The following is a 229,711-nucleotide window of genomic DNA, read 5'->3' on the forward strand; positions in this document are numbered from 1 at the left end:
CAGCGGCTTGGCGAGGGCACGCGAAGGCGCGGTGAGCGCGCGCACCAGGTCCTCGCCGAGGGCCGCCGCGACGGCGGTGGGCACCAGCACGGCGAGGACGGCGTCCACCTCGGGCGACCGGTCGAGCGCCGCCACGCAGCGCCGCAGCCCCTCCTCGCCGACGGCCGCCGTCGCGTCCACCGGGTTGGCGACGACGGCGCCGCCGGGCAGCGCCTCCGACAGCTGGGCGGCCGACTCGCCGGTCAGGGCCGGTACGGTCAGCCCCGCTTCGGCGCAGGCGTCCGCGGCGAGGACCCCGGCGCCCCCGGCGTTGCTCACCACCGCCACGCGGGAGCCGCGGGGGAGGGGCTGGCCGTGCAGCAGGGCGGCCGTGTCGAGCAGTTCGCCGAGACCGCGGGCGGCGGTGATCCCGGCCTGGGCGAAGAGGGCCTGGCGGGCCACCGTCGGGGTGGCCGCGGCCGCCGTGTGGGAGGCGGCGGCCCGGCGGCCGGCCTCGGAGCGCCCCGCGTCCACGGTGAGGATCGGCACGGCGCGCGCCACCCGCCGCGCCGTGCGGGAGAAGGCACGGGGATTGCCGAACGACTCCAGGTGCAGGACCGCCAGTTCGGTCCGGCCGTCGGCCTCCCACCACCGCAGCAGGTCGTTGCCGCTGACGTCGTACTTGTCGCCCAGCGAGACGAAGGTCGACACACCGATCCCCAGCCGGGTCAGGCCGTCCAGCAGGGCCACGCCGACCCCGCCCGACTGCACGGCGACGCCCGCCGTGCCGGGCAGCGCGGGACGCGCGGCGAAGGTCGCGTTCAGGCGCACCCCGGGCGCGGTGTTCGCCAGGCCCAGGCAGTTCGGGCCGACCAGGCGCATGCCGTGGCGGCGGCAGTGGCCGAGCAGCGCCGCCCCCTGCTCGCGGGTGAGGCCGGACGTGAGCACCAGCAGCGCCCGGACGCCCGCCCTGCCGCACTCCTCCGCCACGTCCGGCACCGCGGCGGCGGGCACCGCCAGCACCGCCAGCTCCGGTACGAAGGGGAGGGCGGAGACCGACGGGTGGCTGCCCACCTGCTCGATGGTGTCGGCGTGCGGGTTGACGGCGCGCAGCGGTCCGGTGAAACCGCCCCGGTGCGCGTTGCGCAGGACGGCGCGCCCGACCGAGCCGGGGGTGCGCCCCGCGCCGACGACGGCGGCGGAGCGCGGCGCCAGCAGCGGCCGGAGGCTGGCGACGTCGGCGAGGCGGCCCCGGGCGTCGACGGCGTCGGCGTAGGCGTCCGTACCGGCCAGGTCGATGACGCAGTGCACCTCCGGCCCCTCGAAGCTCCGCGTCACGCGCAGCCCCAGGTCGGAGAAGACCCGCAGCATCTCGCGGTTGGCGGCGAGCGCGTCGGCCGTGAAGCGGGTGATCCCCGCCTCGCGCGCGGCGTCGGCCAGGTGCTCCAGGAGGAGGGTGCCCAGCCCCCGGTGGTGCTGGTCGTCCGCCACGGCCACGGCGATGTCGGCCTCGGTCGTGCCGGGTGCGCGCGTGAAGTCGGCGATGCCGAGGATCCGGCCCGCCGCCTCGGCCACCAGGACCCGGTGTCCGCCGGGCGCCTCTGCCACGCGGGCGGCGGCCAGCTCGGCGGAGCGGTGGCCGGTCGCGAGGAACCGCAGGCGCGCGGTCCGCTCGGACAGGTCCTCGTAGAACCGCAGGACGCGCGGCGCGTCCTCCGGGACGGCGGGGCGGACGCACACCGTCGATCCGTCCGCCAGCAGCGCGTGCGTGGACCGCTGTGGTCCGGGCATCCCATCCTCCCGGTTCCTCTCCGGCTGCCCCGGCTTCCGGGCTGCCCCGGCTTCCGGGCTCCCCGGCCTTTGCGGTTCCCCGCCTTCGGGGTGTCCCGCCTCCGGCTCGCCTCGCCTTCCAGCGTGCCCCCTCCGAAGCGGGCGGCGGCGGGTCGCTCGGGCACCCGCGGGGCCCGTTCGGCCCTTCGCCGCCCGCCTCCCGCGTGGGACGGTGGAAGCGGATGCGTACGGCCCGTGCGGAAGGGCGGTGAGGGCGATGGTGTCGCCTCTCGTGGTGGGCGTGGACGGCTCGGACCACAGCCTTCGGGCGCTCGACTGGGCGTGCGACGAGGCGCTCCGCCACGGGGTGCCGCTCCGTGTGGTGTACGCCTCGCTGTGGCAGCGGTACGAGGGCGCCGTCCCCGCCGCCGGACCGGACCGCGCCGCGGAGCGCGTCATGGCCGAGAACATCGCGGGGACCGCGGCGGAGCGGGTCCGGCGCCGTGCGCCCCGCCTCCGTGTGGTCGCCGAGGTCCTGCCCGAGGACGCGGCGGGGGCCCTGCTGCGGGAGAGCCGCAGCGCCTTCGCGGTGGTCGTCGGCCACCGGGGGCGCGGCGGGCTCGCCGGGCTCCTCCTGGGGTCGGTGGGCCTGTCCGTCGCGGCCGGCGCCTCCTGCCCCGCCGTCGTGGTCCGGGGCGACGAGGCCGGTGTGGCGGGGACGCACGGGCGCGTGCTGCTGGGCGTCGGGGACGAGGCACCGGGCTCGGAGGCGGTGCGGTTCGCCTTCCGGGAGGCGCGGGCGCGGGGCGCCACTCTCGACGTGGTGCGCGCCTGGCGGTGCCCGGCGCACGAGCCGAGGGGCCATCCCCTGCTGGGCGGCAGTCCAGCCCGCTACCACGAGGACCTCGCCTCCGTCGTGCTCGACCGGACCCTGGAGGGCGTCGCGCCGCACCACCCGGACGTGGCCGTGCGCCGGGCGACGGCCGAGGGGCCGGCGCGCAAGGTGCTCGTCGCCCGCTCCGCCGCCGCCGACCTGCTCGTCGTCGGGGCGCGACACCGGCACGGCGGCCCCGGCATGCAGCTCGGCAGGGTCGCGCACACCGTGCTGCACCACGCGCTCTGCCCCGTCGCCGTGGTCCCGGAGCCGGAGCCCTACCCCGAGCCGTGACCCGGTCCCGCACCAGACGACCCGGTCTCCCTCCCGTACCCGATCCGGTTCGTTCGCATCCGGTCCGGTCCCGTACGCGATCCGTCGCCGTACTCGAGCCGTAGCCGTGGCCGTAGTTGGTCGTAGTCGTGCCCGAGGACGTGGCCGTGGCCGTGGCCGTGGGCAGGCCGGCCTGCCCACGGCCACGGCCACGGCCGTCGGGACGGCCACGGCACCGCCGGGCTGGGCGGCAGGGCCCGGCCCGGCGACACGCGGGTCGGGGGACCGGCCCGGCTCAGGATGCGCCCGGGCCCCGCACACCGCCCGGAACGCCCACCTCCCGCGCGATCCGGTCGGCCCAGGCGTCGATCTCCGCCCAGTTCCGGAAGTCCCCGTAGCGGCAGAACAGCAGCCGGAAGATCACCCGGCCCTTCCGGCCGAGGTGTTCCGGCCGGATGACCCCGGAGAAGCGGTGGTGCGCCCGGGGGCGCAGCAGTTCCACCAGGCGGGAGATGCGCGGCTGCTCGGACCGCGCGGCGAGGGAGCGCAGCGGCTTCGGCAGAGCGGCGGTCAGCCCCACGCTGAACATCCAGACCGGCTGGGCGCCGAGGGCCGCGACCTCCCTCCTGACGAAAGCCTCGGCCGGCGGCAGCCACGCGCCGCCGTACACGGCGCTGCCCAGCACCACCGCCGCGGAGCCCGGCTCCAGCCGGGGGGAGACCTTGATGTCCCCCACCTCGGTGCGGTGCCCGTGGGCGGCCAGCCGCGCGGCGATCCGGCGGGCGATGTCCTCGGTGGACCCGTGCTCCGACGCGTACAGAACGCGTACCAGACTCATGGCGGTCTCCTCTCCTCTTCACCGTGCGCCGATGCGGCGCGCCCGACCCCGGCCTTGCCCCGGCCCCGGCCTTGCCCCGGCCCCGGCCTTGCCCCGGTCCGGTCGGCGTCGCCCCTCGGACGGGGCCGGCGATTCACTTCTCCGCGGCCGCTTCCCTGACCGGTTCCTCACCGCCCTGGTCGAGGCGGAAGGGCGGGTACGCGTCCGTCATGAGCGCCGCGTAGGCGGCCACCCGCAGGACCCACCGGTTCAGCCCCACGACGAGCGCGTGCAGGTCGCGCGGGTACGCGCCGGTGAAGGCGAGCGCGACCGCGGCGATCAGGGCGAGCAGGGCGATCAGCCCGCCCGACCACGGGCCGGCGTGCGCGCCGCCGCCCAGGAAGAAGCCCAGCACGAGGTAGTGCGGGATGGCGAGCAGCCACCACTTGACCAGGACCAGGCTGCGGGACAGCCGCTCCGGGTACGCGATCTCCAGCGTCGCCGGGTAGCCGGGCTCCACGCCGAGGGAGAAGGGCGGGTAGCGGTCGGTGGCCAGCGCACCGTACGCGTAGTAGGACACCCGCCACGTCCAGCGCAGGACGCCCGCGTTGAAGTCGAACAGCGGGCGGGGGTAGCGCTCGGTGAACAGCACGGCGAAGAAGGCCACCACGCAGACCAGGAAGAAGGCGATCCACAGGAAGACCAGCACGATGTAGTGCGGCAGCGCGAGGATCCACTTCACCAGCCACAGCCAGCGCGACAGCGGGTGGTCGAGGACGCCTCTGACCCGTACGGGCCAGTAGACCGTGGGGGACGTCGTCATGGCCGTCAGCTCCCTCGCCCCGGAAGCGGAGCCCGGCCAGGGGCTCCAGATCGCCCGGCGGGCGGCCGAGCACGGCGGCGAAGTCCGCCGCGTCGGACGGGGTCACGTGGAAGTCCGCGAGGTAGTCGAGCGCCGCTTCCAGACCGGCGCTCACCAGGAAGCCCCGCTCCGGCGGCAGGGCGCGGGCGAAGAGGCTGAACGTCGCGGGCGCCTCCATCCCCTCCCTGCGGTACGACAAGGCCATCGTCACTTCGTACAGGTCCGTGGTGGTGACATCCGACATCGCGCTCACCGGGTCTCTCGCCGCGCGGGAGCACGCGAAGGGCGCACCTCCCTTGCCTCCAGCATCGAGAGCACCTGAGGAGCGGAAAAGGGCCGAAAGGTGCAAAAGGTGATGAACGGATGGATGGGGGCCGGGACCTTCGTCCCTGCCGGGTGCCTGGGCGGCCCTCCCGGCGCGGGTGCACCGCGTGGCAGCGTGAAGCCGTACACCTCGGCAGACGCCGGAGGAGGAGCCATGCGCCACGACAGCGCCCAGGCCGCGGGCCACGACAGCGCCGGACAGGCCGCGGGCGGACAGGCCGCGGACCACGGCACAGCGGGAGGAGCGGCACCGGGACGGCAGCCGGCGCCGGTGCGCGAGCGGGGGGAGGGGCGGGGCCGCGGACCGGTCGTCGCCGGAGTCGACGGGTCGGAGCACGCGCGCTCGGCCGCCCTCTGGGCCGCCGGAGAGGCGGAGATGCGGGGAGTCCCGCTCCGCCTGGTGTACGCCGTCGACCTGGACCGCATGACGCGCCTCGCGTCTCCCGAGGTGATCGACGGGATCTACGCCGACGGCCACGAGCTGCTGGTGGGGACCGCCGCGGCGGTGCGCGACCGCTTCCCGGACCTCACCGTCCGCACGGAGCTCAGCCGCAAGGAGCCCGTGGCGGCCCTGCGCGCGGCCGGCGGCCCCGGCGACCTCGTCGTCGTCGGCAACCGCGGCCTGGGCGGCTTCGGCACGCTGATGCTCGGCTCCGTCGGCCTCGGGGTGGCCACCCGCGCCCAGGGACCCGTGGCGGTGGTGCGGGAGGACGCCGACGCCCGGCGCGGGGTCGTCGTCGCGGCGGTGCGCGGCGCGAAGGACCACGACTGGCTGGACCTGGCGGCCGGGGAGGCGGAGATGCGGGGCGCCGAGCTCCGGCTGCTCAGCGCCTGGTCCCCGCTGTCCCACGTCGGCACGGCGGTCTCCTTCCTCGACGACCTGGGGAAGATGGCCGAGGAGCACGCCCGGAAAGTCGAGGCGGTGGCCGGGGACCTGCGGTGGGCGCACCCCGGCCTCACGGTCACCTCGGAGGTCACGGTGGGCGGGTCCGCCGCCGCTGCCCTCGTCGAGGGGTCCGGGTCGGCCGACCTGGTCGTCGTCGGCGGACGGCGCCGCCCCCTGCGCCTGGGGCCGGGCCTCGGCAAGGTGGCGCACGCCCTGGTGCACCACGCGCACTGCCCGGTTATGGTGGCGCCCCGCGCGCAGGCACCGGACCGGGAGGAGCGGTGACCGGGCCCGCGGCGCACGGCGACGAGCCGGCCGAGGCGGCGGGCGGGACGCAGGACGCCGGCGTACCGGAGGCACCGGGCGACGTCCTGGTGGGCGTCGACCCCCAGGACTTCCCCGTGCCCGCGCTCGCCTGGGCCGCCGACGAGGCGGCCCGCAGGCGGGCCCGGCTGCGCCTGGTCCTCGCCCTGCCGCCGCACGACAGCCGGTACGCGGACTCCGACCACCGCCGCTCGACGGCGCGCTGGGCCGGGGAGACCGCTCTGGTGGCGGCGGCCGAGACGGTGCGCTCCCTGCGGCCCCGGCTCCCCGTGGTCACCGCGCTGCTCGACGGCCGGCCCGCGGAGGTGCTGTGCCGCCTGTCGGAGGGGGCCGGTCTCGTCGTCGTCGGCTCCCGGCGGCTCAGCCGGGCCGAGGAGTTCCTCAGCGCCGGCTCGGTGGTCGTCCCGGTCAGCGCCCGCGCCGACTGCCCGGTCGCGGTGGTCGGCAGGCCCGGCCACGCGGCGGGCGGTCCCCGGCCCCTGGTCGTCGGGATCGACGGCAGCACGCACTCCGTGGCCGCCGCCGCGTTCGCGTTCCGGGAGGCCGCCCTGCGGGGCACCTCCGTGCGGGCCCTGTGGATCTGGCGGTGGCCGGCCGTGCCGCCCGCCGAGGAGGGGGACGCCGTACGGGAGCGGCGGCGCCTCCTCGCGGGCGCCCTCGCGCCCCTGCGGAGCGCGCACCCGGACATCGGGGTGGCGCAGGAGGTGCTGCGCGGGCACCCGGTGGAGGAACTGGCCCGCGCCTCCGCCGACGCCGCGGCCGTCGTCGTCGGGCGGCGCGGACGCGGCGGCTACACCGGGATGCGGCTGGGGTCCGTCGTGCACGGGCTGCTGCACCGCGCGGAGTGCCCGGTGATCACCGTACCCTCGAAGCAGCGGGAGTGACCGCGGCGGCCGGGCGGCCGGGACCCCTGGTGCCCGGCAGCGCCCGGAAGGGCCGGAAGGCCCCGGCGCACCCGGCTCGGGGACCGGACCCCGACGCGGACCGAGAGGGTGAGGACGATGACCCGACCGACGGTGGGCGGACCGGATCCCGCGGGCACGGAACCGGCGGACGCCGATCCCCCCACGGACGCGGGCGCCGGTCCCGGCGGCGCTCCCGCCACGGGCCGGAGCATGCGCGCGCGGGTCGGTGACCGGATCATGGTGCAGGGCCCCGGCGTGGGCAAGGTGCGGCGCGACGGCGAGGTGGTGGGGGTGCGCCACGACGACGGCAGCCCTCCCTTCGACGTCCGCTGGTCCGACAACGGGCGCGTGACGCTCTACTTCCCGGGCCCCGACGCCCACATCCACCACTACGAGCACCCCCGCCACGACGACTGAACCCCGCCGCGGCGGCCCGGCACCCCGCCCGCCGACTCGCCGGGCGGAACGGCGCGTCCCCCGCCCACCGGCGCGGGCGTCCCGGCCCCGTGACGAAGAAGCGATCCGGCCAGGCCGGAGCGATCCGAGGGAACGGCGGACCGCGTACGCCGCCGCGGCGCCGCACGGACGAGGAGCACCCACGGCGGGGCCTTCCCGCACGGACCCTCCGCGGTACCGGCGTGCGCGCGCCCGTCCGCGGTACTGGCGCGCGCGACACGCCCCGCAGCCGCTGATCCGCACGAGCGGGGCCCCGCCGGTACGCCCCCGGCACGGCCCGTTCCCGCGCCCCGATCGCGCCCCGGTCGCGCCCCGCCGTGCCGGGAACCCCCGGCACGGCCGCGTCCCCGCCGCCGCGTCACGCGGCCGGGCGGGGACGCGACCGGCGGGGCCGTCAGGCCACGACCGGGTTGTGCAGGTCGAGCCGGATGTCGACGACGCCCTCGACGGCCCGCACCGCGCGGGCGAGCAGCGGGATGATGGTGGAGTCCGGCAGCTCGCCGGAGAGGTTGACCACGCCCTCCTCGACCTTGACACGCATCCCCCTGGTGCCCCGGATGTCGGGCAGGATCGACTCCCTGATCTCCGCCGCGATCTCCGCGTCGGAGCGCAGGAACACCTTGAGCAGGTCGCTGCGGCTCACCACCCCCTCCAGGAGTCCCTGGGCGTCGACGACCGGCAGCCGCTTGACCTTCCTGCGGGCCATGACGCGCGCGGCCTCCGCGATGGTCGCGTCGGCGTGGATGGTCACCGCGGGGGTGGACATCAGGTCCTCCGCCAGCACGGCCCCCGCCTTGGCGGCGTCCGGCGCGCCGCCGCTCGCGAACGCCGGTTCGGCGCCCGAGCGGTACCCCTCCTTGGGCAGGAGGTCCGCCTCCGACACCACCCCGATCACGCGTCCCTCGCCCGCGAGCACGGGCAGGGCGCTGACCCTCCACTGCTGCATCACCTCGACGATCTCCTTGTAGGAAGCCCGGCTCCCGACCGCTACGGCGGTGTGGGACATGACGTCGCTCACGGTGTACGGTGACGCCCTCATGGCGGTGCCCTCCTCGTCTGTCGGTGCACGCCGCCGCGTCAGACGGTCCGGCGCGCCGTGGTCGTTTCCCCCGGTGCCGCGGTCATCCCCCCTGGTGCGGCCGTCGGCTCCATTCCGGTTCCACCGCGTCCCACTCCCGCTCCCAGGCCCTGTCGCGGCGGTGTTCGCACAGGCAGTGGACGCCCGCCACGGCCGCCACCCCCGCCACCGCCGCCGTCGCGGCGCCCAGCACGCCGACCGCGAGGGAGCCGGCCCACACGCCCGTGTCGTTGAGGGGCGCCGTGGCGACGCGGCCCTGGCGGTCGACCCATATGTGCGTACGGTCGCCGGGATCGGCGTCCGGCGGCACCGGCGCGACCCCGGTGGCGGGGCGCCCGTCCGGCGCCGTCCACCGGACCTGCGCGGTCCCCGCCTTCCCGTCGCCCGCCAGGTCGCCGCGGGACATGCCCGGCGTCACCTCCGACACCACGACGGCCGCCGTGCGGCGCCACTGGTCGCGCTGCGCCTCGGCGACGGCGCGGTCGTGCTCGTACGCGGCCCCGCCCGCGGCGGCGCCGGCGAGCGGAACCCCGAGCACGGCCACCGTCACGATGCCGATGCGGACCCGGCGCTCCAGGACGTCCACCGGCCTGCTCAGCGGATGGTTGCGCCGGCCGTCCGGCCGCGACGACACGCTCATGGGTCACACCCCCTCGGGGGGCGCCTTCAGTTCGTCCGCCACCTCGTGCGCCCAACGCTCGATGCGCGCCGTGTCCCGGAAGTCGCCGCCGCGGCCCTCTTCGAGGATCGACCTGGCCAGGTGCCCCTTGGCGCCCTCCTCCAGGCTGCCGCCGAACGTCGCGTGCCCGCGCGCGTGGGTGCGGCGTTCGGCTCGCCGCGCGGTGGGCACCGCCGGGATGTCCCGCTCCGAGGCCGACGCGTCGAGCGGGCCGCTGCTGAACAGCCAGACCGGCTTCTCCCGCAGGGCGCGCGCGTGCCGGCGGGAGAAGCGGCGGGCGTCCTTGTGCCAGCGGTTCATGTAGAGGGCCCCGCCCAGGACGACCGCGTCGTACGGGGCGACGTCCGCCACCTCGTCCGGAGGCAGTACCTCCGTCTCCAGCCCGTCCTCCCGCAGGGTGTCCGCGATGCGCTGGGCGATCCCGGCGGTGGAGCCGCTCCGCGTTCCATAGGTGACCAGTACACGTTGCACTGTGCTCACCTCCTTCACCCGCCTTCGAGCCTGCCGCGCGAGGAGGGCCGGCGGAAGGGCCGACCGGCCCCGCCCGCCGGTCCCGACCGGCTCTCAGGCGGGCCGCCGGCGGGTGCGACGGTGGTCGGTGGGAGGGGTGTGACCGGAGCCCCGAGCGCAAGGACGCGCCGATGAGCCAGCCGTCCGCGCACACGCTGCCGACCCGCCCGGACCCGACGGAGCCGCTGCGGGAGCTCAGCGCCGACCTGGCCACCGGCCCGGACGGCCTGTCGCAGCGGGAGGCCGCCCGGCGGCTCGCCGTGTACGGCCCCAACGAGGTCCGGGCCCGGTCCCGCACCTCCCTGGGCGCGGAGCTGGCCCGGCAGGTCACCCACCCGCTGGCGCTGCTGCTGTGGACCGCCATGGCCCTCGCGTTTGTCGCGGGCATCCCCGTCCTGGCGGGCGCCATCGGCGCGGTGATCGTGGTGAACGCCGCCTTCGCGATCCTCCAGGAGAGGGAGGCCGAGCGCGCCGTCGAAGCCCTCGCCCGCTACCTGCCGGAGCAGGCCCGCGTCATCCGGGACGGGGAGCCGCGGGTCGTCGAGGCCCGCGTCCTCGTGCCCGGCGACGTCATCGGCCTGGAGGAGGGCGACAAGGTCCCCGCCGACGCGCGCCTGACGCGCGGCGCCATCGAGGTGGACCTGTCCATGCTCACCGGGGAGTCCGTCCCCGCCGAGCGGGAGGCCAGCCCGGCCCTGCCCGGCGTGCCGCTGCTGCAGGAGCCCGACATGGTCTTCAGCGGCACCACCTGCACCGCGGGGGAGGCCCGCGCCGTCGTCTTCGCCACGGGCAGCCGTACGGAACTGGGCCGCGTCGCCGCCCTGAGCCAGCGCGACCGCCCGGAGCGCAGCCCCCTCGAACAGCAGGTGAAGCGGGTCGCCTGGCTCATCGCCGCCGTGGCCACCGCCATGGGCGCGGTCTTCCTGGTGGCCGGCGTCGCCGTGGGACTGCCGCTCACCGACGCGCTGGTCTTCGCCATCGGCCTGCTGGTCGCCAACGTCCCCGAGGGGCTGCTGCCCATCATCACGCTCGCCCTGGCCGCGGGCGTCCGCTCCCTCGCCCGGCAGGGCGCCGTCGTCAAGCGGCTCAGCGCCGTCGAGACCCTGGGCTCCACCGACGTCGTCTGCACCGACAAGACCGGCACCCTGACGCGCAACGCCATGCGCCTGCACGCGACATGGACCCCCGGGGACGGCACCGCCGCGGGGCCCGCCACGAGGGCGCTGGCCGACGCCGTGACGCAGTGCACCACCGCGACCCGCGACGCGGACGGCGCCGTGACCGGCGACCCCACCGAGGTGGCGCTCGTCCTCGGGGCCGGGGAGCTGGGGGCGGACACCGACCTGGAGGCCCGCGACGCCCGCCGCGTGGCCCTCTACCGCTTCGACCCGCGCCTGCGTCTGATGTCCGTCCTCACCACCGCGCCCGGCGGCCGCCGCGTCCTCATCACCAAGGGCGCTCCGGAAGCGGTGCTGTCCCGCACCCGCACCGGCCCCGACGCGCCGGAGCACCGCACGGCACGCGCGGAGGCGGACCGGATGGCCCGGCTGGGCATGCGCGTCCTCGCCGTCGCCACCCGCGACCTGCCGCCGGGCGGCGCGCCGCCGCGCCGGGCCGACGCCGAGCGGGAGCTGGAACCGCTCGGGCTCGTCGGGCTCTACGACCCGCCGCGGCCCGAGGTCGCCGCGGCCGTCCGCCGCTGCCACGAGGCCGGTGTCCGCATCCACGTCGTGACCGGGGACAACGGCGCCACGGCCGCGGCCGTCGCGCGCGAGGTCGGCATCGGCGTGCCCCGCCTGCGCCTGGTCGCCGAGTCGGAGAAGGTCACGGACGACGAGCTCGACGAACTGCTCGGAGGGGGCGGCGACGCGGAGGTGATCTTCGCGCGGTCCTCCCCGGAGACCAAGCTCAAGGTGGCCGACACCCTGCGCTCCCACGGCCACGTCGTCGCCATGACCGGCGACGGCGTCAACGACGCCCCGGCGCTGCACCGCGCCCACATCGGCGTGGCCATGGGCCGCTCCGGGACCGACGTCGCCCGCGAGGCGGCCACCATGGTGCTCACCGACGACGACTTCGCCACCATCGTCACGGCGATCGAGCAGGGCCGCCGCGTCTACGACAACGTCCGCAAGTTCATCGTCTACATCTTCGCCCACCTGACCCCGGAGGTCGTCCCCTTCCTGGTCTTCGCGCTCTCCGCCGGCGCCGTCCCGCTGCCCCTGACCGTCCTGCAGATCCTCGCCATCGACCTCGGCACCGAGACGCTGCCCGCCCTCGCCCTGGGCCGGGAGCGATCCGAACCGGGCATCATGGCCCGGCCCCCTCGCCGGCGCACCCAGGCGGTCATCTCCCGCGACATGCTCGTACGGAGCTGGGGGTACCTCGGCAGCGTCTCCGCCGTCCTCGCCCTCGGCGCGTTCTTCTACGTGCTCTGGCGGGCGGGCTGGCAGCACGGAGCGCCCACGGAACCCGGCCGGCCGCTCCACGACGCGTACGTCACCGCGACCACCGCCACCTTCGCCGCCATCGTCACCTGCCAGATCGGCACCGCCTTCGCGGCCCGCACGGAGCACGCCTCCCTGCGGGAGGTCGGGCTCCTGACCAACCCCCTCCTGCTGGCCGGCATCGCCTTCGAACTCGCCTTCACCGCCGCGCTGGTCTATCTGCCCCCGCTCCAGCACCTCTTCGGCACGGCGCCCCTGCCGCCCGACGTGGTCGCCATCGTCATGGTGTTCCCCGTACTGGTGTGGGGCACCGACGAACTGCGCCGCCGCTATCGGCGCCGCCGCGCCCGGTAGGCGCACCGGCCCCAACGGGCCTGACCGGTTTCGGTCTTGCGCCCTGGCGGGGCCCGGGTTTCGCCAGTCAGTAAGGTTAGGCTAACCTCTGGGGCGTGCAAGGTGCTGATGAGACGTCCGCGGCGGTCCGCCCCCGTGGTCATGAACTGTCGGCCACGGGAGTCACCGTGGCGTACGACGGCGTCGACGTCGTACACGACGCCGCCATGACGCTGCGCCCCGGTGAGGTGACCGTCCTCGTGGGGCCGAACGGCAGCGGCAAGTCGACCCTCCTGCGGACCCTCGCGCGCCTGCAGCGACCCAGGGCCGCCACCCTGCTCATCGACGGCGACACCGACGGACTCGCCCTCGGCACCCGCGAGTTCTCCCGCCGCGTCGCCCTGCTGACCCAGGGCCGCCCCACACCCGGCGGTCTGACCGTGCGCGACGTGGTCGAGTTCGGCCGCTACCCCTACCGGGGCCGCTGGGGCAAGGGCGACCCGCGGGGCCGCGCGGCCGTCGACCGGGCGCTCGACCTCACGGGCGTCGCCGAACTCGCCGACCGGGGCGTCGAGCACCTCTCCGGCGGACAGCTCCAACGCGTCTGGCTGGCCGGCTGCCTCGCCCAGGAGACGGGCGTGCTCCTCCTCGACGAGCCCACCACCTACCTCGACCTGCGCTACCAGGTCGAACTCCTCGACCTCATGCGCGACCTCGCCGACGACCACGGGATCGCCGTCGGCGCCGTCCTCCACGACCTCGACCAGGCGGCGGCCGTCGGCGACCGGATCGTCCTCCTGCGAGCGGGGCGCGTCGTCGCCGACGGCTCCCCCGAGGAGGTCCTCACGGCGCAGCGCCTGACCGAGACCTACGGCATCCGCGTCGACGTCGACGCCGACCCCCTCACCGGACGGCTCCGCACCCGCGCGGTCGGCCGCCACCACATACGAAGCGAAAGGCCCAGCACCACCCCATGAGACGACACCTCCTCACCGCCGCGGTCCTCACCGCGGCGGCCCTCACCCTGACCGCCTGCGGCACCACCGAGCCCGCCGCCGACGACAAGGCGAAGAAGTCCGGCGAGAAGATCACCCTCACCGACGCCTCCGGCAAGGAGGTCGTCCTCGACGGCCCCGCCGAGAAGGTCGTCGGCACCGAGTGGCACGAGGTCGAACTGCTCGTCTCGCTGGGGGTCGACCCGGTCGGCGTCGCCGACGTCAAGGGCTACAAGACCTGGGACTCCGCCGTCCCGCTGAAGAACGAGCCGAAGGACATCGGCACCCGCGGCGAGCCCAGCATGGACACCATCGCCGCCCTCAAGCCCGACCTCATCGTCGCCAGCACCGACCTGCCGCCGGCCGCCGTCAAGCAACTGCGCGGCATCGCCCCGGTGGTGGAGGTCAAGTCCGCCGACGCGGCCGACCCGATCGGGCGCATGAACGGCAACCTCGACCTGCTCGCCCGGGCCACCGGCACCACCGAGAAGGCCGCCCAGCTCAGGAAGGCGTTCGAGGTGAAGATCGAGGAGGGCAGGAAGGCCCTCGCCGACGCCGGGCTCGGCGGCGCGAAGTACGCCTTCGCCGACGGCTACATCGTCTCCAACCAGACCGCGATCCGCCCCTACACCAGCGGCTCCCTGATCGGCGCGGTCAACGAGAAGCTCGGCCTGAAGAACGACTGGACCGTCGAGGGCGACCCCGCGTACGGCCTGGGCTCCACCGACGTCGAGGGCCTGACCAAGCTGAGCGCCGACGTGCACTTCGCCTACATCGGCAGCGACGGCGACAAGAACAGCACGCCCTTCACCGGCGTCCTCGCCAAGGACAAGGTGTGGACCTCGCTGCCCTTCGTGAAGAAGGGCAACGTCCACCGCCTGCCCGACGGCATCTGGATGTTCGGCGGCCCCGAGTCGATGAACCGGTACATCGACTCCGTCGTGGCCGAACTGACGAAGAAGTAGGACCATGGCCGTCACCGCGACCACCCCCGCCCGTCCCGCGGCCGCCCCGTCCCGGACGGGCGCGGCCGCGGTGACGGCCGCACTGCTCCTCCTCGTCGCGGGCCTCGCGCTCGCCGACGTCACCCAGGGCACCGCCGCCGTCGGCGCCCCCGAGGTGTGGAAGGCCCTCACCGGCCGGGCCGACCCCGCCGACGCCTCCGTCGTCATCGCCTCCCGGCTGCCCAGGGCGGCCGCGGGCCTGCTCGTCGGGATCGTGCTCGGCATGGCCGGCGCCGCCCTCCAGGCGGTCAGCCGCAACGTCCTCGCCTCGCCCGACACCCTCGCCGTCAACGCCGGCTCCTACTTCGCCCTCGGCCTGGCCGCCGCCACCGGCGTCTCCCTCCCGCTGCTCGCCTCCTCCGGCATCGCCTTCGCCGGCGGCCTCACCGCCGCCGCCGTCGTGCTGGGCCTCTCCGGCCTGGGCACCGGCACCATCCGCCTCGTCCTCGCCGGCAGCGCCCTCACCCTCGGCCTGACCGCCATGACCGAGGGACTGGTCCTGCTCTTCCCCCACGAGACCAAGGGCGTCTACCACTGGAACCAGGGCAGCATCGCCCAGAACGGCTTCGACGGCGTCCTGCAGATGGCGCCCGTCGCCGTCGCGGGACTCGCCGGGCTGCTCCTGCTCGCCCACCGGATCGACGTCCTCGGCCTCGGCGACGAGGCCGCCCGCGGCGTGGGCGTCCCGGTCCGCGCCACCCGCGTGAGCGCCGTCGTCCTGGCCGCCCTCCTCGCCACGGCCGCCGTCACCCTCGCCGGGCCCGTCGGCTTCGTCGGACTGTGCGCGCCCGCCCTCGTCCGCCCCCTCGCCCGGCGGCTGCGCGGCTTCGCCCGCGCCCGCGCCGCCATCCCGGCCGCGGGCCTCGTCGGCGCCGCGCTGGTGCTCGGCGCCGACGTGCTGCTGCGCTCCCTCGTAGCCGCGGACACCGCGGTCGCCGTGCCCACCGGCGTCGTCACCAGCCTCGTCGGCGCCGTCTTCGTCGTCGTCATGGCCGCGCGGCTCCGGGACACCTCCGGCGTCGCCGCCGACCGGCTCCGCATCAGGAGCCGGGCCGTCTTCCTCACCACCACCGCCGTCCTGATCGCCGTGCTCGCCGGTGTGACCGTCGCCGCCGTGCTGCTCGGCGACGCCAAGCTGCTCCTGGGCGACGTGGCCAACTGGGCGCTCGGCCAGGCGGGTCAGACCGTCTCCTTCGTTCTCGACACCCGCGTGCCGAGGGTCCTCGCCGCGCTCCTCGCGGGCGCCGCCCTCGCCCTGGCCGGCACGCTCGTCCAGGCCGTCACCCGCAACCCGCTCGCCGAACCGGGCATCATGGGCGTCTCCGGAGGCGCCGCGCTCGGCGCCGTACTCCTCGTCACCACCGTCCCCCTCGCCGGTACGTGGAGTGTGGCCGGCGCGGCGTTCGCGGGCGCCGCGCTCGCCTCCGCCCTGCTCTTCGGACTCGCCGCGCGCGGCGGCTTCCAGCAGACCAGGCTCGTCCTCGTCGGCTTCGCCATCCACACCGGGACGGCCGCCCTGGTCAGCCTCCTCATCATCCTCACCGACCCGTTCAACGCCACCAAGGCCCTCACCTGGCTGTCCGGCTCCACCTACGGCCGGACCCTGCCCGACCTGGCGCCCCTCGCGGTCGCCGTGGCGGCGGGCGTGGCCGTCGCCCTGACCCGGCGCACCGAACTCGACCTCGTCTCCCTCGACGAGGACACCCCGCGCCTCCTCGGCCTCGACCTGGGCCGCCGGCGCCTCGGCTTCCTCGCCCTGAGCGTGCTGCTGGCCGCCACCGCCGTGGCCGCCGCCGGCACCATCGGCTTCGTCGGGCTCGTCGCCCCGCACGCGGCCCGCGCCCTCGTCGGCCGGCAGCACGCCCGCGTCGTGCCGGTCGCCGTCCTCCTCGGGGCCGTCCTGGTCTGCACGGCCGACCTCGTGGGCCGCACCGTCATCGCCCCCGCCCAGCTCGGCGCCGGCCTGGTGACCGCCGTGATCGGCACGCCGTACTTCCTGTACCTGCTGGTGCGCAGCCGCAGGTAGCCCCGTGCCGCCCGCCCGCCCGCCTGCCCGCGCCGCCCGCCCGCCCGCCGGTCCGCCTGCCCGCGCCGCCCGCCCGCGCCGCCCGCCGGTCCGTCCGCCCGCCCGCCGTCCCGCCCCGGACGGCGGGCGGGCGGCCTCGCGGAGCGGCCCGGCGGCCGGGCCGGGTGCACCGCCCGGCGCCCGGCGGCCCTCCGATGAGCTAGCCGCGGTGGTGCCGCGGGCGGGGACGGAGCATGGTCGACAGGGTGACTTCTCCCCCGAGGACGGATCCTCGGCGACGGATCCCAGGAACGGAGCGACCGTGACGCACGCCGCACCCCTGCCACCCCAGGTCGTGGAGTCGGTCTCGACCCCCGAGCGGGTCGAGACCCACCTGGGCACCCTCGAGTTCCCGCTGGGTGTTCCCACCGACGAGACCGCCGACCGCCTCTACGACCACCTGGACCACCTGCACGCGGTCCGCGGCTTCCTCGACGCGTACTCCGGCGTCAACCTGTGGGCGGCCCGCAGGGGCCTCGCGGACGTGGGGGTCCGGGACCACGACGTCCTGCTCTTCTCCGAGTTCATGGACGCCAAGTCCCTCGTGCTCACCGGCAACGCGGACACCGTCTACTTCATCACGTTCCTCGACCTGACCGAGGGGCCCGTGGTGGTCGAGATGCCGCCCCTCACCCTGAGCTTCGTCAACGACCTGTGGTTCCGCTACGTCGCCGACCCCGGCATGCCCGGACCCGACCGCGGCACCGGCGGCGCCTACCTCTTCGTGCCCCCCGGCTACGACGGCCCCCTCCCCGAGGGCGGGTTCTTCACCCACCGGGTCCGCACCACGCGGCTCGTCCTGGCCGGGCGCGCGTTCCTGGAGGACGGCGACCCCGCGCCGATCGCCCAGCGCGTCCGCGAGCGGCTGCGCATCCACCGCTACGAACCCGGTCTGTACGGGACGAGCGTGGCGGAGATCGTCACCGGTGGCACCGCCCCGCCGCCGCCGTGGACCGCCGACACCTGGACCGCCGCGCTGCGCCCGGCCGACCCGCCGCGCTTCGTCGAGGCGACCGGGCTGCCCCTGAACATGGTCCCGCCCGCCGACGCGACGTACTTCGACTTCGCGAACGAACTGGTGCAGGACCAGCCGGCCGAGGCGCTCGACCCCGAGATCGCCGGACCGCTCGCGGCGGTCGGGATCGTCAAGGGCGAGCCCTTCGAACCGGACGAGCGGATGCGCGGGATCCTCGCCGAGGCGGCCGCCGTCGGGAACGCGACGGCCCGCACCCTCGCCTGCCGCCCCCGCCCGTCCGAGGGAGCCCACTACTACGGCCCCTCCTCGCAGTGGGTCAACGGCCTGCTCGCCGCCGGGTACGACTTCATGACGCCGCCCGCCGACATCACGGACAGCGGCGTCCAGCCGCGCCCGACCAGCGGCGCCCGGAAGCTGAACCTGCGGTCCTGGTGGTGGTACCTGGCCGTCGGCATCAGCCCCACCTTCGCCACCCGGCTGACCGGCGTCGGCTCGCAGTACCTGTTCTCGTTCGCGGACCACGAGGGCCGGCCGCTCGACGGCGGCAGGAACTACCGCCTGGTGCTCCCGCCGGACATCCCCGCCGCCCGGTTCTGGTCCGTCACCGTCTACGACAACCAGACGCGGTCCATGCTCGACACCCCGCAGCGCTTCCCCCGCTCCGGCAGCCAGGGCTACCCCGGTCCGGCGGCCACCGCCGACGCGGACGGCACGACCACCGTGCACTTCGGACCCGAGCGGCCCGACGGGGTCCCCGAGGGCAACTGGGTGCAGACCCTGCCGGACCGGGGGTGGTTCGCGGTCCTGCGGCTCTACAGCCCGCTGAGTCCGTTCTTCGACAAGACCTGGCGGGCGGGCGAGATCGAGGCGGCCGGCTGACCCCGCGGACGGCACCGCGGGGCACGACGGCACGGAAGGCGAGGCGGTGATGGGCGCGAGCCCGCTGGGAAGCTGGAACGACGGCCCGGCCAGACGGGCGATCGTCGCGTACGTGACGTCCACGGCGGACGAGCGGTCCCCCGACTTCGTCCCGCCCGCGGACCGGATCGCCGTCTTCGACAACGACGGGACCCTCTGGGTGGAGAAGCCCGCGCCCGTGCAGACCGGCTTCGTCCTCGGGAAGCTGGCCGAGCGCGTGGCCGCGGACCCCGCCCTGGCCCGTGAACAGCCCTACCGGGCACTCGCCGAGCGCGACGAGTCGTTCCTCCGCGCGCTGGACGCGCAGGAGCCCGACGCGGTGGAGTCGATGGTGCGGGCGGTCGGCGCGGCCTGGGAGGGCACCCCCTTCGGCGCGTACGAGGCGCAGGCCGCCCGCTACCTGGCCTCCTGGCGCCACGAACGGTTCGGGGTGCCCGCCACCGGCCTCGTCTACCGGCCGATGCTGGAGCTGTTCGACTACCTGCGGGCGCACGGCTGGCGGCTGTTCGTCTGCTCGGGCGGCGGACGCGACTTCATGCGGGTGATCTGCGAGGACACCTGGGGCCTGCCGAGGGAGAACGTCATCGGCTCGGCCCCCGAGTTCGCCTGGCGGGACGGGACACTGGTCCGCCGCGCGACCCCGCACGGCCCCATCGCGCTCGGTCCCGGCAAACCGGAGTACGTCCTCGCCCGCACCGGCCGGCTGCCGCGCCTCGCGGCCGGCAACGACGACGTGGACGTCGAGATGCTGCGGTCCGCGCCCTTCGCCCTGCTCGTCGTGCACGACGACGCCGAACGGGAGTACGCCTACACCGACGGCGCCGCACGCGCCCAGTCGGCGGCCCGGCGGTACGGCTGGACCACGGTCAGCGTCAAGCACGACTGGAAGACGGTTCTCACACCACCGCACACCCAGGAGGAGCCCGGTGCCCCAGGTCAGTGACGCCCCCAGTCCGGGCACACCGCCCGAAGTCCTCGCCTCGATCAGCTGCCCCGACCGGCAGGAGACGGTCTTCGGCGCGATCGACTTCTTCGACGGCCTGCCGCTGCCCGACACGGTCACCCGCAGCTACGACACGCTCGACCTGCTCCGCGGCATCGAGGCGTTCCTCAACTGCGTGCCCGGCGCCTCCATGGCGGCGATGCGCCGCGGACTGCGCAGCGTCGGCGTCGACTCCCACACCATCGGGTACACCGCCCCGCGCTGCACCTCGGCACCCGTGGTGCTCACGGGCAACACGGAGACCACCTACGGCATGACCTTCCTGGCGCTGGACCAGGAAGGGCCCACCGTGATCGAGGCGCCGGGCAACTCGCTGTGCGTCGTCAACGACATGTGGCAGCGCTACGTCACCGACATGGGCATCGCCGGACCCGACCGGGGCAAGGGCGGCAAGTACCTCTTCCTGCCCCCCGGCCACGAGGGCGACGTCCCCGACGGGTACCACGTCGTGCGCCCGGCGACCTACGGCTCCTGGGTGCTGCTGCGCGCGCTCGGCGGCACCGAGAGCCTGCTCACGGCGCGCATCTACCCGCTCTCCGCCGCGGCCGACCCGCCCGAGCAGCGCTTCGTCAACTGGGCGGAGGCCGACTTCAACACCGTCCACGCCAACGACTTCTCCTTCTTCGAGGAGATCGACGGCATCGTCCAGACGGAGCCGCCCGACTCGCTCGACCCCGAGCGCGCCGGCCAGCTCGCCGCCCTCGGCATCGTGCGCGGCAAACCCTTCCGGCCGGACGACCGCATGCGCTCGATCCTCGACACCGCCGCCAGGACGGCGTCGGGCATCGTGCGCTCGCTGGCCTTCAAGCCGCGCGACCCGGGCTTCTTCTACTATCCCGGCAGCTCGTGGAAGACCCCGTTCCCCTCGCGCAGCTACGAGTTTCTCTCCCCGGAGGGAGCCCGGCTCCTGGACTCGCGGGCGGTGTTCTACTACTTCGCCGCCGCCGCCTCACCGGCCATGGTGACCGCGGCCGTCGGGGCCGGCTCGCAGTACGCCTACACGGCGGAGGACTCCACCGGCGAATGGCTCGACGGCGCCCGCTCGTACACCCTCACCCTGCCCAAGGGCATCCCGGCGAAGAACTTCTGGGCCGTCAACGTCTACGACCCCCAGACCCGCTCGCTGCTGCGCACCGACCAGCCCTACCCGAGCGTCAACAGCCTTGGCGAAGGCGTACGGGCCGAAGCCAACGGCGACACGATCGTCCACTTCGGCCCGACGGCGCCCGAGGGACGGGAGGCCAACTGGGTGCGGACCGTACCCGGCAAGGGGTGGTTCGTGCTCCTGCGGCTCTACGGCCCCCTCGAGAGCTGGTACGACCAGAGCTGGCGTCCCGGCGAGATCGAACCGGTGTGAGGCGCAGCCGTGGGCGAGGCGATCGGCCAGGTTCTCCTCTACGGCGTGGCGGTGGCGCTGGGCCCGTTCCCGATCATCGGAGTGGTGCTGATGCTCGGGACGCCCCGAGCACGCACCAACGGGCCGGCGCTGCTCCTGGGCTTCATCCTCGGTCTGTCCCTGGTCGGCACGGTCGTCCTGCTGGTCTCCGGCGGCGCGGGCCCGGGGGAGCAGGGGCAGCCGGCCACCTGGGTCAGCGCGCTCTACCTTACGGTCGGCGCGCTGCTGCTGTGGACGGCGGTCAAGCAGTGGCGCGGCCGGCCACGGGGGGACGAGGAGCCTGCGATGCCCGGATGGATGGCGAGGGTGGACACCTTCACGCCCCCCAAGGCGGCGGGACTCGGGACGGCCCTGGGCGCCCTCAACCCCAAGAACCTGCTGCTCGTGGTCGCGGCGGCGGCGACGATCGCCCGGACGGACACCTCCGCCGGCGCCCAGGCCGCGGCCCTCGCGGTCTTCGTGGCGATCGGGGCGCTCGGAACCGCGACGCCGGTCGTGCTCTACTTCGCGCTCAAGGAGCGCTCAAAGCCCCTCCTCGACGCGCTCAAACGCTGGATGGAGCGCAACAACGCGGCCATCGTGTCCGTGATCTGCCTGCTCGTCGCCGCCAAGCTCGTCGGTGACGCCGTCAGCGACCTCTCCGCCTGAGGCCGGGCGTGGACCCGCTGTTCTCCTCCCTGCGGGGCTACCGGCGGCGGTGGCTCGGGCGGGACGCGCTCGCCGGGGCGACCGTGTGGGCGGTCCTGGTGCCCGAAGCGCTCGCCTACGCGACGATCGCCGGCGTCCCGCCCGTGGCCGGCCTCTACGCCGCGCCGGCGGCGCTGCTCCTCTACGCCGCCCTCGGCAGCTCCGCGCACCTGGTCGTCGGGCCGATGGCGGCGACGGCGGCGCTGTCGGCGGCGGTCGTCGGGGAGGCCGCCGACGGTTCGGGCGCGCGCTTCGCCGCGATGACGGCGGCCCTCGCCCTCACGGTGGGCGGGGCGGCGCTCCTCGGCGGAGCGCTGCGCCTGGGCTTCCTCGCGTCCTTCGTCTCCGAGCCGGTGATGAAGGGCTTCATCGTGGGCCTCGCGCTGACGATCATCGCGGGCCAGCTGCCGAAGCTGCTCGGCCTCGAGGGCGGGCCGGGGGACTTCTTCGAGAAGGTGTGGACCCTCGTCGGCGACCTCGGCGCCACCAGCGGCCTCACCGCCCTGGTGGGCGCCGGCGGCCTCGCCCTGATCCTCGCCCTCCGCAAGGCCGCCCCCGCCGTGCCCGGCTCGCTGGTCGCGGTGGCGCTGGGCATCGGCGCGTCCGCCGCCTTCGACCTGGCCGACCGGGGCGTCGACACCGTCGGCGACATCGCCGCCGGCCTCCCCCCGTTCGGCTTCCCCGACGTCTCGGCCGGCGACCTCGGCGCCCTCGCCGCCGGAAGCGCCGGTGTGCTGCTCGTCGCCTTCGCCGAGGGCCTCGGCGCGGCGAAGACCTACGCCGCCCGCGCCCACCGCGAGGTCGGCGCCGACCGCGAGCTCATCGGCCTCGGCGCCGCCAACCTGGGCGCCGGCCTGTCCGGCGGCATGGTCGTCAACGGCAGCCTCTCCAAGACGGCCGTCAACTGGTCGGCGGGCGCCCGCACCCAGCTCTCCGGGATCGTCGCGGCGGCCCTCACCGTGCTCACCCTGCTCTTCCTCACCGGCCTCTTCGAACGGCTGCCCGAGGCGGTGCTCGCCGCGGTGGTGATCGCGGCGGTGGTCGAGCTCGTCGACATCCCCTCGCTGGTCGCCCTCCACCGCGTCTTCACGCACCGGCTCGGCCAGGCCTACGGCGTCGCCGCCCGGCCCGACTTCCTCGCCTCGGTGGCGGCGCTGCTCGGCGTGCTGGCCTTCGGCACCCTCCCCGGCCTCTTCATCGGCATCACCGTCTCCCTGCTCCTGCTCCTCTACCGCTCCTCGCGCCCGGTCGTCAGCGAACTGGGGCGGCTGCCCGGCGACGGGCACTACGCCGCGCTCGACCGGCACCCCGAGAGCCGCAGGGTGCCGGGGGTGGCCGTGCTGCGCGTCGAGGGCGGCATCTACTTCGCCAACACCGACCGGATCCGCACCGAGGTGCGCGCGGCCGCCGCTCGCACGGGGGTGAAGGCCGTGGTCGTCGACGCGGAGACGGTCCCCTTCGTCGACGTCAGCGCCGTGCGCATGCTCGACGCCCTCGCCGCGGAGCTGAAGGCGGGCGGCACCCGGCTCCTGCTCGCCCGCGACGTGGGCCAGGTGCGGGACGTCCTGCGCACCGCCGATGCCAGGGCGGAGCTGATGCGGGTCCACCCCACCGTCCGGGAGGCGGTCGACGCGGCCCGGCGGGAGACGTGACGCACCCGGCGGACACGCCGGCCCGGACGGGGGCGGGTGCATCCGATCCCGGGTACCGGACGGAAACCACCTCGTAGGCCGCGCGGGGACCGTTCCCGCGGCCACCGCCCGGCCCCCGTGGCGGCCGGTGCGGCGGGAGGTCCGTGCGACGGCCCGCCCGGCATCCGGACATCCGGAGGTGTGATCATGACGGAACCACTGCGCCGCCCGGGGGAGACGCCCCCCGTGGAGGGCTCGACCGCCGAGGCCCACGAGGAGCGGCCGGACCGCGGCGTCTGGGAGCACCCGCGCATCTGGCTGGCCCTGATCCTGCTCGGCTGCGTGATCGTCGCCGCGTTCTTCGTCGCCCGGATCGCGGGGCTCTGACGACCGCGGGTCTGCGACCGGGACGCCGGGCCGCCGGGCCGCCAGGACGCCGGAACACCAAGTCGCCGGGCCGCCGGGACACCGGCACACCGGGACACCGGCACACCGGGGCGCCGCGGCCCGCATCGAACGGCGGATCGGGGGCACCCGGCCCCCGCACGGCCACACGCCCGAGGAGGCACGCAGGTGACGGAGAGTACCCGGCAGGCCCGGCCGGCCCGCCGAGCCCAGGGCTGGCCCCTCCTGCTCCTGCTGCTCGCGCTCTGCTACGCGGTGGCCGCGGTGGGCGGCCTCGCCGCGTCCGACGCGGGGAGCACGTACCGCTCGCTCGACCGTCCCGCGTGGGCCCCGCCCCCGTGGCTGTTCGGCCCGGTGTGGACGGTGCTGTACGCCACCATCGCGGTCTCCGCCTGGCTCGTGCTGCGCCGCCGCCCCCTCGCCGAGAGCAGGGCCGAGGCCGCCCTGTGGAGCACGCAGCTCGCCCTGAACCTGGCCTGGACGCCGCTGTTCTTCGGCGCCGGCGAGTACGGCCTCGCGTTCCTCGACATCTGCCTGCTCCTGGCCGCCCTCGCCGCCACGATGCTGCTCTTCCGGCGCCGGAGCACGGCCGCCTTCCTCCTCCTCGTCCCGTACGCGCTGTGGGTCACCTACGCGGCGGCGCTCAACCTCGCCATCTGGCGCCTCAACACCTGACGTCCCGGCGCACGTGCGCCGGGGCCGCGCGGGCCGGACGGTGCCGGTCCGCACGGCCCCGGCGGGGACGTGGCGCCGCTGGTGCGCGGCGGCTGTCAGGGCTGGTCCGGAGCTGCTTCAGCGCCGCTCCGGGGCCACTACTTCAGGTAGGGGCCGGCCGTGCCGATCTTCCCCGGGCCGTTCAGCACGTAGACGCGGAGGTTGCCCTTGCCGGGCGCCGCGACGCTGAGCCGACCGTCGGTCACGGTGCGGGTGTCGCCGGTGACGGCGTCCCGGTAGGTGCCGTTGGGGATGCCCGTGTAGGTGGCCGCGCCCGACACGGCGACGAGCGCGAAGCTGTCGGTGCCGCCTTCGGTGTACCGGCGCTTGAAGGCCATGTCGCCCGAGATGCCCTCCGTGGAGTACTGGCCCATCTGGAGGGCCGGGACGGCGCGGCGGATCTGGTTGAGCCGCTGCAGGTGCTTGACCAGCGGCTGGTCCAGGGTGGTGGCGACCTGGCCGCTCGCCGACGCGACCGAGCCGAAGCCGGAGGCCGTGACGGAGCCGGCCAGGTGGTCGCCGAAGTAGGCGCGCCCCGTCGTGGCGAGCGGGCAGGTGGGCCCGCAGTCGATCTTCTTGCCCTTCTGGAACTCGATCTCCGAGCCGTAGTAGAGGGTGGGGATGCCGCGGAAGGTCCACATCAGCGACATGTTCTCGGCCCAGGCGTCGGTGCCGCCCGTGTACCGCTCGCTGCTCTTGTTGGGGCCGTAGTCGTGGCTGTCGACGTAGACGACGTTGTACGTGGCGTCGTTGACGCTGTCGTCGGAGTCCTTGCCGTTGTGGAACGCGTTGTGCGCGTCGCCGAAGTTCATGTGCATGCGCATGTCGATGATGTGCATGCCGGAGAACCGGCTGCGGTCGGGGGTGCGGTAGGTGTTGCCGTCCAGGAAGGCGTTGGCCGAGGTCGGCTGGTTGGCCGTGCCCAGGCCGTTCTCGTGGTCGTACTGCTCCAGGGCCGCCTTCGCGTCGTCGGCGCTGTACTCCTTGCGTTCCTTCCAGGTGTAGAACTGCGCGGAGTGGTTGACGGAGCCGCGGTTCCACTTGTCGTTGACGAAGGCGGCGACCTCGCCGAAGACGAAGAAGTTCTTCGCGGCCTCGGCGCCGAAGCGCTGGGTGACGCGCTCCTGGATGGCGGGGAGGAAGCGGCGGTTCCAGGTCACGCGCGGGATGTGGACGGCCGTGTCGACCCGGAAGCCGTCCACGCCCATGTCGATGTACTTGTTGTAGGCGCCGATCAGGTAGTTCTGCACGGGCGCCGACTCGGTGTCGAAGTCGGCGAGGTCGTCGTGCAGCCAGCAGGAACGGGAGTCCTCGCCCTCCCAGTTGCCGATCCAGCAGTTGTGGTAGTACGCCTTCGGGAACATGCCCGACGTCGGGCTCGGCCACTGGCAGTTGTAGAGCGTGTACCCCTCGGGGCTCTTGCCGCCGGTGGGCTTGCCCCAGTTGAGGCAGGTGTTGCCGGACGGCTCGGCGGTGGACCAGAGGTCGCCGTTGTAGTACGACTTGCCGGACTTGGTCTCGACGGTGAGGCCGTCGTACTCGAAGCCCGGATTCTTCTCGTCGTACAGCCAGCTCCACTGGTTGTCCCGCACGCCGTACACGGTCGGCGTGAACAGTCCCTTGGCGCCCCAGCGGGAGCTGTGGTTGTAGACGACGTCCTGGTAGATCTTCATGCCCTTGGCGTGGGCCGCGTTGATCAGGTCCTGGTAGCTCGCGCCGGCCGACTCCAGGCGGGCGTCGACCTTGTAGAAGTCGTAGCCGTGGTAGCCGTGGAAGTCGTAGTCGGAGCGGTTGAGGACGACCGGGGTGATCCAGACCGCCGAGAAGCCGAGGGCCTTGATGTAGTCGAGCCGCTCGACCAGGCCCTTGAAGTCACCGCGGAACATGGGGTCGTTGTTGGCGGCGTTGCCCGACCGCACGTGCTGGCTGCCGCCCCGGTTGTTGGAGCTGTCACCGTCGTTGAAGCGGGCGGTCATGACGAAGTAGATCGGGTCCTTGCGCGGGTCCGTGCCCAGCGGGGCGCCCGTGGCGGGGGTGGGCGGCTTCTTGCCCGTGGTCGCCGTCGCCGCGGCGGAGGCGGCGGAGGTGTTCCCGGCCGCGTCCAGGGCCTTGACGGTGTAGGTGTAGGCGGTGTTCTCCTCCAGGCCCGTGTCGGAGAGCACGGTGGAGGTCACGTCGGTGACGGTGCTGCCCTCGGTGCCGCCGGTGCGGGTGACCTGGTAGCGGGTCACGCCGGTGTCGTCGTCGGCGGCGTTCCAGGTGACGACGACGGAGGTGCCGGTCGCGCTCGCCCGGACGCCCGTCGGGACGGTGGGCGCCTGGGTGTCGGGCGGCTCGGCGGCGCAGGGGTCGGGCGCGTTCGCGGTGACGGTGTTGTTCTTCACCGTGCTCGTGCCGGACTTCAGGGTGTAGTCCGCGCCGTTGTTGTTGTCCCAGATGCCGTTGCCGTTGTTGAAGGCCGCGGTCATCGAGGTGGCGGAGCCCAGGCCGACCGTCCGCTTCCACCAGCCGGTGCAGGCGGCCTCCATGCCCGTGCCGGGGACGGCGGTCCAGGAGCCGCCGGCGGGCCGGTAGTGCAGGTTGGCGGTGGTCCAGCCGAGGGCCTGCGTCGAGTAGTACACGGTCGCCTCGTTGCCGGGGCCCGTGCCGGAGCCGGCGCACGGGTCGCTGTGGGCGACCACGCCGTCCTTGACCGTGATGCTGCCGGCGCCCAGGTCGTAGTCCTGCCCGCCGTTGTTGTCCCAGACCCCCTTCCCGTTGTTGAAGGCGGCCTTGAGGCCCTGGGCGGAGCCCAGGTCGACGGTCAGCTTCACCCAGTCCGTGCAGGCGGCCTGCATACGGGCGCCGGGCACGGCCGTCCAGGTCCCGCCGTCGGGGGCGTAGTGGAGGTAGTGGTCCGTCCAGCCCTTCGTCTTGGTGTAGTAGAAGACCGTGGCCGAGGCGGCGGCTTCGGGGGCCGGCGCGGCGGCGGCCACGGGGGTCGTGGGCGGGGTGAGTGGCAGGGCGAGGATGCCCGCGGCGAGGGCTCCTGCCGCCCAGGGGCGGGCGAGGGAGCGGCGGCGTCTCATGCGCGTCTCCAGAATGCGGATGCGGATGCGGATGCGGATGCGGTCGTGGGGAGTGGCTCTTTCGTGCGGGACGCCGACTGCGACCTTGACGCGCCTCGAGGTCTCCCGGGTCCGTACCCGCGATGCGCCACCTTGCGGAGCTTGCAGCAACATCTTGCAGGTCCCCGGAGGTTACTCGTACATGACAGGGGCGTAAAGGGTTCGCGCGCCCGCGTTCACCGCCGCGCTCCGCGGTGGGGCGATCCCCACAGGTCGGGGCGGTGCCGAGACGCTCTCGCGGCGCCCGCACGGAGCTTTCGCACCGTCACATCCCCGGGCTGGGCAGCGCCTTCCCGGTGTGGTCGAACGTGCAACCGATGTGCGCGTGAAGGGTTGACCGGGGGCGGGGCGGCTCGTGCGGTCTCGACCGCAAGGAACCGCTGACGTGTTGCGGCAAGAGCTTGCGCAGGACCTGTCGGGCACGGCGCGTTGCCGCGGGAGGGCCTCTCGTCCGCATCAGTGGATCAGGAGGAACCACGGCCGGCAGGACCACGGCCGCGCTCGCCCTCTTGCGGGAGCCGCTCCGGTCGTCACGGCGCCCGGGACCGCGGAGGCGGACGCCCAACGAGCGGGTCCAGGGCCCGCAGTGGTGGACCGCGTACCAGCCCGTCAGCTACGGGATCGCCACCAGGCCGGGCGACCGCACCGCCTTCAAGCGCATGATCGACACGTGTCACGCCGCCGGAGTCGAGGTCGTCGTGGACACGGTCATCAACCACCTGGCCGACAGCGCCGGCACCGGGACCGGCGACTCCCCCTGGCGCGAGATCGCCGGCATGGTGGGCTTCCGCAACACCGCCGGCGGCGCGGCCGTGACCCACTGGTGGGACAACGGCGGCAACGCCGTCGCCTTCGGCCGCGGCGGCAAGGCGTACGCGTGATCAATCGCGGGTCCGGCTCGCTGCACCGCACCTTCCAGACGTCGCTGCCCGCCGGCACGTACTGCGACGTCCAGAGCGGCAGGCCGGTCACCGTGGACGGCGCCGGCCGGTTCACCGCGAACCTCGGTGCCGACACCGCCCTCGCCCTGCACACCGGGGCGACCAGCTGCACCGGGCCCCGGCCCGGTGACGGGACCGGAGCCTCGTTCCACGTCGACGCCGCCACGGCCTGGGCGAGCGGATCCACGTGACCGGCGGCCATCCCGCACTCGGCGGCTGGAACCCGGCCGACGCGCTCGCGCTCGACCCGGCGGCCTCCCCCACCTGGAAGCTCGACGTCGCCCTCCCGGCCGGAACCGCCTTCGCGTACAAGTTCCTCGCAAGGACGCCTCCGGCGACGTCGCCTGGGAGAGCGGCGCCAACCGCACGGCCACCGTCCCGTCCGGCGGCCCGACCCTGCTGAGCGACACCCGGCGGAGCTGACGCCCGGGAGCTCCCCCGGTGCCGTACGTCCCACGAGGTGCCCGTGCCGCCCCCGGCGCGGGCGCCTCCGCGTCGGGGGACCGGCGACCCGGTCCGGCTGCGGGACGATCGCTTTCGGACGACTCGCGAACGCTCCGCCCCTCGCCTCACGTGTTCGCTTGTCGATGGCGCAGGAGGCGGTGGCAAGAGGTGGACCAGCCACTTCATCCGACGGAAACCCCACCGGACCCTGCGGTTCACCGACGGCGCCATGACGGCCCTCTCCGTCGCGCGACCCTCCTTCACCCCCCTGACCTGGCATGACATGGGAAGCGAACAGTGCCAGGCCCGTCGGGAGGCGGCCTGACGGCCGGCCGCGCTGGCTGCCGAAAAACCTCTCATGCCGAGTCGAGCCCCGCATACGCTGCCGGTGTCAGTTCGGCAAGTGAAGGGGGATCCAGTGATGAAGCGTTACATGCGTTCAACTCTTGTGGTCGGCGCGGCGGTTCTGGCCCTGGCGGCACCCGGTACGGCCGCCCACGCCGTCTCCCCGGCGAGCGCGGCGGACTCCACGGTCGCACCCGCGTGCGTGGCCTTCAGCGCGAGCTGGCGCTACACGTTCGTGACCAACGACTGCTCCACCACCCACACGGTGAGGGTCGTGTACGGCGACGGGACACAGGTTCCCTGCCGCGAGGTGGCGCCGGGAGCCACGGCGACCTTCCCGGGGTACGGGACCACGGGGAACACGGTCGAGGGCCTGGCCCTGTGCACCGAGGCCGGCGCCGCCTGACGCGATGCCGGAACGGAGGAGCGGCGCGGGGCCCGCGACCGTGACGCGCGGCCGGCGCCCGCAGCGCACGGCCCGTACGACGGGAGGCCGTGCCGCGGAGCACCGCGGCACGGCCTCCCGGCCGTCGCTCAGGTGGCGTCCCGCCCCAGGCCCGCGACGAACCCGGACCAGACGTCCGGCGCGAACACGAGCCGGGGACCGCCGCGTTCCTTGGAGTCCCGCACGTGCACGGCGACCGCGCCGGAGGCGACCTCGACGCATTCACCGCCCTCGTCACCGCTGTAGCTGCTCTTGGACCAGACCAGTCGCGCGGAATCTTGCATGGTGTTCATAGGTCTCCCAGCATCTTCTCGAGCAGGCGCAGGGATTCGCGGGGGGTGAGAGCCTGCCCTCGGATGCTGCCATGTTTCGCGGCCAGGACGCGCACCTCTTCCGGGTCGGTGACGAGGCGGCTCACATGCTGAACCTCCAGATACGCGACCTGCGGCCTGCCCTTCGGAGTGAGAAGTGTGAACGGGCCGCCCATGCCCGCGTGTTCCTCGCTGGCGGTCGGCATGACCTGGATCTCGACGTGTCGCAACAGCCCGATGCGGAGCAGCTGTTCGAGCTGTCCGCGCTGGACTTCCCGGCCGCCGAAAGGATGGCGCAGAATGCTCTCCTGGACGACGGCGCAGATGGTCGGCGGTGGCCAACGGGTCATCAACTCCTGCCGTTGCATCCTCGCGGCCACACGTTCCTCGACGGTCTCCTCGTCGAAGAAGGGCTGCCGACTGGTGAACACGGCCCGTGCGTACTCCGGGGTCTGGAACAGGCCCGGCACCGCCTGGTTGGCGAAGTAGCACAACCCGACCGCCTCCGCCTCCAACCGCGCGTAGTCCCGGAACCACTCCGGATGCCGCACCCTCCGGCGGGTCTTCGCCCGTTCCACGTCCTCCGCGGCCGACGCCAGCAGGCCGCCGCAGTCCAGCAACCGGTCGACCGCGAGCAGCAGTTCCGGCTGGGGCGTCCGTCTCGCCCGCTCGACCGACGAGATGGTCTCCTCGGCGTACCCGATCCGGTCGCCCAGCTCCTTCTGGCTCAGTCCGGCCCGCTCACGGGCGACCTTGACCTGCCGGCCCAGGGCCCGGAACAGATCCGCGACCTCGTCCGTACCGTCCGTCTCGCCGCCCGTGGGAACCCTCGCACCCGGCTGCACCGTCATGCCACACCACCACCCTGTTCCGTGTCACCGAGGGCGAACCGGCGAAGGCCCGGCGCGGTCACGGCCGTACGCCCGTACACCACCGCCCCGCGCCGGGACAGCGGCCCCGCGTACGGCCCGGACATCTGGCGGCCCGGCGGGCGGCCCTCAGGAGGCGCCGCGGGCCACCCAGCGGTCCCGGAACCACGTCAGGGTCTCCGCGAGCAGCTTCCGGTTGCCCTCCTGCGCCACCAGGGACAGCCGGATGTTGGGGCGCAGCTCCAGCTTGCCCTCCGGGATGTCGACACCTTCCAGGGCGTTGAGACGGGCGAGGAGCCCGGCGCGCAGCGCCCGGTCGGTGAACGGCTCCCGTACGGCCATGTACTGGAACACCACCTCCGCCGTGCCCCCGCGCCCGGCCCCGGGGTAGAGCGTCATGGGCCAGATGCCGCGGCCGGGACCGCCCGCCTCGCCGAGCATGAGGTAGGCGCTCGTGGTGACGTGCCCCGCGCCGTGGCCGATCCAGCCGCCCAGTTCCTCCCAGTGGGTGAAGAGCGCGCGCACGGCTTCGACCGTCCCGGGGGAGTCGTCCGCGGCGAGCTGGCGGAAGAACCGCTGGGCGCGGGTCTCCTCGCCCGGCGGCTGCGCCGCCGTCCCGTCCCACGCGGGGTCCTCGCCGTCCGTCCGGTCGTCGTCCGTGCCGGCCAGCAGCGCGGCGAGGTCGTCGGCGGTGAGCCGTTGGGCCGGGTCGGCGGCCCCGGTCGCCGTGAAGCGGACGCCGTCGCCGGCGAGCCGGGAGCGTACGTCGTCGCTCCCCGGCTCCTGGGGCGCCGTCCACCGGAAGCCGTCGGAGACCCGGCCGTCGGAGGTGAGGACGCGGTAGGCGTTGACCACCCCCGGGGTGTTGGCCAGGTGGTTGCCCACGGCCTGGGCGCCGGAGCCGAGGAACGCGGCGAGGTCGCCGTACGAGGTCCAGGTGCCGTGGGGGAGAGCGGCGAGGACCTGGTGGGCGAGCTGCCAGTCGCGACTGCGCTCCGCGCGGCCGACTCCCCGCAGCGGCGCCGGCCACAACGCGATCGCGCGGTCGGCGAGTTCGTCGGCGCGGGCCAGGATCTCCCGGACGCCCCAGCGCTCGGTGGCGGCGATCCGGCGGTTCATCTCCAGATGACTGCCGCGCAGCAGATCCTGCTTGCGGTCGAAGGGGTGGTTGGAAAGCTCCGCGTTGACCCCGGTGAGCGTCAGGTTGCCCAGGGTGTGCTGGAACCTGGCGTGCAGTTCCTCCGGGGCCTCGCCCCCGGTGGCCTCCTCGCCAAGGGCACTCAGCCAGGCGTCGCCGGGGGACTGCGGCATGACGTGCTCGATGGTGAGCTGCGCGGAGGCGAAGTCGACCGGTTCGGGGTGCTCGTAGCTCTCCTCCAGCCGCTGCAGCACCAGCTTGCGCTGCTGCCAGCGGCCGTACTGGTAGAACGGCGCGGTCCTGATCTTCTCCCGCAGTTCGGCGTCGTCGGGCCAGAAGCGGTTCTCCGAGGAGAGGAGCCGGCGCAGCCCCTCGGTGACCGGCACGTCGAGCGGGAGCTGTGCGGGCACGGCCTGGAAGATCCGGTTGAGGTTGTTGGTCGGGACTCGGCAGATCATGCGGCGGACCAGGAAGCTCTCGACGTAGGACAGGGCGCGGGCGGTCTCGGATGCGTCCAGTTCTCCGCGCTCGCGCCGGTCGAGCAGCAGCATCAGGGCGGGGTGGGTGACGGCCGCCTGCCACGCCTCGAGGCGGCTGAGCGCGGCCCGGACCGCGGGGTCGGGCTCCTCCCCGGGGTGCAGCAGCCGGCGGAAGTGGGCGCTGCGGCGGTGCAGTTCCCTGATGTACCGCTCGATCTCCTCTTCACCGGCCCCGGCGTCCTCGAAGCGCCGCTGCTGGGCGGCGTACAGGTCCTGGCGGCGGACCCGGTCGTCGCCGTCGAGTACCAGCTGCAGCCACATGAGCTGTTCCAGCTCGTCGTTGCCGAGGCTGTCCTGCAGGGGGAGCCAGTATGTCTCGTAGACGTGCTCGCCGCGCGTCCGCAGTCTCATGAAGAGGTAGTTGCGCAGCAGGTCGGCCTGGCTGAGCTTGAGGCCGGTGTTGTTGAGCGACTCGAAGATGCGGTGCACGTTGTCGCCGCGCTCGGCGGTCACCGCCACCAGCGCGAGCCGGGAGGTGATCGCCTGCTCGATGCGGAACACGTCCTGCGGGGCCGCCGGATCGTCCGCCTCGACGAGCTTCCTGCGGAAGAAGGCGTAGGCGGTGGCGATCCCGCTGCCGGGGCCCTGACCGGTCAGGGGGCCGCGGACATGGGCGGCGAACTGAGCGCGGTCCGCCTGCGTGGGCAGCAGGCGGAGGCGGTCGGCGCCGCTCTTCCACTTGTTGATCAGGTACTGCTCGTCGATTCGCTGGGCCTCGACGGGCGCGGTGTCCGCGACATGGTCGCGGATGGCGGCCAGGGCCAGGGACAGGGTGGTCAGCCGCTGCTGGCCGTCGACGACGAGCCAGCGGGGGAAGGTCGCGTCGTTCTGCGGTGACGGTGCCAGCACCACCGAGCCGAGGAAGTGCGTGCTCGCCGACCGGTCCCCCGACTCCAGCAGCAGGGCCTGCTCCAGGATGTCGTTCCAGAGCTGCTTGAGGTGCTTCTCCGTCCAGGAGTACGTCCGCTGGTAGAGCGGCACCTGGAACTGCTGGGCCCGGCCCTGCATGAGATCGGCGAACAACGTCTCCTTGGCCTGCACTTCGGCCCCCCTTGCTCCTCGGCGTCCCGGCCGATTACATCAGTCCGGCGGGCCTTCGCGCCGGAGAAGTCACGAGGATGCGCCGCCGCCCGCGGCACGGCCGCGCACCCGCCGAAGGCCGGTTCGGTGTCACCGGTGGCGGCGCAGGGTGAACCGGGCGGCGACCGGTATCCCGACGGCGGTGCCGCAGGCCAGCCAGAACAGGAGCCTGCCGGTGGGGCCGTTGACGGTCCGCAGCTCGCCGTCTGCGTGCAGGCAGAACGCGTCGGGAGGGAAGTACCGGGCGACGGGGGTCCCGACGTCGTGGCACGGCGAGGTCTCCGGGAAGAGGACGGGCTGGGCCCGCTGCGAGAGGACAGCGCCGAGGATCACCACCGCCCACACGGACGTCACCCACACCGCCGTCGCCCCCATGGCGAGCTCGCCGGCGGGGAGCCGCAGCCGCCGGCCCAGCGTCCAGAGCCCGACGGTGGGCAGCACGAAGAGGGCGAGTGCGACGGCCGACAAGAGCAGGCCGGTCATTCCTGTGCTCCTTGGGTACGACGGCCCCGGTGCGGGGCAGAGGGGTCTCTGGGCGGGCGGTGGGGGCGGTGTGCGCGGGTGTACGTGTGCGCCGGGCGGGTGCGCCGGACGGGTGCGCCGCGGTGTGTGGTCCGCTGTGTGGACGCGCGGGCCGCGCACCTGGTTGCACCCCCTCCCCGCCCCGCGCCGCCCCGGCCTTCGGCCGCTCGCCGCCGCCTCGGTGCCCGGGGCCGCGCGGGCCCTGCCTCGACCGGGCGCCTCCATCGCCACGCGGACCGTCCCGACGGACCCCGCCCAGCCGCAGCCGCCGTCCCGGGCCGGGCCCGCGACGCGTCACCCCGCGCGCCCCCGGCTTCCGCGCGTGCGCCCTGCCGCCCGGCCCGCGGGGCTCGTACGGTGGGCGACGGACGGGTGAGGCGCATCGAGGGGGAAGGCGGTCGCGGGTGGAGCACCAGGCCGAGGGCAAGCACCGGTCGCCGATCGGAGACGACGGGCACCAGCCGAACCGCCCCGTGCCGCCCCCGCCGCCTCCCGCGCCCGCGCCGGTGCCGGAGCGGAAGTAGCGGCCCACATGACCGTCGGCGGCCCCGCGCGGGGACGGACCGGCTCCGCTCCGGTCGACACGGACCTCGGACCGGGGCGGGTCGGCACGCCCCCGGCCGACGCGGGCCCCGTGCCAGGGCGGATCGGCACGCCTCGGGGCGGCGCGGGACCCGCGTCGGGGCGGGCGAGCACCGCTCCGGCCGACGCGGTCCCCGCGCCGGGGCGGCCCGGTGCGGCGGCGCCCCTCGGCACCCGCCCTCCGGCGGGGCGTGGAGGCCCCGCCCCGGTCGACGCGCTCCTGGCAGCGCTCGCCGGGCACCTGGGCCGGCCGCTGCCCGCGCGGTACGAGGCGGCGGTGCGCGCGGTGCCGCGGCACCTCTTCCTCCCCGACCGGCTGTGGCTGCGCGACGGCGCCGGCGGCTACGCCCCCTGCGACCGCGCCACGGACCCCGGCGGATGGATGCGGGCCGCGTACGCCGACACCACGCTCGTCACCCGGTTCACGGACGGCCTGCCGTCCTCCGCCGCCTCCATGCCCTCCATGGTCCTGCGCACCCTGCTGCTCGCGGACCCGGCTCCCCACCACCGGATCCTGGAGCTCGGTACCGGGACGGGCTTCAACGCGGCCCTCCTCGCCGTGCTCGCCGGCGACGGCCGCGTCACGTCCGTCGAACTGCACCCCGGACTCGCCGGGCGGGCCGTGGCCGGCCTCCGGGCCGCCGGGCGCGATCCGCTGGTCGTCACGGCGGACGCGGCCGGGGGCTGGGCGCCCGGCAGCCCGTACGACAGGATCGTCGCCACCTTCTCCGTCGACCGCGTCCCGCCCGCCTGGCTGCGGCAGGCCCGCGAGGGCGGGCGGATCGTCACGCCGTGGACGTCGTCCTGGTGCTCGTACGGCACCCTCGGTCTCGACGTCCGCCCCGGCGGCGCGGCGCTGGGCCGCTTCCACGCGTTCGCGTCCTTCATGCCGATGCGCACCCCGGGCGGCGGCTCCGCGCACCCGGCCGGGGAGCGCCCGGCCGCCCTGCCCGACTCCACCGGCGGGACGGCCATGACCCGCCTTTCGCCCTGGTCGGTCGCCGGCGGCGACCTGGACGCGGAGTTCCACATCGGGCTGAGCGTCCCCGGTGCCTCCTTCGCCTGGGACACCAGCGGCGAACACGCGCACACCCGCCTCCTCGTCCGCGAGGCCGACGGCCCGTCGTGGGCGGCCGTCGACCACGACGGCCGGGACGCCGCACGCTTCGCCGTCACCCAGGCCGGCCCGCGCGCCCTGTGGGACGAGGTCGCGGCGGCGTACCGGCTCTGGGACGGACTCGGCCGGCCCGCGGTCGGCCGCTACCGCCTGACGGCCGACGCCGACGGGACGCAGACCGTGTGGATCACCGTCGAGGGCTCCCGCGCGGTCCCGGTACGGACGCTCCCCGCCGCCCTGTGAGCGACGCGTCGCGCACGGGGGAGGCGGCGCGGGGCCGGGTGGACGCCCCGGCCGTGCGTGGCCGCCGTCTCCCGTCTCAGGCCCGGTCCCCGCCGGCGGCGGTCCGTTCCGTACGGTCGCCGTTCATCAGCAGCGCCAGCTCGACCCGCGAGCGGACGCCCAACCGGCTGAAGACGTTGCGCAGGTGGTGGTCCACGGTGCGCGGGCTGAGCGACAGCCGCGTGGCCACCTCGCGGTTGGTGGCGCCCGACGCCACGAGCGCCGCCACGCGCTGCTGCTGCGGAGTCAGCCGGCCCAGAGCGTCGGCGTCCTCGTCGAGGGCGCTCTCCCCGGCGGCCCGCAGTTCGGACTGCGTGCGCCTCTCCCACAGCAGGGCGCCGCAGCGTTCGAAGCCGACGAGGGCGGCGCGCAGCTGGTGCCGGGCCTCCAGGGGCCTGCGCCTTCGGCGCAGCCACATGCCGTACGACAGGAACGTGCGGGCGTGCTCGAACTGGCCGTCGGCGGCCTCGTGCTCCTCCAGGGCCCTGCGGTACAGCGCGTCGCAGTCCTCCTCCCGCGCCGTCAGGGCCCGCAGGCGGGTCAGCTGGGCCCTGGCCTGCGGATCGGCGCCCAGGGCGGCCCACTCGGCGTACAGGTCGACCATGCCGGTGACGTCCTCGTCCAGCCCCGCCAGGACCGTCGCCTCCACGAGGCACGGCACCGCGAGCATCCACAGGCCGAAGTGCCCGCGCCGGGGGCCCGGCCGGAGCAGCGGCCCGAGCCGGACCGCGGCCTGTCCGGCCCGCCCCTGCCCCAGATCGGCGCGGGCGCGCGCCCACTCCGCCAGGGTGCTCACCTGGAGCAGTCCGTGCGGCCGGGCGACCGACAGGGCGGCCTCGGCGTGGTGCTCGGTGGCGGAGTCGGCGCCCACCAGGGAGCAGACCAGCGCCAGCAGGGCGTGGTGCTGCGCGCCGAGGTTGCGCTGACCGAGCCGGCGGGCGGCGCGCAGACCCTCCTCGGCGTGGGCGCGGGCCTGGTGGTGGAGCCCGGCGCGCAGTTCCGCGTACGCCAGGTACTCCAGGATGCGGGCGGTCGGCCCGCCCTGGGCGCCGGCGGCCGCCAGGGCGCGGCCGAGCAGGCGCCGCGCCGCGGTGAGGTCGCCCAGCACCAGGGCCGCGCGGCCCGCGTACAGCAGGGTGTCCGGCCGCTGGGTCCGCGCCGCGGCGGCGAGCAGCGGTCCCATCTCCCGCGCCGCACGGGCGAAGTCGGTCAGGACGACGTGGCGCATGCCCGCCCGGAAGGCACCCCACGGCGCCGCCGCGACATCCGGGCTCACGGCTCCCGGCCCCATGGCTCCCGGCCCCATGGCTCCCGGCCCCATGGCTCCCGGCCCCATGGCTCCCGGGCTCACGGCTCCTGGGCCCAGGGCTCCCGGCCCCAGGGCTCCCGCGCTCACGGCCTCCGGCTCCACGGCTCCCGGGCTCACGGCTCCTGGGCCCAGGGCTCCCGGCCCCAGGGCTCCCGCGCTCACGGCCTCCGGCTCCGCGGCTCCCGGGCTCACGGCTCCCGGGCCCACCGCCCCCGCGCCCACGGCGCCTTGGCCCACGACATCCCCGTCCGCGGCGTCCGCGGCGTCCGCGAAGCCCGCGCCCCCGCCCGCCGCGGCGCCGGGCTCCCGAGCGCCGGTGCCCGCGGCGCGTCCGGAGGGCAGCGGCGGCGTACCGACCGCACCCCGTTCGAAGAGGCCGGCGGGGCGCCCGCCGGGTCCTCCGGCGGGGCGCTCCAGCGTCTGGAGGTACGCCGTGAGGTCGCCGGCCGCCCAGGCCGCCTCCGCCGCCGCCGCGAGGGCCTGCTCCGCGCCCCCCACGTCGTGCGGCCCGAACGCCTCGGCGGCGAGCAGCAGGGTCTGGTGGGCGTCGGCCACGGGGCCGTCGCCCAGCAGGATCAGCCCCCGCAGAAGCTGCGCCCGCGCGCGGAGCGCGTCGTCGTCACCGGCCGTGCCGTGGGCGGCCGCGAGGAGGGCGAGGGCCCGGCGGGTCCGCCCGCCCAGGCGGGCGCGCTCGGCGGCCCTCAACAGCTGCGGAGCCCGGCCGCCGATCAGCCGCGCGGCCTCGTCGCCGACCGCGCCGGCCGTCTGCTCGTCCACGTCCAATGCCGCTCCCCGTCGTGCGCTGTTCCGGAGCGGCACGCCCGATCCGCTGCCACCCCGCGTGAACCGGGTGGCGAACCGCGCGGAATCACGCTGCTCCGGGCAGCCGATTATCGGACACATCGGGGAGGCAGCCCAGAGGGGAGCGGCCACGACCCGCTCGGCGCGGGCCGGGAGACCGGTGATTCCACCGATGCGCGGGCGACGACGCCGCTCCTACGCTGAGCGCGGCCGACGTCCCGGGCAGGTCCCGGGAGCCGGCCGCACGGCGTCCGGCCGGGAGCGTTCCGCGCTCCGGGAGCCCCACACCGCACGGACGCACACGACCCCCGATCCACCGTCCTCCTCGACCTCCGGGGGCAGGGCCCCGGCCGACGGCACCCGCCGGAAGCCGGTGGGCGCCCACGTCCGGGCGCGCCGCACACCCGCCGCCGGGAGGCGAGGCGAGAGGAAGACGCTCATGCAGGCATCCCCCCACACCTCCGCGTCCACACCCGGCGGCGGACCCGCGCGGCACCGCCGCCGTTCCCGCGGCCCGCTCCTGGGCGTCCTCGCCTCCGCGGCGGCGCTGGCCGGCCTGGCGACCACGCTCGCCGGCGGCGCGAACGCCGCCGAGAACCCCTACGAGCGCGGCCCGGCCCCCACCGAGTCCAGCGTGACGGCCCCACGCGGCACGTACGCCGTCTCCGAGACCAGCGTCTCCCGGTACAGCGTGTCCGGGTTCGGCGGTGGCACGATCTACTACCCCACCAGCACCGCCGACGGCACCTTCGGCGCCGTGGCCATCGCTCCCGGATACACCGCGCTCCAGTCCTCGATCGCCTGGCTGGGCCCGCGGCTCGCCTCCCAGGGCTTCGTGGTGTTCACCATCGACACCAGGACCACCTCCGACCAGCCGGCCTCCCGCGGCGACCAGCTGCTGGCCGCGCTCGACTACCTCACGAAGTCCAGCAGCGTCCGCGGCAGGGTGGACGGCACGCGGCTCGGGGTCATGGGCCACTCGATGGGCGGCGGAGGCACGCTGGAGGCCGCCAAGGACCGGCCCTCGCTCAAGGCCGCCATCCCGCTCACCGGGTGGAACCTGGACAAGAGCTGGCCCGAGATCAAGACGCCCACCCTCGTCGTGGGGGCCGACAGCGACACCATCGCCCCGGTCCGCTCGCACTCCGAGCCGTTCTACGAGAGCCTGCCGTCCTCGCTGGACCGGGCGTACCTGGAGCTGAACAACGCCGGCCACTTCGCCCCGAACACGTCGAACACGACGATCGCGAAGTACAGCATCAGCTGGCTGAAGCGGTTCATCGACGACGACACCCGCTACGAGCAGTTCCTGTGCCCCCTGCCGAAGCCGAGCCTGACGATCGCGGAGTACCGGGGCAACTGCCCCCACACCTCCTGACCGCCACCGCCCGCCGGCCCCCCGCCTTCCGTGCGGAGCGGCCGGCCGGCGGGCGGCGCGCCCGCCGGCTCGCAGGCGACCGGCCCTGACGCCGCCCGCCGCGAGCCGAGCCGAGCCGAGCCGCGTACCGCGCGGCTCCCAAGGCCCTCCGATGGCCTAGGTGCGGTGGTGGTCCGTGAGGGGTGGCGCCCATGGTCGGAGTGACGGCCCTCCCACGGACGGAGCGACCCCTTGCAGCAGACCGCACGGACCGCACCACGGCCCACCACGGGTCATGGAGTCGATCCCCGACTCCGGAGCGGGCCGACAAGGGTGAGCCCCGCGAACCGGACGAGCGAGGACGGAGGCTCCGCGGCCGGCGGCGGCTCGTCCGCTCGGGCGGCGGACGCGTCCTCATGCGGGCGATCCGCGAGGACCCCCGGGGCCCTGCGGGGAAGCGTGAGCGCTCCCGCCCACCGGACTCCGCCCCTCGGGACGGCGCACTGAGCCGGAGGACCGTCCCGACGGAACGGCCAGACCAGGAGGAGACGCGATGCCCCGAGTGAGCGACGGTGCCGCCCCCGGCACGTCGGCCGAGACCCTTGCCTCCATCAGCGTCCCGGACCGGTTGGAGACGGTCTTCGGCGCGATGGACTTCTTCGACGGCCTGCCGCTGCCCGACACGGTCACCCGCGGCTACGACACGCTCGACCTGCTCCGCGGCATCGAGGTGTTCCTCGACTGCGTGCCCGGCGCCTCGATGGTGGCGATGCGCCGCGGACTGCGGGAGGTCGGCATCGACTCCCACACCATCGGTTTCGCGGCCCCGCGCTGCAGCTCGGCGCCGAGGGTGCTCACGGCGAACACGGAGACGACGTACGGCATGACCTTCCTGGCGCTGGACCAGGACGGGCCCACCGTGATCGAGGTGCCGGGCGACTCGCTGTGCTTCGTCAACGACCTGTGGCAGCGCTACGTCACCGACATGGGCATCGCCGGACCCGACCGGGGCAAGGGCGGCAAGTACCTCTTCCTGCCCCCGGGCCACGAGGGCGACGTCCCGGACGGGTACCACGTCGTGCGCCCGGCGACCTACGGCTCCTGGGTGCTGCTGCGCGCGCTTGGCCGTGAGCAGAGCCTGCTCACGGCACGCATCTACCCGCTGTCCGCCGCGGCGGACCCGCCCGAGCAGCGCTTCGTCAACTGGGCGGAGGCCGACTTCAACACCGTCCACGCCAACGACTTCTCGTTCTACGAGGAGATCGACACCCTCGCCCAGCAGGAGCCGCCCGCAGCGCTCGACCCCGAGCGGGCCGGACTGCTCGCCGCGATCGGCATCGTGCCCGGCAGGCCGTTCCGGCCGGACGACCGCATGCGCTCGATCCTCGACACCGCCGCCAGGACGGCGTCGGGCATCGTGCGCTCGCTGGCCTTCAAGCCGCGCGACCCGAGCTTCTACCTCTATCCCGGCCGCTCGTCGTGGAAGACCCCGTGGCCGTCACACAGCCACGCGTTCCTCTCCCCGGAGGGCGCCCGGCTGCTGGACGCCCGGGCGGTCTTCCACTACGTCGGTGCGGGCACCTCCCCGGCGATGGCGGCGGCCCCCGTGGGGGCCGGCTCGCAGTACGCCTACACGGCGGAGGACTCCACCGGCGCATGGCTGGACGGCGCGCGGCACTACACGCTCACGCTGCCCCGCGGCATCCCGGCGAAGAACTTCTGGGCCGTCAACGTCTACGACCCCCAGACCCGCTCGCTGCTGCGCACCGACGACCCGTATCCGAGCGTGAACAGCCTGTCGGGCGCCGTCCGTCCCGAGGACGACGGCGACACGGTCGTCCACTTCGGCCCGACGGCGCCCGAGGGACGGGAGGGCAACTGGGTGCGGACCGTTCCCGGCAAGGGGTGGTTCGTCATGCTCCGTCTCTACGGTCCGCTCGAGAGCTGGTACGACCAGAGCTGGCGTCCCGGCGAGATCGAACCGGCGTGAGGTCCGTCGCCCCTGCAGGCCGGTGGCGGGTCCCCGGCTCCGCCCGCTCGGCGGGTCTTCCCCGGACAGCACCGGTGACGCCTTCCCGGCCGTGCGAGAAAGCGGGCCCGGGACGACAGGGTCGGCGCCCCTCGGGCGGCCACCTGAAGCGGGACGAGGCTGCTTCCGGCTCCTGACCGCCGCCCGGGACCGCCGGAGTGACGGTGATCACGGTCACCCGGCGCAGGGCGCTGCGTAGGCTTGTGCAGTCGTCGCGGTGGGGAACAGGAGGACGGGCGAAGCTCCCCTGCGAGCACCTGGCGATGTGTCGGAGGAGTCGGCAATGGTCAGCACGGGTCTGGGAGAACCTGGGGGAAGCTGCCCGGGACGCGACTCGTTGTAGGGTAGGAGAACCGCCCTTGACCTGCACAAACGCAGGCAGGGAGCCTATGTTCGGGAGTACCTCGATGATGCGTACCATGTTCAAGTCCAAGATCCACCGGGCCACCGTGACGCAGGCCGATCTCCACTATGTGGGGTCCGTCACCATCGACGCGGATCTGATGGACGCCGCCGACCTGCTGCCCGGCGAGCTCGTGCACATCGTCGACATCGACAACGGCGCCCGGCTGGAGACGTACGTCATCGAGGGCGAGCGCGGGTCCGGGGTCATCGGGATCAACGGCGCCGCCGCGCATCTCGTCCACCCCGGCGACCTGGTCATCCTCATCAGCTACGCCCAGGTCGACGACGCCGAGGCGCGCGCCCTCGTGCCGCGCGTCGTCCACGTCGACGCGGACAACCGGATCGTCGAGCTCGGCTCCGACGCCTCCGCCCCCGTCCCCGGCACCGACACCGCGCGCAGCCCCCACGCCGTGCCCGCCGCCCGCTGATCGGGCGCCCTCCCCCGCGGGGGAGGGGCCCGGAGCGCCGGCGGGATCCCGCGTGCCCGGCAAGGCATGGTCACCGTCTGCCGGGGAACACGGCGCGCGAGACCCTCGACAGGGAGGGACGCCGTTCCGCAGGGAGAGGCCATGACCGAGCCCCGACCCGACCCCGTGCCGCCCATGCCCGACCCGGCGCCCGTTCCGGAGCCGCCCGCCCCGGAACCGCCCGTGCCCGCGCCCGGACCCGGTCCCGTGCCGGCTCCGCCGCCGCACCCGGCCCCCGGGCCGGTGCCCACCCCGGAGCCCGTACCGAAGCCGCCCGGCCCCGACCCGGTGCCCGACCCCGATCCGGCCCCCGGCCCCCTGAGCTGAGCGAGCCGCGCCGCGCTGCGGACCCCGAGCCCCCGGAGCCGATCGCCCGGGCACACCGGAGCCCTCGGCCGCCGAGTCGTGCCGCCGTACCGTCCGGGCCCCGGCCCGCCGGGTCCGGGCGGCCCCGGCGGGCCCGGCTTCGTGGCGGCGCGGGGTGCGGCCCGCCCGGCGCGGAAGCGGCCCGCACGCCCCAGGCGCCCGGCGCACCGGCACGGCCGGCCCGCACCCGGCGCCGCCGCCCGGCGTACGAGTGCCGTCCCGGCCTCACCGGTACGAAGGGCCCGCCCCTGGCACGGCGCGCGGGCGGCGGGCGCGTCGTGCGGGCGTTCCCGTGGGGTGGTACGGGCTCCGCCGCGCTCCCGCCCCGCCGTGCGGCTGCCGACCACGTACGGGGCGGTCCGCGCCCCCTGCGCTCTGTGCGCCCCCTTGTCACGCCCTGGCGCCCGCCTCTAGGTTGGGCGGCTGCTGACCTGTGCACAGGGGGGTACCGCCATGGCCGTTCGGGGACGACACCGTCGGCAGCAGCCGAGCCGTCTCAACCGCGCCTCGTTAACCGTCACGATCGGCAGCGCGCTGCCGCTGATCGGCGCCGGTACCGCCCACGCCGCGTCCGTCGACGTCTGGGAGAAGGTCGCCGCCTGCGAGTCCACCAGCCGCTGGCACACCAACACCGGCAACGGCCACTACGGCGGGCTCCAGTTCACCCAGGCCACCTGGGAGGCGTACGGGGGAACGCGCCACGCGCCCCGCGCCGACCTGGCCACCAAGGACCAGCAGATCGCCGTCGCCGAGAAGGTGCTCAAGGGCCAGGGGCCCCGCGCCTGGCCGACCTGCTCCGAACGGGCCGGACTGGCCCGCGGCGGCGAGGCACCGGCCGTCCAGGCCGCCACCACGCGAAGCGACCGCGCCGAACGCGACCAGCGGCCCGCCACGCCGACCACCATCCCCAACCAGCGCCGCGAGAGCTACACCGTCGCCCGCGGCGACACGCTCACCGGCATCGCCGCCGACGAGGGCGTGCCGGGCGGTTGGAAGCGGCTGTACGCGCAGAACCGCTCCGTCATCGGCGAGGACCCGGACCTGATCTTCCCCGGCCAGCGCCTCACGCTGCGCGCCGCCGCCCCGGCCAAGCCGAAGCCCGGCACCGGACCCTCCACCAAGGCCCCGGACCGGCCGCACACCACGACGAAGCCGCCCTCCGGCACCCGGCCGCAGGCCAAGCCGGACACCGACGCCGGGCAGTGGCAGGCCGAGACCAAGAGACCGGCCGCCAAGCCGCAGGCCGAGCCCCGCACCCAGCCCGTCGCCCGGCCCCGGCCCCAGCCGGCGGCCAAGCCGAAGCCCCAGCCCGTCGCGAAACCCCGCACCCAGCCCGTGGCCAAGCCGAAGCCGCAGCCGCGTCCCGCGGCCGAGCCGAAGCCGCAGACCCGGCCCGCGGCCGCCAAGCCGCGCTCCGGCGGCCTCAGCGCTCCCGTCGACTCGGCGCCCGGCACCCGGTACGGCAAGCCCGGATCCTCCTGGTCCTCGGGCTACCACACGGGCGTCGACTTCCCCGTCCCCACCGGCACCTCCGTCAAGGCCGTCTCCTCCGGCCGGGTCGTCTCCGCCGGGTGGGCGGGGTCGTACGGGTACCAGGTCGTCATCCGGCACGACGACGGCAAGTACAGCCAGTACGCCCACCTGTCGGCGCTCACCGTCCGCGCGGGGCAGACCGTCAGCGCCGGACAGCGCATCGCCCGGTCCGGCTCCACCGGCAACAGCACCGGCCCCCACCTGCACTTCGAGGTGCGCACCGGCCCCGGATACGGCTCCGACATCGACCCGCTGTCCTATCTCCGCAGGGGCGGCGTCGACCTCTGACGGCGCCCCCGCCGCCCCTGTGGGCCGCATGGTCCCGCCCGGCCGCGCACCGCTACCGTGGTGCGCGGCCGGGCGGGACCAGGGGAGGGGCTACGGATGGGCACGGACGCGGCACGGGTACGGGCTTTCACCGCCGCCGACCTGCGGGCGGTGAGCGCCGTCGGCGGGTTCTTCGTCCTCGCCGCCGAGCCGCCGGGGCCCGGCCCGTACCTCCCCCTCGCCGACGTGTACGCGGGCGCGCCCCACGGGCCGGATAGGCGCCCGGACGGCCACGGCTCCCGCCCCCGTGCGATGAGCACCGACCCCCACGCGATGAGCGCCGACCCCGGCGGGCCTGACGCCGGCCCCGGTGCTCCGGAGTCCGGCCCCCGCGCCGCCCCGCTCGCCCGGCGTGTCGCCCTGGTCGCCGAGCGGCTCGGCACCCCCGAGTACCGGGTGGCCGCCTCCATCGCCCAGCTCGGGCTGGCCGCGCGGCTCTGGTCGGTCGCCCTCGGCGCCGCCGCGCTGCACGGCGCCGTCCCGGACCTCTCGCCCGGCACGCTGCACTGGGACCCCGCCCGTTCCACGCCCGACGAGCTCTGGTGGTCCGGTACCGGGGCCGGGCCCGCCACCGCCCCGGAGCTGCTGCGGACCGTCCAGCACGGGCACCTCGAACCGCTCGCCGCCGCCTTCCGGGCCGCCGGGCCCGTCTCGCCCGCTCTGCTGCGGGGCAACTCCGGGTCGGCGCTGGGCGGGGCCCTACGGGAGCTGACCCGCTGGGCGGAGCGCAACGGCCGCCCCGACGCCGCCCGGCGGGCCGCCGCGCTCGCCGCCGAACTGCTCGACCACCCCGACCTCGCCGGCACGCTCCAGCGGCCGGCGCTGCGCCGCCGCACCTGCTGCCTGTACTACCGCTGCCCCGGCGGCGGACTGTGCGGCGACTGCGTGTTCGACGCCCCGCCCCGGCGGGCCGCCGCCGGGCCGGGTTTGGCGGGCGGGGCGTCCGCTCCGTAAAGTGCCACTTTTGGAACGTGGCAAACGAGTGATCGAGGAACGGCAGCGGCCATGACGGTGACAGAAGAGAACCAGGCGTACGGGCCGGGAATCGACCCCGAGCGCCTGGCCGTCTGCCTGAGCGTCCTCGAGGAGCTCGACAAGCTGGAGGTCGACCACCCGGACGCCGTCGCCGTCCGGCGCGCCACGGCCGGCATCTACCGGTCGGTCAAGCAGCGGCGCCGCCAGGAGCGCCGGGCCGCCAAGACGGCGCACGACCGCGCCGTCACCGAGGCCACGGCCACCGGCTCGGCCGACCGGATCGACGACGAGACGCAGGGCCTGCTGCCCAGCTCGTCCGCGGTCGGGGAGATCGCGGGCATCCTCCAGCGCCCCCGCTCCTGCTACACCTGCAAGGACCGGTACGTCCAGGTCGACGCCTTCTACCACCAGCTGTGCCCCTCGTGCGCCGTGGAGAACCGGGCCCGCCGCGACGCCCGCACCGACCTCACCGGGCGCCGCGCCCTGCTCACCGGCGGCCGGGCCAAGATCGGCATGTACATCGCGCTGCGGCTGCTGCGCGACGGGGCGCACACCACCGTGACGACGCGCTTCCCGAAGGACGCCGTCCGCCGCTTCAAGGCGCAGCCGGACAGCGACCAGTGGATCCACCGGCTGAAGATCGTCGGCATCGACCTGCGCGACCCGGCGCAGGTCGTCGCCCTCGCGGACTCCGTCGCCGCGGCCGGCCCGCTCGACATCCTGATCAACAACGCGGCGCAGACCGTGCGCCGCTCCCGCAGCGCCTACAGCGAGCTGGTCGCCGCCGAGTCGGCGCCGCTGCCCGCCGGTGAGCTGCCCGCCTCGGAGGTCATCGGCACCTTCGGCAGCGGCGCCGTCGAGTCCGTGGCGGCCCTGCCGTCGCCGCGCGGCGGCGACGGGCTCACCGCCCAGGAGGTCACGGCCCTCGCGCTGGTCAGCGGCTCCGCGTCCCCGGCCCGGATCGCCGCGGGCACGGCCATCGACGCGGGCGGCCTCGTGCCGGACCTCGCGCCGGTGAACAGCTGGATCCAGACGGTCGAGCAGGTCGACCCGGTGGAGCTGCTGGAGGTGCAGCTGTGCAACTCCACGGCGCCGTTCATCCTGATCAGCCGGTTGCGCCCGGCGATGGCGGCCTCCCCGGCCCGCCGCAAGTACGTGGTGAACGTCTCGGCGATGGAGGGCGTCTTCGGTCGCGGCTACAAGGGCGCGGGGCACCCGCACACCAACATGGCGAAGGCCGCGCTCAACATGCTGACGCGCACCAGCGCCCAGGAGATGTTCGAGTCCGACAGGATCCTCATGACGGCCGTCGACACGGGCTGGATCACCGACGAGCGGCCGCACCCGGACAAGATGCGGCTGGCCGAGGCCGGTTTCCACGCCCCGCTCGACCTGATCGACGGCGCGGCGCGGGTGTACGACCCGATCGTGCGCGGCGAGGCCGGCGAGGATCTGTACGGCTGCTTCCTGAAGGACTACGCGCCCGGAAAGTGGTGACGGGCGACCGCCGTTGACGACACGGAGTGCCCTGCTATGGGGCACTCCGGGCCATTGTGTCCGGATCTCGTGGGTGTGACGCGTTCCATCGAGCGCGCATGCGCTCATGTGGTTAGTCTGAGGCGGACGGTCGGCCGACCGGGATCCACGAACTCCCTGGTGCCGACCGCTGGACCGGCCTGCCACCGAGGGGCCGCGCTCCGGACCGGAAGCCGGCGCCACCGCGACCGAACGGCATGACACGTCCCACAGGTTCGCGACACTAAGGAGTGCGCGGTGACACCAGAAGCGACCACGCAGGAGCAGCCGTCGGAGTTCTCCGGCCGGCCCACCCGCCGTTCGGACGAGCTCGGCAGCCTGGAGGTGTGGGCCCGCTCGGCCCCGATCCGGCTCGCCGGCTACGAGGACGACCTCGCGGAACCGCACATCCTGCCCGGCATCGACTGAGCCGGGCGTCCGGCCGGCGCCGACCGAGCCCAGTGTCCGGTCGGCATCGACCCAGCCGCACGTCCCGCCCCGCATCGGCCCGAGCCGCACGTCCCGTCCGGCATGGACCGAGCCGGGCGGGCGCCGGACCCGAGGTCCCCGCGCGTGAGTCCCGCGCCCCCGCCGGCGAGGACGGCGGGGGCGCGGGGCGTCTCACGCCCGGGGCCTCCCGAGGCGCGGGACCCCCGGTCCGTCGGAGGTCGCGGGTGCCGTCCGGTGCCGGCACGGGAGAGCGCACCGGACGGGCCGCCGCGGCGGGGCGGACCCGCCGGGCCGAACGTCATCGGCATCCGCTCGGCCCGGCGCACCGCCGCTGAAACGTAGCGGAGACCGCCCGAGCCCACCACCTTTGACCACGGCTTCACGCAGCGCGGCTCCCGTCGCCGGGGGCCGCCGTGCCGAGGCGGGTGGGCGGCAGGAAGTCCCGTACGGGGGTCCGCTCCCACCACGCGCCCGTGGAGCGCAGCTCGCGCCAGGTGGTGAAGCGGTACCGGTACAGCCGCGCCCGGACCAGGGCCGGCGGGGCGCCCGGGAACGGATCGCGCCGCAGCAGCCGCAGCGTGTCCCGGTCGCCCTCCAGGAGCCGCTCCACGAACGGCCCGAACCACTGCGCCGCGTAGGCCGGGGACAGCGCCGCGAACCACATCATCCAGTCCAGCCGCAGGTGGTACGGGGCGAACTGGCGCGGCAGCCGCCGCACATCGCCCGGCTTGCCCCGGAACTCGTACGCCCGCCAGACCGTTCCCTCGCGCGCCACCGGTTCGGTGGTGCCCTCGACGACGATCTCGTACCGCACCCGCCCGACCGTGCCGAAGGCGCCGTAGGTGTTGACCAGGTGCAGCGGGTCGAAGGAGCGGTTCATCGCCTGGCGGCGGGAGAGCAGGTTGCGCACGGGCCGCACGCTCAGGGCGAGCACGAGCACGGTCACGGCGGTGACGGCGACGGCGTACCAGAGCGGGGGGCCGGGCAGGTTTGGCGCTTCGGTCACGAGGCGGCCGTCGACGGCGGACAGGGCCAGCACGATCGTGATCCAGTTCAGCCAGGCGAAGTTCCCCGACAGCACCAGCCACAGCTGCGTCACCGCGATCGTCAGGGCCGCGGCGGTCGCCACCGGCTGCGGGGCGAACAGCAGGAAGGGGACGACCAGTTGCGTCACGTGGTTGGCGGCGGCCTCCACCTTGTGCAGCGGCCGGGGCAGCCGGTGGAAGAACCAGCTGAGCGGGCCCGGCATCGGCTGGGTCTCGTGGTGGTGGCACAGGCACGTCAGATCGCGCCAGCACCGGTCGCCGCGCAGTTTGATCAGCCCCGCGCCGAACTCCACGCGGAACACCAGCCACCGCAGCAGCCACATCAGGAGCACGGGCGGCGCGGTCTCGTCGTTGCCCAGGAAGATCGCCAGGAACCCGGCCTCCAGCAGCAGCGACTCCCAGCCGAATCCGTACCAGGTCTGGCCGACGTTCACGATCGACAGGTACAGCCCCCACAGCACGGCCCACAGCGGCATCGACACGGCCAGCGGCACCGCGTCCCCCGCACCGGCCGCCAGCGCCAGCGCGAGCCCCGCGCCCGTCCAGGCGCACACCGCGAAGAACCGGTCGGAGTAGTGCAGCCGGAACAGGCTCGGCGCCCGGCGCGCGGGCACCCGGCGCAGGTAGGCCGGTACGGGGGTCATGCCGCGCTCGCCGATCAGCGGCCGGAACTGCAGCGCGGCGCAGAGGAACGCGACGAGGTACACACCGGCGAGACCCCGCTGGAAGACCAGCCGGCCCAGCCAGTAGTCGGACGAGGCGAACCAGGCGAACGGCTCCATCCCCTCCAGTATCGGCCGCGCGCCCTCCCGCGCGAGCGGCCGGTCAGCCGCGGGCGACGCGCCGCACGGTCCGGCCGAGGCGCCGGGCGTACCAGCGCTGCGCGACCGGCACGAGCGGCCCGGCCAGCCGGGTGAACCAGCGGCCCGGGCGGCTGAACGCGGTCACCGTGAACCAGACCGAGCCGTCCGGTGCGATGTCGACCACGAACGCCTCCTCGCCGATCTCCGCGTGGCCGGGCAGGGTCCCGTACGCGAAGCCGGTCCGGGTCCGCTCGTACGCGGTCCACACGACCTCGCACGGCACGCCGTACTCCAGCGGGCCGAGGCCCAGGGCGACCCGGACGCGCACGCCGGGGGCGGCGCGGACCGCGTCGGCCCGCAGGCGGGTGCCCGCGGCGCGGTGCATCCGCCAGGTGGTGACGGCGGTGCCCGCCGCCTCGAAGGCGCCACGGCCGTGGCCGACGAGGGTGCGGTGGCGCAGGTGGTGGTAGCCGCCGGGCAGGGCCTGCGGGGTGCGGGTCGCGCCGACCTCCGGGTACGTGAGGCGGGGCGGGCCCGCGGGGGCGGTGCGGCCGAGCGGGCGGGCGGGCGGCGTCATGCGGGCGGCTCCTCGTCACGGGGCGGAGCGGTGACCGCGCGGGCGGCGCGGGGTGACCGCTCGGGCGGCCACTCGTGTTGAACGCGTTCAATACCGCCTGCCGTCGAGCGTAGCGCCGCCGCCCGGACGCGTTCAACCGGGGTCCGGCCCCTCCCGGGCGGCCGAACCCCGGTTGCGGGCGGGCCGCCGGTCCGGCAGACATGAAGGGAAACGGTCCGGTCAGCTCGGTGGAAAGGCTGGAGATGCGCGTGCGTCCACCCACACGCCGCCCCTCGGTACGACCCCGTCACCCCTACGCGGCCGCCGCGGCGGCCCTCGCCGGGCTGCTCGCCGCCGGCTGCGGGGGCGACGGCGGCCGCCCGGCCGCCCGGCCCTCCGCGGCGGCCGGCGCCGTCCCCCTGCTCCAGCCCGCCGCAGCACCGGGGCCGAGCCCGTTCACCGCCTCCACCGTGCTGACCGCCGACCGCGCCGCCCGGCCGGCCGCGCCCTCGCCGTCCGGCTCGCCACCCCCCTCGCCGTCCGGCTCCGGCGGGCCCTCCGCCCCCGCCGGGGCCGCCGGGGCGCCCGCCCCGCGCACCGTGGACGGTGCCACCCCCGGCCTGTACGGCGGCACGCACTCCCTGCCGAGCTGCGACGTGGACCAGCAGGCCCGCCTCCTCGCGGCCGACACGGCCAAGTCACGGGCCTTCGCCCAGGCCGCCGGGGTGACCCCGAGCGGGCTCGGCGCGTGGCTGCGCGGTCTCACCCCCGTGATGCTGCGCGCCGACACCCGCGTGACGGGCCACGGCTACCGCGACGGCAAGGCGGTCCCGTACCAGGCCGTCCTCCAGACCGGCACCGCCGTCCTCGTCGACGCGTACGGCGCGCCGCGCGTCCGGTGCGCAGCGGGCGCACCGCTGCGCACCGCCGCCCAGGCCCCGCCCGCCACCGCCTACCGGGGCGAGCCCTGGCCCGGCTTCCGCCCCGACCGGGTCGTGCTGGTCAGCCCCACGCGGCGGGCGCTCGAGAGCCTGCTCGTCGTCAACGTCTTCAACGAGACCTGGCTCGAGCGCGCGACCGGCAGCCGGGGCGACCGGGACCGCGAGCCCGCCGTGCCGCCCGCGTACGAGGCCGCCCGGCACGTGGCGGACGCGCCGGTGGCGGCGGGCGCCGGGGCGGGCTCGGGCTCCGCCGCGCCGCCCGGCGGCGCGGGGCGCTCGGCCGTGCCCCCGCCGCCCGCCACCCCCTCCCGGCCGTCGAGCCCGCCCCAGGTCCCCGAGCCGGCCCCCGAGCCTGACTTCGAGCCGGACTCCGAGCCGGACGCCGGTGGCTTCGACGCCGAGGACGGCCCCGGCTACGAGGCGGACACCGGTGCCGGCGACCCCGGCGCCGAGGGCGGCACGGCCCCCGACGGGCCGGACTCCGACGCGGACCCCGGCTTCGAGGGGCTCACGGGCCCGGACGGGTCCGGCACCCCGCCCGACGGCGGGGCCCTGTACGGCCCGCTGCCGGACCCGGCCGCGGGCCCGTGACGGGGCGGCGACCCGCCGGGGGGCGGCCCGCGGCGCGACGTACCGCCGCCGGGCCGCCCGGCTCCTCGCTGCTCCCGGCGGCTCCGGAAGGGCCGGCGGAGGGTGCGGGGCGCGCGGCCACCATGGCCGCAACAGTCGATAAAACAGACAAATGATGGCAGAGTGGCCCCATGGTTGATCCGGCAGCGGACGCCCTGTCGCTTCCCGAGGACTGGCCCGCGGATTCGGATCTCAGCCTGTCCCTGAACCGCATGGGCAGCTTCGACTGGGACCTCGACAACGGGCTCATGCACATGGACGGGACCGCGCTCGGCCTCTTCGACATGGACCCCGCCGAGTACGACGGCCGCCCCGAGACCCTCGGGCGCCGCGTGCCGCCCGCCGAGGCCACCCGCCTCGACGGCATGGTGGCGCAGGCCCTGAAGGGCGGCAGCTCGCACTACGGCGCGTACTTCCGCGTCCGCACCCGCGCCGGGGAACTGCGCTGGACCCACACCCAGGGCTGCATCCAGCGCGACGGCACCGGCCGCCCGCACCGCATCATCGGCATCGTCCGGGACGCGACCCTGGAGCTCGCCGAGGCCACCGCCCGCCGCGAGGCGGACGAGGAGCGGCGCCGCCAGAGCAGCGTCGTGGAGTCCACCACCGCCGCGCTCGCCCACGCCCGCACCGTGCAGGACGTCATCGACGTGCTGATCGACACCCACGGGCTGGAGCACCTCGGCGCGACCAGCGTCGTCATGGGCCTGCTGGAGGCCGGCCGCATCCACCTGGTCGCCGACGGCCCGCAGGGCGTCTACGTCCCCGGCACCCGCTGGACGCGCGTGGACGAGGAGTACCCGATGAGCGAGGTCGTCCGCACCCTCACACCCCGCTTCATCGAGTCGCCCGAGGACTTCGCCTCCTCGTACCCGATCCTCTGGCCGCACCTCACGCACCTCGGCATCACCGCCGCCGCCTACCTCCCGCTCATCGCCCAGGCCCGGCCCATCGGCGCCCTGGGACTGCTCTACAGCGGCAAGAACGGCTTCACGCCCGAGGAGCGGGACGTCCTCGTCGCCCTCGGCAGCAGCATCGCCCAGAGCCTCCAGCGGGCCATGCTGTTCGAGCAGGAGCACGACCTCGCCGAGGGCCTCCAGCAGGCCATGCTCCCGCGCCGCATCCCCGACATCCCCGGCGCGCAGGTCGCCGTCCGCTACCGGGCCGCCCGCCTCGGCCGGGACATCGGCGGCGACTGGTACGACGTGATCCCGCTCCCCGGCGGCCGGGTCGGCGCCGTCATCGGCGACGTCCAGGGACACGACACGCACGCCGCCGCCGTCATGGGCCAGCTCCGCATCGTGCTGCGCGCGTACGCCGCCGAGGGCCACAGCCCCGCCACCGTCATGGCCCGCGCCTCCGTCTTCCTGCGCGAACTGGACACCGACCGCTTCGCCACCTGCACCTACATGGAGGTGGACACGGCGACCGGCGTCGTCCAGGCCGTCCGGGCGGGCCACGTCGACCCGCTGCTGCGCGACACGGACGGCGACTGCCGCCGGGTGTCCGTGCGGGGGGCGCTGCCGCTCGGGCTCTCCGCCGAGTTCGGCGCGCTCGACTACCCGGTCAGCGTCCTCGAACTGGAGCCGGGGCAGACCCTCGTCCTCTACACCGACGGCCTGGTCGAGCAGCCCGGAGCCGACCTCGACGAGGGCATGGAGTGGCTGACCTCGCGGGTGCGCAACGGCCCGGCCGACCTCCAGACCCTCGCCGACCAGCTCTGCGAGGCGGTGGGGGACCGGGGCGGCGACGACGACGTGGCGATCCTGCTGCTGCGCCGCCGCCACGGCTACGCCCCCCAGACGGGCGGCAAGCTCCAGCAGCACGTCGCGCAGAACGACCCGGAGGCGCTGCGCTCCGCCCGCCACATGATCCGTGCCGCCGTGCGGGCCTGGGGCGCGGAGGAGCTGGCCGACGAGGTCGAGCTGGCCGCCGACGAGCTGATCACCAACGCGCTGCTGCACACCGACGGCGGAGCCGTCGTCACCCTGCGGATGCTCACCGGGACCGAGCGGCGGCTGCGGGTCGAGGTCGAGGACCGCTCCAGCGCCCTGCCGCGCCGCCGCGACCCGGACGCGAGCGGTGTGTCCGGGCGGGGGCTGGTCCTCGTGGACCGGCTCGCCGACGTGTGGGGCGTCGAGTCGCGCGGCGGCGGCAAGTGCGTGTGGTGCGAGTTCGGGGTGGCGGACGGGCCGGCGGAGGGCCGCGGGAGGCGGCCGGCCCTCGGGGCGGTGGGCCCCGCGGGCGAGGCGGGCAGCCGCATGTGGCGGACCTGAGGGGCGACCGGGCCGGGCGGCCGGCGCCGTGCGCGGGGACCGGGCGCGCTGCACGGTTCCGCCGGTGTGCCCGGCGAGGCGGGGCGCCGCCTCCTGATGCAGGCTGGAACCATGCCCGAACTGCCCGAGGTGGAGGCGCTCCGCGCGTTCCTCGACGACCATCTGACCGGCAAGGAGATCGCCCGCGTCCTGCCCGTGGCGATCAGCGTCCTCAAGACCTACGACCCCCCGCTCTCCGCCCTCGAAGGGGCCACCGTCACCTCCGTGGGCCGGTACGGCAAGTTCCTCGACATCCGGGCGGACGGCCTGCACCTGCTGATCCACCTGGCGCGCGCCGGATGGCTCCGGTGGCGCGACACGCTGCCCTCCGGGCCGCCCCGCCCCGGCAAGGGCCCGCTCGCCCTGCGGACCGCGCTGACCGGCGGGGACGGCTTCGACCTCACCGAGGCGGGGACCGCCAAGCGGCTGGCCGTCCACCTCGTCCACGACCCGGCCGAGGTGCCCGGCGTCGCCCGGCTGGGGCCCGACCCGCTCGCCGGGTCCTTCGACCGGGAGGCGTTCGCCGCGCTGCTGGCGGGGGAGCGGCGGCAGATCAAGGGCGCCCTGCGGGACCAGTCCCTCATCGCGGGGGTCGGGAACGCGTACAGCGACGAGATCCTCCACGCGGCCCGCATGTCCCCCTTCAAACCCGTCCGGAACCTCACCGAGGACGAGATCACCGCCCTGTACGAGGCGCTGCGCACCACCCTCGCGGAGGCGGTCGCCCGCTCGCGCGGGGTGGAGGCGGGCAGGCTCAAGTCGGAGAAGAGGTCCGGGCTGCGCGTCCACGGCCGCACCGGCGAGCCGTGCCCGGTGTGCGGCGACACGATCCGGGAGGTGTCGTTCAGCGACTCGTCGCTCCAGTACTGCCCCACCTGCCAGACCGGCGGCAGGCCGCTGGCCGACCGCCGCCTGTCGCGCCTGCTGAAGTAGCCGCCCGACCGGGCCGCCGCGCCCCACACCCGCACCGGAGGCCCGCCCTCCCGCCGACCCGGGGCCTTCGCCCCCCTCCGCCCGGAGCCGCGTACGGACCGCACGGACCCGGGACGCGGACCGGCGCCCCGCCCCGGCCGCGCTCCGCGGCGCCCGGACCCGACGACCCCGACCCGCGCCCGCGTACCGCCCCACCCGCCCCACCCTGCCCACCCGCCCCCCGACGGGCGGCCCCCGGTCCGGTGACCGCTTCTCGCCCGCCCGGTGCCCGCCTACACTCCGCTGCATGCTGCGCGTACTGGCCGTCGACGACGAGAAACCCGCCCTGGAGGAGCTGCTCTACCTGCTGCGCGCCGACCCGCGCGTCCGCAGCGCCGAGGGCGCCACCGACGCGACGGAGGCGCTGCGCCGCATCGGCCGCGCCCTGGAGGCGGGTCCGGACGGGGAGGACGCCGTCGACGTGGTGTTCCTCGACATCCACATGGCCGGGCTCACCGGCCTGGACGTGGCGCGCCTGCTCGCCGGGTTCGCCCGGCCCCCGCTCGTCGTGTTCGTCACCGCCCACGAGGGCTTCGCCGTGCAGGCGTTCGACCTGCAGGCGGTCGACTACGTCCTCAAGCCGGTCCGCAAGGAGCGCCTGGCGGAGGCCGTACGCAGGGTCAGCGACCTGTCCGGGCCCGCGCCGGCCGTCCAGGCGCCCGCCGAGCAGATCGCCGTGGAGCTCGGGGGAGTGACCCGCTTCGTGCCGGTGGACGACATCGCCTACGTCGAGGCGCAGGGCGACTACGCGCGGCTCCACACCGAGGACGGCAGCCACCTCGTCCGCATCCCGATCTCCACGCTGGAGGAGCGCTGGGCGGCGCGCGGCTTCGTACGGATACACCGCAGCCACCTCGTGGCCCTCGGGCGCATCGACGAACTGCGGCTGGACGGCGGCGCCACCACCGTCCGGGTGGGCGCCGCCGAGCTGTCCGTCAGCCGCCGCCACGCCCGCCACCTGCGGGACCTGCTGATGCGCCACGTCCGCGCGTAGCCCCCCCGCCCGCGAGCGCGACGCCACCGGGGCGGCGGGTCACGGGTCGGACAACCCGCCTACCCGACCGCCGGGGATCCGCGTACACTCCACCCACCCGAGCCCCGGAGACCCCTGGCACACCCTCGGGCCCACCGTCGCACCCGCACCTCCGTCCCCTCCCGCGCCCGCCCGGCCCGCAAGCCCGTCCCGCGCCCCCTCCCGCGCCCGCCCACCCCGCACCCCTCCCGCACGCCCGCACCCCACCCCGACCCCCCCCCGGACGCCGATGCCCCCAGAGCCGCAGCCCGCGACGCCCCGCCCCCGGCGCGAGACCGTCACCGGAGTGCCCCGCTCCGGCCGCCGCCGCCCCCCGGGCCACGCTCCCGCCCGCTCCGAGATCAGCGAGCAGACCACCCTCGGGCACACCTACGTCCGGTCCCTGATGCGCAGCCAGCTGCGCGCCGCGCTCGGGGCGCTCGGAGCGCTCGCCCTGCTCGTGGGCACCCTGCCGCTGCTGCTCGCCCTCCCCGCCGCGCTGGCGCCCGGCCGGCCCGCCCCGTCGCCCGAGCCGTTCCTGTGGGCCGCCCTCGGGGTCGCCGTCCACCCCCTCCTGTGGCTCGTCGCCCGCCGCTACGTCCGCCGCGCCGAGCGCAACGAACGCGACTTCACCGGCCTCGTCGAAGGCAGGTGAGCCGGGCCGGTGAACCAGACGTACGCGATGGCGGCGGTCGCCGCCGTCGTCGCCGCGACCGTCCTCATCGGCTCGCTCGGGCTGCGCGTCTCCCGCACCACCTCCGACTTCTACGTCGCCTCGCGCTCCGTCAAGCCCGGCCTCAACGCCGCCGCCATCAGCGGCGAGTACCTGTCGGCCGCCTCCTTCCTCGGCGTCGCCGGACTGGTCCTCCTCCAGGGCCCCGCCATGCTCTGGTACCCCGTCGGCTACACCGCCGGGTACCTGGTGCTGCTCGTCCTGGTCGCCGCCCCGCTGCGCCGCTCCGGCGCGTACACGCTCTCCGACTTCGCCGAGGCCCGCCTGGAGTCGCCGCACGTGCGCCGCCTCGCCAGCCTCCTCGTCGTCGGCATCGGCTGGCTCTACCTGCTGCCCCAGCTCCAGGGCGCCGGGCTCACGCTGGAGATCCTCACCGGCGCGCCCGAGTGGTTCGGCGGCCTCCTCGTCGCGGCCGTCGTCACCGCGGCCGTCGCGGCGGGCGGCATGCGCAGCGTCACCTTCGTCCAGGCGTTCCAGTACTGGCTGAAGCTGACCGCCCTGCTCGTGCCCGCGCTCTTCCTGGTCGCCGCCTGGACCGCCGACGACGCGCCGCGCGCCCGGTTCGACGCGCCCGCCGCGTTCCGGGAGCACACGTCCGTCCGCGTCGACGAGACCGTCCGCCTCGACCTCGACGCCCCGCTGGCCCTCACCGTGACCGGCACGGTCGACGGCGCCCCGTACAGCGGGACGCGGACCACCCTCGGCGAGGGGCTGCACCGCGTCGAGGCCGGCACCGTCCTGGGCTTCCCGGCAGGCGCCCGCGTCCCCGAACGCGCCCCCGACCCGGACGACCCGCTCGGCTGGTCCGGCGCCCTGTCCGGCGGCGGCCCCGACGGGCAGCGGCTGTACGCCACCTACGGCCTCATCCTCGCCACGTTCCTCGGCACCATGGGCCTCCCGCACGTCGCCGTGCGCTTCTACACCAGCCCGGACGGGCGGGCCGCCCGCCGCACCACCCTGGTCGTCCTCGGCCTGGTCGGCGCGTTCTACCTGCTGCCGCCCCTGTACGGGGCGCTCGGCCGGATCTACGCGCCCGAGCTGGCCCTGACCGGTGACGCCGACGCGGCCGTGCTGGTCCTGCCGGACCGGCTCGTCGGCGGGACGACCGGGGACCTGCTGGGCGCGCTGGTGGCGGGCGGCGCGTTCGCCGCGTTCCTGTCGACGGCGTCCGGGCTCACCATGTCGGTCGCCGGGGTGCTCAGCCAGGACGTGCTCCCCTCGCGCGGCGTGCGCCCCTTCCGCCTGGCGACCCTCCTCGCCATGGGCGTGCCGCTCGCCCTGAGCGTCGTCGCGAGGAACGTGCCGGTCGCCGACGCCGTGGGCCTCGCCTTCGCCGTGTCCGCCTCCTCCTTCTGCCCGCTGCTCGTGCTGGGCATCTGGTGGCGGCGCCTCACCCCGCCCGGCGCGGTCGCCGGGCTGCTCGCCGGCGGGGGCGCCGCCCTCACGGCCGTGATGGCCACCCGCGCCGGACTCGCCCCCGACGGCTGGCCGCACACCCTGATGGCCTGGCCCGCCGTGTGGTCGGTGCCGCTGGGCTTCCTCACCATGGCCGGCGTCTCGCTCGCCACGCCCCGCCGCGTCCCGCCCCACGCCCTCGCGACCCTGGCCCGGCTGCACCTGCCCGAAGGGCTGCTGGGCCGCCCCCGCACCGAGGCGGCCGACCGGTGAGCGGGACGCTGTTCGCCGCGCTCGCCGCCGCCGGGGCGCTGCTGCTCGCCGCCGGGTTCGCGCTCGGCCGCGCCGCCGCCCGGCGGGACGGCCGCGACCGGCTGGACCTCGGCACGCCCGTCGAGCGCGCCACCTTCCACACCCTGCACACCGCGTCCCTCGCCGCCCCGCCGCTGCGGGCCGGGCTCACCGAGGACACCGCCCGCAAGGCCGCGCGCCGGCTGCGTCCCCTCCTCGGCACCGAGGCGCTCGCGCTCACCGGCCGCACGGCCGTCCTCGCCTGGGACGGGAGCGGCGCCGGCCATCACGCCGAGCAGGTCATGGAGCACGTCGCCGAGGTCGTGGCGAGTGGCCGGGGCAAGAGCGTACGGGCCGGGTGCGCCGACCCGGGCTGCCCGCTGCGGTGGGCCGTGATCGCCCCGCTGACCGGCGAGGAGGGCGTCGCCGGCGCGCTCGTCGCGTACGGCTCCCACGAGTCCGCCGTCCTCGTGCGCGCCGCCACCGAGGTGGCCCGCTGGGTCTCCGTCCAGCTCGAACTGGCCGAGCTGGACCTGTCCCGCACCCGCCTGATCGAGGCGGAGATCCGCGCTCTGCGCGCCCAGATCTCCCCGCACTTCGTCTACAACTCGCTGGCCGCCATCGCCTCGTTCACGCGCACCGACCCGGAGCGGGCGCGGGAACTGCTGCTGGAGTTCGCCGACTTCACCCGGTACTCCTTCCGCCGCCACGGCGACTTCGCGCAGCTCGCCGACGAACTGCGCGCCATCGAGCAGTACCTCGCGCTCGCCGGGGCCCGCTTCGGCGACCGGCTCCAGGTCACGCTCCAGGTCGCGCCGGAGGTGCTGCCGGTGACGCTGCCGTTCCTCTGCCTCCAGCCGCTGGTGGAGAACGCCGTCAAGCACGGGCTGGAGGACTCCCGCACGGCGTGCCGCATCACCATCGCCGCGCGGGACGCGGGCGCCGAGGCCGTCGTGACCGTCGAGGACGACGGCGTCGGCATGGACCCGGCCGTGCTGCGCGCCGTCCTGGCGGGCCAGGGCCCCCGGTCGTCGGGCATCGGCCTGCCCAACGTCGACGAGCGGCTGCGCCAGGTGTACGGCGACGACTACGGCCTCGTGGTGGAGACGGGGGTCGGCGCGGGCATGAAGGTCACCGTCCGCGTCCCCAAGTACCGGGCGGGCGTCCACCGGGCCCCGGCGTAGCCCGCGCGCCCGCCCGGCGCTGCGCGTCGGCGCCCGTGCCGCGGGCCAGCACCGCCTCCGCCAGCTCCCGCACCTCCGCCGCGTCGCCGCTCGCCTCCAGAGCGGGGCGCACGCGGTCGAGGAGGGCCCGTACCGCCTCGGCCGCGGGGACCCGTTCACCGGTCAGCGGGTGCAGGGCGGGGCCGCCCACCCCGTACCGGGCCGCCGTCCACAGGGCGGCGGCGGCCGCGTGGTCGGGCAGCCGGGGCGCCGGGCGGCCCCGTGTGGCCGCGTCGAGCGCCGTGGTCACCAGGGCGCGGGTCAGCCCGGCCTGGAGGACGGCCCCGTCGACGCCGGGCGCGACGTCCGCGATCCGCACCTCGACGGTGGGCAGATGGTGGGAGGGGCGGGCGAACCAGTACGCGTTCCGCGCTCCGGCCGGCAGGACGCCGGTACGGCGCAGGGCGGCCACCGTCCGGTCGTACTGCGCGGCCGACGCGAAGCGGGGCGGTATCTGGTGGGTGGGCCAGCGGGACAGCACGAGGACCCGCCAGCTCGCGTGCCCGGTGTCGGCCCCCTGGTGGTAGGGGGAGTTGGCGGAGAGCGCCAGCAGGACCGGGAGCCAGGGGCGCAGGTGGTTGAGGACGGCCACGGCCGACTCCCGGTCGGGCACCCCGACGTGGACGTGGCAGCCGCAGGTCTCCGTCTCGTCGGCGAGCCGCCCGTACAGCCGGGCCATCTGCCGGTAGTGCCGGGTCGGGGTGACCGCGCGGGCCGGGGCGGCCATCGGGGCCGTGCCGCTGGCGAGCGGGCGCAGCCCGGCCTTGCGGGCGGCGCGCTCCAGGCGGGCGCGGGCGGCGGCCAGTTCGGCGCGCACCCCCGCCAGGTCGGTGCACACGCCGGTCGCCGTCTCCACCATCGTGGCCAGCAGCTCCCGCTGGAGGCCGGGCCCGCCGCCCGGGCCGCCCAGCGCCCGGTCGGCGTCCACGACGTCGCGCCCGCCGCCCGCCGGGGCCCCGTCGTCCGCGCCGACGAGCAGGAACTCCTCCTCGACGCCGAGGGTCACCCCGCGGGCCGGGGCCGCCTCGACCATCCGGACCACCACCACTCCCGCCCAGCCGTACGGACCCGCGCCCGGCGCGGCGCCGGCCCGCGCCGGCGGCCCGGCCCGCTCAGCATGACCGGCGCCTCCCCGGCCCGGCAACGGTGGCTTTCCGGCCTCTGCGGGGGACGCGGTCGGCCGGCCCGGTCCTCGCCGGGCACGCGGGCGCCCGGCGAGCCCCCCCCGTGCGGTCGGCGGGGGCGGTGCCCGGCCCCAGGCGGTCGGCCTTCGCCGGGCACGCGGGCGGTCGGCCCCGCCCCCGGCGGGGGCAGCCGCTCCCACGGCGGGCTCCAGGTGGTCGGCGCGGGGCGCGCGGGCGCTCGTCGGCGCGGCCTCCGCGGCCCGCGCGGCGGTCAGTACAGGTGCAGCGACAGGTGGCCGAGCGGCAGCCCCAGCTGCCACGACGGCAGCCACGTCCGCGCCGACTCGTCCACCGCGACCGGGCGGCCCGCCGACGGAGCGGGCAGCGCGCCCAGGTCCGCCGCGAGCAGCTCGGTCTCCTCCAGCAGCCGCCAGGTCTCCAGCGCCAGGGCCAGCCCCGGCTCGCCGTCGCCCTCGCGCTCCCGTCGCGCGGCGAGCCGCCCGCGCACCCACTGGGGCCAGGGGTGGCCGTGCGAGGTGCGGTCCAGCCACTCGCCGACCCGCTCCTCGGGGGCGGCGCCGTCGCTGAGGTAGACCGTCAGCGCGAGCGTCCGGCGGCCCGCCACGTACTCCAGGGAGCCGGTCTCCACCAGCCCGCCTCCGCGCAGCAGCTCATCGGCCAGGTACTCGGCACACAGCCAGTCCATGGGGACGGCCAGACCGCCCCCGCCGCTGCCGTCCGTGCTTTCGGGCCGCAACGTTCCCACCTTCTCCCAAACGTTCTTCCGCGCGTAACTCGGCCACGCACCCTTGACGACGAGCCTCCACCGAAAGACGGGGTGGGAGGCCGCTTTTTGCACAACTTCACGGTGTGGTTTCGCATACGTTCGCGTCCGTGCCGTTACGTGTGGGAAGGAACGCATCCGGTGGGTCGCCGGGGGCGCCCGTGACCAGCCGCGGCCCCCTCCGCTCCGGCCCTCTCCGCGCCGACCCCCTCCGCTCCGGCCCCCTCCGCTCCGGCCCTCTCCGCTCCGGCCTCGGCGCCGCCCGCCGCCCCGCCTCGGCCGCGCCGCCCGCCGCCCGCCTCAGCCGGGGCGCCGCCCCGCGCGTGCCGCACGGCCCCTGCCGCCGGCCGGGCGCGTCCGGCTGTACCCGGGCAGGCACCGGCCGAGGGCGCGCAGCGCGTAGTACGAGCGCGACTTGACCGTCCCGGCCGGTATGCCGAGTTCCTCCGCCGCCTCGCTGACGGTCAGCCCGTCGAAGTAGATCCGCTCCAGCACGGCCCGGTGCGCCTCGCTGAGCCCGGCCACCGCCGCCCGCACGTCGAGCGCGGCGACGGCCGACTCCGTGGCGTCGGCCGGGTCGGGGGTGGTGGAGAGGACGCCGTCGCCGATCTCGGCGGGGCGCGCCATCCGGGAGCGCCGCGCGTCGATGGCCAGCCGCCGGCCGACCGTGAACAGCCAGGGGCGCATCGACGTGTACGGCGCCTCGAACGCCTCCGGGTGCTGCCAGGCCCGCACCAGGGTCTCCTGGAGCAGGTCCTCGGCGCGCTGCCGGTCGCCGTAGGTGAGCCCGAGGAGAAAGCTCAGCAGCGCCGGTCCGTGTTCCCGGTGCAGCTCCTCCAGGGTCCGCTCGTCGGTGGTCGCCGTGGTCGTCGTGGCCGTCGTCATCGTTCACATCCCTTCCCGCCGGCTCCGGGGGTCCACGAGCGGTATCCGAACGCATCCGCGCCCGTCCGGACAGCCGCCGCACCGGGGTGTGCGACGAGCGGTCGCACCGAGCGGCGAGTGGTGCGCCGAACGGTCGGCGCGCGGACGGGTCGTCGGTTCGGCTGATTTATCGTATTTGTCCTATTAAGTGATTGATCGGGGTGTCCATGCGCCTATGGATGCCAGACGTCCCCTCTCACCCGTCCCGCGTCCAGGGAGCCCCGCATGCCCCATCGCAGCCCCCACCCGAGACCGTGCCGCGCACTGTGGCCCGCACCCCGGTCCGCGCCGAGGCCCGGGCGCCGGCCGGTGCTCCGGTCCGCGTCCCGCCGGGCCGCGCTCGCCACCGCCGCCCTGCTCGGCGCCACCGCCGCCTGCACCGGCGCCCCCGCGCCCGCCCCGTCCGCCCCCGCCACCTCGTCGGCCCCGCCCGCCGCCCACTCCGGCGTCGGACGCGCCGCCCCCGCGCCGAGGCCCTTCACGCTCGCCGCCACCGGAGACGTCCTCCCGCACGACTCGGTGATCCGCGCCGCCCAGGCCGACGCCGGAGGCTCGGGACACGACTTCCGGCCCATGCTCGCCGGTGTCGCTCCCGTCATCTCCGGCGCCGACCTGGCCATCTGCCACATGGAGACCGTGTACGGGGAGGACGGCGGCCCCTTCACCGGCTACCCGTCCTTCAAGTCCCCGCCGCAGGTCGCCGACGCCCTGCGCGCGACCGGCTACGACTCCTGCTCGACCGCCTCCAACCACACCCTCGACGCGGGCGCCGACGGCATCAGCCGCACCCTCGGCCACCTCGACCGCGTCGGCATCAAGCACGCCGGCTCCGCCCGCAGCGCCGAGGAGGCCGCCACCCCGACCGTGCTGCGGGCGGGCGGGGCCCGCGTCGCCCACCTCGCCTACACCTACGGCACCAACGGCATCCCCGTCCCCGCGGACCGCCCCTGGGCCGTCAACCTCATCGACGAGAGCCGCGTCCTCAGCGACGCGCGGGCCGCCCGCGAGGCCGGCGCCGACGTGGTCGTCGTCAGCCTCCACTGGGGCACCGAGTGGCAGACCGCCCCCGACCGGCAGCAGCTCGAACTCGGTGAGGCCCTCACCGCCTCCACCACCGGGGGCCGCCCCGACATCGACCTCATCCTCGGCACCCACGCCCACGTCCCGCAGGCGTACGAGAAGGTCAACGGCACGTGGATCGTCTACGGCATGGGCGACCAGATCGCCGGAGCCATGATCAACCACTCCGGAGTCCACGACCCGCGCGGCAACGAGGGCACCATCGCCCGCTTCACCTTCACCCCGCCCCGCGTCCCCGGAGGCCGCTGGGAGGTCACCCGGGCCGAGTTCGTCCCGCAGTGGTACGACACGGCGGCCAACCGCGTCGTCGACCTCAACGCCGCCGTCGCCTCCGGCGACACCGCCCTCGCCGCCGTGCGGGAGCGCATCACCGGTGTCGCCCTCAGCCGCGGCGCCGCCGCCCAGGGCCTGGTCCGCGCCGCCCCGTAGGCCCCGTGGCCGCTCGTCCCAACGGGTGCTTTCGCCCCGCGCGCCCGGTGTCGCGCACCTGATCCGCCCATCGCCCGTGCGGAGCATTGGTCATGAAAAAGGACCAGATGCCTACCGGGCGGCGGATGGTGCTGCGCATCGCCGCCGCGCTCGGGGCCACCACCACCGTCGGCCTGTTCGGCCTCGGCCGGGAGGGCGCGCCCGGCACGGGCACCACGGCGGCGCCCGCGCGCCCGTCCCCGCCCGGCACCTCCCCGCCCGGCACCCGCGCGCCCACGGCGCCCACCGCGCCCGCACCGGCCGGCGGCCCCGCGGTGGGCCCGGCCGCCGGGTCGGCGAACCGCCCGATGGCCCCCTCCCCGTACCGGCTCCAGCCCATGACCTCCCACACCCCGCCCCGCCTCCAAGGCGCCCGCGCCCTGCCGCCCGTGCGGCAGCGGCCGTTCCTGCGGGTCGCCGGCGCGGGCAACACGATGGTCCTCACCTTCGACGACGGGCCGGACCCCCGCTACACCCCGGCCATCCTCGGCACCCTGCGCCGGTACGGGGTGCGCGCCATGTTCTTCGTCTGCGGCGAGATGGCCGTCCACCACCCGGACCTGCTGCGGGAGATGGCCGACGACGGGCACGTCGTGGGCAACCACTCCTGGTCCCATCCGCTCATCCCGAAGCTGAAGCCCTCCCGCATCCGCCACGAGCTCGGCGCGACCAGCGAGGTGATCGAGCGGTCGCTCGGCTCCGCCCCCCTCTGGTACCGCGCCCCCTACGGCGCCTGGAACCGGCACTCCTTCGAGATCGGCGCCGAACTGGGCATGGAACCGCTCGCCTGGACCGTCGACACCCTCGACTGGAAGGAGCCGGGCACCGCGACCATCGTCGGCCGCGTCCTGGACGGCGCCGCGCCCGGCGTCATCGTGCTCTCCCACGACGCGGGCGGCGACCGCTCGCAGAGCGTGCGCGCCCTGCGCACCTACCTGCCGCGCCTGATCGACGAGGGGTACCACCTCACCGTGCCGCGCCGCTGACCCGCCCGGCGGGGCCGGCGCGACCGGCCCCACCGGGGCCGCGGACCCGTCGGACGGGACCGAACCGGCCGGGCGGCCCGCCGGCCGGGCCGGCACGGCCGCCCGGCCGGCCGCCCCCGCGTCGGCCGGCGCCGCCGCCCCGTCGCGACGCGGAGCCGTTCCCGGCCGTACCGCGCCGCCGCCCCGCCCGCCGCGGCGGGGCGGCGGCGGGGCGGGGGCGTTCAGCGGGTGGCCACCAGCCGGGCGTAGACCACGACGTTGCCGTCGTAGCCACCGGCGCGCGAGTACCCGCCGCCGCAGGTGATCACCCGCAGTTCGGGGTGGCCCGTGTCCCCGTAGACCCGTACGCCGGGGAAGTCGTCCTTGTCGTACACCTCGACGCCGTACACCTGGAAGACCGCCACCCGCCCGTCGTACCGCGTCACCTCCACCCGCTGTCCGGGCTTCATGGTGCCCAGCGTGTAGAAGACCGCGGGCCCCGTCTCGTTGTCCACGTGCCCGACGATCACGGACGTGCCGGACTGGCCCGGCGCGATGCCGTTCTGGTACCAGCCGGCCAGATTCGGGTCCTGCGGCGGGGGCGCGCTGATCCAGCCCTGGCTGTCGAGCCCCACGTCGATGACGGGCGCGTCCACCTTCAGCGCCTCGATCCGCACGCGGGACGCGGGCGCGTACTCCAGGGGGCGCAGCCCGGCCGCCGGCTTCGGCGCCGCGACGGTGCGCCCCTGCTCGGCCGAGACCGCGCCCACCGGCTGGGGCGGCCCGGACGACACGTCCACCCCGTTGCGGACCATGGCCAGACCGGTGAGCATGACGAGCGCCAGCGCCCCCCACGGCTGGCGCCCCCTGATCACGTCCCAGGCGCTCCGGTCCCCGGCGCCTCTGCGCTCCAGGCCCATGCTTCTCCCTTCGTGGCCTCCTCCGGGCACGGTAAGCGCGGCCCGCGCACCCGGCGATCACAGCGCGGCGAACGGGTGGCGGCCCGCCGGACGGGTGGCGCACGCCCCGGCGGGCGGGTGCCTCGGGGAAGGCCGTCACGTCGGCGGACGGGTGATCGTCCGTCCGGGTCCTTCCGCACGCGGCCCCTGACGAGCCGTGACCTGCGGGACCGTCAGCCGCGCCGCGCGCCGTCCGGGCGTGTCGCCTCACCGGGGTGGCGTAGGTGGCGCGAACCCGGAATGCGGCGGTCCGGATCTCCGGTGAGGGTGCGTCATGGAAGGCGCATCCGTCGATTTCCCGGAGCACCGCTTTGGGGGCGTCTTCCGCTGGAGGTTCAACGATGCGTGCTTCACGCGCCCTCGCGGTGGCCGCCACCGCATGCGCGGTGATCGGGTTCACGGCCCCGATCGCCGCCGCCACCGACCACGACAGCCACACGGGCACCGGCGGCAACGGCGGTATCGCTCCGACGAACGTCACGGTCTCCCCGACCCACGTGCACCAGGGCGGCGCCCTGGCGGTGAGCGTCACGGGCTGCTCCCGCGGCGGTGTCGTCACGTCCAACGCGTTCCCGAAGACGGCTCTCACGTACAACACCTCGGGCAACTCCGCCGCCTCGCCGCGGATCTACGACCACGCCACTCCGGGCCGCTACAACCTCGCGGTCCGCTGCACCGGCAGCTCGCGCGTCGCCACCGCCTCGTTCACCGTCATCCGCGGCCGCGGCACGGAGGGCGGCCTCGGCGGCTCCATGGCCCCCAGCTCCACCGAGATGGCCGTCGGCGCGTCGATGGTCGGCGCGGCGGCCCTGGGCGGCGCCGTGTTCGTCAACCGCCGGCGCCGCATGAGCGGCGGAAACGCCTGACCGGCCGAACCTCCCGGTCGGCCGAGTACGCCGGTCGCCCCGGGTCCTGGCGCGGGACTCGGGGCGACGGGCGCTCTCGCCGCCGGTGTGCACGTACCACCGGCGGAGGACGGCGGGGGAGCGGGGCGGGGGAACGGCGGTGTGGTGGGTGCGGGGTCAGTGGCGGCGGCCCGCGGCGGTGGACCGGCGGCGGACCACGAACACCGTGCCGGCGACCGCCGCGGCGACCAGGGAGCCGCCCGCGGCCAGCTCACCGGCGTCCCAGGTGCCGACGCTGCCGCCGAGACCGCCCCGGACGCCCGAGGGCGTGGTGGTGACGGTCGCCGTGCGGGTCACCGTCGGGACGGACGTCGAACTGGTCGTCGCGGACGCGATGGTGAGCTGGGCGGTGCCGGGCGAGCCCCCGGCGCAGGTGAAGGACACCGTGTAGGAGGCGCCCCGCCGGGCGTCCCAGTCGACGGTGGCCAGCGCGGAGCCGCCCGCCGGGATCGTCACGGTGTCGAAGACCCCGGACGCGGCCATGGCGGTGCCCGAGCAGCCGGGCGCGGCGAGCACCACCCGGCCGCCCGGGTTGACGGTCGAGGGGGAGACGGTGAAGGGGTCCACCGCGGCCGCGGGCGGCGCGGTGAGGGCGAGAGCCGCCGCTCCGAGCAGAGCGGCGGAAGCGGCACCTATCGCACGCATGGAATCAGTCCTCCGGTCCGAGGGGCAGGGGCGGAAACGGCTTCCGCGACGGTTGACGGACATGGCCCTCTATGACCGGAACGCTAGGAGCGCCCTACCACACCCGCGACCCCGGACGGGCGAACGGGGCATTCCCTCACCCGGTCGGTCCACCCACGGGCCCGCTCAGTCGCCGAGATGCGGGAAATGGTGCAGGAACGGCTCCGTCGTCGCCGACACGCCCCGCCCGAACGGCGCGTCGATGGACCAGATCAGGAACAGCAGGAAGGCGATCAGCGCGCTGTACAGGCCGGCGAGCAGCAACTCCCGGAACGTCCGGCGGATCTGGAGCGCGAAGATCAGGCCCACCGCGACCAGCGCCCCGGCGACCAGCCCGAACCAGACGACCCCCGGCATCGTCGCGCCCGCCGAGTCGGCCCGCAGGCCGCGCGCGTCGTCGGCCGCCGCCACCTGGTCCACCAGCGGCTGGTACGCCCCCGCCTCGTGCGCGTCGGCCGGACGGTACTCCGACACCGTGCGCCGTACCCGCCCGAGCAGTTCGTCGCCCCGCGGGGTCACCTCGCCCCGCTCGGCCATGGCCCGCCACTCGGGGCCGACCACGTGCCGCACGTACGCGTCGACGTCCGCGCCGATCCGCTCCCGCACGCCGGCGGGCCACACCTCGGAGCGCGCCACCACCTCGTGCAGCGCCTGCGCCTCCAGGCGGACGCTCTCCTGGGCGGCGCCGCGGCCCTCCCAGACACCGGCGATGGCCAGGCCGAGGACGATCGCGTAGACCACGCCGATCATCATCGTCATGTACTCCATGACGTCCGGTGTCTGCGTCGGGTCGTCGTCCTCGCCGACGCGGCGGTGGTTGATGACGACGATGGCCAGCACGACCGCGCAGGCGGCGGCCATCGCCAGGGTGAGGGCGAGCCATTGCGACATGTGTCTCCTTGTCGGGTGTCGGGTGGCGGGTGGCGGTGCCGGTGCCGGCGCCGGTGCCGGTGTCGGCGGCGGTGCCGTGCCCGGCTCAGCGGGAGCGCGGGCGCAGGACGGCCGCGGCGAACACGGCGGGTGCGGTGAGCAGCAGCATCAGCGACACCATCGACGGCCCCCGGCCGGCCTGCGAGCGCCGCACGCCCCGGTAGCCGGGCGGCGGCGGGACGGGCAGGGGGCCGGGCGCCGCGCTGTGCCACGGCCCGGGCGGACGGGGCGCGGGCGGCGCGGGCAGGGCGGGCGGCGGCGCGGGCGCCGCGGGGACGGAGGGCGGGGGGAGCGGTGGCAGGGGATCGGCCGGGCGGGCGGGGGGCACGGGCGCGGGCGCCGGGGAGGGCGGAGGGCCGGGTACCGGGGCGGGGGCGGGGGTCGCGGGCGGCGACGGCGCGGGCGACGGCGAGGGCACGGGGGCGGAGGTGGGGGAGGGGACGGGCGTGGAGGTGGGGGAGGGGGACGTCGATGGGGAGGGTGGCGGGGGCGGGGTGCAGCGGGCGCCGCCCGCGACGGCCACCGCGTCCGTACGCCCGCCGGGTCCGGTGGTGGCGTGGGCGCAGCTGTGCGCGGACGCCGGACCGGTCAGGGCGGGGGAGAGGAGGAGCGGCCATACGAGCGCGACGCTCGCCGACACCCGTAAGGCCAGGGATCCGTACACGCCGAGGAACATGATCTGATCAACGACGGCCCGCCCGTGGAAGCGCGGGCAGTCCCCCGATGGCGGCACGCTCCGAACGCCCGTCCGGCCGCCGGTCCACCCGCCCGTCCGTCCGCCCGCCCCTGCTCCCGTCCGGGCCGGTCACCGCCGGCCGCCGTGTCCGACGGTGAGCCCGGGGGCCGGAGGGGTCCCGGACCACCCGCCGCGAGGTCCGGGGCGTCACAGGGCTCACGTCAACGACGCGTGTTCGAAAGGGACTTGCCGCCTCACCGCACGGACGGGCGGTCGGCCGGGGCGCCGGGGTAGAGTGCCCCGCGCGCGACGCGGACCGGCCGGCGTCCCGTCAGGCCACCGGCGGCGGGCCGCCGCCGGACCGCCGGCCGGTCCGCGCACGTGCCGGTGGCCTGTGACGAAGAACGGATCGCATTTTTCCGTTTCCCCTCGCCCTCCCGGCGGGCGATCAGTAGCCTCGGCTCGAACACCGGCCCGCTTCAAGGCCGAACACCGTGGCGACTGTTGGAGATTCGATGGACCGTCCCGCCTGGGCCCCGCCGGGCATCGACCTGTCGGTGCCGAGCGTGTCCCGCATCTACGACTACTACCTGGGCGGCTCCCACAACTTCGAGGTCGACCGCGAGGCCGCGCGCAGGGCCATGGAGTTCCTGCCGGGCCTCCCCAAGATCATGCAGGCGAACCGGGCCTTCATGCGCCGCGCCGTCCGCCACGCCGTCGGCGAGGGCGTCACCCAGTTCCTCGACATCGGCTCCGGCATACCGACGTTCGGCAACGTCCACGAGGTCGCCCGGCAGGCCGCCCCCGACGCCCGCGTCGTCTACGTCGACCACGACCCGGTCGCGGTCGCCCACAGCAAGGCCGTCCTCGACGGCGACGACCGCGCCGACATCGCCGCCGCGGACCTCCGCAAGCCGCACGACATCCTCAACAGCCCCGAGGTGGGCCGCCTCCTGGACCTGGACCGGCCCGTGGCGCTGCTCCTCGTCGCCGTCCTGCACTTCCTGGAGGACGCCGACCGGCCCTACGACGCGGTCGCCACCCTCCGCGACGCCCTGGCGCCCGGCAGCCTCCTGATCCTCACCCACGCGTCGTTCGACGGCATCCCCGTCCCGCAGGAGCAGGCGGGCGGCACGGTCGGCGTCTACCGCGACATCAGGAACCCGCTGGTCATGCGCTCCCGCGACGAGGTCGCCCGGTTCTTCGACGGCCTGGCGATGGTCGAGCCCGGCCTCGTGTCGATGCCGCACTGGCGGCCCGACACCCCGCCCGAGCAGGAGGATCCGTACGCCTTCTCGGGCTTCGCCGGGGTGGGGCGCAAGGGGTGAGCACGCCGGCGCAGGTGTCGGGTTCCACGGCGGAACCCGACGGCCTGGAGGACAGACTCCAGCGGTTCGCGACCATATGGAGCCGGGCCATCTTCCCCGTCACGGCGACGTCGATGACCCGCACCGAGTTCGAGCAGCACCTGCTGCCGCTCGCCGAGCGGCTCAGCGCCGCCCTGCGCGCCCGCCCCTTCGACGTGGCGCCCGCCCAGGCGGTGGGCGCCGCCCTGGTCGCCGCCCACTGCACGGACCCGGACGCCCTGAGCCGCACGCTCGGCGTCGTCGACTCGTACCTGGTGCTCTACTGCGGCACCGGCGCGGACACGCCCGCCGACGACCTGCGGGCCCGCTGCGCCCGCCTCCAGCACGCCCTGGCCGCCGGGTTCGCGCGGGCCCTGCGCGAGCGGACCCTCAGCGAGCAGGAGGCCATCGCCCGGTCCGCGCTCGCCGCCCGCGCCTTCGCCGAACAGGCCCTGCACGCCACGGAGGCCCGCTTCCGCGCCGTCTTCGAGGACGCCGCCATCGGCATCGGCATCGCCGACCTCGACGGCAACGTCCTCGACGTCAACGGGGCGCTCACCCGCATGTTCGGCGGCCTGGAGCAGGTCGTGCGCGGCCGCAAGGTCACCGAGTGGGTCCACCCCGAGGACGCGCCGCACGTCTGGAACCTGTACGGCGAGCTCGTCCGCGGCGAGCGCGACCACTTCCGCGTCGAGAAGCCGTTCTACCGCTCCGACGGCACCGTCCTGTGGACCAACCTGACCGTCTCCCTGCTCCGCGACCCCGAGGGCCGCCCCCAGTACCAGCTCGCCCTCATGGAGGACACCACCGAGCGGCGGCTGCTCAACCTGCGCCTGCGCTACGAGGCCACCCACGACGCGCTCACCGGGCTGCCCAACCGCACCCTGTTCTCCGAGCGGCTGGAGAAGGCGCTCACGGCCGGCGAGGACAGCCGCTTCGGCCTGTGCTACCTCGACCTGGACGGCTTCAAGGCCATCAACGACAGTCTGGGCCACGCCGCGGGCGACCGGCTCCTCGTGGAGGTCGCCGACCGGCTGCAGACCTGCGCCACCGCGCCCGGCGAGATGGTCGCCCGGCTCGGCGGCGACGAGTTCGTCGCGCTCACCACCGGGCCCCGCGTCACCGAGCGGGACGCCGAGGAGCTGGCCGGCCGCATCCTGGCCGCCCTGTCCACCCCGATCAGCCTCGACGGACGGGAGATCACCGTGCGGGGCAGCATCGGCATCGTGGAGGGCCGCGCCGGCGAGCGCGGACCCGCCGACGTGCTGCGCAGCGCCGACATCACCATGTACCGGGCGAAGTCGGCGGGCGGCAACCGCTACGAGCGGGCCGACCCGGAGGCCGACGCCCGCGCCATCACCCGGCACGGCCTGACCACCGCCCTCCCGGCCGCCCTGGACCGGGGCGAGTTCTTCATCGAGTACCAGCCCCTCATCCACCTCGGCGACGGCACCGTGCACGGCGCCGAGGCCCTGGTCCGCTGGTGCCACCCGCAGCACGGGGTGCTCGGGCCCGACCGGTTCATCCCGCTCGCCGAGCACACCGGCCTGATCGTCCCGCTGGGCCGCTGGGTCCTGGACGAGGCGGTCCGGCAGGCCCGGTTCTGGAAGCACCGCCACGCCGACGGCGGCCCGCTGCGCATCAACGTCAACCTGTCGCCCACCCAGCTCCACCACCCCGGCCTCGTCGGCGACATCACCGACGTGCTGGACCGCTCGGGGCTCGCACCGGGCGCGCTGTGCCTGGAGGTCACCGAGTCCGCCCTCATCGGCGCCGACGAGGACCTGCTCAAGCCGCTGCGGCAGCTCGCCGAGATGGGCGTCGACATCGCGCTGGACGACTTCGGCACCGGCTACTCGAACCTGGCCAACCTCCGCCGACTCCCGGTGAGCGTCCTCAAGCTCGACCGCTCGTTCACGCGGGGCATGCAGCAGCACCCGGCCGACCCGGTCGACATGAAGATCGTGGAGGGCATCGTCTCGCTGGCGCACAGCCTCGAACTGGCCGTCACCGTCGAGGGCGTGGAGACCGCCGCGCAGGCCGAGCAACTGCGCGCCCTGGGCTGCGACACCGCCCAGGGGTGGTACTACGCCCGCCCCGGCGCCCCCGACCGCATCCACTCCCTGGTCCTCGCCGACGCCGTCTGAGGGCCCGGCCCGCCGCGCCGGTGCGGGGGCGGCGCCCCGGCCGGGCCCCGGCCCGCCGGGGTGAGGCCGCACACACCGCCCGTGCGGCCCGGGGGACCGGCGCTTCGGTGCCGGGGACGCGGGCGGCCCGCCTGCGGGGCGGGTACGGGGTGGCCGCGCGCGGGCCCGCACGGCCGCGGGCACCGGCGCGTGCGGCCCCGCTCGCACCGCCGCGTGCGCCGCCGCCCGTCACCGGATGCGGGCGCCCCTGTGGAATCGGCCACTCCGCTCCCTGTGGCCGAACGGTGAGGACCGGCGGGCACGAGGTTGATCCGCGCGTGCGACTGAGGGAAGGTGGGGGAATCCTGTCTTCCAGTGGAAGGTGATCGGCCCCGCGGCGCGGGGACCGGAGATATGGAGAGTTGCGAAGGCCCCCCGCGCTCGGCGCAGGGCCTGATGTCGTCCGTGGGCGCCTCCTGGTTGAGGGCGCCCTACCCGGCCATGGTCGTGGACACCGCCGGAACCGTCGTGGAGGCGAACGCGCGGGCCGCCGCCCTGTTCCCCGGGGCGGTGCGCGGAGCGCGGCTCGCGGACGCGGCGCCCGACTGGCTCGTGCGGGGGCACCGGAGCACCGGCCCCGGCGCCGCGCGGCGGGCGGGACCGGCGGGGCCGGTCCGCGGACGCCACGGGACCCGGACCCTGGAGGCCCACCCCACACCCGGCGAGGGCGGCCACACCGTGTGGTGGCTGGTCGACGACACCGACCGGTCGCAGGCCCAGGCGGCGCTCCGCAGCGAGCAGGAGCGCACCGCGTTCCTGGCGGACGCCTCCTCCCGGCTGCTGGCCTCCCTGAACACGGAGCGGTGCATGGAGGTGACGGTCGGCATGGCGGCCGAGCACCTGGCCGACGCCGCCGTCCTCGTGGCGCCCGGCGCGGGCCGGCGCCACCCGCTGGCGGTCGCCGCCGGCGGCACGGTCACGCACCGCACGGCGCGGATCGACCCGTCGGCCGTGCCCGGCCTGGCCGAGGCCCTGCAGGGCTTCCCGCCGGTCCCGTCGCGCTGGATCGACCCGGCGGCGCTGCCCGACTGGGCGGTGCCCGAGGCGCTGACCGGCCCGGTCGGGTCGGTGGCGGTCACCCCGCTGCCGGGCCACGGCGTACCGGCCGGGGCGCTGATCCTGCTGCGGCGCGGCGACCACGCCGCCTTCGACGCCTCGGAGGAGGTCTTCGCGCGGATCTTCGCCGCGCGGGCGGGCATCGCCCTGTCCGCCGCCCGCCTGTACACGGAGCAGAGCGGCATCACGGCCACGCTCATGGCCGAGCTGCTGCCCCCGGCCCTGCGGCAGGTGCACGGGGTCGAGTACGCCGGCGGCTACCGCGCCTCCAAGGAGACCGAGCGCGTCGGCGGCGACTTCTACGACGTCCACCCCGGCGCCGGACCCGACGACGAGACCCTGGCGGTCCTGGGCGACGTGTGCGGCAAGGGACTCCAGGCCGCCGTGCTGACCGGCAAGATACGCAACACCCTGCAGGCGCTGCTGCCGCTGGCGGACGACCACGGCAGGCTGCTGTGCCTCCTCAACGGCGCCCTCCTCAGCAGCCACCACACCCGCTTCGCCACCCTCGTCCTCGCCTCGGTGCGGCGCAGCGGCGGCGTCACCCACCTGCGGCTGACCAGCGCCGGCCACCCCGCCCCGCTGATCCTCCGCCAGGACGGCACGGTCGAGGAGGCCGACACGTCCGGCACCCTGGTCGGCGCGCTGCCCGACCTCCGGTCCACCACCGCCCACGTCGACCTCCAGCCCGGTGAGACCTGCCTGCTCTACACCGACGGCGTCACCGAGGCGAGGGGCGGCCCGCTGGGCGACGTCATGTGGGGCGACGAGCGCCTGCGGGACACGCTCGCGGAGTGCGCCGACATGCCCGCCGAAGCCGTCGTCGAGCACATCCAGCTCGCCGCCGCCACGTGGACCGGGGACCACCGCCAGGACGACGTCGCGGTCATGGCGATCACCGCGCCCCGTACGACGCACCTGACAGCGGTGGACGGCCACACACGGGGCAGGTACACCGCATGAGCGAAACGACGACCACGTCCGCGACGGACGACGAGACCCTGCTGGCCCGCGCCCGCGCAGCGCTGTGGCAAGCCGTGAGCGCCGGGGACGAGCCCGCCGCCACGCGGGCGGTGTTCGCCGCCCTCGACGACGGCGCCGCCACCGAGCACGTCCTGCTGGAGGTCATCGCCGCCGTGCAGAACAGGGTCGGCGAGGAGTGGGCGGCGGGGCGCCTCACCGTGGCCCGGGAGCACGCCGCCACCGCCATCCACGAGCGGGTCATCGCCGCCATGGCCCACCACGCGCCGGCGCCGCCGCCCGGCTCCGCGGGGGCGGTGACCGTGGCGTGCGTGGACGGCGAGTGGCACGCCCTGCCCGCACGGCTGCTGGCCGAGGTGCTGCGCCACCGCGGCCACCGGGTCGACTTCCTCGGCGCCCACGTGCCCACCCCGCACCTCATCGCCCACCTGCACCAGACCGCCCCCGCGGTGCTGGCGCTGTCCTCCTCCCTCCCCACGCGCCTCCCGGCCGCCCACACGGCGATCACCGCGGTGCAGGCCATCGGCATCCCCGTCCTCGTGGGCGGGGCCGCGTTCGGCGCCGACGGCCGCCACGCCCGGCTGCTGGGCGCCGACGCCTGGGCCCCGGACGCCCGCGCCGCGGCGGACGTCCTCGGCCGCGGCCTGCCGCGCCCCTCGCCCGGCGCCGCCCGGCTGACCGTGGACGACCTGCCGCACCTGGGCGACCAGGAGTACACCCTGGTGATGCGGGACAGACGGGGACTGGTGAGGGACACACTGACGGCCCTGGAGGAGCGGCTCCCGGCGATGCGCGCCTACACCGGCGCCCAGCGGGAGCGCACCGCCGAGGACATCGCCCACATCGTCGACTTCCTCGCCGCCGCCCTCTACACCGACGACGACCGGCTGTTCACCGACTTCCTGCTGTGGACCGGCGACGTCCTGGAGGCGCGGCGCGTCCCCGCCCGCTACCTCGACCCCGCCCTCGCCGCCATGACCGAGCACCTGAAAGACTTCCCCCGCACCCTGGCCCTCCTCGCGCGGGGCCGCGCCGCGCTGCGCGCGCGTGATACTCGTCCCCCCGTCCCCGGCCCCGCCTCTCACCATGAACGCTGACCGATACGACTACCTCGACCTGGTGACGACCGTGGACGGTTCCGGCGTCGCCCGCATCCGCCTCGGCGGCGAGCTCGACTGGGAGACCGCCGACGACCTCACCGCGGCCGCGCGGTCCTGCCTGACCGCCGACCCGCCGCCCCGGCGGCTCCGCCTGGACTGCGCCGGGCTCACGCTCTGCGACTCGCTGGGCCTCGCGGCTCTGCTCATGATCCACCGGAAGGCCGGCGAGACCGGGACGCCGCTGCACCTGGACAACCGGCCGCCGCTGCTCGACCGCCTCCTGGAGCTGACCGGCACGGCGTACCTCTTCGCGACCGCGGAGGAGGCGGGCGGCCGGATGGCCGCGGCCGAGCAGGCCGCCGCCACGCGCCCCGCGCCGCCCCCGCCCCCGTCCTCGTAGCAGCGGGGCCACCGCCCGCCGCACGTACGGGCCCCCGCCCGCCGCCGGGCAGGCTCCGGACGCCCGGCGCGCCCCCGCCCGGGTACCGAGGGCGCCGGAAGCCCGACGTCCGGGCCACCGGACGTCCCCGACGGCCGGACGCGCGAGGTCGCCGACCGGGCGGTGGACGCCCCGAGGGCCGGGTCGTACGGGCCCACAGGTCGACTCACCGGCGGCGCGAGGGGAGAATACGGGCAGGGCGACGCGGCCCCGGGAGCCACGCGGCAGCGGGGCGGCGGCGATCCGGACCACGCCGCCCGGCGCCGGGTCACCGGGGACGTGAAGGAGCCCCACCACGGGTCATGACCGGCACCGGAGCACCGCGGGAGGAACATGACGGCCGCCGAGCACCCCGCCGCACACCCGGCGGGGCAGCCCCCCGCCCGCGCCACCGGAGGCGGACCGCGTCCCACCGGGGGCGGGCCGCCCGCCGCCGCCCCCGTGCCGGAGCGGCCCCCCGCCCACTCCGCCGCGGACGCACGGCACCCCACCACCGACGGGCGGCAGCCGCCCCCGGAAGGTGCACCCGCCGAGGCGCGGCCGCCCACCGCCGCCGGGCCGCCCACCACCCCCGAAGCGCGGCCCCCGACCGCCGCCGGGCCGTCCACCAGTGCCTACGCGGGGCCGCCCACCGCCGCCGGGCCGTCCACCAGTGCCTACGCGGGGCCGCCCACCGCCGCCGGGCCGCCCACCACCCCCGAAGCGCGGCCGCCCACCGCCGCCCGGCCACCCGGCGACCCCGCCGACGGCCGGCACCGCGCCGTCGCCGCCGCGCGGGCCCGTGTGCGCGACCTCCTGCGCACCCGCGCGGCGGGCCCGGTACCGCCGCGGGTCGAGGACGACGTCCTCCTCGTCGTCACCGAGCTGGTCACCAACGCCGTGCGGCACGGCGGCGGCGTCACCGCCTTCCACGCGGAGCTGGACGGCGACGGCGGCGACCTCACCGTCGAGGTCACCGACGCCTCCCCCGCGCCGCCGCGCACCCGGCCGCACGGCGACGACCGCGCCGCCGCGCCCGGCGGGTTCGGCTGGCCCCTCGTCCGGCGGCTCAGCCACCGGGTCGCGGTGACGCCCGCCCCCGGCGGCAAGACGGTCCGGGCCGTCCTGCGGCTGGGCCCCGGGGCCTAGTAGCTACCCCGGCGGCACCACCGAGCGCAGCAGCACCCGCTGGAGTTCGCGGGCCGCGCGGGGCGGGGCCACGTCGCTCCGGTGCGCCAGCGCGACGGTGCGGCGCAGACCCGGCGGGGCCAGGGCGGTGACCCGTACGTCGCGGCCCGCGCGGGCCGCGACCATGCTGGGCACCACCGCCACGCCGAGGCCCGCCCGCACGAAACCGAGGACCGCGTCCATCTCGCCGCCCTCCACCGTGAACGACGGCTCGAACCCCTCCGCCCGGCACGCCGCCACCGTCAGCTCCCGCAGGTCGTACCCGTGCCGGAACATCACCATCGGCCGGCCCTGGAGGTCCGCGATGCGCACCGGGCGCCGGGGCGCCTCCTCCGCCGCCGACGAGACGACGACCAGGTCCTCCTGGAGCAGCTCCACCGTCGTCAGCGCGGGCGACTGCGCCGGCAGCGGCAGCACCACCAGGGCGAGGTCGAGCGCGCCGCGGGCCAGCCCCCGCACCAGGTCGTGGGAGCCGCCCTCCTCGATCAGGATCCTGATCCCCGGGTAGAGGTCGTGGAAGGCCCGCAGCACCTCCGGGAGCAGCCCCGTGCACAGGCTGGGCGTCGCCCCCAGGCGCACCCGCCCGCGCCGCAGCCGGGCCAGCTCGTGCACCTCCTGCCGGGCCGTGTCGGCGTCGGCCAGGATGCGCCGGGCGAGCGGCAGCAGCGCCTCCCCGGCGTCGGTCAGGGCGATGTTGCCCCGCGCCCGGCTGAACAGCTCGGCGCCCAGCTCCTTCTCCAGCGCCCGGATCTGCTGCGAGAGCGAGGGCTGGGAGACGTGGACGCGCTCGGCGGCGCGGGTGAAGTGCCGGGTCTCGGCGACCGCCACGAAGTACACGAGCTGCTGGAACTGCATCAGCCCAGCATAGGCCGGATCGATAGACAACGCCTATGAAGATCAGCCCGGCCATGTCTTGGACCACTGGGGACGGTCGGCCCTAGCCTCGGGACCCATGGCTCTGGCATCGCGGACGCACCCCTCGGGGACGGAGCGGACATCCTCCCCCAAGCGCCCTCCCCGGCGCACCTTCCTCGGATCGACCGTCGGCAAGAAGGCGGTCATGGCCGTCAGCGGCCTGATCCTCCTCGGCTACCTCGTCGCCCACGTGGTGGGCAACCTCAAGGTCTTCTTCGGACCCGGCGAGTTCAACGCGTACGGCCACTGGCTGCGCACCATGGGCGCCCCGGTCCTCCACCACGGCTGGGCCCTGTGGGGCGTGCGGATCCTCCTCGTCGCCGCCGTGGTCGCCCACGGCGTGTCGGCGTTCCAGCTCAGCCGCATCGACCTGCGGGCGCGGCCCGTCGGTTACGTCCACAAGCGGCGCCGGGCGAGCTACGCGACCCGCACCATGCGCTGGGGCGGCGTCATCATCGCCCTCTTCGTCGTCTGGCACCTGCTCGACCTGACCACCCTCACCGTCAACGCCAACGCCCAGCCGGGCCACCCGTACGAGAACGTCGTCGCGACCTTCTCCACCTGGTACGGCAACGTCATCTACATCGTCGCCATGCTCGCGGTCGGCCTGCACGTCCGGCACGGCTTCTGGAGCGCCGCCCAGACCCTCGGCGCGGGCAGCGCCCGCCGCGACCGCGCGCTGAAGGGCGCCGCCAACGCCCTCGCCCTGGCCCTCACGGCGGGCTTCGTCGCCGTGCCCGTCGCCGTCATGACCGGAGTCGTCAGCTGACATGAGCGCCTACACCTCCTACACGACCGGCGAGCCCATCGCCGACACCAAGGCCCCCGAGGGCCCCGTCGCGGAGCGCTGGGACACCCGCCGCTTCGAGGCGAAGCTCGTCAACCCGGCCAACCGCCGCAAGCACACCGTCATCGTCGTCGGCACCGGCCTCGCCGGCGGCTCCGCCGGCGCGACCCTCGCCGAGCAGGGCTACCGCGTCGTCCAGTTCTGCTACCAGGACTCGCCCCGCCGCGCCCACTCCATCGCCGCGCAGGGCGGCATCAACGCCGCCAAGAACTACCGCAACGACGGCGACTCGGTGCACCGCCTGTTCTACGACACCGTCAAGGGCGGCGACTTCCGCGCCCGCGAGTCCAACGTCCACCGGCTGGCGCAGATCTCCGTCCAGATCATCGACCAGTGCGTCGCCCAGGGCGTCCCCTTCGCCCGCGAGTACGGCGGCCTGCTCGACACCCGCTCCTTCGGCGGCGTCCAGGTCTCCCGCACCTTCTACGCCCGCGGCCAGACCGGCCAGCAGCTCCTCCTCGGCGCCTACCAGGCGCTGTCGCGGCAGATCGCCGCCGGGAACGTGGAGATGCACCCGCGCACCGAGATGCTCGACCTGATCGTGGTCGACGGGCGGGCGCGCGGCATCGTCGCCCGCGACCTGGTCACCGGGCGGGTCACCACCCACTTCGCGGACGCGGTGGTCCTGGCGACCGGCGGCTACGGCAACGTCTTCTACCTGTCGACCAACGCCATGAACTCCAACGCCACCGCGGTCTGGCGGGCACACCGCCGCGGCGCGTACTTCGCGAACCCCTGCTTCACCCAGATCCATCCCACCTGCATCCCGCGCACCGGCGACCACCAGTCGAAGCTGACGCTGATGAGCGAGTCGCTCCGCAACGACGGCCGCATCTGGGTGCCCAGGGCGAAGGGCGACACCCGCCCGCCGCACGAGATCCCCGAGGACGAGCGGGACTACTACCTGGAGCGGATGTACCCGTCGTTCGGCAACCTCGTCCCGCGCGACATCGCCTCCCGCGCCGCCAAGAACGTCTGCGACGAGGGCCGGGGCGTCGGCCCCGGCGGCCAGGGCGTGTACCTGGACTTCGCCGACGCCATCGCGCGGATGGGCCGCAAGGCCGTCGAGGCGAAGTACGGCAACCTCTTCGACATGTACCAGCGGATCACCGACGAGGACCCGTACCGGGTGCCGATGCGGATCTACCCCGCCGTGCACTACACGATGGGCGGCCTGTGGGTCGACTACGACCTCCAGACCACCGTCCCCGGCCTGTTCGCGATCGGCGAGGCGAACTTCTCCGACCACGGAGCCAACCGGCTCGGCGCGTCCGCGCTCATGCAGGGCCTCGCGGACGGCTACTTCGTCCTGCCCTCGACCATCAACGACTACCTGGCCCGCAACCCCCACCGGGACGACGTCGACGGCACCCACCCGGCCGCCGTCGCCGCCCTGCGGGAGACCACCGGCCGGCTGGAGCGGCTGCTCGCCGCCGACGGCGACCGCACCCCCGACTCCTTCCACCGCGAGCTCGGCGAACTGATGTGGGACCACTGCGGCATGGCCCGCTCCGAGAGGGGCCTGCGCGAGGCCCTGCACCGCATCCCCGAGATCCGCGAGGAGTTCTGGCGGCGCGTCAGGGTGCCCGGCAGCGGCGAGGAGCTGAACCAGTCCCTGGAGAAGGCCAACCGGATCGTCGACTACCTCGAGCTCGCCGAGCTGATGTGCCTCGACGCCCTGCACCGCACCGAATCCTGCGGCGGCCACTTCCGCGAGGAGTCCCAGACCCCGGACGGCGAGGCCGCCCGGGACGACGAGGCGTTCTCGTACGCCGCCGCCTGGGAGTTCGCCGGGACCGGCCGCGCGCCCGTCCTCCACAAGGAGGACCTCGTCTTCGAGTACGTCCACCCCACCCAGCGGAGCTACGCATGAGGCTCACCCTGCGCGTCTGGCGCCAGCGCAACGCCGACGCCCCCGGCGCCATGGCCACCTACGAGGTCGACGGCATCTCCCCGGACATGTCGTTCCTGGAGATGCTCGACACCCTCAACGAGGAGCTGATCCTGCGCGGCGAGGAACCCGTCGCCTTCGACCACGACTGCCGCGAGGGCATCTGCGGGGCGTGCAGCCTCGTCATCAACGGCGACGCCCACGGTCCGGAGCGCACCACCACCTGCCAGCTCCACATGCGCTCCTTCCGGGACGGCGACACCATCGACGTCGAGCCGTGGCGCGCCGCGGCCTTCCCGGTGGTCAAGGACCTGGTCGTGGACCGGTCGGCGTTCGACCGCATCATCCAGGCCGGCGGGTACGTCAGCGTCCCGACCGGCTCCGCCCCCGAGGCGCACGCCACGCCCGTACCGAAGGCCGACGCCGACTACGCGTTCGAGCACGCCGAGTGCATCGGCTGCGGCGCCTGCGTCGCGGCCTGCCCGAACGGGTCGGCGATGCTGTTCACCTCGGCGAAGGTCAACCACCTGGGCGCCCTGCCGCAGGGCGCGCCCGAGCGGGAGAGCCGCGTGCTGGACATGGTGGCGCGGATGGACGCGGAGGGGTTCGGCGGCTGCACCCTGACCGGCGAGTGCGCCACGGCCTGCCCGAAGGGCATCCCGCTGCCGTCGATCTCGGCGATGAACCGCGAGTGGCTGCGCGCCTCCCGGCGGCGGAAGGACTGACCCCGCGCGGGGACGGACGCCCCCGCGGGCGACGGACGCCCCCGCGGGCCGGAGCCGTACGTGCCGTTCGGCGCCTCGTGGCCGGCGCGTACGGGCCCGGAGCCCGCGGGCCCGGCGCCTACCGGCCCGGTGCGCACGAGCCCGGAGCCCGCGGGCCCGGCGCCTACCGGCCCGGTGCGCGCGGGGCCCGGTGCGCCGTGCGGCTCGGGGCCGCCCGCGGGGCGGCCGGGCGCAGCCCCGCGAGGCGTGCGAGGCGCCGGTAGGAGTCGCGGAGGGCGGCGCGGTCGTGGGAACTGGTCGTGACCAGCAGTTCGTCCGCCCCGGTCACCGCCGCCACCTCGGCCAGCGCGGCCCGCACCCCCTCCTCCGTCCCGTGGACGTGGCCGCGCAGCCCCGCCTCGTAGAACTCCCGCTGCCGCGCCGTCGTCGGCCGCCCGGCGACCGCCTCGGGCGCGGGGAGCGGCGGGAACGTGCCGTGCGTCCGCGCGTACGCCATCGACCAGGCCTCGGAGACCAGCAGCCGCGCCGCCTCCTCCTCCGTACCCGCCACCGCGACCGTGCCCGCCACCACCACGTACGGCTCGGCGGCCCACACGGAGGGCCGGAAAGCCGCACGGTACCGCTCGATCGCCGCCAGGACCTTCGCCCGGCCGCTCAGGTCGCCGATCACCAGCGGCAGCCCGGCCGCCGCCGCGATCCCCGCCCCCTCGCCGGTCGCCAGCACGAACGGCGGCACGCGCAGCCCCTCCGACGGCAGCGCCCGCACCCCCGGATGGGCCTGCTGCGTACCGCGGAACCAGCCCAGCAGCTCGTCCAGCCGCGCGGCGAACTCCCCGGCCGCCTCCTTGCCGTACCCCAGCGCCCCGCGCACCCCGTCGGTGAACCCCACCGAACGCCCCAGGCCCATGTCGATCCGGCCCGGGAACAGCGCCTCCAGCACCCCGAACTGCTCGGCCACCACCAGCGGCCGGTGGTTCGGCAGCATCACCCCGCCGGTCCCCACCCGGATGGACGAGGTCGCCCCGGCGACGGCCGCCGCCAGCACGGTGGGCGCCGAACCGGCGATGCCCGGCACCCCGTGGTGCTCCGACACCCAGAACCGGTGGTACCCCCACGCCTCCGCGTCCCGCGCGAGCCCCACCGTGTCCCGCAGGGCCCCTGCCGCGTCACCCCCCTCGCGGATCCGGGAGCGGTCGAGCACGGACAGGCGCAGCGGCAGAGGGGCGACGTCATCAGGACTCACACCCGCTACAACGCCTCGCGCCCGGCCGGATTCCCTACCCTGGCGAGGGTGACGACCAACCGCAGGCCCCTGGCCGTGTTCGACCTGGACAACACCCTCTCCGACGCCCGGCACCGGCAGCACTTCCTGGAGCGCGACCCGCGCGACTGGGACGCCTTCTTCGACGCGGCGCCGCAGGACCCGCCCCTCCCGCCGGGCGTCGCCCTGTGCCTGGAGGCAGCGCGCCAGTGCGAGATCCGCTACCTGACGGGGCGCCCCGAGCGCTGCCGCGAGGACAGCCTCGACTGGCTCTCCCGGCACGGCCTGCCCGAGGGCCGCCTCCACATGCGCGGCGACGACGACCGGCGCCCCGCCCGTCTGACCAAGATGGAGGTGCTGCGCCGGCTCGGGCGCAGCCGCGAGGTGCGCATGCTGGTCGACGACGACGAGCTGGTGTGCGAGGCGGCGCGGAAGGCCGGCTTCCACGTCGTGCGGGCCGACTGGGCGCTGAGCTCGCCGGCCCTGCACCGCGCCCAGGAGAAGGAGGGCCGCACCTGACCGCCCGGCACCTCTGACGGCCCGGCACCCGACCGCCCGGCACTGCTGACGGCCCGGCACCCGTGCACCCGAGCACCCGGCACCCGTGCACCCGAGCACCCGGCACCGGGTACCCGACCGGCACCCCGCCGGCGGATCCGCCGCTATCCCTCGCCGCCCGTGCCCGGGTCGTCGAGCCGGAATCCCACCTTCAGCCCCACCTGGTAGTGCGCCACCTTGCCGTCCTCCAGGTGCCCCCGCACCTGCGTCACCTCGAACCAGTCCAGGTTGTGCAGGGTCTGCGCGGCCCGCGCGATCCCGTTGCGGATCGCCTCGTCCAGGCCCGTGCGCGAGGTGCCCACGATCTCCGTGACGCGGTACGTGTGGTGTGACATGGCGGCCTCCTCGTCGAAGGGTGGCTCGCGCCCGCCGGCGCGCCCTTCCACGGTGCCCCAGGCGGACGCGGGCCGCGAGGCGGGGCCCACCGACTTGACCGGGCCATTGGTACATACCAAAATCCAGCCATCGCCCGTGCGAACCTGTTCGCTCCCCCCACGTCGGGTCCGTCCTGCCTGCACCACAAGCAAAAGGTGACCTACGTGAAGAAGCGCCTGCTCGCCTGCCCCACCGCCCTCCTGACGAGCCTCGCCCTCGCCGGCTGCGGCCTCCTGCCCGGGGAGGACGGAACGAGCCGCACGGTCACCGTCTGGCTGATGAAGGGCAGTGCCTCCGACGAGTTCCTGAAGCGGTTCACGGCCGCGTACGAGCGGGACAACCCGGGCGTCCGGCTCGACATCGTCCTCCAGGAGTGGACCGGCATCGGCAAGAAGGTCACCACGGCCCTGGCCGGCGACGACGCCCCCGACGTCATCGAGGTCGGCAACACCCAGGTCGCCCAGTACGCCCAGACCGACCTCCTGTACGACCTGACGCTGGAGTCCGTGCGCGACCTCGGCCGCGAGGAGTGGATACCCGGCCTCGCCGAGCCGGGCAGCATCGACGGCGGGCAGTACGGCATCCCCTGGTACGCCGCCAACCGGGTCGTCATCTACCGCAAGGACCTCTTCGAGAAGGCCGGCGTCGAGGAGCCGCCCAAGACCCGCGAGCAGTGGCTGGAGGACACCGAGGCGATCAACCGGACCGGGGCGCAGGGCATCTACCTCGCCGGCCAGGACTGGTACACCCTCTCCGGCTTCATCTGGGACGAGGGCGGCGAACTGGCGGTCGAGAAGGACGGCAGATGGGTCGGCGCCCTCGACACGCCCGCCGCCCTCAAGGGCATGGCGTTCTACGAGAAGCTCCAGTCCCTCGGCACCGCGCCGAAGGACGCCGACGAGGAGAACCCGCCGCAGGCCGAGGTCTTCGCCAAGGGCGAGATCGCCCAGATCATCGCCACCCCCGGCGCCGCCGCCGCCGTCCAGGCGCACAACCCGGCCCTCGCCTCCCGCCTCGGCTTCTTCCCCATCCCCGGCAAGACCGCCGACGAGCCCGGCGCCGTCTTCACCGGCGGCTCCGTCCTGGTCGTCCCCGTGCACGCCGGGGAACGCGCCCAGGCGATCGACGTCGTGGCGGCCCTGGCCGGCAGGGAGTGGCAGACCGACCTGGCCCGCACCATGAACTACGTGCCGAACAAGACCTCCCTCGCCTCCGTCGTCGAGGGCGAGGAGGGCACGGCCGCGATGGCCGCGGGCGCCGCGCGCGGCCGGGCGACCCCGAACTCCCCGAAGTGGGCCGACGTCGAGGCGGACAACCCCATCAAGCCGTACATGACGGCCGTCCTGCGCGGCGAGGACCCCCGGACGGCCGCCCGCCGGGCGTCGCAGCGCATCACCGACGCCCTCGGCTGACCCGGGGCGGCGGCGAACCGCCGCGTGAGCCGCGCACGGCCGGGGCGGGGCCCGGCACGGGCGCGGCGCGGGCCCGGCACGGGCGGCGCGGCGCGGGCCCGGCGCCCCGCACGGCGGCGAACCGGTCATTCAGCCGCCGCACATCCGGGCTCCCCCGGGCGGTCACGTCGACGCCAGCCGGCGACGGCACAAGTAGGGGTACGGGCCGCAGCACCCCCGCGGCGGCCCCGCCGCCCGGCCAAGGAGCCACCATGACCGCCACCACCGAGGCCCCGCTCGCCCCCGCCGCCCCGCTCGCCCCCGCCCCGCCCACCCCGGACCGGCCCGCCCCGGCCCCCGTGTCCCGCTACCGGGTCTCCCTAGCCCGCGAGCAGGACGAGGTGCGGGCCGCACAGCGCCTGCGCCACCTGGTCTTCGCGGCCGAGCTGGGCGCCCGCCTCGACGGCCCGGAGCCCGGTCTCGACAGCGACGCCTTCGACGCGTACTGCGACCACCTCCTCGTACGGGACGAGGCCACCGGCGAGGTCGTCGGCACCTACCGCCTCCTGCCGCCCGAGCGGGCCCGCGTGGCCGGGCGCCTCTACGCGGACGGCGAGTTCGACCTCACCCGCCTCGCGCCCCTGCGCGGCGACCTGGTCGAGGTCGGCCGCTCCTGCGTGCACCCCGCCCACCGCAACGGCGCCGTCATCTCCCTCATCTGGGCCGGCATCGCCCGGTACATGACCGGCGCCGGCCACGAGTGGCTCGCCGGCTGCTGCTCCCTGCCCCTCGCCGACGGAGGCGCCCTCGCCGCCGCCACCTGGGACACCGTCAAGGCCAAGCACCTCGCCCCCGAGGAGTACCGGGTCACGCCGCACCGCCTGTGGTCGCCCGAGGGCGTGGCCCGCCCCGCCGGGCGCACCGAGCTCCCGCCGCTGCTGCGCGGCTACCTCCGCCTCGGCGCCCAGGTGTGCGGCGCCCCCGCCCACGACCCCGACTTCGGCGTCGCCGACCTGTACGTGCTGCTGTCGCTGCGCCGCACCAACCCCCGCTACCTGCGCCACTTCCTCTCCCTCGGCGCCGAGTGATGAGCGTCTGGCTGCCGGCCGCGCCCTGCCTCCCCGAGCGGTGCGCGACCCCCGCGCACCCGGCGGCCCCGCCGCCGCGGGCGGCCTTGCGCCTGGCCGCCGGGTGCGCGGCCGTCGCCGCCGGGCTCGCCCTGGCCCCGCTCACCGCCCCGCTCCGCCCGGCCGTCCGCCACCGGCTGACCCGGCTGTGGTGCCGCGCGGTCGTCCGCGCCTTCGGCGTGCGGGTACGCGTCACCGGCGCCCCGCCGCCCCCCGGACCGCTGCTCGTCGTCGCCAACCACGTCTCGTGGCTGGACATCCCGCTCGTCGCCGCCGTCCTGCCCGGCCGGATGGTCGCCAAGCGGGAGGTGCGGCACTGGCCGCTGCTCGGCCCGCTCGCCGCCCTCGGCGGCACCCTGTTCCTCGACCGGGACCGTCTGCGCGCCCTGCCCGGCGCGGTCCGCGACCTCGCCCGCACCCTCGCCGCCGGGCACCGCGTCGTGGTCTTTCCCGAGGGCTCCACCTGGTGCGGGCGCGCCCAGGGCGCCTTCCGCCCGGCGGCCTTCCAGGCCGCCCTCGACGCGGGCGCCCCCGTCCAGCCCGTACGGATCACCTACCGGCCCGTGGGCCCCGCCGCGTTCGTCGGGGACGACCCGCTGACCGCGTCGCTGTGGCGGGTCGCGCGGGCCGGGCGGCTCACCGCCGAGATCCGGCTCCTCGCCCCCGTCCCGCACGGTGCCCACCCCGACCGCCGCGCCCTCGCCCGCGCCGCCGGGGCGGCGGTCGCGGCGGCCGGGCCCCCGGCGGCGCGGCCCCCGGCGGCGCGGCCCGCGGCCGGGGTGGGCGCCGCTCAGACGGCCGTCGCCAGCGACAGCGCGAAGCGCCCCTGCTCGTCCGTCCACCACCGGGACAGCGCGAGTCCCGCCGCCGCGAGCTCCGCCGCGATCCCTTCCTGACGGAACTTCGCCGACACCTCCGTCCGCATCTCCTCGCCCGCCGCGAACGGCACCGACAGGCCGAGCGCCGGGAACCGCACGGTCAGGTCGCGGCGCGCCCGCAGCCGCATCTCGATCCACTCGTTGTCCCGGTCCCACACGGCCACGTGCTCGAAGTCCTCCGGGTCCGCGTCCGCGCCCAGCTCCCGTGCCAGCACCGCCAGCACGTTCTTGTTGAACTCCGCCGTCACCCCGGCCGCGTCGTCGTACGCCGCCACGAGCGTCGCCTCGTCCTTCACCAGGTCCGTGCCGAGCAGCAGCGCGTCGCCCGGCTCCAGCAGCGACCGGGCCGACCGCAGGAAGACCTCCCGCTGACGCGGCAGCAGATTGCCCAGCGTCCCGCCGAGGAACGCCACCAGCCGCGGCCCCGGCGTGCCGGGCAGGGCCAGCCCGCGGGTGAAGTCGGCGACGAGCGCGTGCACCCGCAGCCCCGGCAGCTCCTCGGTGAGCGCCTCCGCGGCGCCGGTCAGCGCGGACTCGCTGACGTCGACCGGCACGTAGTCGACCAGGCCGGGCCGCAGCGCCCGCAGCAGGTGCCGGGTCTTCTCCGACGAGCCCGACCCCAGCTCCACCAGGGTGCGGGCCCCGGTCGCCGCGGCGATCTCGGCGGCGCGGGCGACGAGGATCTCCCGCTCGGCGCGGGTCGGGTAGTACTCGGGCAGCCGGGTGATCTCCTCGAACAGCTCGCTGCCCCGCGCGTCGTAGAACCACTTGGGCGGCAGCTCCTTCGGCGTGCGGGTCAGACCGTTGAGCACGTCGGCGCGCAGGTCCGCGCCGGTCGTACCGTCGGGCAGGGTGCGGGTCAGCAGGAACGGGCTCACGCGGGGGACTCCTCGTACGGTTCGGCGGGTTCGGTGGACCGGGCGGGCCCGGCGGGTGCCGTGAGCGGCGCGAGGGGACTCGTCGTGACGCCGTCCGCCGTGGCGGTGAGCAGCGTCCGGTCGGGCACCTCGCGCCAGCCCGGGTCGTCGTCGTACGGCTCCGAGGCGACGACCGTCGGCCGGCCGGGCCCGGCCAGGTACCAGAGCGAGTCGCCCCAGGCGGTCGCGGCGACGCCCGCGCCGTCCGTCAGCAGCAGGTTCAGCCGGGACCCGGGCGCGGCCGCCGCCACCTCGCGGACCGTCCCGGCGAGCGCGTCGCCCGGGGCCTCGCCCCGCCGCAGCCGGTGCAGCGCCAGTGCCCAGACGAGCGCCGAGTCGTTGCGGGCCTCCAGGGACAGCAGGTCGGCGGGGGGCAGCGCGGCGGCGAGCGCGGCGACCGAAGCGGGCCAGCCGCCCACCGCCCCGTTGTGGCTGAACAGCCAGGTCCCGGCGGCGAACGGCGCGGCGGCGGCCTCCCCGTCGGCTCCGGGCAGCGTCGCGTCCCGCACGGCGGCCAGCGCCGAGCGGGAGCGGACCACCCGGGCCAGGTCCGCGAAGGACGGGTCCGCCCACACGGGCCCCGCCCGGCGGTAGCGGGCCGGCACCGGATCGCCGTCCGCGTACCAGCCGACCCCGAAGCCGTCCGCGTTGACCGTCCCGTACCGCTGCCGCCGGGGCGCCCACGACTGCCGGTACAGCCCGTGGGCAGGCGCCACCAGCAGGTCCCCGAGCGCCACCGGGCGGTCGGCCGCCCAGGCGATGTGCCGGCACATCAGCGCGTCACCCCGCGTCCCGCGCCGTGCGGAAACCCGCGAAGATCTGCCGCCGCACCGGGAGGTCCCAGTTGCGGAACGTCCCCCGGCACGCCACGGGGTCCACCGCGAACGAGCCGCCGCGCAGCACCTTGTGCGCGGGCCCGAAGAACACCTCCGAGTACTCCCGGTAGGGGAAGGCGGCGAAGCCCGGGTACGGGAGGAAGTCGCTCGCCGTCCACTCCCACACGTCGCCGACGAGCTGCCGCACCCCCAGCGGGGACGCCCCCGCCGGATAGGAGCCGGCCGGGGCCGGGCGCAGGTGCCGCTGGCCCAGGTTGGCGTGGTCCGGCGTCGGCTCGGCGTCGCCCCACGGATAGCGACGGGACCGCCCGGACACCGGGTCGTGGCGGGCGGCCTTCTCCCACTCGGCCTCCGTCGGCAGCCGCCGGCCCGCCCACCGCGCGTAGGCGTCCGCCTCGTACCAGCTGACGTGCAGCACCGGCTCGTCGTCCGGCACCGGCTCCACGACGCCGAAGCGCCGCCGCAGCCACCCGCCGCCCTCGCGCCGCCAGAACAGCGGCGCGCCGATGCCGTGGCGCCGGATCTGCTCCCACCCCTCGGGCGCCCACCAGCGCGGGTCGCGGTATCCGCCGTCGTCGACGAAGCGGCGGTAGGCGCCGCAGGTCACCGGCACGGTGTCGAGGAAGAACGGGTCCACGGACCGCACGTGCGCGGGGCGCTCGTTGTCCAGCGCCCACGGCTCGTCGCCGGGCGTGCAGCCCATCGTGAACGGCCCGCCGGGCACCAGCACCTCGGCGGGCAGCCCGGCCGCGTCCGCACCGGCGCGCGGCGGCTCCGGGGCGGTCAGCGCGACCGGCCCGCTGCGCAGCTGATGGGTGATCAGCATCGTCTCGCAGTGCTGCTGCTCGTGCTGGGCGACCATGCCGAAGGCGAAGGCCGAGTCGACCAGCGGGTCGCCCTCCGCCAGCCGGGCCGCGCCGAGCAGGTCGAGGACCCGGTCGCGCACCTGGCCGCCGTACGCCCGCGCCTCGGCCGGTGACAGCAGCGGCAGGGAGGGCCGGGTGGCGCGCGGGTGCCGGAACGCGTCGTACAACGGGTCGATCTCCGGCCGCAGCGCGGGCAGCCCGCCCACGGCGCGCAGCAGCCACTGCTCCTCCTGGTTGGGGATGTGGGCCAGGTCCCACACGAGCGGGGACATCAGCGGGGAGTGCTGGGCGGTCAGCTCGCCGTCGTCGACGCAGTCGGTGAGCAGCGCGGTGCGCGCCCGCGCCGCCGTCAGCGCGTCGTACGCCCGGTCGCGCGGCGCCGCGGTGCCGGGGGAGGAGGCGGGAGCGGTCATGGGCGGGGATCCTTCCCGGATTCGGGCGCGGGGCCGGAGTCGGACACGGGGGCCGGTACGGGACCCGGCACCGGCGCGGTGCCGCCGGACCGGGGGGCGGGGCCGCGCGCGGGAGCGGAGCCGCGCGCGGGAGCGGGGCCGGGGGACGGGGCGGCGGCCCCCGGCGCGGTACCGGGGCCGACTGCGGCACCGGGGCCGACGGCGGTACCGGGACCGACGGCGGGACCCGCACCGGGCCTGGCGCCGGGAGCGGACCCCGCGCCGGTGGCGGACCCCGCGCCGGTGGGGTGCTCGTCCGCCGGGCAGCGGCGCCGCAGCACGTACCGCTCCCGGAAGGCGGCCACCGCGTCGTACACCGCGGCCGGCGCGCCGGAACGGGCCAGCGACTCCAGGGCCAGCGCGAAGCACCCCACGGCCGCCCGGTGCAGCGCGGGAGCCGTCGGCCCGTCGCGGATCGCCGCACGCCAGTGCGCGTCCCTCGGCGGCGGCAGCGGCCCGGCGGTCTCCGCAAGCGGCAGCAGCAGCCGGTACGCCGCCTCCGCCGCCCGCGGGTCGTCGAACAGCGCCGCCGTCACGGCCAGCGGCACGACCCAGCCGTCGTCGCCCGGCTGCGCGTCCAGCATGCGCAGCTCCAGATGGCTGCCGCGCGGCCGTACGGGCGGGAACAGCGTCGTCAGGTGGTAGTCGAGATCGGCGCGCGTCGGCGGCCTGGGCGAGCCCGACCGCAGCCACTCGCGAAAGGTCAGCCCCTCCGGCACGGCCCACGGCCCCTCGTCCGCCCGGACGCACATCACCGGCGTGTCCAGCGCGTGCCGCGCCCACGCGCCGCGCGGCTCCCGCACGGGGGGCGGCGCCGCTCCCCGCAGCGGGTCGATGCCCGTCCACAGCGACTGCCGCGTGGAGCGCAGCCCCGTGGCGCGGCCGTGCAGGACGGGGGAGTTGGCGAAGGAGGCCACGAGCACCGGGCCCAGCAGATGGGCGAGGCGCCACCGGTGCCGGTACCCGAGCGGTCCCGGCTCCTCGTACCCGGAGTCCACGCAGACCTGGACGGAGGCCGAGTCGCGCATCATGGTCCGCCCCGCGCGGCCGAACCGGTCGAGGTAGGTCTCCATCGCGTCGTAGCGGGGCTCCCGCAGCAGCCGGTCCCGCGAGGGCAGCCACGGGTCGGTGCCGGAGCCGGTGAGGGCGAGCCCGAGACGGGCCAGTTCGGAGCGTACGGCGGAAAGGTCGGCCGAGACGGTGGCGACGCACCGCGCGAGGGACGGGGCGGGCGGCGAGCTGAGCTCCAGCTGCCCGCCGGGCTCGACGGTGAGGGACGATTCCAGGCGCAGGGCGCGCAGGGCGGCGAAGGCGGTGTCCAGACGGTCGCGGGGGACGGGCAGGTACGGGCTGCGCAGGTCGTGGACGAACCACTCCAGTTCGACCCCCACCGCGCCGGGCGGGCCCGTCTTGAAGCAGATGCACCGAAGCAGGTCCTCGGCTTCGTCCTCCGTCAGCGGCGGACCGCCGTCCGGGAAGGCGCTCGACGGCATGGGCCGGCTCCTTAGGTCGCGGGGCTACCGTCCCACCTAAAGCCAACGTCACGGCCCCGCACAAGGGTGCCCGCGAGAACGGCACATGCCGGATAAACACGTTGCGGCCCACCCGCATGATCGCGAACGATGGCGGGTATGAGCGCACGTCTACGCGCAATCGCGCAGGAGACCGAGAAGATCGTCGCGGCGGGCCGCTACCGGACCGCCGCGGGCGTCGTCGACATCGCCGAGCAGGTCGCCAGGGCCCTCGAGGGGACCACCCTGCACGGTCCGGGCCCCGTCCCCGCCGAGCCCGGCACCGGCCGGTCCGGCCGCGTCGAGGTCACCGGCGAGTCCAGCACCGAGGCGGCCCGGCGGCTCACCGCCGCCGACCCCGGCAGCCCGGTCGCCGTCCTCAACTTCGCCTCGGCGCGCAACCCCGGCGGCGGCTACCTGAACGGCGCGCAGGCCCAGGAGGAGGCCCTGTGCCGCGCCTCCGCGCTCCACGCCACAGTGCTGCGCGCCCCCGCGTACTACGAGCACCACCGCGCCGACCGCGACCCGTTCTACACGGACCGGGTCATCCACTCGCCCGGCGTGCCGGTCTTCCGCGACGACCGGGGCCGGCTCCTCGACCGCCCGTTCGCGGTCGGCTTCCTGACCTCGCCCGCGCCCAACGCGGGCGTCGTCCGCGCCCGCACCCCGCACCTGGCCGCCCGCATACCGGCCGCCCTCGCGTCGCGCGCGGAGCGGGTCCTGGAGACCGCCGTCGCCCACGGTTACCGGCGCCTCGTGCTCGGCGCCTGGGGCTGCGGGGTCTTCCGCAACGACCCGGCCGAGGTCGCGGGCGCCTTCCGGGCCCTCCTCGCCGGGGAGGGCCGGTTCGCCGGCCACTTCGACGAGGTCGTCTTCGCCGTGCTGGACCGGACGCGGGAGGGCCGCACCCTCGCCGCGTTCCGCGAGGCGTTCCCGGCGGCCTGACCCCGCCCCGCGAGGGCGCGCCCGTGCGTACCCCCTCCGGCACACCATGTCCCGCCCCGCCCCGCCCCGCCGCGCCGCGTCCCCGTCGGCGCCGAGCACACCGGCAGCGCGCCCGCCGGAGCGCCGTGCGCCCGGCGCGCGCACCCCTGCCCGTACGCCCCCGGCGTGCGGACCGCGCCGTACGTCCCTAGCGTCACGTCCATGGACGCACATCGGCAGCACCCGAAGCGGCTGGAGATCCTCATCGTGCCCGAGCACGCCCAGGGCCACGAGGCCGAGCGCCTCGCGGAGGTCGCGATCCGCTCCGCACTGGTCGAGGCCACCGGCGAGACGGGCGCCTCCGGCTACCCCCGCTACGCGGGCGGCGGCATCGTCGCGGACGTCGACCCGGAGAGCCGGACGGTGGAGGCGCTCCTGGTGGACGGGTCGGAGCTGGACTACGGGCTGTCCGCGCGGGTCAGGGAGCCCCGCCCGGAGTGAGGGCGCGGCCGGCGGCCGTTGACACCGACCGCCCCCGCGCCGGAGACTCGGGCCCGTCGACCGTGAACACCCGTTCACCGCACGTACGCGCGCGTACGGCCCCGTGGGCGCGCACCAGGCTGTGGGAGAGAGCCCAGATGAGCATCCGCGACGTCTACATCGTCGACGCCGTCCGCACCCCGATCGGCAAGTTCGGCGGTGCCCTCTCCTCCGTACGGCCCGACGACCTCGCCGCCCACGTCGTACGGGCCCTCGTGGACCGCACGCCGGAGCTGGACCCGGCCAGGATCGACGACGTCTACTTCGGCGACGCCAACGGGGCGGGCGAGGACAACCGCGACGTGGCCCGCATGGCGGTGCTGCTGGCCGGGCTGCCCGTCACGGTGCCCGGAGTGACCGTCAACCGGCTCTGCGGCTCCGGCCTCGAAGCGGTCGTGCAGGCCGCCCGCGCCGTCGCCACCGGCGACGCGTCGATCGTCCTGGCGGGCGGCGTCGAGTCGATGTCCCGCGCGCCGTGGGTGCTGCCGAAGCCGGAGCGCGCCTTCCCGGCGGGGCACCAGGAGCTGTACTCGTCCACGCTCGGCTGGCGCATGGTCAACCCGCGGATGCCCGCCGAGTGGACCGTGTCGCTGGGCGAGGGCGCCGAGCAGATCGCCGACAAGCACGCCATCAGCCGGGAGCGGCAGGACGCCTTCGCGCTCGAAAGCCACCGCAAGGCCGCGCGCGCCTGGGCCGACGGCCTCTTCGACGGCGAGGTCGCCCCGTACGAGGGCGTGGACCTCGCCCGCGACGAGTGCGTCCGCGAGAACACGTCCATGGAGGCCCTGGCCCGGCTGAAGCCGGCCTTCCGCCCCGACGGCACGGTGACCGCGGGCAACGCCTCGCCGCTCAACGACGGCGCCGCGGCGCTGCTCCTCGTGGACGAGGAGGGCCTGCGGGCCTGCGGGCGCGAGCCGCTGGCCCGGATCCGCGCGTCGGCGGTGACCGGCATCGAGCCGCAGCTGTTCGGGCTCGGTCCGGTGGAGGCCGTCCAGCGGGCGCTGGACCGGGCCGGCCGCGGCTTCGCCGACCTGGCCGTGATGGAGCTGAACGAGGCGTTCGCGGCGCAGGCGCTCGGCTGCCTCGCCGAGTGGCCGGAGCTGGACCCGGCCGTCGTCAATCCGCGCGGCGGCGCCATCGCGATCGGCCACCCGCTCGGCGCGTCCGGCGCCCGCCTCGCCGGCTCGGTCGCCCACCAGCTCGCGGCGGCCGGCTCCGGCACGGGCCTGGCCGCGCTCTGCATCGGTGTGGGCCAGGGCATCGCGGTCGTCCTGGAGCGGTAGCGGCCCGCGCGCACGGCGACGGGCGGGGCCGCCGGCGCGCCCCCGCCCGCTCCCGGCCGCCGCTCAGGCGGCTCCTCCGGGGGCCTGCCCGCCGGTCTGCTTCTGGTCCTCGATGGACTTGCGCACCGCGTCCATGTCGAGCTGCCGCGCCTGTCCGATGAGGTACTCCAGCACGGGCTCGGGCAGCGCGCCGGGCTGCGCGAACACGGCGACGTTCTGCCGGACGATCATCAGCGTCGGGATGGACTGGATCTCGAAAGCGGCGGCGAGCTCCTGCTCCGCCTCGGTGTCCACCTTGGCGAACACGAGATCCGGGTGGCGCTCCGAAGCCTTCTCGTAGACCGGGGCGAAGCGCAGGCAGGGACCGCACCACGACGCCCAGAAGTCGATCAGGACGAAGTCGTTGTCCGACACCACCTGGTCGAAGTTCTCCTTGGTCAGTTCGATCGTGCTCATGCCGCCCGCCTCTCAGGGGTCCGTCGGTGCCCCGGACAACGGCGCCCGGAGCATGCCTATTCCCCCCTGCCCACCTTCCGCCACCCCGTACCCGGCCGCCTCCCCGGCCGTTGCCGCCTCCCGGGGGAGCCGGGCGTTTCCCGGCGCGGGGACGGGCTACTCGGTGCGGCATGGAGAGGTCATTCACGCGTCAGCAGGCCGCGCGGACCGCGCGGCGGTACCTTCCGTCGGCCGAGGGGCCGGGGCGGCTGCTGCGGGCCGTCGACCGGCTGGAGCGGTGGCCGGGCGCCGACCGGCTGATCGACACCGTACGGTCAGCCGTCCACGCGGCCCCCCTGGGCGCCGGGCGGGACGCCCTCCACGGGCGCTGGCTCGGGCACCCCGTCCACCCGCTGATGGTGCAGGTGCCCGTCGGCGCCTGGCTGTCGGCCGCCGTCCTCGACGCGCTGCCCGGCGGCCGCCGGGGCGCGCGGACCCTGATCGGCGTGGGCCTGGCGACCGCCGGCCCCGCGGCGCTCGCGGGGTGGACCGACTGGGCGGACCTGCCCAGGGAGCAGCAGCGGGTGGGCCTGGTGCACGCGGCGGCCAACATCGCGGCCGTCGCCCTGTACGCGGCCTCGTTCAGGGCCCGGTGCGGGGGCCGGCCGTGGCGCGGCAAGGCGCTGGCGCTGGCCGGGCTGTCCGTGGTGGGCGCGGGCGGCGCGCTGGGCGGCCACCTCGCGTACCGCCAGGCGGCGGGCGCCAACCACGCCGAGTACGTCGCGCACGTGGTGGGGCCGGGCTGGCACGACGTGGGGGCCGTCTCCGACTTCCCGGTGGGGCGGCCGGTGCGGCGCCGGGCCGGCGAGGCCGGGGTGATGGTGTACCGGGAGGACGCCGGCACCGTCCGGGTGCTGGCCGACCGGTGCAGCCACATGGCCGGCCCGCTGTCCGAGGGCGCGATCGAGGACGGCTGCGTGCGCTGCCCCTGGCACGGCAGCCTGTTCCGGCTGGCGGACGGCTGGAACGTCGGGGGCCCCGCGACGGCGCCCCAGCCGTCCTTCGACACCCGGCTGACCGGAGACCGGCTGGAGGTGCGGCTCAGGCACCCCGGGGACACCGACCGCGCCGCGGGCGGCCAGGCAGCGTGAGGGAGGGACCGGGCGGGCACCGGTGCCCGCACCCGGCCCTCCCGGCGCCGGTCGCCGGGCCTTTCAGCGGTCGTCGTCGCGGGTGACGACCGTGGCGTTGTCCGGGTCCACCACGTCCCGGCCCTTGTTCCAGCCCCGGTCGACGGCCGCCATGTCCGGGTGGTGAAGATCGAAGGCCGGCGACTCGGAGCGGACGCGCGGCAGCGTGACGAAGTTGTGGCGGGGCGGCGGGCAGGAGGTCACCCACTCCAGGGACCGCCCGTAGCCCCAGGGGTCGTCCACCCCGACCCGCTTGCCGGCCTTGGCGGTCTTCCACACGTTGTAGAGGAACGGCAGAGTGGACAGGCCCAGCAGGAAGGCGCCGATGGAGGACAGCATGTTCAGCCAGGTGAAGCCGTCGGCCGCCAGGTAGTCGGCGTACCGGCGGGGCATGCCCTCGGCCCCCAGCCAGTGCTGGACGAGGAACGTCAGGTGGAAGCCGACGAAGAGCGTCCAGAAGTGGATCCTGCCGAGCCGTTCGTCGAGCATCGTGCCGGTCATCTTCGGCCACCAGAAGTGGAAGCCGGCGAACATCGCGAACACGATCGTGCCGAACAGCACGTAGTGGAAGTGGGCCACCACGAAGTAGGTGTCGGTGACGTGCCAGTCCATCGGCGGCGAACCGAGGACGACCCCGGTCAGCCCGCCGAACAGGAAGGTGACGAGGAAGCCGACCGACCACAGCATCGGCGTCTCGAAGGTGATCGACCCGTTCCACATCGTCCCGGCCCAGTTGAAGAACTTCACCCCGGTCGGCACCGCGATGAGGAACGTCATGAACGAGAAGAACGGCAGCAGCACCGCCCCGGTGGCGAACATGTGGTGCGCCCACACCATGATCGAGAGACCCGCGATGGCGATGGTGGCGCCGACCAGTCCCACGTACCCGAACAGCGGCTTGCGGCAGAAGACCGGCAGGATCTCGCTGACCACCCCGAAGAACGGCAGCGCCAGGATGTACACCTCGGGATGGCCGAAGAACCAGAACAGGTGCTGCCACAGCAGCGCTCCGCCGTTCTCCGGCGCGAACACGGTGGAGCCGAACACGCGGTCCGACTCCAGCGCCAGCAGGGCGGCGGCCAGCACCGGGAACGCCATCAGGACGAGGATCGACGTCAGCAGCACGTTCCAGGTGAAGATCGGCATCCGGAACATCGTCATGCCGGGGGCGCGCATGCAGACGATCGTGGTGATGAAGTTGACCGAGCCCAGGATCGTGCCGAAGCCGGTCAGCGCGAGACCCATGATCCACATGTCCGAGCCGGGGCTCGGCGACCGCTCCTCCAGGCTCAGCGGGGTGTAGGCGGTCCACCCGAAGTCGGCGGTGCCCTGCGGCTGGAGGAGGCTGGCGAGGACGATCAGGCTGCCGAAGAGGAACAGCCAGTACGACAGCATGTTCAGACGCGGGAACGCCACGTCCGGCGCGCCGATCTGCAACGGCATGATCGCGTTGGCGAACCCGGTGAAGGTCGGCGTCGCGAACAGCAGCAGCATGACCGTGCCGTGCAGGGTGAACGCCTGGTTGTACTGCTCGTTCGAGATGAGCTGCAGACCCGGCCGGGCCAGCTCCGCCCGCAGCAGCAGGGCCAGCGCGCCGCCGACCAGGAAGAAGGCGAACGACGTGATCAGGTACAGGTGCCCGATCTTCTTGTGGTCCGTCGTGGTGAGCCAGTCGACGACGACCCGCCCCGCGCGGCGCCGAGCGGGCACGGGGGCGGGCGGCTCGGTGGTGGTGACCATGGCGATCTCCTCGGTGGCGGGCCGGGAACGCGACCTTCACCCCCCGTCGCGACCCTGGAACCCTACGGAGACCGACCGGCCCCGCCCGGTGGCGACCCGTCACCCGGCGCCCTCCATCACCCGTTCGGCCACCCCGGGGGCGCCCCCGGGGAGGCGCCCCCGGCGGCGGGCCCGGTCCTGCGGTGTCGTCCCGGACCCCCGGCGGTACGGGCCCGGTCCTACGGCGTCATCTCGTACGCGCCCGACAGCGCCTCGACGCGCTGCCACACGCGCTCGGAGCGGGCCGCGTCCACGACCGGCCGGCGCACCGCGTCCAGCGCCCACCGCTGCTGCTCGGCCGTGGCCGAGTCCTTGCCGTGCAGCTCGACCGCGTACCCGGAGAAGTCCCGTACGAGCACGGCGAACAGCTCGTCCAGCACGTCCTCGTCCAGGCCCCTGAGCGCGGCCTGCTCCAGGATCAGCTGGCCGTGCACGACCAGAGCGAAGAGCTGACCGACCGCGAGCAGCAGGTCCAGGTCCCGGCTCTGCTCCTCGTCCGGCGCCGCCGTCGCGACGAACGCGCACAGGGCGTCCGCCTGCTCCCGGAAGCGGCCGACGTTCGGCAGGTGCGCGTACGCGTCGAACGCGGGCCGCCAGTCGTGGAAGCGGATCGAGCCGAGGCCGCGCGCGGGGCCCTGCCGGAAGAGGAAGTCGTCGTCGGCGGCGTCCGGCCGGGCCGGGACCGGCTCGTACGCGACCGGGTCCAGCAGGTGGTTGCGCATGAACTTGAGGATCAGCGCCAGGTTGACGTGGACCGTCCCCTCCAGCTTGGGCAGGCTGCGGATCTCGGCGGCGGCCTGCGCGAAGTAGGTGTCCTTCTCGAAGCCCTTGGCGGCGATGACGTCCCACATGAGGTCGACGACCTTCTCGCCCTCGGTGGTGACCTTCATCTTCGTCATCGGGTTGAACAGCAGGTACCGGCGGTCGTCGGGCCCGGCGGAGCGGAAGTAGTCGACGGCGCGGTCGCTGAAGGCCTTCATCCCGACGAGGCGGACGTACGCGTCGGTCAGCTCGCGGCGCACGTGCGGGAACGCGGTGACGGGCCGCCCGTACAGGACGCGGGTGTGCGCGTGCGTCACGGCCTCGTACATGGCGTGCTCGCAGATGCCGATGGACGCGGTGCACAGGTTGAACTTGCCGACGTTCACCGTGTTGAGCGCGGCGTCGAACGCGGCCCGCCCGGTGTGCAGGACGTCCTCGGCGCGCACCGGGTAGCCCTCCAGGCGGAACTCGCTGACGTACTTGGAGGAGTCCACGACGTTCTTCACCAGGTGGTACGCCGGGTGGCGGCTGTCGGCGGCGAAGAAGACGTACCCCTCGGGGCCCTCGACGTCGGTGCGGCGGCCGAAGACGGAGACGAGGCCGGCGGCGTTGCCGTTGCCGATGTAGTACTTGGAGCCGGTGGCGCGGAAGCCGCCCTCGCCGTCGGGCTCCAGCAGCATGTCGGTCGAGTAGATGTCGGCGCCGTGGGTCTTCTCGGAGAGGCCGAACGCGAACACCTCGCCCTGGGAGAGGAGTTCGGCCGCACGGGCGCGGGCGGCGGCGTTGCCGCTCTGCCACACCGGGCCCAGGCCGAGGATGGTGACCTGCCACGCGTACCAGTAGTCGAGCCCGTAGAAGCCGAGGATCTCGTTGAGCGCGGCGATCCGGGCGGTGTCCCAGCGCTTGCCGGGGTGCCCGCCGGCGGCGGAGGCGGGGGTCAGGAAGGTCGCGAAGAGCTGCTCCTTCGCCGCGAACGCGAGGAAGTCCGCGAGCCAGGCGCGCGTCCGGTAGTCCTCGATCAGCCTGCGCTTGCCGCGCTCCTCGAACCAGTCGACGGTGGCGCGCAGCAGCCTGCGGGTCACCGGGTCGAAGTGCGCCGGGTCGTAGGTGCGGGGGTTGAACAGCAGGGAGTCGGCCATGCCGGATTCGCCCTTTCCGGTTCGGGTGACGGGGAGGGGTGACGGGGAGGGTCGGGGGAGTGGGAGGGGGCCGCGACGGGTGACGCGGGTACGGGGCCGTGCCGGGGCGCGGTGCGGCGCGCGACGGTGCCGGCGCCGGTTCAGGGGCCGGGAGCCAGCCGGTGGAGCGTCGCGAGGACGTCGTCCAGCCAGTCGATCATCATCCGCTCGTAGGCGATACCGCCCCGCAGGACCGCGTGCTGGAGTTCGCGCCCCGCGTCCGGGGGCCCGCAGGCGCCGGGCTCCGGCCCGAAGTCGCGGCGCTCGCCCGCCAGGTAGTGGGCGAGCCGGTCGCGGTGCAGGCCCTGGTGCCGCTCCACCTCCCGGACCAGGGCGGCCGGGTCGTCGAAGGCGGCGCCCCGGATCTTGACGGCGAGGTCGTGCCGGACGCTCTCCGGCTCGATCGGGTCGTGCAGCCAGCGGGAGAGCGCCTCCCGGCCGGCCGGGGCCACCGCGTACTCCTTCTTGTCCGGGCGGGTCTTCTGCGCGACGTCCCGCACGACCACCCAGCCGTCGGCCTCCATGCGCTTGAGGACGCGGTAGATCTGCTGGTGGGTGGCGGTCCAGAAGTAGCCGATGGACCGCTCGAACCGCCGGGCCAGTTCGTAACCGGAGCCCGGTTTCTCCAGTAGGGAGACGAGGATCGCGTGCTCGAGCGCCATACCGCGATCCTGCTATGCAACTAGTTGCATAGACAAGCCGGGCCGCCTCGGTGAGACGCGGCTCACGCGGACGGGACGGCGCCGCGCCGGGCGGGGCCCGGCGCGGGCGGGCGCGGCGCGGCGGTCGGGAGCGGCGGCCCGCAGGGGGCGCGGGCGGCGCCCGCGGGGAGGTTCAGAGCTTCCGGGTGTCCCTCGGCTCGGCGTACGGCTCCGCGGCCGGCGGGTGGCCGGCCGAGATCGCCCGCTCCCGCTCCAGCTCCGCGTTGAACTCCAGCCCGAGCAGGAGGGCGATGTTGGAGATCCACAGCCAGATCAGGAACACGATCACGGCCGCCAGGCTCCCGTACGTCCGGTCGTAGCTGGAGAAGTTGGCCACGTACAGGGCGAACACGGCCGACGCCGCCATCCAGATCAGCATCGCCAGCAGGCCGCCGGGGACCACCCAGCGGAAGCGGCGCCGCACGTTCGGGGCCGCCCAGTACAGCAGGGCGATGATCAGGCTGAACAGCACGACCATCACCGGCCACTTGGCGATGTTCCACACGGTGACGGCCGTGTCGCCCAGTCCCAGCACGTCCCCGGCGCGGCGGGCGAGGGTGCCGGTGAAGACCATGCCGACGGCGATCAGGGCCAGCAGGACCACCAGCACGACGGTGACGGCCAGCCGCACGGGCAGCGTCTTCCACGCCGGCCGCCCCTCGCCGATGTCGTACACGGCGTTGGACGCCCGCATGAACGCGGCCACGTACCCGGAAGCCGACCACAGCGCCACGGCGAGGCCGACGACGAGGGCGATCCCGGCCCGGCCCTGGCCGCCCTCCAGCTGCTCCAGCACACTGGTGAGCACGTCGCGGACGGCGCCCGGGGCCAGGGTCGCCACGTTGTCGATGAGCGGGCGGATCGTGGACGTGCCCATGAGCCCGAGGACCGACAGCAGGGCCAGCAGCGCGGGGAAGATCGCGAGCACCCCGTAGTAGGTGAGCGCGGCGGCCCGGTCGGTCAGGTCGTCCCGCTTGAACTCCCTGCCGGTGCGTTTCAGCACGGCCCCCCAGGACCGGCGCGGTAGGTGCGCCGGGCCCTCCGGGGGCTCCCGCGTCCCGCTGGGCGCCCGTTCCGCCCCGGGGTCCCCGCCGGCGCGGTGATCCTCCGGCGCGCTTCCGTCCCGGCGGGCCCGTCCCGTGCCGGGTGCGGCTGCGGGCGCCCGTTCCGTTTCGGCGGGTGCGGTTCCTCCGGGCGTCCGCCGCCTCTCGGGTGCTCCTGCGGGATCCTGCCCCGCCTCGGGGGAGTCGTCGGGCCGGTGGGGGTGCTCGCTGTCCATGCCTCCTCCTCACGCCTCGTGCGGCACGGGACGGCGCCGGGCCGGTCCGGGGGGCGCGGACCGGCCCGGCGCCGACTGGTCGGGGACGCGGTGGCGTCAGGTGGCGCCCGGCGCGCCCCCGGACCCCTGCCCGCGCACCTCGCCCGCGACGTGCTGCCCGGACTCCCGCGCCTGCTCCCTGAGGTGCGCGGCCTCGTCGCGGGCCTGCTCGCCGGTCGTACGGGCGGCCTCCGTCGCCGTCTCCTTGACGTGCGCGGCCGTCTCCCGCGCGGTCTGCGCGGCCTCCTCCCTCAGTCGCTGCGCCGACTCCGCCGCCGCGGCCTTCACCGGCCCGACCGCTTCGCCGGCCCGGTCGGCGACCCGTTCCGCCGCCCGCTGCTCGGACTCCGTCTCGGGGAGCAGCGACGCGGCGAGCATCCCGGCGCCGAACGCGATGACCCCGGCGGCCAGCGGATTGCCCTCGGCCTGCCGCATGGCCCGCTCCGGGGCGTGCCGCACGGCCTCGCCGACATGACCCGCGCCCTCCTGAGCGGAGTGCGCCGCCCGGCGGGTGCGGTCCGCCGCGTGGCGGGTGCGGCCGGCCGCGGCATCGCCGGTGTCCGACGCGGCGCCCATCACGCGGGCGCGCAGGCCCGACGCCGCCGAGCGGGCCCGGTCCGTACGCCGGCGCACCATCCGCTTCGGGCTGGCCCGGTCGGCCAGCCGGTCGACGTTCTGCGACAGCCTGTCGCGGGTCGCTTCGATGTCGGCCCTCACTTGGTCGGGTGACGTGCCCACTGTGCGTCCTCCTTCAGCGTCTCGATCGTCCGCTCCGGCTTCGGCGACACCTCGCGCATACGGGACCGGCCGAGCAGGAACAGCACGGCCGCCGCCACCGCCCACACGGCGGTGACGACGAGCGCGGCCCAGCCCGCGTCCATCACGTTCGCCAGCCCGAAGACGGCCGCCAGCGACAGGAACAGCGCCACCATGTACCCGGCGAAGCCCGCTCCGCCGAACATCCCGGCGGCCTTCCCCGCCTTCGCGGCCTCCTCCCGGATCTCGGTCTTCGCCAGCAGCACCTCCTGCCGCAGCAGGTGCTGGGCGTCCGCCGTCACGGCGGCCAGCAGCTCACCGGCGGAGCGGTCCGCCGAGCGCACCTCCTGCGACGGCGGGGTGTGCGCGCCGCGCCGGGCGCGCGGGGAGAGCGTCGCCATGTCACACCACCCGGGGGTAGTCCGGATACTCCGGCAGCTCCGCGCGGGGCGGCTCGCCCGCCTGCAGGGCCGGCTCCGGGGCTTCGGGGGACGTACGGCGCGCGTCGCCGTCGCCGGAGTGCGCCGCCTTGCCGGCCTTCATGACCCGGCCGGCCACGAGCCCCGCCAGCACGGCGCCGCCGAGGAAGGCGCCGGGCCTGCGGCGGGCGAAGTCCTGCAGGTCGCCCACGAGCCCGTCCACGCCGTGCTCCTCCAGGTAGTCGGCGGCCCGGTGCCCGCCGTCCGCGACCTGGGCCACCAGGCCGCGCGCGGGCGAGTCGTCCGCCGCGCCGCCGGCCATGCCCTCCAGGTCGTCCGCCCACCGCCGTACGGTCCCGGCGAGCCGCTCCGTCTGCCCCCGGCCCTCGTCCCTGACGCGCCGGCGGAGGTCGTGGACGGCGCTGCCCACCTGCTGGCGGGCCTCACCGGCCACCGCCTTCGCCTGCTCGGCGGCGCTCCCCGCCACCTCGCGGCCCGCCTGCCCGGCGCGAGAGGCCGTGGCCGAGGCCTGTTCCCTCGCCACCTCGCCCGATTGGCGAACCCGACCGGCATCAGTCATAAGCCACTCCTCCTTCGGCTGCGGACCGTCGTGCCCTCGTGCACCCGGGGCCCGCCCGGATAGCGTGTCGGGCTCGCGGGTACCACTCGCGGACCGTGCGAAACAGCCGCCGCCCCGGCTTCCCGGCCCTCGCCGGCCGGGACCGGCGGGAGGGGCGCGGGCGGCCGGGGCGGTGTGCGGGGCACGCGTCCGCGCCGCCGGGGACACCGGGTGCCTGACCGGCGCCCGGTGTCCCCGGCCCTCGCCGGACCGGAGGCCGCGAGACCGGGTGCCCCGGTCCGCCCGCACGGGCGGCGGAGCGGGGGCGGGGCACGGGACGCCCCGCCCCGGACGCGGCCCCTCCGGAGGCCGGGGCCGGAACCGGAGCCCGCAGCCGGGAGTGCCGAGCCCTGAGCCACAAGCCCGAAGCCCGCGGCCCGGATGCCCGAGCCCTGAGCCCCAGGCCCGGAGGGCCCGAGCCCCAGGCGGCCCCAGGCCCGCAGCCCGCAGCCCGGGGTTCCGGGCAGGTGGTACGAGTCCGCGGCGGTACGGGCCGGGCGCCCGGCCCGTACCGCCGCGGGTGCCGGGCGCCCGCCCCCGGGCTGCGGGTCCGGCCGCCCCCGGCCCCCGCGGTCAGGCGGTGTGGAGGCGCAGGCCGTACCGGTTCAGGATCTCGTTGACGGGCTGGTGCCAGGTCTGGCCGCCGCCCGAGCAGTTGCCCCAGCCGCCCGAGGTGACGCCCTGCGCCTGGTCGCCGCTGATGAACGAGCCTCCGGAGTCGCCCGGTTCGGCGCACACACTGGTCTTCGTCATCTGGTGGACCGCCCCCTGGCTGTAGTTGACGGTCTCGTTCCTGGCGAGGACGGTGCCGCAGTGCCAGCGCGTGGTGGAGCCCGAACGGCAGACCGACGAGCCGATCGGCGCCTCGGCCGAACCGCGGACGAGCTGGTCGGGGACGGTTCCCCAGCCCAGCACGACCGGCACCGTCCACCAGCCGCTGCCGACGCTCACCCAGGCGTAGTCGTCACCGGGGAACGACGACCCCTGGAAGGTCCCGACGTAGCTGCGGTCCCAGCCGTACACGGCCGCGCCGCGCGAGCCGCAGTGCCCGGCCGTGACGAAGCCGCCGTGCACCGAGAAGCCGATGGAGCAGCGGACGTTGCCCGTGTAGTAGGGGTCGCCGCCGACGGTGCCCGCGGCGAAGGTCCGGGGCGCCTCCCCGGTGGTCCGCACGGCCACCGGGCCCGCCTGCCGGGCGCGCTCCACGAACGCGCGCACGGCCGGGTCGCCGCGCCGGTCGTCCACGACGTTGACGGCGACGGCGTTCGCCTCGGGGTCGACGTGCCAGCTCGCCACGCCGGCCGGGGCGTCGAGGCGGTCGATCCGCGCCTTGGCGGCGTCGAGCGCCCGCGCGGTGCGGCGCACCAGCACGGTGTCGGCGCCGGCGGCCTCGACGGCGGCCCGCCGCGCCCGGTCGGTCAGCGCGACGGTCAGCCGGCCGGATCCGGCGTCGAACCAGGAGCCGCCGTAGGCGGCCCCGGCGGCCCGTCGCGCCGGGGCTTCGACGGCCCGCGCCGCCGACTCCGCCCGCAGCCGGTCGGCGGCCGCCGCCTCGGTGAGGCCCAGATCGCGCCCCAGGGCGGTGAGGAGGCCGGGGGAGAGCCGCGAGGCCGCGGGGGCCGGGGAGTCGGAGGAGCGGGCGGACACGGCCGATGCGGCCGGGGCCGCGGAGCCGGTGGCGGTGGCGGCCGATGCCGGGGTGAAGCCGAGGGCCGCCGTGGCGAGGAGCAGGGCGGTGGACAGGGCGGTGCGGAGGGTCGTCGTACGTCTCACGTGATTCCCTTCCAGCGGGCTGACAGGCCGTTCACAGCCCTGAGAGCGCTCTCACGGCTGCGTGGCGGCGAGCCTAGTGACCCGTCGGCGGTCAGGTCCATGCCAATACCCGCCAACCATGTGCCGGCGCGGCCGGTCGGTCGGGCCCGGCGGTCCGCGAGCCGGTGGGGAGCCGGTCGGGGGCGGCGGGTGAGGCGGCGGCGTGCGTGCACGTGGGGGAGTGGGGGGCGCGGGTGCGGTGGCCCGTGCGCGCCGGTGGCGCGGGGCGCGCCGGGTCCGCGCCGGGCGGCGCCGAGGTGTCCCGCCGTGCGCCGTGAAAGCCCCGAATAAGCCGCCGGGAGCCGCTCCGTATAGACCGGAAAGAATATGATCAACGCCGAATCGTGGGCGATTTGCCGGGGGTTGTCGGAGTCGCGCAGCACCTTCCCGAGGTGCAGAACTGATAAAACGCCAGACGTTCACACGGACGGAGTGCCGCCGTCACCCGGATGCCGCGCATCCAGGGGATGAGGGTTGCGTTAGGCGGGATATGGCAGCAACGCTCACCGAAAGCTCCACCCCCGGTCGCGCCAGGATTCCTGCCTGGGCGCACAGTTCCGTGGCCATGGGTGAATTCGTCTTCATTCCCGCGTCGACCTTGCCCGGCGGCGCCCTGGGGAAACTCTGGAGCAGCGACGAGGCGATCCCGCTCACCTGGTCCGCTTCCGTCCTCGAGGAATTCGTCTCCACGATGGAGCGAATTGAACGCGACTTCTCGAGTTCCTGGGGAAATGCCGATCTGTCCCCCCAGGGGTTCGCCGCGGCGAACGGCCGGCCGGAAGCGCGGACCGGTTCCGCGAACGCCGCGGGCCCGGTCGTGGCGGCGGCCCGAGGCGGGGGCCCGGCACCCGGTCCGCGGTCCACCGCGGCCGGGGAGCGGGCGGGACTGCGCGAGCATGCGTGACTTCGGCGCCGGAGAGTCCTACGGCACCCCGTACGGCCCGCCCTACGGCCCCTACGACCGCGGCGGCAACCAGGTGTGGGGACGGCCCCACGAGGAACCGCCCGCGCCGAGGCCCGACCTCGCCGGATACGGCCCGGCGCCCCACCTCGCCGGGTACGGCCCGGCGCCCGACCTCGCCGGGTACGGCGGGCCGGGCGGTCTGCTGGACGCCTCCTGGGACCCGGCGGAGGAGCTGGCCTCCCTCCTCCAGGACGCCATCGCGGTCGAACGCGACACGTCCCCGCCCCCGCCCCCGCAGGAGCCCGACCACCCGCTCGACCGCGACCTGCCGGACCGCGACCCGCTCGGCACCCCCCCGCCCGACCGCGACCGGCCGGGCCACCCCCCGCTCGACCCCGGCCTCCTCGATCCCGATCCGCTCGGCCGCGCACCGCTCGCCGGCCTCGCCCGGATCACCGCCGACCTGCCCCCGATCCGCCGCTCCGCGGCCCCCGGCCACCGGAAGGACCGGGCCCGGACGATCGGCTGGGTGCCGACCGTCAGCTACTCCATCGCCGCCCTCGCCACCGTCCTCGTCTCCATGGTGAGCGTCTTCGGCGGCGTCATCGCCTACGACCCGCTGCGCCACATCGCCGAGGCCCGCACCTCCGCCGACGCGGTCAAGTGGTGGCCGCTGCTGGTCTACGGGCCGTGGCTGGTGGCCTCGCTGTCCATCCTGCGGGCGGCCGTCCACCAGCGCCGGGCCGCCCACTCCTGGATCGTCGTCCTGCTGTTCTCCCTCACCGCGATGCTGCTGTGCGTCGCCGAGGCACCCCGCACCTTCACCGACACCGCCGCCGCCGCCCTGCCGACCGTGGCCTCCCTCGCCTGCTTCCACCAGCTGGTCCGCCTCATCACCCTGACCAGACCGCCCCGCAGGCGCACGCGGCGCCGCCGCCTCGCGCGCCCGGCCGCCGGCCGCACCGCCGCGCATCCCCTCGGAACGCACCTGCCCCGGCAGGCGCACGGCGGCAAGCGCGTCCTCTGAGACACCGAGCACCGTCCGAGCGGCCCGAAGGCCCCTGACGCCCTTCACGGACCGGTCAACCGAAGCCCTCCGGGACCCCCCACCCCGGCCCCCTCCCCGCGGCGGCGTCACCACCACCGACGGCGGCAGTCCCCGCCATCGGTCCGCGCCGCCGCCGCGAGGAGGGCGCGAACCCCCGGCGCGCGCCGGGGCGCTTGCCCCGACCCCGCGGTACTACGAAAGGAACCCCCCCGTGGACACCACTCTCTGGCTCCTCGTGGCATGCGCGTCCGCGTGCTCGCTGGTGACGGCGTTCGGTACGTCCCTGAGGATCGGCATGTCCCGGCTCGACGCGGCCGAACTGCGCCGCCGCCGCCACATGGACCGGGTCCTGGAAGCCAACGCCCAGCTCGCCGTCGACCGCCACACCGCGTCCGCCCCGCCCCCGCCTCCGCGCGAGCCCGGCGACGCCGGACGGCACCCGTCGGCCCCGGCCCGCCTGCGCGGGCGACTGCTCCGCGCCTGCCGCCTCGTGTACGTCCGCTTCGGCGGCTGACCGGCACCCCGCCCCCGGCCCGGTGCCGTCCCGGCCCCGCCCGCCCTCCGACCACCGGGACGCCGCCCGGCAGGTGGCCGGGACTCCGCACCGTGCGGGCGGCGACCCGCGACCGGGGACCAGGGCCCCGCCCCGCCCCACCGGCGACCAATCCCCCTACGCACTTTGACGGATGCACGCGCCCACCCCCGTCTGCGAGAGTCGCCTCGGCGGAGACACGCGGGGGAAGTGGACGGATGACGAAGCGTCGGTGGGCCCGGGGCACGGGCCGGGCGGGAACTCGGGAGCCCAGGGCGGCGCTGCGCGCGGCGCCGGCCGGTACGGACTGCCCGATCGCGCGGAGCGCGCCCCCGGCCACTGCGCCGCTGCCCGGCGCGGACGCCTCGGCGGCGTCCACCGCGCAGCCCTCCCGCGGCCCGGGGGCCGGGGCGGCGGTGGACCACACGTCCGGCCGCGTCACGCCCACGGCCCGCCCCGGCCTCGTCCGCCAGGGCTCCGTCCCGCTGCGCGTCGCCGCGTCGCCGGCCACCGGCGGGGAGCCCCGGACGCCGGTGCCGGCCGTCGTCCGGCGGCGGACGACGCTCCGCGCGGCCACCGACTAGGGGGGACCGCGGCCGTGTTGGGATGCCTGTTCCTGCTGTTCACCGTCGGCCTCCTCGGGAAGCTGCTGGTCACCCCGGTGACCGTGTACGACCTGATGGCGGCCCAGTCACCGCCCCAGCAGCCCGTCTGGTGGGAGTGGGCCGTGCTCTGCGCGGTGCCCCTGGCGACGGCGTTCGCCCTGACCTGGTCCTCCGGGCGCCGACGTCCCGGCCGCGCGCTCGCCCTCACCGCCGGCACGGTACTGCTGCCGGTGCTGTCCGTCGCGGTGGCGCTGTGGGTCCGCGACCGGGTGGGCACGGGGAACTGGACCCTCGGCGCGACCTTGGAGAGCCTCGCGGCGGGCGTCGCCGCCCTGGTGTACCGGGCGGTGGTGCGGCGGCGCGAGCGGGGACGGCCGCTGCCGGGCGAGGTGTGGCTCGCGATGGTGCCGTACCGCGACAGCGGCGAGGCCGCGCGCCACTACTGCGTCGTGCTGCGCCGCCGCCGGGGGTACGCCGAGGTCCTCCAGATCACCTCGCAGAACAAGGACGGCCGCCGCGACCACCTGCCCCTGCCCAACGGTGGCTGGGACACCGTGTCCGGCAAGCCCCACTGGGTGGAGGCCGGTCTGCCGCCGCGCCGCGTGCCGTACCGGGACTTCCTCAAGGACCGGCCCCAGGGACCGTGTCCCGCGGCCGTCTGGCGGCAGCTCCGCCGCCCCGCCCCGGCCCCGCCGCCCGCACCGCGCCCCCGCGCCTCCGCACCCGGCGGATGACCGGCGGTACGCCGTCTGCTCCGGGCGTCCGGCCTGCCTCCGCCGGGCATCCGGCCTCCGGCGCGGCGCCGACCGCGACCGCCGCCGGCCCCCGGTCCCGGTCGGCTCCGGCCCGCCACGCAGCACCCGGCCCCGCCCCGCCTTCCGGCCGGCGGCCGGGCGCTCCCGCCCGGCCCGCGGCCCTCACAGGGCGATGAGGCCCGCGGCCGTCCCCCGGAAGCCGCAGGCGCCGAAGTAGAACGGCGCCAGCCGCTCCTCGAAGTCGACGTGCAGCCACGCGCACCCGGCGGCACGGGCCTGCTCGGCGGCCGTACCGACGAGCGCCGTGCCCACCCCCAGCGACCTGCGGTGCCGGGCGACCACCGTGTCGAGCAGGAAGGCATGGGCCCCGCCGTCCCAGGCAACGTTGACGAAACCCGTCAGGACGCCGTCCTCCCGCGCGCAGACCCACCCGAGACTGTGCCGCCCCACCCGCTCCCGCCAGGCCGTCCGCCCGGCCCGATGCCCGAACCCCTCGGCGTGCAGCGCGTCCAGCTCCTCGTCGGCGAACTCTCCCCGCCACGCGTACGTGACCGCCATCGCTCCTCCGTCCTCCGCCCGGCGCCGAGGGCTCCGGCGTGCGCTCCGGCGGCCCCGGCACCCGCCCGCCGCCCCGGCGCGCCTTCCCTCACGGCGGAGGCTGCCACGCGGGGGCGGCCACCGCCACGGGTTTCCGCCGCCCCGTCCCGCCCCGAGGCGACCGCGCGGCCCATGGCGGAGCCGGCGCGCCGCCGGCCCGACCGGATCGGGCACAAGATGTCGGGTCGCGGACCGGCCCGCCGCCCTAGCGTGGCGAGCACGCAAGAGGAAGGAGACCGGAAGTGCTGGAGCGCCTCAACGACGCCCTGGAGCACATCGAGCGCCGGCTCGACCGGCAGGTCGACATCGCCGACGTGGCGCGGGTCGCGGCCACGTCGGAGTACCACCTGCGCCGGATGTTCTCCGCGCTGGCCGGCATGCCGCTGTCGGAGTACGTACGGCGCCGCAGGCTCACCGTGGCGGGCGCCGCCGTGCTCGCGGGGCGGGAGCCGCTGCTGGACATCGCCGTGCGCTACGGGTACGGCTCCGGCGAGGCGTTCGCCCGGGCGTTCCGCGCCGTCCACGGCGTCGGTCCGGGGGAGGCCCGGCGCACGGGCGCCGCGCTCGTCTCGCAGCCCCGGCTCACCTTCCGCCTCACCGTCGAAGGGAGCAGCAGCATGCGATATCGCACAGTGGAGCGGCCGGAGTTCAACGTCGTGGGGTTCAGGGCCCGGGTGCCGCTGGTGCACTCGGGCCCCAACCAGGCGATCATCGACTTCGTCCGGGGCATCGACCCCGCCGCCCTGGAGCGCGTGGCGGGCCTGTCGGACCAGGAGCCCGCGGGCGTCGTCGCCGTCTGCGACGACCTGGACCCCGGCCGCGCCGAGGGCACCGAGCTGGACTACTACCACGGGGTGGTGACGTCCGCGCCCGCGCCGGACGGCGCCGCCGCCCTCGCGGTCCCGGCCGGCACCTGGGCGGTGTTCACCACCTCCGGGCCCGCGCCGCGGGCCGTCCAGGAACTGTGGCGGGACGTGTTCACGCAGTGGTTCCCGGCCAACCCGTACCGCGGTCGTCCGGGCCCCGAGATCCTGCGCACCCGCCTGTCCCCGGACGGGACGGAGGCCGACGCGGAGCTGTGGCTCCCGGTCGAGCGGGAAGGGGGCTGACGCCGTGTCCGGGAGGAGGGCGCCGCCGGCCCGCCCGCCGTCACGCGTCGCCCCAGTCCCAGGTGTCGAAGTAGGCGGCGACGCCGGTGCGCCGGGCCCGCGCGACCGCGCGCAGCCGGGCGAAGTCGCGGGGCGGCATCAGCGCCTCCCACTCGGCCAGCGGCAGGACCCGCACCTCGTCGTGCTCCTCCGGGTCGAGCCTGACGGAGCCGATCTGCGCCGAGGTGAGCCGGCCGCCGTCGAAGACGACGCCGACCGTGCTGTACGGCCACCCGGCGCCGGGCAGCCCGTACACGGAGGCGAGCAGCCGCGGCGGCCCGGCCGGGGTCAGCCCGGTCTCCTCGCGGCACTCGCGGACGGCCGTCTCCCAGGGGCGCTCACCCGGATCCATCGTGCCGCCCACCAACTGCCACGGGTGGTCGGGGGAGTAGGTGGCGTGCACCTGGAGCGGCCGGTCGGCCTCGTCGGTGAAGTACACGCAGGCGAACGCGGTGGCCTTCAGCACCGTCTCGGCGTACTTCTCGGGCGGCAGCCACACCCGGCCGCCGCCCTCGCCCCGCTCCGGGTCCGCCGGCCCGGCCGGGCCGGAGCGCGACCGCGCGGCGGCCGCCGGGGCGGGTGGCCGGGCGGCGGCCGGGGGCCTGCCGCTCGCGGGCGGGACGTGCGGCGCGGGGTGCCGGGTGGCGGTCATGGACGGGCGCTCCCTCGGTGGCGGCGGCTGTGCGGTACGTCCACCCTGGCGGGCCGGGGAGCGGGGCGTGCCGGCTTCCGGCCCGGTTCGCCCGCGCGAGGGAGCGCCGTCCACGCGGCGCGGGGAGCGCGGGAGCCGCGCCCGCGCCCCTCGGGGGACGGGGCGCGGGCGCGGCGGACGGGGGAGCGGGGCCGTCAGAGGGCCAGTTCGGGCCGGTAGTGGTCGAGCCACAGCGCCAGGTCGACCACGCGCTCCAGGCGCAGCCGGTGGCCCCACTCCAGCCGGTCCGGCGCGGTGTCGAGGCACGGCTTGATCTGCGTCTCGTCGGCGAGCGCCCGCACCCGGTCGTCGGTGAGCGCGTCGCGCGCCATGTCCTGCAGGCCCCGGTTGTAGTCGGGGTGGTGGGTGGCCGGGTAGTGGTTCTTCGGCCGGTGCAGCACCGAGTCGGGCGCGTACCCGGCCCCGGCGGCCCGCAGCAGGCTCTTCTCGCGGCCGTCGAAGCTCTTGAGCGCCCACGGGGTGGAGAAGGCGTACTCGACGAGCCGGTGGTCGCAGTACGGCACGCGGACCTCCAGGCCCTGCGCCATGCTGAGCCGGTCCTTGCGGTGCAGGAGCTGGCGCAGCCACCGCGTCAGCGACACGTGCTGCATGACGCGCTGCCGGTGCTCCTCGGGCGTCTCGTCGTCGAGGTGGGGCACCTCGTTCAGCGCGGTGCGGTACGTGTCGGCGCGGAACTCCGCGATGCCGAGGTTCAGTTCCGGGTTCATCGGCATCGCCGCCTCGTCACCCGTGACCAGCAGCCACGGGAAGGTCTGCGCGGCGAGCGCCCTGGGGTTGTGGAACCACGGGTAGCCGCCGAAGACCTCGTCGGCCGCCTCGCCGGACAGCGCGACCGTCGAGTGCTCGCGGATCCTGCCGAACAGCAGGTAGAGCGAGGTGTCCATGTCGCCGACGCCGATCGGCGAGTCCCGCGCCACGACGACGGCCCTGCGGTTCTCCGGGTCGAGCAGGGCGCGCGGGTCCAGGATGACCGTGCTGTGGTCCGTGCCGATGAACTTCCCCGCCTCCGTGGCGTACGGGGTGTCGTGGCCGGTGCGCAGGACGTCGCCGGTGAACTCCTCGGCCTGGTCGCTGTAGTCGACCGCGTACGAGCGGATGCGGGCGTCCGCGCCCTCGCGGTGGCGCAGCTCCTCGGCGAGCAGCCCGGTCAGGACGGTCGAGTCGATGCCGCCGGACATCAGGCTGCACAGCGGCACGTCCGCCTCCAGCTGGCCGCGGGCGGCCGACCCGAGCAGCTCGCGGACCCGCTCCACGGTGCCGTCCCGGTCGTCGCGGTGCGCGGTGGCCTCCAGCTGCCAGTACCGGCGCTCGCGGACGCCGCCCCGGTCGAGGACCAGGACCGCGCCGGGCTCCACCTCGCGGACGCCGGACCACACCGTCGGGCCGGTGTTGAACAGCAGCCCGTACGCCTCGCGCAGGCCGTCCGCGTCGACCCGCGGCCGGATCTCGGGGTGCGCGAAGAGGGCCTTGGGCTCCGACGCGAAGGCCAGGCCGCCGTCGACGGCGGCCCAGAACAGCGGCTTGACGCCCAGCCGGTCGCGCACCAGCAGCAGCCGCTGCTCGCGCTCGTCCCAGACGGCGAAGGCGAACATGCCCTCCAGGTGCTCGGCGACCGCCTCGCCCCACTGGACGTAGGCCCGCAGGACCACCTCGGTGTCGCTGCGGGTGCGGAACGAGTGGCCCAGCCCGCGCAGTTCGGCGCGGAGCTCGTGGTGGTTGTAGACCTCGCCGCTGTACGTGAGGACCACGGCCGGGTCGTCCGGGCGGTCCGGCATGGGCTGGACGCCGCCGGCTATGTCGATGACCGCGAGGCGCCGGTGGCCGATCGCGGCGTGCTCACCGACCCACACGCCGCCCGCGTCCGGGCCGCGCGGGGTGAGGGTGGCGGTCATCGCCTCGATCAGGGGGGTCTGGTTCCGGGCGTCGCCGTGGAACGACACCCAGCCGGTGATACCGCACATGGGGGGACTCCTTGGTCAGGGGCGGGCGGCCGGGGCCGCGTCGGTGGTCTCGCCGGGCTCGTCGCCCGGCCGGCTGCCGGGCTGGTCGTCGCGTTCGCGGGCGGGGCGGCCTGAGGGCGCGTCCGCCGGTCGGGCGGCGGACGCGCGGTCGGCCGCATGGGCAGGCGTGCCTGCGTGCCGGTGGCCGCGGTCGATGGTGCCGGGGCCGGTGCCGGGGGCCGGGGTGCCGGAGGGGCCGGTGGCCGGGGCGGTCTCCGCCCGGCCCCGTACGGCGATCAGGGGGACGGCGGCGCAGGCGGCGACGGCGGCCAGGGCGAGCCCGGCCGTCACCCCGCCGCCGGGACCGGACAGGCCCCACGCGGCGGTCGCCAGGGCCGGGCCGACGGTGAAGCCGAGGCTTCGGGACAGCTGGAGCGTGGACGCCACGGTCGCGGTCCGCTCCGGCGGCGCGGAGCCCATGACGAGCGCCTGCGTGGGCCCGCCGTTGAGGCCCATGCCGACCCCGGCGAGCGCCAGCCGCCACGCGATGTCGAGCGGGGTCCACCCGTCGCCCAGCGGCACCAGCAGGAGCAGCCCGGCCGCGGTGAGGCAGGCGCCCGCGACGGCGGCCGGCCGGGCCCCGTACCGGTCGGCGAGCCGCCCGCCCACCGGCCCGGCGACGCCCATGCCGAGGGGGAACGCCAGCAGCGTCAGGCCGGTCGCCGTCGCCGTGAACCCCGAGTCCCGCTGGAGGTGCAGCGCCGCGACGTAGTGCATCGCCGCGAAGGCGGCCGCCAGGCCCAGCACCGCGCCGTGCGCCGGGTACGCCCCGGACGCCCGCAGCGCACCCGTGACCGGACGGCCGCCCGGCCCGCGCAGCCACCACCACAGCGGTGGCACCGCGGCCGGCACCAGCAGCAGCCAGGCGGGCGCGTCGTACGACAGCGTCAGCGACACCAGCAGCACCGTCACACCGGCGGCCACCAGCACCGCGTCCGCCAGGGACCGGCGGTCGAGGGCGCGCAGCCGGCCGTCCCCCGGCATGGCCCGCCAGGCGACGGCCAGTGCCAGCAGGCACACCGGGATCTTCACCAGGAACACCGCGCGCCAGCCCAGGTGGTCCAGCAGCAGGCCGCCCACCGCCGGCCCGGTCACCGCGCCGAGCGGGCCGAGCGTGGCGGGCACGCTCATGGCGCGTCCGCGCGCCTCGGGCCGTACGGAACGGATCGCCAGCACCGGCATCAGCACGAACAGCACGGCGCCGAAAGCGCCTTGGGCGAGCCGGGCGGCGATCAGCCACGCCGCCCAGGGCGCGGCGGCGGCGAGCGCGCTGCACAGGGTGAACCCGCCCGCCGCGACGAGCAGCGCCGACCGCTGCCCCACTCCGTCGAGCCAGCGGCCCACCGGCAGCAGCAGCGCGACGACGGGGAGCTGGTAGGCGAGCACGGCCCACTGGGCGGTCGCCGCCGACACGTCGAGGCTGTCGGAGATGGCGGCGAGGGCGATATTGACGATGTTCATGTCAAGCATCGCCACGAACGACAGCATGCCCGCCACGGCCACCAGGAGCCACCGGTCGGCGGGTTCCGGTACGTGACCGGACGGTCCGGAACCGAAACCGCGGTCTGACACCCTCGGCCCTCCCCCTCCTCGTCGCGCGGCCATCGGTCCGGTGGCCTCGCTCCAGATGTCGGAAGCGTAGGGAGGCCGGTTCCCCCCGGGCGGCGGATCGCGCCGATCAGGCCGGAACCCGCAGGGCCTTCCCCCGGGTCGGTGCGGGGCACGGGACGGTGGTGACGGGCGGGGTCCGCGGGGCAGCCCCGCGGTGACCCGGGCGGGGCCTGCGGTGCGGGCACGGTGGTCTTCGCTGCTCAGGCGCCGAAGGGGGGTGCGGGGCCGCCCTCGGCGAGGGCGTGGCGGAACGTGCGAGCGAGTGGCGAACGGAGGTTCCGCTTCGGGCCGGGGCGGCGCGGGGGGCCGCGGGGGCGGGGAGACGGGAGTGGCCGGAAGAAGATCGGTGGCGGCGCCGGGGCCGCGGCGGGACGGGGCGGGCCGGTCCAGGCCGGGGCCCCCGGCGGCGGTGGTGCCGGCGGGTGCCGGCGGGTGCCGGTGGGGCTTCGGGGGCGCCGGGCGGCGGTGCGGCACCGCAAGCCGCGAGCGCCGGAGGGGCGGCGTACGGGGCACGGGAGGGCCTCGCCGCCGCGGCCCGCCGAGCAGGCCGGACGGGTCCCCTCCACCGCACGCGTGCGGCCGGTCCGCGCGCGTAGGCTGGAAGAGGACTCGGGGCAGGGCATTCCCGAGGGAGGCGAGCGACCATGGCTGGTTTCGTCCGCAGGAACTTCGACGCCGCCGACGAGACGCGGCCGTTCGAGGACGGCAAGGGGCGGCTCGACCTGGTCGACACCGACCAGGGCTCCGTGGGGCGGGCGGTGTTCGAGCCCGGCTGGCGCTGGTCCGAGCACGTCAAGCCGATCGCGGGGACCGAGAGCTGCCAGGCCGCGCACACCGGTTACGTGGTGAGCGGCCGGATGAAGGTCGTGATGGACAGCGGGGAGAGCGCCGAGGTGGCCCCCGGCGACTTCGTCTCCATCGAACCGGGCCACGACGCCTGGGTGGTGGGCGACGAGCCCTGCGTGATGCTCGACTGGACGGGGTTCGGGGAGTACGCCCGGACCGGTGGCTGACGCCGGCCCGCCGGCGTCCGACCGGAGGGGTGCGGCGGCGCGGCGCCTCCCGCGGGGAGCGCGGCGCGCCGCCGCCCCGCGCCGTGCCCGGTGGCCGGACGTCGCGGGGAACCGGGGCCGGGCGGCCTCGCGGCGCCGGGGGGCGCGGGGGTCCGCACCCCCCCGGTACCGGCCGGGGCCCCGGGACCGCGGCCGGTACCGGCCTCAGGGCCGGCGGCGCCCGTCAGCCGTTGGCGAGGGCCTGGACCCGGTCGTACGCGCCGTTGAACCGGTTGTGGTCGCCGACGATCGGCCCGGTCGAGGTGTACTGCCACATCGTGTGGTAGAGCCATCCGGCGGGCAGTTCGCCGACCGTCGTGTTGTACCGGGCGATCCACAGCGGGTTGGCCGAGGCGAAGCCGCCGTAGTTCCCGGTGCACTGCTTCCACCAGCTCGTGGCCGTGTAGATGACCGCGTCGCGGCCGGTGCGGTACGCGTAGCGGGCGAGGAAGTCGCGGATCCAGCTGACCATGCCCGCCTGCGTCTTGCCGTAGCAGGCGGGTCCGTACGGGTTCCACTCGATGTCCAGCACGCCGGGGAGGGTCTTGCCGTCGCGGGACCAGCCGCCGCCGTTGTTCACGAAGTAGTCCGCCTGGGCCGCGCCGCTCGCCGTGTCGGGCGTCGCGAAGTGGTACGCGCCGCGGATCATGCCGATGTCGTACGAGCCGTTGTACTGCTGCGCGAAGTACGGGTTCCTGTAGTACGTGCCTTCGGTGGCCTTCACGTACGCCCACTTCACGCCGCTCGTCCACAGTGCGGGCCAGTTCACGTTGCCCTGGTGGCTGGAGACGTCGACGCCCTCGGTCTGGGTGGCGTAGGGGCCGGCCGGTACGCCGCCGGCGCCGTCGTGCGCGGCGACGCCGACGCCCATGCGGGCCGAACCGCGGGGCGGTTCTCCGGGCCCGCCGGGCCGTTCGGCGGCGCCGGCCGCTCCCGGCAGGGCGAGCAGGAGGGCCAGGACGGCGAGGAGCGCCGCGGCCGTGGAGGTGCGGGCCGTTCTGGGTCTGAGCACGGGCATGACGTGCCTCCGGGGTTCGCAAAGTGGCGTGGACATGACAGTCCGCGCGCTCACGCTACGCACGTAGACCCCGGCGCGGAAGGCGGTGGAGGCGCCGCCGTTGGTCTACGCCTCTGGCGCCGCCGCCACGCTGGGGCGACGGCCCGCCGGTGGCCGGAACTTTCACCCCGCGCAACCCGGCGCCATGAGCGCCGCACCGGGGCGCGGCTCCCCTCCCGCGCCCGAGACCCGCTGCCGGCCCCGCTCCGAGCCGTCCCGCTCCGAGCCGTCCCGCCCCGTGGAGGCCCCGGCGGCCGGGCGGTTTGGCGGGCGGAGCCGCGGGACACCCGTACGGGGTCCCGTCGACGCGGACCGCCCGTCGACGCAGACCGCCACCCGCGCAGCCGCCGCGGGGGCCCAGCCCGCGGAGGAACCGGCATGGCCGTACGGCAGCACCTCGTCCAGAGCCCCCCCTCGGCCGTGTGGGAGGTGCTCAGCGACCCCGACCGGTACGCCGAGTGGGTCGTCGGCACCGAGGAGACGACCCCCCTCTTCGGCACCTGGCCCGAGGTCGGCGCCGCCCTCCGGTACACCGTCGCGCTGGGCCCCTACCGGTTCGAGGGCTCCACCGTCGTCCGCCGCCTCGAACCGCCGCACCGGCTCGAACTGGAGGCCAGGAGCGGCCCCGCGGGCACCGCCCGCATCGCCATCGAGATCGTGCCGTGGGGCGAGGACACCCTCGTCATCGTGGACGAGCACCCCCTGCGCGGCCCCGGCGCCCGCCTCCACAACGCCGTCGTCGAAGCGGCCCTCCAGCTCCGCCACCGCCGGATGCTGCGCCGCCTCGCCGAGGTCGTCGAGAGCACCGCCGCCACGCGCGCCTGACGCGCCCGCCGCGGGCCCCGAAGGACCCCCGCCCACCCCGCCGCGCCCCACCGCCATCCGCCGTCCCACGCGCAGGAGCCGCCATGCCCGACGCCGTCGTCATCGGGGCGGGCCCCAACGGGCTGGTCGCCGCCAACGTGCTCGCCGACCGCGGCTGGTCGGTCGAGGTGCTGGAGGCCCAGGACGAGCCGGGCGGGGCCGTCCGCAGCGACCGGGGCGTGGACCCCGCCTTCGTCAGCGACCTCTTCAGCTCCTTCTACCCGCTCACCGCGGCCTCCCGGGTCATCCGCTCCCTGCGCCTCCACGAGTGGGGGCTGCGCTGGAGCCACGCCCCGGCCGTCGTCGCCCACCCGCTGCGCGACGGGCGCTGCGCCGTCCTCGAACGCGACCCGGAGCGCACGGCCGCCGGCCTGGACGCCTTCGCGCCCGGCGACGGCGCCGCCTGGCACGACCTGCACGACCTGTGGACGCGGATCGCCCCCGATGCCCTGCGCGCGCTGTTCACCCCCTTCCCCCCGGTGCGGCCGGGCCTGCGGCTCGCCGCCCGGCTCGGCCCGGCCGAGGCGCTCCGCCTCGCCCGTACCGGCCTGCTCCCGGCCCGCCGCCTCGGCGAGGAGGCGTTCGCCGGGGACGGCGGGCGGCTGCTGCTCGCCGGGAACGCCCTGCACGCCGACCTCTCACCCGAGACGGCGCTCGGCGGCGGCCTCGGCTGGCTGATGTGCATGCTCGGCCAGAGCGTCGGCTTCCCCGTCCCCGTCGGCGGCGTGGGCGCCCTCACCGACGCCCTCGCGCGCCGCCTCGCCGACCGGGGCGGCACCGTCCGCTGCGGGCGGCGCGTCACGGAGGTGACGGTGCGCGACGGGCGGGCACGCGGCGTCCGGACGGCCGACGGGGAGTACGTCGCGGCGCGCCGCGCCGTCCTCGCCGACGTGACGGCGCCCGCCCTGTACGGGGGACTCGTCGCGTGGGAGCACCTGCCGGGACGGCTCCGCGACGACATGCGGCGCTTCCAGTGGGACGTCGGCACGGTCAAGGTCGACTGGGCCCTGGACCGGCCCGTCCCGTGGGCCGCCGACGGACCGGCCCGCGCGGGGACCGTGCACCTCGCCGACGGCGTCGACGAGCTGACCCGGTTCGCCGCACAGCTCGCCCGGCGCCTCGTCCCCGACCGGCCGTTCCTGGTGCTGGGCCAGATGACCACCGCCGACCCGACCCGTTCCCCCGCGGGGACGGAGTCGGCGTGGGCGTACACGCACGTGCCGCGCACCGTGGCCGGCGACGCGGGGCCGGACGGCGTCACCGGGGCCTGGACGCGGGCGGACCGGGAGCGCATGGCCGACCGCGTGGAGGCCGTCGTGGAGACGTACGCGCCCGGCTTCCGCTCCACGGTGCGGGCCCGCCGCGTCCTGGCCCCGCCCACCCTGGAGGCGATGGACGCCAATCTGAGGGGCGGCGCCGTCAACGGCGGCACGACCGCCCTCCACCAGCAGCTGCTCTTCCGCCCCGTGCCGGGCGCGGGCCGCCCGGAGACCCCGGTGCGGGGCCTGTACCTGGCGTCCGCGTCCGCCCATCCGGGCGGCGGCGTGCACGGCGCGCCCGGCGCCAACGCGGCCCGCGCCGCGCTCATCCGGGCGGCCTCGCCGTCCGCCCTGCTGGCGGCCGGCCGCCGCGGGGCCGGTCGCGCCCGGGACTGAGGACGCGGGCACCGGCAGGCTTCGGGACGCCCCGCACGGGCACCCGGCGCCCCACGCACGGGACCGGCCCCGGCGCCCCGGCACCGGATCGCGGGACCGCCCCCGGGGAGAACCGCCAGGGGACCACCACGGCGGACGTCACCGCGTCCGTCCGGACCGACGAGGAGCGGGAGCCCCGGCCCGGCGGCTCGGGCCGCTCCCCGCGCGAGGCGGGGGTCCAGCGGGAGGACCACGGGGAGTGGGCGCGCGACCCGACCGGCACCCCGCCCGTTCGCCGGGCGCCCCATGCAGCGCTTGGCGCCGCGTCCGCACGGCCCGCTGTCCGCGCACCGCCCGGCACCCACCCGGAACCGGTGGGCGAAGCCCGGTCGCCGGCCGGGCACGCTTCGCGCGGCGACCGGCGACCGGCGACCGGCGACTGGCGACCGGGGGGCCTCAGGGCGCGGGGCCGTCCCGAAGGCGGGCGGCCGTGCCGGTGCGGCCGTGCCGTCCCGGCGGCGGGGCGGCCCGCCCGTCAGGTCGTGGCGGACTGCCGGGCCAGCGCCGCGCGCAGCCAGTCGTCCACGGCGCCGGGCGTCGGCTCCGGCGAGGCGGACGCCTCGGCGGTGAGCCGCCAGAAGCGGTCGACGGCGGGATGCGCGACGTCGTCGAGCCAGCGGACCAGCCGCCGCCGGAACTCGGGGGTGTCGCGGGTACCGCGCATCCCGGCGTGGGCTGCCACGAAGCAGTCCAGCGCCTCGCCCGCGAACGGCCCCCGCCCCGCGCGCACATCGGGCGCGGCCAGCGCGAACGCCTCGGTCAGCCCCTCGTAGAGCACGGCGGGGCGGCACGCCCCGTCCGGGGTGCTCGCCACCGGGCGGCACACGGAGACCGCCGCGTCGGCGCCCGTCGCCAGGGCGTGCAGCCGCGCGAAGGCCAGCACCTGATCGGGCGTCGGGTCGTCGGGCGGGGCGGGCACCGCCGCCTCCGTGAGGGACGACAGGAGCCGGGCGGGAAGTCGCGGCGGCAGCACCCGCCGCAGGAAGCGCGCCACGGGAGCCGTACTGGGCGGCGAGTCCAGCGCCCCGACCAGCCGCAGCCGGTCGGCCCGCTCCCGCGCCGGGCAGTCGCGCAGCAGCCGCAGGGCCGCCTCGCGCCAGCGCAGCGCGGCCATCCGGTCGCCCAGCTCGCGCAGTCGTCCCGCGATGGCGTCCTCCAGCGCGCCGTCCAGACCGTCCTCGCGCTCCAGCACCCGGCCCACCTCCGGGACGGACAGGTCCAGCGCCCGCAGGGAGCGGATCAGCCGCAGCCGGTCCAACGCCCCCCGCCCGTAACGCCGGTGGCCGCCCGCGCTGCGCGCGGTCTCCGGCAGCAGCCCCAGCTCCGAGTAGTAGCGCACCGTCTTCACGGTGGTCCCGGCCCGCTCGGCGAGCTCCCCGATGCTCCACGTCCCGTCGGCGGACATCCCGCACCTCCCTCCGCGGCCCTCACCGTACCCGCGCGCGGACGGCCCGGCGCGGTGGGGGAGAGCGCCGGCCGGCCGCGCGCAGCGGTCTGGCGCCCGGCCAGGGCGGTGGAGCGGCGGCCGGGCACGGCGGCGGTCCGGTACGGCAGGGCGCGGCGCCCGGAGCGCGCCGGGCCGTCGGCACGCGTCGCGCCCGCCCCGCCGCCGACGGCGCGCCAGCCGGCTTTCGGCCGTGACCGCGACCGCCGGCACACGGCGCGGCGCCCACCGGCACGCGGGCGTGCGGGCGCGTCGCGCGGACGGGGCACCGGGCCGGTGCGCCCGGTCCCAACCCCCTGAAACCGACACCGAATCGGGCGAAGAGAATCCCTCGCATATGCCAGCCGGAATACTCCGAGGACATGCGTGCGAAGGGCGCCCGGGGGTGCGGTCTGATGATATTGACAGTGTCGATCACGGTACGGGTTAATGGGCGGGAATGGCTTCGAAGTGCGGTCCGGTGTTCCCGTTCGAATCGGGGGAACGGGCTGCTCCGCAGCCGGATCGCTCAAGGCAAGTCACGGCGAGCGGGCCTCCGTTCGCGGCTTCGGCACCGACCGGCGGCCGAGTGAGGGCGAACGGGGGAAAGCGGACCGCGATTTCCTCCGGAGGGAGATCAATGCCCCATCTCGACCCTTTCACCGTCCCGGAGTTCCACCTTCCGTTCGAGAACTCCAAAGACCCCGGTGCCGACCGCGCCAACGCCGAGGCGACCGCCTGGGCCGTCGACCGGGGGCTCATCGAGGCCGAGGCGAGCGAGCAGTTCGCGGGGATCGGCTTCGGCCACCTCGCGGCCCGCGTCGACCGGGGCGCCCCCTACGGGCGACTGCTCCTGCTGGCCCAGTGGATGGCCTGGTCGTTCGTCCTCGACGACCAGCACGACCTGCTCATCAGGTCCGGCCGGGTCGGCGACTGGCAGCCCCTCTCCGCCGCGATGGCCCGCCACGTCTCCGGCGCCCCCGCCGACCCGGCCCCCGCCGACCCGGCGCCCGCCGACCCGGCCCCGGCGAAGGCCGCGGACCCGGCGCCCGCGAAGGCGGCGGGGGACCCGGCCCGCGCCAACCCGCTCGTGGCCTCCTTCGCCGAGCTGTGCGACCGCATCCTGGCCGGGATGAGCCCCCTGATCCAGGCCCGCTACCGCCGCCACGTCCCGCGCATGCTCCGCTCCCTCGACGAGGAGGCCGCCAACCGGCGCCCCGGCCACCGCCCCGCCGTGGAGGAGTACGTCCTGACCCGCCGCCACAGCTCCCAGCTGCTGCCGATGATGGACATGGTCGAGGCCGACCAGGGCGTCGAGGTCCCCGACGGCGCCGACGCCGCCCCGGAGCTGCGGGAGCTGCTGTGGAGCGCCGTCGACGTCATCTCCTGGGGCAACGACGTCTTCTCCCTGCCCAAGGAGTACTCCTGCGGCGACACCAACAACCTCGTCGCCCTCCTCGCCGACTGGCACGGCCTCGGCCTGCCCGACGCCGTGCGCGCCGTCGAAGGCCGCATCCGCGACCGCGTGGAGGAGTTCCTCGCCGTCTCCCGCGCCCTGCCCACCGCCCTCGACGCGCTCGGCGTCACCGACCCGGCGGCCCGCACCGCCGTGCGGCGCCGCGTCCGCTGCTACGAGGAGTGGATGATCGGCACCGACCTCTGGCAGCGCCACGACTGCACGCGGTACCGGGACGAGCGGTTCGCCGCCGGGCTCGAAGCCGCCTACACCCGCCCGGACCTCGTCTCCGTCGCCTGAGGGGAACATCCCATGACCCGTACGAGCCCCGGCCACGCCGGCGACCACGCCCCCGGTGACCCCCGCGACGGCACCGGCGCCACCCCGCCCGGCGCCACCGGGCCCGGACGCGCCCCGCGCCCCGGGCCCGTACCGCCCGACGGCTCGGCCCCACCCGAAGCCGCCCCACCCGGCCGCGCCGCACCGCCCGAAGCCGCACCGCCCGAAGCCGCCCCGCCACCCGAGGCCGGGCGGGGGCGGGCCCCGTCCGGGGAGGCCGCCCCGCCGCCGGAGGCCCCGCCCGTGACCCCCGCCCCGCCCCCGAGGCCGGCCCCGCCCGGCCGCGCCCCCATGGCGCCCGGCCGCCTGCCCGTCCTGGGCCACGCCCTGCGACTGTCGCGCGGGCCCATCGCCTTCCTGGAGTCGCTGCGCGACGTCGGCCCCGTCGTCCGCGTCGACCTCGGCGGCTGGCCCCTGCACGTCCTCACCGAACCCGCCCTCATCCACACCGTCCTCGTCGGCGAGGCGCACGCCTACGGGCGGGGCCGCATCTTCGAGAAGCTCCGCCCCCTCTTCGGCAACGGCATCGCCACCACCGACGGCGCCTTCCACCGCAAGCAGCGCCGCCTCATGCAGCCGGCGTTCCAGCGCACCCGCGTCTCCCGCTACGCCGAGCTGATGTGCCGGGAGGCGGACGCCATGGCCGCCGGCTGGACGGCGGGCCAGGAGGTGCGCGTCGACCGGGAGATGCGCCGCTTCGCCCTCTCCGCCGTCGCAGGCATGATCTTCTCGGGGGACGTGGACCAGCCCGCCGTGCGCGAGGTTCACCGGTCCTTCCCCATCATCCTGGAGGGCATGCTCGTGCGCACCGTCATGCCCAAGGCGTTCGACCGGCTGCCCATCCCCCTCAACCGCCGCTTCGACGCCGCGGCGGCCCGCCTGCGCGCCATCATCGACGAGGTGGTCGCCGCCTACGGCCCCGAGGACCGCGGCCGCGACGACCTCATCTCGCTGCTCCTGGCCAGCACCGACCCGGAGACCGGCGAGACGATGAGCGCCGAGCAGGTCCGCGACGAGCTCATCACCATCCTCTTCGGCGGCACCGAGACCGCCTCCACCACCCTCGCCTGGATCTTCCACGAACTGGCCCGCCACCCCGAGGTGGAGGAGCGCGTCCACGCCGAGGTCGACGCGGTCGTCGGCGACCGGCCGGTCACCCCCGCGGACCTGCCCGCGCTCACGTACACCAAGAGGGTCTTCGAGGAGTCGCTGCGGCTCCACTCGCCGCTGCTGTTCACCCGCAGGCCCCTGACCCCGGTCACCCTCGGCGGAGTCGACATCCCCGCCGGCGCCGAGATCGCCTACAGCCCCTACGCGCTCCACCGCGACCCGGAACTCTTCCCCGACCCCACCGCGTTCGACACCGAGCGCTGGGACGGCACCGACCCCCATCGGGCGGTGCCGCGCCTGGAGAGCTTCATCCCGTTCGGCGCGGGCCAGCACAAGTGCATCGGGGACGCCTTCGCCGTCGCGGAGATCCTCACCGCCGTCGCGAGCGTCGCCCGGCGCTGGCGTCTGACGCCCGTCCCCGGCCACACCGTGAAGGAGGTGCCCGCGGGCATCCCGCTGCCGGACGCCCTGCCGATGGTCGTCACGGCACGGAGCTGAGACCGGCCCCGTGAGCGGCGTCAGCGCACGATACAGCGCTGACCTCGTACGAGTGGCGGGATTCCCGAAAGTACGCCGAAGGACGGCCACTTTCCGTCGCCGTGCGCCTACACTCGGCCGCACGCGCTGGAGGGGGCACGCCACATGACAACGGCCGGAGGACGGCGGGGACGCACCACGACCCCGCTGCTGGAACGGGAGTCCGAGCTCCTGGCCATCGAGCGCGCGCTCGACGGCCTGTGCGGCACCTCGCCGGACGGCGCCCACACGGCCCGCCAGGGCGGGGTGCTCGGATTCGCCGGGCCGCCGGGACTCGGCAAGACCACGCTCCTCGGACTCCTGCGCGACGCCGCCCGCGAGCGCGGCTGCACGGTGCTCTCCGCCCGCGGCGGCGAACACGAGCGGCAGGTCCCCTTCCACGTGATGCGCCAGCTCGTCCAGCCGGTCTTCGCCGCCATGCCCGAGGAGGAGAGGCGGCAGATCATCGGCGACTGGTACGACATCGTCGCCCCCGCCACCGGACTCTCCGCGCCCCACCCGGACGCCAGCCCCGACCCGCAGGGCGTCCGCGACGGACTCGACTGGGTCGTCACCAACCTCTCCGTCCGCAGCGGCCCCGTCGTCCTCATCCTCGACGACGTCCACTGGGCCGACGCCGAATCCCTCGCCTGGCTGACCGCCTTCGCCTCCCGCGCCGGCGAACTGGGCATGCTGATCGCCGTCGCCTGCCGGCCCGACGAACTCCCCAAGGAGGCCGTGCGGCTGCACGCCCTCGTCGCCCGCAACCGCACCCTCGCGCACGAGCTCTCCCCGCTCACCTCCGCCGCCGTCGGCCGCATCGTCCGCGACGCCCTCGGCGACGACGCCGACGAGGTGTTCTGCCGCGAGTGCTGGGCCATCACCGGCGGCAACCCGTACGAGGTCGTCGAGCTCACCGAGAAGGGCCGCGCCCGCGGCCTCGCCCCGCGCGAGGAAAGCATTCCGCACCTGCGCGACCTCGCCTCCGCGGTCAAGGGCAGCGGCCTCATAGAACGGCTCGAACAGCTCGGCCCCTCCGCCGTCCGCCTGGCCTGGGCCGCCGCGGTCATCGGCGGCGGCGGCCCCACCGGCATCGTCGGGACCGTCGCCGCGCTCGGCGACAACCTGCTCACCGACGCCGTCGAACTCCTCGACAAGGCCCGCATCCTCACCAGCCTGCCCAGCCTCAAGGGCGACCGCGTCGTCGAGTTCTACCACCCGCTCATCGCCACCGCCGTGTACCGCTCCATCCCGCACGGTGTCCGCGTCGGCATGCACGGTGTGGCCGCCCAGGCCCTCGTGGACGAGGGTCACGGCGCCACCGCCGCGGCCCGGCACATGCTGGAGATGCACCCGGAGGGCGACCCGTGGGTGGTCCAGCAGCTCCGCCGCGCCGCCCGCGACAGCTTCTCGGCGGGCGCGCCCGAGGCGGCCCGCCGGTATCTCACCCGCGCCCTGCGCGAACCCCCGGACATCGAGGACCGCGCGCAGGTCCTCTTCGAACTCGGCTCGGCCAACCTCCCGCACGAGCCCGCCCAGACCGTCAACCAGCTCCGCGCCGCCCTGGAGGAGCCCAAGATCGGGCCGGAGCTGCGGGAGAACGTCACCTACCGGCTGGCGCAGGCCCTCGCCCACACCGGCCGGATGCAGGAGGCCACCGGACTCCTCGACGAGGAGGCCCGCCGCACCACCAGCGCCCGGACCCGGCGGCGCATGCAGGCCGAGCAGTTCAAGTGGAACGCGGTCGACGCCGCCGACCCCGATGCGCGCGGGCGCTCCCGGCTGCTCGCCCAGTACGCCAGGCGCCTCACCGGCCGCGACCTCGCCGAACGGCGCATCCTCGGCCTGCGCGCCTGGGACGTCGTGATGCGCGGCGAGCCCGTCGCACTGGCCCTCGACCACGCCGAGCGCGCCCTGCGCGGCGGCATGAGCTGGACCGACCAGGACTTCGGCTTCGAGGTCCCGGCCGCCGCCGCGCTCACCCTGATGTACTGCGACCAGCCCGGCCGCGCCGAGGAGCTGTTCCACGACGGCATCGCCGAGTTCGAGGCCAAGGGCTGGCGCGGCGCCCACCTCTCCTTCGCGTACACCCTCCTCGGCTACATCCGCTTCCGGCGCGGACGGCTCGCCGAGGCCGAGGACTTCGTCCGCGGCGGGCTGCGGATCGCCGACCGCGTCGACCACGGCATCCCCGCCCGGCTGTACGCCGTCGGCACCCTCATCGTGACGCTCCTCGCCCGGGGCCGCGCCGACGACGCCCAGCGCATCGCCGACAGCTACCACTTCGGCGAGGAGGTCCCGAAGACCGTCGTCTACCCGGACCCGCAGGCCGTGCGCGGCAGACTGCTCCTGGCCCGCGGCCGGATCGACGAGGCGGTCCACGAGCTCACCGCGGCCGGGGACCGGCTCAGGCAGCGCGGCACGCACAACCCCGCCTGGAGCCCCTGGCAGCTCGATCTCGCCGTCGCGCTGGCCGGCAGCCGTCCCGACCGGGCACGGCACCACGCCGACGAGGCGCTCGCCCGCGCCCGGACGTTCGGCACGGCCAGCGCGATCGGCCAGGCCCTGCGCGTCCGCGCGGCGATCACCGAGCCCGCCCGCGCGATCCCGCTGCTCGCCGAGGCCGTCGACCACCTGGAGCAGTCGCCCGCCGCGTACGAGCTGGCGCGGGCGCTCGTCGACCACGGCACGGCGCTGCGCGCCGTCGGCGCCCTCGACCAGGCCGCGCAGCAGTTGTACCGGGGCTTGGAGACGGCCGTCGCCTGCGGTGCGGAGGGCCTGGCGACCCGGGCACGCGACCAGCTCACGGCCGCGGGGCTCCGGCCCCGGCGCTCGTCCGCCACCGAGCGCGACGGCCTGACGATCCGTGAGGAGCAGACCGCGCTGCTCGCCGCCGAGGGCCTGGACAACGCCGTCATCGCCGCCCGCCTCGGCACCGACGAGCAGGCCGTGTCGGAGCTGCTGTCCGCCGTCTTCACCAAGCTCGGCACCGACCGGCTGGGCCTGCCCCGCGCCCTCGGCCTGTAACCCGCCCCCGGCCCACGGGCCCCGCCCGCCCCCGGCCCACGGGCCCCGCCCCGGCTCACGGGCCCCTGCCGCGGGGGCGGATCAGCGGGGCGCCCGGTCGGCGTCCGGCAGCCGATGCGTGACGCGCAGCTTCGACTGGCCGTGCGGCAGCCGCTCCCAGTCCTCCATGAACCGGGCCCGGAGGCCGTGCCGGCGCGCCAGCCGCACCAGCGTCTCGGTCCGGTAGTAGAAGTCCTCCCGCAGCACCTGGTGCTCGGGGCCCTCCGTGCGGTCGTACGTGAAGTCGAAGAACCCGCCCGGCGCGAGGACCCGACCCACGTTCGCCAGGCACTCGTCGATCACCTCCAGCGGCGAGTGCGAGAACACGCTGTGCGCGTGCACCACCGTGAACCAGCCGTCCGGCAGGAAGTCCAGCCTCAGGTCGTCCACCGGCGTCAGGTACGGCATCCGCTCCTGGAGCCCGTACCGCACCAGCGTCCGCTTGGCCTCGACGAGGATGTCCGGCGAGATGTCGACGCCGTAGTAGTGGCCCGGCTCCAGGTACTCGATGAACCGCCAGCCCGCCCGCAGGTTGCCGCAGCCGATCTCCAGCATCCGGTCCCCCGGTCCGAGACCGTGCCGCAGCAGGTAGTCGAACTGCATCCGGCCGATGGCCAGCCACCGCTCCCGTGACGGCCCGCCGCCCACGGCGGCCTCCGGGCTGCGTGCCGTGTCACTCGCCATCACGGCCCGGTAGTACGCCACGTGGTCGCCGCGGCTGCGCAGCCGCAGCCACAGGTCGCGCCCCGCCCGCCGCACGTACGGGACGATCCGTTCCGGATGCCGGAGCGCGTACCCGGCCTTGTACGCGGCGCGCGACCGGTCCCTGCCCGTCCCCGTGTACCCGCTTCGCGGCATGAAGCCCTCCCGGATGAGACCACGACGTGCCGGACAACCGCCCGACCACCGTGCACCCGGACCGTGGCGGGCCGGGCCCGGACACGCCGCGCTACGGCCTCCAGTGCCCCGGTCGCCGCAGCGTCGCCGGGATCCGCGTCGCCCCGTCGCCGCGCGCGGCCGTCAGCTGCGGCTGCGTCAGGAACAGCGCCCCCGTCAGGTCCGCGCCGGACAGGTCGGCGTCCCGCAGGTCCGCGCCGATCAGGTCCGCCTCGCGCAGGTCGGCCCCCGCCAGGTCGGCGGCGATCAGGTAGGCGCCGCGCAGGCTCGCGCCCCGCAGCTTCGCCCCGCGCAGCCGCGCCCCCATCAGGTCGGCGCCCCGGTGGTCCCTGCGGCGCCCCGGCACGGAGGCCCGTGCCAGTTCGCTGGCGCGCAGCAGCAGGGCGTTCACCTCCGCGCGCAGCGCGGGGACGTCCACGGCCAGCAGCTCCGCGGCGCCGCCGCGCGTCAGGGCGTCGATCTCGTCGTGGCGGCGGCGCAGCTCCCGGTGCACGGGCCGGGCCGCCGGCAGGTCCAGCGCCTCCGCCGCGTACCGCAGCAGCTCGTGCAGCTGCCGGACGACGGGGAACACCGCGAACATGGCGTCCGCCGAGTCGGGGGCCGACCGCCAGTCCCGGCCGCCGAAGGTCACCTGCGACACCTTCTGGCCGGCGCCGAAGCAGTCGAAGACCGTGCAGCCCTGGTAGCCGCGCTCGCGCAGCCGGGCGTGGACGCCGCAGCGGAAGTCGGCGCCCAGGTTGCCGCAGGGCGTGCCGCCGGGCTTGTCGGCGGCGAAGTCGGCGGACCGGGCGAAGGGCAGCGCCACGCAGCAGAGCGCGAAGCACGCGGCGCAGTCGGCCCGCAGGTCGGCTCGTTCGGTGTGCGGGATGCGGGCGGACACGTCGGGGGTTCTCCTACGGGTGGCGCGGGGCGGCCCCGGCCGGGCCGCCGGCGGGGCGGCGCGGGCGCGGGCGTACGGTCGCCGCCCATTGTCCCCTCCCGGCCGACGGGGCCGGACCGTAGCCCCCGCCCCCGGCCCCTGTCCCGCCCCTGGACCCGGCCCCGGCCCCTGTCCCGCCCCCGGCCCCGGCCCCGGCCCCTGTCCCGCCCCCGGCCCCGGCCCCGGACGCGGCCCGGCGTCCCGGTCCCGGCCCCGGTCCCGGCCTCGGGCGGCGCGCGGGTCGGGTCGGGTCAGGGGCCGGGATCGGCCGCGCGGGCCCGCGCGATGACCGTGTCGAGCAGCGCGAGCAGCACCCCGCGCACCTCGGTACGGACCCGTGCGTCGAGCAGCAGGACGGGCGTCCCCGGATCGCTCAGCCGCAGCGCGGCGCGGATCTCGTCGGCGGTGTACGGCTGCTCCCCGTGGAAGCAGTTCGCCCCGACCACGAAGGGCAGGCCGCGGCTCTCGAAGAAGTCCACGGCGGGGAAGCCGCGGTCCAGCCGCCGCGTGTCCACCAGGACGACCGCGCCGAGCGCCCCGCTCAGCAGGTCGTCCCACATGAACCAGAAGCGTTCCTGGCCCGGCGTGCCGAAGAGGTACAGGACGACCCCCGCGTCGCCCAGCGTGATCCGGCCGAAGTCCATCGCCACGGTCGTCGCGGTCTTCGCCTCGACGCCGTCGAGGTCGTCCACGCCGGCCCCGGCGGCGGTCAGCCGCTCCTCGGTGCGCAGCGGCTCGATCTCCGACACCGCCTCGACCAGGGTGGTCTTGCCCACCCCGAAGCCGCCGGCGACGAGGACCTTGACGGGGGCCGGCTCCTGGCGGGCGGCGGGGTCATATCCGGGCAAGGTTGTCCCTGATTCTCATGAGCAGGTGGACGTCGGTGGCCTCGGCCGCCTCCAGCGGCGGCCGGTGGCGGACGAGCCCGCGGTCGGCGAGCTCGCCCAGCAGGAGCGTCATCGGGGTCAGTCGCATGCCCATCCGCGCCGCGACCTCGGCGACCGCCCGCCCGTCCGGGGGCGGGCACAGCGCCAGCACGTGCTGCCACTCGGTGGGCAGCCCGCGGTGGGTCCCGTCGCCCGGCACGGCCGCCGCCGTGATGGTCGTGTCCATGGTGAGCACGGTCCGCGGGGTGCCCGTACGGCCGTCGGTGAGGGCGTACAGCCGGGGCCTGCGGCCGGAGCGCCGCGGCGCGGCGCCCACCTACGCGCCGGTCGGCGACGAGGGCGCCTGGCCGCGTCCGGGTGTGGCCAGCCACTCGCCGAGCGCCTGCGCCGTCCGCACGGCCTCGCCGCCCAGCTCGCCCAGGCGCGCCCTGCGGGAGGTGACGACGACGAGGGTGCTGCCCTCGCCGCATCCGACGATGCACAGGTACCGGTCGTCCATCTCGACGAGCTGCCGGATCACCCGGCCGCCGTCGACCTCGCGGGACACGGCCCTCATCGTGGAGGCGATGCCGGAGGCGGCCGCGGCGATCCGTTCCGCGCTCGCGCGGTCCAGGAGGTACGCGCTGAGCTTGATTCCGTCGTTGGACAGCAGCACGGCGCCCTCGATGCCGGCGATCCTGCCGAGGTTGTTGTCCAGGACGCTGTAGATCATGTCGTTCGTCGTTGTCATGGCTGTTCCCGTCGGAGTTCCGCTTCCACTTTCCTGGTCCCGTCCTCGTAGTCCGCCCAGGCGTCCGCGACCTCCTCGGGGGTCGCCTCCGCGCGGTCGCGCCGGCCGGCTCCGGGGTCCGGCCCGCTCCCGCCGCCGCGCTCCGCCGCCGGGGGCGGGACGCGCAGTTGTGCGGCGAGGTGCGTCTGGGGTACGCGCTCCGGCAGCGGCGGACGGTCTCCGCCGCCCGGCCTCGCCCCGCCGGGCGGCGTGCGCACGGGGAGGGCGGCGGCGGTGCGCGGCACGGACGCCGCCGGCGCCGCGTCCCGGACCGGCCCGGAGCCGTCCCGTGCCGGACCTCCCGGCGGCGCGTCCGCGTCCTCCGTGGGCGTGTCCGCGTCCCGGGCCGTGCTCCCGTCCGCGCCCTCGGCCCCCGTACCGGCCCAGGCACCGCCCTCGGCTCCGGTACCGGCCGCCGCACCGGCCGTGGTGCCCGTCCCGCGCCGCTCCGCGCCGGGCGAGGGCCGCGCACCCGCCTCGGACGGCACGAGCAGCCGCTCCGGGAGGACCACCACGGCGGACGTGCCGCCGTACACCGAGCGGCGCAGCGTCACGGTGGCGCCGAGCTGGTCGGCCAGGTGACCGACCACGAAGAGGCCCAGCCGGTGCGCCTCCTCCGCGAGGACCGCGTACGGCGGCGCCGAGTGCAGGCGGGCGTTCATCTCCGCGTACCGCTCCGGGCCGACGCGCGGCCCCCGGTCCTCGACCTCCACGGTCAGCCCGTCCGCGACCAGCTCGGCGCGGACCGTCACCCGCGCCCGCGGCGGCGAGAAGCGGGTGGCGTTGTCCAGCAGCTCGGCCAGCAGGTGGCTGACCTGGCTGATGGCGTGGGCCCGCACGCTGATCTCGTCCAGCGCCTGGCGGTCGATCCGCCGGAACTCCTCCACCTCCGCCGCCGCCTCGCGCAGCAGGTCGGCGACGCGCATCGGCTCGGTGTGCGGGTCGGGCACCTCGCCGCCCGCGAGGATCAGCAGGTTCTCGATCTGGCGCCGCATGCCGACGGTGAGCTGGTCCGCCCTCATCAGCCGGGCCAGCAGCTCCTCGTCGGCGCCGAAGGCGTCCTGGAGCTCCTCCGTCAGGGCGAGCTGACGGCTGACCAGGTTGCCCGTGCGGGAGGCGATGCCCGCGGCGAAGGTGCCGAAGCCGTGCCGCTCCGCCGCCAGTTCGCGGTGCCCGGCCACGGAGACGGCGACGGCCCGCGCGAACGCGTCGCTGATCCGCCCGACCTCGTCCCGGTCGCCGCGCACGGACGGCAGCGCGGTCTCGTCGACGGGCCGCCCGTCGCGCAGCCGGGCCACCACGTCGGGCAGGGTCCGCTCGGCCACCGTCACGGTGCGGTCGTGCAGCAGCCGCAGCCTGCGCAGCACCGAGCGGGTGGCGAGCACGACGACGCCGACGACCGTCAGCAGGGCGGCGCCGCTGACCGCGATGAGCCGGGTCACCTCGGCCTCCAGCGCGGCGGCCTTCTCGTCGCCGTGGTCGAGCAGGCCGCGCAGGCGCGAGGTGTTCAGCTCCTCGACCCGGGTGCCCCAGGCGGCGGCGGCCGTGGGCCAGGCGGCGACCTCGCGGGGCAGCCGGACCCCGGACCGCAGGCCGGCGTGGTCGGACACGACGTGGTTCTCCACGCGGGTCTTCGTCTGCCAGGCCGACGAGCCCACGAGCCGCGCGTACCGCTCCGCGTCGCCGGGCGGCAGGTACGGCACGATCCACCGGTCGTACAGGTACCGGTGCGCGCCCACGAGGTTGACGAACTCGCCGAACCGCGGGGCGGACAGCTCCCGCGACGGTCCGGCCAGCGCGATCGCGGTGTTCTGCTGGGCCAGCATCTCCGCGGCCGAGTACAGGGCGATGACGACCTGGTTCTCCTGGCCCAGCTCGCCGTCCCGGGTGTGGCTGAAGACGTCCTGGTAGAAGCGGATCATCTGGCCGATCAGATGGGTGTAGTAGGCGACCGTGGACTCCGGTCCGCCCGTGCGGGCGTCCGTCCGCTCGCGCCGGTCCGCCAGTTCGCCGAGGCCGTCCAGGACCTCCCGCAGCCGCCGGTCGGCCTCCTCGGTGCCGGCGCCCCCGCCCGCGGCGGCCCGGCGGAAGACGGCCGCCGCCCGGTCCGACGCCGTCCGCCGGGCGGCGAGCTCCTCGCCGGGCTCGGACGGCTCCGCCCAGTACGCGGCGGTGGCGGTGCGCTCCGCCTGCAAGGCCGTCATCAGCCCGTACAGGGGTACGCCGACGCGCTCGCCGACGGCCACGTCGGCGCGCAGGTGCGCCGACTGCTCCAGCAGCCGGCCGGAGGTCACGGCGACCTGACCGGCCATCGCAACCGTCGGGACGACGGCGAGCAGGACGAGCAGGGTGCGCAGGCGCACGGTGCGCCGCCGACGGCGGGTCGACGGGCCTCGCGCGGCCGGGGGTTCCATGGCGGACATCGGCCCTCGGGAGCGGGAGCGGAAGCGGAAGCGGAAGCAGACGGGGGAGGGGGAGGGGACGGGAGCGGGGACGGGACGGTGACCGGTTTCGGCGCAGCCCTGGGAGGGCCGGGGGACCGCCGTTCCGGTTCCGGTGACGCGTGGGGGTGCCGATCATAACCAGCCACATCGGTTTCCGGTCAGGTTGTCATGATGATCGGAACGTGGTACTTCGGGCGCACTCCGTGGTCCGGCGGCCGCCGCTCGCTGCAACGGGCGGCGGTGTGAGCGGCCGTCAGCCGGGGCGGCCGTCCTCGGGGGCCGTCGGCCCCCGCGGTGGTCCCCGCGTGCCCTCGGCGGCCGTCGGCGGTGGTTTGCGCCGGCCGGCGACAGCCGGTGGTGGTCCGCGCCGGCCGACGGCAGCCGGTGGTGGTCAGCGGCAGCCGGTGGCGGTCAGCGGTCGTCCGGGCGGTGTCCGGTGTCCGGCGCAGAGCCGGGGAAGACCGCGCGCAGCATCCCCCCGGTCCCCGGCCGCTCCACCTCCACCCGCACCCCGTTCCCCCGGCACACCCGGTCCAGGGTGGCCGCCAGCCAGTCCCGTTCACCGTCCGACGCGTGCTCCAGGCGCAGCCGCCGCGCCCGGAGCGGAGCCATCCGCAGCCCCCGCAGCCGCCCCGACTCCGGCTCCAGCGCGGCGAGGTACAGCAGCCGCAGATCGTCGCGGTACTCCTCGTACCCGCTGATCCCCTCGTAGTCGTCGACCAGGTCGCCGCAGCCGTACAGCACCAGCCTGCCGCGGTACACCTCCAGCGGGCGGGGGTGGTGCGAGGAGTGGCCGTGCACCACGTCCACCCCGCCGTCCACCAGGGCGTGCGCGAACCGCACCCGGCCCTCCGGCACCCCGTACCCCCAGTTCGAGCCCCAGTGCACGGACACCACCACGAGGTCGCCCGGCCGCCGCTCGGCGCGCACCCGGCGTACGACCTCCCCGGCGGCCTCCTCGGTCTCGGCGGGCACCAGGTCCACCCCCGGCCGCCCGTGCGCCGCCGCCCACGCGCCGGGAATCCCGCTCGACGGCATCCCGCAGGCGAACACCAGCACCCGCCGTCCGCCCCCGCCGCCCGGCACCGGCACGACTGCGGGGCGCCGCGCCTCCGCCCGGTCCCGGCCCGCGCCGGCCGTCCGCAGCCCCGCCCCGGCCAGCGCGTCGAGCGTGTCCAGCAGTCCCTCCCGGCCGAAGTCGAGGACGTGGTTGTTCGCGAGGACGCACACGTCGGGCCGGACGGCCGCCAGGGCCGGCAGGTTCTCCGGCGCCATCCGGTAGTGGACCGCCTTGCCGGGCCACGGGGCGCCGCGCCGGGTCACGCTCGTCTCCAGGTTCACCACCCGCACGTCCGGCGCCGCCCGGTCCAGCAGCCCCAGCGCCACGCCCCAGGGCCAGGCCGGGGCGACGGGCCGGGGCACCGGGCCGTTCACGGCCTCGGCCAGCGCCACGTACCCTCGGGCGTCCCCGACGTACCGCTCCCACAGGGCCGGGTCGCCGGGGTGGGGCAGGATCTGGTCGACTCCGCGGCCCAGCATCACGTCGCCGCAGAGGAAGAGGGTCACCGCAGGCTCCCCGCCCATGCCTCCACCGTAGCCCGCCCGGTCACCGGCCACACGTGCGAGCGCCGCTCCGGGCAGGTGCCCGGCGGGCGGCCGGGGGCGGTGTTCCCGGCCCGCCACCCGCACCCGTACGGGGGGGGCACGGGGCCTTGCGCGCACGGACGCGGGCCGCGGGCGTACGACCGCGGTCAGGTGGTCGTGCCGGCCGGGCGGGGGAGGGCCAGGCCCAGGGCGACCATGACGGTGCCCAGGCCGAAGTGCAGCCAGTTGTCGGCCGTGTTGACCGGGACGAAGTTCGCCGCGCTGTCCAGGTCGATGATCACCCCGTACACCGAGAGCACGAGGTAGATCAGGCCCCCGACGACGAGGTACCCGCGCGCGTTGGCCGCCGTGCGGGCGGAGACGAGCCCGGCCACGCCGAACAGCAGGTGGACGAGGTTGTGCAGGACGGACACCTGGAAGAGTCCGAGCAGCCGCGCGTCCGACGCGTGGTCGGCGAAGGCCAGCGTGTCGTACCCGGTCGTGGCACCGGGGACGAACCCCAGGGCGCCGATGAGCAGGAAGACCGCCCCCACGAGCAGCGAGGCGCGCCGCACGGGGGTGTCGGACGCGGGCGTCCCGCGAGATGCGCTGGTCATGACGTGCCCTTCCACCAGACGGCCGGGGTACCGCTTCGGCCCGGCGCCGCCGGCGGGTGCCCCGCCGGTCCTCCGGTCACCACCGAGACTAGCCGCCCGCGCCGCGCCCGGCCGTCCGCGCCCGGCCCGGCTGGTCCGCGTCGGGCCCGCCGGGCCGGCCCGGCTTGTCGGCGCGGCGCCCCGGCCGTCCGCGCCCGGTCCCCTCGCCGTCCCGCCTCCGGCCCGCCGCGTCCTCACCGCCACCGCCACCGCCACCGCCACGCCACCGTCACGGCCACCCGTCACGGCCACCGCCACCCGTCACGGCCACCCGTCACGGCCACCGCCACCCGTCACGGCCGCCGCCACCGCCACCCGTCACGGCCACGGCCACCGCCCCGCCCTCGGCGCACGGCGGGGCCGGGCGGGGTCAGGACGCGAGGCGCTCCGGGAGCCAGCGCAGCTGCACGGCCCGCTGGTGCGCCTCGCCGCCCTCGTGGTCGTTGAACGCGTACACCTCGATCGTCTTGTCGCCGTGGGCGTACGCGTTGAACGCCGCGAACACCGTCGAGGGCGGGCAGGTCATGTCCTCGAGCGCGGTGGAGAACAGGGCGGGCGCCGTGGCGCGCGCCGCGAAGTGGACCCCGTCGAAGTACGCGAGCGTCCGCTCCACCCGCTCGACCCGCCCCCGGTGGGTGTGCAGGTACTGCCCGATCTCCCGGTACGGGTGGCGGTCCGTCAGGGTCGTCGCGCGCGGGAAGTCGCAGAGGAACGGCACGTCCGGCGCGACCGCCGCCAGGTCCGGCACGAGCCCCGCGACGGCCAGGCTGATCCCGCCGCCCTGGCTCTCCCCGGTCACCGCCGCGCGGGCCGCGTCCACCAGGGGGTGCGACCGGGCGGCCTCCACCGCGCGGACCGCGTCGGTGAACACCCGCCGGTAGTAGTACGCGTCCGGGTCCTCCACGCCCCGCGTCATGAAGCCCGGTACGGCCGGCCCGCTGCCCACCGGGTCCGGGGTGTCCCCGCCGGCCCAGCGGCTGCCCTGCCCCCGTGTGTCCATCACGAAGTGGCCGAAACCGGCCGAGGCCCAGAGCAGATGGGTGTGCGGCAGGCCGCGCCCGCCGCCGTACCCGATGAACTCCACGACGACCGGAAGCGGCCCGGCCGCCCCGGAGGGTATGACGAACCAGCCCTTGACGGGGTGACCGCCGAAACCGGCGAAGGTGACGTCGTACACGTCGACGGTCGCCAGGCCCGTGTCCACCGGATCGAAGCGGGGAGCGAGCGGGTGCTCCCGCGCCTCGCCCAGCGTCCTGGCCCAGAACGCGTCGAAGTCCTCCGGCTCCACGGACGAACTCCGGTAGGCGCGCAGCTCGTTCAGCGGCAGGTCGAAGTGGGCCATCGGACGGCTCCTCATGGTCACGGCGGGGCGTACGCGCGCACCCTATGCGGTCCGGCCACCCTTCCGGCAGGGCCTTGCGGCGCTCTCGCGCGAGCTGCTACCCCTCCCCGGTGGGACGTGCCAACGCTCCCCGCACCCTCCCGCCCCCCACCGCATCGGAGGCCCCATGAGTACGGCGAACACCACGCGGACCCGGAAGGGAAGGGTCGGCGCCGCCGCCGGAGCCCTCGCCGCCGCCCTGCTGCTCACCCTGGCCGGCGCCCCGCAGGCCCCCGCCTCCCCGGCCGCCGCTCCCGGCCCCGCCCCGGCCCCGGCCGCCGCCCCGGCGGCCCCCGAACCGCCGGCCGCCGCCGCGGCGGCCGCTGTCCGGTCACCCGCCCCGGCCCGCGACGCCGGGCGCACCGCCGCCACCGCCGGCCCCGGCGCCGACCGCCCCGCCACCGCCGCGGTGCCCCCCGCCGGCACCCCCGCCGCCGTCAACGGCCGGCTGAAGGTCTGCGGCACCAAGCTCTGCAACCGGTACGGCAAGCCCGTGCAGCTGCGCGGCATGTCCACGCACGGCACCCAGTGGTACGGCCGGTGCGTCACGCCCGGCTCGCTCGACGCGCTCGCCGGCGACTGGAGGGCCGACGTGCTGCGGGTGTCCACGTACGTCCAGGAAGGCGGCTACGAGACCGACCCGCGCAAGTACACCGACCTGGTCCACTCCCTCGTCGAGCAGGCCACCGCGCGGGGCATGTACGTCATCGTCGACTGGCACATGCTCCACCCCGGCGACCCGTACCACAACCTCGACCGCGCCAAGACCTTCTTCACCGAGATCGCCCAGCGCCACCGCGCCAGGACGAACCTCCTGTACGAGATCGCCAACGAGCCCAACGGCGTCACCTGGTCCCGCGTCAGGAGCTACGCCGAGGAGCTGATCCCGGTCATCCGCGCCCAGGACCCCCACAGCCCGGTCCTCGTCGGCACCCGCGCCTGGTCGTCGCTCGGCGTCTCGGAGGGCGCGGACGAGTCGGAGGTGGTCGCCGACCCGGTGCGGGCCGCCAACATCATGTACACCTTCCACTTCTACGCCTACTCGCACCGCGACGCGTACCTGGCGGTGCTCTCCCGCGCCGCCGACAGGCTGCCGGTCTTCGTCACCGAGTTCGGCACGCAGAACTACGCGGGCGAGGGCGGCGACGACTTCGCGATGGCCCAGCGCTACCTCGACCTGATGGCGGCCAAGAAGATCAGCTGGGTGAACTGGAACTTCTCCGACGACCACCGCACCGGCGCCGTCTTCAAGACCGGCACCTGCGCCGCCGGCGGCCCGTGGACCGGCACGGCGCCGCTGAAGCCGGCCGGGGTGTGGGTCCGCGACCGCATCCGCACACCGGACGACTTCCCGACGAGCTGACCCGGCCCGCTCCCCGCGGCCCCGTCCCGTCCCCGCGACCCCGTCCCCACCCACGCTCGTCTCCTCCCCTCCCCCCGCCCCCGTCCGCCGCGGACCGCTGTGTTCCACTGTGCGGGCGGGGCGCGGTGGTCTCGTCGCGCGCCGCCCGCTCGCGCCCGCCACCCGGGCGCCCCGACGCAAGCCCGACAGGAGGAGCAGTGCCCCCTTACCGCCAGCCCGGTGTCGTCCTCACCGACCACCACTTCACCGTCCCCCTCGACCACGCCGACCCCTCCGGCGAGCAGATCGAGGTGTACGGGCGCGAGGTCGCCGCCGCGGGGCGGGCGGACACCGACCGCCTGCCGTGGCTGGTGTACCTGGAGGGCGGCCCCGGATGCGCGGCCCGCCGCTTCGCCGGCAAGGAGGCGTGGCTGGCCCGCGCCGTGCGGGAGCACCGGGTCCTCCTGCTCGACCAGCGCGGCACCGGCCGGTCCACCCCGGCCACCCGGCAGACCCTGCCGCTGCGCGGCGGCCCGGCCGAGCAGGCCCGGTACCTGGGCCACTTCCGGGCCGACTCCATCGTGCGGGACTGCGAGCTGATCCGCCGCCGCCTGACCGGCGGCGCGCCCTGGACGGTCCTCGGACAGAGCTTCGGCGGCTTCTGCGCCACCCACTACCTGTCGGCCGCCCCCGAGGGGCTGGAGACGGTGCTCGTCACCGGCGGACTGCCGTCCCTCGACGCCACCGCCGACGACGTGTACCGCGCCGCGTACCCGCGCGTCCGCCGCAAGAACGAGGCCCACTACGACCGCTACCCGCAGGACGTCGAGTCGGCCCGCCGCATCGCCGAGCACCTCGCCGAGCACCCCGCGCTCCTGCCGGGCGGCTACCGGCTGACGGTCGAGGCGTTCCAGTCCCTTGGCTTGCTCCTCGGCTCCGGCGACGGCAGCCACCGGCTGCACTACCTGCTGGAGGACGCCTTCGTCCGCACCCCCTCCGGGCCCGCCCTGTCCGACGCGTTCCTGGAGGCCGTCCGCGCGCAGCTCTCCTTCGCCTCCCGGCCGCTGTACGCCGTCCTCCACGAGGCGATCTACGCCCAGGGGCAGGGGCCGACCGGATGGGCGGCCGAGCGCGTACGGGCCGAGTTCCCCGACTTCGACGCGGGCGCCGCGCTGGCGGGCGGCGGACCGGTCCTCTTCACCGGCGAGACCATCCACCCCTGGCACTTCGACGTCGACCCGGCGCTGAGCCCGCTGCGGGAGGCCGCCGACCTGCTCGCCGCCCGCGCCGACTGGCCCGCGCTGTACGACCGGGGGCGCCTCGCGGCCAACACCGTCCCGGTCGCCGCCGCCGTGTACCACGACGACATGTACGTCGACACGGCCCACTCGCTGGAGACCGCCCGCGCGGTGCGGGGGCTGCGGACGTACGTCACGGACGAGTACGAGCACGACGGCGTGCGCGCCGGCGGCACCCGCGTCCTGGACCGCCTCCTGGACCTCGCGCGCGGCGAGGCCTGACCGCCCCGCCGCGCGCCGGGGGCGGCCCCGCCCCGCCGCCCCGCCCGTCGCCCGAGAGGTCGCCGCGGGCCGCCGTATCCTGCCCGCATGAGCGAACAGGAGAGGGAACCGACGGCCCGTCAGGAGGCCGCGCCGCTGCTGCCGATGCCCGAGGACTGGAGCAGGGCGCTCACGGTGGTCGCGCACCCCGACGACCTGGAGTACGGCTGCTCCGCCGCCGTCGCCGCATGGACCGACGCCGGGCGCGAGGTCGTCTACGTGCTCGCCACGCGCGGCGAGGCGGGCATCGACGGACTCGCGCCCGAGGTGTGCGGCCCGCTGCGCGAGCGGGAGCAGCGGGCGAGCGCGGAGGCCGTCGGCGTCCGCCGGGTGGAGTTCCTCGACCACCGGGACGGCGTCGTCGAGTACGGCGTGGGGCTCCGCCGGGACATCGCGGCGGCCGTCCGCCGCCACCGCCCCGAGCTGGTGCTCACCCTGAACCACCGGGACACCTGGGGCGGCGGACCCTGGAACACCCCCGACCACGTCGCCGTCGGCCGCGCCGTCCTCGACGCGGCCGCGGACGCGGGCAACCGCTGGATCTTCCCCGAGCTGGCCGAGCAGGGCCTCGAACCGTGGGACGGCGTCCGCTGGGTCGCCGTCGCCGCCTCCCCCCGGCCCACCCACGCGGTGGACGCCCGCCCCGGCCTGGAGCGCGCCGTGCGCTCGCTGCTGGAGCACCGCACGTACATCGAGGGGCTGACGGACGAGGACCCGGAGGCGTACTGCAGGGACTTCCTCGCGGGCGGCGCAGGCGGGGCGGCCGCGAGGTTCGGCGGCGTGCCCGCCGTCACCTTCGAACTCTTCCCCCGCTGACCCCGTCCGCGCCGTCCGTCCCGGCGCCCTTGCGCCGCGCGCCTCCGCCGCGCCCCTTCCGCCGCCCCTCCCACGCCGACCGCTCCGCCACTCACCCCGCCCCCGCGCCCACCGGACCGCCTGACGCGCCCACCGCCGCCGCGGCCGCCGGCGACCACCGGCCGCCGCCGCTCCACCACGGCCCCGGGCGCCGGGCCACCCGGGCCCGGGTGGCCGGTGAGGGGCCGCACTGTTCCCAGGGAGGCAAGCGACCGCTTAGTATGCGACCCACCCGCAGAACCGCCCGACTCTATGTGGAGGCCCTCATGCAGGCATGGCGCGTGCACCGGAACGGCGAGCCGAGCGAGGTGATGCGACTCGAGGAGACCGACCGCCCGGCGCCCGGCCCGGGGCAGCTCCTGCTGAGGGTGCGGGCCGCGAACGTCAACTTCCCCGACGCCCTCCTGTGCCGGGGCCACTACCAGGTGCGCCCGCCGCTGCCCTTCACCCCCGGCGTCGAGGTCTGCGCCGACACCGAGGACGGCCGCCGCGTCATCGCCACCGCCGCCCTGCCGCACGGCGGACTCGCCGAGTACGCCCTCGCCGACGAGGCCGACGTCCTGCCCGCGCCCGGGACCCTCGACGACGCCGAGGCCGCGGCCCTGCACATCGGCTACCAGACCGGCTGGTTCGGACTGCACCGCCGCGCCGCCCTCCGCGCGGGCGAGACCCTCCTCGTGCACGCCGCCGCCGGCGGGGTCGGCAGCGCCGCCGTCCAGCTCGGCAAGGCGGCCGGCGCCCGCGTCATCGGCGTGGTCGGCGGCCCCGGGAAGGCCGCCACCGCCCGCGCCCTCGGCTGCGACACGGTCGTCGACCGGCACACCGACGACATCGTGACCGCCGTCAAGGACGCCACCGGCGGACGCGGGGCCGACGTCGTCTACGACCCGGTCGGCGGCCCCGCCTACGCCGCCTCCGCCAAGTGCGTCGCCTTCGAGGGCCGCATCGTCGTCGTCGGCTTCGCCGCGGGCGACGTCCCCGCGCCCGCCCTCAACCACGCCCTGGTGAAGAACTACGCGATCCTCGGCCTGCACTGGGGCCTGTACCGCCAGAAGGACCCCGCCGCCGTCCGCCGCTGCCACGACATCCTCACCGAGTACGCGGCGAAGGGCCTGATCAAGCCGCTCGTCAGTGAACGCGTCGCCCTCGCGGACGCCGCCTCGGCCGTCCAGCGCGTCGCCGACGGAACCACCACGGGCCGCCTCGCCGTCCTCCCCACCGGACCCGGCACCCCCACCGGAGCCCGCGCCACCGGCGCCGACGCCGACGCCGGCGCGGCCGGGGCCGGGGCCGCCGGGACGGGCGGCGCCACCGGGGAAGGCGCCGCCCGATGAGCTCACCCGTCACCGCCGCCGACCTCCGCGACCGGGTGCGCGACCTCCTCGCCGCCCACCCCCCGGCCACCACCGACCGCACCGCCTTCCTGCGCGCGCGCTTCGACGCCGGCCTAGCCTGGGTCCACTACCCCGAGGGGCTGGGCGGCCTCGGCGCCGACCCCGCCCTCCAGGCCGGAGTCGACGCCCTCCTCGCCGAGGCGGGCGCCCCCGGCAACGACCCGCGCCGCATCGGCATCGGCCTCGGCATGGCCGCGCCCACCCTCCTCGCGTACGGCACCGAGGAGCACCGACGCCGCTTCCTGCGCCCCCTGTGGACCGGCGAGGAGGTGTGGTGCCAGCTGTTCAGCGAGCCGGGGGCCGGCTCCGACCTGGCCGCCCTCGCCACCCGCGCCGTCCGGGGCGACGACGGGACCTGGGTGGTCGACGGCCAGAAGGTGTGGACCTCCAGCGCCCACCTCGCCCGCTGGGCCATCCTCATCGCCCGCACCGACCCCGAGGCCCCCAAGCACCGCGGCCTCACCTACTTCGTGTGCGACATGACCGACCCCGGCGTGGAGGTCAGGCCCCTGCGCCAGATCACCGGCGAGGCCGAGTTCAACGAGGTCTTCCTCACCGGCGTACGCATCCCCGACGGCCACCGCCTCGGCGCCGTCGGGGACGGCTGGGCCGTCGCCCGCACCACCCTGATGAACGAGCGCGTCGCCATCGGCGGCGCCCGCCTGCCCCGCGAGGGCGGCATGATCGGACGCGCCGCCCGCACCTGGCGCGACCGCCCCGAGCTGCGCACCCACGATCTCCACCAGCGCCTGCTCGACGCCTGGGTGGACGCCGAGGTCGCCCGCCTCACCGGCGAGCGGCTGCGCCAGCAGCTCGCCGCCGGCCGCCCCGGCCCCGAGGGCAGCGCCGTCAAACTGGCCTTCGCCCGCCTCAACCAGCGGATCAGCGGACTGGAGGTGGAACTGCTCGGCGAGGAGGGACTGCTCTACGACGACTGGACCATGCGCCGCCCCGAGCTGGTCGACTTCACCGGCCGCGACGCCGGGTACCGCTACCTCCGCTCGAAGGGCAACTCCATCGAGGGCGGCACCAGCGAGGTGCTGCTGAACATCGTCGCCGAACGCGTCCTCGGTCTGCCCGCCGAGCCGCGCGACGACAAGGACGTGCCGTGGAAGGACCTCGCACGATGACGGACCTGCTGTACTCCGAGGCCGAGTCGGACCTGCGGGCCGCCGTCCGCGCCCTGCTCGCCGACCGCGCCGCCCCGGCCGCCCTGCCCGCCCGGCTGGAGGGCACCGGACCGCACGACGCCGCGCTGTGGCGCGCCCTCGCCGGGGACGTCGGCGCCGCCGGCCTGCTCGTCCCCGAGGAGCTCGGCGGCCAGGGCGCCGGCCCCCGCGAGGCAGCCGTCGTACTGGAGGAGCTGGGCCGCGCGGTGACCCCGCTGCCCTACCTCACCAGCTCCGTCGTCGCCACGCGGACCCTCCTCGCCCTCGCCCCGGCGGGCGGCCCCCCGGCAGGCCCGGCCGCCGGGCTGCTCGCGGAGCTCGCCGCCGGCCGCCGCACCGCCGTCCTCGCCCTCCCGCTCACCACGGGTCCCGGCGCCCCGGAGCCCGGCTCCCCGACGCCCACCGACCCGCCACCCCCCGCCGGCCACCGGCCCCGCACGCCCGCCGCCGAGACCCCCGCCCCCCACACCATCCCCGCCCCCGCTCCCGCCCCCATCCCCGCCGTCGCGGACGCCGTCCTCGCCGACGTCCTCCTCGTCCCGCGCCCCGACGGCCTCCACGCGGTGGACGCCGCCGACGCGGAGATCCGCCCGCTGACCCCCCTCGACCTGACCCGTCCCCTCGCCGCCGTCACCGTCCCGGCCGACGCCGGCACCCGCCTCGCGGAGCCCGCCGCCTCCCGCGCGGCCGTCCGCGAGGGGCTCCTCGCCGGGGCCGGACTGCTCGCCTCCGAACAGCTCGGGCTCGCCGAGTGGTGCCTGGAGGAGTCCGTACGGCACACCCGCACCCGCCACCAGTTCAACCGCCCCGTCGGCTCCTTCCAGGCGCTCAAGCACCGCATGGCCGAGCTGTGGCTGGAGGTCACCGCCGCCCGCGCCGCCGCCCGCAACGCCGCCGACGCGCTCGCCACCGGAAGCGCCGACGCGCCCCTGGCGGTCGCCGTGGCCCAGGCGTACTGCTCACGCGTCGCCGTCCACGCCGCCGAGGAGTGCGTACAGCTGCACGGCGGCACCGGCATGACCTGGGAGCACCCGGCCCACGTCTACCTGAAGCGCGCCAAGGCCGACCAGCTCGCCTACGGATCGGCCGGCCACCACAAGGACACCCTCGCCGGCCTCGTCGGCCTCCCCGCCCCCGCCGGCCGCTGAGGCACCTCCCGTCCGCCGGCCCCCGCCCCTCCCACCAGCTACGACGGGCGGGCACCGGCGACACGAGCCCGCCCCCTGCTGTTTAATTGCGACTGATTCGCAACAACAGTCGATCTTCATTGAGGGGTGTGGCGACGCATGACCGCCCGAACCGCCCGACCGATACGCGGCACGGCCGCCGCGGCCCTGGCCACGACCCTGGCCCTCACCGCGGCGGCCTGCTCGAACCCGGACGGCTCCGGCTCCGGCGGCTCCGCCGCCCGTGACAGCGTCGTCGTCGGCATCGCCTACGAGCCCGAGACGCTCAGCCCGCTCCTCGGCTACGGCAAGGACGGCAACTCCAAGGTCTTCGACGGCCTCCTCGCCTTCGGCCCCGACATGCGGCTCCGGCCCGCACTCGCCACCGCGCTGCCCGAGGTGAGCCCGGACGGCCTCACGTACACCTACCGGCTCCGCGAGGGCGTCACCTTCAGCGACGGCAAGCCGTTCGGCGCGAAGGACGTCGTCTTCACGTACCGCACCATCCTCGACAAGCGGACCAACAACCCGTCCAAGACGGAGCTGGACGCCCTGAAGGACGTGAGGGCGGTCGGCGACGACACCGTCGTCTTCACCCTGAAGTACCCGTACGCGGCCTTCGCCCAGCGCACGGTCCTCGCCATCGCGCCCGAGCACGTCGCCGCCCGGCAGGACGTCAACTCGGGTCCCTTCACCACCAAGCCCGTCGGAACCGGCCCCTACGTCCTCACCGGCTGGTCCAAGGGCGAGAAGCTCACCTTCACGGCCAACCCCCGCTACTGGGGCGGCGAGCCGAAGGTGAAGAAGCTCACCATGGCCGTCGTGAAGGACGACGACGTCCGCGCCACCCGCCTGCGCTCCGGCGACCTCGACGGCGCCATCCTGCCCCCGAACCTCGCCAAGGGCTTCAAGAACGATCCCGGCAGGAAGACGTACGCCGCCACCACGTACGACTACCGGACCGTCACCCTGCCCACGCACAACAAGGTCACCGGCGACACCGCCGTCCGCCGCGCCCTCGACGTCGCCGTCGACCGCCAGGCCATGGTCGACCAGATCCTCGAAGGCGCCGGCAAGCCCGCCTACGGCCCCGTCCCCACCGGCAGCGAGTGGTTCACCCAGGGCACCGAGCGCCGCCACGACCTCGCCGCGGCCAAGAGGATCCTCGACGAAGCCGGGTGGAAGCCCGGCCCCGACGGCGTCCGTGTGAAGAACGGCGTCCGCGCCGCCTTCCCCCTCTGGTACGTCTCCGGCGACAAGCTCCGCCAGGACCACGCCCTCGCCTACGCCTCCGACGCCAAGAAGGCCGGCATCGAGATCACCACCCAGGCCGGCACCTGGGAGGTCATCGAGCCGCGCATGAAGCACGACGCGGTCCTCGCGGGCGGCGGCTCGCCCGGCGACCCCGACTTCGACCAGTACCTCCTGCTGAGGTCCACCCTCGCCGGCGACGGCTTCAACAACATGGCCTGGTACGCCAACCCGGCCGTCGACCAGGCCCTCGAAGCCGGCCGGAAGAGCAACGACAAGGCGGCCCGCAAGGCCGCCTACGACACCGTCCAGCGCGAACTGGTGAAGAACCCCGGCTACACCTTCCTCACCCACATCGACCACGTGTACGTCGTCAGCGACCGCTGGGACGGCCTGTCCACCCAGATCGAGCCGCACGACCACGGCCTCGCCGCCGGCCCCTGGTGGAACGTCGAGGACTGGACCCCCAAGGACGCCGCCAAGTGAACCGCCGCCTCCCCTGGGGGCCGATGGCCCGGATGGCGGGGCGCAGGGCGCTGGCCGCCGTCCCGGTCCTCCTCGTCGTGACCTTCGGTGTCTTCGCCGTCGCCGCCGCCTCCCCGTTCGACCCCGTCAAGGCGTACGCCGGGACCGCCGGGCTCACCGCCTCCCAGGAGAACCTGGACCAGCTCCGCGCCAACCTCGGCGCCGACCAGCCGCTCGTACCGCGCTGGTGGGACTGGACCACCTCCGCCCTCACCGGCGACCTCGGCGACTCCAGCGTCATGCGGCAGCCCGTCGCCGACGTCATCGCCGAGCGGATCGGCTGGTCCGTGCTGCTCGCCGCCACCGCCTTCGCCGTCGCCGTGCTGCTCGGCACCGTCCTGGGCGTCCTGGCGGCCCGCCGTCCGGGCGGCGCGTTCGACCGGGGCGCCACCGCCGTCGCGTACACCCTGGAGGCCGCCCCGGCGTTCTGGCTGGGGCTGCTCGCCATCTGGGTCTTCGCACTGAAGCTCGGCGTCCTGCCGGCCGGCGGGCTCACCGACACGGCCAGCGACACGGTCACCTTCGGCCAGGTCGCCGGCCACCTGGTCCTGCCCGCCCTGGTCCTCGGCCTCTCCCAGCTGCCCTGGTTCCTGCTGTACGTGCGGCAGGGCGTCGCCGACGCGCTGGAGGAGGACCCGGTGCGCGGCGCCCGCGCGCGGGGGCTGAGCGAGCGCACCGTCCTGGTGGGCCACGCCCTGCGCTCCGGCCTGCTCCCGGTCCTCACCCTCGTCGGCTCCCGCGTACCCGAACTGATCACGGGCGCCCTGCTGGTGGAGACGGTGTTCAGCTGGCCGGGCATCGCCGCCGCGACCGTGACCGCGGCCACGTCCGTGGACTTCCCGCTGCTGGCCGCGCTCACCGTCCTGGCCACCGCCGCGGTGCTCCTCGGCAACCTGCTGTCCGACCTGCTCTACGGCCTCGCCGACCCGAGGGTGGGCTTCCATGGCTGACCGCACCCCCCGCCCCGCCGACCCGGCCGGGCCCCCGGCCCCGCCGGGTGCCGCGCCCGCCCCGACGGCGCAGGGCGGGGCGACCGACCCGGCCGCGCCGGGGACGCGGAAGACCCCCGCCGCGCCCCGGCGCGGCGAAGAGACCGGCACGGACGGGCGGCCGGCCCCGGCCCCGGCCGCGCCGGACCCCGGCGTCGTCCGGAAGACGTCCGTCCGGAAGGCCGAGGCCCCCGAGGCACCCGCCGACCCGCCCGGGGAGCCCGTACCGGCCCGCGCGTCCGGCGCCCCCGTGTGGCGGTCGCACGGCCGCACGCGCCGCTCCACCCGCCGGGTCCGCGTCGCCGCCTCGGCCGCGGTCACCCTCGCCGTCGTCCTCGCCGTACTCCTCGTACCGCCGCTGGCCCAGCTCGACCAGCAGGCCGTCGACCTGTCGCAGCGGCTGACGCCGCCCTCCCTCGCGCACCCGTTCGGCACCGACGACCTGGGCCGCGACCTGCTGCTGCGCTGCGTGTACGGACTGCGTGTCTCCCTGCTCGTCGGACTCGTCGCCGCGCTCGTCGCCACCGTCGTCGGAACGGCGGTCGGCGCGGCCGCCGCCGCCCTCGGCGGCTGGGCGGACCGGCTGGTCATGCGGGCCGTCGACACCTTCGCCTCCGTCCCGCACCTCCTGCTCGGCATCTTCGTCGTCGCCATGTTCCGGCCCGGCGTGTGGCCCGTGATCGCCTCCGTCGCGATCACGCACTGGCTCTCCACCGCCCGGATCGTCCGCTCCGAGGTGCTGTCGCTGCGCTCCCGCCCGTACATCGACGCCGCCGTCTCCGGCGGGGCGTCCCGCCTCCGGGTCACCGTCCGCCACCTGCTGCCCGCCGTCCTGCCGCAGGCGGGCCTCGCCGCGGTGCTGATGGTGCCGCACGCGATGTGGCACGAGTCCGCGCTCTCCTTCCTCGGCCTCGGGCTCCCCAGCCACCAGGCGAGCCTCGGCAACCTCGTGCAGAGCGCGCGCGGCTCGCTGCTCGCCGGCGACTGGTGGCCGACGCTCTTCCCCGGGCTGTTCCTGATCGTCCCGACCCTGGCCATCGCGGGACTCGCCGGCGCCTGGCGGGAACGGCTCAATCCGCGTCGCCGATCGGAGCTGATGCTGTGACCCCCGTCCTGTCCGTCAGGGACCTCTCCGTCCGCTTCCGGATGCGCGGCGGCCGCCACGTCGCGGCCGTCAGCGGCGTGGGCTTCGACCTCGCGGCGGGGGAGTGCCTGACCCTCGTCGGCGAGAGCGGATGCGGCAAGTCCGTCCTCGCCTCGGCGCTGCTCGGCCTGCTCCCCGGCAACGCCCAGACCGCCGGCACCGCCGTCCTGGCCGGCGGGGACGGCGCGCCCGGCACGGGCATCGACCTGCTCGCCGCCGACGAGCGCACCCTGGCCCGCACCGTACGGGGGCGGCGCGTCGGTCTCGTACCGCAGTCCCCGGCGGCCCACCTGACGCCGGTGCGCACGGTGCGCGCCCAGCTGGAGGAGACCCTGCGCGAGCTGACCGGCACCCCGAGGGCGCGACTGCGCGCGGCGGCGGTCGCTGCGGCGCGGCGCGTCTCCTTCCCCCCGGAGCTGCTCGACCACCACCCGCACGAGCTGTCCGGCGGCCAGGCCCAGCGGGCGGCCACCGCCCTGGCCCTGGTCGGTGACGCGCCGCTGCTGCTCGCCGACGAGCCGACCACCGGCCTCGACCGCGACCTGGTGGAGCGGACCGTCGACGAGCTGCGGCGCCACGCCGACGAGGGCCGGGCCCTGCTGCTGATCACCCACGACCTGGCGGCGGCGGAGCGCATCGCGGACCGGGTGGCCGTCATGTACGCGGGCCGGATCGTGGAGGTGGCGGACGCCGCGCGCTTCTTCGGCGCCGAGGGCCCCCGCCACCCGTACGCGCGCGGCCTGCTCGCCGCCCTGCCGGAGCGCGACTTCACCCCGGTCGCCGGCATGCCCCCGGAGCTGGGCGCCCTGCCGGAGGGCTGTGCCTTCGCCCCCCGCTGCACCGCGCGGACGGACGCCTGCCGGGCCCTGCCGCCCCTGGTGGACGGCGTCGCCTGCCACCACCCCGCCACGCCCGGCGCCGCCACGCCCGGCGCCGCCACGGGCGGTCCCGTCCCGGCCGGGCAGTCCGCGGCACGCTCCGTCGCTGCCGACCCGGCCGCGGCCCCCTCCGCCGCGGCACAGCCCCCTGGGGCCCAGCCGTCCGGCGCCGAGCAGCCCGGCGCCCAGCCGTCCGGTGCCGAGCCGTCCGGTGCCGAGTCGTCCGGTGCCGAGTCCGCCGCTGCACGGCCTGCCGCCGCCGGGTCCACCGTCGCCGGGTCCACCGCGCACGGGCCCGCCGGAGCCCGCCCCGCCGCCCCGGCCCCGTCCGCCGAGGAGACCGCCCGTGCTTGAACTCCACTCCCTCACCGCCGGATACGACCGCCGCGCCCCGGTCTTCCGGGACGTGTCGCTCACCGTCGCCCCCGGCGAGGCCGTCGGCCTGCTCGGCCCGAGCGGCTGCGGCAAGTCGACCCTCGCCCGCGTCGCCGCCCTTCTGCACCGCCCCGACGCGGGCCGTGTCACCGTCGACGGCCGGCCCGTACCCGGCTGGCGCCACCGGGCGCCCCGCGCGCTGCGCACCTCGATCGGCGTGGTCTTCCAGCAGCCCCGCCTCTCCGCCGACCCCCGGCTGCGGCTGCGGGACCTGATCGCCGAGCCGCTGCGCGCCACCGGCCGCCGGGCCGAGGCCCCCGCCCGTACGGCCGAACTCGCCGCCCGCGTCGGTCTCACGGAGGACCTGCTGTCCCGCCGCCCCCACGAGGTCAGCGACGGGCAGCTCCAGCGCGCCTGCCTGGCCCGCGCCCTGGTCCTCCGGCCGCGCTGGCTCGTGTGCGACGAGATGACGGCCATGCTGGACGCCTCCACCACGGCCGCGCTGGTCTCCGTCGTCGAGGAGTACCGCCGCGAGCACGCCGCCGGGCTCCTCGCGGTGGGCCACGACCGCGTGCTGCTGGACCGCTGGTGCGACCGCACCGTGCACTGGTCCTCGCTCGCCGCCCCGCCGCCCGGCGCCACCGCTCCGCGCGCCGTGCCCGGCAAGGAGCCCGCGAGGACCGGGACCCCCGCCTGAGCCCTGCCCGGTCCGGGGTGATTCGTACCCGTTCGGCCCACGCGCCGTACGGCCGTCCGGCGCCGCCGCTGGGCCAGACTGGCCGCCGAACGCCGTACGACCCGTACGGCACCGGGCCGAGGAGGACGAGACATGGCCGTCACCATCTCCGTCGTGTTGCTGCTGCTGATCCTGGCGGTGGTCTTCCTGCGCAGCGGCGGCCTCAAGCTCTCCCACGCGGTGGTCTGCGGGCTCCTGGGGTTCTTCCTCGCCGGTACGAGCCTCGCGCCGACCATCTACGACGGGGTCTCCGCCACCGCCGACGTGGTCAGCAGCGTCAAGCCCTAGCACACCGGCCGCCCCCCGGCCACCGCGCCGCCGCCCCGGCCCCTTCACGCGCCCCGGGCACGGGCCGCCCGACCGTCCGGCGCCCCGGCCCCGGAGCCCGTGCTCACGGGCGGACGAAGACGCCGATCCCGTTGGGCACCGCCCGCTCCGCGCCGCCGCTGGGATGGTTGAGCACCCGGACCGCGGCGGCGCCGTCCGTACGGGCCACCAGCGTCGACGAGCCGCCCCCGTCCAGGTTCACCCCGTCCGAGGCGCCCAGCTCCCGCAGCAGCCCGGCCAGTTCGACGACCGTCAGGCCGCTGCGGAAGCCGGGCCCGCCGTCCAGCGCGAGCAGCAGCAGCCGCCGCCCTTCGTCGGCGACGCCCGCCGCCGAGCGCACCGCGGCGGTCACACCGTCCATCCCCGGCAGGGGCTGACCGCCCCGCAGCACGGGGTACCCGCCCACCGCGGACCGGAACACCACCCCCGGCGCCGCCCCGACCGGCACCAGCCCGTACCGCACCTCCACCGGGTCGCCCACCGCCAGCGCCCGCAGCCACCGCGCGCCCGCCTCGCGCCCCACGAGGACCTGCGTGTCCGCCGGGATGGCCCCCGCCCCCGGAGCGTCCGCCACCGCCGCGACCCGCCCGCCGCGCACCCGCACCTCGTACGTCTCCGCACTGCACGGCGCGGCCCGGTCGGTGTCCGTGCCGCAGGTCGCGCGCAGCCGCGAGACGGACCCCCAGTCGCGGGTGAACACGCCGACGGAGCCGACCGGCAGGGCGTACTGGTTGAGCCCGCCCAGCGCCAGCGGCCCGTCCGGCCCGCGCACCTCGCCCGACAGCGCCAACTCGCCCAGCCGGGCGCGCCCTTCGCCGTCGACGCCGAGCACCATGCGGGTGTTGGCGCCCGGCGGCAGCGCCGGGCCGAACCGCTGGCCGCGCGGCACCGCCGCCTTCAGCGCCCGGCCGCCCGCCACCGCGGGCCCGACGGGGGCGCCGGTCGCCGGCACACCGGGGTGCTGAGCCTCCGACAGGTGGAAGAAGTCGCCGTTCACCCCCGCGACCGCGCCCGCGCCGTCCGCCAGGGCCGACAGCGGCGCCCGCGCCGCGACCGCCCCCGGATACAGCAGCTCCACCGACACCCGGGCGTCGCTCAGGTCCACCGACAGCAGGTGCACCCGCGCGGTGCCGCGCGGCGACGCCTTGTCCAGCACCCGGTACCCGACCCCCGCCGCCACCGCACGGGCCTCCGGCGCCTCCGGCGCCACGGGCGCCGCCCGCCCGGCCGCCCCGGCGGCGGGCGGCGCGGCCAGCCCCGCCCCCGCCAACGCGCCCGCCAGCAGCGCGACGAGCACCCCGCGCCACCACGACCGCCTCCCGGCGCCCCGGCCGCCGCCCCCGACCCCGCTCACGCCAGGCCACCCCCGCCCGTCCGCCCCGTGCCCGTATCCGGCGCTCCCGCCGCCCCTCCCGCTCACGACCCCGTCCACGCCACGCCACCCCCACCGTCCGGCCCGTGCCCGTCGTCCCCGGAAAGCTGCCCCGCCCGCGCCCCGGCGAACGCCGTGTCAGAAACCCGCCTCCGCGCCCCGCCACCGGCGACTACCCTGCCGCCAGGGACGGGACCGCGAGCCCGCCCCCGGCACACCGCCCCGGCCCCGCACCCCGGCATCCGGCCCGTCCGCTACCCGCCACCCCGAAGGAACCCCCGTGACCGACTCCCCGGACATCGACGTCCTCGTCCTCGGCGGCGCAGGCGTCGACACGATCGTCCATGTGCCCGAGCTCCCCCTGCCGTTCGCCGACAGCTACATGATCCGGCCCGGCATCCGGACCCGCGCCGGACAGACCGGCGACTTCGTCGCCCTGGGCCTGCACGCGCTCGGACTGCGCACCCACCACCTGGACCTGCTCGGCGACGACCCCGAGGGCGACCTCGTACGCGCCTTCCACCGGGACCACGGCATCCCCCTCACCGCGATCCCGCAGCCGGCCGGCACCAAGCGCGCCGTCAACCTCGTCGGCCCCGACGGGCGCAGGCTCTCCCTGTACGACGCGACGCGCGGCAGCGACACCGACCGCCTCCCCGCCGACACGGTGCGCACCCTCGCCTCCGCGAGCCGCCACGCCCACGTCTCCATCACGCAGCCCTGCGCCCACGCCCTGCCGGTGCTGCGGTCGGCCGGGGTCACCCTCTCCACCGACCTGCACGACTGGGACGGCGAGAACCCCTACCACGCGCAGTTCGCCCACACCGCCGACATCGTCTTCCTCTCCGCCGCCGCCCTCGACGACCCGGAGCGCACCCTGCGCGGCATCGCCGCCGCGGGCCGCGCCCGCGAGGTCATCGCCACCGCGGGGGCCAAGGGCGCCCACCTGCTGGCGGACGGCCGGCTGACCCACATCCCCGCCGCCGCGCCGCCCTCGCCCGTCGTCGACTCCAACGGCGCCGGCGACGCCTTCGCCGCCGGCTACCTCTACGGCCGCCTCACCGGCCACCCGCCCTACGAGTCGGCCGTCTTCGGGACGGTGGCCGGCGCGCACGCCTGCACCGTCCCCGCCACCACCACCGACAGCATCGCCCTGGCCGCGCTCCTCTCCCGCGCCGAGGAGGCGCTCCGCACCACCCACGTCCCGCCCGCGCACGCGGGTCGCGACTGACCCGCACTCCCGCGTCCCGCCCCTCGTCACCCTTCGCACGGGTGTCCCGTTTGCCGTGGTGACGGGTGATCCCTAGGGTTCTGACCCGCTGGTGCCGGCTCGTCCCGGAACGCGGGACGGTGATGCGGGGCGCGGGACCCCCGCGGAGGAGGGAGCCATGGCGGAGGGCGAGCGGGTACGGCAGGGCACCCCGGCGCAGCGGCTCGGCGCCGCCCTGCGGGAGTTGCAGCAGAGCTCGGGGCGGACCCTGCGGGCCCTGGAGCGGGAGGTGCTGATCAGCGACTCGTCGCTGTCCCGGTACTTCCGGGGCAGCACCGTCCCGCCCTGGCCCGTGGTGCGGGACCTGTGCCGGGCGCTCGGCGCCGACCCGGCCGGGTACCGGGCCCTGTGGGAGGCGGCCGACCACGCCCAGGGCCGGCCGGCCGGCCCCGGGGACCCGGCTCCGGCGGCGCACGGCACCGACCCGGCGGCCCGGTCGGCCGAGGGCGGGCCGGCGCCCGGCGGGGCGGCCGGGGAGCCCGAGTCGGGTCCGGTGCCGGGCCCCGCTCCGGGCCGCCCGCCGCGGCGGTGGGCGTGGGCGGCCGCCGGGGCCGTGTCCGGAATCGTGGCGGGCGCCCTCCTGACGGCGCTGGCGGCCTCGTACCGCGCCCCGGCCGCGCCCGGCGGGCGGCCCGCGGCGGAGGCGGCGGGCGAGGTGGACGCGGGCCGGTCGGTGGAACCGTCCCGCCTCCGCCGGGTGTTCGTCAGCCGGCAGACGGGCCGCTGCCTCGACGACAGCCTCGACGAAAGGCTGCGCACCTTCAAATGCAACGGCATGAGCTACCAGTGGTGGACGGCGCACGCCGAGACCGACGGCCACCGCCGGCTCGCCAACCACGCCACCGGCCGGTGCCTGGAGGACACCGCCGCCGGGCCGCGGGCCGTCCGGTGCGCCCCGGACCGGCCGGCCGCCCAGGAATGGCGGATCACGGTGTGGGACGACGAGTCCGTGGAGGTGCGCAGCCGGGCCACCGGCCGGTGCCTGGACGACAGCGGCGCGGGGCTGCGGACGCTGCGCTGCGACCGCACCGACCGCCAGCGGTGGGGCTGACCGCACGCCGGACGGCGGCCCCTGCGCCGCCCGGCGGGCCGCCGCCCATGGCACGCCGCCCGCACGGCCCGGCGGGTGCCCCTGCCCCGCCGCCCGTCAGCCCACGTCCACGCAGTCGACTTCCGCGTACCACTCGCCCTTCGCCAGGCGGACGGTGTTCCAGCCGGCGCGCAGCACCACCGGCCGCTCCGCGGTCCGCCAGTGGTCCCAGCCGGTGTACGGGTAGGCGACCGCGCCGACATCGGCGCCGTTGACGTACAGCTCGTGCGTGGCCGCCGCGGGCGAGCCCCCGGCGTCGAGCGAGCCGTTGCCGTACCGCACGGCCAGGGTGTGCGTCCCGGCCGACGCGGCGAACACCCGGAACTCCACATGGCTGTCGTCGTGGTCGACGTACCCGACCGCCCGCCCGCCGTGCGCGCCCGCGGCCTCCCGCACGACGGCGCGGTGCACCCGGGCCGCCTCCGCCTCGTGGCGGACCCTGCTGCCCCGGACGACGGGGCGGCCGTCCGCCCAGCCGAGGTGGGCGACGTACAGGAAGCGGCGCTTCCGGCCGGCGTCCCAGCCGTGGAAGACGATCCGGTCCCGGCCGTCCGGCCCGGTCACCACGTCCTGCCCGCCGGGCCCGCGCACGGCCCCCGCGAACGACTCGGTGCTCATGAGGGGGGCGGTCGCCTTCGTGTACGGGCCGGTGAGCCGGTCCGCGACGGCGTGGCCGGTCCCGTAGCCGGAGCCCCCGTAGTGGCCGGCCGAGTACAGGAGCACGTACCGGCCGGACCGCTTGACGAGGGTCGGGGCCTCGACGACGCGGCCCTCCCACGGCAGGTCGTGGGTGAGGAGCCGGACGGCGGGCCCGGTGGTGCGGGTGCCGTCCGCCGAGACGGGCTGGAGGTGCAGCCAGGTGCGCAGGCCGCAGCAGTTGCCGTCGTTCTTCCACAGCAGGTACCGCTGCCCGCCCTCGGTGAAGGAGGCGGCGTCGATGGCGCCGCCGTCCTGGACGGGGCACACCAGCGGGCCGTCGCCGACCGGCCGGAAGGGGCCCTCCGGCGTGCCGGCGAGGGCCGCGCCGACGCACTGCCTGCCGCTCGCCCGGTCGTGGGCGGTGTACAGCAGGGTGAAGCCGGCGCCGTTGTCGAACACCTCCGGGGCCCACACCCGCGCCGGCTCCTCGGCCACCCACGCGCCGGGGACCGGGAGGGCGTCGTCCGCCGCGACGCTCCAGCGGACCAGGTCGGTGGAGGCGGCGTGCTGGACGTGCCTGCCGTGCGTGCTGGTGGCGTAGGCGTGGTAGGTGCCGTCGGCCTCCACGACGTCCGGGTCGGGGAAGTCGGCGTCCAGCACGGGGCCTCCGGCCACGGCCCCCGCCGGGGCGGCGGCCGGACCCGCCACGGCGAGGAGGGCGGCCAGCAGGGCGGCGAGGAGGCGCGCCGCCCGCGGGGCGAGGGGCGGACGGGGACGGGGACGGCTGCGGGACGGCACGGGGGTTCTCCTTCACGGTCGCTGCCCTGGGGCGGTCGACGTGGGAACGAGGCACGGCGCCGGGGGTTGCGGGCCCCGGTACCCGCCGCGGTCCCGGAGGACGGCCGGGCACGCCGACCGGGCCCCGGCTGCCGGGTCGGGCCGGCCGGACCGGCCCGTCTCGTCGTACCGAACGGCTCGCGCGGGCCGGGGACACCGGCCGGGTCACGCCGACCGGGGGAGGTCCCCCGGCCGTACCGGCCCGGCGTAGGGCAGGCCGTGTCCGTACCGCTCCAGCTCGTCCAGCGCGGTGTGCGCGAGGCGGCCCAGCTCGTTGCCGAGCGAACCGGCCACGTGCGGCGTCAGCAGCACGTTCGGCAGGTCGTACAGGGGCGAGCCGGCCGGCGGCACCTCGGGCTCCGTCACGTCCAGGACGGCGCTCAGCCGCCCCGCCACCAGCTCCCGTGTCAGCGCCTCGGTGTCCACCAGCGAACCGCGCGCCGTGTTGACCAGCGTCGCCCCGTCCGGCATCAGCGCCAGCCGCGCCCGGTCGAACAGGTGGCGCGTCCCGGGCAGTTCCGGCGCGTGGAGGGTCACCACGTCGCCGGCGCGCGCCAACTCGTCCAGGTCCACCGCCCGCACCCCGAGCCGGGCCGCCTCCTCCCCGGTCACGTACGGGTCGTACAGCAGCACCCGCAGGTCGTACGGGCGCAGCAGCTCGATCACCCGGCGGCCGACCCGGGACGCTCCCACGACCCCGACGGTGCGGCGGAAGTTGCCCGCGCCGGCGAGCAGGGCCGGAGCGTCGACCCGGCCGCGCCGCTCCCGGTAGGCGCGCTGCGCGTCGAGCACCCGCTTCCCCGCGAACAGGACGGCCGCGACCGTGTACTCGGCGACCGGCAGCGCGTTCGCCGCGGCGGCCGAGGCGACGGTGATCCCCCGCTGCCAGCAGGCGTCGGTCACATGGTGCTTCACCGACCCCGCCGCGTGCACGACGGTACGCAGCCGGGGCACCCGCTCCAGCGCGGACTCCGTCAGGGGCGGGCAGCCCCAGCCGGTGAGCAGCGCCTCCGCCCCGGCGAGGGCGGCCGCGTGCTCGGGGGCGGTGAAGTCCCGTACGGCGACGGCCGGGTCGGTGGCCGCGACGGCGGTGAGCCGCCGCCGCGCCGCCGCGTCGAACAGCGCGTCGCGGACGCGGGGCTCCATGGCGAGCACCGTCCGGGGCCGGCGGTGGGCAGAGGGGGTCATGGACGGCTCCCGTGGCCGGTGCGCACCGCGCCGACCGCGGCGGCTGACGCCTCCCAGTGGAGCAGACCGGCCCCCGGCCCGGTAGAGCCACACCGGCCGACCGGCCCCCGGCCCCGTAGAGCGACGCCCAGCCCACTGGCCGCCCGGCCCACCGGCCGACCGGCCACCGGCCCGGTGAAGCCACACCGGCCGACCGGCCGTACCAGCCGTACCGGCCCCGAAGGCCCGCAGGTCCGAAGACCCGTCGGCCCTCGGCCCCCGCCCGCCTCGCCGCCCCACCGTCAGACGCCCCACCGTCAGACGTCTCGCCGGCCGGCCCGCCGGGCGTCCGAGAGCCCGGCTCCCCCGTGCGGCGGCGGCACGCCGGACGCCGCGCCCGGCGGCCGGTGAAGCGGCGCGTAACCGCTGGTGAGCGCGGTGCTACCGGGTTTCACCCGGGCGTGTGCGGAGGTTCGTGCGGGGTTCTGTTCTGGGAGGGGCGCGGGCTGCATACTGTCCTCCTCGCCCCGTGCCGAAGCGGTCCGTCCGCCCGTGCACCTCCAGTGACGCGGACGGTCCCGGCAGGGCGGGAACCTCCCCTCACTCGCGCGCCGCCCTGCCAGCGCGGGAGACCCCCTGCTCCTGGAAGACCCGAGGATCCGTGCCAGTACCTGTTGTCCTTGCCGGGCGCGCCGTGCGCCTGGAGCCGCTGGCCATGCGCCACGCGGAGGGCCTCGCCCGGGCCGGCGCGCAGGACCGCGCCGCGTACGCCTTCACCCCGGTGCCGGACGGCCTGGAGGCGGCACACGACTACATCGGCCGCGCGCTGACCGACCAGGCGGCCGGCCGGGCACTGCCGTTCGCCCTGGTCACCCCCGCCGACGGAAGAGTGGTCGGCTCGACCCGGTTCCTGGAGCTGGACTACTGGCGGGGCCCCGTCGTGTGGCCGCCGGCCACCGGCGTCCCGTACGGCGACCCGCTCACCGCCGTGCCCGACGCCGCCGAGATCGGCAACACCTGGATCACCGGCTCCGCGCGCGGCACCGGAGCCAACGCGGAGGCGAAACTGCTGATGCTGCGCCACGCCTTCGAGACGTGGGGCGTGCGCCGGGTCACCCTGCGCGCCGACGCCCGCAACACCCGTTCCCGCGCGGCGATCGAACGGCTCGGGGCGACCTGCGAGGGGGTGCGCCGCGCCCATTCGCGGGGCCTGGACGGGGTGGTCCGCGACACGGCCTTCTACTCGGTCCTCCACGAGGAGTGGCCCACGGTCCGCTCGATCATCGAACTGCGCCTGTCGGCGACAGCACGTCCGCCGGCGTCCTTCCCCCATCCCCACCGCACCCACGGCGACGCGGCGGGCCGGCTGCTGCTCACCTGACCCCCACGGGCGGCGAAGGAACCGGGTGTGACGGCGGGGGCGCCGGGTAGACGGACGTCCCCTGGCCGTACGAGAGGAGACGTGTCGTGCTGATGGCCCACCCTGCCGTTCTGACGAAGCTGGTCGAGGAGTACACCGCGCTCAGCAAGCTGGACGCCCGCAACGGCGGTCCGCAGGTGCGCCAGCGCCTGGAGGACGTGGCCTACACGCTGTGCGTCTCCACCGGTACGCGCGACATCGACGCCGCGCTCGTGGCCGCCCGCCACCGGCTGCCCGGCGCCCGGCCCGAGGACGACTCGCTGCTGACGGCGCCGTCCGTCGTGCCCGCGCAGGGCGCCCCGGTGCCCGCTCCGGGGGGTGCCGAGGCGGCGGGCGTGACCGGGGCGGCGGGGGCCGTCGGGGCGGCCGGGACCGTCGGGGCGGAGCGGGCCGGTATCCCCGTCGGATAAGCCCCTCGGGCAGAGCCCCGCCCGCGGCCGGGCGGTGCACGTGTGCGCGCGGTGCACGTGTGCGCGCGGTGCACGTGTGCGCGCGGTGCACGTGTGCGCGCGGCACGGCGGACGGACCGCCGTGCCGCGCGCCGGTGTGTGCCCCGCCGACGGAGCGCCCGGGGCGCTCCGCCGGCGGGACGGCGGTCACCCGGCGACCGTGATCTGCTGCGCCGGGTCCGTCGTGTCCGCCACCAGGTAGGTGGCGGAGAAGGACGACGTGGTGGCGCTGGTCGGGCAGCCGAAGCCGCCGACGACCTTGACGGGCACCTGGGAGTTGCTGAAGGCCAGCGACGACGGGGCGCCGTTGGTCCAGGTGCCGCTCGTCGTGGCGGGCGCGGTCGGCGCCGCCGTGACGGTGCAGCTGGCGATGCCGGACGTCTTCACGACGAGGCCGCCCGCGGGGAGGGTGAACGACGCGACGACGGGGGCGCCGTGCTGCATGGAGACGGTCCACCCGCCGCCGGCGGTGACGGTGGCGCCGACCCCCGGCATGCTCGTCGTGCAGGAGGAGAAGGTCGGCGGGGTGATCGCGCTGGAGACCGGCCCGGCCGCGTTGTGGTTGCCGGGGGCCGCGGGGACCGTGCCGGTGGAGGACGAGACGGAGCAGCTGACGGTCACTGCGCCGGCCTTGAAGGTCGCCTTGCCGCTGAGGGTGGCCTTGAAGCCGTGCCCGGCGGGGGTGACGGTGGTGGAGCCGGCGAGGGCCGGGGCGCCCTGCGCGGCGGTGGCGGTGGCTCCGGTGAAGAGCAGGACGCCGGCGGCGGCCAGGCCGGTGCCCAGGGAGAGAGCCTTGCGGGTGGTGGAGGGTGCCATGGGGGTGATCTCCTTCGGGGGATGGGGTGACGGGGCGTCACGCCGTTGTGGGGTGGGGGGCCCGGGAGGGTGCGCAGAGCGGTGCCGACCGCGTGGGCGGCGGGGCCGGGAGCGGTCGGGCCGTCGTGCGGTGAGCGGCGCCGGCCGCGCGCGGGGGTGCGGGCGGTGCCGGGGCCGGTGAGCGTGGCGGGGGGGCGGTGTGCGCCCGGCGGCGGAGCGGAGGACGGCCACCGCGGGCGGACGGGCCCGGCGGAGGCGGCGGGGCGAGCGGGGTCGGCGGTTGCGGCGGTACGTCCTGAGGGTGGGACGGGGACACGGCGGTACGGCGGCGCAGGGGTGGGGCGCCGCGGTGTGCCGGGTCGCGGTCGGCGACGGGGCCGGGGGTACGGCCCCGTCGCCGGATGCCTGCGTCAGGTGGTCGTCGATCGGGTGGCCGCGCCTGGTGGGCGGGGCCGGGTCACGCCCCGGCGGGGTGTTCCGGGGCGCCGGCGTGCGGGGGAGCGGGCTCCGCCCGGGGAGCGGACCCGGCGGGGCGCGTGGGCGTCACCGGCTGCCAGGCGAACATCATGGCGCCGCCCACGATGCCCGCGAGGGTGCCGATCAGGAATCCGCCGAGGTTCGACATGACCAGCGCCGCCGCCGCGATCAGGGTGGTGACCACGCCCGCGAGCGCGCGGTACTGCGGGGACACCCAGACCGAGATGCCGAGCATGGCCATGACAATTCCTAGGAGCACGGAGGGGACTCCGGCGATGCCCTGGTGGAGCATCACCTCAAGCGGTGCCAGGGGGATCGCGCAGATCTCGACCCCTGCCAGCACGGTCAGCAGCCCTCCCCAGAAGGGCCGCCCCCTGCGCCACCGGCGCCATCGCGCCCGTGGGCCGTACACGGCCCGGTGCGTCGTCCCGTCCGCCGTGGACGGCATGTCAGAAGCATTCCTTCTTGCCCTTGGTGATCCTCATGTTCAGGCCGGACAGCTTGAACGTCCCGGCGTTCGTCGCCCACGCCACCTGCTGGAGGCCCGTGATCGTCACGTCGTCCGCCTGCTGGCCGAACAGGTCCTGCATGCCCTGCGCGCCCTCGGGCCCCTTGTCCAGGGTGGACGCGTCGCGGCCGATCTCGATGTTGTTGAAGCCCGCGTCGCCCGAGAGCTGTGTGGCGTCCACGAACAGGCCCGTGGCCTCGACCGGCTTCTTCTTCCCGGCCGTCAGGTTCAGCGAGATGTCCCCGACGACCGGCAGCGTCGTGACGACGGACTGGCACAGGTTGTGCAGCTCGGCCTTGCGGATGGCGGTGACCGCCACCGGCAGCAGCTCCTCGCGGGCGTTCGTGTCGATGCTCCCGTACTGTGCGAACCCCTCGCCGGTGAGGCGGTCCGCCGACACCTTGAACTGCTGCCCCGACACGGCGAAGGAGGCCGCGAGCGCCCCGCTCGACAGGGCGACGCCGAGCGCGGCGGTCAGGGCGACGCCGGGCACGGACAGTGCGGCGAAGCGCTTCCACCGGATCCGGCCGACGACGTCGTCCGCGTGGGTCTCGGGTGGCTGTCTCATGAGAAATCCCCTCTCTTGGTGTCCACGGCCGCGGTGACCGACGGCCACGGATGTCGATGGAGCGGGAGACCTGCTCGAAGGCGGGCCGCCGGGGGACGCGGCGGTGCGCGGGAAGAAGTGAGCGGAGAGCGACCGCGGGCGGTGTGGCACCGCCATACCTACTCGCGGGTGTTACCGACGGGTTGAATGTAGGAGCGCCCCTGGGGGTTGGCAAGGTTGACGAACGGTGCTTTTCGGCCTACTCGACGGATCTTCAGGAGAGCCCATGCCCATCCCCGTGATCCTGGACTGCGACCCGGGGCACGACGACGCCTTCAACATCCTGCTCGCCGCAGCTCATCCCGGTGTCGAGCTGCTGGGGATCACCACGGTGGCCGGCAACCAGACCGTGGAGAAGACCACCCGCAACGCCCGCCGCGTCTGCACCGCCGCCGGGATCCGGGGCGTTCCGATCGCCGCCGGCATGGCCGAACCCCTGCGGGGCCGGGGCATCACCGCCCCCGACATCCACGGCGCGTCCGGACTGGACGGACCGGCGTTCGGCGCTCCCGCCGTACCGCTCGACGGCCGCGACGCGGTGACGTTCCTCCACGACACGCTCCGCGCCCACCCCGCGCCCGTCACCCTCGTCCCGACCGGGCCGCTCACCAACATCGCGGCCTTCCTGCTCGCCCACCCGGACCTCGCGGCGTCCAGGGTCGGGCGGATCGTCCTCATGGGCGGCTCCACCGGCCGCGGCAACCGCACGCCCGCCGCCGAGTTCAACATCCTCGCCGACCCCGAGGCCGCGGACGTGGTCTTCCGCAGCGGACTGCACATCACCATGATCGGCCTCAACGTCAGCCACCGCGCGCTCGCCACCCCCGAGGTCGTCGCCCGCGTCCGGGACCTCGGCACGCCCCTGGCCCACGTCTGCGCCGAGCTGCTGACCTGGTTCGCCGGCACCTACCGCGAGGTGTACGGGTTTCGCGCCCCGCCCCTGCACGACCCGCTCACCGTCGCCCACCTCGTCGCCCCGGACCTGGTGACCCTCGTCCACGCGCCCGTCGCCGTCGAGCTGACGGGCACCCACACGCGCGGCGCCACCGTCGTGGACCTCGACGGCGTCACCGGGGCCCGCCCCAACGCGTACGTCGGCGTGGACGTGGACGTGGACGCGTACTGGGACCTGATCGTGGACGCGGTACGCACCCTCGGCCCGCCCGCCGCCGCCCGGTTCAGTCGGTGAGCGGCCGGTACACGGTCAGCGCCTCCGGAAGCTTGTCGATCACCAGTTCCGGACCGGCCGGGACGACCTCCCCGTCGTACGCCATATGAGTGCCCGCCGGCAGGTTCGCCACGCTCAGCCCCGTCGTGCGGGCCGCCGCGTACAGGCGCGTACGGGCGAGCCCGCCCGCCGCCGTCGCCAGCAGCCGCGGCCGGGCCAGCCGCCCGGCCTGCGCGATCCGCACGTCGAGCAGCCCGTCCGCCACGTCGTGGCGGCGCAGCGGCGCCAGTCCCACGCTGCGGTAGACGCCGTTCCCGGCGAAGAGGAACCACATGGAGCGGGGCCCGCCGTTCACCTCCGCCTCCAGCGGGGTCGCCGTGCGCAGCACGCGCGCGGCGCCCAGCAGCGTCGCCGCCGGGCCGCCGATCCGCGGCGACCAGTGCTCCCGCAGCCGCACCAGCTCCGGGTACACGCCCAGGCTGAACGTGTTGACGAAGTACACCGGCTCCCGACCGGCCCCCCGGCCGCGCGGCCGGACACGCCCCACGTCGGCCCGCACCGCGTGCCCGTGCGCCAGGGCATGGCACCCGTCCGCCACCGAGTCCACCCCCAGGTCCGCGGCGAAGTGGTTGAACGTGCCCCCCGGCAGGACCAGCATCGGCACCCGGTTGCGCAGGGCGGGCGCCACCGCCGCGTTCACCGTGCCGTCGCCGCCGCACACCCCGAACACCCCGCCCCGCCGGGCCGCCTCGGCCGCCGCGGTCTCCAGCAGGTCCGGCAGCGAGCCGCCGCCCTCCCCGCACAGCAGCACCTCCGCCTTCGGCAGCAGCGCCGCGATCTGGGAGGCCGGGTCCACCAGATGCGTCCCCGCGCCCGACGACGGGTTCACCACGACCACCAGACCGTCCCCGTCCGGCAGGGCGGGCACCTTCGCGCGCGGCCGCGCGGGCACCGGCACCAGATCACGCGTCGGCACCAGCCCGCGTACCGCGAACGCCGCACCCGCCCCCAGCGCCATGCCCGCCAGCACATCACTCGGGTAGTGGACGCCCGTGTAGACGCGGGAGAACGCGACCGAGGCGGCGACCGGCACCAGCGCCGCGCCCATGCCCCGCGACTCCAGGGCGACACCCGCCGTGAAGGCCGCCGCCGACGCGGCGTGGCCCGACGGGAACGACGTGGTCAGCGGCTGGCGCGGCAGGCGGCGCGGCAGCGGCACCCGGTCCAGCACCGGCCGCTGCCGCCCGACCGCGCCCTTCGCCAGCGTGTTCACCGTCAAGGAGGCGAGCGCCAGCGACGCCGCCCCGCGCATCGCGGCCCGCCTGCCGCGCGCCCCGCCCAGCGCCCACATCCCGGCGGCGATGCCGAACCACAGCACGCCCCGGTTCGCGCTGCGGCTCAGCCGCGGCAGCACGGGCTCGGCCGCGGGCCAGGTGCGCTTCGCCACCTGCGCGAACACGGCCCGGTCCAGTCTGCTGAGCACGCTCCGCGCCCTGGGTGCCTCTCGCATCGGCTCTCCTCCTCGTACCCGGAACGCTCCGGCGCGCCGCGACGTGCCCGCCCGCGCCAACGTACCCGCCCCCGCCCCGGGAACGCCTGCCGGGAGCCCGCGTACGTCCCACGCGCCCGCACACCGACCGGCGTTCCCCCGTTCGTGGCGGGCGGTTGTCCGGTCCGTGCCGATCCGCTCTACTTCTGTACGGCGCGCCGCGCACGGCGGGCGGGGGAGAGGGGCCGGGATGCGTACCGAGAAGAGCGGGCAGGACGGACAGGGCGGCGAGGGCGGCCGGGACGGCCGGGGCGGAGGCGGCGCCGGTCCGGCCGGGCCGCCGCGCCCGCGGCAGGGCGGTGCCGGACCGCACCGCGACGGCGGGGCGGCGCCCACCCGGCGGGCGGATGCCCCACCGCACCGCGGCGGGGCCGGACGCCACCGCCGCTCCCGCACCGGCCGAAGGGGCTTCACCGCCGGGGCCGTCGGCGTCCTCCTCGCCGTCCTGTGCGCCGGCCTGGCCGCCGCCTGGGACAGCCCGCGCGGCGGCACGGACGGACCCGGGGGCCCCGGCGGCGACACCCGCGCGTCCGCCACGACCGCGCTCCCCTTCGACATGCCGGACCGCGCCGCCCTGCGCGCCGGCGGCAGGATGGTGTTCGCGCACTACTTCACCCCGTACCCGCTCTCCCTCGACAACGAGGAACCCCACCGCGACTACTACGCCCGCAACTACCTCGCCCCGCACGGCGAGAACGGCAAGCACCGCGCGTACGGCGGCCTGCTGCGCGACCGCCCGCGGCCGGTCCGCCCGCAGGACGGCGACTGGGAGGCGGCCAACCTCCGGCAGGAGGTGCGCACCGCCCGCGACGCCGGCCTCGACGGCTTCACCCTGGACGTGCTGTCCCTCGCCGGCCGGAACTGGGAGCGCTGCCGGATGCTGCTGGAGGCCGCCCACGCGGTGGATCCCGGCTTCCGCATCGTGCTGATGCCGGACATGGCGTCCCTCACCACCGAGGGCCCCCGCGAGATCGCCGACGCCCTCGCCGAGCTGGCCCGCAGCCCCGCCGCGCACCGGCTGCCCGACGGGCGCCTCGTCGTCTCCCCCTTCAAGGCGGAGGCGAGGAGCGCCGCCTGGTGGTCCGGTGTCCTCGACGACCTGCGCGCCCGGCACGGCCTGCGGACCGCGTTCGTCCCCGTCTTCCTCGACTTCGACGCCAGTCACGAGGAGTTCGCCCCGATCAGCCACGGCTTCTCCGACTGGGGGGTGCGCACCCACACCCCGCCGGAGGACCCCGGCCGCCAAGCCCGCGCCGCGCACCGCCTCGGCAAGATCTGGATGCAGCCCGTGGCCGTCCAGGACGCCCGGCCCAACCAGGGTGTGTACGACGAGGCCGGGAACACCGGCACGCTCCGCGCCACCTGGGAGCGGGCCATCGCCGGCGGCGCGGACTGGGTGCAGCTCACCACCTGGAACGACTACTCCGAGACCACCCACATCGCCCCGTCGCAGCACAACGGCCACGCCTATCTCGACCTCACCTCCTACTACCTGACCCGGTTCAAGACCGGCAGATGGCCCGCCATCGTCCGCGACACGCTGTACCTCACCGCCCGCCCCCACCTTGCCGACGCCCGCCCGACCGGCGGGCAGACCCGGCTGATGACGCTGCGCGGGAGCAGCGAGCCGGCCCGCGACACGGTGGAGGTCCTGGCCTTCCTCACCCGCCCGGCGACCCTCGACGTCACCACCGGCGCCGTCACCACCAGCCGGCCGGTCCCGGCGGGGACGACGCCCGTCGTGGTGCCGCTGCGCACGGGCCGGGTCTCCGGCGCGGCCGTACGGGACGGGCGCACGGCCGCGGCGGTGGAGCTGCCGTTCCGGGTGGTCCGCCATCCTGAGGTGCAGGACCTCCAGTACCGCGCCGCGACCAGCGGCCGCCCCACCCCGCCCTGCTGCCTCTGACCCCGCCCCCCGGGGCGCCCGCCCCCTGCCCGCGCCACCGAGCCGGCCCGGGCTCCCCGGGCGCGCCGCCCCGCCCGCTCGCCCGGTCGGCTTCGTGCCCGGGCCCCCGGCCCCGGCCGTGCCGAGGCCGCGCCCGCGAGGCCCCCGGCCCGTCCACCAGGCCCCCGGCCCGTCCACCGGTCTCGCCCGCCCCGGCCGGGACGACGTGCCGGGTGATCCGGCCCCCCACGGCCCCGCCCCGCGCAGGGCCGTCCGGGCCTTAGGCAGGACCGCCGGGAACTCCCGGACCACCGCCGCGAACGGCCCCGTCCCGGTCGCGTGGACCGCGTGCCCGGCGGGCAGGTGGGCCGGCCGGGCACCGGGGACGCGCCGCTCCGGCTACGCGGCGGGCGGCGCGGGCAGCGGGCCCAGCCGCCGCTCGACGCGCTCCCGCAGGCGCAGGTACGCGTCCCAGCGGTGGGGCAGCCGGCCCGCCGGCCGCTCCACCGTACGCGCGCCGGTCACGGTCTCGCCGTCGCGGAACTGCTCACGCGTCAGGTCGACCTCCGCGCCGGAGGGCAGCCGGTTCCACCAGTGGTAGCCGAGCCGCCCTCCGCCGAGCCACACCTCGCCGTACACGAGGTCGCCGCCCAGCAGGTCGTGCACGACGAGCGCCGTGACGTCGCAGTGCCCCCGGCTCGGGTTGCCCCCCGTCCACGGCGCGCGCTCCACGTCGTCGGGCGAGCAGGTGTCGGCGGCCCAGGAGGCCCGCAGCGCCGCCTCGATGTCCCGCAGCTTCCATGTCGTCATACCCGCCAGCCTCGCAGGCCGCACTGACACCGCCGGCACGTGAGGCACCGTCAGGCGCACGTTCCGCGGCCCGGCCGGCGCCCCCTCCCCGCCGCCGCAGCCGCCGGGTCCGCCCCTGAGCCGGGCCGCGCCCCTGCGGGCGGTGAGCGCCGCCGGGCCCGGCGCACGCCGCCGGATGCCGGACGCGCGCCCTGCCCCGAGGCGCCGCACCGGGCGCGGACGCGCGCCGCCCCGCCGCCAGGCGGGAGCCCGCCGTCGTCCCGCCGGGGAGCCGGTCACGCGCCCTGCCAGGGGGTGTGCCACCAGAGGGAGGAACGAGCCGACCGGGCGTGAGACGCCCCCACCACCGGGTACCGATGGATGCCTCGGCGCCCCGTGCCCCCGCGGCCCGGCGGGCGCCGGGAACGCGAGGACGCCGATCGGAGTGGGAGCGCGCATGGGTGGGCACGTCGACCGGATCGCCGAACCCTGGGGCGGTCGCACCCCGTACGCACGGGGCGGCACCTGGCCCGTACGCGTCGACACGTACCTGGCCGACGGCCTCGACCAGGCGGCGGTGCAGCGCTGGGTGCAGTCCGCGTCGATCCTGCACTCGGACGGCGACGCGATGGACGTCGCCGTGCGGGACGGCCGCATCGTCGGGGTGCGCGGCCGGGCCGTGGACCGGGTCAACCACGGACGGCTCGGACCGAAGGACCTGTTCGGATGGCAGGCCAACGCCTCACCGGACCGCCTCACCCGCCCCCTCGTCCGCGAGGGCGGCCGGCTCGTGGAGAGCGACTGGGACACGGCCATGGGCCGGATCGCCGGCCGCACCCGGCAGCTGCTGGAGGAACGCGGTCCCGGCTCGATCGGCTTCTACACCAGCGGCCAGCTCTTCCTGGAGGAGTACTACACCCTCGCCGTCATCGCCCGCGCCGGCATCGGCACCCACCACCTCGACGGCAACACCCGGCTGTGCACCTCGACCGCCGCCGAGGCGCTGAAGGAGTCGTTCGGCTGCGACGGCCAGCCGGGGACGTACGACGACATCGACCACGCCGACACCATCGCCCTGTTCGGCCACAACATCGCCGAGACGCAGCCCGTGCAGTGGATGAGGGTCCTCGACCGGCTGGACGGCGCCGATCCGCCGCGCCTGGTGTGCGTCGACCCCCGCCCCACGCGCGTGGCCCGGCTGGCGGACGTCCATCTGGCGCCCCGCGTGGGCACCAACGCGGCCCTGCTGAACGCCCTCCTGCACGAGATCGTCCGCACCGACCGCGTCGACCACGCGTACGTCGCCGCGCACACGGTCGGCTACGAGGAGCTGGCGCGGCGCGTCGCCGGGACCACCCCCGAGTGGGCCGCGCGGATCTGCGACGTCCCCGCCGCCCGCATCCGCGAAGCCGCCGAGGTGCTCGGCACGGCCGCCCGGCTGCTGTCCACGGTCCTCCAGGGCGTGTACCAGTCGCACCAGGCCACCGCCGCCGCCGTCCAGATCAACAACCTGCACCTGCTGCGCGGCATGCTCGGCCGCCCCGGTGCCGGGGTCCTCCAGATGAACGGCCAGCCGACCGCCCAGAACACCCGCGAGTGCGGCGCCGACGGAGACCTGCCGGGCTTCCGCAACTGGCAGAACGACCAGCACGTCGCCGACCTGGCGAGGGTGTGGAACGTCGACCCGTCGGCCATCCCGCACCACGGGCCGCCCACCCACGCCATGCAGATGTTTCGCTACGCCGAGCAGGGCACCGTCCGCATGCTGTGGATCAGCGGCACCAACCCGGCGGTGTCCCTGCCGGAGCTGCGCCGCATCCGCTCCGTCCTCGCCCAGGACCGGCTGTTCGTCGTGGTGCAGGACCTGTTCCCCACCGAGACCGCGCGCCTCGCCGACGTCGTCCTGCCCGCGGCCACCTGGGGCGAGAAGACCGGCACGTTCACCAACGCCGACCGGACCGTCCACCTCTCCGACAAGGCCGTCGACCCGCCCGGCGAGGCCAGAGCCGACCTGGACGTGTTCCTCGACTACGCCGCCCGCATGGACTTCCGCGACAAGGACGGAGGACCGCTCGTCGACTGGCACGACCCGGAGTCGGCGTTCGAGGCGTGGAAGCGCTGCAGCGCGGGCCGGCCCTGCGACTACACCGGCATCACCTACGAAGGGCTGCGCGGGGGCAGCGGCATCCAGTGGCCCTGCCACACGGGCGCCCCCCGCGGCACGCCCCGGCTCTACACGGACGGCGTCACCTGGGCCGCGCCCGACGTCTGCGAGACGTACGGCAAGGACCTGGTCACCGGCGCGGCGACGGAGGCCGTCGAGTACCGGGCGCTCAACCCGGACGGCAAGGCCATGCTGAAGGCCGCCGACTACCTGCCGCCGCACGAGGAGCCCGACGAGCGGTACCCGTTCCAGCTCACCACCGGCCGCACCCTCTACCACTTCCACACCCGTACGAAGACGGGCCGCGCCCCGCAGCTCGACGGCGCGGCGCCCGACGTGTGGGTGGAGGCGTCCGCGGCCGACGCCGCCGCGCACGGGCTCGCCGAAGGCGACCTGGTCCAGGTGGCCACTGCGCGCGGCGCGCTGCGGGGGCGGCTGCGGATCACCGCCATCCGGCCCGGCCTGCTGTTCGTGCCGTTCCACTACGGCTACTGGGACACGCCGTCCGGTCAGGGCCCCGCCGAGGGCGTGCCGGGGCGGGCCGCGAACGAGGCCACCGTCACCGACTGGGACCCGGTCTCCAAGCAGCCGCTGTTCAAGACGGCCGCGGCGGCGCTCACGCTGGTCGAGCGCGGCGACGGCACCGCGGCGCCCGCCCCCACGACCACCGCGTCCGCCCCGGTCGACGGCGCCCCCGGCACCGCCCCTCGGGCCCGCACCACCGTCGGAGGGCCGTCGGCGTACGTGACCGAGTCCGGCCCCCTGCCCTGGGACGAGTACGGAGGAGACCGCGCGTGAACGGCATCGCCCTCACCCTGCGCGCCCTGCACCACGGCGAACGGAGTCTCGCCCGCCACCTGGTGGCGGCGGGCGAACGCCACAGCACCGAACACGAGGTCCGCCACGTGGCCATCGACCTCGCCGGCTGGTCGCGCGCACACGCCGACCGGCTCGCCGAGACGGCCGCCGACCGGGACGTGCGCCTCTTCGGCCCGGACAGCCCCGGCGGCCCCCCACCGGCCGGACCCCTGGCAACCCTGCGGGAGAAGGCCGCCGAGGCGCTCGGCGACCGCCCGGAACCGGGCCTGCTCCTCCTGTGGGACCTGCGCCGACTCCACCTGGCCGCCGCGGGGAACTCGGTGTACTGGGAGATGCTGGCCCAGGCGGCACAGGCCGCCAGGGACGAGGCGCTGCTGGGGCTGGTGACCGACTGCCACCCGCGGACGCTCCGCCAGATGCGCTGGACCAACACGATGATCAAAGTGCTGTCCCCCCAGACACTGACCGCCCTGTGACCACCCGCCCGCCACACCGGCCACTCCACCCGGAGCATCCCGGCGCCACGGCACCCGGACGCGCCGGCTCGCCCGGCCCACGCGGCCGCGCCGCACGGCGAAGCACCAGGGGCGGGCCTCGCACGCCGACCCACGTCGTACGCGAGCCGAGCCGCACGTTCGGGCCGCACCCCCTCGGACACGGGCACCGGCTCCCCGGCCGCAGGGTCAGGCCCGTTCGTGCGCGAACAGCTCCAGGTGGCCGCACCGGGGGCAGCGGCCGGCGTCGATCTGCCAGCGGGGGCGGCCCATCCGCTTGGCCCCGCCGAGGAAGCCGCGCTCCAGAGGCCCGGCGATCCAGCGGGCGAATCCACTGGAGTGCTCGCCGTCGTCCTCGATGAATCCTGGTTCGAGGCCGATCGCCCCGCACTGGGTGCACTTCGCCGTGTCCACCCGCCGAGCATAAGCCGCACCCCGCACCCGCCCCACGGACCCACCCACCTGGGGCGCGCCGCGCGGCGGGGCCGGCGCCGCTCGGTGGCAGCTCGGAGCCTGCACCGCGAGAGCCTGGGCGGTGCCCGCCCACGGGCCGGGTGACCGCCGGCAGTCCCGCTACACCGCCGCCGGGGCGCCGAAGAGGGCGGGGACGCCCGGGGCGTGCAGGACGCTGAGGGGCGGGCCCTCGGGGGCGGGGAGGCCCGCCGCGCTGATCAGGTCCTCCTCCAGCCGCAGGAGACGCGCGGAGTGCAGCGGCCAGGCCGGGTGGTCGTTCGGCAGGTACAGCGTCCGGCCGTACCAGTCCACGTGGAGGCCCCAGCGGGCGGTGAGGAAGGTCTCCAGCTCGTCCGGAGCGTCCAGCCGGTCGCCCACCTCCACCGCCAGGCGGTAGCCGGCCGCCCGGCCCGGCGTCAGGCGGCGGCCGGTGTAGGCGAGGCGGTCGCCCGCCCGCCGGACGCGCGCCGACGCCCAGTGGTAGGGCAGGCGGAAGGCGGCCCGCCCGGCCAGCGCCGGCAGCAGCCGGCCCGCGTCGAGGCTCAGGAACACGACCCCGCGCCGACCCCGGTCGTCCACGCTGTAGAGCCGTACGTTCGTCTCGGGGAACGTCCCCAGGTACGGCAGGCCGGGGCCCCGCCCGAACGCCACCGCCTCCATGCGGAACGGCACCAGCCCCACGTACGTCGAGCCGTCCAGCACGTCGGGCCGCGTGCCGGGCGGTAGCAGCGGCGCCACCGCGGCCGGGGGCACCGGCCAGTGCAGGAACGTCACATCCATCCACCGCTGCGACAGCACCGGGCGCCGCACGACGCGCGGGGTGGTCGCCGTGAGCGGCTCGTCCGGCTTCGTCATACCGCCCATCATCCCGGACGCGGAGCGCCGCCGGGCCGTGGCGTCGAGCGGCCGTGCGGGGGAGGTGTCCTGATTACCAGTCAGTCCGTATCCCGCCGCCCGGCCCCTATGGAACGCCGCCCTCCGTGTGGCGGGGGCGGCACCGGCCGCGGTGGGGGACCGCCGTCCCGCACCGCGCTCGAGGGTGTCCGGCCTTGACGGGCCCGGAAGGCCGTCGGTGGCCGGGTGGCCGGGTGGGCGGGGCCCGGCGCGCCGGGCCCCGTCGTGGGGTCACAAGGTCGACGGCTCCGCGGGTTTCGGCGGGGCCGTGAGCAGTGTGCTGTGACGTTCCGACCAGTTCTCCAGCGCCGTGCGGCAGGCGTGGTCGAGGTGGTGCAGGCCCGACAGGTCCAGTTCCACCGGCCGGTCGTGGGGGAGTGCCTCCAGGGTGTCGAGGATCTTCGGCAGCCGCAGGAACGTCGCGTTCCCCGACAGGTGGGCCTGGACGGGGCCGACGCCCTTGTCGACGACCGTCAGCCTGATGTGCGAGGCGTCCCACGCGGCCTTCGCCACGGACAGGGCGAGACCGATCAGCACGCCCTCGAACATGTTGACCGCCACGATCGCCACGGCCGTCACCACCAGGATCAGCGCCTCCCCCCGGTGCGCCCGCCACAGCGAGGCGACCGCGCGGAACGGGATCAGCTTCCACCCCGCGTGGACGAGGATGCCCGCGAGCGCCGCCAGCGGGATCAGCCCCAGCGTGGCGGGCAGCAGCGCGGCGAACAGCAGCAGCCACACGCCGTGCAGCACCCGCGACGCCTTCGTCTTCGCCCCGGCCTGCACGTTGGCGGAGCTGCGCACGATCACCGCCGTCATCGGCAGCGCACCGAGCACACCGCAGACCGCGTTGCCGGTGCCCTGAGCGATCAGCTCCTGGTCGTAGCGCGTACGCGGGCCGTCGTGCAGCCGGTCCACGGCGGCCGCGCTGAACAGCGACTCCGCAGAAGCGATCAGCGCGAAGGCGAGGGCCGTGCCCAGCAGGGCGACGTCCCCGAGCCGGCCGAACGCGTCGAGGCCGATCGGCTGGACGGCGCCCAGCAGCCCGTCCACCTCCACGGTGGCGATCGGCAGCCCGAGCAGCTGGGTCGCGGCCGTGGCCAGGACGACCGCGGCCAGTGCGCCCGGTACCGCGCGCACCCGCTCCGGCAGCCGCTGCCAGAGCACGACCACGGCGATGGTGCCCGCGCCGACCGCGAGGGACACCAGGGCCGTACGGCTGCCGGCCACCTCCACGATCGCGCCCGGCAGGCCGGCGATCTTGCCCAGACCGGATGCCGGGGCCTCCACCCCGGCCGCCGCGTAGACCTGTCCGGCGATGATGACGAGGCCGATGCCGGCGAGCATGCCCTCCACCACGGACACCGAGATCGCCCGGAACCAGCGGCCCCACCGCAGGGCCCCCAGGGCGATCTGGACGAGGCCCGCCAGCAGCACGATCACACCGAGGGCGGCCACGCCGAACTCGGTGACGGCCTCGAAGACGAGCACGGTCATGCCCGCCGCCGGCCCGGACACCTGGATGCTGCTGCCGCGCATCAGGCCGGTGACCAGGCCGCCCACGATCCCGGTGACCAGCCCCAGTTCGGCCGGAACACCGGAGGCGACCGCGACGCCCAGGCACAGCGGCACGGCGACGAGGAACACGACGAGCGACGCGGCGAAGTCCTGCCGCAGGTGGGGGAAGCGGGCCGGCACGGTGTTCGCCCGCATCACAGCGACTCGAAGGTGTCGCTGCCCGCGCGGTGCTCCCGCACGGACCCGGTGTGCACCTCGTAGTACCAGCCGCGCAGTCTCACCCGGCCGTCCCGCAGCCGCTGCTCCACGCACGGGTACGAGCGCAGCCGCAGGAGCTGGGCGAGGACGTGGTGCTGCACGGCGTCGGCGACGGCCGGGTCGTCGGGCCGCCCCGGCGTCGGCTCCGGCGCGGCGTGCGCCAGCCACTCGCGCACGGCCGGTACGGCGCTGAGGTCGTCGCCCCGCACCAGCGCGCCGACGGCGCCGCAGTGGGAGTGGCCGCACACGACCACGTCCCGCACGCCGAGGACCTCCACGGCGTACTCGATGGTGGCGGCCTCGCCGGTGGGGCGGCCCGAGGTGTACGGGGGGACGATGTTGCCCGCGGTGCGCAGCTCGAAGAGCTGGCCGGGGCGGGCGCCCGTGATCAGGGCGGGGACGACCCGCGAGTCGGAGCAGGTGATGAAGAGGACCTCGGGCGACTGGCCCTCGGCGAGTTTGGCGAACTCCTCAGGGCGCTGTCCGAACGTACGGGCGTTGTCGATGAGGGGCTGCATAGGGGTTTCCTCCTGGCGCGCGGCGGTTGCGCGTCGGACCGATGAGACGGGGCCTGGTGGTCGGCGCCCGTCAGCAGCGGAAGACCTGGAGGTCGGCCAGCGAGCGCGCGGCACGCGGTCTCTCGCGGTGCGGCAGGGGGCACGGCCCCGCCCGCAGGTGGTCCGCCGCCAGCTCCTCGGCGCAGGCGGGGCGGGAGGACACCGGAGGCAGGAGCGCGTGGGCGCCCGTACGGGGCCGGTTGCGGTCGCGCAGGGCGCCGCTGACGCTCGCCCCGTGCTGCTCGCACTCCCGTAACCCGGCGCCCGCCTGCTGCGCGGCGGACGGTGCGTGCACCCGCTGGCCCTCGGGGCCCGCGTACGGCCCGGCGGTGCGGCTCTGCGCCGGGGCGGCGAGGACCAGCAGGTGCACGCCGACGAGGACCAGCACGGAGAGGGGCAGCACGAGGAGGGTCAGGACGGCGGGCGGAGCCGTCCTGACCGAAGCGTGTGCGCGCATGTGCCGTCCCTCCCATCCCCGCTACCACGGGCCCCTCGTGCACCAAGACACCGCAAAGTCCGGGTCAATAGGAAGTAATATCCATCGGGACGGCTCGTGCATGACGACACGGTGAACAAAGGGGTTAATCGACTGAAAAGCCCCTCTATTTGGCGCAAAGAAATCAGATGAGACTCCACCGGACGGCGCAGGCCACGGCCTGGGCGCGGGTGCGGGCCTGGAGGCGGCCCATCAGTTCGTACACGGTGTTCTTCACCGTGTGCGGGGAGCACGACAGCGTCTGGGCGATCACCGCGTTCCCGTGTCCCTCCGCCATCAGCGCCAGTACCGACTGCTGGCGCGGCGTCAGGCGCGGCGGGTCCGCCGCCCTCGCCCCGCCGAGCAGCTGTACCAGCGCCGAGTACGGGACGCGGCCGTCGCCGTGCCACGCCCCGTACACCGCCGCCGCCAGCTGCTCCGGCGTCAGGTCGGAGGAGCGCAGCACGGCGCGCACGCCCGCCCGCAGCGCGTCCCGCAGCCCGGACGGCGAGACGGTGTCGCACACCGCCAGGAACCGGTCGCCCGGCCCGGAACGCAGCGCCACGGCCTCCTCGACCGTCGCGGTGACCGCCACGGTGACCCCGCCCGGCCCGCCGGCCGGATCGATGCCCGCCTGCCGCAGCATCGCCCCGACCCGGCCGGTCGCCGCGAGCCGCCCGGTCGCCGGGAGGACCCGCACCCGTATCCCGGCACCTGTCCGCTCGCCCGCGTGGGGGATCGCCTTCGCGGGGGAGGTCTGCGGGGCCGGTGGGGGCGGCGCGGTCTGGATGGCCGGTGGGGCCGGTGGAGGCGGTGGGGGCGGTGGGGTTCGGATGGCCGGTGGGGTCGGGATGGCCGGTGGGGGCGGTGCGAGGGGGGTCGGCGCAAGGAGGGGCCGGGCGGCGAGGGCCTGCGCGAGGGGGGCCGGCGGGGTCTGCGCGACGGTGGCCGTCACAGCAGGCCCGTCCGCAGCGCGTAGGCGACGGCGTGCGCCCGGTTGCGCAGCCTGAACCGGCGCGTGATGTCGTGCACCACCGCCGTCACCGTGCGCGGCGAGTAGCACAGGCGCCGCGCGATCTCGTTCGTCTCGTGGCCGTCCGCCACCATCCGCAGCACCGAGCGCTCCCGGTCGTCCAGGCTCGCCCCCGCCCACGCGGGTGACGCCCCGTCGGCGCCCGCGCCGCCCGCCTCGGCGTGCCTGAGCAGCCGGTCCAGCAGGTCGGGCGGGAGGGTGCAGTCGCCGCGGGCGGCGGCCAGCGCGGCGCGGGTGAGCCGCGCCGCGTCCGCCTCGCAGCGGCGCAGCAGGCCCCGCGCCCCGGCCGCCAGGGCGTGCAGGGCGTCACCGGGCGCCAGCCGGCTGGCCACGAGCACCACCTCGGGCTGCGACGGGGCCTCACGGACCGACCGGAGGGCGTCCAGCTCGGAAGGCGACACCTGGTCGACGGTCATCACGACGACCCGCGGCTCGCCGGCCGCGGTGGTGAGGGCGATCTCCGGACACGCCGACAGAGTGCTCCGGATGCCGGCCTCCAGCACCGGGTCCAGGGCGACGACGCTGACGAGCACGGGTTCTCCCACCGAGTCCTCCAAACATGCGACGTGGTTGAGGCACTGCACCCAGCGTCAGGCCGCCGTACCCGGCCGTACATCGGGCTCCCGCCCCCACATTTCCCGCCAGGCGGGCGGACCGGGTGGGGACGGGGGCGGGGCGGACGGGCACGCACGGCACCGGTACGGCGCGGCACGGCGCGGCACGGGTGGGGCGGGGGGCGGTGGACGGGCGAGGCGCGTCGGACGGGCGGGCCGAGGTGGGCGAGCGGGCCGAGGTGGGCGGGCCCGGGTGCGTGGTTGGGGGGCGGGAGTCGCGGGTCCGGTCAGGCCGGGCGGGGTGGGTCCGGGCGGAGTGGGGCGGCCGGCAGGGGGGGGCGGGAGCGCTGTCGGGCGGGGCGGGTGCGCCGGGTCGGCGGGGCGTCCGCGGGGGCCGCGCCCATGCGGGGCGCGGGGGCGTCCGTACCGTCGGCGGCGGGCCGACCTGCACCGTCGTGCGCGCCGTCGTGCGCGTCGGCCGCGGAGGGTGCGAGCGGGGCCGTGCCGTCGCCGGCCGTGCGCGCCGCTGCCCCGGCTGCCCCGGCCGCCTCCCGGCCGCCCCCGGCCGGTCCGGGCGCTCCGCGTGCCGCCGGGGAGTGTGGCCGTTCGCGCTGGTGGCGCGGTCTGCCGGGCCGTCCGGCCCCCGTACGCGCACGGGCCCGGCCCGCCGCCGCACGCGCTCGTGTACGCGGCCGTCGTACCGGAGGCTCCCCCGGCCGTCGCGCCGGGGGTGGGGGTGCCCGCGCAGAATATGGGGGACCGGCCCCCATGTGCCCGGCGCCGGGCTCTGGGAGCTTCGTTCCCGTGACTGACACCGCCCTCGCCCGAGAAACCCGGCTCGGCCCGCTGCCCGCCGCCTGGTGGGCCCCCGGCCTCACCCTGCGGGAACGGCTGGCCGCGCCGGACGCCCCCGCGGCGCCCCCCGCGCCCGGCGCGCGGACACGGGTGCCGTGGGGCATCGGGGACGCCGACGGCTTCACCGGCCGGCTGGCCTCGCTCGGCGTCGGCGAGGACACCGCCCTCGCCCTCGCGGCCGAACCGGCCGGCCGCCTCGCGGCCCGCACCGGCAAGCCCGAGTGGGCCCGCTTCGTGGAGGGCGCCCTGACCGGCCGCGCCGGCGAGAGCGCCCCCGGCGGCGGGACGGGCGCCCGTGACGGCGCTGCCGACGGCGCGTACGACGGCGAGCGGGGCGGCGGCGAGCGGGGCGGCCGGGCCCATGGGGACGGCCCGGCGGGGCAGGGTGCGCCCGGCGGCCCGGCGGGCCGGGGGGAGACGCGGACCGCCGCCGGGGCGGACGTGTTCGCGCCGGTGCTCCGGCCGCTGGTCGCCGCCGCCTGGGCGGCCGCCGCCGCCCTGCCCGGCGCGGCCACCGCCCTGAGTACGGTGCCCGCCGACACCGCCGCGGCCCGGACCGCCTTCACCGCCCTGCTGGACGGGCGGCTCGCCCACCAGGCGGCCCGCACCCTCGTCACCGAACTGCACCGGGCCCGCGACACCGGGCTGCTCGCCGGGGCCACCCCCGAGGAGCGCTTCGCCTCCTTCCTGGACGGCCTGCGCGCCCCCGGCGCCCTCGCCGCCCTGCTCGGCCGCTACCCGGTGCTCGCCCGCATGCTGGGCGAGACCTGCCTCCACACGGCGTCCGCCACCGCCGAACTCCTCGGCCGCTACGCCGAGGACCGCCCCGCCATCGTCGCCGGACTGTGCGACGGCGCCGACCCCGGCCCGCTCGTCCGCGTCGACCTCGACCGGGGCGACGCCCACCAGGGCGGCCGGTCCGTCGCCCTGCTGCGGTTCGCGGATGGACGCACCGTCGTCTACAAGCCCCGCCCCCTGGACCAGCACGTCCTGCTCGACCGGGCCGTGGCCTGGCTCAACGCGAAGGCGCCCGGCCTCGCCCTGCGCACGCCCCGCACCCTGCTCCGCTCCGGCCACGGCTGGATGGAGTTCATCGAGCACCGCTGGTGCCGCACCCCGCTCGAACTCGACCGGTTCTACCGGCGCCAGGGCGCGCTGCTCGCCCTGCTGTACGCGCTCGACGCCGTCGACATGCACTACGAGAACGTCATCGCCCAGGGCGACCAGCCGCTCCTCGTGGACGCCGAGACGCTGCTCCACGCCGACCTCCCGCAGGCGGCGACCGCCGGCCCCGACCCGGCGGCGGAGGCCCTGCGCGTCTCCGTCCACCGCACCTGCCTGCTGCCCAGCCTGCTCATCGGCGACAACGGCGCCCTCGACATCTCCGGGCTCGGCGGCGCCGACGGGGAGGCGTACCCCAGCGACGGCATGCGCTGGGAGGCGGCCGGCACGGACGAGATGCGCATGGTGCGCGGCCCGGTGCCCAGCGCCGCCGCGCAGAACCGGCCCGTCCCCGAGGGCCGCCCCGTCCGCCACGCCGACCACCGGGCCGCCCTGCTGGAGGGGTTCCGGGACGCGTACGGCACCATCGCCGCCCACCGCGACGAGCTGCTCGGCGGCCTCCTCGACCGCTGGGCGGACGGACGCGGCCGGCTCATCGCCCGCCCCACCCGCCTCTACGCCACCCTGCTGGAGGAGTCCACCCACCCCGGTGTCCTCGGCGACGCCCTCGCCCGGGAGTCGGTGTTCTCCCTGCTGTGGAGCGAATCCGAGCTGGACCCCGCCCGGCAGCGCCTCGTCGAGCACGAGATCGCCGACCTGTGGGCCGGCGACGTGCCCTTCTTCGCCCACCGCCCCGCCCTGTCCGCCGTGTGGACGGCGCGCGGCACCCGCCTCGACGGTCTCCTCCCGCGCCCCGCCCTGGACGCCGCCCGCGACAAGATCGCCGCGATGGGCGAGGTCGACCGCTACGACCAGGAGTGGATCGTCAACGCCACACTCGCCGTCTCCCACGCCAACACCGGCACGCGGGCGCCCCGTTCGGAGCTGTCCGTGCGCCCCGCGACGCCCGTGGCACCCGACGCGTCACGCCTGCTGAGCGCCGCCTGCGGCATCGCCGACGAGATCGCCGCCCGCGCCGTGCACGGGGACGGACGCGTCAACTGGCTGGGCCTGGAGGAGGTCGCCCCCGGCCACTGGGCGGTCCTGCCGATGGGCGCCGGGCTGGCCCAGGGGTACTGCGGGGTCGCGCTGTTCCTCGCCGAGCTCGGCGCGCTCGCCGGGGCCCGGCGCTACACCGACCTCGCCCGGCGGGCCCTGCGCCCCCTGCCGGGGCTGCTGGCCGCGCTCGCCGGCGACCCCGGGCTGGGCGCCGCCGCCGGGCCGGGTGCGCTCCACGGACTGGGCGGCGTCGTCTACGCCGCCGCCCGGCTCGCCCCGCTCCTCGACGAGGGCCTGTACGAGGCCCTGCCCACCGCGCTCGGCGCCCTCGAGCGGGCGACGCACGCCGAGGGTCCCGGCGGCCTTGACGACGACCCGCCCACCGGACTGGCGGACGGCCTCGCCGGCGCGCTGGCCGCGGCCCTGGCCGCCCACCGCACCGGAGCGGCACCCGGCGCCGCCGCCCTCGCCCGGCGGCTGGCCGGGCGGCTGGCCGGCGCGGCGGCGAAGCCGACCGGCGACCCCGGCTTCGCGCGCGGCGACGCCGGGACGGGATGGGCCCTGCTGCGGTACGCGGCGGCCCGGCCCGCGCAGCCGGCCGGGACGAGCGGGCCCGCCCCGGAGCCGTACACCTCCGTCGGCACCGCCCTGCTGCGGTCCGCCCTCACGGCCCTCCCGCGCCCGGCGGGGCACCTGACCGGTTCGGCTCCCGCGGGGCGGGCGACCGGCCCTGACCGGGTGACCGGGCCTGACCGGGGGACCGGCCCGGACCGGGCGGGGGCGCCCGGCGCGGACCCGGCGGGGCGCGCGTCCGGCTGGTACGCGGGCGCGTCCGGTGTCGCCCTGGCGGCCCTGGACGCGCTGCCGCCCGCCGAGGGCGCCCTCGCCGACGCCGACCACTGGGTCCGCCGGCTGGACGCCGCAGGTCCCCCGGCCGACCTGAGCCTGCGCCACGGGGCGCTCGGCGAGCTGGAGCTGCTGGCCGAGCTCGCCGGGCGCGGGCACGACGGCGCCCGCGACGCGCTCACGCGCCGCACCGGCGAGGTGCTGGGCGGCATCGAGCAGTACGGCCACCGCTGCGGCACCCCCGGCCACGTCCCCTCGCCCGGTCTCCTCACCGGCCTCTCCGGCATCGGCCACCAGCTGCTCCGGCTGGCCTTCCCGGACGAGGTCCCCTCCGTCCTCCTCCTCGGCACCCGGCCGCGCGGCTGACCACCACCGGCCGCCTCCCGGACCACCGCACCACGCGACACCCGCACCACCTCCGCACCGCCGCGCCATCTCCCGCACCCCTCCCGCGACCCACCGCGACCCCACGCGACAGAAAGGCGACCACTGCCATGCGGAACACGCCCGCCACCGCCCCGTCCGCCACCGCCACCGCCGCCGTCCTCTCCGTCGAAACGCCCGCGACGCCCGCGGCCTCCGAGCCGTCCGGCGCGGCCCCCGCCGCCGCGTCCTCCGCCCCCGCAGCGCCCGCGACCGCCGCCGCCCCCGCCGCCCCGGCCGCCGCGACCCCCGGTGCCGCTCCCGCCAGAGCCCGCGCCACGGCCCGGGCGACCGCCCGCACCGCCGACCCCGCCGGAGGCATCGCCCTCTCCGGCCGCAACCGGGCCTGCGCCCGCGCCCGCGCCCTGTCCGGAATGGTCCTCACCAGCGGCATCGTCATCACCCTCAGCTCCTTCGACACCAGCGTCTCCGCCCCCAACGCGCAGGGCTGACACGGGCGCCGCCCCCGCGGCGGGGCGGCCCGGCCGGAAGGGGCGGCTTCCGCACCCGTTGACCGGTTCGCAGCGGTGAGCACTAGCATGCGCTCATGCGTTCACATGTTCCGCACATCGTCGGACGTGACCTCCATCTGCGGGAACTCGCCGGTGCGTTGACCGACGCGTGCGCACAGCGCGGGCGGGGCGTGTTCCTCGTGGGCGAGGCGGGCATCGGCAAGACCCGGCTCGCCGCCGAGGCGGTCGGCATGGCCGTCGACCACGGGATGCGGGTACTGCGGGGCCGGAGCACCACCACCGGCCCCGCCGTCCCCTTCCGGCCCCTCACCGAGGCCCTGATGTCGCTCTTCCGCGGCGGCGAACCCCTCGACGACCTGCCGCTCGGCCCCTACCGGCCGGTCCTCGGGCGGCTGATCCCCGACTGGGGCGGCGACGTCCCGGCCGGCAGCTCCATGATCGTCCTCGGTGAGGCGGTGCTCCGGCTGCTCATCGCCACCGGCCGGGACCGCGGGACGCTGCTGCTCCTGGAGGACCTGCACGACGCCGACCCCGAGACGCTGGCCGTCGTCGAGTACCTGGTCGACAACCTCGACCAGGCGCCCGTCCTGCTCGTCGCCACCATCCGCACCGAGCCCTGCGACGCCCTCGACCTGGCCGAGTCGGCCCGCTGGCGGCGCGTGGGCACCACCCTCGACCTGGCCCCCCTCACCCGCGCCGAGGTCGCCGCACTCGCCGCCTCCCAGCTCGGCACCGACCCGGCCGGGGTGCCGGCGCCCGCCCTCGACCGGCTGTGGGAGGACAGCGCGGGCAGCCCCCTCCTCGCCGAGGAGCGGCTCCAATCCATGATCACCAGCGGATCGCTGGTCAACGGCGACGACGGCTGGAAGGTCGTCGGCGACCTGCGCGGCGACGTCTCCACCTCCATGGCCAAGGGCCTCCTCCAGCGCATCGACCGGCTCGGGCCGCGGGGGCGCGACCTCTTCTCCGCCGCCGCCGTCATCGGCCGCCGCTTCCCCCTCACCGTCCTCCAGCACGTCACCGGCGCCGACGACCGCGAGCTCCTCAGCCACCTGCACGCCGGGGTCGCCTCCCGGCTCGTCGTCCCCGACGAGCCCGCCCCCGACTGGTACGCCTTCCGCCATCCGCTCACCGTCGAGGCGCTGTTCACCCAGCTCACCCCCGGCCGCCGCGCCGAGCTCGCCGGCCGCGCCGCCACCGCCGTGCAGGCCCTCCACCCGGAACTGGAGGGCGACTGGTGCCAGCTCGCCGCCGGGCTCCGCTCCGAGGAGGGCGACGTCACCGAGGCGGGACGCCTCTTCGCCGAGGCCGGGCGGCGCGCCCTGGCCGCCGGGGCGATCAGCTCCGCCGTCACCCTGCTCTCCCGCGCCGAACGGCTGCTCGCCGACAGCGGCGACGCCGTCCGCCGCGCCGAGGTGCTGGAGACGCTGCTCCCCGCGCTCGCCGAGACCGGCGACTTCGGCCGGGCGTTCAGCCTCGCGCGCGAGCTGAACGCCCTGGCCGGCACCGACCTGACGGTCTCCCGGCTCGCCGTCCTCCACACCCGCCTCGCCAAGGTCGCCCACACCGCAGGCCGCTGGGAGGACGGCAACCGCGCCGTCGCCCACGCCCGCGCCCTGCTGCGGCGTAGCCCCGACGAGAGGGCGGGCGCCCTCGTCGACGTCGCCGCCGCCTACCTGGCCCTCGACACCCCCGGCCCCGACTGCACCCAGCAGGCGGAGAAGCTGGCCCGCTCCGCCCTCCAGGCCGCCGAGCGCCACGCCCTGCCCTCCGCCGTCTGCCAGGCGTGGGAACTCCTCGCCACCCTCGCCCGCGAACGGGACTTCGACGAGTCCACCGGCCTGCTGGAGTCCGCCCTCCTCACCGCGGAGCAGCACCGCCTGCCCCTCCAGCGGATGTACGCGCTCACCCGCATCGGCGGCAACAACTGGCTCACCGACGGCAGCACGGGCCCGCTGCTCGCCGCCCGCGACGAGGCCCTGCGGGTCGGCTCGGCCACCATCGTCCACACCATCGACGGCATCCTCGTCCTCGACGCCGTGCTGCGCGCCGACTTCGGCGCGGCCCGCCGCGCCGGCGACGAGTGCCTCGCCGTCGTCCAGCGCCTGCGCCTCGCCCCGGCCAGCCGGTACGTGCTCATGGCCCAGGCCGCCCTCGCCGCCCACCAGGGCGACCGGGCCGCCATGGAGCGGGCCCTGGCCGCGTTCGCCGACTGGGACGGCTCCGGTTCGCAGGAGGAGCCGCTCACCATCGGGCTCGCCCGCGCCTTCTGCGCCCTCATGGAGGAGGACAGGACCGGAGCCGTCCGCGCCCTGCGCGACGTCGCCGACCTGGAGCACGCCAACCCCAGCACGTACTACCTCAGCGGGCGGTACGGGATCGGCGTCCTCCTCGACGTGCTGGCCGGGGACGCCGGGCGGGCCGAGCAGGAGGAGATCGCGGCGACCGCGCCCGGCCGCATGCGGTGGAACCGGCAGTTCGTGCTGTTCGCCGACGCCGTGCTGCTGGGCCGGGAGGGCCGCGCCGCCGAGGCCGGGGAGGCCGCCGCCGAGGCGCTGCGCGCCGCCGAGCCGTACCCGACGGCGCTGCACCTGGCGCTGCGGCTGCTGTCGGAGGACGCCCACGCGCACGGCTGGGGCGAGCCGGTCGCCTGGCTGCGCCGCGCGGAGCACCACTTCCACCAGACGTCCGTGCCCGCCGTCACCAACGCCTGCCGCGCCGCGCTGCGCCGGCTCGGCGCCCCCGTCCACCAGCACCGCTCCGGCAGCAGCCGCATCCCCGAGCAGCTGCGCGCGCTCGGCGTCACGGTCCGCGAGTACGAGGTGTTCCAGCTCCTGCCGGAGCGGCTGGGCAACAAGGAGATAGCCGACCGGCTGTACATCTCCCCCCGCACGGTTGAGAAGCACATCGCCAGCCTGGGCTCGAAGACCGGGCGGAGCAGCCGGGCGGCGCTGTGCGAGTTCTCGGTCGCCTTCGCCCCCTGACGGCCCGTCCGGTCCGGGGCCCGTCCGGTCCGGGGTCCGTCCGGTCCGGGCCCGTCCGGCCCGGGTACCGGCCCGCCCGCCACGGCCGCGTGGACCGCACCGCCCCCGAGGGGCCGTGCGGTCCACGCGCGCGTCCCCGCGCCCGCGCCGGCGCCGCTCGGCGCGGCGCCCGCACCGCCGCTCAGCGCATCGCCCGCACCGTCCGCGAGGCGAGCACGCCCAGTCCGGTCACCGTCAGCAGCACCGCCGTCAGCGCGAACATCGGCCCCGCGCCGGAGCCGGCCAGCGCCCCGCAGACGACGAGCGACAGGGGCGCGACGGCGTACCCGAGGACCATGTCCACGGAGATCACCCGGCTGAGCACCGCCCCGTCGATGTTCCGCTGGATCCAGCTCACCCCGAACACGCCCTGGAAGCCGATGCCGAATCCCATCATCAGCACCGTGCCGAGCGCCGCCGCGATGTCGCCGACCGTCCCGAGGACGGCCATGCCGAGGGCGAGCCAGCCGGCCAGCGCCGCGATCAGCAGCCCGACCCTCGGCCGGCCGCCGACCAGGCCGCCCGCGAGCGCGCCCAGCATGGCCCCGCCCGCCAGGGCCCCGTTGAGGAGGCCCAGCGTCGTCGAGCCGCCCGCCAGGTCGATCTTCGCCAGCGTCGCGAACCCCACGGTGAACGGGCCGGAGTGGCAGAACGTCACCGCCATGTCCACCACCAGCACCGTACGGATCCGCGGGTCGTCCCACGCGTACCGCAGGCCCTCCCGGATGCGGGCGCCCAGCGACGCGGCCGGCGCCGCCGCCCCGGCCCGCGCGCCGTCCTCGTCCGGCTCCTTCGGCAGCGTCCTGATCCGGGACACGCACAGCCCGCACAGCGCGAAGCAGACGCCGTCCACGAGGAACGCCACCGGCGCGTCGGTCACGGCCACCACCAGGCCGCCCACGGCCGGGCCCAGCACGGCCGACACCTTGGCGCCGACGCCCAGCAGGGCGTTGGCGGGCGCCAGCGTCTCCTTGCCGACCACCGTCGGCAGGATCGACGCCCGCGCCGGCTGGAAGAACGCGTCCACCGCGCCGAACAGCGCCGCCGCCACGCAGAGCAGCCACACCGTCAAGGACCCGGCCAGCCCCAGCAGCCCCACCGACACCATCAGCGCGGCCCGCGCCCAGCTCGAGAAGGCCATCAGCGTCCGGCTGGACCACGTGTCGCTCAGCGACCCGCCGACCAGCGTCAGCACCGCCCTCGGCACCGCCTGGCACGCCAGCACCCACCCGAGCGTCAGCGTCGAGCCGGTGAGGCTCAGGGTGATCCACGAGAACGCGATGTAGCTGAAGCCGTCGCCGAGCAGGGACAGGGACTGGCCCATCCACAGCAGCCGGAACGACCGCTGCCGGGCGGGGGACCAGAGCCGGGCCCCCGCGCTCGTCAGAGTGTTCGCCATGTCGAACCCTTCGTCACGCCGCCGCGGTCGCGGGCGGCGGGTGGTCAGTAGCGGACGGGCAGGGCCGTCAGCGCGCGGTTGAGCAGCGAGGGCTGCCAGGACAGGGGCTCGTCCACCAGCGACAGGCCGGGGCGTTCCCGTACGAGCACGTCGACCGCGCTCACGGCGACCAGCCGGGCGAGGGCCGCGCCGACGCAGAAGTGGGCGCCGAACCCGAAGCCCAGGTGCAGGGGCCCCCCGGTGCCGCGCCGGACGTCGAACCGGCCGGGGTCGGCGAACCGGTCCGGGTCCCGGTTCGCGGCGGCCGTCACCAGGAACAGCCGGTCCCCGGCCCGTACCGCCCGGCCGTCGAGCTCCAGGTCCGCGGCCGCGATGCGGATCGACATCTTCGACGGCCCGTCGAAGCGCATCGTCTCCTCCACCGCCGCCGGCACCAGCCGGGCCGGGTCCTCGCGCACCGCCGCGAGCTGGTCCGGCCGGCTCAGCAGCGCCAGCAGGGTGTTCGCGATCAGGTTGCTCGTGGTCTCGCCGCCGGCGAAGGCCATCTGCGTCAGCATCCCGACGAACTCCTCCTCGCTGACCGACGTGCCGACGCGCCCGCCCGCCAGCACGGCGCTGATCAGGTCGTCCTTTGGCTCCTCGCGGCGCCGGCGCACCAGTTCGGCGAGGTAGTCCTCCAGGTTGACCAGCGACTGCAGGGACGTGCGGTACTCGCGCTCCTCCTGGGCCGCGCCGAGCACGAGGTCCCCGACGCGGGCGTTCCAGTACCAGAAGGACGGGGCGTCGGCCTGCGGCACGCCCAGCCAGCGGGCGAACACCAGCGCGGGCAGCGGCCGGGCGATGTCGGCGACGAGGTCCCCGGTCCTGCCGGGTGCGGCGCGGCGGCCCGCCATGGCCCGCGTGGCCCGCTCCACGAAGCCCCGGTACCGGTTGATCGCCCGGGCGGCGAACTGGTCCTGGAAGACCTGCCGCAGGCGCCGGTGCCGCGGCGGGTCGTTGAACACCATCCAGCGGGAGAGGATCCCGAAGGCCCGCTCCGCGTCGTCGCGGGCCCCCTCCGGCACGGCGTCCATCAGGGGCCGCACCCGGTCGGCCGAGACGGCGGGGTCGCGCAGGCAGTGCGTCAGCTGCTCGTGCCCGGTGACCAGCCAGGCGCGGTGCATCGCGCTCCAGTGGACCGGGTCGTGGTCGCGCAGCGCGTCGAGGTACGGGTACGGGTCGGCGTTGACGGCGGGGGAGAGCAGGTACCGCTCCGTGAAGCCGGCGGACCGGTCGGCGGCGCCGCGCCCGGCCCGTTCGCCGGCCTGGTCCCCGGCCTGGTCCCCGGCCTGGTCCCCGTCCCGTTCCCCGGCCCGGACCGCCCCTGCGACCGGGGCGGCCTCGGGTCCGGCAGGACCGGCCCCCGCACCGGCCGCACCGGCCGGGGTGCCCGGGGCGGCCGCCCCGGTACCGGCGCGGGCACCGGTGAAGGGGCAGGCCGCAGCGGTGGCGGTCGTCGCCGGGGCCGGCCCGGTGGCCGTCGCCGTCGCGGGCACCGTCGCCGTCGCGGGCCCGGTCGGGGCCGCGGTGTTCTCCGTGGTCGTCGCGGTCATCGGACGGCCCCCGTCCCGATCCGGGCCAGCAGCGCGGCGGTCCGCGGCATGAGCCGCTCGGACATCATCGACATGTGGTCCCCCTCCGTGACATGGACCGTCAGCCCGCCCAGCGCCAGTTCGCGCCACCGTGCGACGTAGGTCCGGTATCCGACGTCCAGGCCGGGCATCGGCTCGTCCTCGGGCAGCCCGGCCGCGGTGCTTCCCACGACCAGGTGGACGTGACCGGGGTACGGGCGCACCCGGTAGCCGGCCAGCGCCACCAGCAGCGAGTGCCACACCTCGATCGGCGCGTTCTCCACCAGCGCCGCCTCGCTCGGGCTCATCCCCGCGCCGAGCAGCAGCGCGGTCAGCTCCGCCACGGCGGCGTCCCGCTCCGGCGACGGGTCGAGAGCTCGGATCCGGTCGCGCATCCCGAGCGCGGTCACCATGTCGCGGCCGACACCGGCCAGCCGCCCGGCCGCCACCGGGTTGGGCAGGTACGGCTCGATCAGTACGAGCGGCTCCACCGTGTGCCCGGCCTCGTACAGCTGCGTCGCCATCTCCAGCGCCAGGTTGGCGCCCATGGACCAGCCCAGCAGGTCGTGCGGGCCCCGTCCGCCGTGCGCGGTGATCTCGGCGACGTAGTTGGCGGCGATCCCGGCGACCGTCGTGGGGTCCACGCCGCCCAGCAGGCCGCGCGCCTGGAACGCCCGCACGGGCCGGCCCGGCGGCAGCTCGCGGGCGAGCGGCACGTACCAGGCGGCGCTGCCGCCGGTCGGGTGCACGCACCACAGGGGTGCCCCCTCCCCGTCGCGCAGCCGCACCTCGGAGCGGACCTCGGAGCGGACCTCGGACCCGGGCCCGGAGCCGGACCCGTCGTCGTCGGCGCCGCCCGCGCGGGCGGCGAGCCCGGCGATGGTCGGCGCCTCGATGAGGTCCCGCACCGTCACGCGCAGGCCGCGCGCCGTCGCCTGCGCGGCCACGCGCACCGTCGACAGGGAGCTGCCGCCCAGCCGGAAGAAGTCGTCGTGCACACCGACCTCCGCCACGCCCAGCACCCGGCGCCACACCTCGGCGAGCACCAGCTCGGCCGGGGTGCGGGGCGCGACGTACGGGGCGCCGACCCGCTCGCGGCCGGCCGCCGGCAGCGGCAGCGCCCGCTTGTCGACCTTGCCGCTGGTGTTGACCGGCAGCTCGTCGAGGACCGTGAAGAACGCGGGCACCATGTACGCGGGCATCCGCGCCCGCAGCCCCCGCCGCAGCTCCTCCTCGCCCGCCCCGGAGCCCTCGCGGGGCACCACGTAGGCGACCAGGGCCGGTTCGCCGCCCGGCAGGTCGCGGCGGAGCAGGACCACGGCCTGCCGCACCTCCGGCAGCTCCCGCAGCGCGTGCTCCACCTCGCCCAGCTCGATGCGGAAGCCGCGCAGCTTCACCTGCCCGTCCCGCCGGCCCAGCCACTCCACCTGCCCGTCCGGCCGCCGCACCCCGATGTCGCCGGTCCGGCACAGCCGGTCGCCGGGGGCGCCGTACGGGTCGGGGACGAAGGTGGCCGCCGTCAGCTCCGGCCGGTTCAGGTAGCCCCGGCCGACCGCGTGACCGCCCAGGTGGATCTCACCGGGCACGCCCACCGGCACCGGCTGGAGGTCGTCGTCCAGGACGTGGAGCGAGGTGTTGCGGATCGGCCGCCCGACGGGCGCCCTGCGGCAGTCCGGCTCCAGCCGGGCGGCGACCGACCAGGACGAGGTCTCCGTCAGCCCGTACACGTTGAGGAACCGCCGTCCGCGCGACCAGGTGCGGGCCAGCTCCGCCGGGCACGCCTCGCCGGCGACCTGGAGCACCGCCAGCTCGGGGAACCGGTCCTCGCCGAGCACCGCCAGCGCGCTCGGCGGCAGCATCGCGCCGGTGATCCGCCGCTCCCGCAGCGTCGCGGCGAGGTCCGGACCGGGCCGCAGGGCCTCCTGCGGGGCGGTGCACAGGGTGCCGCCGTTGGCCAGTGCCCAGGTCATCTCCAGGATCGACGCGTCGAAGCTGAACGACGCGAACTGCAGCACCCGCTCGCCCGGCGCCGGCTCCACCAGGTCACGCTGGCCCTCCAGCATGTTGGTCAGGCCCCGGTGCGGGATCACCGCGCCCTTCGGGGTGCCCGTCGAGCCGGACGTGTAGATGACGTACGCGGCGGAGTCGGGCGTCACGGCCGGCGCGGGCACCGGCGCCCCGGACGGCTCCCACACCGCCGGGTCGTCCAGGCGCAGCACCGGCCCGTCGAAGGGGACCGCCCCGGCCAGCGCCGACTGGGTGAGCAGCACCCGCATGCCGCTGTCCCGCGCCGTGAACGCCAGCCGCTCCACGGGGTGCCGCGGGTCCAGCGGGAGGAACGCGCCGCCCGCCTTCGAGACGCCCAGCACCGCGCGCAGCATGTCCGGGCCCCGGTCCACGCAGATCCCGACGACCGTCTCGGGGCCCACCCCGAGCGCCCCCAGGCGCGCCGCCAGCCGCCCGGCGTCCGCGTCCAGCTCGGCATACGTGACCTCCCGCGCGCCGTGCTCGACGGCCACCGCGTGCGGGGTCCGCTCCGCGTGCGCCGCCACGCAGGTGTGGAACATCAGCCCGTCGCCGGGCAGTTCCGGGCCGCGGGCCCACGCCCCGAGCGCCCGCTCCCGCGCCGCGCCGCGCAGCGCGGGCCGGGTGACGGGCGCGTCGGGCGCCGCCACCATCGTCTCCAGCACCCCGCACAGCAGGTCGGCGAGCTGGTCCGCCGTCGCGGGGGACACGTACGCCGGGTCGGCGTCCAGCTGGAAGCCGTCCACGCTCGCGTTGACCAGCAGCGGGAACATGGTGCGGGCGATCTCCATCGACTCGTCCCAGGTGTCGCCGGACAGCCGGTGGAAGTTGACGAAGTTGAACACGGCCTGCACGGGGCTCGGCTCGCCCGGCCGCAGCTCCGCCAGCCGCACCAGCGGCACCCTGCGGTGCGGCAGCATCTCCCGCTCGGCGGCGAACACCGCCCGCACGTACTCCAGCCAGCTCCCGCGCGGGCGCCGCACCCCGAACGGCACGGTGTTGAGGAACAGCCCGCGCATCCGGTCCGCGCCCGGCAGCTCCGGCCGGCCGTTGGTGACCAGGCCGATCGCGTGCCCGGCGGCGTCGTCGTCCCACTCGGCGAAGAGGCCCATCAGATGGTGGAAGGCCGTCAGCAGCACGGTGCGCCGGGGCACGCCCGCCTGCCGGGCGAGCCGCCCGACGGGCCCGGCGAGCCGCGCGTACGAGCGCTTCGTCTCGTACACGGTCTCGGCACCCGTGCCGTCGTCGCTGCCGTCCGTGCCCGTGCCCGTGCCGGTCCCGTCCGCGCCCGCCCCGCCTGCGCCTCCGGTACCGCCCTCCACCCCGCGCCGGGTGAACCGGACCGGGTTCAGCCCGTCCAGCGCCGTACGCCAGTACGCGAGGCTCTCCTCGTCCCGCAGCGCCGCCCGCTCCAGCGCCACGTACTCGGCGAACCGGGGCGCGGCGGGCAGCTCCGGCGCCCGGCGGTGCGCCACCGCCCTGCGGTGCAGGTCCAGCAGGTCGGCGATGAGCGAGGTGAGGCTCCAGCCGTCCAGCACCACATGGCAGTCGGTCAGCGTGAGCCGCAGCTCCCGGTCGGTCAGCCGGTGCAGGTGGATGCGGACCAGCGGCGGCGCCGCCAGGTCGAACCGGCGGCCGAACTCCTCCTCCACGTGACCCCGCAGGGCCGCCCGCTGCTCGTCGCGGGACAGCCCCCGCAGGTCCGTGCAGCCCACCGGCAGCGACGCCTCCCGGTGCACGAGCTGCAGCGGCTCGGAGAACGACACGAGGTCCACGGAGGTCCGCAGGATGCCGTGCTCGCGCACCACCGCGTCCACCGCGGCCTGGAAGGCCGCCGAATCGAACCCCTCCGGCACCGTGATCTTCAGGTCGGTGACGTTGTGGTAGGCGCCGCGCCGCTCGTCGGCCAGCATCTCGTGCAGCATCCCCGCCTGGAGCATGGTCAGCGGATACGCGTCCTCCAGACCCTCCGGCAGCCGCGCCCGGTCGGCCGGGTCGAGCTGCGAGAACGGCTCCACCGGCGGCGCCGCCTCGTCGGCCGCCGTCGCCCGCCGCGCCAGCGCGCCCAGCTCCGGCGCCCGGAACAGGTCCGGCACGGTCAGCGCCAGACCCGCCGCCCGGGCCAGGCCGATCACCCGCAGCGCGAGGATCGAGTCGCCGCCCAGGTCGAAGAAGTGCGCCGTGCGGCCGACCCGCTCCACGCCCAGCACCTCGGCCCACACCCGGGCCAGCGCCTCCTCGGTCGCGCCGCGCGGCGGCTCGTACCCGTCGGGCGCGGCGGCGTCCCCGGCCACCGCCCGCAGCGCCGCCCGGTCGACCTTGCCGTTGGCGGTGAGCGGGAGCCGCTCGTGCCGCACGAACAGCGCGGGCACCATGTACGACGGCAGGGTCAGCCGCAACCGGTCCCGCAGGTCCGCCGCGTCCAGCGGCCGGCCCTCCGTCAGCACCACGTGCGCGACGAGCCGGGCACCGCCCGGCTCGGTCCGGGCGACCACGGCGGCGTCCGCGACACCGGGCAGGGCCCGCAGGGCCGCTTCGATCTCGCCGGGCTCGATGCGGTAGCCGCGCACCTTCACCTGGTGGTCGGCCCGCCCCACGTACGCCAGCTGGCCGTCGGGCAGCACCCGCACCAGGTCGCCCGTGCGGTACATGCGGGTCCCGCCGGGGCCGAACGGGTCGGCGGGGAACCGCTCGGCCGACAGCTCCGGGCGGTTGCGGTAGCCGCGCGCCACGCCGCCCCCGGCCACGTACAGCTCGCCGACCGTGCCGCGCGGCACCAGCCGCCGGAACCGGTCCAGGACGTAGCCGTGCTGCCCGGCGAGCGGCCGCCCGATGGGCGACGCGACCGGCGACACCGTGTCCGCCTCGGTGATCGGCCGGTAGGTGACGTGGACGGTGGTCTCCGTGATGCCGTACATGTTGACCAGCGCGGGACGCTCGTCCTGCGGAACGGTGAACCAGTCGCGGTAGTCGCCCGCGTCGAAGGCGTCGCCGCCGAAGACGACCGTCCGCAGCGCCAGCTCGCGGAAGGCCGCCCCGGCCTGCGCCATGTGCGCCCGCAGCCCCTTGAACGCGGCGGGTGTCTGGTTCAGCACCGTCACCCGCTCCTCGCGCAGCACCCGCAGGACCGCCGCCGGGTCGCGGACCTCGTCGTCGGTGAGCACGACGACGCGCCCGCCCGACGCCAGCGGGCCCCACAGCTCCCAGACGGAGAAGTCGAACGCGGGGGAGTGGACCAGCGTCCACACGTCGTCCGCGCCGAAGGAGAAGTGCCGGTCGGCGGCGTCCAGCAGCCAGGCGAGGTTGCCGTGGGTCAGCTCCACGCCCTTGGGACGGCCCGTCGACCCGGAGGTGTAGATCACGTACGCCAGCCGGTCCGCGCCCGGGTCCTCCCCGGCCCCGTCGGCGCCGCCGTGCGCCCCGTCCGGGCGGTGCGCCCCGTGCGCCGCCCCGTCCGGTCCGTACGAGCCGTCCCCGGCGTCCTCCCCGTACGGATCGCCCTCGTCGTCGTCCTCGACCGAGCAGCCGGCCGGGCCGGACACCGGGGCCTCCAGCGGTACGACCTCCACGGGCAGCCCCGCCACGGCCGCGCGGCCCGCGCCGCCCGCGACCACCAGGGACACGCCCGCGTCGGTCACCGTGAACTCCCGGCGCGCCCGCGGGTGCGCCGGGTCCAGCGGCAGGTAGGCCGCGCCCGCCCGCCACACGCCCAGCAGCGCCACCGCCAGCTCCGGGCCGCGCTCCACGCACACGCCGACCAGCTGCTCCGGGCCCGCGCCCGCGGCGCGCAGCCGCCGGGCCAGCGCCCGCGAGGCGGCGTCCAGCTCCGCGTACGTCAGGCTCCGCCCCGCGCCCGACACGGCGACCGCGTGCGGGGTGCGCCGCGCGTGCTCCGCGAACCGCCGCGGTGCCGTGCGCGGCGCCCGCGCCGCCGCGTTCGCGCCGGTGGTCGCCGGCCGGTTGGCCGGGCCGTCGGGGCCCAGCAGCTCGCCGATCTCCTCGTCGGTGAGCAGCGCCATCTCGCTCAGCGGCACGCTGGGCACCCGCACGAACGCCCGCACGACCGCGACCAGGTGCGCGGCGAACCGCTCCACCGACTCGGCGGTGAACAGGTCGGGCCGGTAGACGAACCGCAGCGCGATCCGCCCCCCGTCGGCCCCGTCGGCCCCGTCGGCCCCGCCCGCCCCGCTCGCCCCGCGCGTCCCGGCCGGGCCCTCGCCGGGTCCGCTCTCCAGCACGTCCAGGGTGAAGTCGAACTTCGCCGTCGTCAGGTCGATCGGGAACGCCTCGCCCACCGCCGCGCCGAGCCGGAACGACCCCGAGGACGCCCGGGTGTGGGTGTACAGCACCTGGAAGAGCGGATTGCGGCCGAGGTCCCGGTCCGGGCTCAGCTCGTCCACGACCCTCTCGAACGGCAGCGCCTGGTGCGACAGCGCGCCCAGCACGCTCTCGCGGGTGCGGCCCAGCAGCTCGTCGCCGGTCGGGTCGCCGGACAGGTCGGTGCGCACGACGAGGGTGTTGACGAAGAACCCGGCCAGCTGCTCGGTCTCGGGCCGCTCGCGGTTGGCGACGACGGTGCCGACGGCGATGTCGTCCTGCCCGGTGTGGAACGCCAGCGTCGCCTGGAACGCCGCCATCAGGGACATGTAGGTGGTCGTGTCCGTGCGCTCGCCGAGCGCGCGCAGCCGGGCGGTCAGGTCGGCGGGCAGCTCCACCGTGTGCAGCGCGCCGGCCGAGGACCGCGCCTCCGGTCGCGGATGGTCGGTCGGCAGCTCCAGCGGGGCCAGCCCGGCGAGGGCGCCGCGCCAGTAGGCGAGGTCGTCGCCCTGGTCGAGGCCGCGCTGCCACACCGCGTAGTCGGTGTACGCGATGGGCAGGGCCGGCAGTCCGTGCCCGCCGCCCTCGGCGCGGGCACGGTGGAGGGCGGCCAGGTCGCGGACGAGGAGGTCCAGCGACCAGCCGTCGGCGACGATGTGGTGCAGGGCGAGGACCAGCACGTGGTCGTCGTCGGCGACCCGCAGCAGCACGGCCCGGAAACCGGGCTCGCAGGCCAGGTCGAAGGGCTGGGCGGCGACGTCGAGCACGGCGGCGGCCAGCGCCTCGGGGCCCCCGTCCCGTACGGACGCGGGCAGCTCCAGCACGTCCAGGCCGGCGGGCTCCGCGTCGAGGACGCGCTGAGCGGGGACGCCGTCCTCCTCGGTGAAGACCACCCGCAGCTGCTCGTGGCGCGCGACCAGGTCGCGGACCGCCCCGTCGAGCGCGGCCGTGTCCAGGGGCCCGGTGAACCGCCAGGCGGCCGGCATCAGGTACTCGGCGCCGTCCGGGTCGAGGCGGTGCAGGAAGTACAGGCGCTGCTGCGCCGCCGACAGCGGCACCCGCTCCGGGCGCGGGTCCAGCCGGGGGATGCCGGCGGGCGCGGCGTCCGCCCGGCCGCGCAGTCGGCGCTCCAGCAGGCGGCGCGCGGCGGGGGAGAGCCCGGAGGCGGACGCGCCCCCGCCCCGGGAGGCCGGCGCGCCCTGGGGAGCCGGTGTGCCCGGGGCGACCGGGGCGGCCGACGCGTCCGGACGGGCCGGCGCGTCCGGACGGGCCGGAGCCGGTGCGGGTGCGGGTGCGGTCGAGGGGGCGGTGGCGCCTTCCGCCTGTGCGGCGGTGGCGCGTTCGGCGTGCGTGGTCGTCATCAGAGGTTCCGTCCCATCAGGAGTCGTGAGCGGGAGCCGGCGGTCAGGGCCGGCGGGTGGTGCTCGGAAGTCCGTGGCGCGCGGGACGCGCGGGGCGAAGGAGGGCACGGGCCCCGGCGGCGGGCGGACCCGCCACCGGGAAGGGCGGCAGGACCCGCCACCGGGGAGGGCGGGGAGACCCGCCACCGGGGAGGGCGGGGAGACCCGCCACCGGAAAGGGCCGGGGGCCAAGCCACCGGGAGGGCGGCGAGACCGCAGCCGCAGCGCGGACGCGGGTCCGCCGCCCGGGGAGCGGCGTCAGCGGTCCGCCGTCAGCGACAGGTCGATCTCGTCCTCGCTCATCGCGGCGATCTCCTCGATGAGCCGGCGCTCCACCTCGGCGGCCAGCCGCTCCACCGTCGGGTGCTCGAACAGGTCCCGCACCCGCACCGGGCAGTCGAACGCGGCCCGCAGCCGGGACGCGACGGCGACGGCGCGCAGCGAGTGGCCGCCCAGCGCGAAGAAGTCGTCCTCCACGCCCACCTGGGCGAGGCCCAGCACCTCGGCCCAGATCTGCGCCGTGACCACCTCGGTCGGCGTGCGTGGGGCGACCGTCCCGGCCGCGGCGGGCGGCTCGGGGTCGGGCAGGGCGGCCGTGTCGAGCTTGCCCTGCACCGTGCGCGGCAGCGCGTCCAGCACGACGAACGCGGCCGGCACCATGTAGCCGGGGAGCCGCGAGCGGCACCAGTCGGCGAGCGCGCCGGGCGCGAGGTCCGGCCCGACGGCGTACCCGACCAGCGCCCGGTCGCCGCGCACCTCGCGGACGAGCACGGCGGCGGCGTGCACCCCGGGGTGCGCCTCCAGCACGGCCTCGACCTCGCCCGGCTCGATGCGGAACCCGCGGATCTTCACCTGGTGGTCGGTGCGGCCCAGGAAGTCCAGCTCGCCGCCCGGCAGCCGCCGCACGATGTCGCCCGTCCGGTACAGCCGCCCGCCCGCCCCGCCGAACGGGTCCGGCACGAACCGCTCCGCCGTCAGCTCCGGCTGCCCCAGGTAGCCGCGCGCCAGTTCGGGCCCGCCGACGAGGAGTTCGCCCGGCACGCCCACCGGCACGAGCTCGCCGTACGCGTCCACCACGTACAGGCGGCGCGCCCCCCACGCCGTGCCGATCGGGACGCGGCCCTCCACCGGCCCGGTCACCAGCCGGGAGGTCGCCGAGATCACCGACTCGGTCGGGCCGTACGTGTTCTGGATCGGCACGTGGGGCAGGTGCGCGAACCAGCGGGCGAGCGGCGCCGACGGCAGGGTCTCGCCGCCCGTCACGACGAGCCGCAGCCCCTTCAGATCGTCCGCGACCGTGTCGAGGCGGGCGGCGACCTCCTCCCAGTACGAGGGCGTCAGCTCCATCACGGTGACGCCGTGGGCGCGGACCCGCTCGGCCAGCTCCTCCACCGTCCACACCTCGTCGGGGCGGACCACCACCGCCGCCCCCGTGCCGAGCGCGGGCAGGACCTGCTCCAGCGACGCGTCGAAGGAGAAGGAGGCGAAGTTCATCACCCGGTCCCCGGCGGTGATGCCGAAGCGCTCCCGAGCCGTACGGGCGTGCGCCGCCAGCGCGTGGTGCTCCACACCGACCGCCTTGGGGCGGCCCGTCGACCCGGAGGTGAAGATGACGCAGGCCAGCTCGTGCGGCGCGGGCGTGTGCCGGGGCCCGTCCGGGTCGGGGCGGACGGCGTCGACGGAGACGACCCGCGCGCCCAGCCGCGCGGCCAGCGGCGCCGTCGCCGCGTCCGTCACGACGCAGCCCACGCCCGCCCGGTCCACCATGTACCGCAGCCGCTCCTCGGGCAGCCGCGGGTCGAGCGGTACGTACACCCCGCCCGCCCGCCAGACCGCGGCCATCGCGGCGACCGACCACAGCCCCCGGCCCAGGCAGACGCCCACCGCCGCCTCCGGGCCCGCCCCGGCGCCGGCCAGCTCCCGGGCCAGCCCCCCGGCCAGCCCGTCCAGCTCGCCGTACGTCAGGCTCGCGTCGCCGCAGACCAGGGCGACCGCGTCCGGCGCCCCCGCCACCGCGTACGGCTCCCCCGGCGCGACGAGCGGGGCCGCCGCGCCGGCCGGGCCCGCCAGCTCCGCGTACTCGGCGGCGGACAGCATCTCCAGCCGCCCCACCGGCCGGTCCGGGTCGGCCAGCACCGCCTGGAGCACCCGGCCCACGTGCCCGGCGAACCGGGACACCGTCGCCGCGTCGAACAGGTCCGTCGCGTACTCGACGTTCAGCGCGAACCGGTCGGCGTACAGCAGGAACGTCGCCGTCAGGTCGAACTTGGCCGACCGCCACGGCAGCGCGAACGGCTCCACCTCCAGACCGTCGGCGCGCACCCCGCCGACCGGGCTCTCCTGCACGTCGAACATCACCTGGAAGAGCGGGTTGCGGGACGCGTCGCGCTCCGGCCGCAGCCGCTCCACCAGCCGCTCGAACGGCACCTCCTGGTGGTCGAACGCGCCCAGCACCGCCTCCCGGACCCGGCCGAGGAACTCCGCGAACGACGGGTCGCCCGACAGGTCGCCGCGCAGCACCACCGTGTTCACGAACAGCCCGACGAGCCGCTCCAGTTCGAGCTGGCCGCGCCCCGCCACCGGGCTGCCCACCGCCACGTCCCGCTGCCCCGACCAGCGGGAGAGCACCACCTGCACCACCGCCAGCAGCACCATGTACCGGGTCGCCCCGTGCCGGCGGGCCAGCTCGTCCAGGCCCGCGGCGAGCGCCGGCGGCAGGTCCACCTCGACGGCGGCGCCCCGCCCCGACCAGGCGGCCGGACGCGGCCGGTCCGTCGGCAGCTCCAGCGGCGCCAGCCCCGCGAGCGCCGACTCCCAGTAGCCGAGCGCCCCGGCCAGCGCCCCGTCCTCGGCCGCCCGCCGCTGCCACACCGCGAAGTCGCCGTACTGGACCGGCAGGTCCGGCAACGCGGCCCGGCGGCCGGCGAGCCGCGCCGTGTAGCAGGCGGTCAACTCCCCGACCAGCACGTCCTTCGACCAGCCGTCCGTCGCCGCGTGGTGGAACGCGATCACCGCCACATGGTCGTCCGGGGCCAGCTCCCACACCCCCGACCGCAGCAGCGGCGGCTCCGCCAGGTCGAACCGGCGCGTCGCGAACGCGGCGGCCCGCTCCCGCACCCCCTCCGGCCCGGCCGCACCGGCGTCCGCCCCGGCCGCCCGCCACTCCAGCGGCACCGCCACCGGCCCGCGCACCCGCTGCGCCGGCTGCCCGTCCACCTCCACGAGCGCCGTCCGCAGCACCTCGTGCCGCGCCACCACGTCGTCCAGGGCACCCTGCCAGGCCGCCCGGTCGAGCCCGCCCCGCACCCGCCAGGCGTACCACAGCACGTACTCGTCGCCCCGGTCCGACATCCGGTCCAGGAACCACATGCGCTCCTGCGCGAAGGACATCGGCAGCGGACCCGACCGGTCCACGGGCACCACCCCGCCGCCCCCGGCCGCCCGCCGGGCGGTGCCGACCAGCGGGCCGAACTCCCGCAGGCGGGGGTTCTCGAACAGGGTGCGCAGCTCCACCTCGCGGCCCAGCCGCTCCGCGATCCGCGACACCGCCATCGTCGCGAGCAGCGAGTGCCCGCCCAGCTCGAAGAACCCGTCGTCGACGCCGACGCGCTCCACGCCCAGCACCTCCGCCCAGATCTCCGCGACCACCCGCTCCGTCGCGTCGCGCGGCGCCACGTACGCGGGCCCGCCCGCCGCACGGTCGCCCGCGCCGGGGGCGGGCAGCGCCGAGCGGTCGACCTTCCCCGCGGCGTTCACCGGCAGCGCGTCCAGCACGGTGAAGGTCGACGGCACCGCGTAGTGCGGCAGCCGCGCGGCGCACCACGCCCGCAGCGCCCCCGGCCCGACCGCGCCGCCTTCCCCGACCGCGCCGTCCTCCCCGTCCGCGCCGCCTTCGCCGTCCGCGCCGCTGCCGGCGCCCCGCGCGCCCTCGGGCCCCGCCGTGCCGGCCCCGTCCCCCGCGCCCGCCGGGGCCGCGACCACGTACCCGGCCAGGGCGAGCGCGCCGCTCGCGTCCGGCCGGGCCGCCACGGCCGCCGCCGCCACGCCGGGGCACTGCCGCAGCACGGCCTCCACCTCGCCCGGCTCCACCCGGAAGCCCCGCACCTTCACCTGGTCGTCGGCGCGCCCCGTGAACTCCAGCCCGCCGTCGTGCCGCAGCCGCACCAGGTCGCCGGTCCGGTACAGCCGCCCGCCCGTGCCGGACGGGTCCGGCACGAACCGCTCCGCCGTCAGCTCCGGCCGCCCCAGGTAGCCGCGCGCCAGCTCCGGGCCCCCGATCAGCAGTTCGCCCACCTCCCCGGCGGCCACCGGCTCGCCCCGCCCGTCCACCACACGGGCGGTGCGCGCCCCGAGCGGCCGGCCGATCGGCACCGTCCCCCGCGGGTCGGGCGCGCCGGGGAGCACGTCGTGCACGGTGGCCGTCACGGTCGTCTCCGTCGGCCCGTACGCGTTGCACACCCGCACGTGCGGGACGCGCGCCCGCCACGCCGCCAGGACGTCCGGCGGCACGGCCTCGCCGCCCAGGACCAGCAGCCGCAGCGACGCCAGCGCGCCCGCCGCGTCCGGCCCGAGCGACCGGGTCAGCTCCGCCCAGTACGTCGGCGGCAGGTTCACCACGGTCAGCCCGTGCCGGCGGACCTCCTCGACGAGCCGCGCCGGGTGCCACTGCTCGTCCGGGCGGACCACCACGGTCGCGCCCCGCGACAGGGCGGGCAGGAGCTGGTCGAGGGAGGCGTCGAAGGTGAACGACGAGAAGGCCAGCACCCGGTCGCGCCCCGTCACGCCGAACGCCTCCCGGGCGGCGGCCACGTGCGCCGCCAGGGCCCGGTGCTCGACGCCCACCGCCTTGGGGCGGCCCGTCGAGCCGGACGTGAAGACGACGTACGCGAGTTCGCGCGGGTCCGGCACCCGGCGCGGCGCCCCGGCCCCCGGTCGTCCGGGCCGTACCGACTCCAGGGTGGCGACCGGCACGCCCAGCGCCCCCGCCGCGTCCGCGGTCGACGCGTCGGCCAGGACGCACCGCACCCCGGCCTCGGCCACCATGAACCGCAGCCGCTCCTCGGGCAGCGCCGCGTCGAGCGGTACGTACACGCAGCCGGCCCGCCAGACACCGGCCATCGCGGCGAGCGCCCCCGGACCGCGCCGCACCAGCACCCCGACGGGGTCGCCCGGCCGCGTCCCGCCGGCGGCGAGCGCGGCGGCCACCCCGCCGGCCAGGGCGTCGAGCGCCCCGTACGTCACCGACTCCTCCCCGCAGACCAGCGCCACCGCGTCGGCGTCCCCCGCCACGGCGAACGGCTCCGCGTCCCCCGCCACGGCGAACGGCTCCGCGTCCCCCGCGGAGGCGGCCGCGTCCGGCGCCGCCGCGAACGGCTCCGCACCGCCCGCCGTGACCGGGTTCCCCGCCGCGGTGGAGGGCCCACCGCCCGGCGCCTCCGCCCGCCCGGCCGCCGCCACCGCGGGCGCGGGCCGACCGGGAGCCGTCGGGGCGGCGGGCCCGGCCGCACCCGTCAGGGGCGCCAGGCGCCCGGCCGTCTCGCCGACCGGCGCGTCCGGCGCCGCCACGACCGCGCGCAGCAGCTCCGCGTACCCGTCGCGGAAGCGGTGCATCGTCGCGGCGTCGAAGAGGGCCGTCGAGTACTGGAGCCGCGCCGCGACCGTCCCGTCCGGCCGGGCGCCGAGGTCCAGGAAGACGTCGAGCGGCGTGCCCCGCAGCGGCGGCGCGACCAGCTCCACGTCCAGGCCGTCCAGGCGCGGCGGGCGCTGGGTGCCCAGCAGGGTGAACGACGCCTGCGCCAGCGGGTGGCGGGACAGGTCCCGCGCCCCGCCCACGGCCTGCACGACCCGGTCGAAGGGCGCCTCGGCGTGCGAGAAGTCCCGCAGCGCCCCCGCCCGCACCCGGCCCAGCAGCTCCGCGAAGGACGGGTCGCCGCCCAGGTCGGTGCGGAGCACGATCGTGTTGACGAACGGCCCGATCACGTCCGCCGCGCGCGGGTCGCCCCGGTCGGCGAGCGTCGTGCACACGGCGATGTCCGTCCGGCCGGAGTACCGGGCCAGCAGCGCCTGGTACGCGGCGAGCATCACCATGTACCGGGTGGCCCGGTGCGAGCGGGCCAGCCGGTCCACCCCGGCCACCAGCCCGGCCGGCAGGTCGAAGCGCACCACGTCGCCCGCGCCGTCCCAGAAGCGGGGCCGGGGCCGGTCCGTGGGCAGCTCCAGCGGGGCCACCCCCGCCAGCCGCTCCCGCCAGTGGCCGAGCAGCCGCTCCATGCGGGCCCCGCTCAGCCGCTCGCCCTGGAGCCGCGCGAAGTCGGCGTACTGCATCGGCGGGGCCGCCACGTCCTCGCCCCGGTACCCGGCGGCCAGCTCCCGCAGCAGGACGTCCCAGGACCAGCCGTCCACGGCGATGTGGTGGACGACGACCAGCAGCAGGTGCTCGTCCGCGCCGGTCCGGGCGAGCACGGCCCGCAGCGGCGGCTCCAGCGCCAGGTCCAGCGGGCGGGTCAGCTCGGCGGCGAACAGCTCGTCGGCACCGGCCGCCTCCACCCGCTCCAGGGTGAAGGAGCCGGGCGGGTCGACCCGCGGGACGGGCTCGCCGTCCACGGCGGCGAACCGGGTCCGCAGCACCTCGTGGCGGGCCACGATCCCCGCCAGCGCCCGCTCCAGGGCGGGAACGTCGAGGGCCCCGCGGAAGCGGAGCGCCAGCGGAAGCAGGGAGTCGGCCGAACCTCTGCTGAGCTGGTCCAGGAACCACAGCCTCCGCTGGGCGGACGATACGGTGCGAACAGCTGCGCCAACCTTCACTGCGGGCCTCCAAGCGGGTGGGTTTCCTCCACCCTCCCGGCCGCGGCGCGGGCCCAGTAGGGAAGAAGACGCAACCGCACGCGCAGAAGCCCGCGCACCCGGCCCACCGGGGTCTCCCTCCCGCCGCGGGATTCCGTGCGGGGACGGGAGGCCCGTGCCCCCACCCCCGCCACCGTGGGCGCGCCCGTGCCGTGGGCCCACCCCGCCGCCGTGCGCGCGCCCCCGTGCCGTGGGCCCACCCCGTGCGCGGGTCGCCGTGCGAGTCCCGGTGCGCTTCCGCGCCGCCGTGCGGAAGCGCACCGGGTGCCGGGGCGCGGACATCCGCCGGAGGGCCCGCGCAGGTCCCTCGGCCGGCCGCCGGCGGGCGCACCCGAGGGTGCCCCGCCCACGCCCCCCGCCGCCCCGCCCACGCCCCCCGCCGCCCCGCCCACGCCCCCCGCCGCCCTGCGGGCGTCCCGGTCGCCTCGCGCGCGGCGGCCCGACCGGGTACGGAGGGACCCGCATGCCCGCCGGCACACGCGGGGGAGCCCGCGCACCGTGCCGGAGTCCGCGTACGTCGGCGGGCTCCCGGCGCCGGGGCGGGCGGGCCGCCGTCGCATCCCGCGGGCCGTCCGGCCGGGCGCGCCCTCCGCGCGGGCCCCCGCCGCGTCCCGCCGCCTCACGGGGCCCGTCCGCGCACGCCCGGCGGCGGTGCGCCCGCCCGTCCCGGCCGGGCGCACCGCCGCCCACGCGGGCCGCGCACGCCGTCCTACCCCTCCTCCTCCACGGCCACGAAGCGCAGTTCGGACGTGTACGCGCGCCCCTCGTCGTCGACGAGCCACGCCTGCTCGGGCGTCGGCAGCATCTCCGTGACGACCGCCCTCGCCTCCGGCTCGCGCCTAACCATCCGGCGCACCGCCTTGGCGAGGATGTTGACGTAGACCGGGCTGTCGAAGTCGACGTAGAACGGCCGGGGTTCGGTCGGCAGCGCCACGAAGACGAACCGGGGCATCCCGTGCCGCGCCCGCCACGCGCGGGCGCGCACGAACCGCCGCGCCTCGTCCTTCTCGCCGGCGAAGTCCAGCCCGGCGCCGGGGAGCCGCCAGGTCTCGCGCGCCACGACCAGGCGGTCCACGGTGACGCGCGGGGTGTGCCCGTCCTCCGGCAGGATCCGGAACAGGTCCATGGCCAGGGTCGTCAGCACGTGCGCGAAGACGTCCACGGCGGCGAACTCGGCGCCGTCCGGCAGGACCATTACGAGCCGCCCGTCCCGCTCGGTCACCGCCACGTCGGCGCTGAGCACCGTACGGGGCCGGCCGGCGCCGCTCGTCAGGTCCACCAGCGCCACGTGGTAGTCCTGCGGGCGCACCAGCGCGTGCCGGGTGCGGGCCGACAGCCGCGACCGGTGCTCCTTGGGCAGCAGCGGCATCAGGCGCGGCCGGGGATGGTCGCGGTCGGTCAGCCGCACCAGTGCGCCGGGGTCGGGGTGCTGGTGGACGAAGAGCGACGCGCCCAGCGTGTTGGCGGCCAGGTGCAGTTCGCCCAGGACCAGCTGGAAGTCGCCCCGCTCGACGGCCTCGGCGCCGGTCGCCGCGACCATCACGTCGGGGCTGACGTACCGCGCCGCGGTCCACGCCCCGCCCGCGCCCTGCGCCGCACCGCCTCCGGTACCGGCGTCCGCACCGCGACCCGCGCCGCTTCCGGTACCGCCGTCCGCACCGGCTCCCGCGCCGCTTCCCGCACCGGTGCCGAACCGCTCCGCGACCCGCCCGGCGACCTCCGCCAGCGACCGGCTCACCCGGCGCGCACCGGGCGGCACCTCCAGCACGGACGCCCACCGTTCGCCGAACTCGCGCTGGAGGGCGTCCGCCCGCGCCCGCGCCGTCCCGTGCAGCACCGGCATGCAGGCGAACCAGAACGACGCCAGGTCCACCGGCCCGTCGGCGGCCAGCCGCGCGTACACCTCCCGCGCCTCGGCCGTCACCGCCTCCGCGAGGCGCGCGGTGAGCCAGGCCGAGGCGTCCAGCAGCGGCTCCAGCGGCGCGAGCGCCTCGTGCACGGCCCGCCCCGCCCGGACGGTGGCCGACCTGCGGCAGTCCGCGTACACGACCGCCCGGCAGGGCGCGGTGCCGGCCGACTTCTCCCGCACGGCCGCGGTCTCGGTCAGCCCCGCGAACGCGCCCTCCAGCTCCGTCAGCGCGGCCACCACCCGGTCGGCCCCGGCGGCCTCCCGCACCCGGTCCCGCCCGCGCTCCAGCGAGTCGAGCGCGGCGAGCCAGGGGCGGCGCGCCCGAGCGTCGCCCACCCGTCCGAGCCACTCCCGCAGGGCGCGCTCGGGGCGGGCGCCCGCCGGAACCTCCAGCTTCCACACGACCCAGCGCCGGGCCACCAGGTCGGCGAGGACCGCCGGCACGTCCACGCCGGGCAGCGCGGTGCGGATCTCCCGCACGGGGCGCGTCCCGTCGCACAGCGCCAGCACGGCGGCGGCGTCCGGGCCGGCCGTCCGCGCCGGCCGGCCCGGCACGGTCACCTCCGTGCCCGACACCCGGACGAAGGGCACCCGCCGGGGCGCCACCCACTCCCGCAGCGCCGGGTCGGCGTCCATCCGCGCGGCCAGGGCGTCGATCGCCCAGCCCGCGAAGTACACCTCCGTCGCGGCGGTCAGGCCCTCGCCCGGCTCGACCTCCACCCCCGGCGCGGCGAGGTCCCAGCGGCCCCAGCCGACGGGTCCGAAGAAGCCGATGGTGTCGTTCTTGACGCAGAACCGCTGCCAGTAGTGGGCGACGAGCTCCTCGCGCTGGCGGGGCATGCTGGTGCGCCCGGCTGCCGTCGGCGTCCACGCCAGGAACGGCGCCACCCCGGAGGTGAGCACCGGGCGGTTCTGCCACGCCACGGCCTCCCGGAAGGCGGGGGTCCGGGCGATGTCCTGGAGGGCGTGGGCGCTCTCCACGGCGGCGTCGGCGAACAGCGCGGCGAAGCCGGCCCACTCGTCGCCGTCCGCGTCCGCCCCCGCCCCGGCCCGCGCCGCCGGGGCGTCCGCCCCCGCCCCGGCGCCGGGGGCGGAGCGGGCTCCGCCCGGTCCCGGCTCCGGCGCGTCGAGGGAGACGAACTTGTCGGCCGCCTCGGCGAGCCCCGGCGGGGCCAGCCGCAGCACCCCGGAGGCCGGGAAGCCGGGCCCGCGCAAGGCGAACTGCTCCCACAGCCGCCAGCGCCCGCCGGGCAGCCACACCCCGTCCCGCTCCTCCACGGCGCTCACCCCTCGATCAGGTCGGAGTGGACGACGTCGGCGAGGTCCGCCGGGGTCGGGTACGCGAACACCAGCGACACCGGCACGTCGACGCCGAGGGCGTCCTGGAGCCGGGCGGTGACCTGGAACGCCGTCAGCGAGTCGCCGCCGTTCTCGTAGAAGTCGCTCAGCTCGTCCAGGTCCGGGACGCCCAGGGCGTCCCGGTAGACGCCGACCAGCAGGTCGGTGACGGCGGCGGCGCTCACCCCGGCGGCCGGGGGCGTGGGCCCGGTGGCCGTCGGAGCGGTGGCCTCGGTCGGGGCGGCGGTGAGGGTGGTGGTCCGGCTCATCGGGTCTCCTCCAGTTCGGGATGTGTGCAGGTCGGTGCGAGGCGGCGGGCGGGACGGCCCGTGCCCGCCGCGGAGGTGTCGGAAAGGCGGGAAAGGCCGGGCAGGCCGGAGAGGCCGGGGGCGCCGGGCATCCGGGAGGCGCCGGGGGCGCTGCGGTCCGCGGAGGTCGCGGACGTACGAGAGGCGCGTGCGGCGAGGGCCGCCAGGGTGTTCCCGCCGGACACCACGGCGACGGCCCGCTCCCGGTGCCGCCCCGCGCGCAGCGCGCCCGCGAGGGCGACGGCGCCGCTGGGCTCCGCCTCCACGCCCAGCCGGCGCAGCCGGTCGGTCGCGGTGAGGATCTCGGCGTCGGACACGGCGACCAGGTCGTCCACCCGGTCCCGTACCACCGCGAACGGCACCGCGCCGGGCGCCTGCGCCCGCAGCCCGTCCGCGACCGTGTCGCAGGGCGGCAGCCGCACCGGCCGGCCCGCCGCCAGCGACCGCGCGTAGCGGGGCGTGCCCGCCGGCTCGACGCCGACGATGCGCACCGGGTGGTCGCGGGCGGCCAGGCACACCCCGGCGAGCAGCCCGCCGCCCCCGACCGGCACGTACAGGGTCCGCACGTCCGGTACGTCGGCGAGGATCTCCCGGCCCACCGTGCCCTGCCCGGCGACGACCAGTTCGTGGTCCGACGACGGCACGAGGACGGCCCCGGTCTCCTCGGCCAGGGCCCGCGCCCGCTCCTCCCGCTCCTCGACGCCGCCGGCCACGCTCACCGTCCGCCCGCCGAGCGCGCGGATGCGGGCGGCCTTCGCCGGGCTCGTCCCGGCGGCCAGCACCACCGTCACGCGCACCCCCAGGGGCGCGGCGAGCCGGGCCAGGGCGATGCCGTGGTTGCCGGACGAGCCGGTCACGATGGCGCGGGCGCCCAGCGCCAGCACCGCGTTGGCCGCGCCCCGCAGCTTGAACGAACCGCTGCGCTGGAGGTGCTCGGCCTTCAGCAGCAGCCCCCAGCCGCCGCGCCGCCGCCCCGGCGCCGGCAGCCCCGGCAGCAGCGGGGTGCGCCGCGCGTACGCGGCGAGGCGCTCGGCCGCGCGCTCCACGTCGGCGGGCACCGGCCCGCCCCCGTACCCGCTCACGACCGGGCCGCCGCGTCCGCGAGGGCCCGCCGGTCCGCCTTGCCGCTGCGGGTCACGGGCAGCTCGTCGAGCCGCGCGAAGCGGCGCGGCATCAGGTGCGGCGGCAGCGTCGCCGCCAGGTGCGCGCGCAGCTCCCCGTCCCGGACGTCCGCCAGGTCGCCGGTGACGTGGGCGGTGAGGAAGACCCGCCCGGCGCCGTCCTCGCCGGCCGTGACGACCGCCCCGGTGACGGCGGGGTGCGCCAGCAGCGCCCCCTCGACCTCGGCGGGGTCCACCCGATGGCCGCGGATCTTCACCTGCCGGTCGCGGCGCCCCAGCAGGTGCAGCCCGCCGGGCCCGCTCCTGGCCAGGTCGCCCGTCCGGTACAGCCGCGCCCCCGGCGGGCCCGCCGGGTCCGGCACGAAGCACTCCGCGGTACGGGCGGGCAGGCCCCGGTAGCCGCGGGCGACCCCGGCCCCGCCGACGCACACCTCGCCCACCGCCCCCTCCGGCACGGGACGCAGCTCCTCGTCGAGCAGCCGGACGACCACCCCGTCGAGCGGCGTCCCCACGATGTCGGCGCCGGTGTCCGGCTCCGCCGGCACCGCGTACCGGGTCGACGTCATGGTGCACTCCGTCGGCCCGTACTGGTTGACGAGCCGGTCCTCGATCACCGCCCGGCCGCCCGCCGCCAGGAACGGCCGCAGCGACTCCCCGCTGCTCGCCACCAGCCGCACGCCCTCCAGCAGCCCCGCCCCGTCCGGGCGCCCCGCCAGGAACGCCAGGAACGACGGCACCACGCTCAGCAGCGCGTTCACCCCGTGCTCCCGTACGACCGCGCCGAACTCCTCGGGCCGCAGCACCGCCGACCGGGGCACCACCACCAGCCGCCCGCCCGCGAGGAGCGGGGCGAACGTGTCCCGGATCGACGCGTCGTACCCGAGCGGCGCCGCCTGCAGCACCACCGTGTCCGGGCCCAGGCGGAAGTCCCGCGAGACGGCCCGCAGATACGCGTCGAGCCCCCGGTGCTCCACCAGGACCGGGCTCGGCTCGCCCGTGGAGCCGGACGTGTGGCTCACGTACGCCAGCGCCCGCCCGTGCGGCGGTCCCGTCAGCCGGGCGCCCCGCCCGCCGGGCTCCGGGCGGTCCAGCAGCACCGGCCGTCCGGGCACCGGCAGCCGCAGCCGGCCGGCGAGCTCCGCGGTGGTGACGAGGAGGTCGGCGCCGCCGCTGCGGACGAGCGCGGCCAGCCGCCGCGGCGGCTGCTCCACGTCGAGGGTGAGGAACGCCGCCCCGCACCGCACGGCCGCGGCCACCGCGATCACCGCGTCCACCCCGCGCTCCACGGCCACGGCGCACACCGTCTCGGCGCGGGCGCCCCGCGCGGCGAGCGTCCCGGCGAGCGCGTCGATCCGCGCGGCCAGCCCGGCGTACGTCAGCTCGCCGCCCGGCGCGGTCACCGCGACCCGGTCCGGTTCCCGCGCGGCGTGCGCGGCGATGTCGTCGACGAAGGTCCGCATCACCGGCCCCCTTCCGACCTCGCGGCGCCCGCGGTCGCCACCCCGGCGCCCCCGGCCCGCCCCACCGCGTCCACGGCCGGGACCCGGACGCCCCGGGTCAGCACGCCGGCGCCCCCGGCCCGCACCCCGGCGCCCACCGCCGGGCCCACGCCGCCCCCGGCCCGCCCCACCGCGTCCACCGCGAGGGCGCCGGCGTCCGCCCGCACCCCGGCGTCCACCGCGAGGGCCCGGGCGTCCGCGGCCTGCTCCGGGGCGCCCGCCGGCTCCCCGGCGCCCGCCGTCTGGTCGACGGCGACGAACCGCAGCTCGGAGGTGTAGGTCCGCCCCTCGTCGTCCGTCAGCCACGCCTGCTCCGGCGTGGGCAGCATCTCGCTGACCACCAGCCGCGCCCCCGCGTCGTGACGGGCCAGCCGCCGCGCCGCCTTCGCGAAGATGTTCACGTACACGGGGCTGTCGAAGTCCACGTAGAACGGGCGCGGCTCGGTCGGCGACACCACGAACACGAACCGCGGCAGGTCCCGCTCCCGCGCCCACGCGCGGGCCCGCACGAACCGCCTCGCCTCCGACTTCTCGCCGCTGAAGCCCATCTCCGCCACGGGAAGCGTCCACGTCTCGCGCGCCACCACCATCCGGTCGATGCTGACGCGCGGCGTGTGGTCGCCCTCGGGCCGCAGCGTGAAGCGGTCCATCACCCGCTGCGTCAGCGTGTTGGCGTACACGTCCAGGAGGTCGAAGACGGCGCCGTCCGGCAGGACCGCCACCAGCGCGCCGCCGCGGTCCTCCACCGCCACGTCGGCGGCGAGCACCGTGCGCTGCCGCAGCGGGTCCCCGGTGTGGTCCACCAGCGCCACGTGGTAGTCCTCCGGCCGCTCCAGCGACGGCCTGCTGCGCGTCGACCACTTCAGCGGCAGCTCCTTCGGCAGCATCGGCAGCAGCCGGGGGCCGGGGAAGTCCCGGGACGTCTCGGCCACCAGGGCGCCGCGGTCGGGGTGCTGGTGCACGAAGAGCGAGGCGCCCATCGTGTTCAGCGCGCAGTGCATCTCGCCGAGCAGCAGCTCGTAGTCGCCGCGCGCCACCGCGTCCGCGTCCTCGGCCAGGACCAGCACGTCCGGGCTGAAGTACCGCGCCAGCGACCATCCCGCACCCGGCTCGTCGAACTCCTCCCGCACCCGGTCGGCCAGGTCCCGCGACGACAGCCGCACCCGCCGCGCCCCCTCCGGCACCTCGAGGATCCGCGCCCACTTCGCGCGCAGCTCCGCCTGGACGGCCGCCACGTCCTCCTCCGCCCTCGGGTGCGGCGACGGCAGGCACGCCAGCCACAGGGACGCCAGGTCCACCCGGCCGCCGTCCGCCTCGGCGGCGAGCCGCTCCCACAGCGGGCGCAGCCGCCCCCGGATGCGCTCGGCGACCCGGTTCGTCATCCACCGGGCCGCCGTCAGGCACAGGGCGAGCGGCGTCAGCTCCCCGAGCAGCTCCCGGCCGAGCACGGCCGTCGCGGAGCGCCGGCAGTCCGCGTAGACGACGCCCCGGCACGGCGCCGTCCTGGCGCCCTTCGCCCGCTGCGCCTCCGTGGCGGTGAGCGCCGCGAAGTCCGCCTCCAGCGCCCCCAGCGCCGCCGTCAGCGCCGCGTCGTCGGTGCCCGCGGCCCCTACGGCGTCACGCCCCCGCTCCAGCACGGCCAGCCGCTCAAGGGCCGGTTCGCGGACCGCCGGGTCGCCGATCCGCTCCAGGATCGCCCGCAGCCCGGCTTCCGGGTACGTGCCGGACGGCACCTCAAGGCGCCAGTGCACCCACCGCCCCGCCACCAGCGCCCGCACCGACCGCTCCGCCTCCGCCTCGGACAGCCCCGCCGCCCCGGCGATCTCCGCGACCGTCCGCGTCCCGTCGCACAGCCTCAGGACCGCCAGGTCGGCCCCGGCGACGGGCTGCGGCCGGCGCCCCGGCACCCGCACCGCGCCGTCCTCGATCCGCACGAACGGGACGCGGCGGGGCGGTATCCACGCCCGCAGCGCCGGGTCCGCGTCCAGGGTCCTGGCGAGGGCGTCGACGGCCCAGCTGGAGAAGTAGACGCGGGAGTCGGCGAGGAAGCCGCTGCCCGGATCGACGGCGACGCCCTCCCGGCGCAGGTCCCAGCGGCCCCAGCCGACGGGTCCGAAGAAGCCGATGGTGTCGTTCTTGACGCAGAACCGCTGCCAGTAGTGGGCGACGAGCTCCTCGCGCTGGCGGGGCATGCTGGTGCGCCCGGCGGCCGTCGGCGTCCACGCCAGGAACGGCGCCACCCCGGTGCGCAGCACGGCCGGGTTCTGCCAGGCGACGGCCGCCCGGAACCGGGGGCTCCCCGCGATCTCCTGGAGCAGCCGCGCCGTGCGGACGGCGGCCTCGTCGAACTCCCCGGTGAACGCCTCCCACTCGGGCCCGGCCGGGTCGCCGCCCGCCGCGAACCCGTCCGCGGCCCGTGCGAGCCCCGGCGGCGCCAGCCGCAGCACGCCCCCGGCGGGGAAGCCCGGCCCCCGCAGCGCGAAGTGCTCCCACAGGCGCCACCCCCCGACGGGCAGATGAACGGTCTCCGGCATGTCCGGCATGGCGGAACTCCTTCCGAGGAGGGTCGGGCCTGGCTCGTGGCCCCGCCGACACTGCCCCGCCCGGCCCGCCGCGGCCAGGGAAGGAGCCGCACGGCACTCAGCCGGTGCTGCTGCGCGTTTGTCCCTGTCGGCCGGCCGTCGCGGGCGGCACGCTCGAGGCCCGTCGTACCGACCGAGCCGAGGAGGACCCAGCGAGATGAGCGACAGCGAGCAGTACCGGGCCGAGGAGTACCAGGTCGTCCTCAACGACGAGGAGCAGTACTCCGTCTGGCGGACCGACCGCCCGCTGCCGGCGGGCTGGCGCGCCGAGGGCACGACCGGGTCGCGCCAGGAGTGCCTGGACCACATCGGCCGCGTCTGGACCGACATGCGCCCCCTGAGCCTGCGCCGCCACCTGGAGCCGGCCGGCGCCTGACCGCCCCCGGCCCCGGCCGGCCGCGGAAACACGTCACCCGCACGGACGCGGTCGTCCGTGCGGGTGACGTGTCTCGGCGGGCTCAGCGGCGGCGGCCTCCGCGCAGCCTGCCGAGAAGCCGGCCCGCCTGCTCCCTCCTGCGCGGGTCCGAAGCGGTGCGCCGGGCCGTGTCGGCCAGCTTCCGCCCCTGCGGGCTGCGGGTGAACTCCCTGAGCCGGTTCATCAAGCCGGGCATGACCTCTCCTCTCTGACGGTTCCGGGGACGGGGCGGCCGGGGACGGGGCGACCGTCCGCCGGCAGCCGGCCACGGAGGCGGCCCCCGCGCAGGGGGAACCGCCCGCCGACCGGGAGCGGCGGGATCACCGTCCGTGTCAGCGCCCGGGGATCACCGTCCGTGTCCGGACGCCCTGGCCGCCCGTATGCCCCGAGGGCGGGCGGCCACACCTCTCCCCGGCCTCTCCGCACCGCTCCGGACACCCTCCGCGGCCGCTCGCGACCGGCCCGGACGAACGGGCGTGTACGCGTCGTGGGGCGGGGCACACGAAGGGGCGGAGGCTGATAGATATGGTTCCCCTTCTTCTCGTTCTTCTGCTCGTCCTGATCCTCTTCGGTGCGGGCTTCGCACTCGAGGCACTGTGGTGGGTCGCGGTGATCCTCCTGGTGGTGTGGCTGCTGGGCTTCGTGATGCGGTCGGCGGACTCCGCCGGCAAGCGCGGACGCTGGTACCGCTGGTAGGCGCCCGCGCAAGCGCGGGCAGACAGCGCGGCCCGCTCCCGGAACACCGGGGGCGGGCCGCTTTCATGCGCGGTGACCGCCCTGGGCGCGCGCCCCCCCGGGGGGAGGAGGGCCCGAAGACGGCCGCCGGCCGTGGGATCGCACCGCGCCCCGCCGCCCCCGTACGCACGTCGTACGGGGGCGGCGGGGCGGGCCGGACCGGCCTCAGAGGGGCTTGCGCAGGCTCGTGGAGCCCTCGCGCCACGCGGCGAGCAGGCGTTCTGCGAGGCGGTCCTCCAGCAGGACGGTCGCCGCGATCCCGAAGGCCACGTCGCGGGCGAGTCCCGGCTCGTCGGCGAGGAGGCCGCCGACCACGTCCCTGCGCACGATCTGCTCGTGCACCGCGTCGGCGGTCACGTGCTCGGCGTAGAAGTGCTCGGCGGCCGGACCCGCGCCCGTGCGGCGCATGGCCTCGGCGAGGCGCCGCGAACCGGGCGACGACGTCACCTCCACGGTCGCGAAGTGCCCCACGAGCGCCCCCCGGCGCGCCCGGTGCAGCCCCAGGAGCGACATGAGGTTGACGTTCGCCAGCATCTCGGCGGGAGCGTGGTCGAGGTACCGGCCGTAGCGCGTGTCCAGCTTGAGGTCGGCCATCAGGTCGGCGAACAGCCGCGCGTGCACCCGGTCGGCGCGCCCGCCCCCGAACTCGTCGTACTCGACCGCCACGAACGCCGCCTTCGCCCGGCCCCGCAACCGGGGGATCACCCAGGCGTGCGGGTCGGCCTCCTTCAGGTGGTACAGGGAGCGCTGGGCGGCGTACTCGCGCAGGTGCCACAGCTCGCCCTCGTCCCGCAGGAAGTGCGAGACGCCGGCCCCGTCGACGGGCTCCACGAGCAGCGCGTCCAGCGCCTCGGCCACCTCGGCGTGCCCCTCGGTGCGGGCCCGCAGCTCCGCGAGGAACCGCCCCTCGACCGCCCCGCGCAGCGCCAGCAGGCCGGGATCCCACTCCCAGGCCGGGTCGACGCCCTCGAAGCCGCGGTAGTGGAGCTCGTAGCAGAGGTACAGGGCGAGCTGCAGGTCGTCGCCCAGCGGGTCGGCGGTCCGCACCCCGCCCGGCACGGGCACCGGGCCGCCCGCGGGGCCGCGCAGGGCCTCCAGCAGGCCCTGGGAGACCTCCCCGCGGGCGGTGGGCGTCTCGCCCTCGACGGGTCCTTCGGCGTGCGGGGGTACGCGGTGGGGCATGGGTCACCTCTTCGTACGTCGGCGGTGGCTCGTGTCGCACCACGGGTAGGCGCGGCTGCGGCGGCAGGTGCACAGCGCCACCGTGAACCGGTCGGACCGCGCGACGGTCCCGTCGTCGAGGGTGACCTCGACCGGGCCGTCCAGCAGCAGCGGCCCCTCACCGGTCAGGGTGACGCGGCACGGCTCGGCGGGCGGGTGCTCCTCGTCAGGGGCGGTGGGCACGGACGATCACCAGTTCCTCTTCGCGCTGGCCGGGGGCGATCAGGCCCCGGCGCTCCAGCCATTCCGTTCGGGAGCGCAGGACGGGGCCGAACGGCACGGACGCGCGCCGCACCACCGACGCCCTGAGCCCCGCCCGCTCCAGCCGCTCGATGGTCGGCTCGACGCCGCTCAGCGCGGAGTGCACCAGCAGCAGCACGCCCGAGGGCCGCAGCAGGCCGGCCGCGCCGTCGCAGACGCGGTCCAGGACGGCCCGGCCGTCGGGGCCCGCGTCCCAGGCGACCGCGGCGCCCCGCCGGGGCGGCAGCCGGTGCGGCGAGGGCACGTAGGGCGGATTGCAGACGATCAGGTCGAAGCGGCGTCCGGCGGCGGGCTCCAGCAGGTCCCCGCGCAGCACCCGGACCCGCTGACCGGCCAGCACCGCGCGCAGCCGCGCGGTGAGCACGGCGCGCCGCGAGCGGTCCACGGCGGTGACCCGCGCGCCCCGGCGCGCCGCGGCCAGGGCGAGCGCCCCGCTCCCGGTGCCCACGTCGAGCACCTCGGCGCCGCGCGGCAGGTCCTCGCGCGCGATGGCGTCCTGGAGGAGGTACGTGTCCGACTGCGGCGCGTACACGCCGGGGGCGAGTAGCAGCGCCCCACCTGCCCGGCCGGCGTCCAGCAGACTCGGCATCCCGGCTCCTTCGCGACGTCGTGCCGGCGGCCTGGTACCGCCCGGCGCTCTCCTGCTCCGGGTGCCCTGTCCTGCGGTTTTCATCCACCGGGGCGCGCGGGCGCCCCCGGGAGCCCCCCGGCGCGCCCGGACCGGCCGGGGAGGACCCTGCCGGTCCGGGCGGGGCGCCCCGGCCCCGCCGGGAAGCCCGGCCGGACGGGCGGAGGACCCGCGCGGAGGCCGAACCCGCGGGACCGGCCCGCGGCGGGCCGTGCCGTCCGGGAGGGGGCCGGGGCGCCTCCGCCCGCCTCCGGGGCGCGAGGCGAGCACACGGCGCCGCACGATGCCGCACGGCGCCCCGCGCCGGTCCCGGGCACCCGGCCGCCGGTTTCGGGCACCCGGCCGCCGGGCGGCCAACTCCACCGCCGCTCAGGCGTGTTGCGGGAACCGCGGGGCACACGGGGGCCATGACCGTAGAGAAGAGAAGTGTTCTGGTACTCGACTGCGCGGAGCCCGAGGCGCTGGCCGAGTTCTACGCAGGCCTCCTCGGCGCCGAGGTGCGGCGCTGCCCCGATCCCGACTTCGTGGAGGTCGTCGGCCACGACGGCGTACGGCTCGCGGTGCGGAGGGACCACGGGTACGCGCCGCCGAGCTGGCCGCGCCCGGACGACTCGCAACAGGCCCACCTGCACATCCTCGTCGCGGCGGCCGACATGGACGAGGCGGAGCGGGAGGCGGTGGGGCTCGGGGCGCGGCCGGTGGAGGCGAAGGACAACAAGGGCCCCCGCGACGTGCGCACGTACGCCGACCCGGCCGGGCACTCGTTCACCCTGGCCGCCAGGGAGAGCCGCACGCCGTCCTGAGCGCGGCCTCGGGCGCCGTGCCGCGGCTTCGGCGGGGGCGGCGGAAGGGGCCGGCCGGGGCGGGGCGACGGCCGGGGCCGGGCGCCGGGACCGCCCGGCCCCGCCTCCGGCGCGGCCCATGTCCCGAGGCCCGCCGCGTGTACCGTCCCTGGGCGCCGGACCGCGCCGGACCGCGCCGGACCGCGCCGGACCCGCTGGCCCGCCCGCCCCGGCCGGCCCCGGGCCGGGGCGGGCCGCACGCCGCTCCTTCCCGCCCTGGCAGCGCGCTCCCTCTCTCCCTCACCCCGGTCCGGGAGCCGGGCCGGGTCGCGCGGGCTGCGTGACCTGGCCGGAAGTCTCGTACGATGTACCGCCTCGCGGAACCGGACGAGGCGAGAAGGCGGGAGGGCGACAGCATGACGGGACACAGCCACGACGACGCCGGCCGGCAGTCGCGCCGGCGCGGCCAGGGCGAGCTGGAGACACAGGTCCTGGCGTCCCTGTGCCGCGCCCCCGGCCCGGTCCCCGCCTCCCACGTGCAGGAGGACCTGGGCGGTGAGCTGGCGTACACCACCGTCATGACCATCCTGACCCGGCTGGAGGCCAAGGGCGCCGTCACCCGCCGCCGCGCGGGCCGCTCCTTCCAGTGGACGGCCGTCGCCGACGAGGCCGGGCTCGCCGCGCTGCGGATGCGCCGCCTCCTCGACGCCGAGAGCGACCGCGAGGCGGTCCTGGCCAGCTTCGTCACCGCCCTGGGGCCGGGCGACGAGCAGCTTCTGCGCCACCTCCTCGGCCGGTCGGCGGAAGACGCCGAAGGCTGACCGGCATGGGCGTCTTCGTCTTCCTCCCGCTCGTCCTGCCCCTGACCGCCTGGCCCGTGGCGCGCCTCGCCGAGCAGCACCTGCACCCGCGGGCGGCGACCTGGCTCCTCACCGGCGCCGCCGCCGTGCTCGCGGTGTGCAGCACCGTCAGCCTGGTCCTCCTCATGGTGGTCGGCACGGCCCAGCTCCCCGGCAACCCGCTCCCCGACGCCTGGTCCGACCCCGAGGTGCGGGCCGCCGTGCCGTACGACGAGATCGCGGGCCGGGTCGCCATCCCCGCCCTCGCGGCCGTCCTCGCCTCCTGCGGCCACGCGGCCTGGCGCCACCTGCGGGTACGCCGCCGCTTCCGCCGCGCGCTGGCCTCCCTGCCCCGAACGCCGGTCGCCGTCCTCCCGGACACCGCCCCGTACGCGTACGCCCTGCCCGGCGGGCCCGGCCGGGTCGTGGTCACCACGGCCCTCCTCGACGCGCTCACCAGTGCCGAGCGCCGCGCGCTCTTCGCGCACGAGCGCGCCCACCTCACGGCCCGCCACCACCGCTTCCTGCTCACCGCGCAGCTCGCCGCCCGCGCGAACCCCTTCCTGCGCCCGCTGTACACCGCCGTGACCTACACGGCGGAGCGGTGGGCCGACGAGGAGGCCGCCGCGCGGGTGGGCAGCCGCCGCGTCGTGGCCCGCGCGGTGGGCAAGGCGGCCCTGCTCGCCCGCGCCGCTCCGGCGGGCCCGCCGGGCCTGGCCGGGCTGGCGGGTCTCGCGGCGGCCGGTCCGGTGCCGCGCCGCGTGGCGGCGCTGCTGGGCCCGGCTCCGTCCGCGCGGCTGTGGCCGCCGGTCTCCACGGCGGTGGGGCTCGCCGCCTGGGGCGCGGCGGCCGGCACCGCGGCCTCGGCCCTGTCGTCGGCGAACTCGGCCGTGACGCTCTTCCTGATACTGAAGGCCGCCACCCCGCTGTAGGGCCGCGGGCCCGCGGCGGGGTCTTCCGGCCCGGCGGCTCAGAGCTCCAGGACGGCCCAGCGGCGCCTGGCGCCGTCGTCGCGGCTGCTCTCCGTGCCGGCGGACGCGGCGCCCAGGCGTGCGAGGTCCCGCAGCAGCTCCTCGTCCTCCGGGGCGCCGGACGGCCCGTGGGACAGGACGAGCACGACCACCTGCCCGTCCCGCTCTTGGTCGGCGAGGTGCACGCTCGCGCGGCGCCCGCCGTCCGCGACGGCCGCCCGCAGGAGCCGGGCGGTGACCCCGACGACGGGATGCTGCTCGGGGAGGCGGTGGCCCCAGCTCCGCAGCCGGTCGAGGACGGCGCGGGAGGCGCGCTTGGGCACCGAGGGCGCCGCCCAGGGCGCGGTGTCGTAGGCCCAGTTGCCCGCGCGGCGGTTGGCGATGCGCGCCCGCACGCGGGGCCGCACGACGACGGAGGGGTCCCGCTCGGGTCGCGGCGGTTCCACCGGGCGCTTCGGCGGCGGCGGGGTCCTCGGAGGGTAACTCGGCGGCCACTTCTCGGCGTCCGGCGGCATCGTCACTGGCCTCGCCCTCTTCGCGCACGGTGCGTACCGGCCCCGGCACCGGAGCCGCGTGGGAACATCGTACGGTCCCACGGACCCCCGCCGGCCGGACTTGGCCGCACCGACCGGACCACCGCCCCGGCACCGGACTCCGGCCCATCGATCGGGACTTGGGTGGTCGACAGGACGCCCGCCCCTCGAACGCGCTTGCGCCATCGGCCGGGCCCGGCCCCACCGGCCACGCCGCCGAACGCGGCCCGGCGGCGTGGACGAACCCGGCGCGCTCGAAGTTCCTCCGCAGCCCGGCGCAGGCCGTCGTCGTGTCGACCCCGGCGTCGCCGTTGTCGGGCGGGTACGCCTCGACGACCGGAGCGCCGTGCGCGCGCGGGCGAGGTCGACCGCACCGGCGATGAGCGCGTGCGTAGGGCCCCGCCCGCGGTGGCCGGGACGCGCGCGGACGCACCACAGCGGCCACACGGGCAGGTCGTCGACGTGCGGGATCGTGCGGCTGCGGGCGGACGAGGTCGCGGCGCACGGCGCGACGGCGGCCCAGCCGACGGGCACGCCGCCGTCGTACGCGATCACTCCGGGAGGCGGGTCCTCCCGGCACAGCCGCGCCACGTGCTCACCGCGCGCGGGCCCGCGCGGTTCGTCGGCCGACTTCGACGGCAGGCGGCGGCCCTGACACCAGCAGCCGCCGGCGGTCGGCGCTCAGGCCGCCGCCCGCTCGACGGGCCGGCGCCCCGCCGCGGGAGCGGAGGCGGTCTCCTCCGCCGCGAGCAGGAAGTCCACGAAGTACCGGGTGAGGGGGATGCCGAGCAAGGGCTCCAGGAAGAGGAACTGGCCCTGGGGGTTCACCTCCAGCCACACGGGCTCGCCTTCCGGCGTGAGCTTGAGGTCCACGGCGCCCATGCGCAGCCCGAGCGCGCGGAGCGTCGCCCGCACCCTGCGCGCCAGGTCGTCGGGTACCGGCCACGGGGAGATCGGCATGGTCAGGTCGGCTCGCCAGTCCAGGAGGTCCGTCGTCAGCCGCGCGGCGTACATGCGGTCGCCGAAGCAGTTGAGCCGGATGTGCCGGTCTCCTTCGACGTACTCCTGGTACACGGCCGGGCACGCCTCGTACGAGGCGGCCGGAAGGGCCGAGGGGTCGTCGAGGTACTGGGTGAACAGAAGGGGCCCGGACGTGCCGACCACCGGCTTGACGATGATCCGCCCCACCTGCTCGCGGAACCGCGCCACCTCGTCGCGCGACTGTGTCACCAGGGTCTTCGGGACGCGCAGTCCCGCCCGCCGGGCGACGGCCAGCTGGTACAGCTTGTCCGAGGCGCGGTCGGTGGCCTCCGGGTGGGAGATCCACTCCCCGCCGAAAGCGGTGCTCAGGATGCCGGTGAGGGCTCCGCGGCAGTCGTTGTCGACGAGGTTGCGCTCCGACCTGTTCTTGCGGGACGCGGCGTCCTGCTGGGACGCCCGCACACGCCGCCACCACACGACGGACGCGTCCTCGAGCCGCACGAGCCGCCCGTCCGAGGTGCGCAGTGTGGTGGGGGAGTCCCCGTCCACGGTCCAGGACAGGCTCTCGTGCCCGCTGATCTGGTCGCACTCGACGATGTGGAAGTCACGGCATCCGCGGCTCAGCGCCTCGTGCCGGACGGCGAGCGCGTGCAGGTCGTCCTTGAGGGAGACGGTCAGGATCATTGCTCGGGGCAGACGTCAGACTTGTCCGAGCAGCCGCAGGAGCACCCCTCGGTGCCGACGGCGCGCATGTCGGACGCGGACATGTCCAGTCCCGTCGTCTGCTTGACGAGCGCTTCCCAGGTGCGCAGTTCCTCGGGTGTCTCCAGCCGGACGAACGAGTCGGGCTGGCTTTCGAGGACCACTGGAGGGGGCTTCTGCTCGAGCCGGCTCTCGTCCACGGGCTTACCCAGTTGGATATCGGCCATCTTCATCAACTCCGATGGCGAGAACGGTGCTTACGGCTCACTCTAGTGCGCTTCGGAAGCCCCGCAACCGGTGTGGAACGGGGCCGGGCCGCCCTCGGGTCCACCGGTGCCGGACGTGCCGGGGGAGCGTGCCCGGCACCGCCGGGGCGGGCCGGGGTCGCGGGGTCGCCGTGCGTGCCGGACCGTCACATCGGGGCGATGGGGAGCCGGCGCTTGTGGTCGGTGACCCGGTAGCGGTGGACGATCGTGTCGAAGGCCCGCCCGTCGACCGGCTTGCACTCCAGGAAGTCGTCGATGTCGTCGTACGTGACGCCGAGCGCGTCCTCGTCGGCCTTGCCCGGCGCCAGGGTCTCCAGGTCCGCCGTCGGGGTCTTCCAGACCAGCTCCCCCGGCGCGCCCAGCGCGTCGGCGACGGCGCGCACCCGCCGCTTGGTCAGGCCCGTCAGCGGCACCAGGTCGGCCGCGCCGTCGCCGAACTTGGTGAAGAAGCCCGAGACGGCCTCGGCGGCGTGGTCGGTCCCGACCACCAGCCCGTCGTACGCTCCGGCGACCGCGTACTGGGCGATCATCCGCTGCCGCGCCTTGATGTTGCCCAGGACGAAGTCCTGGTGGTGGGCGTCGCGGAAGGTCACACCGGCGTCGAGCGCGGCCCGCAGCGCGGCGTCGGCGGCCGGCCTGATGTCGACCGTCAGCACCTCGTCGGCGGCGATGAAGGACAGGGCGAGCTGGGCGTCGTGCTCGTCCGCCTGCACGCCGTAGGGCAGCCGCATCGCGTGGAACCGCGCCTCGTGCCCCGCCGCCCGTGCCCGCTCGACGGCGAGCTGGCACAGCCGCCCGGCCGTCGTGGAGTCGACGCCCCCGCTGATGCCGAGCACCAGGGAGCGCAGGCCGGTGGAGGTGAGCCGCTCGGTGAGGAAGGCCACCCGGCGCTCGATCTCCCGCTCGGCGTCGAAGGCCTCGGCGACCTGCAGTTCCCGCGCGATCTCCTGCTGCAGGGCGATGGACGCCGGCTCGCTCACGTCTGCTCCTTGTTCCCGTTCACGGTGCGTGTGACCCGTCCAGCCTACCGAGGCCCGCTCGGGGGCTTCGGGGCGCCTGCCCCCGGGGTCGCGGGTGCCCGGCTGGTGCGGCGGCTCTCAGGGGAGGTGGGGGTGCGGGGCGCGGTCGCCCCCGGCGTCGTCGGAGACCAGCAGCAGCAGCGCCGCACGCTCCTCGCCCAGCGAGCGCACCTTGTGCGGGGTCGTCGCCTTGAAGTAGACGGAGTCGCCCGGCCCCAGCTCGACGGAGCGGGCGGGCAGCAGCAGCTCGGCCCGGCCCCGGTGGACGAAGAGGAACTCCTCGCCGGGGTGGTCGCGGAAGGGCGTGGAGTCGGCGTCGTGCGGCGGGTACAGCATGAACGGGGTCATCCGCTTGGTGCTCGCCTGCAGTGCGATGCCCTCGTAGCGGGAGCCCGGCTCCCCTTCCGGTGTGAGGGCGCGCCGCTCGTCCGCGCGCGTCACGGTGACGTCGGTGAGCTGCTCGGAGTCGGCGAAGAGGCTGTCCAGGGGGGTGTCGAGGGCGCGGGCCAGCGCGGTGCTGACGGCGATGGACGGCGTGCTCTGCCCGCGTTCGACCTTGGAGAGGTAGCTCTTGGTGACCCCGGCGCGCTCGGCCAGCACCTCCAGCGTCATCAGCCGTTCCTTGCGCAGTTGCCGCACCCGATTGAACACCGCTTCTCCCCTTCCGGCCGCCCCGCAGGCCCGTGGCGGCCAGACGCGCATGCTAGTACGCCTCCCGCCTCGGCCTCCCGCGCACGGCCGTCCGCCCTTCCCGCATGACACAAGGTGTCCTATAGTGAAACTCGTGTCCAGCGGTCGCCCCTCCGGCGCCCGCTGACCGACTGGGCTGCCGGAAGGACCGGCACCCGGAAGGGGAGACAGACATGGCAACGACATTCACCGACCCCAAGGACGCCCTCGCCGGCCGTGCCGCGCGGCAGATGCGCGACCACTTCGGCGACTCCGGGCTGACGGTCCGGCAGAAGCTCGCGCTGACCTGCCGCATCCTGTTCGACGGCGGCCACGACTCCGGGCTCGCCGGCCAGATCACCGCGCGCGGCGAAGCGCCGGGGACGTACTACACGCAGCGGCTCGGACTCGGGTTCGACGAGATCACCGAGGACAACCTGCTGCTGGTGGACGAGGACCTCAACGTCCTGGAGGGCACCGGCATGCCCAACCCGGCGAACCGCTTCCACTCCTGGATCTACCGCGCCCGCGAGGACGTCCACTGCGTCATCCACACGCACCCCCTGCACGTCTGCGCCCTCTCCATGCTGGAAGTCCCCCTCGTCGTCTCCCAGATGGACACCACGCCCCTCTACGACGACTGCGCCTTCCTCAAGGAGTGGCCGGGGGTGCCCGTGGGCAACGAGGAGGGCGAGATCATCTCCGCCGCCCTCGGCGACAAGCGGGCCGTCCTCCTCGCCCACCACGGCCAGCTCGTGGTCGGCGCCTGCGTCGAGGAGGCGTGCAACCTGGCCGTCCTCATCGAACGCGCGGCCCGCCTCCAGCTCCTCGCCATGGCGGCCGGCACGGTCCACCCGCTGCCCCACGACCTCGCGAAGGAGGCCCACGACTGGACCTCCACCGACCGCAGGTACCAGGCGAACTTCGCGTACCACGCCCGCCGCGCGCTGCGCGCCCACCCCGACTGCGTCGCCGCGGGGGTGGCCCTGTGACCGCGGCCCCCGCCCTGTCCGGGATCATCGCGTACCCGGTCACGCCGTTCTCCCCGGACACCGGCGAGCTGGACCTGCCGGCGCTGCGCCGGCTGACCGGCGACCTGGTGGACGCCGGCAGCCACGCCGTCGCACCGCTGGGCAGCACGGGCGAGAGCGCCTACCTGCGCGACGACGAGTGGGACGCCGTCTGCGGGACGGTCCTCGACTCCGTGGCCGGGCGCGTGCCGACGCTCGTGGGCGTCTCCCACTGGAGTACGGACACCACCGTGCGGCGCGCCCGTACGGCGGCCCGCCGCGGCGCCACCGCGATCATGGTGCTGGCGCAGACCTACTGGAAGCTGACCGGCACCGAGCTCGAACGCCACTTCGCCGCCGTCGCGGCGGCCACCGACCTCCCGGTCATGCTCTACAACAACCCCGGCACCAGCGGCACCGACCTGCCGCCGGAGACCGTCGCCGCACTCGCCCGGCGGATCCCCAACCTGACGATGGTCAAGGAGAGCTCCGGGGACGTGCGCCGGTTCAGGGAGATCCTGGAGCGCTCCGAGGGCGCGCTGTCCGTCTACAACGGCAGCAACCCCGTGGCGCTGGACGCCTTCCGGGCCGGCGCCGCCGGCTGGTGCACCGCCGCGCCCTGCCTGCTGCCCCGGTGGGCCCTCGCCCTCCACGGTGCCGCGACCGGAGGCATGGAGGAGCGGGCCGACGCCCTGCTCGCCGAGCAGTTGCCGTTCCTGCGGTTCATCGTCCGGCACGGGCTGCCCCGGTCGATCAAGGCGGGGCTGGAGCTCCAGGGCCGCCCCGCCGGACCGCCGCGCCGCCCGCTGCTGCCGCTGCCGGACGCCGAGCGGGAGGAGCTGCGGAGCCTGCTGCGCCACCTCCGGGACCACCCCCTCCTCCCGGCGGCAGCCCCGGCGGCCTGACCCCCGCCGCCCTCCGCGCGCGCGGGCCGCTCCCTCCCCCCGTGGCGGGAGCGGCCCGCACGCCGTACCCGGGGCGGCGCCCGGTGCGGCGCGGGCCCGCACACCGTCCGGACCGCGTCCCGACCACGACCGGACAGGTGCCGGGCCCCGGGCCGGCCTTGCGTGGCCTGGTACGGATGGGCCCGGCGTGGCCCGGCGTGGCCCGGCGCGGGGCGGGGCTGGGCGGGGGGGCGCCTGCGGGCCGGCCCCGGCCCGCAGGCGCCTCCCGTCACCTCGGGGCCGTCAGCGCACGTGGTACTGCCCGCGGGCGTGGACGGTCACCGACGCGTTCTTCCCGGCGATGAGCTGGACCCGATGGGTCTGGCCCGTGGTGTTGTGCCAGACCAGCGCGGTGTTGGCGCCGGGGTGGACCCAGCCGGAGCAGCCGAGGTCCCAGCCGCCGCCGAAGGGCTCGACGCAGAACCGGACCTGCTTGCCGCCCGAGGACACGAGGTCCACCTCGACCCGCTGACCGTTCACGACCGTGAGCTGCCCGGAGCACCCGGTGTAGGAGATCCCTCCGGTGATGAGGCAGTCGAGGGTGTGCGTCGCGGCCTGGGCGGGGGCGGCGGTGCCGAGGCCGCCCGCCACGGCGACGGCGGTGAGGCCGGCCAGCACGGCCCGGCGCAGCCGCCCCGCCGGCCGGGCGCCGCGGGCGGTCGCACGGGCGGCGGTGGCGGTGGCGTGGCGCGCGGGGGCGTGGGTGGTCGTGTTCATGTGCGCTCCTTCTTCCGGGCAGGCCGGCTGCCCTCGGTACGAGTGGATGGAGTGGCCGGCGCCCCGTGCGGGGCCGCCGTGCGGACGCGGACGGAGGCGTCCACGACGTTCCGTCCACGACCGGCCCGGCCGCGAGACGGGCCTGGTGCCCCGCCGGACGCGAGCGTCCGAAGGGACGCCGGGCCGCCCGGCGGGGTGCCCGGTGTGCTGTCCGCCGGGCTCGCGGACTCCATGGGACCAGCCGGGGAAGCCCCCGACCACCCTGTCCCGCCCGCTTCACCCGCGTCGGGATTCCCACCCCTCCCACCTGCGGGGACGCCCCCGTCCCGGGACGGCGGCGGGGCACCGCCGGGCCGATCCGGGCCCGCGCGGTGGGGGAGGGCCCGCGGGGTGGGGGAGGGCCCGCGGGGTGGGGGAGGGCCGATGCGGCACGACCGCCCTCGCCACCGGACGCGGCGCGGGAGGCGACGAGCGCACGGCACCCGGCGACGGAAGGCGGCGGAGGCGACGAGCGCGCGGCACCCGGCGCCCGAAGGGAGGTGACACCCGCCGCCGGGTCCGGCAGCATGGGCGCCATGGACACGCCGACCACCGACTGGGTCACCGTCGCCGCCCTCGAGAACCTGCCGGGCGGCCTCCACCCCATGGCGGCCCTCCGCGCTTGACTGCGCGACCGCGGCATCGACTGGACGCCCTTCGACCCCGGCGAGGTCCGGGTCGACCTGTCCTGCGGCCTCGGACCCGACGGCCACTGGCACGGCTGGTACGCCGTCCGCGTCCACCCCGGTGCGCTGCGGCGTCTGGGCCTGCACCCCGACCAGCCCACCGCCGGGACCCTCGGCGTCTCGCCGCCCGGCTGGTGGCACGCCGCCGCCGAACGCCGGGCCCGCTAGGACGCGGGCGCGCCGCTCCGCCGGCCGACCGCGACGACCGGGGCGCGCCGGGGTGCGCGCCGCCCCGCCGGGACCGCGGGCCCACGCGGCTCCGGGACGCGCCGCCTGCCCGCGCCCCCGCCGTCGGGCCGCCCGGTCGCGCCGCCGGTCAGGCCCGGCCGAGGTACTCCGCGAGGTGCCGGCCCGTGAGGGTGGAGCGGTCGGCCACGAGGCCGGCGGGGGTGCCCTCGTAGACGACGCGGCCGCCGTCGTGCCCGGCTCCCGGCCCCAGGTCGACGATCCAGTCCGCGTGCGCCATGACCGCCTGGTGGTGCTCGATCACGATGACGGACTTGCCCGAGTCGACCAGCCGGTCCAGCAGGCGCAGCAGCTGCTCGACGTCGGCCGGGTGGAGGCCGGTCGTCGGCTCGTCCAGGACGTACACGCCGCCCTTCTCGCCCAGGTGGGTGGCGAGTTTCAGCCGCTGCCGCTCGCCGCCGGACAGGGTGGTCAGCGGCTGGCCCAGGGTGAGGTAGCCGAGCCCGACGTCGGCCATCCGCCTCAGGATCGTGTGCGCGGCGGGGGTGCGCGCCTCGCCCGCGCCGAAGAACTCCGCCGCCTCGGCCACCGGCATCGCCAGCACCTCGCTGATGTCCCGCCCGCCGAGCCGGTGCTCCAGCACCGACGCCTGGAACCGCTTCCCCTCGCACTCCTCGCAGGGCGCGGCCACCCCGGCCATCATCGCCAGGTCGGTGTAGACGACACCGGCGCCGTTGCAGGTCGGGCAGGCGCCCTCGGAGTTGGCGCTGAACAGCGCCGGCTTCACCCCGTTGGCCTTGGCGAACGCCTTGCGGATCGGGTCGAGCAGCCCCGTGTACGTCGCCGGGTTGCTGCGCCGCGATCCCTTGATGGCCTCCTGGTCCACCGAGACGACCCCCGCGCCGGGCGGGAGGGACCCGTGCAGGAGGGAGCTCTTGCCGGAGCCGGCGACGCCGGTGACGACGGCCAGCACCCCGAGGGGGATGTCGACGTCCACGTTCCGCAGGTTGTTCGCCGTCGCCCCGCGGATCTCCAGGACGCCCGAGGGCGCGCGCACCCTCTCCTTCAGCGCGGCCCGGTCGCCCAGGTGGCGTCCGGTGAGCGTGCCGCTGCCGCGCAGCCCCTCGACGGTGCCCTCGTAGACCACCTCGCCGCCGTCCGCGCCGGCGCCGGGACCGAGGTCCACGACGTGGTCCGCCATCGCGATCACCTCGGGCTTGTGCTCCACGACGAGCACCGTGTTGCCCTTGTCGCGCAGGCGCAGCAGCAGGTCGTTCATCCGCTGGATGTCGTGCGGGTGCAGGCCGGTGGTCGGCTCGTCGAAGACGTAGGTGACGTCGGTGAGCGACGAGCCGAGGTGGCGGACCATCTTCACGCGCTGCGCCTCGCCGCCGGACAGGGTGCCCGAGGGCCGCTCCAGGGACAGGTAGCCGAGGCCGATCTCCACGAACGAGTCGAGGGTGTGCCGCAGCTTCGCCAGGAGCGGGGCAACGGACGGCTCGTCCAGGCCGCCGATCCACTCCGCCAGGTCGCTGATCTGCATCGCGCACGCGTCGGCGATGCCCACCCCCCTGATCCTGGACGAGCGGGCCGCCTCGGTCAGGCGGGTGCCGTCGCACTCCGGGCAGGTGGCGAAGGTGACCGCCCGGTCGACGAACGCCCGGACGTGCGGCTGCATCGCCTCGCGGTCCTTGGACAGGAAGGACTTGCGGACCTTGGGGATGAGGCCCTCGTACGTGAGGTTCACGCCCTCGACCTTGACCTTCGTCGGCTCCCGGTGGAGGAGGTCCCGCAGCTCCCGCTCGGAGAAGTCGCGGATCGGCTTGTGCGGGTCGAAGAACCCCGACTCGGCGTACAGCCGCACCGTCCAGAAGCTGTCCGACTTCCATCCGGGGATGGTGAAGGCGCCCTCCGCGATCGACTTCGCGTCGTCGTACAGCTGTGTGACGTCGATCTCGGACACGGTGCCCCGTCCCTCGCAGCGCGGGCACATGCCCCCGGTGCGGGAGTACGTGGCCTTCACGGCCTTCCTGGCGCCCTTCTCCACGGTGACGGCGCCGCTCGCCCGGACCGAGGGGACGTTGAAGGCGAAGGCGCCGGGCGGGCCGACGTGCGGTGTGCCGAGCCGGCTGAAGAGGATGCGCAGCATGGCGTTGGCGTCGGTGACGGTGCCGACCGTGGAGCGCGGGTCGGCGCCCAGCCGCTGCTGGTCCACGATGATCGCGGTCGTCAGCCCGTCCAGCACGTCGACCTCGGGGCGGGCCAGGGTCGGCATGAAGCCCTGCACGAAGGCGCTGTAGGTCTCGTTGATCAGCCGCTGCGACTCGGCGGCCACCGTGTCGAACACCAGCGAGCTCTTGCCCGAACCGGAGACACCGGTGAAGACCGTCAGGCGGCGCTTGGGGATCTCGACGGTGACGTCCTTCAGGTTGTTCTCCCGCGCTCCCTGCACGCGGATCAGGTCGTGGCCGTCGGCGACGTGCGTCGCGGACGGCTCCGTACGGGCGCTCGCGGCCCTGCTCATCGGGTCTCCTCTGTGCGGTGGCGGGTGGTGCGCGGCGCCGCGCGGGCGGGCCGGGCGCCGCGGTGCCGGGTGAAGCGCGGGATGCCGCCGGCCGGGTCGGGGACGCCGCGGTCGCGGAAGGCCCGCTCGCGGACGCCGTCCGGCCGGTCCGCGGGCTCGTGGAGGGCCTCGGCACCCGAGGCGCGCCCGCAGTCCGCTGCCCGTGTCGATCACGCCGGCGGCGGGGCGGCGGACCGCGCTTCTCCGTTCCTGACCGGCCGGGTGGACACCTTGGCGACACAGGGGGGCACGGCCCGGTCGGCCTCGTGGGAGCGCGCCCGGTACGCGCTCGGCGTCTCGCCCACCAGCTCCGTGAACCGCGAGCTGAACGACCCCAGCGACGTGCATCCCACCGCGAGGCAGACCTCCGTCACCGACAGGTCGCCGCGCCGCAGCAGCGCCTTGGCCCGCTCGACCCTGCGGGTCATCAGATAGCTGTACGGGGTCTCGCCGTAGGCGGCGCGGAAGCTGCGCGAGAAGTGGCCGGCCGACATGTGCGCCGCCCGCGCCAGCGCCGCGACGTCGAGCGGCTCCGCGTACGCCCGGTCCATCAGGTCGCGTGCCCGCCGCAGCCGAACCAGGTCCGACAGTGTCATCCGTTCATCCTCCCACGCCTCCCGCGCCCCAGGCTCCCCTCCAGTGGCCGGCGGCCCCGGGCGGCCCCGGGCGGCCCCGGGCGGTCCGGCCGTCCGGGGCGTGCGGGTCGTGCGGGGCGCACGGGCCGTCCGGCCGGGGGCGCACCGCCCCGCGCACGGGGCGGTGCGCCGGGTCCCGCCGTCCGCGCCCTTCCGCGACCGGGGAGGAGGCGGGAGTCTGGTGGGGAGCGGCACGTTAGCCCGGACGGAGGAACGCCGGTGAATTGCCAACGGTGCGGTGCCCCCGCGTTGCAGCAGGGGAGCGGCTGGGTGTGTTCTCAGGGGTGCGGCTGGTCGCGGGTGTCGCCCCCGCCCGCCGGGGGGTAGGTTCTTGCGTCGATGACCAGTACCAGTGGACGGGAACCGGAGCACCGGCCGGCCGCGCGCGCGACGGCGACTCCGGAGATCACGACGACGATGTGCGCGGCGTGCGGATCGCAGGTGTCCGGTCTGAACGGCCGGTACGCGTGCGGGGTGTGCGGCTGGGTCAACAACTGGGCGGAGGGCCACACGGTCCTTCCGCGGGCCGAGGACGACACGGACGCGCCCAGCACCTGACCCCCGCCGTGCGCCCGCGCCTCGGCCGCCCGCGCCGGACACCCCGCGTCGCGGGCGCCGAGGCGCGGGGCCGCCCGTCCGCGGCGGGGCCCGGACCCGCACGAGGCACCGGCGGACGCGTCGGTGGGCCCGCCCCCGCCCCGGACGGCGGGACGCCGTGCGGCGAGGGCCCGCCCTACGCGCCGGAGGGCTGGAGCCGGGGGCGCCGGCCGTCCGGGCCGTCGTGGGTCACGGGCACGAGGGCCCGCAGCGACGGCGACGGCTCCAGCCCCAGTTCCTCGCGCAGAACGCGGCGGCATTGCTCGTACTGCCGCAGTGCGGCGGCCCTGTTCCCGGCGGCCAGATGTGCTTTCACCAGCACGCGGTGGGCGCTTTCCCGCAGAGGCTCCGTGCATACGGCGGAGAGGCCCGCGGCGACCGCTTCGCCGAAGCGCTTCGCCGAAGTCAGCCGCTCCGTCATCGCCTCCAGGGCGTAAAGGCGCAATTGATGGTATTGCTCCTGCTCAATACGCATCCAGTCGTTTTCCGGCCACTCCGGAAGGAGGTCCGCGGAAAGGATCTCCAGGGTGCGCATCCCCAGGATGTCGTCGCACGGCCGGGAGCCGTCCAGCAGCCGCCGGGCGAGGGCGACCGCCTCGTGCAGGTCCACCGCGATGTGCCGGGAGAGGGCCAGCTCGCGGGCGGTCACGTCGATGACCGGGTGGCCCATGCGGGCCGCCCGCCACAGCGACGACCGCAGGTTGGCGTTGGCGCGGGCCGCCGTGACGTCGGGCCACAGGCTTCCGGCCACGTAGGTGCGTGAGCGCGGCATGTCCTGCAGCGCCAGGAAGGCGAGCAGCCGCTGGATGCTGGAGCACACCGGAACGCTGGTGTGGCCGACCGCGAGCGCGAAGCCCTTCAGCAACCTCAAAGTAATAGGATCTGACTTTCCGCTCATCGACGCCCCCGAACCGATGCAGGTCTGAGTGATCTCCGGTTTCGCGCGCCGGCGCCCCCGAAGCCGTGCCGCGGGGAATTCTTTCACCGCGGTTCGATCATTACCGGGGAAAGCGTCAAAAAGGAATCAGCGGAACGTCGCCGAAACGTCACGGCTTCCGTTCCAGTACCTCGCCGAGCCAGCCGCGCACCGCGGAAAGGACGGCGTCCGCCCCGCTCGCCGCCGCCGGGGGCATCCGCTCCCCGTCGACGCTCCGGACGATCCGGGCGCGCACACCGTCCGCCCCGCCGTCTTCCAGCCACACCCTGAGCACGAGGACGCCGTACCGCGTCGAAGGGGTCTCCATGACCGACCGAGTGTCACCCACAGGTGTCACACCGGCGTCATCCCCCCGTGCCGGCCCCGTCGACATCCCCCCGGCGGCCCCATGACCGCCCCGCTCCGGGCCCCGCCCGGCGCCCGCCCCGCCCCGCCCCGCGCGACCCGCTCCGCACCGCCGACGCGCCGGCGACGACGGCGGTGACGCCACAGCGACGAGCGGATCGCGGACCGCTCACACACCCCCCGCCATGCTCGGTCCGTACGCGGCGGCCGTCGGAACCCGCCGCGGGAGGGGGCTTCGCATGGGTGACTTCGGTGTGATCGCCGACGTCTCGTCCGTCATCGTGGACACGCTGACGCGCTCCCTGCGCGGCCTGAGCCAGGTGGAACCGCCCGTCGCGGAGCTCAACGACCTCTCCGAGACCGTGCAGACGCCGCCG

183 protein-coding genes and 6 pseudogenes (2 of these 189 only partly in view) are annotated in these 229,711 nt (G+C 76.5%); 97 read left to right on the top strand and 92 right to left on the bottom strand.

The genetic code is table 11. The annotated features are described in order from the left end of the window. Nucleotides 1–1,770: the 5' portion of a bifunctional acetate--CoA ligase family protein/GNAT family N-acetyltransferase gene (locus CP974_RS27465; RefSeq protein ID WP_031129608.1), read on the bottom strand. The gene continues 909 nt to the left of window position 1, outside the view; the window shows 1,770 of its 2,679 coding nt (coding positions 1–1,770); its start codon is at nt 1,768–1,770; its stop codon lies beyond the left edge, outside the window. Between the two features lie 256 nt (nt 1,771–2,026). Here CP974_RS27465 and CP974_RS27470 point away from each other — a divergent pair, with 256 nt between their 5' ends. Further along, nucleotides 2,027–2,917 carry a universal stress protein gene (locus CP974_RS27470; RefSeq protein ID WP_031129609.1) on the top strand — a complete coding sequence of 297 codons (891 nt, stop codon included), beginning with the start codon at nt 2,027–2,029 and terminating at the stop codon, nt 2,915–2,917. Between the two features lie 274 nt (nt 2,918–3,191). Here CP974_RS27470 and CP974_RS27475 read toward each other — a convergent pair whose 3' ends face one another. From CP974_RS27475 to CP974_RS27485, 3 genes and pseudogenes are all read right to left on the bottom strand, one after another. Beyond that, nucleotides 3,192–3,734, bottom strand: coding sequence for a flavodoxin domain-containing protein (locus tag CP974_RS27475; protein ID WP_031129610.1), 543 nt, complete (start codon nt 3,732–3,734; stop codon nt 3,192–3,194). A gap of 133 nt (nt 3,735–3,867) precedes the next feature. Beyond that, nucleotides 3,868–4,536, bottom strand: coding sequence for a DUF4389 domain-containing protein (locus CP974_RS27480; protein ID WP_031129611.1), 669 nt, complete (start codon nt 4,534–4,536; stop codon nt 3,868–3,870). A 13-nt stretch (nt 4,537–4,549) separates the two neighbouring features. After that, nucleotides 4,550–4,819: pseudogene (locus CP974_RS27485) on the bottom strand (nicotinate phosphoribosyltransferase); the annotation flags it as partial. A 234-nt stretch (nt 4,820–5,053) separates the two neighbouring features. On the opposite strand from CP974_RS27485, the gene CP974_RS27490 reads away from it, so the two are divergent. From CP974_RS27490 to CP974_RS30555, 3 genes are all read left to right on the top strand, one after another. Then, a complete protein-coding gene (locus CP974_RS27490; protein WP_078915422.1) occupies nt 5,054–6,070 on the top strand; it encodes a universal stress protein in 1,017 nt (338 codons plus the stop codon). Then, nucleotides 6,067–6,993, top strand: a complete 927-nt coding sequence (locus CP974_RS27495; RefSeq protein ID WP_078915423.1) for a universal stress protein — start codon at nt 6,067–6,069, stop codon at nt 6,991–6,993. Before CP974_RS27490 ends, CP974_RS27495 begins: the two co-directional genes overlap by 4 nt. Before the next feature lie 117 nt (nt 6,994–7,110). Beyond that, nucleotides 7,111–7,431, top strand: coding sequence for a DUF1918 domain-containing protein (locus CP974_RS30555; RefSeq protein WP_223844590.1), 321 nt, complete (start codon nt 7,111–7,113; stop codon nt 7,429–7,431). Nucleotides 7,432–7,864: 433 nt separating this feature from the next. Here the strand turns inward: CP974_RS30555 and CP974_RS27505 are convergent, their stop codons facing one another. The 3 genes from CP974_RS27505 to CP974_RS27515 all read right to left on the bottom strand — a co-directional run bounded on the left by CP974_RS27505 (nt 7,865) and on the right by CP974_RS27515 (nt 9,698). Next, nucleotides 7,865–8,509, bottom strand: a complete 645-nt coding sequence (locus CP974_RS27505) for a CBS domain-containing protein (RefSeq protein ID WP_031129616.1) — start codon at nt 8,507–8,509, stop codon at nt 7,865–7,867. A gap of 82 nt (nt 8,510–8,591) precedes the next feature. Then, complete coding sequence (locus CP974_RS27510; RefSeq protein ID WP_031129617.1) at nt 8,592–9,188, bottom strand: Rv1733c family protein; 597 nt, start codon at nt 9,186–9,188, stop codon at nt 8,592–8,594. A gap of 3 nt (nt 9,189–9,191) precedes the next feature. Continuing rightward, complete coding sequence (locus CP974_RS27515) at nt 9,192–9,698, bottom strand: flavodoxin domain-containing protein (protein ID WP_031129618.1); 507 nt, start codon at nt 9,696–9,698, stop codon at nt 9,192–9,194. A 170-nt stretch (nt 9,699–9,868) separates the two neighbouring features. Between CP974_RS27515 and CP974_RS27520 the strand changes: the two genes are divergently transcribed. The 11 genes from CP974_RS27520 (at nt 9,869) to CP974_RS27570 (ending at nt 24,272) form a co-directional block, all read left to right on the top strand. Next, nucleotides 9,869–12,538 (top strand): cation-translocating P-type ATPase, encoded by a 2,670-nt coding sequence (locus tag CP974_RS27520; RefSeq protein ID WP_031129619.1) that lies wholly within the window; start codon nt 9,869–9,871, stop codon nt 12,536–12,538. A 95-nt stretch (nt 12,539–12,633) separates the two neighbouring features. Then, the gene (locus CP974_RS27525) at nt 12,634–13,494 is read left to right on the top strand and encodes an ABC transporter ATP-binding protein (protein ID WP_031129620.1); all 861 of its coding nucleotides are present in this window, start codon (nt 12,634–12,636) and stop codon (nt 13,492–13,494) included. Continuing rightward, the gene (locus CP974_RS27530; protein WP_031129621.1) at nt 13,491–14,477 is read left to right on the top strand and encodes an iron-siderophore ABC transporter substrate-binding protein; all 987 of its coding nucleotides are present in this window, start codon (nt 13,491–13,493) and stop codon (nt 14,475–14,477) included. The genes CP974_RS27525 and CP974_RS27530 overlap by 4 nt, the downstream gene beginning before the upstream one ends. Nucleotides 14,478–14,481: 4 nt before the next feature. Further along, nucleotides 14,482–16,542, top strand: coding sequence for an iron ABC transporter permease (locus CP974_RS27535; RefSeq protein WP_031129622.1), 2,061 nt, complete (start codon nt 14,482–14,484; stop codon nt 16,540–16,542). Nucleotides 16,543–16,843: 301 nt separating this feature from the next. Continuing rightward, nucleotides 16,844–18,436 carry a DUF1254 domain-containing protein gene (locus CP974_RS27540; protein ID WP_037936730.1) on the top strand — a complete coding sequence of 531 codons (1,593 nt, stop codon included), beginning with the start codon at nt 16,844–16,846 and terminating at the stop codon, nt 18,434–18,436. Nucleotides 18,437–18,485: 49 nt separating this feature from the next. Beyond that, nucleotides 18,486–19,418, top strand: coding sequence for an HAD family hydrolase (locus CP974_RS27545; protein ID WP_051839003.1), 933 nt, complete (start codon nt 18,486–18,488; stop codon nt 19,416–19,418). Continuing rightward, nucleotides 19,402–20,835, top strand: a complete 1,434-nt coding sequence (locus CP974_RS27550) for a DUF1254 domain-containing protein (RefSeq protein ID WP_031129106.1) — start codon at nt 19,402–19,404, stop codon at nt 20,833–20,835. Before CP974_RS27545 ends, CP974_RS27550 begins: the two co-directional genes overlap by 17 nt. A 9-nt stretch (nt 20,836–20,844) precedes the next feature. Then, nucleotides 20,845–21,522, top strand: coding sequence for a GAP family protein (locus CP974_RS27555; protein ID WP_031129107.1), 678 nt, complete (start codon nt 20,845–20,847; stop codon nt 21,520–21,522). An 8-nt stretch (nt 21,523–21,530) separates the two neighbouring features. After that, a complete protein-coding gene (locus CP974_RS27560; RefSeq protein ID WP_196786089.1) occupies nt 21,531–23,213 on the top strand; it encodes a SulP family inorganic anion transporter in 1,683 nt (560 codons plus the stop codon). A 186-nt stretch (nt 23,214–23,399) separates the two neighbouring features. Then, complete coding sequence (locus CP974_RS27565; RefSeq protein ID WP_031129109.1) at nt 23,400–23,579, top strand: DUF6480 family protein; 180 nt, start codon at nt 23,400–23,402, stop codon at nt 23,577–23,579. A gap of 186 nt (nt 23,580–23,765) precedes the next feature. Further along, nucleotides 23,766–24,272, top strand: coding sequence for a TspO/MBR family protein (locus tag CP974_RS27570; RefSeq protein ID WP_031129110.1), 507 nt, complete (start codon nt 23,766–23,768; stop codon nt 24,270–24,272). 137 nt (nt 24,273–24,409) lie between these two features. Here the strand turns inward: CP974_RS27570 and CP974_RS27575 are convergent, their stop codons facing one another. Next, entirely contained in the window at nt 24,410–27,379 is a 2,970-nt protein-coding gene (locus tag CP974_RS27575) for a carbohydrate binding domain-containing protein (protein WP_031129111.1), read from the bottom strand. 797 nt (nt 27,380–28,176) lie between these two features. Here CP974_RS27575 and CP974_RS27580 point away from each other — a divergent pair. Together CP974_RS27580 and CP974_RS27585 are read left to right on the top strand one after the other, a co-directional pair. Then, nucleotides 28,177–28,782: pseudogene (locus CP974_RS27580) on the top strand (carbohydrate-binding module family 20 domain-containing protein); the annotation flags it as partial. Nucleotides 28,783–29,236: 454 nt separating this feature from the next. Then, on the top strand, nt 29,237–29,554 hold the full coding sequence (locus CP974_RS27585) for an alpha-amylase inhibitor (RefSeq protein ID WP_223844377.1): 318 nt from the start codon (nt 29,237–29,239) through the stop codon (nt 29,552–29,554). Nucleotides 29,555–29,682: 128 nt separating this feature from the next. On the opposite strand, the gene CP974_RS27590 is transcribed toward CP974_RS27585, so the two are convergent. The 4 genes from CP974_RS27590 to CP974_RS27605 form a co-directional block, all read right to left on the bottom strand. Continuing rightward, nucleotides 29,683–29,886, bottom strand: coding sequence for a DUF397 domain-containing protein (locus CP974_RS27590; RefSeq protein ID WP_031129116.1), 204 nt, complete (start codon nt 29,884–29,886; stop codon nt 29,683–29,685). Then, nucleotides 29,883–30,755: a helix-turn-helix domain-containing protein gene (locus tag CP974_RS27595; protein WP_031129117.1), complete on the bottom strand. Its 873-nt coding sequence runs from the start codon at nt 30,753–30,755 to the stop codon at nt 29,883–29,885. The genes CP974_RS27590 and CP974_RS27595 overlap by 4 nt, the downstream gene beginning before the upstream one ends. A gap of 147 nt (nt 30,756–30,902) precedes the next feature. Further along, nucleotides 30,903–33,491, bottom strand: a complete 2,589-nt coding sequence (locus CP974_RS27600; RefSeq protein WP_031129118.1) for a GmrSD restriction endonuclease domain-containing protein — start codon at nt 33,489–33,491, stop codon at nt 30,903–30,905. A gap of 129 nt (nt 33,492–33,620) precedes the next feature. Next, nucleotides 33,621–34,013, bottom strand: a complete 393-nt coding sequence (locus CP974_RS27605; protein WP_031129119.1) for a hypothetical protein — start codon at nt 34,011–34,013, stop codon at nt 33,621–33,623. Nucleotides 34,014–34,584: 571 nt separating this feature from the next. On the opposite strand from CP974_RS27605, the gene CP974_RS27610 reads away from it, so the two are divergent. Beyond that, nucleotides 34,585–35,994, top strand: coding sequence for a protein-L-isoaspartate O-methyltransferase family protein (locus CP974_RS27610; protein ID WP_078915365.1), 1,410 nt, complete (start codon nt 34,585–34,587; stop codon nt 35,992–35,994). Between the two features lie 76 nt (nt 35,995–36,070). Here CP974_RS27610 and CP974_RS30560 read toward each other — a convergent pair whose 3' ends face one another. Further along, on the bottom strand, nt 36,071–38,119 hold the full coding sequence (locus tag CP974_RS30560) for a helix-turn-helix transcriptional regulator (protein ID WP_223844376.1): 2,049 nt from the start codon (nt 38,117–38,119) through the stop codon (nt 36,071–36,073). A 463-nt stretch (nt 38,120–38,582) separates the two neighbouring features. Here CP974_RS30560 and bdeA point away from each other — a divergent pair, with 463 nt between their 5' ends. From bdeA to CP974_RS29845, 7 genes are all read left to right on the top strand, one after another. Further along, nucleotides 38,583–39,521 carry a bis(hydroxyethyl) terephthalate hydrolase gene (bdeA, locus tag CP974_RS27620; protein ID WP_031129122.1) on the top strand — a complete coding sequence of 313 codons (939 nt, stop codon included), beginning with the start codon at nt 38,583–38,585 and terminating at the stop codon, nt 39,519–39,521. A 532-nt stretch (nt 39,522–40,053) separates the two neighbouring features. Then, entirely contained in the window at nt 40,054–41,490 is a 1,437-nt protein-coding gene (locus tag CP974_RS27625; protein ID WP_031129123.1) for a DUF1254 domain-containing protein, read from the top strand. A gap of 446 nt (nt 41,491–41,936) precedes the next feature. Further along, entirely contained in the window at nt 41,937–42,362 is a 426-nt protein-coding gene (panD, locus tag CP974_RS27630) for an aspartate 1-decarboxylase (RefSeq protein ID WP_031129124.1), read from the top strand. An 858-nt stretch (nt 42,363–43,220) separates the two neighbouring features. Beyond that, nucleotides 43,221–44,588, top strand: coding sequence for a peptidoglycan DD-metalloendopeptidase family protein (locus CP974_RS27640; RefSeq protein WP_031129126.1), 1,368 nt, complete (start codon nt 43,221–43,223; stop codon nt 44,586–44,588). A 96-nt stretch (nt 44,589–44,684) separates the two neighbouring features. Continuing rightward, entirely contained in the window at nt 44,685–45,581 is an 897-nt protein-coding gene (locus CP974_RS27645) for a (2Fe-2S)-binding protein (protein ID WP_031129127.1), read from the top strand. 51 nt (nt 45,582–45,632) lie between these two features. Beyond that, nucleotides 45,633–47,099, top strand: a complete 1,467-nt coding sequence (locus CP974_RS27650; protein ID WP_031129128.1) for an SDR family NAD(P)-dependent oxidoreductase — start codon at nt 45,633–45,635, stop codon at nt 47,097–47,099. A gap of 276 nt (nt 47,100–47,375) precedes the next feature. Beyond that, nucleotides 47,376–47,546 carry a hypothetical protein gene (locus tag CP974_RS29845; protein ID WP_162887733.1) on the top strand — a complete coding sequence of 57 codons (171 nt, stop codon included), beginning with the start codon at nt 47,376–47,378 and terminating at the stop codon, nt 47,544–47,546. A 400-nt stretch (nt 47,547–47,946) separates the two neighbouring features. Here CP974_RS29845 and CP974_RS27655 read toward each other — a convergent pair whose 3' ends face one another. Further along, a complete protein-coding gene (locus tag CP974_RS27655; RefSeq protein ID WP_031129129.1) occupies nt 47,947–49,395 on the bottom strand; it encodes a lipase maturation factor family protein in 1,449 nt (482 codons plus the stop codon). 43 nt (nt 49,396–49,438) lie between these two features. Beyond that, nucleotides 49,439–49,993, bottom strand: a complete 555-nt coding sequence (locus tag CP974_RS27660; protein ID WP_031129130.1) for a DUF1990 domain-containing protein — start codon at nt 49,991–49,993, stop codon at nt 49,439–49,441. A 248-nt stretch (nt 49,994–50,241) separates the two neighbouring features. Here CP974_RS27660 and CP974_RS27670 point away from each other — a divergent pair, with 248 nt between their 5' ends. The 7 genes from CP974_RS27670 to CP974_RS27700 all read left to right on the top strand — a co-directional run bounded on the left by CP974_RS27670 (nt 50,242) and on the right by CP974_RS27700 (nt 59,445). After that, complete coding sequence (locus tag CP974_RS27670; protein WP_159311440.1) at nt 50,242–51,504, top strand: DUF6777 domain-containing protein; 1,263 nt, start codon at nt 50,242–50,244, stop codon at nt 51,502–51,504. 170 nt (nt 51,505–51,674) lie between these two features. After that, a complete protein-coding gene (locus tag CP974_RS27675) occupies nt 51,675–53,819 on the top strand; it encodes a SpoIIE family protein phosphatase (RefSeq protein ID WP_078915918.1) in 2,145 nt (714 codons plus the stop codon). Between the two features lie 111 nt (nt 53,820–53,930). Beyond that, entirely contained in the window at nt 53,931–54,791 is an 861-nt protein-coding gene (locus tag CP974_RS27680; RefSeq protein ID WP_031136674.1) for an Fpg/Nei family DNA glycosylase, read from the top strand. Nucleotides 54,792–55,077: 286 nt separating this feature from the next. Continuing rightward, nucleotides 55,078–55,824: a LytR/AlgR family response regulator transcription factor gene (locus tag CP974_RS27685; RefSeq protein WP_031137375.1), complete on the top strand. Its 747-nt coding sequence runs from the start codon at nt 55,078–55,080 to the stop codon at nt 55,822–55,824. Between the two features lie 268 nt (nt 55,825–56,092). Continuing rightward, on the top strand, nt 56,093–56,497 hold the full coding sequence (locus CP974_RS27690; RefSeq protein ID WP_069979118.1) for a hypothetical protein: 405 nt from the start codon (nt 56,093–56,095) through the stop codon (nt 56,495–56,497). Between the two features lie 9 nt (nt 56,498–56,506). Continuing rightward, nucleotides 56,507–58,243: a sodium/solute symporter gene (locus CP974_RS27695; RefSeq protein WP_031135785.1), complete on the top strand. Its 1,737-nt coding sequence runs from the start codon at nt 56,507–56,509 to the stop codon at nt 58,241–58,243. Next, the gene (locus tag CP974_RS27700) at nt 58,240–59,445 is read left to right on the top strand and encodes a histidine kinase (RefSeq protein ID WP_031135783.1); all 1,206 of its coding nucleotides are present in this window, start codon (nt 58,240–58,242) and stop codon (nt 59,443–59,445) included. Before CP974_RS27695 ends, CP974_RS27700 begins: the two co-directional genes overlap by 4 nt. On the opposite strand, the gene CP974_RS27705 is transcribed toward CP974_RS27700, so the two are convergent. The 3 genes from CP974_RS27705 to CP974_RS27720 form a co-directional block, all read right to left on the bottom strand. Beyond that, on the bottom strand, nt 59,393–60,517 hold the full coding sequence (locus tag CP974_RS27705; RefSeq protein WP_051839956.1) for a carboxylate-amine ligase: 1,125 nt from the start codon (nt 60,515–60,517) through the stop codon (nt 59,393–59,395). The genes CP974_RS27700 and CP974_RS27705 overlap by 53 nt on opposite strands. Nucleotides 60,518–60,879: 362 nt before the next feature. Next, nucleotides 60,880–61,365 carry a hypothetical protein gene (locus CP974_RS27710; protein WP_031135779.1) on the bottom strand — a complete coding sequence of 162 codons (486 nt, stop codon included), beginning with the start codon at nt 61,363–61,365 and terminating at the stop codon, nt 60,880–60,882. A 327-nt stretch (nt 61,366–61,692) separates the two neighbouring features. Then, the gene (locus CP974_RS27720) at nt 61,693–62,277 is read right to left on the bottom strand and encodes a sigma-70 family RNA polymerase sigma factor (protein ID WP_031135778.1); all 585 of its coding nucleotides are present in this window, start codon (nt 62,275–62,277) and stop codon (nt 61,693–61,695) included. Nucleotides 62,278–62,541: 264 nt separating this feature from the next. Between CP974_RS27720 and CP974_RS27725 the strand changes: the two genes are divergently transcribed. Further along, complete coding sequence (locus tag CP974_RS27725; RefSeq protein WP_150485868.1) at nt 62,542–63,825, top strand: CapA family protein; 1,284 nt, start codon at nt 62,542–62,544, stop codon at nt 63,823–63,825. Between the two features lie 92 nt (nt 63,826–63,917). Beyond that, a complete protein-coding gene (locus CP974_RS27730) occupies nt 63,918–64,850 on the top strand; it encodes a polysaccharide deacetylase family protein (RefSeq protein ID WP_051840154.1) in 933 nt (310 codons plus the stop codon). Nucleotides 64,851–65,071: 221 nt separating this feature from the next. On the opposite strand, the gene CP974_RS27735 is transcribed toward CP974_RS27730, so the two are convergent. Beyond that, entirely contained in the window at nt 65,072–65,749 is a 678-nt protein-coding gene (locus CP974_RS27735; RefSeq protein ID WP_031136716.1) for a class F sortase, read from the bottom strand. Between the two features lie 380 nt (nt 65,750–66,129). On the opposite strand from CP974_RS27735, the gene CP974_RS27740 reads away from it, so the two are divergent. Beyond that, entirely contained in the window at nt 66,130–66,654 is a 525-nt protein-coding gene (locus CP974_RS27740; RefSeq protein WP_031136718.1) for a hypothetical protein, read from the top strand. Between the two features lie 156 nt (nt 66,655–66,810). On the opposite strand, the gene CP974_RS27745 is transcribed toward CP974_RS27740, so the two are convergent. From CP974_RS27745 to CP974_RS29850, 3 genes are all read right to left on the bottom strand, one after another. After that, complete coding sequence (locus CP974_RS27745) at nt 66,811–67,338, bottom strand: hypothetical protein (protein WP_031136719.1); 528 nt, start codon at nt 67,336–67,338, stop codon at nt 66,811–66,813. A 165-nt stretch (nt 67,339–67,503) separates the two neighbouring features. After that, nucleotides 67,504–68,268 (bottom strand): bestrophin-like domain, encoded by a 765-nt coding sequence (locus CP974_RS27750; protein WP_031136721.1) that lies wholly within the window; start codon nt 68,266–68,268, stop codon nt 67,504–67,506. An 85-nt stretch (nt 68,269–68,353) separates the two neighbouring features. After that, the gene (locus CP974_RS29850; RefSeq protein WP_224354487.1) at nt 68,354–68,971 is read right to left on the bottom strand and encodes a hypothetical protein; all 618 of its coding nucleotides are present in this window, start codon (nt 68,969–68,971) and stop codon (nt 68,354–68,356) included. A gap of 527 nt (nt 68,972–69,498) precedes the next feature. Here CP974_RS29850 and CP974_RS27760 point away from each other — a divergent pair. From CP974_RS27760 to CP974_RS30780, 6 genes are all read left to right on the top strand, one after another. Continuing rightward, complete coding sequence (locus tag CP974_RS27760; protein WP_031135280.1) at nt 69,499–70,311, top strand: SAM-dependent methyltransferase; 813 nt, start codon at nt 69,499–69,501, stop codon at nt 70,309–70,311. Continuing rightward, nucleotides 70,308–72,476 (top strand): putative bifunctional diguanylate cyclase/phosphodiesterase, encoded by a 2,169-nt coding sequence (locus CP974_RS27765; protein WP_031135282.1) that lies wholly within the window; start codon nt 70,308–70,310, stop codon nt 72,474–72,476. Before CP974_RS27760 ends, CP974_RS27765 begins: the two co-directional genes overlap by 4 nt. 393 nt (nt 72,477–72,869) lie before the next feature. Beyond that, on the top strand, nt 72,870–74,534 hold the full coding sequence (locus CP974_RS27770; RefSeq protein ID WP_031135284.1) for a PP2C family protein-serine/threonine phosphatase: 1,665 nt from the start codon (nt 72,870–72,872) through the stop codon (nt 74,532–74,534). Then, on the top strand, nt 74,531–75,649 hold the full coding sequence (locus CP974_RS27775) for a cobalamin B12-binding domain-containing protein (RefSeq protein WP_031135286.1): 1,119 nt from the start codon (nt 74,531–74,533) through the stop codon (nt 75,647–75,649). Before CP974_RS27770 ends, CP974_RS27775 begins: the two co-directional genes overlap by 4 nt. Next, on the top strand, nt 75,639–76,052 hold the full coding sequence (locus CP974_RS27780; protein WP_078915833.1) for an STAS domain-containing protein: 414 nt from the start codon (nt 75,639–75,641) through the stop codon (nt 76,050–76,052). The genes CP974_RS27775 and CP974_RS27780 overlap by 11 nt, the downstream gene beginning before the upstream one ends. Nucleotides 76,053–76,424: 372 nt before the next feature. Beyond that, nucleotides 76,425–77,219, top strand: coding sequence for an ATP-binding protein (locus CP974_RS30780; RefSeq protein WP_150485870.1), 795 nt, complete (start codon nt 76,425–76,427; stop codon nt 77,217–77,219). A gap of 3 nt (nt 77,220–77,222) precedes the next feature. On the opposite strand, the gene CP974_RS27790 is transcribed toward CP974_RS30780, so the two are convergent. Then, nucleotides 77,223–78,113, bottom strand: a complete 891-nt coding sequence (locus CP974_RS27790) for a LysR family transcriptional regulator (protein WP_031134928.1) — start codon at nt 78,111–78,113, stop codon at nt 77,223–77,225. Between the two features lie 97 nt (nt 78,114–78,210). Here CP974_RS27790 and CP974_RS27795 point away from each other — a divergent pair, with 97 nt between their 5' ends. The 3 genes from CP974_RS27795 to CP974_RS27805 are packed head-to-tail and all read left to right on the top strand — an operon-like array spanning nt 78,211 to nt 81,636. Beyond that, the gene (locus CP974_RS27795) at nt 78,211–78,942 is read left to right on the top strand and encodes a succinate dehydrogenase cytochrome b subunit (RefSeq protein WP_078915808.1); all 732 of its coding nucleotides are present in this window, start codon (nt 78,211–78,213) and stop codon (nt 78,940–78,942) included. Nucleotide 78,943: 1 nt separating this feature from the next. Continuing rightward, the gene (locus CP974_RS27800) at nt 78,944–80,893 is read left to right on the top strand and encodes a fumarate reductase/succinate dehydrogenase flavoprotein subunit (protein ID WP_031134926.1); all 1,950 of its coding nucleotides are present in this window, start codon (nt 78,944–78,946) and stop codon (nt 80,891–80,893) included. Beyond that, nucleotides 80,890–81,636, top strand: coding sequence for a succinate dehydrogenase/fumarate reductase iron-sulfur subunit (locus CP974_RS27805; RefSeq protein WP_031134925.1), 747 nt, complete (start codon nt 80,890–80,892; stop codon nt 81,634–81,636). The genes CP974_RS27800 and CP974_RS27805 overlap by 4 nt, the downstream gene beginning before the upstream one ends. A gap of 163 nt (nt 81,637–81,799) precedes the next feature. Here the strand turns inward: CP974_RS27805 and CP974_RS27810 are convergent, their stop codons facing one another. Next, entirely contained in the window at nt 81,800–82,879 is a 1,080-nt protein-coding gene (locus CP974_RS27810; RefSeq protein WP_223844660.1) for an MsnO8 family LLM class oxidoreductase, read from the bottom strand. Nucleotides 82,880–82,927: 48 nt separating this feature from the next. Here CP974_RS27810 and CP974_RS27815 point away from each other — a divergent pair, with 48 nt between their 5' ends. Then, the gene (locus tag CP974_RS27815; RefSeq protein ID WP_031134923.1) at nt 82,928–83,416 is read left to right on the top strand and encodes a phosphatase domain-containing protein; all 489 of its coding nucleotides are present in this window, start codon (nt 82,928–82,930) and stop codon (nt 83,414–83,416) included. A gap of 143 nt (nt 83,417–83,559) precedes the next feature. On the opposite strand, the gene CP974_RS27820 is transcribed toward CP974_RS27815, so the two are convergent. Next, nucleotides 83,560–83,790, bottom strand: a complete 231-nt coding sequence (locus CP974_RS27820; protein WP_031134922.1) for a dodecin — start codon at nt 83,788–83,790, stop codon at nt 83,560–83,562. Between the two features lie 204 nt (nt 83,791–83,994). Here CP974_RS27820 and CP974_RS27825 point away from each other — a divergent pair, with 204 nt between their 5' ends. From CP974_RS27825 to CP974_RS27835, 3 genes are all read left to right on the top strand, one after another. Further along, complete coding sequence (locus tag CP974_RS27825) at nt 83,995–85,242, top strand: extracellular solute-binding protein (protein ID WP_031134921.1); 1,248 nt, start codon at nt 83,995–83,997, stop codon at nt 85,240–85,242. Nucleotides 85,243–85,493: 251 nt separating this feature from the next. After that, nucleotides 85,494–86,309 (top strand): GNAT family N-acetyltransferase, encoded by an 816-nt coding sequence (locus CP974_RS27830; RefSeq protein WP_223844661.1) that lies wholly within the window; start codon nt 85,494–85,496, stop codon nt 86,307–86,309. Then, nucleotides 86,309–87,244 carry a lysophospholipid acyltransferase family protein gene (locus tag CP974_RS27835; RefSeq protein ID WP_069979139.1) on the top strand — a complete coding sequence of 312 codons (936 nt, stop codon included), beginning with the start codon at nt 86,309–86,311 and terminating at the stop codon, nt 87,242–87,244. The genes CP974_RS27830 and CP974_RS27835 overlap by 1 nt, the downstream gene beginning before the upstream one ends. Here CP974_RS27835 and egtD read toward each other — a convergent pair. From egtD to egtA, 4 genes are read right to left on the bottom strand one after another with little or no spacing between them, the layout of a single operon-like run. Beyond that, nucleotides 87,139–88,104 carry an L-histidine N(alpha)-methyltransferase gene (gene egtD / locus CP974_RS27840; protein ID WP_031130223.1) on the bottom strand — a complete coding sequence of 322 codons (966 nt, stop codon included), beginning with the start codon at nt 88,102–88,104 and terminating at the stop codon, nt 87,139–87,141. The genes CP974_RS27835 and egtD overlap by 106 nt on opposite strands. After that, a complete protein-coding gene (egtC, locus tag CP974_RS27845; protein WP_031130222.1) occupies nt 88,101–88,916 on the bottom strand; it encodes an ergothioneine biosynthesis protein EgtC in 816 nt (271 codons plus the stop codon). Before egtC ends, egtD begins: the two co-directional genes overlap by 4 nt. Before the next feature lie 7 nt (nt 88,917–88,923). Next, the gene (gene egtB / locus CP974_RS27850) at nt 88,924–90,258 is read right to left on the bottom strand and encodes an ergothioneine biosynthesis protein EgtB (protein WP_031130221.1); all 1,335 of its coding nucleotides are present in this window, start codon (nt 90,256–90,258) and stop codon (nt 88,924–88,926) included. Beyond that, the gene (gene egtA / locus CP974_RS27855; RefSeq protein WP_078915497.1) at nt 90,255–91,790 is read right to left on the bottom strand and encodes an ergothioneine biosynthesis glutamate--cysteine ligase EgtA; all 1,536 of its coding nucleotides are present in this window, start codon (nt 91,788–91,790) and stop codon (nt 90,255–90,257) included. Before egtA ends, egtB begins: the two co-directional genes overlap by 4 nt. Nucleotides 91,791–91,928: 138 nt before the next feature. Between egtA and CP974_RS27860 the strand changes: the two genes are divergently transcribed. The 3 genes from CP974_RS27860 (at nt 91,929) to CP974_RS27870 (ending at nt 94,555) form a co-directional block, all read left to right on the top strand. Beyond that, entirely contained in the window at nt 91,929–92,753 is an 825-nt protein-coding gene (locus CP974_RS27860) for a TIGR02452 family protein (protein WP_031130219.1), read from the top strand. Between the two features lie 201 nt (nt 92,754–92,954). Beyond that, nucleotides 92,955–93,233, top strand: coding sequence for a hypothetical protein (locus CP974_RS27865; RefSeq protein WP_031130218.1), 279 nt, complete (start codon nt 92,955–92,957; stop codon nt 93,231–93,233). Between the two features lie 137 nt (nt 93,234–93,370). Continuing rightward, nucleotides 93,371–94,555, top strand: a complete 1,185-nt coding sequence (locus CP974_RS27870; protein ID WP_031130217.1) for a thiolase family protein — start codon at nt 93,371–93,373, stop codon at nt 94,553–94,555. Nucleotides 94,556–94,618: 63 nt separating this feature from the next. Here CP974_RS27870 and CP974_RS27875 read toward each other — a convergent pair whose 3' ends face one another. After that, nucleotides 94,619–95,011, bottom strand: coding sequence for a thioredoxin family protein (locus CP974_RS27875; protein WP_031130216.1), 393 nt, complete (start codon nt 95,009–95,011; stop codon nt 94,619–94,621). A 170-nt stretch (nt 95,012–95,181) separates the two neighbouring features. Here CP974_RS27875 and CP974_RS27880 point away from each other — a divergent pair, with 170 nt between their 5' ends. Beyond that, on the top strand, nt 95,182–96,141 hold the full coding sequence (locus CP974_RS27880) for a Rieske (2Fe-2S) protein (protein WP_078915496.1): 960 nt from the start codon (nt 95,182–95,184) through the stop codon (nt 96,139–96,141). A 63-nt stretch (nt 96,142–96,204) separates the two neighbouring features. On the opposite strand, the gene ctaD is transcribed toward CP974_RS27880, so the two are convergent. From ctaD to CP974_RS27920, 8 genes are all read right to left on the bottom strand, one after another. Then, on the bottom strand, nt 96,205–97,920 hold the full coding sequence (gene ctaD, locus CP974_RS27885) for an aa3-type cytochrome oxidase subunit I (protein WP_037937415.1): 1,716 nt from the start codon (nt 97,918–97,920) through the stop codon (nt 96,205–96,207). A 218-nt stretch (nt 97,921–98,138) separates the two neighbouring features. Further along, nucleotides 98,139–99,860 (bottom strand): acyl-CoA dehydrogenase family protein, encoded by a 1,722-nt coding sequence (locus CP974_RS27890; protein WP_031130213.1) that lies wholly within the window; start codon nt 99,858–99,860, stop codon nt 98,139–98,141. 140 nt (nt 99,861–100,000) lie between these two features. After that, nucleotides 100,001–100,561 (bottom strand): PadR family transcriptional regulator, encoded by a 561-nt coding sequence (locus CP974_RS27895; protein WP_031130212.1) that lies wholly within the window; start codon nt 100,559–100,561, stop codon nt 100,001–100,003. A 172-nt stretch (nt 100,562–100,733) separates the two neighbouring features. Further along, nucleotides 100,734–101,603: a YihY/virulence factor BrkB family protein gene (locus tag CP974_RS27900; RefSeq protein ID WP_037937413.1), complete on the bottom strand. Its 870-nt coding sequence runs from the start codon at nt 101,601–101,603 to the stop codon at nt 100,734–100,736. Nucleotides 101,604–101,975: 372 nt separating this feature from the next. After that, entirely contained in the window at nt 101,976–102,656 is a 681-nt protein-coding gene (locus CP974_RS27905) for a DUF3618 domain-containing protein (RefSeq protein WP_037937411.1), read from the bottom strand. After that, nucleotides 102,632–103,075 carry a phage holin family protein gene (locus tag CP974_RS27910; protein WP_031130209.1) on the bottom strand — a complete coding sequence of 148 codons (444 nt, stop codon included), beginning with the start codon at nt 103,073–103,075 and terminating at the stop codon, nt 102,632–102,634. The genes CP974_RS27905 and CP974_RS27910 overlap by 25 nt, the downstream gene beginning before the upstream one ends. A 1-nt stretch (nt 103,076) precedes the next feature. Then, complete coding sequence (locus CP974_RS27915) at nt 103,077–103,673, bottom strand: hypothetical protein (RefSeq protein WP_223844604.1); 597 nt, start codon at nt 103,671–103,673, stop codon at nt 103,077–103,079. A 612-nt stretch (nt 103,674–104,285) separates the two neighbouring features. Beyond that, a complete protein-coding gene (locus CP974_RS27920) occupies nt 104,286–105,485 on the bottom strand; it encodes a S1 family peptidase (protein WP_031130207.1) in 1,200 nt (399 codons plus the stop codon). Nucleotides 105,486–106,089: 604 nt separating this feature from the next. Here CP974_RS27920 and CP974_RS27925 point away from each other — a divergent pair. From CP974_RS27925 to CP974_RS27945, 5 genes are all read left to right on the top strand, one after another. Then, nucleotides 106,090–106,428 carry a hypothetical protein gene (locus tag CP974_RS27925; protein WP_140160855.1) on the top strand — a complete coding sequence of 113 codons (339 nt, stop codon included), beginning with the start codon at nt 106,090–106,092 and terminating at the stop codon, nt 106,426–106,428. Next, complete coding sequence (locus CP974_RS29855) at nt 106,421–107,455, top strand: DUF2637 domain-containing protein (protein WP_051839244.1); 1,035 nt, start codon at nt 106,421–106,423, stop codon at nt 107,453–107,455. Before CP974_RS27925 ends, CP974_RS29855 begins: the two co-directional genes overlap by 8 nt. A gap of 232 nt (nt 107,456–107,687) precedes the next feature. Further along, a complete protein-coding gene (locus tag CP974_RS27935) occupies nt 107,688–107,990 on the top strand; it encodes a hypothetical protein (protein WP_031130204.1) in 303 nt (100 codons plus the stop codon). A gap of 236 nt (nt 107,991–108,226) precedes the next feature. Beyond that, on the top strand, nt 108,227–108,592 hold the full coding sequence (locus CP974_RS27940) for a hypothetical protein (RefSeq protein ID WP_031130203.1): 366 nt from the start codon (nt 108,227–108,229) through the stop codon (nt 108,590–108,592). 14 nt (nt 108,593–108,606) lie between these two features. Further along, nucleotides 108,607–109,347 carry a cytochrome d ubiquinol oxidase subunit II gene (locus CP974_RS27945; RefSeq protein WP_140160854.1) on the top strand — a complete coding sequence of 247 codons (741 nt, stop codon included), beginning with the start codon at nt 108,607–108,609 and terminating at the stop codon, nt 109,345–109,347. A 183-nt stretch (nt 109,348–109,530) separates the two neighbouring features. Here CP974_RS27945 and CP974_RS27950 read toward each other — a convergent pair whose 3' ends face one another. Then, entirely contained in the window at nt 109,531–109,926 is a 396-nt protein-coding gene (locus tag CP974_RS27950; protein WP_031130201.1) for a GNAT family N-acetyltransferase, read from the bottom strand. Nucleotides 109,927–110,207: 281 nt separating this feature from the next. On the opposite strand from CP974_RS27950, the gene CP974_RS27955 reads away from it, so the two are divergent. Continuing rightward, the gene (locus CP974_RS27955) at nt 110,208–111,074 is read left to right on the top strand and encodes an AraC family transcriptional regulator (RefSeq protein WP_031130200.1); all 867 of its coding nucleotides are present in this window, start codon (nt 110,208–110,210) and stop codon (nt 111,072–111,074) included. 40 nt (nt 111,075–111,114) lie between these two features. Here the strand turns inward: CP974_RS27955 and CP974_RS27960 are convergent, their stop codons facing one another. The 3 genes from CP974_RS27960 to CP974_RS27970 form a co-directional block, all read right to left on the bottom strand. After that, the gene (locus CP974_RS27960) at nt 111,115–111,765 is read right to left on the bottom strand and encodes an NUDIX domain-containing protein (RefSeq protein ID WP_079140373.1); all 651 of its coding nucleotides are present in this window, start codon (nt 111,763–111,765) and stop codon (nt 111,115–111,117) included. A gap of 194 nt (nt 111,766–111,959) precedes the next feature. Further along, nucleotides 111,960–113,786, bottom strand: a complete 1,827-nt coding sequence (gene asnB / locus CP974_RS27965; RefSeq protein WP_031136568.1) for an asparagine synthase (glutamine-hydrolyzing) — start codon at nt 113,784–113,786, stop codon at nt 111,960–111,962. A gap of 15 nt (nt 113,787–113,801) precedes the next feature. Then, nucleotides 113,802–115,301 (bottom strand): MFS transporter, encoded by a 1,500-nt coding sequence (locus tag CP974_RS27970; RefSeq protein ID WP_256366441.1) that lies wholly within the window; start codon nt 115,299–115,301, stop codon nt 113,802–113,804. Between the two features lie 779 nt (nt 115,302–116,080). Between CP974_RS27970 and CP974_RS27975 the strand changes: the two genes are divergently transcribed. Then, a complete protein-coding gene (locus CP974_RS27975; protein ID WP_031135385.1) occupies nt 116,081–116,449 on the top strand; it encodes a cupin domain-containing protein in 369 nt (122 codons plus the stop codon). A 223-nt stretch (nt 116,450–116,672) separates the two neighbouring features. Here CP974_RS27975 and CP974_RS27980 read toward each other — a convergent pair whose 3' ends face one another. After that, nucleotides 116,673–117,506: a lysozyme gene (locus tag CP974_RS27980; protein ID WP_031135383.1), complete on the bottom strand. Its 834-nt coding sequence runs from the start codon at nt 117,504–117,506 to the stop codon at nt 116,673–116,675. 417 nt (nt 117,507–117,923) lie between these two features. Here CP974_RS27980 and CP974_RS27985 point away from each other — a divergent pair, with 417 nt between their 5' ends. Both CP974_RS27985 and CP974_RS27990 read left to right on the top strand, forming a co-directional pair. Beyond that, nucleotides 117,924–118,370: an SRPBCC family protein gene (locus CP974_RS27985; protein WP_031135381.1), complete on the top strand. Its 447-nt coding sequence runs from the start codon at nt 117,924–117,926 to the stop codon at nt 118,368–118,370. A gap of 83 nt (nt 118,371–118,453) precedes the next feature. After that, nucleotides 118,454–120,064 carry a phytoene desaturase family protein gene (locus CP974_RS27990; RefSeq protein WP_031135379.1) on the top strand — a complete coding sequence of 537 codons (1,611 nt, stop codon included), beginning with the start codon at nt 118,454–118,456 and terminating at the stop codon, nt 120,062–120,064. Between the two features lie 514 nt (nt 120,065–120,578). On the opposite strand, the gene CP974_RS27995 is transcribed toward CP974_RS27990, so the two are convergent. Next, on the bottom strand, nt 120,579–121,508 hold the full coding sequence (locus CP974_RS27995; protein WP_031135377.1) for a helix-turn-helix domain-containing protein: 930 nt from the start codon (nt 121,506–121,508) through the stop codon (nt 120,579–120,581). Nucleotides 121,509–122,166: 658 nt separating this feature from the next. Between CP974_RS27995 and CP974_RS28000 the strand changes: the two genes are divergently transcribed. From CP974_RS28000 to CP974_RS28010, 3 genes are all read left to right on the top strand, one after another. After that, complete coding sequence (locus tag CP974_RS28000; RefSeq protein WP_031135375.1) at nt 122,167–123,282, top strand: terpene synthase family protein; 1,116 nt, start codon at nt 122,167–122,169, stop codon at nt 123,280–123,282. A gap of 12 nt (nt 123,283–123,294) precedes the next feature. Then, nucleotides 123,295–124,929, top strand: a complete 1,635-nt coding sequence (locus tag CP974_RS28005; protein WP_223844605.1) for a cytochrome P450 — start codon at nt 123,295–123,297, stop codon at nt 124,927–124,929. A 144-nt stretch (nt 124,930–125,073) separates the two neighbouring features. Continuing rightward, complete coding sequence (locus CP974_RS28010) at nt 125,074–127,974, top strand: ATP-binding protein (protein WP_031135910.1); 2,901 nt, start codon at nt 125,074–125,076, stop codon at nt 127,972–127,974. A gap of 81 nt (nt 127,975–128,055) precedes the next feature. On the opposite strand, the gene CP974_RS28015 is transcribed toward CP974_RS28010, so the two are convergent. From CP974_RS28015 to CP974_RS28055, 9 genes are all read right to left on the bottom strand, one after another. Continuing rightward, nucleotides 128,056–128,871, bottom strand: coding sequence for a class I SAM-dependent methyltransferase (locus tag CP974_RS28015; protein WP_031135908.1), 816 nt, complete (start codon nt 128,869–128,871; stop codon nt 128,056–128,058). Nucleotides 128,872–128,962: 91 nt separating this feature from the next. Further along, nucleotides 128,963–129,790 (bottom strand): pentapeptide repeat-containing protein, encoded by an 828-nt coding sequence (locus CP974_RS28020; RefSeq protein WP_031135907.1) that lies wholly within the window; start codon nt 129,788–129,790, stop codon nt 128,963–128,965. Nucleotides 129,791–130,080: 290 nt separating this feature from the next. Beyond that, nucleotides 130,081–130,677 (bottom strand): GTP-binding protein, encoded by a 597-nt coding sequence (locus CP974_RS28025; RefSeq protein WP_031135329.1) that lies wholly within the window; start codon nt 130,675–130,677, stop codon nt 130,081–130,083. Beyond that, nucleotides 130,664–131,032 (bottom strand): DUF742 domain-containing protein, encoded by a 369-nt coding sequence (locus CP974_RS28030; RefSeq protein WP_031135331.1) that lies wholly within the window; start codon nt 131,030–131,032, stop codon nt 130,664–130,666. Before CP974_RS28030 ends, CP974_RS28025 begins: the two co-directional genes overlap by 14 nt. Next, nucleotides 131,033–131,446 carry a roadblock/LC7 domain-containing protein gene (locus tag CP974_RS28035; RefSeq protein ID WP_031135333.1) on the bottom strand — a complete coding sequence of 138 codons (414 nt, stop codon included), beginning with the start codon at nt 131,444–131,446 and terminating at the stop codon, nt 131,033–131,035. It lies immediately after the preceding gene. Beyond that, entirely contained in the window at nt 131,443–133,899 is a 2,457-nt protein-coding gene (locus CP974_RS28040; RefSeq protein WP_224354488.1) for a sensor histidine kinase, read from the bottom strand. Before CP974_RS28040 ends, CP974_RS28035 begins: the two co-directional genes overlap by 4 nt. Nucleotides 133,900–134,340: 441 nt before the next feature. Then, complete coding sequence (locus CP974_RS28045) at nt 134,341–135,513, bottom strand: CapA family protein (RefSeq protein WP_051839902.1); 1,173 nt, start codon at nt 135,511–135,513, stop codon at nt 134,341–134,343. Between the two features lie 167 nt (nt 135,514–135,680). Continuing rightward, nucleotides 135,681–136,130 carry a DUF4383 domain-containing protein gene (locus tag CP974_RS28050; RefSeq protein WP_031135339.1) on the bottom strand — a complete coding sequence of 150 codons (450 nt, stop codon included), beginning with the start codon at nt 136,128–136,130 and terminating at the stop codon, nt 135,681–135,683. 409 nt (nt 136,131–136,539) lie between these two features. Further along, on the bottom strand, nt 136,540–137,511 hold the full coding sequence (locus tag CP974_RS28055; protein ID WP_031135341.1) for an acetylxylan esterase: 972 nt from the start codon (nt 137,509–137,511) through the stop codon (nt 136,540–136,542). Between the two features lie 166 nt (nt 137,512–137,677). On the opposite strand from CP974_RS28055, the gene CP974_RS28060 reads away from it, so the two are divergent. The 12 genes and pseudogenes from CP974_RS28060 to CP974_RS28115 all read left to right on the top strand — a co-directional run bounded on the left by CP974_RS28060 (nt 137,678) and on the right by CP974_RS28115 (nt 151,221). Further along, nucleotides 137,678–138,913 (top strand): glycoside hydrolase family 5 protein, encoded by a 1,236-nt coding sequence (locus tag CP974_RS28060; protein WP_224354489.1) that lies wholly within the window; start codon nt 137,678–137,680, stop codon nt 138,911–138,913. A 197-nt stretch (nt 138,914–139,110) separates the two neighbouring features. Next, a complete protein-coding gene (locus CP974_RS28065; RefSeq protein WP_031136219.1) occupies nt 139,111–140,412 on the top strand; it encodes an alpha/beta fold hydrolase in 1,302 nt (433 codons plus the stop codon). A gap of 87 nt (nt 140,413–140,499) precedes the next feature. Beyond that, complete coding sequence (locus CP974_RS28070; RefSeq protein ID WP_031136221.1) at nt 140,500–141,267, top strand: PIG-L deacetylase family protein; 768 nt, start codon at nt 140,500–140,502, stop codon at nt 141,265–141,267. 305 nt (nt 141,268–141,572) lie between these two features. Then, nucleotides 141,573–142,529: pseudogene (locus CP974_RS28075) on the top strand (NADPH:quinone oxidoreductase family protein); the annotation flags it as partial. 107 nt (nt 142,530–142,636) lie between these two features. Next, nucleotides 142,637–143,830 carry an acyl-CoA dehydrogenase family protein gene (locus tag CP974_RS28080; protein ID WP_031136225.1) on the top strand — a complete coding sequence of 398 codons (1,194 nt, stop codon included), beginning with the start codon at nt 142,637–142,639 and terminating at the stop codon, nt 143,828–143,830. Continuing rightward, nucleotides 143,827–145,017 carry an acyl-CoA dehydrogenase family protein gene (locus tag CP974_RS28085; protein ID WP_150485871.1) on the top strand — a complete coding sequence of 397 codons (1,191 nt, stop codon included), beginning with the start codon at nt 143,827–143,829 and terminating at the stop codon, nt 145,015–145,017. The genes CP974_RS28080 and CP974_RS28085 overlap by 4 nt, the downstream gene beginning before the upstream one ends. Nucleotides 145,018–145,155: 138 nt before the next feature. Further along, on the top strand, nt 145,156–146,772 hold the full coding sequence (locus tag CP974_RS28090; RefSeq protein ID WP_031135200.1) for an ABC transporter substrate-binding protein: 1,617 nt from the start codon (nt 145,156–145,158) through the stop codon (nt 146,770–146,772). Nucleotides 146,773–146,795: 23 nt separating this feature from the next. After that, nucleotides 146,796–147,761 carry an ABC transporter permease gene (locus CP974_RS28095; RefSeq protein WP_031135202.1) on the top strand — a complete coding sequence of 322 codons (966 nt, stop codon included), beginning with the start codon at nt 146,796–146,798 and terminating at the stop codon, nt 147,759–147,761. 289 nt (nt 147,762–148,050) lie between these two features. Further along, nucleotides 148,051–148,905 (top strand): ABC transporter permease, encoded by an 855-nt coding sequence (locus CP974_RS28100; RefSeq protein WP_031135204.1) that lies wholly within the window; start codon nt 148,051–148,053, stop codon nt 148,903–148,905. A 41-nt stretch (nt 148,906–148,946) separates the two neighbouring features. After that, nucleotides 148,947–149,867: pseudogene (locus tag CP974_RS28105) on the top strand (ABC transporter ATP-binding protein); the annotation flags it as partial. A gap of 301 nt (nt 149,868–150,168) precedes the next feature. Further along, nucleotides 150,169–150,894 (top strand): ABC transporter ATP-binding protein, encoded by a 726-nt coding sequence (locus tag CP974_RS28110; protein WP_078915828.1) that lies wholly within the window; start codon nt 150,169–150,171, stop codon nt 150,892–150,894. 132 nt (nt 150,895–151,026) lie between these two features. After that, nucleotides 151,027–151,221: a hypothetical protein gene (locus tag CP974_RS28115; protein ID WP_031135210.1), complete on the top strand. Its 195-nt coding sequence runs from the start codon at nt 151,027–151,029 to the stop codon at nt 151,219–151,221. 103 nt (nt 151,222–151,324) lie between these two features. On the opposite strand, the gene CP974_RS28120 is transcribed toward CP974_RS28115, so the two are convergent. Continuing rightward, nucleotides 151,325–152,557 carry a phosphodiester glycosidase family protein gene (locus tag CP974_RS28120; RefSeq protein WP_150485904.1) on the bottom strand — a complete coding sequence of 411 codons (1,233 nt, stop codon included), beginning with the start codon at nt 152,555–152,557 and terminating at the stop codon, nt 151,325–151,327. Between the two features lie 355 nt (nt 152,558–152,912). On the opposite strand from CP974_RS28120, the gene CP974_RS28125 reads away from it, so the two are divergent. Both CP974_RS28125 and CP974_RS29860 read left to right on the top strand, forming a co-directional pair. Next, complete coding sequence (locus CP974_RS28125) at nt 152,913–153,863, top strand: adenosine kinase (protein ID WP_051840173.1); 951 nt, start codon at nt 152,913–152,915, stop codon at nt 153,861–153,863. A 157-nt stretch (nt 153,864–154,020) separates the two neighbouring features. Beyond that, nucleotides 154,021–154,953 (top strand): helix-turn-helix domain-containing protein, encoded by a 933-nt coding sequence (locus CP974_RS29860; protein WP_069979192.1) that lies wholly within the window; start codon nt 154,021–154,023, stop codon nt 154,951–154,953. Nucleotides 154,954–155,049: 96 nt separating this feature from the next. Here the strand turns inward: CP974_RS29860 and CP974_RS28135 are convergent, their stop codons facing one another. Beyond that, nucleotides 155,050–156,429 (bottom strand): family 43 glycosylhydrolase, encoded by a 1,380-nt coding sequence (locus CP974_RS28135; protein WP_031133647.1) that lies wholly within the window; start codon nt 156,427–156,429, stop codon nt 155,050–155,052. 204 nt (nt 156,430–156,633) lie between these two features. Beyond that, the gene (locus CP974_RS28140; protein ID WP_031133645.1) at nt 156,634–157,656 is read right to left on the bottom strand and encodes a hydroxyacid dehydrogenase; all 1,023 of its coding nucleotides are present in this window, start codon (nt 157,654–157,656) and stop codon (nt 156,634–156,636) included. A gap of 640 nt (nt 157,657–158,296) precedes the next feature. Here CP974_RS28140 and CP974_RS28145 point away from each other — a divergent pair. Beyond that, nucleotides 158,297–159,016: a GNAT family N-acetyltransferase gene (locus CP974_RS28145; RefSeq protein ID WP_078915734.1), complete on the top strand. Its 720-nt coding sequence runs from the start codon at nt 158,297–158,299 to the stop codon at nt 159,014–159,016. An 86-nt stretch (nt 159,017–159,102) separates the two neighbouring features. Then, a pseudogene (locus CP974_RS30885) lies at nt 159,103–159,327 on the top strand (DUF5133 domain-containing protein); the annotation flags it as partial. 324 nt (nt 159,328–159,651) lie between these two features. Here CP974_RS30885 and CP974_RS28160 read toward each other — a convergent pair. The 3 genes from CP974_RS28160 to CP974_RS28170 all read right to left on the bottom strand — a co-directional run bounded on the left by CP974_RS28160 (nt 159,652) and on the right by CP974_RS28170 (nt 161,873). Continuing rightward, nucleotides 159,652–160,320: a hypothetical protein gene (locus CP974_RS28160; protein WP_031133640.1), complete on the bottom strand. Its 669-nt coding sequence runs from the start codon at nt 160,318–160,320 to the stop codon at nt 159,652–159,654. A 457-nt stretch (nt 160,321–160,777) separates the two neighbouring features. Then, complete coding sequence (locus CP974_RS28165; protein ID WP_219820432.1) at nt 160,778–161,245, bottom strand: DUF6114 domain-containing protein; 468 nt, start codon at nt 161,243–161,245, stop codon at nt 160,778–160,780. A gap of 1 nt (nt 161,246) precedes the next feature. Further along, a complete protein-coding gene (locus CP974_RS28170) occupies nt 161,247–161,873 on the bottom strand; it encodes a DUF6230 family protein (RefSeq protein ID WP_031133637.1) in 627 nt (208 codons plus the stop codon). Nucleotides 161,874–162,138: 265 nt separating this feature from the next. Here CP974_RS28170 and CP974_RS28175 point away from each other — a divergent pair, with 265 nt between their 5' ends. Beyond that, nucleotides 162,139–163,101: a nucleoside hydrolase gene (locus tag CP974_RS28175; RefSeq protein WP_031133635.1), complete on the top strand. Its 963-nt coding sequence runs from the start codon at nt 162,139–162,141 to the stop codon at nt 163,099–163,101. Here CP974_RS28175 and CP974_RS28180 read toward each other — a convergent pair. Next, a complete protein-coding gene (locus CP974_RS28180) occupies nt 163,091–164,590 on the bottom strand; it encodes a bifunctional phosphatase PAP2/diacylglycerol kinase family protein (protein WP_031133633.1) in 1,500 nt (499 codons plus the stop codon). The genes CP974_RS28175 and CP974_RS28180 overlap by 11 nt on opposite strands. 229 nt (nt 164,591–164,819) lie before the next feature. On the opposite strand from CP974_RS28180, the gene CP974_RS28185 reads away from it, so the two are divergent. Then, entirely contained in the window at nt 164,820–166,535 is a 1,716-nt protein-coding gene (locus CP974_RS28185) for a glycoside hydrolase family 71 protein (RefSeq protein WP_078915732.1), read from the top strand. A gap of 378 nt (nt 166,536–166,913) precedes the next feature. Here the strand turns inward: CP974_RS28185 and CP974_RS28190 are convergent, their stop codons facing one another. Further along, nucleotides 166,914–167,324, bottom strand: a complete 411-nt coding sequence (locus CP974_RS28190) for a YunG family protein (RefSeq protein ID WP_031134335.1) — start codon at nt 167,322–167,324, stop codon at nt 166,914–166,916. Nucleotides 167,325–167,760: 436 nt separating this feature from the next. Between CP974_RS28190 and CP974_RS28195 the strand changes: the two genes are divergently transcribed. Both CP974_RS28195 and CP974_RS28200 read left to right on the top strand, forming a co-directional pair. Next, nucleotides 167,761–170,265 (top strand): molybdopterin oxidoreductase family protein, encoded by a 2,505-nt coding sequence (locus CP974_RS28195; protein ID WP_051839763.1) that lies wholly within the window; start codon nt 167,761–167,763, stop codon nt 170,263–170,265. Beyond that, on the top strand, nt 170,262–170,762 hold the full coding sequence (locus CP974_RS28200) for a hypothetical protein (RefSeq protein ID WP_031134339.1): 501 nt from the start codon (nt 170,262–170,264) through the stop codon (nt 170,760–170,762). Before CP974_RS28195 ends, CP974_RS28200 begins: the two co-directional genes overlap by 4 nt. Nucleotides 170,763–170,969: 207 nt before the next feature. Here CP974_RS28200 and CP974_RS28205 read toward each other — a convergent pair whose 3' ends face one another. From CP974_RS28205 to CP974_RS28235, 7 genes are all read right to left on the bottom strand, one after another. Beyond that, nucleotides 170,970–171,194 carry a hypothetical protein gene (locus CP974_RS28205; RefSeq protein ID WP_031134341.1) on the bottom strand — a complete coding sequence of 75 codons (225 nt, stop codon included), beginning with the start codon at nt 171,192–171,194 and terminating at the stop codon, nt 170,970–170,972. Between the two features lie 159 nt (nt 171,195–171,353). Continuing rightward, the gene (locus tag CP974_RS28210; protein ID WP_031134343.1) at nt 171,354–172,088 is read right to left on the bottom strand and encodes a YqjF family protein; all 735 of its coding nucleotides are present in this window, start codon (nt 172,086–172,088) and stop codon (nt 171,354–171,356) included. A 270-nt stretch (nt 172,089–172,358) separates the two neighbouring features. Beyond that, the gene (locus tag CP974_RS28215) at nt 172,359–173,840 is read right to left on the bottom strand and encodes a SulP family inorganic anion transporter (RefSeq protein WP_031134345.1); all 1,482 of its coding nucleotides are present in this window, start codon (nt 173,838–173,840) and stop codon (nt 172,359–172,361) included. Continuing rightward, entirely contained in the window at nt 173,840–174,421 is a 582-nt protein-coding gene (locus tag CP974_RS28220) for a carbonic anhydrase (RefSeq protein WP_069979214.1), read from the bottom strand. Before CP974_RS28220 ends, CP974_RS28215 begins: the two co-directional genes overlap by 1 nt. Nucleotides 174,422–174,491: 70 nt before the next feature. Further along, the gene (locus CP974_RS28225; RefSeq protein ID WP_031134349.1) at nt 174,492–174,917 is read right to left on the bottom strand and encodes a hypothetical protein; all 426 of its coding nucleotides are present in this window, start codon (nt 174,915–174,917) and stop codon (nt 174,492–174,494) included. 163 nt (nt 174,918–175,080) lie between these two features. Beyond that, complete coding sequence (locus CP974_RS28230) at nt 175,081–175,635, bottom strand: LuxR C-terminal-related transcriptional regulator (RefSeq protein WP_223844521.1); 555 nt, start codon at nt 175,633–175,635, stop codon at nt 175,081–175,083. 251 nt (nt 175,636–175,886) lie between these two features. After that, nucleotides 175,887–176,513: a helix-turn-helix transcriptional regulator gene (locus CP974_RS28235; RefSeq protein ID WP_031134353.1), complete on the bottom strand. Its 627-nt coding sequence runs from the start codon at nt 176,511–176,513 to the stop codon at nt 175,887–175,889. A gap of 813 nt (nt 176,514–177,326) precedes the next feature. Here CP974_RS28235 and CP974_RS30785 point away from each other — a divergent pair. The 3 genes from CP974_RS30785 (at nt 177,327) to CP974_RS28255 (ending at nt 184,263) form a co-directional block, all read left to right on the top strand. Further along, entirely contained in the window at nt 177,327–180,749 is a 3,423-nt protein-coding gene (locus CP974_RS30785) for a type 2 lanthipeptide synthetase LanM family protein (RefSeq protein WP_051839233.1), read from the top strand. A gap of 128 nt (nt 180,750–180,877) precedes the next feature. Next, nucleotides 180,878–181,258 carry a hypothetical protein gene (locus CP974_RS28250; RefSeq protein ID WP_037937363.1) on the top strand — a complete coding sequence of 127 codons (381 nt, stop codon included), beginning with the start codon at nt 180,878–180,880 and terminating at the stop codon, nt 181,256–181,258. A gap of 95 nt (nt 181,259–181,353) precedes the next feature. Then, a complete protein-coding gene (locus tag CP974_RS28255; protein ID WP_031130152.1) occupies nt 181,354–184,263 on the top strand; it encodes a helix-turn-helix transcriptional regulator in 2,910 nt (969 codons plus the stop codon). A gap of 181 nt (nt 184,264–184,444) precedes the next feature. On the opposite strand, the gene CP974_RS28260 is transcribed toward CP974_RS28255, so the two are convergent. The 9 genes from CP974_RS28260 to CP974_RS28300 form a co-directional block, all read right to left on the bottom strand. Then, nucleotides 184,445–185,701, bottom strand: a complete 1,257-nt coding sequence (locus CP974_RS28260) for an MFS transporter (protein WP_031130150.1) — start codon at nt 185,699–185,701, stop codon at nt 184,445–184,447. 44 nt (nt 185,702–185,745) lie between these two features. Further along, a complete protein-coding gene (locus CP974_RS28265) occupies nt 185,746–187,293 on the bottom strand; it encodes a cytochrome P450 (protein WP_078915483.1) in 1,548 nt (515 codons plus the stop codon). Next, nucleotides 187,290–195,014 (bottom strand): non-ribosomal peptide synthetase, encoded by a 7,725-nt coding sequence (locus tag CP974_RS28270; protein ID WP_078915481.1) that lies wholly within the window; start codon nt 195,012–195,014, stop codon nt 187,290–187,292. The genes CP974_RS28265 and CP974_RS28270 overlap by 4 nt, the downstream gene beginning before the upstream one ends. Nucleotides 195,015–195,311: 297 nt before the next feature. Next, nucleotides 195,312–201,857, bottom strand: a complete 6,546-nt coding sequence (locus CP974_RS28275; protein WP_031130147.1) for a non-ribosomal peptide synthetase — start codon at nt 201,855–201,857, stop codon at nt 195,312–195,314. A gap of 748 nt (nt 201,858–202,605) precedes the next feature. After that, entirely contained in the window at nt 202,606–205,092 is a 2,487-nt protein-coding gene (locus tag CP974_RS28280; protein ID WP_223844516.1) for a lantibiotic dehydratase, read from the bottom strand. Next, complete coding sequence (locus tag CP974_RS28285; protein ID WP_078915872.1) at nt 205,089–205,412, bottom strand: acyl carrier protein; 324 nt, start codon at nt 205,410–205,412, stop codon at nt 205,089–205,091. Before CP974_RS28285 ends, CP974_RS28280 begins: the two co-directional genes overlap by 4 nt. After that, nucleotides 205,409–206,533, bottom strand: a complete 1,125-nt coding sequence (locus CP974_RS28290) for a threonine ammonia-lyase (protein WP_078915873.1) — start codon at nt 206,531–206,533, stop codon at nt 205,409–205,411. Before CP974_RS28290 ends, CP974_RS28285 begins: the two co-directional genes overlap by 4 nt. Further along, nucleotides 206,530–208,032 carry an amino acid adenylation domain-containing protein gene (locus CP974_RS28295; RefSeq protein WP_031136022.1) on the bottom strand — a complete coding sequence of 501 codons (1,503 nt, stop codon included), beginning with the start codon at nt 208,030–208,032 and terminating at the stop codon, nt 206,530–206,532. Before CP974_RS28295 ends, CP974_RS28290 begins: the two co-directional genes overlap by 4 nt. Continuing rightward, complete coding sequence (locus tag CP974_RS28300) at nt 208,032–210,614, bottom strand: lantibiotic dehydratase (protein WP_444875591.1); 2,583 nt, start codon at nt 210,612–210,614, stop codon at nt 208,032–208,034. Before CP974_RS28300 ends, CP974_RS28295 begins: the two co-directional genes overlap by 1 nt. Before the next feature lie 196 nt (nt 210,615–210,810). Between CP974_RS28300 and CP974_RS28305 the strand changes: the two genes are divergently transcribed. Beyond that, nucleotides 210,811–211,029, top strand: a complete 219-nt coding sequence (locus CP974_RS28305; RefSeq protein WP_031136024.1) for an MbtH family protein — start codon at nt 210,811–210,813, stop codon at nt 211,027–211,029. An 82-nt stretch (nt 211,030–211,111) separates the two neighbouring features. On the opposite strand, the gene CP974_RS29865 is transcribed toward CP974_RS28305, so the two are convergent. Continuing rightward, entirely contained in the window at nt 211,112–211,264 is a 153-nt protein-coding gene (locus CP974_RS29865) for a hypothetical protein (protein ID WP_162887749.1), read from the bottom strand. Nucleotides 211,265–211,593: 329 nt separating this feature from the next. On the opposite strand from CP974_RS29865, the gene CP974_RS28310 reads away from it, so the two are divergent. Continuing rightward, the gene (locus CP974_RS28310) at nt 211,594–211,764 is read left to right on the top strand and encodes a DUF5670 family protein (RefSeq protein ID WP_031136026.1); all 171 of its coding nucleotides are present in this window, start codon (nt 211,594–211,596) and stop codon (nt 211,762–211,764) included. A gap of 204 nt (nt 211,765–211,968) precedes the next feature. Here CP974_RS28310 and CP974_RS28315 read toward each other — a convergent pair whose 3' ends face one another. Genes CP974_RS28315 through CP974_RS28325 form a run of 3 tightly spaced genes read right to left on the bottom strand, consistent with a single transcriptional unit; the run spans nt 211,969 to nt 213,874 of the window. Continuing rightward, nucleotides 211,969–212,985, bottom strand: a complete 1,017-nt coding sequence (locus tag CP974_RS28315; protein ID WP_031136028.1) for an iron-containing redox enzyme family protein — start codon at nt 212,983–212,985, stop codon at nt 211,969–211,971. 3 nt (nt 212,986–212,988) lie between these two features. After that, nucleotides 212,989–213,207, bottom strand: coding sequence for a CDGSH iron-sulfur domain-containing protein (locus tag CP974_RS28320; RefSeq protein WP_031136029.1), 219 nt, complete (start codon nt 213,205–213,207; stop codon nt 212,989–212,991). After that, the gene (locus CP974_RS28325) at nt 213,191–213,874 is read right to left on the bottom strand and encodes a HemK2/MTQ2 family protein methyltransferase (RefSeq protein ID WP_031136031.1); all 684 of its coding nucleotides are present in this window, start codon (nt 213,872–213,874) and stop codon (nt 213,191–213,193) included. The genes CP974_RS28320 and CP974_RS28325 overlap by 17 nt, the downstream gene beginning before the upstream one ends. Before the next feature lie 446 nt (nt 213,875–214,320). Between CP974_RS28325 and CP974_RS28330 the strand changes: the two genes are divergently transcribed. The 3 genes from CP974_RS28330 to CP974_RS28340 all read left to right on the top strand — a co-directional run bounded on the left by CP974_RS28330 (nt 214,321) and on the right by CP974_RS28340 (nt 216,466). Next, a complete protein-coding gene (locus CP974_RS28330; RefSeq protein WP_031136033.1) occupies nt 214,321–214,716 on the top strand; it encodes a VOC family protein in 396 nt (131 codons plus the stop codon). Between the two features lie 395 nt (nt 214,717–215,111). After that, nucleotides 215,112–215,516, top strand: a complete 405-nt coding sequence (locus CP974_RS28335; protein WP_031136035.1) for a BlaI/MecI/CopY family transcriptional regulator — start codon at nt 215,112–215,114, stop codon at nt 215,514–215,516. A 5-nt stretch (nt 215,517–215,521) separates the two neighbouring features. Further along, nucleotides 215,522–216,466: a M56 family metallopeptidase gene (locus CP974_RS28340; RefSeq protein ID WP_069979227.1), complete on the top strand. Its 945-nt coding sequence runs from the start codon at nt 215,522–215,524 to the stop codon at nt 216,464–216,466. A gap of 38 nt (nt 216,467–216,504) precedes the next feature. Here CP974_RS28340 and CP974_RS28345 read toward each other — a convergent pair whose 3' ends face one another. The 6 genes and pseudogenes from CP974_RS28345 to CP974_RS28370 form a co-directional block, all read right to left on the bottom strand. Continuing rightward, on the bottom strand, nt 216,505–216,951 hold the full coding sequence (locus tag CP974_RS28345; RefSeq protein WP_223844517.1) for a hypothetical protein: 447 nt from the start codon (nt 216,949–216,951) through the stop codon (nt 216,505–216,507). A 304-nt stretch (nt 216,952–217,255) separates the two neighbouring features. Next, nucleotides 217,256–217,719, bottom strand: a pseudogene (locus CP974_RS30595) (GNAT family N-acetyltransferase); the annotation flags it as partial. Further along, on the bottom strand, nt 217,720–218,703 hold the full coding sequence (locus CP974_RS28355; RefSeq protein WP_051839268.1) for an ATP-grasp domain-containing protein: 984 nt from the start codon (nt 218,701–218,703) through the stop codon (nt 217,720–217,722). Next, on the bottom strand, nt 218,700–218,885 hold the full coding sequence (locus CP974_RS28360; RefSeq protein WP_140160871.1) for a hypothetical protein: 186 nt from the start codon (nt 218,883–218,885) through the stop codon (nt 218,700–218,702). The genes CP974_RS28355 and CP974_RS28360 overlap by 4 nt, the downstream gene beginning before the upstream one ends. 248 nt (nt 218,886–219,133) lie before the next feature. Beyond that, entirely contained in the window at nt 219,134–219,967 is an 834-nt protein-coding gene (gene nadE, locus CP974_RS28365) for an NAD(+) synthase (protein ID WP_031130325.1), read from the bottom strand. A gap of 117 nt (nt 219,968–220,084) precedes the next feature. After that, nucleotides 220,085–220,657, bottom strand: a complete 573-nt coding sequence (locus CP974_RS28370; protein WP_037937519.1) for a helix-turn-helix domain-containing protein — start codon at nt 220,655–220,657, stop codon at nt 220,085–220,087. Between the two features lie 212 nt (nt 220,658–220,869). Between CP974_RS28370 and CP974_RS28375 the strand changes: the two genes are divergently transcribed. Together CP974_RS28375 and CP974_RS28380 are read left to right on the top strand one after the other, a co-directional pair. After that, the gene (locus tag CP974_RS28375; protein ID WP_031130327.1) at nt 220,870–221,667 is read left to right on the top strand and encodes an aldolase; all 798 of its coding nucleotides are present in this window, start codon (nt 220,870–220,872) and stop codon (nt 221,665–221,667) included. Continuing rightward, nucleotides 221,664–222,590 carry a dihydrodipicolinate synthase family protein gene (locus CP974_RS28380; protein WP_031130328.1) on the top strand — a complete coding sequence of 309 codons (927 nt, stop codon included), beginning with the start codon at nt 221,664–221,666 and terminating at the stop codon, nt 222,588–222,590. Before CP974_RS28375 ends, CP974_RS28380 begins: the two co-directional genes overlap by 4 nt. A 282-nt stretch (nt 222,591–222,872) precedes the next feature. Here the strand turns inward: CP974_RS28380 and CP974_RS28385 are convergent, their stop codons facing one another. Further along, nucleotides 222,873–223,346: a hypothetical protein gene (locus CP974_RS28385; protein ID WP_031130329.1), complete on the bottom strand. Its 474-nt coding sequence runs from the start codon at nt 223,344–223,346 to the stop codon at nt 222,873–222,875. Nucleotides 223,347–224,026: 680 nt separating this feature from the next. On the opposite strand from CP974_RS28385, the gene CP974_RS31045 reads away from it, so the two are divergent. Then, nucleotides 224,027–224,239: a hypothetical protein gene (locus CP974_RS31045; protein WP_078915519.1), complete on the top strand. Its 213-nt coding sequence runs from the start codon at nt 224,027–224,029 to the stop codon at nt 224,237–224,239. A gap of 148 nt (nt 224,240–224,387) precedes the next feature. Here CP974_RS31045 and CP974_RS28395 read toward each other — a convergent pair whose 3' ends face one another. After that, nucleotides 224,388–226,781, bottom strand: coding sequence for an ATP-binding cassette domain-containing protein (locus CP974_RS28395; protein ID WP_031130330.1), 2,394 nt, complete (start codon nt 226,779–226,781; stop codon nt 224,388–224,390). 209 nt (nt 226,782–226,990) lie between these two features. Then, entirely contained in the window at nt 226,991–227,416 is a 426-nt protein-coding gene (locus CP974_RS28400) for a helix-turn-helix transcriptional regulator (protein WP_031130331.1), read from the bottom strand. A 378-nt stretch (nt 227,417–227,794) separates the two neighbouring features. Between CP974_RS28400 and CP974_RS28405 the strand changes: the two genes are divergently transcribed. Next, on the top strand, nt 227,795–228,013 hold the full coding sequence (locus CP974_RS28405) for a hypothetical protein (RefSeq protein WP_031130332.1): 219 nt from the start codon (nt 227,795–227,797) through the stop codon (nt 228,011–228,013). Between the two features lie 175 nt (nt 228,014–228,188). Here the strand turns inward: CP974_RS28405 and CP974_RS28410 are convergent, their stop codons facing one another. Together CP974_RS28410 and CP974_RS28415 are read right to left on the bottom strand one after the other, a co-directional pair. Next, nucleotides 228,189–228,950 (bottom strand): AfsR/SARP family transcriptional regulator, encoded by a 762-nt coding sequence (locus CP974_RS28410; protein WP_174887778.1) that lies wholly within the window; start codon nt 228,948–228,950, stop codon nt 228,189–228,191. A 148-nt stretch (nt 228,951–229,098) separates the two neighbouring features. Further along, complete coding sequence (locus tag CP974_RS28415) at nt 229,099–229,296, bottom strand: hypothetical protein (protein ID WP_031130334.1); 198 nt, start codon at nt 229,294–229,296, stop codon at nt 229,099–229,101. A gap of 277 nt (nt 229,297–229,573) precedes the next feature. Between CP974_RS28415 and CP974_RS28425 the strand changes: the two genes are divergently transcribed. Next, nucleotides 229,574–229,711 carry the 5' portion of a Pvc16 family protein gene (locus tag CP974_RS28425; protein ID WP_031130335.1) on the top strand. 459 nt of this gene lie beyond the right edge of the window, so 138 of the gene's 597 nt are visible here — the first part of the coding sequence; it begins with the start codon at nt 229,574–229,576; the stop codon falls past the right edge of the window.

The sequence above is a fragment of the Streptomyces fradiae ATCC 10745 = DSM 40063 genome, from assembly GCF_008704425.1.
In the GTDB taxonomy this organism is placed as follows: domain Bacteria; phylum Actinomycetota; class Actinomycetes; order Streptomycetales; family Streptomycetaceae; genus Streptomyces; species Streptomyces fradiae.

What these genes read in the sequence shown, in the direction of transcription:
- CP974_RS27960 (WP_079140373.1), bottom strand. Translation starts at nt 111,765, where the DNA reads ATGACCGCCACCCGGCACCCCGCGCCGCACGTCCCGCCCGCGAGCGGC.
- CP974_RS28175 (WP_031133635.1), top strand. Translation starts at nt 162,139, where the DNA reads ATGCCCATCCCCGTGATCCTGGACTGCGACCCGGGGCACGACGACGCC.
- CP974_RS27985 (WP_031135381.1), top strand. Translation starts at nt 117,924, where the DNA reads ATGGCCGTACGGCAGCACCTCGTCCAGAGCCCCCCCTCGGCCGTGTGG.
- CP974_RS27660 (WP_031129130.1), bottom strand. Translation starts at nt 49,993, where the DNA reads ATGACGCCGCCCGCCCGCCCGCTCGGCCGCACCGCCCCCGCGGGCCCG.
- CP974_RS28185 (WP_078915732.1), top strand. Translation starts at nt 164,820, where the DNA reads ATGCGTACCGAGAAGAGCGGGCAGGACGGACAGGGCGGCGAGGGCGGC.
- CP974_RS28080 (WP_031136225.1), top strand. Translation starts at nt 142,637, where the DNA reads ATGAGCTCACCCGTCACCGCCGCCGACCTCCGCGACCGGGTGCGCGAC.
- CP974_RS28330 (WP_031136033.1), top strand. Translation starts at nt 214,321, where the DNA reads ATGACCGTAGAGAAGAGAAGTGTTCTGGTACTCGACTGCGCGGAGCCC.
- CP974_RS28060 (WP_224354489.1), top strand. Translation starts at nt 137,678, where the DNA reads ATGAGTACGGCGAACACCACGCGGACCCGGAAGGGAAGGGTCGGCGCC.
- CP974_RS27690 (WP_069979118.1), top strand. Translation starts at nt 56,093, where the DNA reads ATGCCCCCAGAGCCGCAGCCCGCGACGCCCCGCCCCCGGCGCGAGACC.
- CP974_RS27890 (WP_031130213.1), bottom strand. Translation starts at nt 99,860, where the DNA reads ATGGCCGACTCCCTGCTGTTCAACCCCCGCACCTACGACCCGGCGCAC.
- CP974_RS27530 (WP_031129621.1), top strand. Translation starts at nt 13,491, where the DNA reads ATGAGACGACACCTCCTCACCGCCGCGGTCCTCACCGCGGCGGCCCTC.
- CP974_RS28090 (WP_031135200.1), top strand. Translation starts at nt 145,156, where the DNA reads ATGACCGCCCGAACCGCCCGACCGATACGCGGCACGGCCGCCGCGGCC.
- CP974_RS28055 (WP_031135341.1), bottom strand. Translation starts at nt 137,511, where the DNA reads ATGGCCCACTTCGACCTGCCGCTGAACGAGCTGCGCGCCTACCGGAGT.
- CP974_RS28375 (WP_031130327.1), top strand. Translation starts at nt 220,870, where the DNA reads ATGGCAACGACATTCACCGACCCCAAGGACGCCCTCGCCGGCCGTGCC.
- CP974_RS28015 (WP_031135908.1), bottom strand. Translation starts at nt 128,871, where the DNA reads ATGCCGCGAAGCGGGTACACGGGGACGGGCAGGGACCGGTCGCGCGCC.
- CP974_RS28140 (WP_031133645.1), bottom strand. Translation starts at nt 157,656, where the DNA reads ATGACCCCCTCTGCCCACCGCCGGCCCCGGACGGTGCTCGCCATGGAG.
- CP974_RS27990 (WP_031135379.1), top strand. Translation starts at nt 118,454, where the DNA reads ATGCCCGACGCCGTCGTCATCGGGGCGGGCCCCAACGGGCTGGTCGCC.
- CP974_RS28035 (WP_031135333.1), bottom strand. Translation starts at nt 131,446, where the DNA reads ATGACAACGACGAACGACATGATCTACAGCGTCCTGGACAACAACCTC.
- CP974_RS27510 (WP_031129617.1), bottom strand. Translation starts at nt 9,188, where the DNA reads ATGAGCGTGTCGTCGCGGCCGGACGGCCGGCGCAACCATCCGCTGAGC.
- CP974_RS28180 (WP_031133633.1), bottom strand. Translation starts at nt 164,590, where the DNA reads ATGCGAGAGGCACCCAGGGCGCGGAGCGTGCTCAGCAGACTGGACCGG.
- CP974_RS28285 (WP_078915872.1), bottom strand. Translation starts at nt 205,412, where the DNA reads ATGAGCCGGACCACCACCCTCACCGCCGCCCCGACCGAGGCCACCGCT.
- CP974_RS27780 (WP_078915833.1), top strand. Translation starts at nt 75,639, where the DNA reads ATGAACGCTGACCGATACGACTACCTCGACCTGGTGACGACCGTGGAC.
- CP974_RS28260 (WP_031130150.1), bottom strand. Translation starts at nt 185,701, where the DNA reads ATGGCGAACACTCTGACGAGCGCGGGGGCCCGGCTCTGGTCCCCCGCC.
- CP974_RS27995 (WP_031135377.1), bottom strand. Translation starts at nt 121,508, where the DNA reads ATGTCCGCCGACGGGACGTGGAGCATCGGGGAGCTCGCCGAGCGGGCC.
- CP974_RS28045 (WP_051839902.1), bottom strand. Translation starts at nt 135,513, where the DNA reads ATGGGCGGGGAGCCTGCGGTGACCCTCTTCCTCTGCGGCGACGTGATG.
- CP974_RS28070 (WP_031136221.1), top strand. Translation starts at nt 140,500, where the DNA reads ATGAGCGAACAGGAGAGGGAACCGACGGCCCGTCAGGAGGCCGCGCCG.
- CP974_RS27980 (WP_031135383.1), bottom strand. Translation starts at nt 117,506, where the DNA reads ATGCCCGTGCTCAGACCCAGAACGGCCCGCACCTCCACGGCCGCGGCG.
- CP974_RS27915 (WP_223844604.1), bottom strand. Translation starts at nt 103,673, where the DNA reads ATGACTGATGCCGGTCGGGTTCGCCAATCGGGCGAGGTGGCGAGGGAA.
- CP974_RS28405 (WP_031130332.1), top strand. Translation starts at nt 227,795, where the DNA reads ATGACCAGTACCAGTGGACGGGAACCGGAGCACCGGCCGGCCGCGCGC.
- egtB (WP_031130221.1), bottom strand. Translation starts at nt 90,258, where the DNA reads ATGACCGCTCCCGCCTCCTCCCCCGGCACCGCGGCGCCGCGCGACCGG.
- CP974_RS27625 (WP_031129123.1), top strand. Translation starts at nt 40,054, where the DNA reads ATGCCCCGAGTGAGCGACGGTGCCGCCCCCGGCACGTCGGCCGAGACC.
- CP974_RS27730 (WP_051840154.1), top strand. Translation starts at nt 63,918, where the DNA reads ATGAAAAAGGACCAGATGCCTACCGGGCGGCGGATGGTGCTGCGCATC.
- CP974_RS27685 (WP_031137375.1), top strand. Translation starts at nt 55,078, where the DNA reads ATGCTGCGCGTACTGGCCGTCGACGACGAGAAACCCGCCCTGGAGGAG.
- egtA (WP_078915497.1), bottom strand. Translation starts at nt 91,790, where the DNA reads ATGCCGTCGAGCGCCTTCCCGGACGGCGGTCCGCCGCTGACGGAGGAC.
- CP974_RS27720 (WP_031135778.1), bottom strand. Translation starts at nt 62,277, where the DNA reads ATGACGACGGCCACGACGACCACGGCGACCACCGACGAGCGGACCCTG.
- CP974_RS28255 (WP_031130152.1), top strand. Translation starts at nt 181,354, where the DNA reads ATGCGTTCACATGTTCCGCACATCGTCGGACGTGACCTCCATCTGCGG.
- asnB (WP_031136568.1), bottom strand. Translation starts at nt 113,786, where the DNA reads ATGTGCGGTATCACCGGCTGGGTGTCGTTCCACGGCGACGCCCGGAAC.
- ctaD (WP_037937415.1), bottom strand. Translation starts at nt 97,920, where the DNA reads ATGGTCACCACCACCGAGCCGCCCGCCCCCGTGCCCGCTCGGCGCCGC.
- CP974_RS28400 (WP_031130331.1), bottom strand. Translation starts at nt 227,416, where the DNA reads ATGACACTGTCGGACCTGGTTCGGCTGCGGCGGGCACGCGACCTGATG.
- CP974_RS28225 (WP_031134349.1), bottom strand. Translation starts at nt 174,917, where the DNA reads ATGCGCGCACACGCTTCGGTCAGGACGGCTCCGCCCGCCGTCCTGACC.
- CP974_RS27895 (WP_031130212.1), bottom strand. Translation starts at nt 100,561, where the DNA reads ATGGCGCTCGAGCACGCGATCCTCGTCTCCCTACTGGAGAAACCGGGC.
- CP974_RS28220 (WP_069979214.1), bottom strand. Translation starts at nt 174,421, where the DNA reads ATGCAGCCCCTCATCGACAACGCCCGTACGTTCGGACAGCGCCCTGAG.
- CP974_RS27585 (WP_223844377.1), top strand. Translation starts at nt 29,237, where the DNA reads ATGCGTTCAACTCTTGTGGTCGGCGCGGCGGTTCTGGCCCTGGCGGCA.
- CP974_RS28410 (WP_174887778.1), bottom strand. Translation starts at nt 228,950, where the DNA reads ATGAGCGGAAAGTCAGATCCTATTACTTTGAGGTTGCTGAAGGGCTTC.
- CP974_RS27675 (WP_078915918.1), top strand. Translation starts at nt 51,675, where the DNA reads ATGGTTGATCCGGCAGCGGACGCCCTGTCGCTTCCCGAGGACTGGCCC.
- CP974_RS27750 (WP_031136721.1), bottom strand. Translation starts at nt 68,268, where the DNA reads ATGTCGCAATGGCTCGCCCTCACCCTGGCGATGGCCGCCGCCTGCGCG.
- CP974_RS27770 (WP_031135284.1), top strand. Translation starts at nt 72,870, where the DNA reads ATGGAGAGTTGCGAAGGCCCCCCGCGCTCGGCGCAGGGCCTGATGTCG.
- CP974_RS28160 (WP_031133640.1), bottom strand. Translation starts at nt 160,320, where the DNA reads ATGGCACCCTCCACCACCCGCAAGGCTCTCTCCCTGGGCACCGGCCTG.
- CP974_RS27705 (WP_051839956.1), bottom strand. Translation starts at nt 60,517, where the DNA reads ATGGTCGAGGCGGCCCCGGCCCGCGGGGTGACCCTCGGCGTCGAGGAG.
- CP974_RS28270 (WP_078915481.1), bottom strand. Translation starts at nt 195,014, where the DNA reads ATGACGACCACGCACGCCGAACGCGCCACCGCCGCACAGGCGGAAGGC.
- CP974_RS27830 (WP_223844661.1), top strand. Translation starts at nt 85,494, where the DNA reads ATGACCGCCACCACCGAGGCCCCGCTCGCCCCCGCCGCCCCGCTCGCC.
- CP974_RS28415 (WP_031130334.1), bottom strand. Translation starts at nt 229,296, where the DNA reads ATGGAGACCCCTTCGACGCGGTACGGCGTCCTCGTGCTCAGGGTGTGG.
- CP974_RS27835 (WP_069979139.1), top strand. Translation starts at nt 86,309, where the DNA reads ATGAGCGTCTGGCTGCCGGCCGCGCCCTGCCTCCCCGAGCGGTGCGCG.
- CP974_RS27610 (WP_078915365.1), top strand. Translation starts at nt 34,585, where the DNA reads ATGACCGTCGGCGGCCCCGCGCGGGGACGGACCGGCTCCGCTCCGGTC.
- CP974_RS28095 (WP_031135202.1), top strand. Translation starts at nt 146,796, where the DNA reads ATGGCCCGGATGGCGGGGCGCAGGGCGCTGGCCGCCGTCCCGGTCCTC.
- CP974_RS27735 (WP_031136716.1), bottom strand. Translation starts at nt 65,749, where the DNA reads ATGGGCCTGGAGCGCAGAGGCGCCGGGGACCGGAGCGCCTGGGACGTG.
- CP974_RS28170 (WP_031133637.1), bottom strand. Translation starts at nt 161,873, where the DNA reads ATGAGACAGCCACCCGAGACCCACGCGGACGACGTCGTCGGCCGGATC.
- CP974_RS28305 (WP_031136024.1), top strand. Translation starts at nt 210,811, where the DNA reads ATGAGCGACAGCGAGCAGTACCGGGCCGAGGAGTACCAGGTCGTCCTC.
- CP974_RS27875 (WP_031130216.1), bottom strand. Translation starts at nt 95,011, where the DNA reads ATGAGCACGATCGAACTGACCAAGGAGAACTTCGACCAGGTGGTGTCG.
- CP974_RS28115 (WP_031135210.1), top strand. Translation starts at nt 151,027, where the DNA reads ATGGCCGTCACCATCTCCGTCGTGTTGCTGCTGCTGATCCTGGCGGTG.
- CP974_RS27870 (WP_031130217.1), top strand. Translation starts at nt 93,371, where the DNA reads ATGAGCATCCGCGACGTCTACATCGTCGACGCCGTCCGCACCCCGATC.
- CP974_RS28195 (WP_051839763.1), top strand. Translation starts at nt 167,761, where the DNA reads ATGGGTGGGCACGTCGACCGGATCGCCGAACCCTGGGGCGGTCGCACC.
- CP974_RS28040 (WP_224354488.1), bottom strand. Translation starts at nt 133,899, where the DNA reads ATGGAACCCCCGGCCGCGCGAGGCCCGTCGACCCGCCGTCGGCGGCGC.
- CP974_RS27650 (WP_031129128.1), top strand. Translation starts at nt 45,633, where the DNA reads ATGACGGTGACAGAAGAGAACCAGGCGTACGGGCCGGGAATCGACCCC.
- CP974_RS27800 (WP_031134926.1), top strand. Translation starts at nt 78,944, where the DNA reads ATGAGCGCCTACACCTCCTACACGACCGGCGAGCCCATCGCCGACACC.
- CP974_RS27490 (WP_078915422.1), top strand. Translation starts at nt 5,054, where the DNA reads ATGCGCCACGACAGCGCCCAGGCCGCGGGCCACGACAGCGCCGGACAG.
- CP974_RS28165 (WP_219820432.1), bottom strand. Translation starts at nt 161,245, where the DNA reads ATGCCGTCCACGGCGGACGGGACGACGCACCGGGCCGTGTACGGCCCA.
- CP974_RS28300 (WP_444875591.1), bottom strand. Translation starts at nt 210,614, where the DNA reads ATGCCGGACATGCCGGAGACCGTTCATCTGCCCGTCGGGGGGTGGCGC.
- CP974_RS29855 (WP_051839244.1), top strand. Translation starts at nt 106,421, where the DNA reads ATGCGTGACTTCGGCGCCGGAGAGTCCTACGGCACCCCGTACGGCCCG.
- CP974_RS28265 (WP_078915483.1), bottom strand. Translation starts at nt 187,293, where the DNA reads ATGACCGCGACGACCACGGAGAACACCGCGGCCCCGACCGGGCCCGCG.
- CP974_RS27590 (WP_031129116.1), bottom strand. Translation starts at nt 29,886, where the DNA reads ATGAACACCATGCAAGATTCCGCGCGACTGGTCTGGTCCAAGAGCAGC.
- CP974_RS27725 (WP_150485868.1), top strand. Translation starts at nt 62,542, where the DNA reads ATGCCCCATCGCAGCCCCCACCCGAGACCGTGCCGCGCACTGTGGCCC.
- CP974_RS27505 (WP_031129616.1), bottom strand. Translation starts at nt 8,509, where the DNA reads ATGAGGGCGTCACCGTACACCGTGAGCGACGTCATGTCCCACACCGCC.
- CP974_RS28315 (WP_031136028.1), bottom strand. Translation starts at nt 212,985, where the DNA reads ATGCCCCACCGCGTACCCCCGCACGCCGAAGGACCCGTCGAGGGCGAG.
- CP974_RS30780 (WP_150485870.1), top strand. Translation starts at nt 76,425, where the DNA reads ATGACGGCCGCCGAGCACCCCGCCGCACACCCGGCGGGGCAGCCCCCC.
- CP974_RS27795 (WP_078915808.1), top strand. Translation starts at nt 78,211, where the DNA reads ATGGCTCTGGCATCGCGGACGCACCCCTCGGGGACGGAGCGGACATCC.
- CP974_RS27640 (WP_031129126.1), top strand. Translation starts at nt 43,221, where the DNA reads ATGGCCGTTCGGGGACGACACCGTCGGCAGCAGCCGAGCCGTCTCAAC.
- CP974_RS27575 (WP_031129111.1), bottom strand. Translation starts at nt 27,379, where the DNA reads ATGAGACGCCGCCGCTCCCTCGCCCGCCCCTGGGCGGCAGGAGCCCTC.
- CP974_RS28190 (WP_031134335.1), bottom strand. Translation starts at nt 167,324, where the DNA reads ATGACGACATGGAAGCTGCGGGACATCGAGGCGGCGCTGCGGGCCTCC.
- CP974_RS27470 (WP_031129609.1), top strand. Translation starts at nt 2,027, where the DNA reads ATGGTGTCGCCTCTCGTGGTGGGCGTGGACGGCTCGGACCACAGCCTT.
- CP974_RS27645 (WP_031129127.1), top strand. Translation starts at nt 44,685, where the DNA reads ATGGGCACGGACGCGGCACGGGTACGGGCTTTCACCGCCGCCGACCTG.
- CP974_RS28050 (WP_031135339.1), bottom strand. Translation starts at nt 136,130, where the DNA reads ATGACCAGCGCATCTCGCGGGACGCCCGCGTCCGACACCCCCGTGCGG.
- CP974_RS28250 (WP_037937363.1), top strand. Translation starts at nt 180,878, where the DNA reads ATGCGGAACACGCCCGCCACCGCCCCGTCCGCCACCGCCACCGCCGCC.
- CP974_RS27475 (WP_031129610.1), bottom strand. Translation starts at nt 3,734, where the DNA reads ATGAGTCTGGTACGCGTTCTGTACGCGTCGGAGCACGGGTCCACCGAG.
- CP974_RS27545 (WP_051839003.1), top strand. Translation starts at nt 18,486, where the DNA reads ATGGGCGCGAGCCCGCTGGGAAGCTGGAACGACGGCCCGGCCAGACGG.
- CP974_RS28385 (WP_031130329.1), bottom strand. Translation starts at nt 223,346, where the DNA reads ATGAACACGACCACCCACGCCCCCGCGCGCCACGCCACCGCCACCGCC.
- CP974_RS27605 (WP_031129119.1), bottom strand. Translation starts at nt 34,013, where the DNA reads ATGACCGGCCTGCTCTTGTCGGCCGTCGCACTCGCCCTCTTCGTGCTG.
- CP974_RS28010 (WP_031135910.1), top strand. Translation starts at nt 125,074, where the DNA reads ATGACAACGGCCGGAGGACGGCGGGGACGCACCACGACCCCGCTGCTG.
- CP974_RS28005 (WP_223844605.1), top strand. Translation starts at nt 123,295, where the DNA reads ATGACCCGTACGAGCCCCGGCCACGCCGGCGACCACGCCCCCGGTGAC.
- CP974_RS28310 (WP_031136026.1), top strand. Translation starts at nt 211,594, where the DNA reads ATGGTTCCCCTTCTTCTCGTTCTTCTGCTCGTCCTGATCCTCTTCGGT.
- CP974_RS27820 (WP_031134922.1), bottom strand. Translation starts at nt 83,790, where the DNA reads ATGTCACACCACACGTACCGCGTCACGGAGATCGTGGGCACCTCGCGC.
- CP974_RS28355 (WP_051839268.1), bottom strand. Translation starts at nt 218,703, where the DNA reads ATGATCCTGACCGTCTCCCTCAAGGACGACCTGCACGCGCTCGCCGTC.
- panD (WP_031129124.1), top strand. Translation starts at nt 41,937, where the DNA reads ATGATGCGTACCATGTTCAAGTCCAAGATCCACCGGGCCACCGTGACG.
- CP974_RS27565 (WP_031129109.1), top strand. Translation starts at nt 23,400, where the DNA reads ATGACGGAACCACTGCGCCGCCCGGGGGAGACGCCCCCCGTGGAGGGC.
- CP974_RS30555 (WP_223844590.1), top strand. Translation starts at nt 7,111, where the DNA reads ATGACCCGACCGACGGTGGGCGGACCGGATCCCGCGGGCACGGAACCG.
- CP974_RS27655 (WP_031129129.1), bottom strand. Translation starts at nt 49,395, where the DNA reads ATGGAGCCGTTCGCCTGGTTCGCCTCGTCCGACTACTGGCTGGGCCGG.
- CP974_RS27880 (WP_078915496.1), top strand. Translation starts at nt 95,182, where the DNA reads ATGGAGAGGTCATTCACGCGTCAGCAGGCCGCGCGGACCGCGCGGCGG.
- CP974_RS27910 (WP_031130209.1), bottom strand. Translation starts at nt 103,075, where the DNA reads ATGGCGACGCTCTCCCCGCGCGCCCGGCGCGGCGCGCACACCCCGCCG.
- CP974_RS28325 (WP_031136031.1), bottom strand. Translation starts at nt 213,874, where the DNA reads ATGCCGAGTCTGCTGGACGCCGGCCGGGCAGGTGGGGCGCTGCTACTC.
- CP974_RS28215 (WP_031134345.1), bottom strand. Translation starts at nt 173,840, where the DNA reads ATGCGGGCGAACACCGTGCCGGCCCGCTTCCCCCACCTGCGGCAGGAC.
- CP974_RS27860 (WP_031130219.1), top strand. Translation starts at nt 91,929, where the DNA reads ATGAGCGCACGTCTACGCGCAATCGCGCAGGAGACCGAGAAGATCGTC.
- CP974_RS29865 (WP_162887749.1), bottom strand. Translation starts at nt 211,264, where the DNA reads ATGCCCGGCTTGATGAACCGGCTCAGGGAGTTCACCCGCAGCCCGCAG.
- CP974_RS28340 (WP_069979227.1), top strand. Translation starts at nt 215,522, where the DNA reads ATGGGCGTCTTCGTCTTCCTCCCGCTCGTCCTGCCCCTGACCGCCTGG.
- CP974_RS27520 (WP_031129619.1), top strand. Translation starts at nt 9,869, where the DNA reads ATGAGCCAGCCGTCCGCGCACACGCTGCCGACCCGCCCGGACCCGACG.
- CP974_RS28210 (WP_031134343.1), bottom strand. Translation starts at nt 172,088, where the DNA reads ATGACGAAGCCGGACGAGCCGCTCACGGCGACCACCCCGCGCGTCGTG.
- CP974_RS28085 (WP_150485871.1), top strand. Translation starts at nt 143,827, where the DNA reads ATGACGGACCTGCTGTACTCCGAGGCCGAGTCGGACCTGCGGGCCGCC.
- CP974_RS27480 (WP_031129611.1), bottom strand. Translation starts at nt 4,536, where the DNA reads ATGACGACGTCCCCCACGGTCTACTGGCCCGTACGGGTCAGAGGCGTC.
- CP974_RS27975 (WP_031135385.1), top strand. Translation starts at nt 116,081, where the DNA reads ATGGCTGGTTTCGTCCGCAGGAACTTCGACGCCGCCGACGAGACGCGG.
- egtC (WP_031130222.1), bottom strand. Translation starts at nt 88,916, where the DNA reads ATGTGCCGGCACATCGCCTGGGCGGCCGACCGCCCGGTGGCGCTCGGG.
- CP974_RS27680 (WP_031136674.1), top strand. Translation starts at nt 53,931, where the DNA reads ATGCCCGAACTGCCCGAGGTGGAGGCGCTCCGCGCGTTCCTCGACGAC.
- CP974_RS27925 (WP_140160855.1), top strand. Translation starts at nt 106,090, where the DNA reads ATGGGTGAATTCGTCTTCATTCCCGCGTCGACCTTGCCCGGCGGCGCC.
- CP974_RS27535 (WP_031129622.1), top strand. Translation starts at nt 14,482, where the DNA reads ATGGCCGTCACCGCGACCACCCCCGCCCGTCCCGCGGCCGCCCCGTCC.
- CP974_RS27865 (WP_031130218.1), top strand. Translation starts at nt 92,955, where the DNA reads ATGGACGCACATCGGCAGCACCCGAAGCGGCTGGAGATCCTCATCGTG.
- CP974_RS27740 (WP_031136718.1), top strand. Translation starts at nt 66,130, where the DNA reads ATGCGTGCTTCACGCGCCCTCGCGGTGGCCGCCACCGCATGCGCGGTG.
- CP974_RS27950 (WP_031130201.1), bottom strand. Translation starts at nt 109,926, where the DNA reads ATGGCGGTCACGTACGCGTGGCGGGGAGAGTTCGCCGACGAGGAGCTG.
- CP974_RS28395 (WP_031130330.1), bottom strand. Translation starts at nt 226,781, where the DNA reads ATGAGCAGGGCCGCGAGCGCCCGTACGGAGCCGTCCGCGACGCACGTC.
- CP974_RS27940 (WP_031130203.1), top strand. Translation starts at nt 108,227, where the DNA reads ATGACGAAGCGTCGGTGGGCCCGGGGCACGGGCCGGGCGGGAACTCGG.
- CP974_RS27745 (WP_031136719.1), bottom strand. Translation starts at nt 67,338, where the DNA reads ATGCGTGCGATAGGTGCCGCTTCCGCCGCTCTGCTCGGAGCGGCGGCT.
- CP974_RS27760 (WP_031135280.1), top strand. Translation starts at nt 69,499, where the DNA reads ATGGACCGTCCCGCCTGGGCCCCGCCGGGCATCGACCTGTCGGTGCCG.
- CP974_RS28335 (WP_031136035.1), top strand. Translation starts at nt 215,112, where the DNA reads ATGACGGGACACAGCCACGACGACGCCGGCCGGCAGTCGCGCCGGCGC.
- CP974_RS28295 (WP_031136022.1), bottom strand. Translation starts at nt 208,032, where the DNA reads ATGCGGACCTTCGTCGACGACATCGCCGCGCACGCCGCGCGGGAACCG.
- CP974_RS27805 (WP_031134925.1), top strand. Translation starts at nt 80,890, where the DNA reads ATGAGGCTCACCCTGCGCGTCTGGCGCCAGCGCAACGCCGACGCCCCC.
- CP974_RS27775 (WP_031135286.1), top strand. Translation starts at nt 74,531, where the DNA reads ATGAGCGAAACGACGACCACGTCCGCGACGGACGACGAGACCCTGCTG.
- CP974_RS29860 (WP_069979192.1), top strand. Translation starts at nt 154,021, where the DNA reads ATGGCGGAGGGCGAGCGGGTACGGCAGGGCACCCCGGCGCAGCGGCTC.
- CP974_RS27790 (WP_031134928.1), bottom strand. Translation starts at nt 78,113, where the DNA reads ATGCAGTTCCAGCAGCTCGTGTACTTCGTGGCGGTCGCCGAGACCCGG.
- bdeA (WP_031129122.1), top strand. Translation starts at nt 38,583, where the DNA reads ATGCAGGCATCCCCCCACACCTCCGCGTCCACACCCGGCGGCGGACCC.
- CP974_RS27595 (WP_031129117.1), bottom strand. Translation starts at nt 30,755, where the DNA reads ATGACGGTGCAGCCGGGTGCGAGGGTTCCCACGGGCGGCGAGACGGAC.
- CP974_RS28000 (WP_031135375.1), top strand. Translation starts at nt 122,167, where the DNA reads ATGCCCCATCTCGACCCTTTCACCGTCCCGGAGTTCCACCTTCCGTTC.